General features: G+C 67.3%; 196 protein-coding genes, 2 tRNA genes, 2 pseudogenes and 1 riboswitch (1 of these 201 only partly in view). Of the genes and pseudogenes, 119 read left to right on the top strand and 81 right to left on the bottom strand.

All coding sequences use genetic code 11. The annotated features are described in order from the left end of the window. Positions 1–725, bottom strand: partial view of a GspE/PulE family protein gene (locus ACZK33_RS22995; RefSeq protein ID WP_423174575.1) — the start only. It extends 1111 nt beyond the left edge of the window; 725 of the gene's 1836 nt are visible here — the first part of the coding sequence; the start codon lies at positions 723–725; the stop codon falls past the left edge of the window. An 84-nt stretch (positions 726–809) separates the two neighbouring features. Between ACZK33_RS22995 and glyQ the strand changes: the two genes are divergently transcribed. The 6 genes from glyQ to ACZK33_RS22965 all read left to right on the top strand — a co-directional run bounded on the left by glyQ (position 810) and on the right by ACZK33_RS22965 (position 15715). After that, entirely contained in the window at positions 810–1721 is a 912-nt protein-coding gene (gene glyQ / locus ACZK33_RS22990) for a glycine--tRNA ligase subunit alpha (RefSeq protein WP_006403404.1), read from the top strand. A gap of 70 nt (positions 1722–1791) precedes the next feature. Then, entirely contained in the window at positions 1792–3867 is a 2076-nt protein-coding gene (gene glyS, locus ACZK33_RS22985) for a glycine--tRNA ligase subunit beta (RefSeq protein WP_423174574.1), read from the top strand. Between the two features lie 256 nt (positions 3868–4123). After that, complete coding sequence (locus tag ACZK33_RS22980; protein WP_080291770.1) at positions 4124–5920, top strand: autotransporter assembly complex protein TamA; 1797 nt, start codon at positions 4124–4126, stop codon at positions 5918–5920. Next, positions 5917–9777, top strand: coding sequence for a translocation/assembly module TamB domain-containing protein (locus ACZK33_RS22975; RefSeq protein ID WP_423174573.1), 3861 nt, complete (start codon positions 5917–5919; stop codon positions 9775–9777). The genes ACZK33_RS22980 and ACZK33_RS22975 overlap by 4 nt, the downstream gene beginning before the upstream one ends. Positions 9778–9948: 171 nt before the next feature. Then, a complete protein-coding gene (locus ACZK33_RS22970; protein WP_423174572.1) occupies positions 9949–12096 on the top strand; it encodes a S46 family peptidase in 2148 nt (715 codons plus the stop codon). Positions 12097–12268: 172 nt separating this feature from the next. After that, positions 12269–15715, top strand: coding sequence for a hybrid sensor histidine kinase/response regulator (locus ACZK33_RS22965; RefSeq protein WP_164162414.1), 3447 nt, complete (start codon positions 12269–12271; stop codon positions 15713–15715). Between the two features lie 79 nt (positions 15716–15794). Here the strand turns inward: ACZK33_RS22965 and ACZK33_RS22960 are convergent, their stop codons facing one another. From ACZK33_RS22960 to acs, 3 genes are all read right to left on the bottom strand, one after another. Continuing rightward, positions 15795–16370 (bottom strand): manganese efflux pump MntP, encoded by a 576-nt coding sequence (locus ACZK33_RS22960; RefSeq protein ID WP_423174571.1) that lies wholly within the window; start codon positions 16368–16370, stop codon positions 15795–15797. An 88-nt stretch (positions 16371–16458) separates the two neighbouring features. Next, a riboswitch (yybP-ykoY riboswitch) is annotated at positions 16459–16548 on the bottom strand. Positions 16549–16781: 233 nt separating this feature from the next. Beyond that, entirely contained in the window at positions 16782–17447 is a 666-nt protein-coding gene (locus ACZK33_RS22955) for a response regulator transcription factor (RefSeq protein ID WP_006477308.1), read from the bottom strand. 121 nt (positions 17448–17568) lie between these two features. Beyond that, positions 17569–19512, bottom strand: a complete 1944-nt coding sequence (gene acs, locus ACZK33_RS22950) for an acetate--CoA ligase (protein WP_423174570.1) — start codon at positions 19510–19512, stop codon at positions 17569–17571. Positions 19513–19757: 245 nt separating this feature from the next. On the opposite strand from acs, the gene ACZK33_RS22945 reads away from it, so the two are divergent. The 4 genes from ACZK33_RS22945 (at position 19758) to xth (ending at position 25577) form a co-directional block, all read left to right on the top strand. Continuing rightward, a complete protein-coding gene (locus ACZK33_RS22945; protein WP_123959270.1) occupies positions 19758–21185 on the top strand; it encodes a DcaP family trimeric outer membrane transporter in 1428 nt (475 codons plus the stop codon). Positions 21186–21345: 160 nt separating this feature from the next. Then, on the top strand, positions 21346–23007 hold the full coding sequence (locus ACZK33_RS22940; RefSeq protein ID WP_132811049.1) for an MFS transporter: 1662 nt from the start codon (positions 21346–21348) through the stop codon (positions 23005–23007). A gap of 184 nt (positions 23008–23191) precedes the next feature. After that, positions 23192–24601 (top strand): coniferyl aldehyde dehydrogenase, encoded by a 1410-nt coding sequence (locus ACZK33_RS22935; RefSeq protein WP_423174569.1) that lies wholly within the window; start codon positions 23192–23194, stop codon positions 24599–24601. A 193-nt stretch (positions 24602–24794) separates the two neighbouring features. Next, positions 24795–25577 (top strand): exodeoxyribonuclease III, encoded by a 783-nt coding sequence (xth, locus tag ACZK33_RS22930; protein WP_107433455.1) that lies wholly within the window; start codon positions 24795–24797, stop codon positions 25575–25577. Between the two features lie 103 nt (positions 25578–25680). Here the strand turns inward: xth and ACZK33_RS22925 are convergent, their stop codons facing one another. After that, complete coding sequence (locus tag ACZK33_RS22925; protein ID WP_005411656.1) at positions 25681–25932, bottom strand: GlsB/YeaQ/YmgE family stress response membrane protein; 252 nt, start codon at positions 25930–25932, stop codon at positions 25681–25683. Positions 25933–26016: 84 nt separating this feature from the next. Between ACZK33_RS22925 and ACZK33_RS22920 the strand changes: the two genes are divergently transcribed. From ACZK33_RS22920 to ACZK33_RS22880, 9 genes are all read left to right on the top strand, one after another. Then, positions 26017–26616 (top strand): 4'-phosphopantetheinyl transferase family protein, encoded by a 600-nt coding sequence (locus ACZK33_RS22920; protein WP_423174600.1) that lies wholly within the window; start codon positions 26017–26019, stop codon positions 26614–26616. A gap of 39 nt (positions 26617–26655) precedes the next feature. Continuing rightward, the gene (gene rsmG, locus ACZK33_RS22915; protein WP_012512505.1) at positions 26656–27294 is read left to right on the top strand and encodes a 16S rRNA (guanine(527)-N(7))-methyltransferase RsmG; all 639 of its coding nucleotides are present in this window, start codon (positions 26656–26658) and stop codon (positions 27292–27294) included. A gap of 112 nt (positions 27295–27406) precedes the next feature. Beyond that, positions 27407–28204, top strand: a complete 798-nt coding sequence (locus tag ACZK33_RS22910; RefSeq protein ID WP_071229450.1) for a ParA family protein — start codon at positions 27407–27409, stop codon at positions 28202–28204. Further along, on the top strand, positions 28204–29127 hold the full coding sequence (locus tag ACZK33_RS22905; RefSeq protein ID WP_423174568.1) for a ParB/RepB/Spo0J family partition protein: 924 nt from the start codon (positions 28204–28206) through the stop codon (positions 29125–29127). The genes ACZK33_RS22910 and ACZK33_RS22905 overlap by 1 nt, the downstream gene beginning before the upstream one ends. Before the next feature lie 125 nt (positions 29128–29252). Beyond that, entirely contained in the window at positions 29253–29993 is a 741-nt protein-coding gene (locus tag ACZK33_RS22900) for a suppressor of fused domain protein (RefSeq protein WP_032128474.1), read from the top strand. Positions 29994–30039: 46 nt separating this feature from the next. Continuing rightward, entirely contained in the window at positions 30040–31005 is a 966-nt protein-coding gene (locus tag ACZK33_RS22895) for an NAD-dependent epimerase/dehydratase family protein (protein ID WP_423174567.1), read from the top strand. 89 nt (positions 31006–31094) lie between these two features. After that, complete coding sequence (locus ACZK33_RS22890; RefSeq protein ID WP_005420380.1) at positions 31095–31817, top strand: glycosyltransferase family 2 protein; 723 nt, start codon at positions 31095–31097, stop codon at positions 31815–31817. After that, complete coding sequence (locus tag ACZK33_RS22885) at positions 31817–32164, top strand: lipid-A-disaccharide synthase N-terminal domain-containing protein (RefSeq protein WP_005414908.1); 348 nt, start codon at positions 31817–31819, stop codon at positions 32162–32164. Before ACZK33_RS22890 ends, ACZK33_RS22885 begins: the two co-directional genes overlap by 1 nt. 269 nt (positions 32165–32433) lie before the next feature. Beyond that, complete coding sequence (locus ACZK33_RS22880; RefSeq protein ID WP_423174566.1) at positions 32434–34206, top strand: DUF885 domain-containing protein; 1773 nt, start codon at positions 32434–32436, stop codon at positions 34204–34206. Between the two features lie 133 nt (positions 34207–34339). Here ACZK33_RS22880 and ACZK33_RS22875 read toward each other — a convergent pair whose 3' ends face one another. Genes ACZK33_RS22875 through ACZK33_RS22860 form a run of 4 tightly spaced genes read right to left on the bottom strand, consistent with a single transcriptional unit; the run spans position 34340 to position 40413 of the window. After that, positions 34340–37549: an efflux RND transporter permease subunit gene (locus ACZK33_RS22875; protein WP_423174565.1), complete on the bottom strand. Its 3210-nt coding sequence runs from the start codon at positions 37547–37549 to the stop codon at positions 34340–34342. 10 nt (positions 37550–37559) lie between these two features. Then, on the bottom strand, positions 37560–38765 hold the full coding sequence (locus tag ACZK33_RS22870) for an efflux RND transporter periplasmic adaptor subunit (RefSeq protein WP_329894023.1): 1206 nt from the start codon (positions 38763–38765) through the stop codon (positions 37560–37562). Further along, positions 38762–40015 (bottom strand): TolC family protein, encoded by a 1254-nt coding sequence (locus ACZK33_RS22865; protein WP_329894022.1) that lies wholly within the window; start codon positions 40013–40015, stop codon positions 38762–38764. The genes ACZK33_RS22870 and ACZK33_RS22865 overlap by 4 nt, the downstream gene beginning before the upstream one ends. Positions 40016–40071: 56 nt before the next feature. Continuing rightward, on the bottom strand, positions 40072–40413 hold the full coding sequence (locus ACZK33_RS22860; protein ID WP_049399170.1) for a hypothetical protein: 342 nt from the start codon (positions 40411–40413) through the stop codon (positions 40072–40074). 177 nt (positions 40414–40590) lie between these two features. On the opposite strand from ACZK33_RS22860, the gene ACZK33_RS22855 reads away from it, so the two are divergent. After that, the gene (locus tag ACZK33_RS22855; RefSeq protein ID WP_228756494.1) at positions 40591–41277 is read left to right on the top strand and encodes a hypothetical protein; all 687 of its coding nucleotides are present in this window, start codon (positions 40591–40593) and stop codon (positions 41275–41277) included. 103 nt (positions 41278–41380) lie between these two features. Here ACZK33_RS22855 and ACZK33_RS22850 read toward each other — a convergent pair whose 3' ends face one another. Further along, the gene (locus tag ACZK33_RS22850) at positions 41381–41779 is read right to left on the bottom strand and encodes a RidA family protein (protein WP_049399172.1); all 399 of its coding nucleotides are present in this window, start codon (positions 41777–41779) and stop codon (positions 41381–41383) included. A gap of 108 nt (positions 41780–41887) precedes the next feature. On the opposite strand from ACZK33_RS22850, the gene ACZK33_RS22845 reads away from it, so the two are divergent. Together ACZK33_RS22845 and dnaQ are read left to right on the top strand one after the other, a co-directional pair. Beyond that, entirely contained in the window at positions 41888–42781 is an 894-nt protein-coding gene (locus ACZK33_RS22845) for a LysR family transcriptional regulator (RefSeq protein WP_423174564.1), read from the top strand. 55 nt (positions 42782–42836) lie between these two features. Then, entirely contained in the window at positions 42837–43346 is a 510-nt protein-coding gene (dnaQ, locus tag ACZK33_RS22840) for a DNA polymerase III subunit epsilon (protein ID WP_049462269.1), read from the top strand. 13 nt (positions 43347–43359) lie between these two features. On the opposite strand, the gene ACZK33_RS22835 is transcribed toward dnaQ, so the two are convergent. Beyond that, positions 43360–44574, bottom strand: a complete 1215-nt coding sequence (locus ACZK33_RS22835) for a glycosyltransferase (RefSeq protein ID WP_423174563.1) — start codon at positions 44572–44574, stop codon at positions 43360–43362. Positions 44575–44852: 278 nt separating this feature from the next. Between ACZK33_RS22835 and rpmB the strand changes: the two genes are divergently transcribed. From rpmB to uvrD, 5 genes are all read left to right on the top strand, one after another. After that, positions 44853–45089, top strand: a complete 237-nt coding sequence (gene rpmB, locus ACZK33_RS22830) for a 50S ribosomal protein L28 (RefSeq protein ID WP_005411638.1) — start codon at positions 44853–44855, stop codon at positions 45087–45089. Positions 45090–45099: 10 nt separating this feature from the next. Then, complete coding sequence (gene rpmG, locus ACZK33_RS22825; protein ID WP_170272460.1) at positions 45100–45267, top strand: 50S ribosomal protein L33; 168 nt, start codon at positions 45100–45102, stop codon at positions 45265–45267. Between the two features lie 305 nt (positions 45268–45572). Further along, positions 45573–46991 (top strand): cardiolipin synthase, encoded by a 1419-nt coding sequence (gene cls / locus ACZK33_RS22820; RefSeq protein WP_423174599.1) that lies wholly within the window; start codon positions 45573–45575, stop codon positions 46989–46991. A gap of 45 nt (positions 46992–47036) precedes the next feature. Continuing rightward, the gene (locus tag ACZK33_RS22815) at positions 47037–48458 is read left to right on the top strand and encodes an FAD/NAD(P)-binding protein (protein ID WP_423174562.1); all 1422 of its coding nucleotides are present in this window, start codon (positions 47037–47039) and stop codon (positions 48456–48458) included. A 9-nt stretch (positions 48459–48467) separates the two neighbouring features. Beyond that, complete coding sequence (uvrD, locus tag ACZK33_RS22810; RefSeq protein WP_423174561.1) at positions 48468–50660, top strand: DNA helicase II; 2193 nt, start codon at positions 48468–48470, stop codon at positions 50658–50660. Between the two features lie 101 nt (positions 50661–50761). Here uvrD and ACZK33_RS22805 read toward each other — a convergent pair whose 3' ends face one another. Further along, the gene (locus tag ACZK33_RS22805) at positions 50762–51472 is read right to left on the bottom strand and encodes a hypothetical protein (protein ID WP_423174560.1); all 711 of its coding nucleotides are present in this window, start codon (positions 51470–51472) and stop codon (positions 50762–50764) included. A 135-nt stretch (positions 51473–51607) separates the two neighbouring features. Here ACZK33_RS22805 and ACZK33_RS22800 point away from each other — a divergent pair, with 135 nt between their 5' ends. Beyond that, positions 51608–51934, top strand: a complete 327-nt coding sequence (locus ACZK33_RS22800) for a low molecular weight protein tyrosine phosphatase family protein (protein WP_057500899.1) — start codon at positions 51608–51610, stop codon at positions 51932–51934. A gap of 206 nt (positions 51935–52140) precedes the next feature. Beyond that, positions 52141–52695: a hypothetical protein gene (locus ACZK33_RS22795; protein WP_423174559.1), complete on the top strand. Its 555-nt coding sequence runs from the start codon at positions 52141–52143 to the stop codon at positions 52693–52695. A 48-nt stretch (positions 52696–52743) separates the two neighbouring features. On the opposite strand, the gene ACZK33_RS22790 is transcribed toward ACZK33_RS22795, so the two are convergent. Continuing rightward, positions 52744–52890, bottom strand: coding sequence for a hypothetical protein (locus tag ACZK33_RS22790; protein ID WP_005411630.1), 147 nt, complete (start codon positions 52888–52890; stop codon positions 52744–52746). A gap of 183 nt (positions 52891–53073) precedes the next feature. Here ACZK33_RS22790 and ACZK33_RS22785 point away from each other — a divergent pair, with 183 nt between their 5' ends. Then, positions 53074–53520, top strand: a complete 447-nt coding sequence (locus ACZK33_RS22785; protein WP_005411629.1) for a universal stress protein — start codon at positions 53074–53076, stop codon at positions 53518–53520. Between the two features lie 134 nt (positions 53521–53654). Here the strand turns inward: ACZK33_RS22785 and ACZK33_RS22780 are convergent, their stop codons facing one another. Further along, entirely contained in the window at positions 53655–53939 is a 285-nt protein-coding gene (locus ACZK33_RS22780; protein WP_005411628.1) for a DUF2782 domain-containing protein, read from the bottom strand. A 98-nt stretch (positions 53940–54037) separates the two neighbouring features. Between ACZK33_RS22780 and polA the strand changes: the two genes are divergently transcribed. Both polA and ACZK33_RS22770 read left to right on the top strand, forming a co-directional pair. Then, positions 54038–56812, top strand: coding sequence for a DNA polymerase I (gene polA, locus ACZK33_RS22775; RefSeq protein WP_423174558.1), 2775 nt, complete (start codon positions 54038–54040; stop codon positions 56810–56812). A 330-nt stretch (positions 56813–57142) separates the two neighbouring features. Beyond that, positions 57143–57622, top strand: a complete 480-nt coding sequence (locus tag ACZK33_RS22770; RefSeq protein ID WP_125893335.1) for a DUF421 domain-containing protein — start codon at positions 57143–57145, stop codon at positions 57620–57622. Between the two features lie 60 nt (positions 57623–57682). Here ACZK33_RS22770 and ACZK33_RS22765 read toward each other — a convergent pair whose 3' ends face one another. The 7 genes from ACZK33_RS22765 to ACZK33_RS22735 form a co-directional block, all read right to left on the bottom strand. After that, positions 57683–59203: a hypothetical protein gene (locus tag ACZK33_RS22765; RefSeq protein WP_423174557.1), complete on the bottom strand. Its 1521-nt coding sequence runs from the start codon at positions 59201–59203 to the stop codon at positions 57683–57685. Between the two features lie 96 nt (positions 59204–59299). Next, positions 59300–60196 (bottom strand): oxygen-dependent coproporphyrinogen oxidase, encoded by an 897-nt coding sequence (hemF, locus tag ACZK33_RS22760; RefSeq protein WP_065723724.1) that lies wholly within the window; start codon positions 60194–60196, stop codon positions 59300–59302. A gap of 54 nt (positions 60197–60250) precedes the next feature. Beyond that, positions 60251–61867, bottom strand: a complete 1617-nt coding sequence (locus ACZK33_RS22755; RefSeq protein WP_423174556.1) for a hypothetical protein — start codon at positions 61865–61867, stop codon at positions 60251–60253. Positions 61868–61904: 37 nt separating this feature from the next. Further along, positions 61905–63023, bottom strand: a complete 1119-nt coding sequence (locus ACZK33_RS22750) for a hypothetical protein (protein ID WP_423174555.1) — start codon at positions 63021–63023, stop codon at positions 61905–61907. Between the two features lie 36 nt (positions 63024–63059). Continuing rightward, positions 63060–63620 carry a hypothetical protein gene (locus tag ACZK33_RS22745; RefSeq protein WP_478453922.1) on the bottom strand — a complete coding sequence of 187 codons (561 nt, stop codon included), beginning with the start codon at positions 63618–63620 and terminating at the stop codon, positions 63060–63062. Between the two features lie 30 nt (positions 63621–63650). Beyond that, positions 63651–64070 carry an NUDIX hydrolase gene (locus ACZK33_RS22740; RefSeq protein ID WP_423174554.1) on the bottom strand — a complete coding sequence of 140 codons (420 nt, stop codon included), beginning with the start codon at positions 64068–64070 and terminating at the stop codon, positions 63651–63653. Beyond that, positions 64067–66436 (bottom strand): S9 family peptidase, encoded by a 2370-nt coding sequence (locus ACZK33_RS22735; protein WP_423174553.1) that lies wholly within the window; start codon positions 66434–66436, stop codon positions 64067–64069. The genes ACZK33_RS22740 and ACZK33_RS22735 overlap by 4 nt, the downstream gene beginning before the upstream one ends. A 167-nt stretch (positions 66437–66603) precedes the next feature. Between ACZK33_RS22735 and ACZK33_RS22730 the strand changes: the two genes are divergently transcribed. The 28 genes and pseudogenes from ACZK33_RS22730 to ACZK33_RS22595 all read left to right on the top strand — a co-directional run bounded on the left by ACZK33_RS22730 (position 66604) and on the right by ACZK33_RS22595 (position 94053). Beyond that, positions 66604–66933: a hypothetical protein gene (locus tag ACZK33_RS22730; protein ID WP_005414880.1), complete on the top strand. Its 330-nt coding sequence runs from the start codon at positions 66604–66606 to the stop codon at positions 66931–66933. 37 nt (positions 66934–66970) lie between these two features. Next, entirely contained in the window at positions 66971–67624 is a 654-nt protein-coding gene (locus tag ACZK33_RS22725; protein WP_180837868.1) for an RNA polymerase sigma factor, read from the top strand. After that, the gene (locus ACZK33_RS22720) at positions 67621–67836 is read left to right on the top strand and encodes a hypothetical protein (protein WP_012512479.1); all 216 of its coding nucleotides are present in this window, start codon (positions 67621–67623) and stop codon (positions 67834–67836) included. Before ACZK33_RS22725 ends, ACZK33_RS22720 begins: the two co-directional genes overlap by 4 nt. Before the next feature lie 318 nt (positions 67837–68154). Continuing rightward, the gene (locus ACZK33_RS22715) at positions 68155–69453 is read left to right on the top strand and encodes an ABC transporter permease (protein ID WP_423174552.1); all 1299 of its coding nucleotides are present in this window, start codon (positions 68155–68157) and stop codon (positions 69451–69453) included. 13 nt (positions 69454–69466) lie between these two features. Further along, positions 69467–70654, top strand: coding sequence for an ABC transporter permease (locus ACZK33_RS22710; protein ID WP_459002525.1), 1188 nt, complete (start codon positions 69467–69469; stop codon positions 70652–70654). Positions 70655–70782: 128 nt separating this feature from the next. Continuing rightward, positions 70783–72180 (top strand): cytochrome ubiquinol oxidase subunit I, encoded by a 1398-nt coding sequence (locus ACZK33_RS22705; protein WP_049462287.1) that lies wholly within the window; start codon positions 70783–70785, stop codon positions 72178–72180. Between the two features lies 1 nt (position 72181). Then, positions 72182–73195 carry a cytochrome d ubiquinol oxidase subunit II gene (gene cydB / locus ACZK33_RS22700; RefSeq protein ID WP_005414876.1) on the top strand — a complete coding sequence of 338 codons (1014 nt, stop codon included), beginning with the start codon at positions 72182–72184 and terminating at the stop codon, positions 73193–73195. A 217-nt stretch (positions 73196–73412) separates the two neighbouring features. After that, on the top strand, positions 73413–74156 hold the full coding sequence (locus ACZK33_RS22695; RefSeq protein ID WP_049424210.1) for a beta-ketoacyl synthase chain length factor: 744 nt from the start codon (positions 73413–73415) through the stop codon (positions 74154–74156). Continuing rightward, positions 74149–74946, top strand: coding sequence for a lysophospholipid acyltransferase family protein (locus tag ACZK33_RS22690; protein ID WP_423174551.1), 798 nt, complete (start codon positions 74149–74151; stop codon positions 74944–74946). The genes ACZK33_RS22695 and ACZK33_RS22690 overlap by 8 nt, the downstream gene beginning before the upstream one ends. Beyond that, positions 74933–75190 carry a phosphopantetheine-binding protein gene (locus ACZK33_RS22685; RefSeq protein ID WP_005411610.1) on the top strand — a complete coding sequence of 86 codons (258 nt, stop codon included), beginning with the start codon at positions 74933–74935 and terminating at the stop codon, positions 75188–75190. The genes ACZK33_RS22690 and ACZK33_RS22685 overlap by 14 nt, the downstream gene beginning before the upstream one ends. Positions 75191–75207: 17 nt before the next feature. Then, positions 75208–75465 carry an acyl carrier protein gene (locus tag ACZK33_RS22680; protein WP_006402206.1) on the top strand — a complete coding sequence of 86 codons (258 nt, stop codon included), beginning with the start codon at positions 75208–75210 and terminating at the stop codon, positions 75463–75465. A 22-nt stretch (positions 75466–75487) separates the two neighbouring features. After that, positions 75488–76039 carry a COG4648 family protein gene (locus tag ACZK33_RS22675; RefSeq protein WP_012512473.1) on the top strand — a complete coding sequence of 184 codons (552 nt, stop codon included), beginning with the start codon at positions 75488–75490 and terminating at the stop codon, positions 76037–76039. Continuing rightward, positions 76032–77717: an ApeI family dehydratase gene (locus ACZK33_RS22670; RefSeq protein WP_423174550.1), complete on the top strand. Its 1686-nt coding sequence runs from the start codon at positions 76032–76034 to the stop codon at positions 77715–77717. The genes ACZK33_RS22675 and ACZK33_RS22670 overlap by 8 nt, the downstream gene beginning before the upstream one ends. Further along, positions 77707–78477, top strand: coding sequence for a glycosyltransferase family 2 protein (locus ACZK33_RS22665; protein ID WP_071228592.1), 771 nt, complete (start codon positions 77707–77709; stop codon positions 78475–78477). Before ACZK33_RS22670 ends, ACZK33_RS22665 begins: the two co-directional genes overlap by 11 nt. Position 78478: 1 nt before the next feature. Beyond that, positions 78479–79420, top strand: a complete 942-nt coding sequence (locus ACZK33_RS22660; protein ID WP_197615846.1) for an LpxL/LpxP family acyltransferase — start codon at positions 78479–78481, stop codon at positions 79418–79420. Then, positions 79410–80959 (top strand): annotated as a pseudogene (locus tag ACZK33_RS22655) (HAL/PAL/TAL family ammonia-lyase). Before ACZK33_RS22660 ends, ACZK33_RS22655 begins: the two are co-directional and overlap by 11 nt. Then, positions 80946–81377, top strand: coding sequence for an acyl-CoA thioesterase (locus ACZK33_RS22650; protein ID WP_049462291.1), 432 nt, complete (start codon positions 80946–80948; stop codon positions 81375–81377). Before ACZK33_RS22655 ends, ACZK33_RS22650 begins: the two are co-directional and overlap by 14 nt. A gap of 2 nt (positions 81378–81379) precedes the next feature. Next, positions 81380–82003 (top strand): LolA family protein, encoded by a 624-nt coding sequence (locus ACZK33_RS22645; protein WP_423174598.1) that lies wholly within the window; start codon positions 81380–81382, stop codon positions 82001–82003. Continuing rightward, on the top strand, positions 81975–84350 hold the full coding sequence (locus ACZK33_RS22640; protein ID WP_423174548.1) for an MMPL family transporter: 2376 nt from the start codon (positions 81975–81977) through the stop codon (positions 84348–84350). The genes ACZK33_RS22645 and ACZK33_RS22640 overlap by 29 nt, the downstream gene beginning before the upstream one ends. 53 nt (positions 84351–84403) lie before the next feature. Further along, positions 84404–85654: an NAD(P)/FAD-dependent oxidoreductase gene (locus ACZK33_RS22635; protein ID WP_423174547.1), complete on the top strand. Its 1251-nt coding sequence runs from the start codon at positions 84404–84406 to the stop codon at positions 85652–85654. Continuing rightward, positions 85642–86199: a DUF3261 domain-containing protein gene (locus ACZK33_RS22630; RefSeq protein WP_107433485.1), complete on the top strand. Its 558-nt coding sequence runs from the start codon at positions 85642–85644 to the stop codon at positions 86197–86199. Before ACZK33_RS22635 ends, ACZK33_RS22630 begins: the two co-directional genes overlap by 13 nt. Further along, positions 86196–87380, top strand: a complete 1185-nt coding sequence (locus ACZK33_RS22625) for a beta-ketoacyl-ACP synthase (protein WP_423174546.1) — start codon at positions 86196–86198, stop codon at positions 87378–87380. Before ACZK33_RS22630 ends, ACZK33_RS22625 begins: the two co-directional genes overlap by 4 nt. Beyond that, positions 87377–87832, top strand: a complete 456-nt coding sequence (locus ACZK33_RS22620) for a hotdog family protein (RefSeq protein WP_032129169.1) — start codon at positions 87377–87379, stop codon at positions 87830–87832. The genes ACZK33_RS22625 and ACZK33_RS22620 overlap by 4 nt, the downstream gene beginning before the upstream one ends. Next, positions 87829–88560, top strand: a complete 732-nt coding sequence (locus tag ACZK33_RS22615; protein WP_423174545.1) for a 3-ketoacyl-ACP reductase FabG2 — start codon at positions 87829–87831, stop codon at positions 88558–88560. Before ACZK33_RS22620 ends, ACZK33_RS22615 begins: the two co-directional genes overlap by 4 nt. Next, entirely contained in the window at positions 88560–89798 is a 1239-nt protein-coding gene (locus ACZK33_RS22610) for a beta-ketoacyl-ACP synthase (RefSeq protein ID WP_032129167.1), read from the top strand. The genes ACZK33_RS22615 and ACZK33_RS22610 overlap by 1 nt, the downstream gene beginning before the upstream one ends. Before the next feature lie 62 nt (positions 89799–89860). Beyond that, entirely contained in the window at positions 89861–90301 is a 441-nt protein-coding gene (locus ACZK33_RS22605; RefSeq protein WP_010482305.1) for a hypothetical protein, read from the top strand. A gap of 160 nt (positions 90302–90461) precedes the next feature. Continuing rightward, on the top strand, positions 90462–90722 hold the full coding sequence (locus ACZK33_RS22600; RefSeq protein WP_107431495.1) for a YcgL domain-containing protein: 261 nt from the start codon (positions 90462–90464) through the stop codon (positions 90720–90722). Next, a complete protein-coding gene (locus ACZK33_RS22595) occupies positions 90715–94053 on the top strand; it encodes an ankyrin repeat domain-containing protein (protein ID WP_423174544.1) in 3339 nt (1112 codons plus the stop codon). Before ACZK33_RS22600 ends, ACZK33_RS22595 begins: the two co-directional genes overlap by 8 nt. A gap of 74 nt (positions 94054–94127) precedes the next feature. Here the strand turns inward: ACZK33_RS22595 and ACZK33_RS22590 are convergent, their stop codons facing one another. Continuing rightward, complete coding sequence (locus tag ACZK33_RS22590; protein WP_423174543.1) at positions 94128–95906, bottom strand: monovalent cation:proton antiporter-2 (CPA2) family protein; 1779 nt, start codon at positions 95904–95906, stop codon at positions 94128–94130. 347 nt (positions 95907–96253) lie between these two features. Here ACZK33_RS22590 and mgtE point away from each other — a divergent pair, with 347 nt between their 5' ends. Further along, complete coding sequence (gene mgtE / locus ACZK33_RS22585) at positions 96254–97624, top strand: magnesium transporter (protein WP_423174542.1); 1371 nt, start codon at positions 96254–96256, stop codon at positions 97622–97624. Between the two features lie 143 nt (positions 97625–97767). Beyond that, the gene (locus ACZK33_RS22580; protein ID WP_423174541.1) at positions 97768–100488 is read left to right on the top strand and encodes a bifunctional acetate--CoA ligase family protein/GNAT family N-acetyltransferase; all 2721 of its coding nucleotides are present in this window, start codon (positions 97768–97770) and stop codon (positions 100486–100488) included. A 22-nt stretch (positions 100489–100510) separates the two neighbouring features. On the opposite strand, the gene ACZK33_RS22575 is transcribed toward ACZK33_RS22580, so the two are convergent. Beyond that, the gene (locus ACZK33_RS22575; protein ID WP_478453914.1) at positions 100511–101416 is read right to left on the bottom strand and encodes an IS110 family transposase; all 906 of its coding nucleotides are present in this window, start codon (positions 101414–101416) and stop codon (positions 100511–100513) included. 339 nt (positions 101417–101755) lie between these two features. Continuing rightward, entirely contained in the window at positions 101756–102136 is a 381-nt protein-coding gene (locus ACZK33_RS22570) for a YbjQ family protein (protein WP_071228577.1), read from the bottom strand. Between the two features lie 139 nt (positions 102137–102275). Between ACZK33_RS22570 and ACZK33_RS22565 the strand changes: the two genes are divergently transcribed. Continuing rightward, positions 102276–102983, top strand: coding sequence for an alpha/beta fold hydrolase (locus ACZK33_RS22565; protein ID WP_154264786.1), 708 nt, complete (start codon positions 102276–102278; stop codon positions 102981–102983). Between the two features lie 113 nt (positions 102984–103096). Here the strand turns inward: ACZK33_RS22565 and dkgB are convergent, their stop codons facing one another. Further along, positions 103097–103906, bottom strand: a complete 810-nt coding sequence (dkgB, locus tag ACZK33_RS22560; RefSeq protein WP_071228575.1) for a 2,5-didehydrogluconate reductase DkgB — start codon at positions 103904–103906, stop codon at positions 103097–103099. A gap of 87 nt (positions 103907–103993) precedes the next feature. Beyond that, positions 103994–105208: an MFS transporter gene (locus tag ACZK33_RS22555; protein WP_049424175.1), complete on the bottom strand. Its 1215-nt coding sequence runs from the start codon at positions 105206–105208 to the stop codon at positions 103994–103996. Between the two features lie 107 nt (positions 105209–105315). Here ACZK33_RS22555 and ACZK33_RS22550 point away from each other — a divergent pair, with 107 nt between their 5' ends. Then, positions 105316–106218 (top strand): LysR family transcriptional regulator, encoded by a 903-nt coding sequence (locus tag ACZK33_RS22550; RefSeq protein ID WP_423174960.1) that lies wholly within the window; start codon positions 105316–105318, stop codon positions 106216–106218. Between the two features lie 329 nt (positions 106219–106547). On the opposite strand, the gene ACZK33_RS22545 is transcribed toward ACZK33_RS22550, so the two are convergent. Beyond that, on the bottom strand, positions 106548–108668 hold the full coding sequence (locus tag ACZK33_RS22545) for a methyl-accepting chemotaxis protein (RefSeq protein ID WP_134951297.1): 2121 nt from the start codon (positions 108666–108668) through the stop codon (positions 106548–106550). A 183-nt stretch (positions 108669–108851) separates the two neighbouring features. Here ACZK33_RS22545 and ACZK33_RS22540 point away from each other — a divergent pair, with 183 nt between their 5' ends. Then, positions 108852–109307, top strand: coding sequence for an Rrf2 family transcriptional regulator (locus tag ACZK33_RS22540; RefSeq protein WP_033833804.1), 456 nt, complete (start codon positions 108852–108854; stop codon positions 109305–109307). Then, entirely contained in the window at positions 109297–110202 is a 906-nt protein-coding gene (locus ACZK33_RS22535; protein WP_423174961.1) for an NAD(P)/FAD-dependent oxidoreductase, read from the top strand. Before ACZK33_RS22540 ends, ACZK33_RS22535 begins: the two co-directional genes overlap by 11 nt. A 164-nt stretch (positions 110203–110366) precedes the next feature. Here ACZK33_RS22535 and ACZK33_RS22530 read toward each other — a convergent pair whose 3' ends face one another. The 4 genes from ACZK33_RS22530 to ACZK33_RS22515 form a co-directional block, all read right to left on the bottom strand. Continuing rightward, entirely contained in the window at positions 110367–111587 is a 1221-nt protein-coding gene (locus tag ACZK33_RS22530; RefSeq protein ID WP_423174962.1) for an RtcB family protein, read from the bottom strand. A gap of 55 nt (positions 111588–111642) precedes the next feature. Then, positions 111643–112767 carry a slipin family protein gene (locus ACZK33_RS22525; protein ID WP_049398660.1) on the bottom strand — a complete coding sequence of 375 codons (1125 nt, stop codon included), beginning with the start codon at positions 112765–112767 and terminating at the stop codon, positions 111643–111645. A gap of 357 nt (positions 112768–113124) precedes the next feature. Continuing rightward, positions 113125–113198, bottom strand: a tRNA-Thr gene (locus tag ACZK33_RS22520). Between the two features lie 682 nt (positions 113199–113880). After that, positions 113881–114837 carry an aldo/keto reductase gene (locus ACZK33_RS22515; protein WP_032129150.1) on the bottom strand — a complete coding sequence of 319 codons (957 nt, stop codon included), beginning with the start codon at positions 114835–114837 and terminating at the stop codon, positions 113881–113883. Between the two features lie 169 nt (positions 114838–115006). On the opposite strand from ACZK33_RS22515, the gene ACZK33_RS22510 reads away from it, so the two are divergent. The 3 genes from ACZK33_RS22510 to ACZK33_RS22500 all read left to right on the top strand — a co-directional run bounded on the left by ACZK33_RS22510 (position 115007) and on the right by ACZK33_RS22500 (position 116830). Next, positions 115007–115864, top strand: a complete 858-nt coding sequence (locus tag ACZK33_RS22510) for a class I SAM-dependent methyltransferase (protein ID WP_423174963.1) — start codon at positions 115007–115009, stop codon at positions 115862–115864. Positions 115865–115959: 95 nt separating this feature from the next. Beyond that, positions 115960–116226, top strand: a complete 267-nt coding sequence (locus tag ACZK33_RS22505; RefSeq protein WP_012481577.1) for a hypothetical protein — start codon at positions 115960–115962, stop codon at positions 116224–116226. A 64-nt stretch (positions 116227–116290) separates the two neighbouring features. Continuing rightward, complete coding sequence (locus ACZK33_RS22500; RefSeq protein WP_369353963.1) at positions 116291–116830, top strand: pseudouridine synthase; 540 nt, start codon at positions 116291–116293, stop codon at positions 116828–116830. 94 nt (positions 116831–116924) lie between these two features. On the opposite strand, the gene ACZK33_RS22495 is transcribed toward ACZK33_RS22500, so the two are convergent. Together ACZK33_RS22495 and hrpB are read right to left on the bottom strand one after the other, a co-directional pair. Continuing rightward, positions 116925–117299, bottom strand: a complete 375-nt coding sequence (locus tag ACZK33_RS22495) for a hypothetical protein (protein WP_019336760.1) — start codon at positions 117297–117299, stop codon at positions 116925–116927. Positions 117300–117434: 135 nt separating this feature from the next. Continuing rightward, positions 117435–119939, bottom strand: coding sequence for an ATP-dependent helicase HrpB (hrpB, locus tag ACZK33_RS22490; RefSeq protein ID WP_423174964.1), 2505 nt, complete (start codon positions 119937–119939; stop codon positions 117435–117437). Positions 119940–120006: 67 nt separating this feature from the next. On the opposite strand from hrpB, the gene ACZK33_RS22485 reads away from it, so the two are divergent. Beyond that, positions 120007–120804, top strand: coding sequence for a TatD family hydrolase (locus tag ACZK33_RS22485; protein ID WP_423174965.1), 798 nt, complete (start codon positions 120007–120009; stop codon positions 120802–120804). Positions 120805–120895: 91 nt separating this feature from the next. On the opposite strand, the gene ACZK33_RS22480 is transcribed toward ACZK33_RS22485, so the two are convergent. From ACZK33_RS22480 to ACZK33_RS22460, 5 genes are all read right to left on the bottom strand, one after another. Further along, positions 120896–121732: a Rossmann-fold NAD(P)-binding domain-containing protein gene (locus ACZK33_RS22480; RefSeq protein WP_423174983.1), complete on the bottom strand. Its 837-nt coding sequence runs from the start codon at positions 121730–121732 to the stop codon at positions 120896–120898. A gap of 50 nt (positions 121733–121782) precedes the next feature. Further along, the gene (gene panE / locus ACZK33_RS22475) at positions 121783–122721 is read right to left on the bottom strand and encodes a 2-dehydropantoate 2-reductase (protein WP_423174966.1); all 939 of its coding nucleotides are present in this window, start codon (positions 122719–122721) and stop codon (positions 121783–121785) included. 306 nt (positions 122722–123027) lie between these two features. Continuing rightward, positions 123028–123795, bottom strand: coding sequence for a hypothetical protein (locus tag ACZK33_RS22470; RefSeq protein ID WP_423174967.1), 768 nt, complete (start codon positions 123793–123795; stop codon positions 123028–123030). A gap of 345 nt (positions 123796–124140) precedes the next feature. Continuing rightward, complete coding sequence (locus tag ACZK33_RS22465) at positions 124141–124932, bottom strand: ABC transporter permease (RefSeq protein WP_423174968.1); 792 nt, start codon at positions 124930–124932, stop codon at positions 124141–124143. After that, positions 124929–125897: an ABC transporter ATP-binding protein gene (locus ACZK33_RS22460; protein ID WP_180847836.1), complete on the bottom strand. Its 969-nt coding sequence runs from the start codon at positions 125895–125897 to the stop codon at positions 124929–124931. Before ACZK33_RS22460 ends, ACZK33_RS22465 begins: the two co-directional genes overlap by 4 nt. Before the next feature lie 84 nt (positions 125898–125981). Here ACZK33_RS22460 and ACZK33_RS22455 point away from each other — a divergent pair, with 84 nt between their 5' ends. Beyond that, positions 125982–126731 carry a ferredoxin--NADP reductase gene (locus ACZK33_RS22455; RefSeq protein WP_423174969.1) on the top strand — a complete coding sequence of 250 codons (750 nt, stop codon included), beginning with the start codon at positions 125982–125984 and terminating at the stop codon, positions 126729–126731. 75 nt (positions 126732–126806) lie between these two features. On the opposite strand, the gene ACZK33_RS22450 is transcribed toward ACZK33_RS22455, so the two are convergent. The 3 genes from ACZK33_RS22450 to ACZK33_RS22440 all read right to left on the bottom strand — a co-directional run bounded on the left by ACZK33_RS22450 (position 126807) and on the right by ACZK33_RS22440 (position 130052). Then, on the bottom strand, positions 126807–127982 hold the full coding sequence (locus ACZK33_RS22450) for a lytic polysaccharide monooxygenase (protein WP_049424149.1): 1176 nt from the start codon (positions 127980–127982) through the stop codon (positions 126807–126809). Positions 127983–128160: 178 nt separating this feature from the next. Beyond that, complete coding sequence (locus ACZK33_RS22445) at positions 128161–129333, bottom strand: lytic polysaccharide monooxygenase (protein ID WP_049400887.1); 1173 nt, start codon at positions 129331–129333, stop codon at positions 128161–128163. 233 nt (positions 129334–129566) lie between these two features. Beyond that, a complete protein-coding gene (locus ACZK33_RS22440) occupies positions 129567–130052 on the bottom strand; it encodes a DUF1203 domain-containing protein (RefSeq protein WP_423174970.1) in 486 nt (161 codons plus the stop codon). A gap of 154 nt (positions 130053–130206) precedes the next feature. On the opposite strand from ACZK33_RS22440, the gene ACZK33_RS22435 reads away from it, so the two are divergent. The 4 genes from ACZK33_RS22435 (at position 130207) to ACZK33_RS22420 (ending at position 134928) form a co-directional block, all read left to right on the top strand. After that, positions 130207–131409, top strand: a complete 1203-nt coding sequence (locus ACZK33_RS22435) for a GGDEF domain-containing protein (RefSeq protein WP_423174971.1) — start codon at positions 130207–130209, stop codon at positions 131407–131409. Positions 131410–131477: 68 nt separating this feature from the next. Next, positions 131478–133004: an alpha/beta hydrolase gene (locus ACZK33_RS22430; protein ID WP_423174972.1), complete on the top strand. Its 1527-nt coding sequence runs from the start codon at positions 131478–131480 to the stop codon at positions 133002–133004. Continuing rightward, positions 133001–133747, top strand: a complete 747-nt coding sequence (locus ACZK33_RS22425; RefSeq protein WP_012512433.1) for an ABC transporter ATP-binding protein — start codon at positions 133001–133003, stop codon at positions 133745–133747. Before ACZK33_RS22430 ends, ACZK33_RS22425 begins: the two co-directional genes overlap by 4 nt. After that, positions 133744–134928: an ABC transporter permease gene (locus ACZK33_RS22420; protein ID WP_049400882.1), complete on the top strand. Its 1185-nt coding sequence runs from the start codon at positions 133744–133746 to the stop codon at positions 134926–134928. Before ACZK33_RS22425 ends, ACZK33_RS22420 begins: the two co-directional genes overlap by 4 nt. 71 nt (positions 134929–134999) lie before the next feature. On the opposite strand, the gene ACZK33_RS22415 is transcribed toward ACZK33_RS22420, so the two are convergent. Beyond that, positions 135000–135425, bottom strand: coding sequence for a DUF7832 domain-containing protein (locus tag ACZK33_RS22415; protein ID WP_049424139.1), 426 nt, complete (start codon positions 135423–135425; stop codon positions 135000–135002). A 67-nt stretch (positions 135426–135492) separates the two neighbouring features. Further along, a complete protein-coding gene (locus tag ACZK33_RS22410; protein ID WP_423174973.1) occupies positions 135493–136278 on the bottom strand; it encodes an AraC family transcriptional regulator in 786 nt (261 codons plus the stop codon). Between the two features lie 77 nt (positions 136279–136355). On the opposite strand from ACZK33_RS22410, the gene ACZK33_RS22405 reads away from it, so the two are divergent. Further along, complete coding sequence (locus ACZK33_RS22405; RefSeq protein WP_049462828.1) at positions 136356–136610, top strand: hypothetical protein; 255 nt, start codon at positions 136356–136358, stop codon at positions 136608–136610. Positions 136611–136694: 84 nt separating this feature from the next. Here the strand turns inward: ACZK33_RS22405 and ACZK33_RS22400 are convergent, their stop codons facing one another. After that, positions 136695–137696 carry an energy transducer TonB gene (locus tag ACZK33_RS22400; RefSeq protein WP_049424132.1) on the bottom strand — a complete coding sequence of 334 codons (1002 nt, stop codon included), beginning with the start codon at positions 137694–137696 and terminating at the stop codon, positions 136695–136697. Between the two features lie 201 nt (positions 137697–137897). Then, complete coding sequence (locus ACZK33_RS22395; protein ID WP_071228550.1) at positions 137898–138506, bottom strand: TIGR00645 family protein; 609 nt, start codon at positions 138504–138506, stop codon at positions 137898–137900. Between the two features lie 112 nt (positions 138507–138618). Between ACZK33_RS22395 and ACZK33_RS22390 the strand changes: the two genes are divergently transcribed. The 5 genes from ACZK33_RS22390 (at position 138619) to ACZK33_RS22370 (ending at position 145946) form a co-directional block, all read left to right on the top strand. After that, on the top strand, positions 138619–139308 hold the full coding sequence (locus ACZK33_RS22390) for a glutathione binding-like protein (protein WP_423174974.1): 690 nt from the start codon (positions 138619–138621) through the stop codon (positions 139306–139308). Positions 139309–139452: 144 nt separating this feature from the next. Next, positions 139453–141678, top strand: coding sequence for a S9 family peptidase (locus ACZK33_RS22385; RefSeq protein WP_423174975.1), 2226 nt, complete (start codon positions 139453–139455; stop codon positions 141676–141678). Positions 141679–141703: 25 nt separating this feature from the next. Then, entirely contained in the window at positions 141704–142219 is a 516-nt protein-coding gene (locus ACZK33_RS22380; RefSeq protein ID WP_423174976.1) for a cytochrome c oxidase assembly factor Coa1 family protein, read from the top strand. A gap of 471 nt (positions 142220–142690) precedes the next feature. Then, positions 142691–143965, top strand: a complete 1275-nt coding sequence (locus tag ACZK33_RS22375) for a M12 family metallo-peptidase (RefSeq protein ID WP_158704792.1) — start codon at positions 142691–142693, stop codon at positions 143963–143965. 181 nt (positions 143966–144146) lie between these two features. After that, positions 144147–145946, top strand: a complete 1800-nt coding sequence (locus ACZK33_RS22370; RefSeq protein WP_423174977.1) for a DUF885 domain-containing protein — start codon at positions 144147–144149, stop codon at positions 145944–145946. 812 nt (positions 145947–146758) lie between these two features. Here ACZK33_RS22370 and ACZK33_RS22365 read toward each other — a convergent pair. Then, positions 146759–147223 carry a hypothetical protein gene (locus ACZK33_RS22365; protein WP_014038879.1) on the bottom strand — a complete coding sequence of 155 codons (465 nt, stop codon included), beginning with the start codon at positions 147221–147223 and terminating at the stop codon, positions 146759–146761. Positions 147224–147407: 184 nt separating this feature from the next. On the opposite strand from ACZK33_RS22365, the gene ACZK33_RS22360 reads away from it, so the two are divergent. From ACZK33_RS22360 to ACZK33_RS22345, 4 genes are all read left to right on the top strand, one after another. Further along, complete coding sequence (locus ACZK33_RS22360) at positions 147408–147656, top strand: hypothetical protein (protein ID WP_006475755.1); 249 nt, start codon at positions 147408–147410, stop codon at positions 147654–147656. Positions 147657–147778: 122 nt separating this feature from the next. Further along, a complete protein-coding gene (locus tag ACZK33_RS22355) occupies positions 147779–148696 on the top strand; it encodes a bestrophin family protein (protein ID WP_087923940.1) in 918 nt (305 codons plus the stop codon). A 19-nt stretch (positions 148697–148715) separates the two neighbouring features. Further along, entirely contained in the window at positions 148716–149705 is a 990-nt protein-coding gene (hemB, locus tag ACZK33_RS22350) for a porphobilinogen synthase (RefSeq protein WP_032129123.1), read from the top strand. Positions 149706–149737: 32 nt separating this feature from the next. Continuing rightward, complete coding sequence (locus ACZK33_RS22345) at positions 149738–150007, top strand: SHOCT domain-containing protein (protein WP_049424121.1); 270 nt, start codon at positions 149738–149740, stop codon at positions 150005–150007. Positions 150008–150049: 42 nt separating this feature from the next. Here the strand turns inward: ACZK33_RS22345 and ACZK33_RS22340 are convergent, their stop codons facing one another. Further along, positions 150050–150922 carry a TolB family protein gene (locus ACZK33_RS22340; RefSeq protein ID WP_423174978.1) on the bottom strand — a complete coding sequence of 291 codons (873 nt, stop codon included), beginning with the start codon at positions 150920–150922 and terminating at the stop codon, positions 150050–150052. Positions 150923–150970: 48 nt separating this feature from the next. On the opposite strand from ACZK33_RS22340, the gene aroE reads away from it, so the two are divergent. The 3 genes from aroE (at position 150971) to dinG (ending at position 154443) form a co-directional block, all read left to right on the top strand. Beyond that, a complete protein-coding gene (aroE, locus tag ACZK33_RS22335) occupies positions 150971–151816 on the top strand; it encodes a shikimate dehydrogenase (RefSeq protein ID WP_423174979.1) in 846 nt (281 codons plus the stop codon). A 3-nt stretch (positions 151817–151819) separates the two neighbouring features. Then, positions 151820–152173 (top strand): hypothetical protein, encoded by a 354-nt coding sequence (locus ACZK33_RS22330; RefSeq protein WP_423174980.1) that lies wholly within the window; start codon positions 151820–151822, stop codon positions 152171–152173. Between the two features lie 167 nt (positions 152174–152340). Next, positions 152341–154443, top strand: coding sequence for an ATP-dependent DNA helicase DinG (gene dinG / locus ACZK33_RS22325; protein ID WP_262084258.1), 2103 nt, complete (start codon positions 152341–152343; stop codon positions 154441–154443). Positions 154444–154500: 57 nt separating this feature from the next. On the opposite strand, the gene ACZK33_RS22320 is transcribed toward dinG, so the two are convergent. Beyond that, a complete protein-coding gene (locus ACZK33_RS22320) occupies positions 154501–155112 on the bottom strand; it encodes a hypothetical protein (protein ID WP_423174981.1) in 612 nt (203 codons plus the stop codon). Between the two features lie 138 nt (positions 155113–155250). Continuing rightward, positions 155251–157089 (bottom strand): dihydroxy-acid dehydratase, encoded by a 1839-nt coding sequence (ilvD, locus tag ACZK33_RS22315; protein ID WP_423174982.1) that lies wholly within the window; start codon positions 157087–157089, stop codon positions 155251–155253. Between the two features lie 460 nt (positions 157090–157549). On the opposite strand from ilvD, the gene ACZK33_RS22310 reads away from it, so the two are divergent. Together ACZK33_RS22310 and ACZK33_RS22305 are read left to right on the top strand one after the other, a co-directional pair. After that, positions 157550–158122 (top strand): DUF1190 domain-containing protein, encoded by a 573-nt coding sequence (locus ACZK33_RS22310; RefSeq protein ID WP_071228542.1) that lies wholly within the window; start codon positions 157550–157552, stop codon positions 158120–158122. Between the two features lie 7 nt (positions 158123–158129). After that, positions 158130–159308, top strand: coding sequence for a glutathionylspermidine synthase family protein (locus tag ACZK33_RS22305; RefSeq protein WP_049444208.1), 1179 nt, complete (start codon positions 158130–158132; stop codon positions 159306–159308). A gap of 207 nt (positions 159309–159515) precedes the next feature. On the opposite strand, the gene ACZK33_RS22300 is transcribed toward ACZK33_RS22305, so the two are convergent. The 9 genes from ACZK33_RS22300 to ACZK33_RS22260 all read right to left on the bottom strand — a co-directional run bounded on the left by ACZK33_RS22300 (position 159516) and on the right by ACZK33_RS22260 (position 170094). Continuing rightward, positions 159516–160814, bottom strand: coding sequence for a DUF58 domain-containing protein (locus ACZK33_RS22300; protein ID WP_423174271.1), 1299 nt, complete (start codon positions 160812–160814; stop codon positions 159516–159518). Then, a complete protein-coding gene (locus tag ACZK33_RS22295) occupies positions 160811–161797 on the bottom strand; it encodes an AAA family ATPase (RefSeq protein WP_005411535.1) in 987 nt (328 codons plus the stop codon). Before ACZK33_RS22295 ends, ACZK33_RS22300 begins: the two co-directional genes overlap by 4 nt. Next, positions 161794–162978 carry a DUF4350 domain-containing protein gene (locus tag ACZK33_RS22290; protein WP_423174272.1) on the bottom strand — a complete coding sequence of 395 codons (1185 nt, stop codon included), beginning with the start codon at positions 162976–162978 and terminating at the stop codon, positions 161794–161796. Before ACZK33_RS22290 ends, ACZK33_RS22295 begins: the two co-directional genes overlap by 4 nt. Then, complete coding sequence (locus tag ACZK33_RS22285) at positions 162975–164591, bottom strand: DUF4129 domain-containing protein (RefSeq protein ID WP_423174273.1); 1617 nt, start codon at positions 164589–164591, stop codon at positions 162975–162977. The genes ACZK33_RS22290 and ACZK33_RS22285 overlap by 4 nt, the downstream gene beginning before the upstream one ends. Next, positions 164581–165573, bottom strand: coding sequence for a stage II sporulation protein M (locus ACZK33_RS22280; protein ID WP_423174274.1), 993 nt, complete (start codon positions 165571–165573; stop codon positions 164581–164583). Before ACZK33_RS22280 ends, ACZK33_RS22285 begins: the two co-directional genes overlap by 11 nt. Then, positions 165570–166259, bottom strand: a complete 690-nt coding sequence (locus ACZK33_RS22275) for an RDD family protein (RefSeq protein WP_049400866.1) — start codon at positions 166257–166259, stop codon at positions 165570–165572. Before ACZK33_RS22275 ends, ACZK33_RS22280 begins: the two co-directional genes overlap by 4 nt. A 123-nt stretch (positions 166260–166382) precedes the next feature. Beyond that, positions 166383–166913, bottom strand: coding sequence for a gamma carbonic anhydrase family protein (locus tag ACZK33_RS22270; RefSeq protein ID WP_032129113.1), 531 nt, complete (start codon positions 166911–166913; stop codon positions 166383–166385). Positions 166914–167168: 255 nt separating this feature from the next. Beyond that, entirely contained in the window at positions 167169–169058 is a 1890-nt protein-coding gene (gene mnmG / locus ACZK33_RS22265; protein ID WP_049400865.1) for a tRNA uridine-5-carboxymethylaminomethyl(34) synthesis enzyme MnmG, read from the bottom strand. A gap of 550 nt (positions 169059–169608) precedes the next feature. Further along, on the bottom strand, positions 169609–170094 hold the full coding sequence (locus ACZK33_RS22260; protein ID WP_019337023.1) for a hypothetical protein: 486 nt from the start codon (positions 170092–170094) through the stop codon (positions 169609–169611). Positions 170095–170253: 159 nt separating this feature from the next. On the opposite strand from ACZK33_RS22260, the gene ACZK33_RS22255 reads away from it, so the two are divergent. Next, a complete protein-coding gene (locus ACZK33_RS22255) occupies positions 170254–171216 on the top strand; it encodes a pyridoxal-phosphate dependent enzyme (RefSeq protein WP_149908935.1) in 963 nt (320 codons plus the stop codon). Continuing rightward, the gene (locus ACZK33_RS22250) at positions 171201–171845 is read left to right on the top strand and encodes a YdcF family protein (RefSeq protein ID WP_032127185.1); all 645 of its coding nucleotides are present in this window, start codon (positions 171201–171203) and stop codon (positions 171843–171845) included. Before ACZK33_RS22255 ends, ACZK33_RS22250 begins: the two co-directional genes overlap by 16 nt. A 205-nt stretch (positions 171846–172050) precedes the next feature. On the opposite strand, the gene bioC is transcribed toward ACZK33_RS22250, so the two are convergent. The 6 genes from bioC to ACZK33_RS22220 form a co-directional block, all read right to left on the bottom strand. Beyond that, positions 172051–172935, bottom strand: coding sequence for a malonyl-ACP O-methyltransferase BioC (gene bioC, locus ACZK33_RS22245; RefSeq protein ID WP_049400863.1), 885 nt, complete (start codon positions 172933–172935; stop codon positions 172051–172053). Between the two features lie 12 nt (positions 172936–172947). Continuing rightward, a complete protein-coding gene (locus ACZK33_RS22240) occupies positions 172948–173727 on the bottom strand; it encodes an SDR family oxidoreductase (RefSeq protein ID WP_423174275.1) in 780 nt (259 codons plus the stop codon). Positions 173728–173756: 29 nt separating this feature from the next. Continuing rightward, complete coding sequence (gene bioH / locus ACZK33_RS22235) at positions 173757–174536, bottom strand: pimeloyl-ACP methyl ester esterase BioH (RefSeq protein WP_423174276.1); 780 nt, start codon at positions 174534–174536, stop codon at positions 173757–173759. Positions 174537–174553: 17 nt separating this feature from the next. Beyond that, positions 174554–175777: an 8-amino-7-oxononanoate synthase gene (gene bioF, locus ACZK33_RS22230; protein WP_049461692.1), complete on the bottom strand. Its 1224-nt coding sequence runs from the start codon at positions 175775–175777 to the stop codon at positions 174554–174556. Positions 175778–175844: 67 nt separating this feature from the next. After that, on the bottom strand, positions 175845–176888 hold the full coding sequence (gene bioB / locus ACZK33_RS22225) for a biotin synthase BioB (RefSeq protein ID WP_423174277.1): 1044 nt from the start codon (positions 176886–176888) through the stop codon (positions 175845–175847). A gap of 158 nt (positions 176889–177046) precedes the next feature. Continuing rightward, complete coding sequence (locus ACZK33_RS22220) at positions 177047–178453, bottom strand: hypothetical protein (RefSeq protein WP_423174278.1); 1407 nt, start codon at positions 178451–178453, stop codon at positions 177047–177049. Positions 178454–178794: 341 nt separating this feature from the next. Between ACZK33_RS22220 and ACZK33_RS22215 the strand changes: the two genes are divergently transcribed. The 5 genes from ACZK33_RS22215 to ACZK33_RS22195 all read left to right on the top strand — a co-directional run bounded on the left by ACZK33_RS22215 (position 178795) and on the right by ACZK33_RS22195 (position 182667). Continuing rightward, positions 178795–180138 carry a chloride channel protein gene (locus ACZK33_RS22215; protein ID WP_423174279.1) on the top strand — a complete coding sequence of 448 codons (1344 nt, stop codon included), beginning with the start codon at positions 178795–178797 and terminating at the stop codon, positions 180136–180138. Continuing rightward, a complete protein-coding gene (locus ACZK33_RS22210) occupies positions 180135–180797 on the top strand; it encodes a hypothetical protein (RefSeq protein WP_423174280.1) in 663 nt (220 codons plus the stop codon). The genes ACZK33_RS22215 and ACZK33_RS22210 overlap by 4 nt, the downstream gene beginning before the upstream one ends. A 97-nt stretch (positions 180798–180894) precedes the next feature. After that, positions 180895–181590: a ComF family protein gene (locus ACZK33_RS22205; protein WP_423174281.1), complete on the top strand. Its 696-nt coding sequence runs from the start codon at positions 180895–180897 to the stop codon at positions 181588–181590. Positions 181591–181648: 58 nt separating this feature from the next. Continuing rightward, on the top strand, positions 181649–182200 hold the full coding sequence (locus ACZK33_RS22200; protein ID WP_423174282.1) for an HdeD family acid-resistance protein: 552 nt from the start codon (positions 181649–181651) through the stop codon (positions 182198–182200). Continuing rightward, the gene (locus ACZK33_RS22195; protein ID WP_423174283.1) at positions 182197–182667 is read left to right on the top strand and encodes a SecDF P1 head subdomain-containing protein; all 471 of its coding nucleotides are present in this window, start codon (positions 182197–182199) and stop codon (positions 182665–182667) included. The genes ACZK33_RS22200 and ACZK33_RS22195 overlap by 4 nt, the downstream gene beginning before the upstream one ends. 51 nt (positions 182668–182718) lie before the next feature. Here ACZK33_RS22195 and ACZK33_RS22190 read toward each other — a convergent pair whose 3' ends face one another. The 6 genes from ACZK33_RS22190 to ACZK33_RS22165 all read right to left on the bottom strand — a co-directional run bounded on the left by ACZK33_RS22190 (position 182719) and on the right by ACZK33_RS22165 (position 190020). Next, a complete protein-coding gene (locus ACZK33_RS22190) occupies positions 182719–184497 on the bottom strand; it encodes an MFS transporter (RefSeq protein WP_423174284.1) in 1779 nt (592 codons plus the stop codon). 152 nt (positions 184498–184649) lie between these two features. Beyond that, a complete protein-coding gene (gene nagA, locus ACZK33_RS22185; RefSeq protein WP_423174285.1) occupies positions 184650–185777 on the bottom strand; it encodes an N-acetylglucosamine-6-phosphate deacetylase in 1128 nt (375 codons plus the stop codon). Further along, positions 185774–186550, bottom strand: a complete 777-nt coding sequence (locus ACZK33_RS22180) for a DeoR family transcriptional regulator (protein ID WP_012512390.1) — start codon at positions 186548–186550, stop codon at positions 185774–185776. The genes nagA and ACZK33_RS22180 overlap by 4 nt, the downstream gene beginning before the upstream one ends. A 33-nt stretch (positions 186551–186583) precedes the next feature. Continuing rightward, complete coding sequence (locus ACZK33_RS22175) at positions 186584–187918, bottom strand: D-tagatose-bisphosphate aldolase, class II, non-catalytic subunit (RefSeq protein WP_423174286.1); 1335 nt, start codon at positions 187916–187918, stop codon at positions 186584–186586. A gap of 16 nt (positions 187919–187934) precedes the next feature. Then, positions 187935–188873: an ROK family protein gene (locus tag ACZK33_RS22170; RefSeq protein ID WP_132810971.1), complete on the bottom strand. Its 939-nt coding sequence runs from the start codon at positions 188871–188873 to the stop codon at positions 187935–187937. Further along, positions 188866–190020, bottom strand: a complete 1155-nt coding sequence (locus tag ACZK33_RS22165) for an SIS domain-containing protein (protein WP_329893935.1) — start codon at positions 190018–190020, stop codon at positions 188866–188868. Before ACZK33_RS22165 ends, ACZK33_RS22170 begins: the two co-directional genes overlap by 8 nt. A 322-nt stretch (positions 190021–190342) precedes the next feature. Between ACZK33_RS22165 and ACZK33_RS22160 the strand changes: the two genes are divergently transcribed. The 5 genes from ACZK33_RS22160 to ACZK33_RS22140 all read left to right on the top strand — a co-directional run bounded on the left by ACZK33_RS22160 (position 190343) and on the right by ACZK33_RS22140 (position 199266). Beyond that, positions 190343–193702 (top strand): TIM-barrel domain-containing protein, encoded by a 3360-nt coding sequence (locus tag ACZK33_RS22160; RefSeq protein WP_423174287.1) that lies wholly within the window; start codon positions 190343–190345, stop codon positions 193700–193702. Positions 193703–193835: 133 nt separating this feature from the next. Continuing rightward, the gene (locus tag ACZK33_RS22155; RefSeq protein ID WP_423174288.1) at positions 193836–196811 is read left to right on the top strand and encodes a TonB-dependent receptor domain-containing protein; all 2976 of its coding nucleotides are present in this window, start codon (positions 193836–193838) and stop codon (positions 196809–196811) included. Between the two features lie 65 nt (positions 196812–196876). Continuing rightward, a complete protein-coding gene (locus tag ACZK33_RS22150) occupies positions 196877–198232 on the top strand; it encodes a Gfo/Idh/MocA family protein (protein WP_423174289.1) in 1356 nt (451 codons plus the stop codon). Between the two features lie 156 nt (positions 198233–198388). Continuing rightward, positions 198389–198808, top strand: coding sequence for a hypothetical protein (locus tag ACZK33_RS22145; protein WP_423174290.1), 420 nt, complete (start codon positions 198389–198391; stop codon positions 198806–198808). After that, positions 198805–199266 (top strand): adhesin, encoded by a 462-nt coding sequence (locus ACZK33_RS22140; RefSeq protein WP_423174291.1) that lies wholly within the window; start codon positions 198805–198807, stop codon positions 199264–199266. Before ACZK33_RS22145 ends, ACZK33_RS22140 begins: the two co-directional genes overlap by 4 nt. 51 nt (positions 199267–199317) lie before the next feature. On the opposite strand, the gene ACZK33_RS22135 is transcribed toward ACZK33_RS22140, so the two are convergent. After that, positions 199318–199394, bottom strand: a tRNA-Arg gene (locus tag ACZK33_RS22135). A gap of 149 nt (positions 199395–199543) precedes the next feature. On the opposite strand from ACZK33_RS22135, the gene ubiA reads away from it, so the two are divergent. The 3 genes from ubiA (at position 199544) to ACZK33_RS22120 (ending at position 202665) form a co-directional block, all read left to right on the top strand. Then, positions 199544–200437 (top strand): 4-hydroxybenzoate octaprenyltransferase, encoded by an 894-nt coding sequence (gene ubiA / locus ACZK33_RS22130; protein WP_329914486.1) that lies wholly within the window; start codon positions 199544–199546, stop codon positions 200435–200437. Positions 200438–200809: 372 nt separating this feature from the next. Then, positions 200810–202234 (top strand): short-chain fatty acid transporter, encoded by a 1425-nt coding sequence (locus tag ACZK33_RS22125; RefSeq protein WP_176510700.1) that lies wholly within the window; start codon positions 200810–200812, stop codon positions 202232–202234. Between the two features lie 272 nt (positions 202235–202506). Next, positions 202507–202665 carry a hypothetical protein gene (locus tag ACZK33_RS22120; protein WP_162838410.1) on the top strand — a complete coding sequence of 53 codons (159 nt, stop codon included), beginning with the start codon at positions 202507–202509 and terminating at the stop codon, positions 202663–202665. 54 nt (positions 202666–202719) lie between these two features. Here ACZK33_RS22120 and ACZK33_RS22115 read toward each other — a convergent pair whose 3' ends face one another. Then, complete coding sequence (locus ACZK33_RS22115) at positions 202720–203346, bottom strand: YiiX/YebB-like N1pC/P60 family cysteine hydrolase (protein ID WP_423174292.1); 627 nt, start codon at positions 203344–203346, stop codon at positions 202720–202722. Positions 203347–203428: 82 nt separating this feature from the next. Between ACZK33_RS22115 and ACZK33_RS22110 the strand changes: the two are divergent. The 3 genes and pseudogenes from ACZK33_RS22110 to ACZK33_RS22100 all read left to right on the top strand — a co-directional run bounded on the left by ACZK33_RS22110 (position 203429) and on the right by ACZK33_RS22100 (position 207261). Further along, positions 203429–203940 (top strand): annotated as a pseudogene (locus ACZK33_RS22110) (hypothetical protein). A 73-nt stretch (positions 203941–204013) separates the two neighbouring features. Further along, positions 204014–205852, top strand: a complete 1839-nt coding sequence (locus tag ACZK33_RS22105) for a M3 family metallopeptidase (protein ID WP_423174293.1) — start codon at positions 204014–204016, stop codon at positions 205850–205852. A 14-nt stretch (positions 205853–205866) separates the two neighbouring features. Further along, entirely contained in the window at positions 205867–207261 is a 1395-nt protein-coding gene (locus ACZK33_RS22100; RefSeq protein ID WP_423174294.1) for a TPM domain-containing protein, read from the top strand. A gap of 1 nt (position 207262) precedes the next feature. On the opposite strand, the gene ACZK33_RS22095 is transcribed toward ACZK33_RS22100, so the two are convergent. Together ACZK33_RS22095 and ACZK33_RS22090 are read right to left on the bottom strand one after the other, a co-directional pair. Further along, positions 207263–207934 (bottom strand): VOC family protein, encoded by a 672-nt coding sequence (locus ACZK33_RS22095; RefSeq protein WP_201117572.1) that lies wholly within the window; start codon positions 207932–207934, stop codon positions 207263–207265. Between the two features lie 105 nt (positions 207935–208039). Next, positions 208040–208855, bottom strand: coding sequence for an AraC family transcriptional regulator (locus tag ACZK33_RS22090; protein WP_049400829.1), 816 nt, complete (start codon positions 208853–208855; stop codon positions 208040–208042). 201 nt (positions 208856–209056) lie between these two features. Between ACZK33_RS22090 and ACZK33_RS22085 the strand changes: the two genes are divergently transcribed. After that, positions 209057–211459, top strand: coding sequence for a TonB-dependent receptor plug domain-containing protein (locus ACZK33_RS22085; protein ID WP_423174295.1), 2403 nt, complete (start codon positions 209057–209059; stop codon positions 211457–211459). After that, the gene (locus tag ACZK33_RS22080) at positions 211459–212760 is read left to right on the top strand and encodes an aminotransferase class V-fold PLP-dependent enzyme (RefSeq protein ID WP_423174296.1); all 1302 of its coding nucleotides are present in this window, start codon (positions 211459–211461) and stop codon (positions 212758–212760) included. The genes ACZK33_RS22085 and ACZK33_RS22080 overlap by 1 nt, the downstream gene beginning before the upstream one ends. Before the next feature lie 87 nt (positions 212761–212847). On the opposite strand, the gene ACZK33_RS22075 is transcribed toward ACZK33_RS22080, so the two are convergent. The 4 genes from ACZK33_RS22075 to ACZK33_RS22060 are packed head-to-tail and all read right to left on the bottom strand — an operon-like array spanning position 212848 to position 216720. Further along, entirely contained in the window at positions 212848–214362 is a 1515-nt protein-coding gene (locus tag ACZK33_RS22075; RefSeq protein ID WP_423174297.1) for an aminotransferase-like domain-containing protein, read from the bottom strand. Positions 214363–214371: 9 nt separating this feature from the next. Continuing rightward, the gene (locus ACZK33_RS22070; protein ID WP_032127099.1) at positions 214372–214971 is read right to left on the bottom strand and encodes a DUF6436 domain-containing protein; all 600 of its coding nucleotides are present in this window, start codon (positions 214969–214971) and stop codon (positions 214372–214374) included. Continuing rightward, positions 214971–215249 carry a hypothetical protein gene (locus ACZK33_RS22065; protein WP_005414763.1) on the bottom strand — a complete coding sequence of 93 codons (279 nt, stop codon included), beginning with the start codon at positions 215247–215249 and terminating at the stop codon, positions 214971–214973. Before ACZK33_RS22065 ends, ACZK33_RS22070 begins: the two co-directional genes overlap by 1 nt. 55 nt (positions 215250–215304) lie before the next feature. Then, complete coding sequence (locus ACZK33_RS22060) at positions 215305–216720, bottom strand: aminotransferase-like domain-containing protein (protein WP_423174298.1); 1416 nt, start codon at positions 216718–216720, stop codon at positions 215305–215307. A 183-nt stretch (positions 216721–216903) separates the two neighbouring features. Here ACZK33_RS22060 and cyoA point away from each other — a divergent pair, with 183 nt between their 5' ends. The 5 genes from cyoA (at position 216904) to ACZK33_RS22035 (ending at position 221571) form a co-directional block, all read left to right on the top strand. Further along, positions 216904–217809 (top strand): ubiquinol oxidase subunit II, encoded by a 906-nt coding sequence (cyoA, locus tag ACZK33_RS22055; RefSeq protein WP_071227643.1) that lies wholly within the window; start codon positions 216904–216906, stop codon positions 217807–217809. A 5-nt stretch (positions 217810–217814) separates the two neighbouring features. Next, positions 217815–219791, top strand: a complete 1977-nt coding sequence (gene cyoB / locus ACZK33_RS22050; protein WP_423174299.1) for a cytochrome o ubiquinol oxidase subunit I — start codon at positions 217815–217817, stop codon at positions 219789–219791. Then, positions 219788–220423, top strand: coding sequence for a cytochrome o ubiquinol oxidase subunit III (gene cyoC / locus ACZK33_RS22045; RefSeq protein WP_005414759.1), 636 nt, complete (start codon positions 219788–219790; stop codon positions 220421–220423). The genes cyoB and cyoC overlap by 4 nt, the downstream gene beginning before the upstream one ends. A gap of 1 nt (position 220424) precedes the next feature. Further along, entirely contained in the window at positions 220425–220757 is a 333-nt protein-coding gene (cyoD, locus tag ACZK33_RS22040; RefSeq protein ID WP_006399830.1) for a cytochrome o ubiquinol oxidase subunit IV, read from the top strand. Between the two features lie 142 nt (positions 220758–220899). Continuing rightward, positions 220900–221571 carry an SCO family protein gene (locus ACZK33_RS22035; protein WP_121504202.1) on the top strand — a complete coding sequence of 224 codons (672 nt, stop codon included), beginning with the start codon at positions 220900–220902 and terminating at the stop codon, positions 221569–221571. Positions 221572–221718: 147 nt separating this feature from the next. On the opposite strand, the gene ACZK33_RS22030 is transcribed toward ACZK33_RS22035, so the two are convergent. Further along, the gene (locus ACZK33_RS22030) at positions 221719–222312 is read right to left on the bottom strand and encodes a S8 family serine peptidase (protein WP_423174300.1); all 594 of its coding nucleotides are present in this window, start codon (positions 222310–222312) and stop codon (positions 221719–221721) included. After that, positions 222312–224078, bottom strand: coding sequence for a S8 family serine peptidase (locus ACZK33_RS22025; RefSeq protein WP_134950807.1), 1767 nt, complete (start codon positions 224076–224078; stop codon positions 222312–222314). Before ACZK33_RS22025 ends, ACZK33_RS22030 begins: the two co-directional genes overlap by 1 nt. Positions 224079–224388: 310 nt before the next feature. Between ACZK33_RS22025 and ACZK33_RS22020 the strand changes: the two genes are divergently transcribed. Both ACZK33_RS22020 and ACZK33_RS22015 read left to right on the top strand, forming a co-directional pair. Beyond that, positions 224389–224829, top strand: a complete 441-nt coding sequence (locus tag ACZK33_RS22020) for a DUF2231 domain-containing protein (protein WP_423174301.1) — start codon at positions 224389–224391, stop codon at positions 224827–224829. After that, on the top strand, positions 224822–226132 hold the full coding sequence (locus tag ACZK33_RS22015; RefSeq protein ID WP_423174302.1) for a PQQ-dependent sugar dehydrogenase: 1311 nt from the start codon (positions 224822–224824) through the stop codon (positions 226130–226132). Before ACZK33_RS22020 ends, ACZK33_RS22015 begins: the two co-directional genes overlap by 8 nt. A 139-nt stretch (positions 226133–226271) precedes the next feature. Here ACZK33_RS22015 and ACZK33_RS22010 read toward each other — a convergent pair whose 3' ends face one another. Then, positions 226272–226934: an exopolysaccharide biosynthesis protein gene (locus tag ACZK33_RS22010; RefSeq protein ID WP_423174303.1), complete on the bottom strand. Its 663-nt coding sequence runs from the start codon at positions 226932–226934 to the stop codon at positions 226272–226274. A gap of 149 nt (positions 226935–227083) precedes the next feature. Between ACZK33_RS22010 and yidA the strand changes: the two genes are divergently transcribed. Next, positions 227084–227917, top strand: coding sequence for a sugar-phosphatase (gene yidA, locus ACZK33_RS22005; protein ID WP_075675948.1), 834 nt, complete (start codon positions 227084–227086; stop codon positions 227915–227917). Between the two features lie 362 nt (positions 227918–228279). Beyond that, a complete protein-coding gene (locus ACZK33_RS22000; protein ID WP_423174304.1) occupies positions 228280–230598 on the top strand; it encodes a TonB-dependent receptor in 2319 nt (772 codons plus the stop codon). Positions 230599–230686 lie beyond the last annotated feature (88 nt).

Below are 230686 nucleotides of genomic sequence, written 5' to 3'. Positions count from 1 at the left end.
CGGCGCGGCTCCAGGTGGATGTCCGAGGCGCGCTGCTCGTAGGCGTACTGCAGCAGCCAGTCCACGATATGCACGATGTGCTGGTCGTCGGCATTGACGTCGCCGGTGCGGCCCAGCTCCACCAGCTGTTCGAAGCTGGGCAGGGTGGTGCTGGCCTCGCCGCGCACGTCGCCACGGGCCCCGCGCACCGAACGGGTCACCCCGTAGAACTCCATGGTGTAGCGGTGCAGGTCCAGCGGATTGACCACCGCCAGCTCGATGCGGCGGCGGGTCAGGTGCTGCAGGTCACGGCGCCACTCCTGCACCAGCGGCTCGCTGGTGGCCACCAGCACGCGCTCGGCATCCACCGCCAGCGGCAGGAAGCGGTGGCGGCGGGCGTAGGCGTGGGAGACCAGCGCGGTGACGGCGGCAACGTCGACCCGGGTCGGGTCGATGCGCAGGTAGCGGCTGCCGGTGCGCTGCGCCAGCCACTCGGTGAGGCGCTCCAGGGTCAGTTCGCCACCGCCGCTGGCGGCCAGCTTGAGGTTGGACAGCAGCACCAGCGGGTGCACTTCACTCGCGTTGCGCGCGCCCTGCGCGGAAAAGCGCATGCGCTCGCGGTCCTGCTCGGCCACCAGGCCATCGGCAATCAGGGCTGCGGCAATCTGCTCGAAATGCAGCCGTCCCCAAGGCAGCGCGACGTCGCCCGCTTCGCCGGGCGTGCCGACCGGCAGCCGATGTTCCATCTGCCTGCTCCTCCCGGGTACGGAATGCCCCGCAGGTCGGCCGTTATACTAGCGCACCCCCTTTGCCGGCCAAGAATCGTCCGCATGTCCGCGACCCCGACCGTTCCGATCACCTTCCAGGGCCTGATCCAGACCCTGAACCAGTTTTGGGCCCAGCAGGGCTGCGTGCTCATCCAGCCGCTCGACCTGGAGGTGGGCGCCGGTACCTTCCACCCGGCCACCTTCCTGCGTGCGATCGGTCCGGAAAGCTGGAACGCGGCCTACGTGCAGCCCTCGCGGCGCCCGACCGACGGCCGCTACGGCGAGAACCCGAACCGCCTGCAGCGCTACTACCAGTACCAGGTGGCGATGAAGCCGGCGCCGGACAACATCCAGCAGCTGTACCTGGATTCGCTGAAGGCACTGGGCATCGACCCGCTGGTGCACGACCTGCGTTTCGTCGAGGACAACTGGGAGTCGCCGACGCTGGGCGCCTGGGGCCTGGGCTGGGAAGTCTGGCTCAACGGCATGGAAGTGACCCAGTTCACCTATTTCCAGCAGGCCGGTGGCCTGGAGTGCCGCCCGGTGCTGGGCGAGATCACCTACGGTCTCGAGCGCCTGTGCATGTACCTGCAGAACTGCGACAACGTCTACGACCTGGTCTGGACCTACGGCCCGGACGGCCAGCCGGTGACCTACGGCGACGTCTACCACCAGAACGAGGTGGAGCAGAGCACCTACAACTTCGAATACGCCGACGTGGAAGAGATGTTCCACCGTTTCGACGCCTGCGAACGTGAAGCGCAGAAGCTGGTGGAAGTGAACCTGCCGCTGCCGGCCTACGAGCAGGTGATGAAGGCCAGCCACACCTTCAACCTGCTGGATGCGCGCCGCGCGATCAGCGTGACCGAGCGCCAGCGCTACATCCTGCGCGTGCGCGCGCTGGCCCAGGCGGTGGCCAAGGCGTACTACGAGCAGCGCGAGAAGCTGGGCTTCCCGGGCGCGAAGAAGGCCTGACGGCCGCTCCCCCCTTACTCCGGGGCGCCGGACGCGTCGCGCGCTGCGCCCCCACCACAGGATTGAAACGATGAGCCAACTGTCCCCCCTGCTGATCGAACTGGGCACCGAGGAACTGCCGGTCAAGGCGTTGCCGGGCCTCGCCCAGGCGTTCTTCGATGGCGTTGTCGACGGCCTGCGCAAGCGCGGCGTCGCACTCGAGCTGGGCGATGCGCGTCCACTGTCGACCCCGCGCCGCCTGGCCGTGCTGCTGCCGGGCGTGGGCCTGGAACAGCCGGAACAGCACAGCGAAGTGCTGGGCCCGTACCTGAACATCGCGCTGGATGCCGAAGGCCAGCCGACCAAGGCCCTGCAGGGCTTCGCCGCCAAGGCCGGGATCGACTGGACCGCGCTGGAGAAGACCACCGACAACAAGGGTGAGCGCTTCGTGCACCGCGCGGTGACCCCGGGCGCGAGCACTGCCAGCCTGCTGCCGGAGATCCTGCGCGAGGCGATCGCGGCGATGCCGATTCCCAAGCCGATGCGCTGGGGCGACCACGCCTGGGGCTTCGCGCGCCCGGCGCACTGGCTGGTGCTGCTGCACGGTGCCAACGTGGTTGAAGCCGAGCTGTTCGGCCTGCAGGCCGGTCGCGTCAGCCGTGGCCATCGTTTCCACCACGACCAGGCGGTGTCGCTGGCCCAGCCGCAGGATTATGTTGAAGCCCTGCGTGCCGCGTTCGTGCTGGTCGACCCGAGCGAACGCCGTGCGCGCATCGTTGCCGAGGTCGAGGCCGCTGCGGCCAAGGCTGGCGGCAGCGCCCGCATCACCGACGACAACCTGGAACAGGTGGTGAACCTGGTCGAGTGGCCGTCGGCAGTGCTGTGCAGCTTCGAACGCGCGTTCCTGGCGGTGCCGCAGGAAGCGCTGATCGAGACGATGGAGATCAACCAGAAGTTCTTCCCGGTGCTGGATGCCGCTGGCACCCTGACCGAGAAGTTCATCGGCATCGCCAACATCGAATCGAAGGACGTGGCCGAAGTGGCCAAGGGCTACGAGCGCGTGATCCGCCCGCGCTTCGCCGATGCCAAGTTCTTCTTCGACGAGGACCTGAAGCAGGGCCTGGTGTCGATGGGCGACGGCCTGAAAACCGTGACCTACCAGGCCAAGCTGGGCAGCGTGGCCGACAAGGTGGCGCGCGTGGCCGCTCTGGCCGAAGCGATCGCCCCCCAGGTCGGCGCCGACGCCGCGCAGGCCAAACGTGCGGCCGAGCTGGCCAAGAACGACCTGCAGTCGCGCATGGTCAACGAATTCCCGGAACTGCAGGGCATCGCCGGCCGCCACTACGCCGTGGCCGGTGGTGAATCGCAGGAGGTAGCGCTGGCCATCGACGAGGCCTACCAGCCGCGCTTCGGCGGTGACGACATCGCGCTGTCGCCGCTGGGCAAGGTGCTGGCGATTGCTGAACGTGTCGACACGCTGGCCGGTGGCTTCGCCGCTGGCCTGAAGCCGACCGGCAACAAGGACCCGTTCGCCCTGCGCCGCAACGCGCTGGGCCTGGCCCGCACGATCATCGAAAGCGGCTTCGAGCTGGACCTGCGCGCGCTGCTGGCCAGCGCCAACGCCGGCCTGGCCGCACGCAACGTGCAGGCCGATGTCGGCGAGCTGTACGACTTCATCCTCGACCGCCTGAAGGGCTACTACGCCGACAAGGGCGTGCCGGCCACGCACTTCAACGCCGTCGCCGAGCTGAAGCCGGCCTCGCTGTACGACTTCGACCGCCGCCTGGATGCGATCGGCACCTTTGCTGCGCTGCCGGAAGCCGAGGCGCTGGCCGCGGCCAACAAGCGCATCCGCAACATCCTGCGCAAGGCCGAAGGCGACATCCCGGCCCAGATCGACCCGGCGCTGCTGCAGGAAGACGCCGAGCGCGCGCTGGCTGAAGCGGTCACCGCGGCCATCGACGACACCGGCGCCAGCCTGCAGCACAAGGACTATGTGGCTGTGCTGGCGCGCCTGGCACGCCTGCGCCCGCAGGTCGACGCGTTCTTCGATGGCGTGATGGTCAATGCCGAGGATCCGGCGCTGCGTGGCAACCGCCTGGCGCTGCTGACGATGCTGGGCGAGCGCCTGGGCAAGGTGGCAGCGATCGAGCATCTGTCGAGCTGACGCCCGTATCGGTAGTGCCGGCCGCTGGCCGGCATTGCCACCGCGCATCGGATCGATCTGTGGGTTGCCGGCCAGTGGCCGGCACTACCGGATCACCGCTGGCGGATGTCCATCGGGGTCATTGCCGGCATCGCGCACGATGCCGGCATCCTCGGCTGCGATCACGACGATCGCCACAAAGGCGCGTATTTTGACCGCCACTTAACAACCGATCCCCAATGACGTGATGCATTTCGCATCGTCACCTTCGGTCGGTATGCTGTGCCGCATGCAGCCAAAGAAATACGCCCTGCCGCTGATGGTCCTGTCGCTGGCCGCCACCTCCGTGGCCCACGCGCGCGGCACCATCGACAAGGTGGACATCAAGGGATTGGACAAGGGCGACGACGCCGCAATCATCGAGAACATCCAGGAATCGCTGTCGCTGTACGACACGATCGGCAAGGAACAGGGCGAATCGCGCCTGGAGTACCTGCTGTCACAGGCCGAGCGGCAGACCCGCCAGGCACTGGAACCGTTCGGGTACTACAACCCGGTGATCAAGGTCGAGGCGCCGCGCGAGGACGAGCACGTGCGCGTGCTGATCCATGTCGACAAGGGCACCCCGGTGACCGTCCGCCGCGAGCACATCGACATCACCGGACCGGCGATGTACGACCAGTACCTGCAGGACGATCTGGCCGCGTTCAAGCCGCGCAAGGGCCAGCGTTTCGAACATACGCAGTACGAAGCCAGCAAGATCACCGTCACCCGCCGCCTGGCCGAACGTGGCTATTTCGATGCCGACTACACCCAGCGTCAGGTGCAGATCACCCGTGCCGACAACGCCGCCGACATCGACCTGACCTGGGACAGCGGCCGCCGCTACAACATGGGACCGGTGCGTTTCGAGCAGGACTACTTCGTCGACAAGCTGTTCGATCCGCTGGTGTACTGGGAACAGGGCAGCTACTTCCACGAGGGCAAGCTGGACCGGCTGCGCGAGTCGCTGACCAAGCTGGACTACTTCAGCGTGATCGACATCCAGCCGCGGCCCGACCAGGCCGATGCGAACGGCGAAGTGCCGGTGGATGTGAAGCTGACCCGTGCCAAGCGCACCATCTACACCGCGGGTCTGAGCTACGGCAGCGAAAGTGGCCCGGGTGTGCGCGGTGGCATCGAACGGCGGTGGCTGAACAACCGCGGCCACAAGATGAACACGCAGCTGGACTATGCGCAGAAGCGCAAGAGCCTGGTCACCAGCTACCGCATTCCGGCCTTCAACTGGCTTGATGGCTGGTACACCTTCGCTGCCAGCGCCTACGACGAGCAGACCGACTACATCGACCTGCGCAACTTCAAGCTGATCGCCAGCCGCAGCGGCGAGATCAACGAACACTGGACCGCGATCGCCTCGATCAACGCGCTGCGCGAGCGCTGGCGCTATGCCTCCGGCACCGAATTCACCGACGCGGTCTACAACACGTCGACGCTGGTGTACCCGCAGATGGTCGCCGACTACGTCAACGTCGATGACGAACTGTTCCCGCGCAAGGGCATCAGCGGTACTGCGACGATGCGTGCCGGCGTTGAGGGTGCCGGTTCGGACACCAGCTTCGTGCAGGCCAATGCCGTGCTGCGCTGGTACATCCCGGTGGGCGAAAGCAACCGCCTGATCCTGCGCGGCGAGGGTGGCACCACCTGGACCAGTGATCTGGTGGCCATGCCGCCCAGCCTGCGCTACTTCGCCGGTGGTGACCGCAGCATCCGCGGCTATGCCTATCGCGAGGTGGGCCCGCGGACCCCGGCACCGGACAAGTACGCGCTGGGCGCCAAGAACCTGGTGATCGGCTCGGCCGAGTACGAGCACTATTTCAATGGTGGCCCCTGGGGTGCGGCGGTGTTCGTCGATACCGGCAGCGCCTTCGACAACACCATCGATCTGCATACCGGCGTCGGCTTCGGCGTGCGCTGGAAATCGCCGGTGGGCCCGGTGCGCGTGGATATCGCGCATGGCTTGAACAACCCGGATTCGCAGTTCCAGCTGTACCTCAACATCGGAGCGGACCTGTGAGTACGCCCGCACCCACTCCGAACCCGACCACGCCGCCGCGCGTGCGCTTCTACCGCCGCCGCCGCTTCTGGGCCTGGTCCGGTGTGGGCGTGCTGGGCCTGGTGCTGCTGGCCCTGCTGGCGGTGTACTGGTTGCTGCAGACCGTGGCCGGGCGTGACGTGCTGCTGGCGCAGGTGGTGGCACGGCTGCCGGTGGGCGCCAGCTTCACCTGGGACAAGGTGGACGGCCCGGTGGCCGGTCCGCTGACCCTGTACAACGTCGACTTCCGCTACGACGACATCCATTTCCACGCCGAGCGCGCCCATCTGGAGCCGGACCTGCGCCCGCTGCTGGGCCGCAAGCTGCTGCTGGACAAGCTGGAGCTGACCAACGCAACGTTGAACCTGGCCAAGAGTGACGAGCCGTTCAAGCTGCCGTCGTGGCCCGATTCGCTGCCGCAGATCGAAATGCCGTTGGCGATCCAGGCCGATGCCATCGCCATCGACGGCTTCCGCATCAGCCAGGCCAACGAGCCGGTGATCGACATCAGTCGCGTGCGCGGCGGCATCGAGATCGCCAATGGCGAGTTCCAGGCACACAAACTGGTGGTGGACAGCGACATGGGCAATTTCACCGCCCAGGGTCGTTACATCCCGGCCAAGGACTACGACACCGATGTGACCGTCACCGCGGTGCTGCCGGCGCCGCGTGGCCGCACGGCCGCCACCGTCGGCCTGGTCGCCCGCGGTGACCTGTCGCACATGGAAGTGGCCGTAGCCGGGCGCGCGCCGAAGCCGCTGCACGCGATGCTGGTGTTCGATGGCCGCACCGATCCGAGCTGGAGCGCCAGCATCCGCAGTGACGAGCTGGATCTGGCGCTGCTGTCGCCGGCACTGGCCAGCTCGGCGATCGCGCCGCTGGCACTGGACTTCACCGCCGCCGGCAAGGGCGGCAACGCCAACCTGCGTGGCAAGGTGAAACAGGGCGATCAGGAATTGGAACTGGCACCGTCGGTGGTGTCGCTGCAGGACCAGGTGCTGAAGGTTTCACCGCTGCTGGTGAAGGGCCTCGGTGGCGAAGCCCGCCTGGAGGGCACGGCTGATTTCAGCCAGGAAGACCAGCAGAAGCTCAACTTCTCGGTGGTCGCACATGACCTGACCTACGTGCCAGCGGCGGACCCGAACACCGCCGGCAGCGCCCCGGTGCCGGTCACCTTGAAGGAAGCACGCTTCGGCCTGGCCGGTACCCTGAAGGCCTGGGCGGCGATCGGCCGCGCCGAGGTCGAGCGCGACGCGCAGAAGGCACAGCTGCACTTCGATGTGCGCGGCAACGATCAGGCCGCGTCGATCCACCAGCTGCAGGCGCAGACCCCGGGTGGCCAGCTGCAGGTGGAAGGCCAGGTGGCGTGGGCACCGCAGCTGGACTGGGATGCCAAGGCCACGCTGAAGGACTTCGACCCCGGCTATTTCGTGCCGGGCTGGAATGGCCGCCTGTCCGGCAACCTGGCCTCCAAGGGCCGCCAGCTGCCGCCGCCGGCAAACGCACCGCCGGGTACCGCCGGCACGTTGGAAGCCACGGTCGATCTGCCGTCGTTGAAGGGCGTGCTGCGTCAGCGCAACCTGGACGCGCAGGGCAAGTTCGCGCTGCAGGGCGCGCAGGGCCAGGGTGACCTGAAGCTGTCGCTGGGCAGCAGCCGGGTGACCGCTTCGGGCAAGGTCGGTGACCGCCTCGACATCGATGCGCGTTTCGAACCGCTGCAGCTGAGTGACCTGCTGCCGGGCGCCGATGGCGGCCTGCGTGGCCAGGTACAGGTGAAGGGCCCGCGCGATGCGCCGGACATCACCGCCGACCTGGTCGGCAACAACCTCAACTGGGATGGCTACGGCGCCGAGAGCGTGAGCATCAAGGGCCACCTGCCGTGGCGTGGCGACAGCGGCACGCTGGCGATCCAGGGCCAGCAGGTCAATGCCGGCATGCTGCTGGAACGCTTGAATGTGGATGCGCAGGGCAGTGTCTCCAACCTGCGCCTGGCCGCGCAGACCCGCAACGAGATGGGCGCGATCGAGCTGCAGGGCAGCGTGCGCCAGCAGGGCGCGCAGTGGCGCGGCGAGCTGGCCGCGCTGCGCATCGCACCGGTGAAGGGCGATGCCTGGTCGCTGCGTGCACCGGCGGCGTTCGCGATCAACGGCAGCACCTACACGCTGGGCGAAGCCTGCCTGGCCGCCGCCAGCAACGGCACACTGTGCGCACAGGCCAACTGGCCGCGCGAAGGCCTGGTGGTGCGCAGTGATGCGCTGCCACTGGCGCTGGTGCAGCCGTGGTTGCCGCCACAGTCCGGCCGTCGCATCTACCTGCGTGGCGATGTCAGCCTGGATGCGCAGATCCGCCCGCGCGGCAACGCCTGGGAAGGCCATGTGGAAGTGCGCTCGAAGGAAGGCGGCGTGCGCCTGGGTGAGAACCGCAATGCCGTGGGGGACACCACCCGTGGCGAGCTGGTGCGCTACGACCAGTTCTCGCTCAAGCTCGACATGACCCCGGCCAGCATCAAGGGCTACCTGGGCATGGGCTTCCAGGGCAACGGCTTCGTCGACGCCAGGATGCAGACCGGCTGGGAAGCCAGCGCACCGCTGAACGGCGAGCTCTACCTCAACATGTCGCGGCTGTACTGGCTGGAGCTGTTCTCGCCGGACATCGTGCGACCGACCGGCCTGATCGAAGGCCACGTCAGCCTGCGCGGTACGCGTGGCCAGCCGTCGCTGGGCGGTGACGCGCAGCTGAGCAACTTCAAGGGTGAATTCCCGGCGCTGGGCCTGACCTTCGACCAGGGCAAGGGCAGCTTCGTGGCCCAGCCCGATGGTTCGGCCAAGATCACCGCGCAGGCCAACTCCGGCCAGGGCACGCTGTACGTGGATGGTGGCCTGTCGTGGTTCGGCGATGCACAGCCGCTGCAGTTGAAGATCCACGGCGACAACGTGCTGCTGTCCAACACCAGCGAGCTGCGCATCGTCGCCAATCCCAACCTCGACTTCACCCTGGCCAAGGCCGCGATGGAGCTGCGTGGCACCGTGCACGTGCCCGAGGCCGACATCGATCTGGAGCGCCTGGACCGCGGCACCTCGGTGTCCGAAGACGTGGTGGTGCTCGACCCGGCCGATCCGGAAGAGTCGCGTACCTCGCCGCTGGACATGGAGCTGACGGTCAGCCTCGGTGACAAGGTGAAGATGACCGGCTTCGGCCTGAAGGGCGCGCTGACCGGCAAGATGCAGGTCTGGGCCAAGCCTGGCCGCGAAATGACCGCCAATGGTGGGCTGGAAGTGAGTGGCCGCTACAAGGCGTACGGGCAGGACCTGACCATCACCCGCGGCAACCTCACCTGGAACTACAACGCGGTGTCCGACCCGCGCATCAACATCCGTGCCGAGCGCCGGATCGGTGATGTCACTGCTGGTATCGACGTGACCGGGCGTGCGCAGCAGCCGCGTGCGGACGTGTGGTCCGATCCGGCGATGTCGCAGTCCGAAGCCCTGGCTTATCTGGTGCTGGGACGCAGCCTGACCGGCGCCAGCAGCGACCAGACGCAGCAGGTCAATGCGGCCTCGGCGGCATTGTCGGCCGGCAGCGGCCTGCTGGCCTCGCAGCTGGGTGCCAAGCTGGGCCTGGACGATGCCGGCGTGAGCCAGTCGCGCGCGCTGGGTGGCTCGGTGATCGGCGTTGGCAAGTACATCTCGCCCAAGCTGTACGTCGGCTACGGCGTGTCGCTGGTCGGTGCCGGTTCGGTGATCACGCTGAAGTACCTGCTGCGTCGCGGCTTCGATGTGGAAGTGGAATCGAGCACGGTGGAAAACCGTGGGTCGATCAACTGGCGGCGGGAGAAGTAACGATGCGGTAGTGCCGGCCGCTGGCCGGCAACTGCACCGTATCTCCCGAGTTGCGTGGCTTGCCGGCCAGCGGCCGGCACTACAGTGCACGACGCCCCCAACCATCGGCCGTTGCCCCATCCGCCCCCAGCGGCTATGGTCCCGGGCTGTTCTGTCGTACCGGATTGCCCCATGTCACCACGCAAAGCCCTTCCCACTGCCCTGGCCCTGGGCCTGACCCTCGCCGCCGGCGCCCACGCCGATGAAGGCATGTGGATGCCGACCCAGCTGCCGGAGCTGGCCAAGCCGCTGCAGGCCGCAGGCTTCAAGGGCAATCCGGCCGACCTGGCCAATGTCACCGCACCGCCGCTGAGCGCGGTGGTGCGTGCCGGTGGCGGCACCGGCTCGTTCGTATCGTCGGACGGCCTGCTGCTGACCAACCACCACGTGGCGATGGGCGTGATCCAGTACAACAGCTCGCCCGAGCACGACCTGATCAATGGTGGCTTCATCGCCAGGGACCGCGCCGACGAGCGCCCGGCCAACCCGGACTTCCGCGTGCTGGTCACCGTCGGCTTCGACAAGGTGACCGACCAGGTGCTGGCGCAGGCGCGTGGCAAGACCGGCCGTGCCTACTTCGATGCCGTGGATGCGGCCAGCAAGCAGATCGTGGCCGAGTGCGAGAAGGACGGCAGCGTGCGCTGCTCGGTGGCCAACATGTACTACGGCACCGATTTCTACCGCATTGCCCAGCTGGAGCTGAGCGACGTGCGCCTGGTGTATGCGCCGCCGCGTGCGATCGGCAACTACGGCGATGAGATCGACAACTTCATGTGGCCGCGCCACACCGGCGACTTCACCCTGCTGCGCGCCTATGTCGGCAAGGACGGCAAGCCGGCCGCGTACAGCAAGGACAACGTGCCCTACCAGGCGCCGGCGCACCTGCAGATGTCGGTGGAAGGTCCGAAGGAAGGTGACTACGCGATGCTGGCCGGTTACCCGGGCATCACCTATCGCCACCGTACCGCGGCCGAATTCGCTGGCCAGATCGATACCGTGCTGCCGCGCCGCGTATCGGTGTTCCAGCAGATGATTGACACCATCGAGGCCGCCAGTGCCAAGGACGCGCAGGCGCGCACCCGCTACGCCTCGCAGCTGCAGTCGCTGAAGAACAACCGCAAGCGCGCCGCCGGTGAGCTGGAAGGCCTGCTGCGCAGCGACGCCAAGGCCCAGCGTGCCGCCGACGAGACGGCGATGCTGGCTGCCACCGACCGCAAGTACCAGGGCGATATCAAGGCGCTGCTGACCAACCTGTCGCAGGGCGCGGCGGTGGGCGAGCGTGACCTGCTGCTGGACCAGATGGCCGCACAGAGCCAGCTGCTGCGCTCGGCGCTGCTGCTGGAACGCCTGCGTATCGAATCCGCCAAGCCGGACGCGCAGCGCGAGAGTGGTTTCCAGCAGCGCGACCAGGCGATGATCGAAGGCGTGCTCAAGCAGGTCCAGCGCCGCTACGCGCCGGAGGTCGAGAAGGCGCTGCTGACCACCCTGCTGACCCGTTACCAGCAGCTGCCGGACGCGCAGCGCGTGGCCGAGTTCGATACGGCCTTCGGCCGTACCCCGGAGCAGCTGGCGAAGGCACTGGACACCCTGTACGCCGGCACCCAGCTGGGTGAGGAGGCACAGCGCCTGTCCCGTTTCGCTGCTGCGCGCGAAGGCAAGGCGCTGGCTGCCGATCCGCTGATCGCCGTGGCCGGCCCGCTGGTGGCCGCGCAGCTGCGCATCGAGAACGAAAGCAAGACCCGCGAAGGCGAGCAGCTGCGCCTGCGCCCGGCCTACATGCAGGCGCTATTCGCCTGGCGTGCCAAGCAGGGCCGCGCGGTGTACCCGGATGCCAACCGCACCCTGCGCATCAGCTACGGCAAGGTCGAAGCGCTGCATCCGCGCGACGGCGTGACCTACGCGCCGGTGACCACCGTGGCCGGCATCGTCGAGAAGAACACCAACGCCTATCCGTTCGATGCGCCCAAGCCGCTGCTGGCCGCGATCGCCAAGGGTGACTTCGGCAGCACCGCCGACCCGGCGCTGAAGACCCAGACGGTCAACTTCCTGACCAACCTGGATACTACCGGCGGCAACTCCGGCTCGCCGGTGCTCAACGCCAAGGGCGAACTGATCGGCCTGAATTTCGACAGCAACTGGGAATCGGTCAGCGCCAGCTGGTGGTTCGACCCGCGCTACAAGCGCGCCGTGCACGTGGACATGCGCTACCTGCGCTGGCTGCTGGCCAAGGTCTACCCGGCGCCGGAACTGCTGAAGGAAATGGGCGTGCCGGCGGAATAAGGCCGGTTCCTGGTGGGTGCCCACCTCCTTTGGTGGGTGCCCACCGTTGGTGGGCATGGATGCCTCCGTCACGACCAACGGTCGTGACCCACCGCCATGACCCACCGTCGTGACCTACCCTCACGACCAACGGTCGTGATCTACTGGCCCCTGTCCTGACGGAAACGCGCGCGTGGTCTCCAGCTGGATCCTGCTGCTGGTCTCGGTTGCCTATGCCGCGCTGCTGTTCGGCGTGGCGTGGTGGGGTGACCGTCGGCCGATGTACCCCGACCGGCCGTGGCTGCGGCCGGTGGTCTACAGCCTGGCACTGGCCGTGTACTGCTCGTCGTGGACGTTCTACGGCGCGGTCGGCACCGCCGTGCGCAACGGCGTGGGCTACCTGCCGATCTACATCGGCCCGCTGCTGCTGCTGTTGTTCGGCTGGCGCATCATCGAGCGCCTGGCGCTGATCGCACGCAGCCAGAACGTGGTGTCCATCGCCGACTTCATCTCTTCGCGCTTCGGCCGCTCGCGGCGGCTGGCGGCGCTGGTGGCGATCATCGCGCTGATCGGCATCATTCCGTACCTGGCCCTGCAGTACAAAGCAGTGGCGATGAGCCTGCAGGTACTGACCGGCAACACCGGCCCCACTGGCTTCTTCACCGATCCCGCGCTGTACGTGGCGCTGCTGATGGCGTTGTTCGCCACCCTGTTCGGTACCCGCCAGGTCGATGCCACCGAACACCATCACGGCATGATGCTGGCGATCGCCTTCGAATCGGTGATCAAGCTGTTGGCGATGCTGGCCGTGGGCGTGTTCGCCTACCTGTGGCTGAGCAACCGCACCGACGCGGTGGTTGAATCGGTGCATACGCTGTTCACCGGTCTGCCGCCGGTGGGCTTCATCTCGCAGACCCTGCTCAGCTTCCTCGCCATCATCTGCCTGCCGCGCCAGTTCCACGTGGCCGTGGTCGAGTGCGGTGACGTGCGCGATGTGCGCCGCGCGCGCTGGATGTTCGGCGGCTACCTGGTACTGATCTCGGGCATGGTGCTGCCGATCGCCACCGCCGGCGTGACCCTGTTCGGTACCGGCGGCAGCGTCGCCGACGACTCGATGGTGCTGGCCCTGCCGCTGGCCGAAGGCCGCAATGCGCTGGCGTTGATCGCCTATGTGGGCGGCTTCTCGGCGGCCACCGGCATGGTGATCGTGTCGTCCATCGCGCTGGCCACCATGGTCAGCAACGATCTGGTGATGCCGGTGCTGCTGCGCCGGAGCGGTGACCACCAGGAGGCCGCCGACGTCGCCTCGCGCGTGCTGTGGATCCGCCGCCTGGCGATCCTGCTGCTGGCGCTGATGGCCTACAGCTACTACCGCACCAGCAGCAACGACAGCACGCTGGCCTCGTATGGCCTGATGGCGTTCGCAGCGGTGGCGCAGTTTGCGCCGGGCCTGATCGGCGGCCTGTACTGGCGCGGTGCCAGCCGGCGCGGCGTCGAGGTGGGCATGCTGCTCGGCTTTGCCACCTGGCTGTACACCCTGCTGCTGCCGGCGATGACGATGGCCGGCTGGGTCGATGCTGGCTGGGTGCAGCACGGCCCGTTCGGCATCGAGTGGCTGCGCCCGCAGCAGCTGTTCGGCATGACCGGCTGGGATCCGCTGACCCACGGCACGTTCTGGTCGCTGCTGGTCAACGCGGCGACGATGATGCTGGTGTCCGCGCGCTGGCGGCCCGGTGTCGATGAGCGGCTTCGCGCCGCGCCGTTCCTCGATCCATATGCCGAGCGCCCGTCGGTGGCGGGTGGTTGGCCGGGTCACGTGCATGTGGGCGATCTGCTGGCGCTGGCTTCGCGCGTAGTGGGTGAACGCCATGCGCGACGTTCGTTCTTCGAACAGGCGCAGTCACTGGGCCGTGAGCTGCAATCCTCGGCACCTGCCGACCGTCCGTGGGTGCAGTTCACCGAGCGCCTGCTGGCCGCCTCGATCGGTGCGGCATCGGCGCGCCTGCTGCTGACCAGCCTGCTGCGCGGCTCGGGCATGGACCTGGGTGAAGTGGTGGCGGTGCTGGACGAAGCGGGACAGGAACTGCGCTTCAACCGCGAGATCCTGTCGACCACGCTGGAGAACATCAGCGCCGGGGTCAGCGTGGTCGATCCGGACATGCGGCTGACCGCATGGAATCGCCGCTACCAGGACATGTTCGGCTACCCCGACGGCATGCTCTACGTGGGCCGCCCGGTGGCCGACCTGATCCGCTACAACGCCGAGCGCGGCGAGCTGGGCGAGGGCGATATCGAAGTGCAGATCAACCGCCGCATCGGCTACATGCGCGCCGGCTCACCGCACGTGTTCGAGCGCACCCGCAGCGACGGCAAGGTGATCGAGATGCGCGGCCAGGCACTGCCCGGTGGCGGCTACGTGACCAGCTACAACGACATCACCGACTACAAGCATGCGGAAAAGGCGCTGCTGGAAGCCAATGAGACGCTGGAGCAGCGCGTGGCCGAGCGCTCGCATGAGGCTGAGGTCGCGCAGCAATCGAAGACCCGTTTCCTGGCGGCGATCAGCCACGACGTGCTGCAGCCGTTGAACGCGGCGCGCCTGTTCGCCTCGGCACTGCGCGACAGTGATCACGTGAGTGACGAGCAGAAGCATCTGGCCGAGCGTGTGGACGCTTCGTTGCGTGCGGCCGAAGAGCTGCTCGATGGCCTGCTGGATGTGTCGCGGCTGGATGCCGGCGGCCTGCATCCGGTGATCGGCGAGTTCGACGTGAGCGCATTGATGCGCGAACTGGCCGCGCAGTACACTCCCGTCGCCGCCGGCCGTGGCCTGCGCCTGGACCTGTTCGCGCGCCCGGCATGGGTGCGCAGTGACCGCCGCCTGCTGCGCCGCGTGCTGCAGAACTTCCTGGCCAATGCGCTGCGCTACACCCGCCAGGGCCGCATCGTGCTGGCCGTGCGCCAACGCGGCGATGAAGTGGAACTGCAGGTGTGGGATACCGGCCCCGGCATTCCCGAGCACCATATGCGTCAGATCTTCGACGAGTTCCACCGCTACCAGCAACCATTCGACTGGGGCGAACAGGGGTTGGGCCTGGGCCTGTCGATCTGCCAGCGCATCTCGCGCCTGCTCGACCATCGGTTGAACGCACGCAGCCGGGTCGGCAAGGGCTCGATGTTCTCGATCATCCTGCCGCGGGTGGCGCCGCTGCCGGGCTACACCGAGCTGGCCACACCCGCACAGACCGTCGCCGCGCCAGTACGCAGCGATTCGCTGGCGGGCCTGCGTGTGCTGTGCGTGGACAACGACGAGGAGATCCTCGACGGCATGCGCGCACTGCTGGGCCGTTGGCAGGTGCAGGTGATCACCGCGGCCACCGTCGACCAGGCGCTGGAGAAGATCGCCGAGCGCCCGCAGGTGATGCTGGTGGATTACCACCTGCACGACCGCATGGACGGCCTGGATGCGCTGGTAGCGCTGCGCGAGGCGGCCGGTTACCCGCTGCCGGGCGCACTGCTGACCGCCGATGGCCGCGACGAGCTGAAGCGGATGGCGCGCGAACGCGGCTACCGCGTGCTGACCAAGCCGATCAAGCCGGCCTCGCTGCGCGCCTTCCTGGGCGCGCTGCGCGATGCGCAGTAGATCCACGCCATGCGTGGATGTGACGTCAGGTAGTGCCGGCCGCTGGCCGGCAACCACGCAATCGCTCGCTCTCGGCGTTTTACCCCAGGCCGTGCAGGTGTTCGTACAGGATCGTCGCGCCGATGATCACCAGGATCACGCCGCCGATGATCTCGGCACGCTTGCCGACCATGCTGCCCAGCACGCGGCCGAGCATGATGCCGACAGTGACCATGGTCAGCGTGCACAGGCCGATGACCGCTGCCATCACGCCGATATGCACGTCCATGAAGGCCAGGCCGATACCCACCGCCATCGCATCGATGCTGGTGGCGAAACCGGTCAGCGCCAGCTTCCAGAAGCCGTGATGCTGCGAGGGGTCTTCGTCGTCCTCGGCACGGTCCGGGCGCAGGCCGTTGTAGATCATGTGGATGCCCAGCGCGCCGAGCAGGCCGAAGGCGATCCAGTGGTCGAAGGCTTCGACGTACTGCAGCGCGGCGCGGCCGAGCAGCCAGCCGATGATGGGCGTGATCGCCTCGATGACGCCGAAGATGATGCCGGCACGCAGTGCATCGCGGAACACCGGCTTGCGCATGGCCGCACCCTTGCCGATTGCGGCGGCAAAGGCATCGGTGGACATGGCGAAGCCGATCAGGAGGATCGAAATGGGGGACATGGACAGCGGCTGAGGTCGGGCAAGGACGGACGCACGGCTCGCGCTCGCGCCCAACCTGACGTTGCGCGCGCGGGCCGCTGGTCTCGCCAACCATCATGGTTGTCCACGCCACGGCGCACTGGCCGAGTATGTTGACGTGGACGATTCCTGCGAAGGAATCCGGCTACTCCCCAAGGGGACGCGAAGCTTAGCATCGCGATTCGCGCGTGGTGCATTTCCAGCGAAACGCGCAGGCAGGGCTGGTTTGTATAGCGATGGCTATATCGTGAGCGCAGCGGTGCCGGGTAGTGCCGGCCGCTGGCCGGCAGGTGCAACGTCAAAAGCGTGCCAAGCAAGCTTGGCACCTACCAATGCGGGTTCAGATGATGTCGCGCGTTTCAGGGGATTGCCGGCCAGCGGCCGGCACTACCTTCAGTCTTCTTCCGGCGGCAGCACGATGGCGTCGTCGTCGATCGCCAGCTTGCCGGCCATCAGCACGGCCTGGGTGCGGTTGGTCACGCCCAGCTTGCGCAGGATGGCGGTGACGTGGGCCTTGATCGTCGCTTCAGAGACGTTGAGATCGTAGGCGATCTGCTTGTTCAAGCGGCCGGCGCCCAGCATCTGCAGCACGCGGAACTGCTGCGGGGTCAGCTCGCGCAGGCGCTGGCCGACTTCACGTTCCTCGCTGCCGGTGGGCGGCACGTTGTGCGCTTCCGGCGGCGCCCAGGTCTCACCATCGAGGATGGTGCCCAGTGCGTGGCCGATGGTGTCCGAATCCGCAGACTTCGGAATGAAGCCCAGCGCGCCGTGGTCGAGCGCGCGGCGCATCACCGTGGCTTCTTCGCGCGCGGACACCACGACCACCGGCAGGTGCGGATGCAGCGAGCGCATGTGCACCAGCGCGTTGAAACCCTGCGCACCGGGCATGTTGAGGTCCATCAGGACCAGGTCGGCGTCGTTGTGCTGGTCGGCCAGCGCATACAGCGCTTCCACGCTGTCGGCTTCGAACAGCTGCACGCCGGGGATGACCCGCTGTACCGCCCCACGCAGGGCTTCGCGGAACAGCGGGTGGTCATCGGCAATCAGGAGGGTGGTCATTGGTCGAGCTTATCGATCAGGAAAAAGAGCGACGTGATGGCAGGTGCAGGACGGGTCGGACACGGCCGGGTCCCTCCTCCCGGCCACGTCCCTGGCGCGTCCTGCGCCTGCGGTCACGCCATCAGCGCACCTTGCGCTCGTCCACCAGCGACGCCACCACCGACGGATCGGCCAGGGTCGAGGTGTCGCCGAGCTGGTCCGGCGCGTTTTCGGCAATCTTGCGCAGGATGCGGCGCATGATCTTGCCCGAGCGGGTCTTCGGCAGGCCCGGTGCCCACTGCAGGTGGTCCGGTGTGGCGATCGGCCCGATCTCCTTGCGCACCCAGGCGATCAGCTCCTTGTGCAGCTCATCGCTCGGGGCCTCTTCGGCCACCAGGGTGACGTAGGCGTAGATGCCCTGGCCCTTGACGTCGTGCGGGAAGCCCACGACCGCCGCTTCGGCCACCTTCGGATGCGAGACCAGCGCGCTTTCCACTTCGGCGGTGCCGATGCGATGGCCGGACACATTGATCACGTCGTCGACGCGGCCGGTGATCCAGTAATAGCCGTCTTCGTCGCGGCGGCAACCGTCACCGGTGAAGTAGCTGCCCGGGTAGGTGCGGAAATAGGTATCGATGAAACGCTGGTGGTCGCCGTACACCGTGCGCATCTGGCCCGGCCAGGAATCACGGATGATCAGGTTGCCCTCGGTCGGGCCGTCCTGGATCTCGCCATCGGCGTTGACCAGCGCCGGCTGCACGCCAAAGAAGGGCAGGGTGGCCGACCCCGGCTTGAGGTCCATCGCACCCGCCAGCGGCGAGATCAGGATGCCGCCGGTTTCGGTCTGCCACCAGGTATCGACGATCGGGCAACGGCTGTCGCCAACCACTTCGTAGTACCAGCGCCAGGCTTCCGGGTTGATCGGTTCGCCGACGCTGCCAAGCAGGCGCAGCGACGCGCGCGAGGTCTTCTTCACCGGCTCCTCGCCTTCGCGCATCAGCGCACGGATGGCGGTCGGGGCGGTGTAGAAGATGCTCACCTTGTGCTTGTCGATGACGTTCCAGAAGCGCGAGGTGTCCGGATAGTTCGGCACGCCTTCGAACATCAGCGAGGTCGCGCCGTTGGCCAGTGGCCCGTACACGATGTAGCTGTGGCCGGTGACCCAGCCCACGTCGGCGGTACACCAGTAGATGTCGTCCTCGCGCAGGTCGAACACCGCTTCATGGGTGTAGGCCGCGTACAGCAGGTAGCCGCCGGTGGTGTGCAGCACGCCCTTCGGCTTGCCGGTGGAGCCGGAGGTGTAGAGGATGAACAGCGGGTCTTCCGCGTTCATGCGTTCCGGTTCGCAGGTGGACGGCTGGCTGTCCACCACATCGTGGAACCAGCGGTCGCGCGGGGCCTGCATGTCCACCGCGCCGCCGGTGTGGCGCACCACCAGCACGGTTTCAACCGTGTTCGTGCCCGGCAGCTTCAGCGCGGCATCGACGTTGGCCTTCAGCGGAATCCTGCGGCCACCGCGCAAGCCTTCGTCGGCGGTGATGATCAGCTTGCTCTGGCAGTCGCTGACGCGGTCGGCGATCGAATTCGGCGCGAAGCCACCGAACACCACCGAGTGGATCGCACCGATGCGTGCGCAGGCCAGCATGGCCACGGCGGCGTCGACGATCATCGGCAGGTAGATGGTGACGCGGTCGCCCTTCTTGACCCCGAGGTTGCGCAGCGCATTGCCGAGGCGGCAGGTGCGCTCGTACAGCTCGCGATAGGTCACATGCTGGGCCGGTGCATCCGGGCCGTCCGGCTCGAACAGCAGGGCGGTCTTGTCGCCGCGCGTTTCCAGCTGGCGATCCAGGCAGTTCACGCTGGCATTGAGCTCGCCATCTTCGAACCACTTGATGTGGAAGTCGGACAGGTCGTAGCTGACGTTCTTGATCCTGGTCGGCTTGCGCATCCATTGCAGGCGCTCGGCGGCCTTGCCCCAGAAACCATCCGGGTCGGTCACCGACGCCTGGTACTGCTGTTCGTACGACGTCTTGTCGATGCGTGCCTTGGCGGCGAACTGCGGATCGACGGGGTAGATATCAGCCATGGCACCCTCACTTGCACGTTGACTTTGTATGTGCGGTCGCAGCATCGCAGCGACCGATCCCCTTCAGTTTGCCCCATCCACCCCCGGCCGCGTCACCACTCTGGTTAGACCATGGTCGAAAGTGAGCGCCCAGCAGGGCCGGGTTCGACCAATGGCGAATAGCCGCTATACATAATCGCCCCGCAGTCTCGGCTCGACCGTGCCCCACGCGCGGCATCACCTTGCCACTTGGGAGAGAGGGCAACATGAGCCACCGTACGTTGAAAGCCGTGCGCACACCTTTGGCGGCCTGCCTGTTGGTCGCCCTGGTCGCACCGGGCATGGCGTTCGCTGAGACCGCCAAAGAGAAGGCACTGGAAGCACGCGTTGCCGAACTGGAACGCCAGGTCCAGCTGCTGCTGTCTTCGCAGCAACAACAACAGACCCAGATCAGCCAGACCCAGCAGGCGGTGACCGAAGTGCGCACGGTGCAGGCCGGGCAGAAGCCGGTTGCTTCGGTGCCGGCCGGCAAGCAGCCCATCCAGGTCACCACCATCACCCCGGGCGCCGCGCCGGGTACCACGGTCAAGATCGGCGGCTTCATCAAGGCCGACTTCCTGGCCACCCAGACCAGCGATGGCCAGCTGGCCGACGACGCCACCGGCCGCTCGCTGTACCTGCCGGGCCAGACCCCGGTGGAAGGCGCCGGCGGCAGCGGCAAGCGTTCGGGCACCGACTTCAATGCCCACGCCAAGTTCTCGCGCTTCAACCTGGGCATCGACAACGTGAGCGAGTCGGGCAACAAGGCCGGTGCGTTCTTCGAGATGGACTTCTTCGGCAACTCGCTGGGCAACCAGACCGCCACCAATACCTACGGTGTGACCCTGCGCCACGCCTACATGTACTGGAACAACTGGATGGCCGGCCAGACCTGGTCCAACTTCATGGATGCGGCGTCGCTGCCGGAAGCGGTCGACTTCGTCGGCCCCACCGACGGCGTGATCTTCGTGCGCCAGGCCCAGGTGCGCTACACCCAGGGTGGCTTCAGCGTCGCGCTGGAAAACCCGGAAACCACCACCCTTACCGGTACCCGCAACCCGGTCACCGGCGCCTGGACCAACACCAGCGCCAACTCCGACCGTGGCAGCCTGCCCGACCTGACCCTGCGCTATGGCTGGAAGGGTGACTGGGGCACCTTCGGTGTCGGCGGCATCGTCCGCCAGTTGAAGGTGGACAACCAGGCCACCGGCGCCAAGGCCGACAAGGTGGCTGGCGGCCTGACACTGGGCGGCAAGTGGGTGATGGGTGACAGCGATTCGCTGCACTACCAGCTGACCGGCGGCGAAGGCATCGCCCGCTACATCGGCCTGGGCATCACCGCCGACAGCGCCTACGACGTGGCCCGCGACGAGCTCAACCCCACCGGCGTGCTGGCCGGTTACGTGGGCTGGCGGCATGCGTTCTCGCCGAAGCTGCGCACCAACCTGATCTATGCGCGCAGCGACTACGACAACGACAGCATCCTCGGCCCGCTGGTGACCAAGAGCGTGCAGAGCATCCGCGGCAACATCTTCTATTCGCCGCTGCCCAAGGTCGATATCGGCGCCGAACTGATGTACGGCCGTCGCGAAGTGGAGAACGGCAACAAGGGTGACATCACCCGGTTGCAGTTCACCACGAAGTACAGCTTCTAAGAGCGTGCCGGCCAGCGGCCGGCACCTACCGAGATGGGGTGCCGGCCAAGGTCGGCATCTACCGAGATGGGGTGCCGGCCAAGGTCGGCATCCACCGAATTGAGTGCCGACTAACGTTCGGCACCCACCAACAACGTTTGCTTCGGAGGGGAAGCGTCCCATGTCCAGTACACCCAGCACCGCCCATAAAGCGGGCACCCTGACCAAGGGCCACAAGAAGGTAATCTTCGCCTCGAGCCTCGGTACGGTCTTCGAGTGGTATGACTTCTTCCTGTACGGCTCGCTCGCGGCCATCATCGCCAAGCAGTTCTTCAGTGGCGTCAATGAAACCACAGGCATGATCTTCGCCCTGCTGGCGTTCGCTGCCGGCTTCTTCGTGCGTCCGTTCGGCGCAGCCTTCTTCGGCAGCCTCGGCGACCGCATCGGCCGCAAGTACACCTTCCTGGTCACCATCCTGATCATGGGCATCTCGACCTTCCTGGTCGGCGTGCTGCCCAACTACGCTTCGATCGGTTTCGCCGCTCCGGTGATCCTGATCATCCTGCGCCTGGCCCAGGGCCTGGCGATGGGCGGTGAGTACGGCGGTGCCGCCACCTACGTGGCCGAGCATGCGCCGGACGACAAGCGCGGCCTGTACACCAGCTTCATCCAGTGCACCGCCACGCTCGGCCTGTTCATGTCGCTGCTGATCATCCTGGCGTGCCGCTACTTCCTCGGCAACGAAGCCTTCGAAGCCTGGGGCTGGCGCATTCCGTTCCTGGTCTCGATCGTGCTGCTGGGCGTGTCGGTGTGGATCCGCCTGCAGCTGAGCGAATCGCCGCTGTTCCAGCAGATGAAGGCCGAAGGCAAGGGCTCCAAGACCCCGTTCCGTGACAGCCTGAAGGGCGGCAACCTGAAGCTGATGCTGCTGGTCCTGCTGGGTGCCGCAGCCGGCCAGGCCGTGGTCTGGTACGGCGGCCAGTTCTACGCGCTGTTCTTCCTGAGCAGCATGCTGAAGGTCGATGCCACCACGTCCTACCTGCTGATCGCGGCCGCGCTGGCGCTGGGCGTGCCGTTCTTCATCTTCTTCGGCTGGCTGTCCGACCGTATCGGCCGCAAGAAGATCATCCTCGCCGGCTGCCTGCTGGCCGCCGTCACCTACATCCCGATCTTCAAGGGCCTGACCCACTTCGCCAACCCGGCCATCGAGGAAGCCCGTACCAACTCGCCGGCCCTGGTCATTGCCGATCCGAACACCTGCTCGTTCCAGTTCGATCCGGTCGCCGTGCGCAAGTTCACCAGCTCCTGCGATATCGCCACCGCTGCGCTGACCAAGGCCGGCGTGCCGTACGACGTGCAGCCGGCTGCTGCAGGTTCGCTGGCCATGGTGAGCGTGGGCAGCAGCCAGGTCACCTCGTATGAAGGCGCGGGCCTGACCAAGGAAGAAGGCAAGGCCAAGGCCGATGCCTTCGGTGCCGGGCTGAAGGGGGCACTGACCACCGCGGGCTACCCGGCCAAGGCTGATGGGTCGCGCATCAACTACGCCGGCACGATCTTCATGCTGTGGCTGCTGGTGCTGTACGTGACCATGGTCTACGGCCCGATCGCCGCCTACCTGGTCGAACTGTTCCCGACCCGTATCCGCTACACCTCGATGTCGCTGCCGTACCACATCGGCAACGGCTGGTTCGGTGGCTTCCTGCCGGCGATCTCGTTCGCGCTGGTGGCCGGTACCGGCAACCTGTACTACGGCCTGTGGTACCCGATCGGCATCGCGCTGATGTCGGTGGTGATCGGCGGCCTGTTCCTGCGCGAGACCAAGGACGTGGATATCACCAAGTAACCGGCGTGCCGACCAACGGTCGGCACCCACCGGGTTTCAGGGGCCGCGGTGCAGACCGCGGCCCTCTTTTTGGTAGTGCCGGCCGCTGGCCGGCAAATACACGATGTCTGCCGGAGATCCATGGGGCTGCCGGCCAGCGGCCGGCACTACCATTGCGTTGCACAGCACGCCGTATAGTCGGCCCATGACCACCACCATGCCGACCGAGCTCCCCGCCATCCTGCACACCCTGCGCAGCGCCTGGCAGTCGCAGCGCCCGTCACTGGACCAGCGCGAGCATGACCTGCGCCGCCTGCGCGAGGCATTGAAGCCGCGTCTGGACGAAATGGCCCAGGCCATCGCCGAGGACTTCGGCCACCGCGCTCACACCGAATCGAAGCTGGCCGATGGCATGAGCGTGCTGTCGGCCATCGACCACCTGCGCCGCCACTTGCGGCGCTGGTCGAAGCCGCAGCGGGTGGGCGCTGGCTGGCGACTCTGGCCGGCACGCGCGCAGCTGCGGCCGACGCCGCTGGGCGTGGTCGGGGTGATCTCGCCCTGGAACTACCCGGTCACGCTGGCACTGGTGCCTTTGGCTACCGCCATCGCCGCCGGAAACCACGTGCTGCTCAAGCCTTCGGAACACACGCCGTGCACCAGCGCGTTCCTGGCCGATCTGCTGGCCAGTGTGTTCCCGCCCGATCGCGTGGCGGTGGTGCAGGGTGGGGCGGATGTGGCCGCGGCGGTGTCGTCGCTGCCGCTGGACCATCTGCTGTTCACCGGCTCGACGGCCGTTGGCCGCAAGGTGATGGCCGCCGCCGCCGAGCATCTGGTGCCGGTCACACTGGAACTGGGCGGCAAGTCGCCGGCCATCGTCTGCCGCGATTTCCCGCTGGACAAGGCCGCCGCACGGCTGGCCACCGGCAAGTGGTTCAACGCCGGGCAGACCTGCATCGCGCCGGATTACGTGCTGATCGACACCGCGCGCCAGCGCGAGTTCGTGCAGGCGCTGCAGCAGCAGGTACGCGAGCGCTACGGCGATTTCAGCGATGCAGGCGACTACACGCGCATCATCAACGAAGGCCAGTACCGGCGCCTGCAGGGCTATCTGGCGCAGGCGCGCGAACGTGGCGTGCCGGTGATTCCGTTGGCGCAGGTGGATGAGGCGCGCGCCGACCGCGAGCGGCTGCTGGTGCCCACTGTGGTGCTGGACCCGCCGGACGACCTGGACCTGATGCGCGAGGAGATCTTCGGGCCGATCCTGCCGGTGCGGGCGTACCCGGATCTGGATGCGGCGCTGGCCGACGTGCTGTCGCGCGACCGGCCGCTGGCGCTGTATCCCTTCAGCCATGACACGGCGACGGTGGAGCGCATCCTCGGCCAGGTGGTGGCCGGTGGGGTGACGGTGAATGACACGCTGCTGCACTTCGCCGCCGATGGCCTGCCGTTTGGCGGGGTGGGGGCCAGCGGCATGGGTGCGTACCACGGGCGGGCCGGGTTCGATGCGATGAGCAAGCGGCTGCCGGTGCTGTGGCAGTCGCGCTGGGCTGCCAGTGACCGGCTGCGGCCGCCGTATTCGAAGATTGCGGGGTTGTTGAAGCTGCTGCTTCGGTAGTGCCGGCCGCTGGCCGGCAACTGCAGGGTCTTGCCGACGGTTCATGGGGTTGCCGGCCAGCGGCCGGCACTACCGGTGGGTGCCAACCCGCGCCGCCCCTTCCGGTGGGTGCCAACCTTGGTTGGCACGCGTGAACCCCATGCGCCAACCAAGGTTGGCGTCTACCAAACCTGGGCCGGGTAGAATGGCCCCCATGAAGATCGCCTCGTGGAACGTCAATTCGCTCAATGTCCGCCTGCCGCACCTGGAGCAGTGGCTCAAGGACTTCGGCCCGGACATCGTCGGTATCCAGGAAACCAAGCTGGAGGACCACAAGTTCCCCGATTCGGCGCTGATCGCCGCGGGCTACCGCAGCGTGTTCGCCGGCCAGAAGACCTACAACGGCGTGGCGCTGCTGTCGCGTGAGCCGGCGCAGGACGTGCAGATCGGTATTCCCGGCTTCGAGGACGAGCAGAAGCGCGTCATCGCCGGTACCTTCGGCGACCTGCGGGTGATCAACCTGTACGTGGTCAACGGCCAGGACATCGGCACCGACAAGTACGAGTACAAACTGCGCTGGCTGGAGGCGGTACATGCCTGGATCGCCGAAGAACTGCAGCGGCACCCGAAGCTGATCGTGATGGGTGACTTCAACATCGCCCCGGACGCGCGCGATGTGCACGACCCGGAGGTGTGGAACGAGAACCACATCCTGACCTCCACCGCCGAGCGCGGCGCGCTCAACAAGCTGCTGCAGCTGGGCCTGCACGATGGCTTCCGCCTGCACAACGACGAGGCGGGCACCTTCAGCTGGTGGGATTACCGTGCCGCTGGCTTCCGCCGCAACCTGGGCCTGCGCATCGATCTGACCCTGGTCTCCCATGCGCTGAAGGGTAGCGCGGTCGCCTCGGGCATTGATCGTGAGCCGCGCACCTGGGAGCGCCCGAGTGACCACGCGCCGGCATGGGTGGAAGTAGAGTCGAGCTTGCTCGACTGATCTCCCATGCAGTCGAGCAAGCTCGACTCTACAGAACGGGGCCCGACGATTGCCGGGCCCGTTCTGAAACGTCTGCCGGCCAGCGGCCGGCACTACCCTCAGATCACCGTATGCTCTTGCGGGTGAACAGGTTGACGATCGCCAGCAGGATCACCGCACCGATCAGCGAGAACAGGAAGGTGCGGATGGTGATCGCTTCGTTGATGCCGCCGCCGAACAGCCAGCCGGAAATCAGCGCGCCGACGATGCCGACCACGATGTTGAGGATGATGCCCTGCTGGGCATCGCGCTTCATGATGATGCTGGCCAGCCAGCCTACGATGCCGCCGACGATCAGCCAGATGATGATGCCCATGATCGAACCTCCGGTGGGGAACTGTGACCAGTTGACGCGCACGGCCGTGAACCCGTCGTGGAATTGCGTGATGGGCGCGTGCGGATGAGCCTGCCAGCCACCCTCGACGGCCCGTGGCGCTTCGGTCCGGTGACGGTCTGGCGGCGCCCGCACGTGCCGGGCCACCGCGGCGAACCGCAGGCGCGGCAGGTGCTGGCGCAGGCGCTGGGCGCCGACCCGGACACGCTGCCGCTGGTCCGCGATGACAAGGGCCGGCCGGAGCTGAGCGGCGCGTTGGCCCACTACGGCACCGGCTGGAGCCACAGCGGCGAGGTGCTGCTGGTGGCGCTGGGCGAGGGCGTGCGGTTGGGCGTGGACCTGGAACTGCTGCGCCCGCGGCCGCGTCTTCTGGAAATCGTGCAGCGCTTCTTCCACCCCGAGGAAGTGGCCTGGCTGGAACGCCTGGACGAGGCCGGGCGCGAGCACTGGTTCTTCCGCGTGTGGTGCGTCAAGGAGGCCATCCTGAAGGCGCACGGGCAGGGCATCTCGTTCGGCCTGCACCGCCTGCAGTTGGCACCGGGGGCCGATGGCGCCCTGCACCTGCGCTGGTGCGACCCGGAACTGGGCGAGGCCGCGCGCTGGCACCTGCACGAATGGCAGGCCACCGGCCAGTTCCGTGCGGCATTGGCCTGGTATCCACACTGAAGCGGGGAATCAGCGCGCAAAACCGGCGATAATGGCGGCATGAGCGAACACCCACTTCCCGCCAGCGTGGCTGCCACGCTGGAACAGGGCCTGGCCAGCATGGGCCTGGACGCCGCGCTGGCGCCGCCGCTGCTGCGTTACCTGGCCCTGCTGCACCGCTGGAACGGCACCTACAACCTCACCGCCATCCGCGATCCGCAGGAGATGGTCACCCGCCACCTGCTCGACTCGCTGGCGATGCAGCCGTTCGTGGCTGATGGCAGCCTGGCCGACCTCGGTACTGGTCCCGGCTTGCCCGGCATCCCGCTGGCGATCGCCTGCCCGGGCCTGCAGGTCACCCTGGTGGAGAGCAACGGCAAGAAGGCGCGCTTCATGCGCGAGGCCGTGCGCCAGCTCGGTCTGGGCAATGCCCGCGTGGCCGAATCGCGCGCCGAGGCGCTGGACGAAGCTGGCCACTACGACCAGCTGACCGCGCGTGCGATGGACACCCTGGCCGGCATCGTCCGCGTCGGTGGCCATCTGTTGCGCCCCGGCGGCGTGCTGTTGGCCATGAAGGGCGTCTACCCGCATGAAGAGATCGCGGAGCTGCCGGCTGGCTGGCAGGTGCGCGAGGTGACCCCGTTGAGCGTGCCCGGCCTGGCCGGCGAACGCCACCTGGTCACTGTTACAGGTCCCTGATTCCCGTCGCCAGCCCCTTGTGGAACAAGAGGTTGGCGATCCACGATTTCCGCAAGGGCCCGGTTGTACGCATAATGACCGGTCCCAGCACACGTCGACGAGGCACACCCGCATGGCCCGCATCATCGCCATCGCCAACCAGAAGGGTGGCGTCGGCAAGACCACGACCGCCGTCAACCTGGCCGCTTCCCTGGCCAACGCACCCAAGCGCGTGCTGTTGGTCGACCTGGATTCGCAGGGCAACGCGACCATGGGTAGTGGCGTGGACAAGCGCGAGCTGGTCTCCTCCACCTACGATCTGCTGCTGGGCGAGTCCAGCGCCGCCGATGTGCGCGTGCAGACGGCCGAAGGCTACGACCTGCTGCCGGGCAACATCGACCTGACCGCCGCCGAGATCCAGCTGATGGGCCAGAGCGAGCGCGAGCAGCGCCTGAAGCGCGCACTGGCGCCGATCCGCGACGAGTACGACTACATCCTGATCGATTGCCCGCCGGCGTTGTCGCTGCTGACGCTCAACGCGCTGGCCGCCGCCGATTCGGTGATCGTGCCGATGCAGTGCGAGTACTACGCACTGGAAGGCCTGAGCGCGCTGGTGGAAACCATCGAAGCGCTGCGCACCAGCCTGAACCCGGCGCTGGAGATCGAAGGCGTGCTGCGCACCATGTTCGACGTGCGCAACAACCTGGCCAACGCAGTGTCGGCCGAGCTCACCGAGCACTTCGGCGACCGCGTGTTCCGCACCATCGTGCCGCGCAACGTGCGCCTGGCCGAGGCGCCCAGCCATGGCCAGAGCATCGTCGGCTACGACCGCGCCTCGCGCGGTGGCGTGGCCTACCTGGGCCTGGCCGGCGAGATCATCCGCCGCAACAACGAACGCAACAAGGCCGCCAAGGCCGTGGAGACCGTCTGATGACCAGCAGCAAGCCGGCAGCCAAGAAGCGAGGCCTCGGCCGTGGCCTGGACGCGCTGCTGGGCCCGAAAGGCGCGGTCAGCCAGGTGCAGGCCACCACCGCGGTGATCGAACCGCTGCCGGGTGAAGTGCTGCGCAAGTTGCCGGTCGGCCAGCTGCAGCCGGGCAAGTACCAGCCGCGCCGCGAGATGGACGAGGGCAAGCTCTCCGAGCTGGCTGATTCGATCAAGTCGCAGGGCGTGATCCAGCCGATCCTGGTGCGCCAGCTGCCGGCAGGCAACTACGAAATCGTCGCCGGTGAGCGCCGCTGGCGCGCATCGCAGCTGGCCGGCCTGGACGAAGTGCCGGTGGTGGTGCGCGAGCTGGAAGACCGCACCGTCATCGCGATGGCGCTGATCGAGAACATCCAGCGCGAAGACCTCAACCCGCTGGAAGAAGCCGAAGCGCTGCAGCGCCTGATCAGCGAATTCACCCTGACCCATGCCGAGGCTGCCGAGGCCGTCGGCCGCTCGCGTGCGGCGGTGTCCAACCTGCTGCGCCTGCTGGAGCTGCCGGTGGCAATCCGCCTGCTGCTGGAAACCCGCCGCCTGGAAATGGGCCACGCCCGCGCGCTGCTGACCCTGGCTCCCGAGCTGGCTGGCAAGCTGGCGCAGGAAGCGGCCGATGAAGGCTGGTCGGTGCGCGAGGTCGAGCGCCGTGCGCAGGCCTTCGCCGCCGGCAAGGTGCCGAGCAACCGCCCGGCGGCCGCGCCGAAGGTGCAGCAGGCCGACATCGCCTCGCTGGAAACCGAGCTGTCCGAATCGCTGGGGGCCAAGGTGGCGATCAGCCACGGCCGCGGTGGCAAGGGCAAGCTGATCATCCATTACACCGACCTGGATACCCTGGACGGCGTGCTGGAAAAGCTGCGTACGCGCCAGGGCTGAGCCCGGCGCAAAGACAGGGGGGCGGCCTGTTCCTGCCGCGTCCTGTAATTGACAGGGAACGCACCGCCGCGCGCGCCGGGGGATGCACTGCTCTCCGGCCCGTGGCCTCATCCAGGGAGCAGGACATGAGCAACGAATACGAGTACGAGGACGTCAGCCCGGACGGTACCCAGATACTGAGGCACCGGCGCGAAAAGGACTTTGTGCTCGCCATCGGCGAAGAGCAGCACATCGAAGCGATCAGCGGCCATATCGAGCGCCATCTCGGACCGATCGCGACGGTCCTGCACGAACTCATTTCCGACCTGGTGCACATTGACGTGCACGTGGTGCCGGCCAATGACCACTGCCCGTACCTGCGCCTGGTCACCTCCGGCATGAGCGACCTGCCGATGACCGTGCCCGCCGACGTGGACGCGGATGTGCCGCGCTACATGGAGCTGATGGTGACCCTGCCGGCCGACTGGCCGATGTCCCAGGACGCCTTCGAGGACGAGCGCAATTACTGGCCGGTGCGCCTGCTGAAGGGCATGGCGCGGCTGCCGCACGAGTACGACACGTGGCTGGGCTTCGGCCACACCATTCCCAACGGCCATCCCAGCGAACCTTATGCGCCCGGAGCAGGCTTCGACGGTGCCATCGTGCTGATGCCGGTGACTGCTCCGGAGGACTTCGCCACGCTGGAGCTGGAGGATGGCAGGACCATCAGCTTCATGAGCCTGGTTCCGCTGTATCCGGAAGAGATGGACCTGAAGCTGAAGAAGGGCGCCGACGCCCTGCTCGACCGCTTCGATGCGAAGCAGATCAACGATGTGATCGAGCCGGGCCGGGTCAACGTCGCCAGGAAGCGTTTCGGTTTGTTCTGAGACCGGTAACATCAGGGGCCTGAATTTCTGCTTCCGGGCCCCTGCCATGACCATCCTGCTTACCGGCGCTGCCGGCTTCATCGGTGCCTACACCGCCCGCGCGCTGCTGGAGGCGGGCCAGCCGGTGGTCGGCCTGGACAACTTCAACGACTACTACGACCCGCAGATCAAGCGCGACCGCGTGGCCGCGCTGTGCCCGGCGCTGGACCTGCGCACGCTCGACCTGACCGATCGCGAAGGCCTGGCGGCGCTGTTCGACGAGGTGAAGCCGACCGCGGTGATCCATCTGGCTGCACAGGCCGGCGTGCGCTATTCGCTGGAAAATCCGCAGGCCTACGTCGACAGCAATCTGGTCGGCTTCGTCAACATGCTCGAGCTGTGCCGCCACCGTGGCGTGCAGCATCTGGTGTATGCGTCGAGCAGCTCGGTCTACGGTGATTCGGCCACGCCGCCGTTCTCCGAGGACCAGCGCGTGGACCAGCCGCGCTCGCTGTATGCGGCCACCAAGGCGGCCAACGAGCTGATGGCCTACACCTACGCGCAGCTGTACGGCCTGCATGCCACCGGCCTGCGCTTCTTCACCGTGTATGGCCCGTGGGGCCGGCCGGACATGGCACCGTTGCTGTTCTCGCGCGCGGTGCTGGCCGGGCGGCCGATCGACGTGTTCAACGAAGGCCGCATGCAGCGCGACTTCACACATGTCTCCGACATCGTGTCCGGTATTCTCGGCGCGCTCGCGCATCCGGCCGATGGTCCGGTACCGCACCGGGTGTTCAACCTCGGCAACCATACGCCGGTCGAGCTGGAGCGCTTCATCAGCGTGATCGAGCAGGCCGCCGGTCGCCCCGCGCAGAAGCTCTACAAGCCGATGCAGCCGGGCGACATGGTGCGCACGATGGCCGATACCCGGCGCGCCCATGACGCATTCGGCTTCGACGCGGTGACCCCGATCGAAGCAGGGTTGCCCCCCGTCGTGCAGTGGTGCCGCGAGTATTTTGGCGACCGCGCCTGAGGAGGGATCCTCACACAGCCGGATTCATCTTCGGATAACCTCGGCTTCGGAGAATGCGCGGTCTTTGTCCCCCTTTGGCCGAGTGCCTTATGAGCCAACCCGAGCTTTCCGTTGTCGTCCCGGTGTTCAACGAACGCGACAATGTCGCCCCGCTGGTTGCCGAAATCACCGCCGCACTGCGTGGGCGGCTTCCGTTCGAGATCGTCTACATCGACGACCACTCGCGCGATGACACCCTGGCGGTGCTGCAGGGCCTGAAGGCGACCACCCCGGAACTGCGGGTGCTGCACCATGTGAACCAGAGCGGGCAGAGCACCGCGGTGCGCACCGGCGTCAAGCACGCACGTGCGCCGTGGATCGCGACCCTGGATGGCGACGGGCAGAATGATCCGGCCGACATTCCCAAGCTGCTGGCGGCGCGCGATGCGGCCGAGGCGCAGGTGAAGCTGTTTGCCGGCTGGCGCGTCAACCGTCAGGACAGCGGCAGCAAGCGATGGGCCAGCAAGTGGGCCAACGCCATCCGTGCACGCATGCTGCGCGACGATACGCCCGATACCGGCTGCGGCATCAAGCTGTTCGAGCGCAGCGCGTTCCTCGACCTGCCGTATTTCGACCACATGCACCGCTACCTGCCGGCGCTGATGCAGCGCGCCGGCTGGAAGACCACCAGCGTGCCGGTCAACCACCGCCACCGTACCGCCGGTGTCTCCAAGTACAACAACCTCGGCCGCGCCCTGGTCGGCATCCGTGACCTGCGTGGCGTGGCCTGGCTGATCACCCGCAGCAAGCGCACCGCGGTGGAGGAGCGTTGATGGATCTGGAGCTGCACTGGCTCGACCAGCCGCTGACCTGGTTGTACTGGACCGGCCTGCATGTGACCGGCTGGAAGCTGATCGGCTATACCGGCGCGCTGATGTTCGGGGGCCGCTGGCTGGTCCAGTTCATCGCCTCCAAGCGTGCGGGCAAGCCGGTGATCCCACGCCTGTTCTGGTACATGAGCGTGGTCGGCAGCCTGATGACGCTGAGCTACTTTCTGTTCTCGGCCAAGCAGGACTCGGTGGGCGTGCTGCAGAACCTGTTCCCGGCGTTCACCGCGCTGTACAGCCTGCAGCTGGACATCAAGCACCGGGGCTGGAAGCGGGACAAGGCCAGCCACTAGGTCTTCGGGGCCTCATCCGGTAGCTGCCGACCTTGGTCGGCATATCTGTATCCGGGCCCGGCCCATCCACGCATGGCGTGGATCTACTGCTTGCCTGGCTACCGTGCCTGGTAGCTGCCAACCTTGGTTGGCACACGGGGAAATCCAGCGCCAACCAAGGTTGGCCGCTACCGGGGCCCCGGTCTGCGGTGCAGGCAGGACCTTCGTCCCATGCCACGGGCCGTGGGCGGTGCCATCATCGGGGTCTGCCTTCCCGGGAACCTGTGCTCGTGAAAACCCGTCTTGCCGTTGCCCTGCTGATCGCCCTGTCCACCCCCGCCGTAGCCCTGGCCGCACCGCCCGCCGCCGCCGCACCGGCCAGCGTGGCCACCGAATCGCCCGCCGATGCCGCCTTCCGCGCGCTGTACGAGAAGGAATGGAAGTGGCGCCAGGAGGGCGGCGGCGAGGCCAGTGAGGACGAGGACGCTCCGGCCAATGCCACCCGCATGCCCGACGTCGGCCCGGCCGCGCAGCAGGCGCGCCTGAAGGTGTGGGATGAAACCCTGGCTGCACTGAAGAAGATCGACCCGAAGACCCTGTCGCCCGACAACCAGGTCAACTACGCGATCTACCGTGACCAGGTGTTCAACCTGGCCGAAGAAACGCGTCTGCGCGGCTACGAGATGCCGTTCAACGCCGACTCCTCGTTCTGGTCCAACCTGTCCTTCATGGCCCGGCGCGAGATGAAGACCGTGCAGGACTACCAGAACTACATCGCCCGCCTGAATGATGTGCCGCGCTACTTCGGCCAGCAGACCGAAAACATGCGCGCCGGCCTGAAGCGAGGTTTCAGCGTGCCGCGCGCGGTGCTCGATGGCCGCGAGGTGTCGATCGCCACCGTCGCCGAGCTGAAAGACCCGACCGAGTCGCCGCTGTACGCGCCGTTCAAGAAGCTGCCCAACAGCATCCCGGCCGCCGAGCAGGCCAGGCTGCAGGCGCAGGCGCGGGAAGCGATCAGTGGCAAGGTGGTGCCGGCGTTCCAGCAGCTGCGCACCTTCTTCGTCAGCGAGTACGTGCCGCAGGCGCGTACCACGCTGGCCGCCGAAGCGATGCCGGACGGCAAGGCGTACTACAAGCAGCAGATCCACGAATACACTACGCTGGACCTGTCGCCGGACGAGATCCATCGCATCGGTCTGGATGAAGTCGCACGCATCCAGAAGGAAATGAACGACATCATCAAGCAGGTGAAGTTCAAGGGCAGCTTCGCCGAATTCCTGACCTTCCTGCGCACCGATCCGCAGTTCTATGCCAAGACCCCGGAAGAGCTGCTGTCGCGCGCCGCATGGATCTCCAAGCGGGCCGATGGCCAGCTGGGCAAGTACATGACGCTGCCGCGCGCGCGCTTCACCATCGTGCCGGTGCCGCCGGACATCGCGCCGTTCTGGACCGCCGGCCGCGGTGGCATGGGCACCTACTGGCTCAACACCTACAACCTGCCGTCGCGCCCGCTGTACAACCTGCCGGCGCTGACCCTGCATGAATCCGATCCGGGCCACGCGCTGCAGGGTGCCATTGCCGCCGAGCAGAAGAACCTGCCCGAGTTCCGCCGCAACGCCTATATTTCCGCTTATGGCGAAGGCTGGGCGCTGTACTGCGAGAAGCTGGGCGTGGAAATGGGCATCTACGAAACCCCGTATGAGGATTTCGGCCGCCTGACCTACGAGATGTGGCGCGCCACGCGCCTGGTGATCGACACCGGCGTGCACAGCAAGGGCTGGAGCCGCGAGCAGGCCTTGGCCTACCTGCGTGACCACACCGCGCTGAGCGAGCATGAAGTGACCACCGAAGTGGACCGCTACATTTCCTGGCCGGGCCAGGCGCTGAGCTACAAGCTGGGGGAGATCGCCATCGTGCGCCTGCGTGCGCAGGCAGAGAAGGAGCTGGGCGACAAGTTTGACATCAAGGGCTTCCACGACACCCTGCTCAAGCAGGGCTCGGTGCCGCTGCCGGTGCTGGAACAGCAGATCCAGGCCTACATCGCCGAACGCAAGAAGGCCTGACCGTGCAAGGGTAGTGCCGGCCGCTGGCCGGCAACCCGCATGCACCGCAAACGTTCGACATTGCCGGCCAGCGGCCGGCACTACCAGGGATCGGAAAACGGGGTCGGATCGCAGGATCCGACCCCGTGGTCTTTCAGCCCACCGCCCTTGGCTTGGCCACCCGCGCTGCAAACGTCGGCAGCACCAGCAGGGTCAACACCGTGGCGGTGATCAGGCCACCGATCACCACCGTGGCCAGCGGCTTCTGCACTTCCGCACCGGAACCGCTGGCGATCGCCATCGGAATGAAGCCGACGATCGCCACCAGTGCCGTGGTCAGCACCGCGCGGATGCGGCTCGACGCACCGTTGATCGCCGCCTGCAGCGGCAGGTCACCGGCATCCAGGCGCTCGCGGATCGCCTGCATCAGCACCAGGCCGTTCAAGGTGGCCACGCCGGAGACGGCGATGAAACCGACCGCCGCCGACACCGAGAACGGCATGCCACGCAGCAGCAGCGCGAGGATGCCGCCGACCAGCGCCAACGGCACGCAGCTGAACACCAGAATGGCTTCCTTGCCGCTGCGCAGGGCCATGAACAGCAGGCTGCCGATCAGCAGGAACACCACCGGCACCACCGTCGCCAGCCGCTTCTCCGCACGCTGCAGGTTCTCGAACTGGCCACCCCAGGTCACGTAGGCGCCCGGCGGCAACGCAACATCAGCCACCGCCGCCTGTGCCTCGCCGACGAAGCCGCCCAGATCGCGGCCACGCACGTTGGCCTGCACCACCACGCGGCGGCTGCCGTTGTTGCGGCTGATCTGGTTCGGCCCTTCGCTCACCGTGATGCGGGCCACCGACGACAGCGGAATCACCAGGCCCGCAGGCGTGGCAATCGGCAGCGAAGCCAGCTGGTCCGGATCATTACGCGAGGCATCGTCCAGGCGCACCACCACGTTGAAGCGGCGATCACCTTCGAAGATCTTGCCGGCCGCCGTGCCACCAATGCCGGTGGACAGCGCATCACTCACGTCCGCGGCAGTCAGGCCGTACTGCGCCGCCGCCACGTGGTCGATGGCCACGTTGAGCGTGGGCAGGCCGGAGATCTGTTCCACCCGCACGTCGGCCGCACCGTTCACCGCTCGCAGCTTCAACGCCACCTGGTCGGCCACTTTCTGCAGCTGGCTGAAGTCATCGCCGAAGATCATCACCGCCAGGTCGGTACGCACGCCGGAAATCAGCTCGTTGAAGCGCAGCTCGATCGGCTGGCTGAATTCGAAGCTGTTGCCCAGCTGCTGCCCGGCCAGCTTTTCGAAGCGTGCCACCAGCGCGTCCTTGCCCAGCTTCGGATCCGGCCAGTCCTTGCGTGGCTTGAGCACGATCACGCTGTCGGAGATGTTGGTCGGCATCGGGTCGATCGCTGCCTCGGCGGTACCGGTGCGTGAGAACACGGTTTCCACTTCCGGCTGTTTGGCAATCGCCTTTTCCAGCGCCAGCTGCATCGCCAGCGACTGCTCCAGCGACGTCGACGGCACGCGCAGGGCCTGCATCGCCACGTTGCCTTCGTCCAGCGTCGGCATGAACTCGCGGCCCAGCAGCGAGAACGAGCCGATGCCCACCACCACCATCATCACCGCACCGGCCAGCACCGTGCGCGGATGCGCCACGGCTTTGCGCACCACTGGTTCGATGCGCGCACGCAGCACGCGGATCAGCTTGGTTTCGTGCTCGCCATCGTCAGCATGTGCATCGCCGTCCTTCACCTTCGGCTCGCGCACCAGCAGTGCGGCCATCGCCGGCACGAAGGTGAAGGAGAAGATGAAGGCACCGATCAGGGCCAGCATGAACGTGGCCGCCATCGGGTGGAACGTCTTGCCCTCCACGCCTTCCAGGGTAAGGATCGGCGCGAACACCAGCAGGATGATCAGCTGGCCGAAGGCCGCAGGGCGCGCCATCTTCATCGCCGAATCGGCGGCCACGCGCAGGCGTTCCATCGCGGTCAACGCACGGCCCAGTTCTGCGCGGCGCTGGCCCAGCATCAGCAGTGTCGACTCGACCACGATCACCGCACCGTCCACCAGTATGCCGAAGTCCAGCGCACCCAGGCTCATCAGGTTGCCGCTGATGCCGAAGCGGTTCATGCCGATGACTGCGAACAGGAACGACAGCGGAATGACCAGCGCGGTGATCGTTGCCGCACGCAGGTTGCCCAGCAGCAGGAACAGCACCACCACCACCAGCAGCGCGCCCTCGGTGAGGTTCTTGGCCACGGTCTTGATGGTGGAATTGACCAGCACGCTGCGGTCCAGCACCGGTGCCGCCACGATGTCGGCCGGCAGCGATTTGTTCACCTGTTCCAGGCGCGCCGCAGCTGCCTGCGCCACGGTGCGGCTGTTGCCGCCGGCGATCATCAGCGCGGTGCCGAGCACAGCTTCATGGCCGTTGCGGCTGGCCGCACCCAGGCGCGGTGCGCGGCTCAGGTCGACGTCGGCCACATCGGACACGCGTACCACCACGCCATTGCGGGTGGCTACCGGGGCCTGTGCCAGATCGTCGGTGGTCAGCGCCAGGCCGTCAGCACGTACCACCAGGCCTTCGCCCGCACGCTGCACGAAACCGGCACCGGCCTGCACGTTGGAACGCTGCAGGGCAGTGACCAGGTCGGCCAGGCCGAGGCCGTGCGCGGCCAGCTTGGCGCTGTCCGGATGCACGCCGTATTCCTTGACGTAGCCGCCGACCGTATCGACGCCGGCCAGCCCCGGGCTGGAACGCATCTGCGGCGCGATGATCCAGTCCTGCACGGTGCGCAGGTAGGTGGCACGTTCTTCCGGCGTGCGAAGCAGGTTGCCTTCCGGCGTGCGGTAGGCCTCGCCGGCCTGCCAACCCGCTTCACCGGGCTTGGCCAGCCTGGCCGGATCGAACGCCGTGAAGTCCACCGTCCACATCAGCACCTCGCCGAGGCCGGTGGTGACCGGCGACAGCATCGGCGACGCGCCATCGGGCAGGTCTTCCGATGCCTCGCGCATGCGTTCGGCCACCTGCTGGCGGGCGAAGTAGATGTCGGTCGCATCGGTGAAGATCGCGGTGACCTGCGAGAAGCCATTGCGCGACAGCGAACGCGTGGTTGTCAGGCCGGGAATGCCGGCCAGCGCGGTTTCCAGCGGGTAGGTCACCTGCCGTTCGATCTGCTCCGGGGTCAGTGCAGGTGCCACCGTGTTGATCTGCACCTGGCGGTTGGTGATGTCCGGCACCGCGTCGATCGGCAGCTTGCCCAGCTGGAACAGGCCCACGGCAGCGATCAGCGCCGCCATGAACACCACCAGCCAGCGGTGCCGAACCGCTGTTTCAATGATCAGCTTGAACATGGTCGCCTCCTCAGTGGCCGTGCTCGGCTTCGCCCTTGGCCAGCTCGGCCTTGAGCAGGAAGGCGTTGGCACCGACGATGCGCTCGTTGCCGGTCAGCCCACCGAGGATCTCGATACGGTCACCAGCACGACGGCCAGCCAGCACCGGCTGCGCCTTGAAGCCGCCTTCGACGGCGACGAACACCGCGCTGCTGCCATCGACGTTCTGCACCGCATCGGCGGGCACGCTGAGCGAGCCATCCTGGCCTTCGGTGACGACCACCGCCGATACCGGCGAACCGGCCGGCGGCAGCGCGGCATCCACCGGCGTGGCACGGATCACCGCGACGCCGCCCTGCTGGCGGACATCGGCGGCCGACCCGGTGACGGTGGCGGTGAAGCTGCCACCCGGCACGCTCACTTCCAGCTTCATGCCCGGCGTGACCTGCGCGGCCAGCGCCGGCGGTGCGGTGAACACCAGCTCGTTCATCGTCGGGTCGGCGACGTCGGCCACCGCGCTGCCGGCGGCGACCACGCCACCCGGGGTGACCTGCACGTTGCCGACGATGCCGGCTACCGGGCTGGTGATGCGCACGCGACCGCTGCTGTCCGGCGAACCGTTGGCGGCGGCTTGGGCCTGCGCGGCGGCGGCCTGGGCCTGTGCCGCCAGCGAACGTGCGCGCGAGGTTTCCATTTCCTGGCGGGCGACCACGCCCTGGTCGACCAGCGCCTTGTCGCGGCCATAGGCCAGGCGCGCGGCTTCTGCTTCGGCCGAGGCGGCCAGCGCATTGGCGCGGAACACCGCGGCCTCGCCACTGACCACGATGGCCAGTGCCTGGTTCTGCTTCACCGCCGTGCCCGGCGCGACCAGCACGCGCTCGACGCGGCCGGTCACCGTGGAGGCAACCGAAGCGCGGGCGCCCACGGTGGGCTCGACCCTGCCGGACAGCCGGGTCGAGCCACCGCCACCGCGACCGATCGCGACCACTTCGATACCGGAGGCCTTGATCTGTTCCTGGGTCAGCTGCACCACGCCTTCATCGGCGTCGGCGGGGGCTTTCGCGGTTTCCGCCTTGGCCTCCTTGCTGTCGGCGGCATGGCCGTGGCCATCGTCGGTGCCGGCCTTGGCCGCAGCGGGGTCTTCATTGGCAGGCGTCTGCGCGTTGCCAGCGCAGCCGGCCAGCAGCATGGTCAGCAGCACGCCGCCGATCAGCGGGAAAGTACGGGAGAGAGTCATTTGGCCTCCACAAAAGGTGCGCGCCCCTCAAGGCGGGCAAGATCGATTTCGGCGCCGACGCGCGACAGGCGCGCATCCACGGCGGTGCCGCGGGCGGCGATGAGGGCGCTGCGCGTGCTGCGCAGTTCCAGCTGCGAGATGCGTCCGGCATCAAAGCCGATGCGGGCCAGGCGATACGCCTCTTCGGCGGCGACCACGCTTTCATCGGCTGCGCGGGTCCGGCTTCCGGCGGCTTTCAGTCCGGCTACGGCGGAGAGACGTGCTGCCTCGCTGTCGCGGCGCTGCTGGTCCAGGCGGGCCTCGGCCGCGCGCTGGTCGGCATTGGCGGCGCGGATGCCCCCGCGGTTGCGGTCGAACAGCGGGATGCTGAGGCTGACCCCGAGGTTGTAGGCACGCTCGCCGCCTTCGCGGAAGCGGGTCTGTGCGGCGGTGACACTGAGGTCGGGCAGGGCGCGCTTGCGCTCCACGTCGACCAGCTTGCCGGCCGCATCGGCTTCGGCTTCGGCGATGCGCACCGCCAGTGCCACGTCGGTGGCGCCACGCGGCAGCGGCGGGGCCCGGTCGAGCAGGCTGTTGTCGATCGACTGCACCGGTGCATCCAGCAGCGCGGCGCCAGCCAGGCGGGCCAGCGCGGCGTCGCGGAAGGCCTGTGCCTCATCCAGCGCAGCGCTGGCGTTGGCCACCTCGCTCTGCGCCTGCACCGCACGCAGCTGCGGCTCGCGGCCCTGCTTGACCATCGCGTTGACGGCGTTGGCGTCGTCGCGGGTGAGGGTCAGTGCCTCTTCGGCCAGGCTGTAGCGGCGCAGTGCACTTTCCGCCTGTGCATAGACCACCGCCAGCTGGCTGGCCACGTCGCTGCGGCTTTGGGCACCACGCAGGTAGGCGGCCTGTGCCTCGGCGCGGGCGGCACGGACACGCGCGCCACGCTGGCCCCAGACCTCCAGCGGCTGGGACAGGGTGAGCACGGTATCGGCCTTGCCCATGCCGCCATAGGAGCCGGTGCCCCAGGCGTTTTCGGCGGAGTAGGAGAGGGAAGGATTGGGCAACGCACGGGCCTGGTCGGCACGCGCATCGGCGGCCTCGGCCAGTGCCGTACCCACACGGGTACCGGGCAGCTGGTCCAGGCGTTCAAGCAGGGTGTCGTAGGAAGGGGCGGCTTGCGCCATCACCGATGTCGCCGGGGCCAGGCCCAGCAACACGGCGACGACCAGCCCGGCCGCGCGCGGCGACCGAGGTGTCAGGATCGACATAGGGGGATTCCGGTTGTGAGTGAAACGGGAGCCCGCAATCGCGGGACGCGCTCAACTCACGCCCGGGGGGGACGCGTCAATTCATCCTGGGCGACCGCATAGGTCGCCACGTCGCCGGCATTCATCCAGCGCGCCGGCAGCGGCGTACCGAAAGCGGCGAAATCGTTCGCCGGCAGGCTCAGCGTGGAGTGGTGGCAGTGGTTATGCGTGCAGGCACCCGTGTGCTTGCTGTCGCTGTCGCTGTCACCGCCTGCGTCGTCCGCGAGGGATTCGACATGGGCGCTGCTGGCATGCGGTTCCACCGCACACACCAGTGCGTCGGCCACCGGCACGACCACGAATGCCGCCATCAGCAGCATCATCAGGTACGTACGCAGTTGGCGGGTGATCCGGCGCATGGAAGGGAGGCTAGCAAGCGGTTTTCGCCGGATACAATATCAATGGCCACCTCGGGAATTCGTCGGAACCTCCCGTTCAGGTGGCGTCCTGCACTGCGGATTGCCCTTGCACGGGCGGTCCATTGCACCTTGCAACGCCTTCGGTGACGATCGGGATTCGTCACCAGGGAGGGAACGATGAACGCACGCGTCGCTGCTGTTGGGCTGCTGATGGTGTTGGTCAGCCCCGCTGTCCAGGCTTCGGATGACGTCTACGTCGAGTTACTGTGGTCGCCGACACCCGCGGACGCCATCGCGCGATCAGTGGCCTACCAGTTCGTTGCCGATGGACTGCACGACCACCGCATCTGCGTTGCCGCCGGTGGAGAAGACGCCGATGTGGGCGGATTGGAACTCACCATTCGCGACGCCAATGGCGTTCGCATCTCGCAGGTCCGGCATGACGGTTTCCGTGGCCGCAAGACCTGTTTCCCAGCGGACCTTGGCACTGCGGGGACGGCCGGCACGTGGACGGTGGATGCCGTTCTTGGCGACGGCCGGACCGGCAAAGCCGCCGTTCGTGTCGATCACCGCTTGGAGGAGTCTCCGCTGTATCTAGGGCACGACGGCCCCTACGTTGCTGGCCGCCCGAACTACGACCCGTCCGTCCCGGCGGCCGAATGGGTGGGCAAGCTGGTCTGGGTGCTGGACGTGGATGCCGAAGGCAAGGTAACCCGCGTTGAAGTGGAAGTCGCCGAAGGCGTTGGCGAACGCTTGCGTGCCCGTGCAATGGCCGCTGGCTGGTTGAGCCAGTTCGGCCCTGACCCGGCGCGTGCGACCAAGCCATTGCGTTGGCGTCGGACACTGGAATTTGCTGCGGAATGATGGCCGCGCGGGGGCAGTGCTCTTCGTCTGGGTAGTGCCGGCCGCTGGCCGGCAACCTCACGAGCGCAGGCAATCGCCTGCCATCGCCGGCCAGCGGCCGGCACTACCGGTCTGCAGGCAGCTTCGCGATCACCTTGATCTCGAACTGGAACCCGTACAGCCAGGTCACGCCGATACCGGTCAGGGTCGGGTGCGGCGCCTCGCCCCAGTACTCGGGCACGATCGCCCAGGCCTTCTCGAAGTTCTTCTCGGGGTCGACCAGGAACACGGTCACGTCGACCACGTCATCGAAGCTGCAGCCGGCGGCAGCCAGTACCGCATTGAGATTTTCGAAGGCGCGGCGCACCTGCGCTTCGAAGTCCGGCTCAGGCGAACCATCCTCGCGGCTGCCGACCTGGCCGGAAACGAACAGGAAGCCGTTGGATCGGATCGCGGGCGAGTAGCGGTTGCGCTCGTACAGGGCCTGGCGGCCAGCGGGGAAAACGACATCGCGCTGTGACATGGGAAGGAACCCGTGGGAGAGAACGCCATCCTCCGCGCCAGCGCTGTCTGGATAAACCGCGATTATCGGCTTAGATTGATTGCCATTTCCAAACAATCATGACCCACCATGGACCGTTTCGAGGCGATGCGGGCGTTTGCCCGGGTGGTGGAAACCGGCAGCTTCACCCGCGCCGCGCAGACCCTGCAGATCAGCCGCACCACGGCCACCCAGCTGGTGCAGCAGCTGGAGGCGCACCTGCGGCTGCGGTTGCTCAACCGCACCACGCGCCGGGTCAGCGTCACCGCCGATGGCGCGGCCTATTACCCGCGCATCGCCCGCCTGCTGGCCGAGCTGGAAGAGGTGGAGGGCGGGCTGGGCGACGCGGCCACCCAACCGCGCGGACGCCTGCGCGTGGATGTGCCCGGGCCGTACGCGCGCTTGCGGCTGGTACCGGCGCTGCCGGATTTCCAGGCGCGCTACCCGGAGATCCAGCTGGACATCGGCGTGAGTGACCGCGAGGTGAATGTCATCGCCGACAACGTCGACTGCGTGATCCGTGGTGGCACTCCAGCCGACCCGGCGCTGGTGGCGCGGCCGCTTGCTGCGCTGCCGATCGGCTTCCACGCCAGCCCGGGCTATGTGCAGCGCTTCGGCGTGCCGACCGACCCGCGCGCGCTGGAAGGGCCAGATCACCACATGGTCGGTTTCCTCAGCCCGCGCAGTGGCCGCGCCCGCGTGTTCACTGCACAGCGTGGCGATGAGCGCGTCGAGGTGCAGGGCCGCTATACGGTCGGCTTCGACGACGGCAACGCCTATCTGGCGGCTGCGTTGGCGGGGCTGGGCGTGGTGGCGCTGCCCAGCTACATGGCCGAACCGCACGTGGCGCGTGGTGAGCTGCTGCCGCTGCTGCGGGACTGGCAGCTGCCACCGATGCCGATGCATGTGATGTTCCCGCCGAACCGGCACATGAGCCAGCGGCTGCGGGTGTTCATTGATTGGGTGGTGGAAGCGTTGGGGTGAGTGCATCGGTCGCGTGCGAAAATCCGGCTGCACGTACTGGAGAACGCACACCCTGATGAGCCGCATCGTCGCACTGGATACCGAAACCACCGGCATCTCCCACCGCCTGGGGCACCGGGTGATCGAAATCGGTGCCGTCGAACTGATCGATGGCCAGCTCACCGGCCGCCAGTTCCACACCTACCTGCAGCCGCAGCGCAAGGTGGACTGGGGCGCGCAGCGCGTGCACGGCATCAGCGATGCGATGCTGGTGGGCAAGCCACTGTTCTCCAGCAAGGCCGCCGAGCTGCTGGAGTTCCTGCGTGGCAGCGAGATGGTCGCGCACAACGCCACCTTCGATGTGGGCTTCCTGGACAACGAGCTGCGCCTGGCTGGCATCCCCGGCACGCTGGCCCAGCATTGCCGCATCACCTGCAGCCTGAAGCTGGCGCGCGGGCGCTGGCCAGGCCAGGGCAATAAACTGGACGATGTGTTGCAGCGCCTGCGCATTCCCAGCCAGCGCGGCCTGCACGGCGCGTTGAAGGATGCCCATCTACTGGCCCAGGTGATTCCGCATCTGCGCTGAGGCCTGGTCGCCGTTACATCGGCCGCAACCAGCGCTCGATCATTGCCACGCCACATGCCACCCCGTCCTCACTGCTCATCGCCACTCCCAGGGCCGCCGCGCGTGCGCGTGTTGCTTCGGTTGCAGCGAAGGTGATGGCTGCTGCCAGCGCTGCTGCATCCAGTCGCTTCGGTGACAACGGTGCCGGTGCTACGCCCAACCGATACAGGCGATCGGCCCAGAAGAACTGATCTGCGGCGAACGGCATCACCAGTGAAGGAATGCCGGCGCGGCAGGCCGAATGCGTGGTGCCGCTGCCACCGTGGTGGATGGCGAATGCGCAACGCGGGAACAGCGCTTCGTGTTGGGTCGGGCCCAGGACGAAGACAGAATCGGGCAAGCGCATCGCAGGCAGTCCCACCCAGCCGGGAAACAGCAGGACACGGCGCGGTGCCAACGCCTGCAGCAGGGCCGGCAACACGCGTTCGCGATCAAAGCCGGTCATGCTGCCGAAGCCCAGATAGACCGGCGGCGGTCCGGCGTCGAGGAAGGCCTGCAGATCGGCCGGCGGCGTCCAGGGCGCATCAGGAAACCGCCATTGGCCACAGACGATGTGGTCGGCCGGCCAGTCCGTCGGTGGCGGCAGCAGCTGCGGCGAGATGCCATAGAGCATCGGCAGGCCGGACCACAGCGAGCGGCGCGGCGATTGCCCCAGCTGCTTGCGGGCCTCGTTGATCGGCTGGCGGAACTGGCGCCAGATCAGGCCGTTGACCAGCCCATAGCTGGCCCGGTTCAACCAGCCCGGCGAGCGTCCCGGCGGCAGGAACGGGGAGCGGAAGGCACGCGTCGGGGTCAGTGGAATCATGCCGGTCCCGATCACCGGCAGACCCCGGCGTTCGCCCACACTCATGCCGACAAAGGCCGCCAGCCCACCCGTCAGAATCGCGTCGCAACCCTCGGCCGCCGCGTCCGCCTGCCGCATCCAGCCAGTGACATGCTGCAGCGCCATCCGTGCCAGTCCGCTACTGGCGGCGGCAACACCGTTGCCACGCGAGACCAGCGCGACCACTTCGTCATGGATATCACCTTCCAGTGACGCATGGGGCACATTCAGCGCCTGCGCGCTGCCCAGCGTGCCGCCATCGGCCAGCAGTGTCACCTCGTGGCCTGCGCCAATCAGCCCATGGCAGAGCATGGCCATCGGACGCGTATCGCCTTCGGTTCCGTAGGTCAGGGCCAGCAGCCGCATGGAAAGCTCCGCAGTGAACCGGGCCAGTATGCCGGTTGGCGGGCTCCCGGCCTTGCCGGTTCAGTCCCGGCCTGTGGGTAACTTGCGCAAGTGCTTGAACCCGTGCATAATGCGCGGCTCGCTGTGTCCGGTTTTCTACCGGGCGGCGCCTCCGGGAGCACGTCCCCGGCCGCCCAACGCCAGCGTAACCCTTTGATTCTCTTGACGTGTGGTGGGCAACCATCGAGGCCGCCGTCTCCCGGGCTACGGGCTGACACAACTTACTATCGAGGTGCGCAATGTCCCGCGTATGCCAGGTTTCCGGCAAGCGAGTGCAGACGGGTAACAACGTCTCGCACGCCAACAACAAGACCCGTCGTCGTTTCCTGCCGAATCTGCATGAGCGCCGCTTCTGGGTTGCCAGCGAAAACCGCTGGGTGAAGCTTCGTGTTTCCGCGCATGCACTGCGCACCATCGACAAGAACGGCATCGATTCCGTTCTGGCTGAGCTGCGTGCGCGCGGCGAAAAGGTCTGAGGAGTAGACGATCATGGCAGGCAAGCGCGATAAGGTCCGTATGATTTCGACCGCTGGTACCGGTCACTTCTACACGACCGACAAGAACAAGAAGAACACCCCGGGGAAGATGGAATTCTCCAAGTACGATCCGGTCGTGCGTAAGCACGTCCCGTACAAGGAAGGCAAGATCAAGTAATCCGCAAGGATGGCTGGTCCCCGCGAAGAAACCCGCCCTTGTGGCGGGTTTTTTCATGCCCGACGGTGGGGCCTGTGGGTGCCTGTGGGTGCCGACCGTTGGTCGGCACACTCCCCCGGTAGGTGCCAACCTTGGTTGGCACACCTATCCCGCCCCCGGTAGGTGTCGACCTTGGTCGACACGCTGTCCCCTCACCCGGTAGGTGCCAACCCTGGTTGGCACACTGCTTCAAAGCAGTCGAGCGCGGCTCGACTCTACACACCCCGCTGGGCAGAATGGCCCATCACCTCCCGACGGGCGACGCGATGCTGTTCGAGTGGTTGCTGGGTTCGTACCTGCTGCTGATCGACTGGCTCATCCGGCTGGTCGCGCTGTGCTGGATCCCCACCCGCACCACGCCGGGCGCGGCGCGCAGCTGGCTGCTGCTGGTCGGCTTCGTGCCGCTGCTGGGCCTGCCGCTGTACCTGCTGTTCGGCCACCCGTGGCTGTCGCGAGAACGCATCCGCCGCCAAGCCGAGGCCTCGCAGGTCATCCGCGAGGAACAGGCGCTGCAGCATCGCCTGCGCTGGACCCCGCAGCCGGATACCGCCAGCGCCGAGATCGTGCCGCTGGTGCAGCGCCAGGGCGACTTCATGCCGGTGCACGGCAACGCGGTCGACCTGCTCATCGACTACGACGAATCGCTGCACACGCTGATCGCCGACATCGACCAGGCCGAAGACCGCGTGCACCTGCTGTACTACCTGATGTTTGACGACGCGGTGGGCGAGGCGGTGGTCGAGGCACTGCAGCGTGCCGCAGCACGTGGCGTGCAATGCCGCGTGCTGCTCGACGCGGTGGGTGCCAAGCGCGGTCTGCGCGCCTATCGCAAGCGCCTGCAGGCGCGCGACATCGAAGTGCGCGCGATGCTGCCCGGTGGCCTGCGCTGGCGCCGCAGCGGGCGCATGGACCTGCGCAACCACCGCAAGATCGCGGTGATCGACAACGAAGTGGCCTACGTCGGTTCGCAGAACCTGGCGGGCCCGCAGTTCGTGCCCGGCCACCCGAACCGCGAACTGGTGGCACGCGTGCGTGGCCCGGCGGTGGCGCATCTGGAAGCGGTGTTCGCCAGCGACTGGTACATGGAAACCGGCCAGCGTCTGGACGTGATCGCCGATGTGCCCGAGTGCAGCGATGACATCGCCACCCAGCTGCTGCCCAGCGGCCCGGCCTACCCGTACAGCAACGCGCGTGATGCGGTCGCGGCACTGATCCACCTGGCGCGGCGGCGGCTGGTGATGGTCACGCCGTACTTCGTGCCGGACGAAGCCACGTTGAGCGCGCTGCGCATTGCGGCGTTGTCCGGCGTGCAGGTGCAGCTGATCCTGTCGGCCAGCAACAACCAGCGGCTGACCTCGTGGGCGCAGGAGGCGTACTACGACGAGCTGCTGCGCTGTGGCGTGCGCATCGCCCTGTACGAACCGCAGTTCCTGCACGCCAAGCACATGAGCGTGGACGAGGACATCGCCGTGCTCGGCTCGATCAACATGGATATCCGCTCGTTCGCGCTGAATGCCGAGATCGGCCTGATCTGTTACGACCGCGCGCTGGTGAAGCAGTTGTGCGAGATCGAGGATGGCTACCTGCGTGAATCGCGCCAGCTGGACCTGCAGCAGTGGCGCAGTCGCCCCACGTGGCGGCGCAGCCGCGAAGGCATCGCACGGCTGGCCGATGCGTTGATGTAAGGCAATGCCGGCCGCCCATTTCGGCAATCCGGCCTGTCATCGCCGATGGCCTACAATCGGCACATGACTGATTCACCGCGTAATGGCGAACTGGACCTGGCAATCATCGGTGGTGGTGCGGCCGGGGTGCTGGTGGCGATCCAGGTATTGCGCCAGGCCCACACGCCGCTGGCGCTGGCCATTTTCGAACCCGCCTCGCAGCTGGCGCAGGGCATCGCCTATGCCACGCCGTGGCCGGAGCACCTGCTGAACGTGCCGGCGGCGAAGATGAGTGCGGTTGCCGATCAGCCCGGCGATTTCCTCGACTACCTGATGGCCGCCAATGCCTACCCGGGCGAGGCGCGCGAGGTGCTGGGCGAGCGCTATGTGTGCCGCCACTTCTTTGCCGCCTACCTGCAGCAGCGCCTGCAGGAAGCTGCCGCAGCCAGCCCGGCGCAGCTGCAGGTGATCGCGCAGCCGGTACTGGGCCTGCAGCCGGATGACCACGGCTACCAGCTGACACTCGGCGATGGCCACACGCTGCACGCCGCGCAGGCAGTGCTCGCCACCGGCAACAGCATGCGCCCGCTGCCCGTGGCCGGTGCCGAGGCGCTGCCTGCCGATGATGTGATCGAGGCCTGGGACTACGACGGCGTACGCACCCTGGCCGGCGAACAGGCTGTAGCCATTGTCGGCTCCGGCCTGAGCATGGCCGACACCGTGCTGGCGCTGGTCGCCGCCGGCCACAGCGGCCCGCTGCATGTGATCTCGCGCCATGGCCTGCTGCCGTTGCCGCACGCGCACGGTGGCCTGCCCACGTTCGATCCGGCTTTACTGCTGCCGATGAACCTGCGCCAGCGCCTGCGCGCGTTGCGCGGGTTCGCGCGCCAGGCGCAGGCCGACGGCCTGCCGTGGCAGGGAGTGATGGACCGCATCCGCCCGCACGGGCAGGCGTTGTGGTGCAGCCTCGAAGAGGCCGACCAGCGCCGCTTCCTGCGCCATGTGGTGCGCTACTGGGACGTGCATCGCCACCGCATCGCCGAAGAAGTGGATGCGCAGTTGCAGGCGCTGCAGGACAGCGGCCAGCTGCGTATCCACCGGTCCCGCCTGCAACGCGTCTGGCGCGACGGCAATGCGCTGCAGCTGTCCGGCCGCGATGCCTCGGGCAATGAACAGCAGTGGACGATCAGCGGGGTGATCAACGCCACCGGCGTGGAGACCCGCGCCAGCGCACTGCGCAATCCGTTGCTGCAGCAGCTGCAGGCCGATGGGCTGGCACGCCCCGGCCCGCATGGACTGGGGTTGGACAGCACGGTGCCGGGCGATCGCCTGCGCGCCGCCGGTGGCCAGCCGCAGGCACGGCTGGGCGTGCTCGGCAGCCTGCGCATCGGCAGCCTGTGGGAAAGCCTGGCGGTGCCTGAACTGCGTCAGCAGGCGCAGGCACTGGCAACCCAGGTGGTCGCAGGAGCCGCGACGGCGATGCCGTAAAATGGGGGCATGGATGTCTCCCACCTGCTTGATGGCCTGAACCCGGCCCAGCGCGAAGCCGTCTCCGCTCCCCCCGGCCACCACCTGGTGCTGGCCGGTGCCGGTTCCGGCAAGACCCGCGTACTCACCCACCGCATCGCCTGGCTGCATGAAGTCGATGGCGTGCCGACCCACGGCATTTTCGCGGTGACCTTCACCAACAAGGCGGCCGGCGAAATGCGCCACCGCATCGACGCACAGCTGCCCAACGGCAGCCGCGGCATGTGGATCGGCACCTTCCACGGCCTGGCCAACCGCCTGCTGCGCCTGCACTGGCAGGACGCGAAGCTGCCGGAAGGCTTCCAGGTGATGGATTCGGACGACCAGCTGCGGCTGGTCAAGCGCGTGGTGCAGGCGCTGGAACTGGACGACGGCAAGTACCCGGCCAAGCAGATCGCGTGGTGGATCAACGCGCAGAAGGACGAAGGCCGCCGCCCGCAGCACATCCAGCCCGAGCCGCACGACGCCTGGCTGGAAACCATGCGCCAGGCCTACATCGAGTACCAGGCGCGTTGCGACCGCGCCGGCCTGGTCGACTTCGCCGAGCTGCTGCTGCGCGCGCATGAGCTGCTGCGCGACAACCCGGCGCTGCTGGCGCACTACCGCGCGCGCTTCCGCGAGATCCTGGTAGACGAGTTCCAGGACACCAATGCCATCCAGTACGCCTTCGTGCGCGTGCTGGCCGGCGATTCCGGCCACGTGTTCGTGGTCGGTGACGATGACCAGGCCATCTACGGCTGGCGCGGTGCCAAGGTCGAGAACGTGCAGGGCTTCCTGCGCGACTTCCCGGGTGCGCAGACCATCCGCCTGGAACAGAACTACCGCTCCACGGCCAACATCCTCGGCGCCGCCAACGCGGTCATCGCGCACAACCCGGACCGCATCGGCAAGGAACTGTGGACCGACAGCGGCGACGGCGAGCCGATCGACTTGTACGCGGCGTACAACGAGATGGACGAGGCGCGCTACATCGTCGAGCGCGCGCGCCAGTGGGTGCGAGACGGTGGCAGCTATACCGAAGTGGCCGTGCTCTACCGCAGCAACGCGCAGTCGCGCGCGCTGGAAGAGGCGCTGCTGAGCGAACAGGTGCCGTACCGCGTGTACGGCGGCATGCGCTTCTTCGAACGTGCCGAAATCAAGGATGCGCTGGCCTACCTGCGCCTGCTGTCCAACCGCAACGATGACGCGGCGTTCGAGCGCGCGGTCAACACGCCCACCCGTGGCATCGGCGACCGCACGCTGGACGAAGTGCGCCGCGAGGCGCGCGCGCAGGGTATTTCGCTGTGGGAAGCGACCATGCTGGTCACCCAGGGCAGCGCGCTGGCCGCACGTGCGCGCAATGCACTGGCCGGCTTCCTGGTGCTGGTCAACGAGCTGCAGGCGCAGACCCTGCACATGACCCTGGCCGAGCGCGTGGACCACGTGCTGGCCCGCTCGCAGCTGCGCGAGCACTGGAGCAAGGAAAGCCGCAACGCGCTGGACTCGGAATCGCGCACCGACAACCTCGACGAACTGGTCTCGGTGGCCTCGCGCTTCGTGCGCCGCGCCGATGATATCGAGGAAGTGGGCGAGGACATGGACGAGCTGGTCGCATTCCTGGCCTATGCCGCGCTGGAGGCGGGCGAGGGCCAGGCGCAGGCGGGCGAGGAAGGCGTGCAGCTGATGACCCTGCACTCGGCCAAGGGCCTGGAGTTCCCGCTGGTGTTCCTGGCCGGCCTGGAAGAAGGCCTGTTCCCCAGCGCACGTTCGCTTGAGGAAAACGGGCGGCTGGAAGAAGAGCGCCGCCTGGCCTACGTGGGTATCACCCGCGCACGCCAGAAACTGGTGCTGAGCTACGCCGAATCGCGCCGCATCCATGGTCAGGACAACTACAGCCTGCCGTCGCGCTTCCTGCGCGAGATCCCGCGTGAGCTGCTGCACGAAGTCCGCCCCAAGGTGCAGGTCTCGCGGCCGGCCTCGATGGGCGCCAGCCGGGTGATGGGCCATGCCTCGATCGAGGCACCGCCGCTGAAGCTGGGTGCGCTGGTCACCCATCCCAAGTTCGGCGAAGGCATGGTGACCGACTACGAAGGCAACGGTGCCCACGCCCGCGTGCAGGTCGAGTTTGCCGATGCCGGCAGCAAGTGGCTGGTGATGGCGTATGCCAACCTGACGGTGATCTGATCACCGTCGGGGAGGGGAGAATCTCTCCTGTAGAGTCGAGCTTGCTCGACTGCTTTGCGCGTTCAGTCGAGCAAGCTCGACTGTACGAAAGCGGTGGCGCGTCATTCTGAGGTGAATTTCTCCACCGCGGAAATCACGCTCGCGCGATCCATCGCTTCTTCATCCTGGCGGTTGCGGATCAACACATAGTGGCCTTCCGCCGGCGACAGCACCTCGATCACCTCGCCGCGGTAGTTGGTGATCTCGATGAAGCCGTTGCCCATGCCGTTGAGGTTGTCGATCTCGGCAATTAATGTCTCCAGGCTCACGATGGCGCCGCCCTTGTCCGTTCCGCCGCCAGTGCGGGGATTGTCGAAGTACACGCTTATCTTCGGCTGCCTGGTCCTTTGCCAGTTGTTGACGTCAACGATGTGATGTGTGGACCACTTGAAATCCTCTGCTGATTCGTTGCCGTTGAACTCACACTGGAAGATCGGCAGGCACAGGAACAGACCCGTGCGCTTCTCGATTCGGTTCAGAAGCCCGTGATACGTGCTGGGAACCGCCATCGCATGGGTAAACCCGTAGGCGTTGGGTGGAATCTCGAAGATCGTTGGCCCATCATGTGAAAGATTGTGCGGTGCGTTCAGCACAACGCTGGCAGCGAATTCCGGATCATCGACATTCTTGGACGCGATCGCGAGGTCATGTGCCTTGGCATTCCTTATGCAGCAATAGAGCGTGTAGGTCGCGACTACGTACCTGCTGAAGTAGCAGCCGTGGGCCTCGGCTACCTCTGCGAACGTCGTTAACAGGTCATCCTTGGTGATCATGGGCATCTGGATGGTGGAAAGGCACATAATGGTTTGCTGAAGGTCTTCCGGCCATGCAGCTTGTCTGAAAGCACCCGGTTGGCGTCAGAGCCCTTTTCCGTTGGAAAAGGAGTCCGACCCCGATACGCTGCGGGCATGACCCGCAACGTGCTCTTCCTCTGCAGCCAGAACCGCCTGCGCAGCCCCACCGCCGAGCAGGTATTTGCCGATTGGCCGGGCATCGAGACCGCCTCAGCCGGGTTGCTGGCCGACGCCGAGGAAGTACTCAGCCCCGAGTTGCTGCAGTGGGCCGACCTGGTCTTCGTGATGGAAAGGGCGCACCGCAACCGTCTGTCCAGCCGTTACAAGGCATGGCTGAACGGCAAGCGGGTGATCTGTCTGGATATCCCCGACGACTACGACTACATGGACCCGGTGCTGGTGGAGCTGCTCAAGCGCAAGGTGGCACCGTTCCTGCGTTGACGGGCTGTTGTAGAGCCGAGCCCATGCTCGGCTGCTTCTGGTGGGAAAGGCAGTCGAGCACGGCTCGACTCTACAAAGGCAGTCGAGCAAGCTATGCCGGTCGTCCTGACCGGCACCCTTCGGGCCGTCGCAAGCGACGTTGGCAGCGGCTCCTGCCGCTACCTTCGACTCTACAATGGGGCCTGACATCTTCCAGGAACGCCCCGATGACCGAACCCACGCTGCACGTCACCGTGAAGTTGAACGCCAAGCTGCAGCCCGAGCATCGCCACGAACTGTTCGAGGATCCGCTCGATGCGCTGCTGCAGGCGGCCCAAGTGGGCGAGCTGACCGGCGGCGGCACCGCGATGTCCGACCTCGGCGAGGTCGAATACGGCGATATCGAAGTGGCGCTGGTCGATGCGGCCGGCGTGCCGAAGCTGATCGACCTGCTGGAGCAGCTGGGCGCGCCGAAGGGTTCGCAACTGCAGGGTGCGGGCGAGGCTGATCGAGGCTTCGGCGTGACCGAGGGCCTGGGCATCTACCTGGATGGCCTGACCCTGCCGGACGAGGTCTACGAGCAGTGCGATTCCAACCACGTGTTCGAGCAGCTGTCCGAGCGCATCGATGGCCTGGGTGAGATCTGCAGCTGGTGGCAGGGCCCGACCGAGACCGCGCTGTACATGTACGGCGAATCCTTCGAAGCGATGCGTGATGCGATTGCCGAATTCGTGGCCAGCTATCCGCTGTGCCAGAACGCACGCGTGGTGCAGATCGCCTGAAGATTGGGGCGCTGTAGAGTCGAGCAAGCTCGACTCTACGGCAGCAGGTTATCGGCCGGCTGACTGCCGGGCGTTGTCGCGCAGCGCCATGTCCTTGCCGATCTGGTAGCCGCCGAACAGCACCGCCAAGGCGATGATCGCGGCGACCATGATGGACTTCTGGGAACTCCAGACGGGCGGCTTGTTGTCCTGCATGTCGGTCGTCCTTGGGCGCGGCAGTGCGCCGCCCGCCGAGCATGCGCCGCCTGACCGGTGCGTGCAAGCGGGCGGTGCGCACGCCCCTGCACGGCGCCGGATTGATTCTGCTCAAGGCACGGCCTGCACATCCGGTGTGCAATGGTGTCGTTCCCATCTGGCAGATCGCTACGGAGCCCCACCATGTACAAGCGCATCCTGATTGCCACCGACGGATCCGAGCTGGCCGACAAGGGCCTGGCCAAGGGCCTGGAGCTGGCCAAGGACCTCAACGCCGAGGTCGACATCGTGACTGTCTCCGAGCCGTGGGCCGTCGGCATGTACGACGCCATGGGCTGGAGCGTGGGCTACATGAACAGCCCCGAGTACAAGGCCGACCGCGAGGAAGGCGCGCAGAAGGTGCTGCAGCCGGCGCTGGCCAAGGCGGCCGAGCAGGGCATCACCGCCAATCCGGTGCACGTGCTGGACCGCTATGCGGCTGACGGCATCATCGAGACTGCCGGCGAGCGCAACAGCGACCTGATCGTGATGACCTCGCACGGCCGCCGTGGTGTGACCCGTGTGCTGCTGGGCAGCCAGACCGCTGAAGTGCTGGCACGCAGCACGCTGCCGGTGCTGGTCATCCGCTGATACAAGCGTTCCCGGGGAGGGGACCCGACGCCGGCCGCAGGATGCGCGCCGGCGTCATCTTTTGTAGGGCCGGCAGGGGCCCATCCACGCATGGCGTGGATCTACTGAATCGCAGGGATCCGACCCCGGTCACATCACCAGCTGTACAGCTTCCAGTACACCGGCGACACGCCGTCCTTGTCGTTGTCGAAACGGCCATCGCCGTTCTTGTCGTACATATAGAACGGGGCACCGCGCGACGGGGTCACCTTGACCATGCGCAGCTGGCCGGACACGCGGTATTCCTCGATGACATCGCCGTTGTCCATGGTGCGCTTGGACACATCCGCGCCCTTGACGTCCACCGGGGGAGCGCCCGCGCCACCCATGCTGGCGCAGCCAGCGAGCAGGAGCAGGGAAGCCAGCATCAGGGTCTTCATCGGCGGGGGCCTTTGCCTGGAAAGAGCCTTGATTATGCCCCATCGCCGCGGCTGTGCCGTGTCGTCGCAGTGCAGGCACGGGCGCGTAGAATCGACCCATGAGCAGATTAGTCCTGATCGACGGGTCCAGTTACCTGTACCGCGCGTTCCACGCGCTGCCGCCCCTGTCCAATGCACAGGGTGAACCCACCGGCGCGCTGTTCGGCGTGGTCAACATGCTGCGCTCGACACTGAAGGAGCGCCCGGCCTACGTGGCGTTCGTGGTCGATGCGCCGGGCAAGACCTTCCGCGATGACCTGTACGACCAGTACAAGGCCAACCGCCCGCCGATGCCCGATGAGCTGCGCAGCCAGGTCGAGCCGATGTGCCGCATCGTCGAAGCGCTGGGCATCAGCATCCTGCGCATTCCCGGCGTGGAAGCCGACGATGTGATCGGCACGCTGGCCCTGCAGGGCGTGGCGCAGGACCTGAAGGTGACCATCTCCACCGGCGACAAGGACTTTGCCCAGCTGGTGCGCCCGGGCATCGAGCTGGTCAACACCATGACCGGCAGCCGCATGGATTCCGATGCCGCAGTGATGGAGAAGTTCGGCGTGCGCGCCGATCAGATCATCGACCTGCTGGCGCTGATGGGCGACACCGTCGACAACGTGCCGGGCGTGGAGAAATGTGGGCCGAAGACCGCCGCCAAGTGGCTGGCCGAGTACCAGCACCTGGACGGGGTGATGGCGGCCGCGCCGACCATGAAGGGCAAGATCGGCGAGAACCTGCGCGCCGCGCTGGAGCGTCTGCCGCTGAACCGCGAGCTGGTGACCATCCGCACCGACGTGGAGCTGGACGCCAGCCCGACCACGCTGGCCCTGCGCGAGCAGGACGTGCCGGAGCTGACCGAGCTGTATGCGCGCTACGGCTTCACCCAGGCGCTGAAGGAGCTGGGTGCACCGCTGCCGGCGCCGACGGCCGCCAGCGAAGCAACGCCGAGCCTGCGTGGCACCGCCGCCGGCTTCGCCCGTGGCAGCGCCGAGGCCCCGGCCGCCGGCACGCTGGATCCGGCGCTGGCCGCACCGGGTGAATACGAGACCATGCTGACCGCCGAGCAGCTGCAGGCCTGGGTCGAGCGCCTGCAGCAGGCGGAGCTGATCAGTTTCGATACCGAAACCGATGCGCTGGACGCGATGCGTGCGCGCCTGGTGGGCATCAGCCTGGCGGTCGAGCCGGGCAAGGCCGCCTATATTCCGGTCGGCCACGATTACCCGGGCGCGCCGGCGCAGCTGCCGATGCAGCAGGTGCTGGACGCACTGCGCCCGGTGCTGCAGGACCCGGCGAAGAAGAAGCTGGGCCAGCATGGCAAGTACGACCTGCATGTGCTGCGCCGCCACGGCGTGGAGGTGCAGGGCTACCACGACGACACCATGCTCGAGAGCTTCGTGCTCAATTCCACCGCCACCCGCCACGACATGGATTCACTGGCCCTGCGTTACCTGGGCTACAACACCATCAAGTTCGAGGACGTGGCCGGCAAGGGCGCCAAGCAGATTCCGTTCTCGCAGGTGGGCATCGACGAAGCCAGCCGCTATGCGGCCGAGGACGCCGACGTCACCCTGCGCCTGCACCACGCGCTGCAGCCGCAGCTGCTGGCCGAGCCGGCGCTGGACAGCGTGTACCGCGACATCGAGATGCCGCTGGTGCCGGTGCTGACCCGCATCGAAGCCAATGGCGTGCGGATCGACACCGACGAACTGCGCCGACAGAGCCAGGACCTGTCCTCGCGCATGCTGGCCGCGCAGCAGAAGGCCACCGAGCTGGCCGGCCGCAGCTTCAACCTGGATTCGCCCAAGCAACTGCAGGCGGTGCTGTTCGATGAGCTGAAGCTGCCGGCGGTGGTGAAGACCCCGAAGGGTCAGCCCAGCACCAATGAAGAGGCGCTGGAGGCGATCGCCGACCAGCACGAGCTGCCGCGGGTGATCCTGGACTACCGGGGCCTGGCCAAGCTGCGCAGCACCTACACCGACAAGCTGCCGGAGATGGTCAACCCGGACACCGGCCGGGTGCATACCAGCTACCACCAGTCCGGCGCCGCCACCGGCCGCCTGTCCTCGTCGGACCCGAACCTGCAGAACATCCCGATCCGCACCGAGGATGGCCGCCGCATCCGCCGCGCGTTCATCGCCCCGGAGGGCTTCCAGCTGCTGGCGGCCGACTATTCGCAGATCGAGCTGCGGATCATGGCCCACCTGTCCGAGGACCCGGGCCTGGTGCGTGCCTTCGAGCAGGGCGCCGACGTGCACCGCGCCACCGCCGCCGAGGTGTTCGGGCGCACGCTGGAGGAAGTGACCCCGAACGAGCGCCGCGCGGCCAAGGCGATCAACTTCGGCCTGATGTACGGCATGAGCGCCTTCGGCCTGGCGCGCAACCTGGGCATCGACCGTGGCCAGGCGCAGGACTACGTGGCGCTGTACTTCAGCCGCTACCCGGGCGTGCGTGATTTCATGGAGCGGATGCGCCAGCAGGCCCGCGACCAGGGCTATGTGGAAACCCTGTTCGGCCGCCGCCTGTACCTGAACGACATTCATGCACGTAACCAGGGCCTGCGCGCCGGTGCCGAGCGCGCCGCGATCAACGCGCCGATGCAGGGCACCGCCGCCGACATCATCAAGCGCGCGATGGTGGACGTGGACCAGTGGCTGCGTGACAGCGGCGCACCGGCACGGATGATCCTGCAGGTGCACGATGAACTGGTGTTCGAAACCGAAAGCAGTTTCGTCGAGGAGTTGCGTTTGCAGGTGGTCGAGCGCATGTCGCAAGCGGCCAAACTGCGGGTGCCGCTGGTGGTCGATACCGGCATCGGCAACAACTGGGACGAAGCACACTGAGGGTGTTTCAGGCCGAAAACGACGTGAATTCGTTCATTCGTCAGAGGTTTCTGACTCGATCATGAATGTTGCCCTGATGGAGGTTCATTAAATTGGGCCCCTTCACGAACCGTTAGTGTTCGGAGTGCTTCTATAACTCTCGACAGGCGCAACGCCTGTTGTGGATCTCTCCCATCCCCTGGAGCAGATCTCGGAACGGGGACTCCTCCCCAAGTGCCCGTTCCCCGGCCCCGTTGACCTCCCCCTGGTCAGCGGGGCTTTTTATTTGTGCCGTTGCCAGATGACGTGGCCTGCGCCACGCTGGGCCACCGCTCCGCAGGGGAACCCGCAATGCCCGATCTGTTCTCACTGGCGATGCCGTGGTGGGAGTTCATCCTGCGCGCGGTGGTGGTCTACGTCGTGGTGCTGGGCATGGTCCGGCTCAGTGGCAAACGTCCGCTGGGGCAGATCACCCCCTTCGACGTGCTGCTGGTGGTGCTGCTGGGCAACGCGGTGCAGAACGCGCTGCTGGGTACCGATACCTCGCTGGGCGGCGGCCTGCTGCTGGCGGCCACCCTGATCCTGCTCAACTATGGGGTGGGCTGGGTCAGTACCCGCAGCCGGCGCATCGAGCGCCTGGTGGAAGGAGAACCGGTAGTGATCGCGCGTGATGGGCGCCTGTTCGACGCCGTTCTGCGCCGTGAGCAGGTCACCCGCGCCGATTTCGAGGCCGCGATGCGCCAGCAGGGCTGCCTGGGCGTGGAGGATGTCGAGCTGGCCCTGCTGGAGATCAACGGGCACATCACCATCATCCCCAGGAAGAGCACCTGACCCTGTAGAGCCGAGCCCATGCTCGGCTGCCTTGCGCCCGGCTCTACAGGTGCATGAGCCTCAGAGCGCGGCTTCGGCCTTCAGTGCCGGCCAGTTGCGGGTGGCGTCCACATCACAGGCCACATGCGTGCCCTTGCCATCCTTCGCGCAGAGCGCCGCCATGGCCTGCGGGATCTTCGGGTCGGCGGTATGCGAATACACCGCTGCCAATGCCAGGCACCCTTCGCGGACACCGGCGCCGCACAGCGTCTCGAAGTAGGGCAGCGACGCGGCCCATTTCTCGGCCTCGAACAGGGCTTCGCCGGCAACCTTGCAGCCCAGCAGCTTGCCCTCGGTGCAGCAGGCCTTGGCGCCGTCCTTGCGTGCCAGGGTGGGGCAATCCAGTGGCAGCGGGATCTCCACAAACGCCACCGGCGGCGTGCAGCTGGCATTGCCTGCGGCGGGCTTGCGCTCGTAGTAGGCGAAGCGGTTGCCGCCGTCGACGCTGGCGAGGTTTCCGTTCTTCAGCGGTTGCAGCACGAAGTCGCTGCCGACATCGGGACGGATGAGGATGCGGCCGTCCTGCAGGCGCGCGCGCAGGCGCTGGTCGCGGCCCTCGGCCTCAACCAGGCCGCCATCGAGGAAGCGCAGCTGCGAGAGCACACCGTACTCGGCTTCATAGCTCCCACACGGCAGCGCAGTGGCCGGCACCGGAGCCAGTGAAGCGACCGGCGCAGCGGCCAGGCTGGCAAGCGCCTTGGCGCGGCCGCAGGCCACGCCGTCCGCGCGCTGCGCGCACGACAGCTGCAGCGCTTCGTGGGCCTGCAACAGGCGCCCGCCACTCCACAGCACCTCGGCAACGTCGGCGCAGAAGGTCTCGCCGTGCTGCTGCCGGCACAATGTGGCCAGCTCATCGAGCTGCGCGGACGGCAACACGGGATCAACCGAATGCTGCAGCCCGAGCAGGGACTTGCCGATCATCTCCAGCCCGACCACCTCGGCGATCGCCCTGCAACCCTCGGCGTTGAAGGATGCGGAATCCTCCTTGCAGATCTCCGGCTTCGGCGGCTCGGCCCGTGCAGGCGCCGGGGCAGCGTCCTTGGCCTGCTGCTGGTAGGTCTCCAACAGCTGGGAGCAGGCCGCGCCCACGCCCTCGACGCACCAGGCGTGCAGCTTCACCGGTGCGGCCTCCGGCAGCGCCTCCAGGCACTCGGAGGTGTTCATCACGCAACCATCTTCGATGGGCTCGGGCATCGTCCTGCAGGCGGCGGCGTGCTCACGGGTGAACTCGCGATAGGGCGTGTTGATCGTGCGGTCGTTGTCCGAGAAGAACCAGTTTTCCAGGCGTCCCGTGGACAGGTTGCCGGTGCCGAGCACGTCTTCCTGGCGGGCGATGCGCAGCTCCTCGGTGGCCTGGTAGGGGCCGGACAGGAAGGCGTGGCCTTCGCTCTCGATGGTCAGCGTGATAGTGCCGTCGCTGTCCTTGTAGGTGCCGCAGGCCATCGACTGCGCGGCAGCCGGCAGGCTGGCCGAGGCCAGTGCGAGCAACAGCAGGGAGCGCCAGCCCGCAGCGCGGGGGCGGAGGGAAACAGCAGCAGGCATGGGGTCATCCTTGAAGGAGGCAAAGCAGGACCTGTCCGGTGCAGGGCGCACCACAGGCAGGAGAAGACGCCACGCGTCAGGCGTGGCGCCGGAAGGTCAGAGCCAGTCGCGCGGCACCAGGTAATCGGCCAGGCGTGCCTCGGCGCTACCCGCTTCCGGGGTGAAGCCGTACTCCCAGCGCACCCGCGGCGGCAGGCTCATCAGGATGCTTTCGCTGCGGCCACCACTCTGCAGGCCAAACAGCGTGCCGCGGTCGTAGACCAGGTTGAATTCCACATAGCGGCCGCGTCGGTACAGCTGGAACTCTCGCTCGCGCTCGCCGTAGGCGGTGTCCTTGCGCTGCTGCACGATCGGCAGGTAGGCATCCAGGAAGCCATCGCCGACCGCACGCAGATAGTCGAAATCGCGCTCGAAGTCGCCGTGCAGGTCGTCGAAGAACAGGCCGCCGACGCCGCGCGTTTCATTGCGGTGGCGCAGGAAGAAGTACTCGTCGCACCAGCGCTTGTGCGCGGCATAGCGTTCGTCGCCGAACGGGGCGCACAGGTCGCGCGCGACCCGGTGCCAGTGCTGCACGTCCTCGTCGAACGGATAGAACGGGGTCAGGTCGAAGCCACCGCCGAACCAGCTGGCCACCACTTCGCCGTCGCGCTGCGCCTGGAAGAAGCGCACGTTGGCATGCGTGGTCGGCACGTAGGGGTTGAGCGGGTGGAACACCAGCGACACGCCAGTGGCACGCCAGGAGGCGCCAGCCAGTTCCGGACGGTTGGCCGAGGCCGATGGCGGCAGGCGGCTGCCGGCCACGTCGGAGAAGCCGATGCCGGCCTGCTCGAACACCGCACCGTCGCGCAGCACGCGGGTACGCCCGCCACCGCCCTCGGCACGCTGCCACAGGTCTTCCTGGAAGCGGGCCTGGCCATCGACGGCCTCGATCGCCGCACAGATGCGGTCCTGCAGGTCGGTGAGATAGGCGCGCACGCGCTCGAATTCGTTCATGGCGCGTACTTTACCGCAGGGCCCGCCCGAAGCTGCGGGCAGGCCCTGGCCGGCTCAGCGCTTGCGGTTGGAGTTGCGCGGCGCCGGAGCGTCGTCCACGGCTGCCTCGTCAACCGCCTTCTGCAGAGCACCACCCAGCGTGATCAGCTCCCAGTTCTGGGTGCCGAGCACGTCGCAGGCCACATGCAGGCCACTACGGTCGGCCTTGCACAGCTGCTCCAGGGTTGCCCGTGCGTCCAGTTCCGCGCCGTTGCCCTGTGCGGTCACCAGGTTCTCGCACCCTTCGCGCACGCCGGCGCGGCAGACCGTGGTGTAGTGCCCGGCAGCCTGCAGCCAGTCGCCGGACAGCGCAAGGCGGTTGCCGAGAATGTTGCAGCCCTGCAGTTTGCCCTGCGCGCAGCAGGCTTCGGCACCGCCCTCGTTGGCCAGCGCCAGCGGGCAATCCTGCGGCAGTGGCAGCACCTTGAACTGCTTCGGTGCACTGCACCGGGTCGGGCCCTCGCCGGTGGGGACGAACACCTGGAAGCGGGTCCAGTTATCCAGGCCCAGCAACTGGCCGCCGGGCAGCGGGCGCAGCACGAAGTCACCGTCCCGGTCGTGATGGATGCGGATGTCGCCCGCTTCGACGCGTGCGCGAAGATGGCTGCTCCAGCCCACACCGACCAGGCCGGCGTCACCGAAATCCAGCGTGTCCATCAGGCCGCCGTCGGACCGGTAATTGCCGCAGGGCAATGCAGTTGCGGGCTGCGGTCGCAGCGATGCGCCCACTGCCTGCAACGCCGGCAGGCGCTCGCAGGTGGCGGTGTCATTGCCGGGGGTGCAGGCTGCAGCCAGGGCCTGCACCGCCTGCTGGGGATCTCCCGCGTCCCAGGACAGCTCAGCCACGCGGGTGCAGAAGCCGCCGTGCGCTACCTCGCGGCACAACCGCAACAACTGTTGCCGCCGCTCAGCTGGAATGATCACCGGCACGGTCGGCGCCGTCATCGTCACCATGGCTTCGGTCATGGCGGCCGTCATCGCGGCCTTGACCAGCTGCTCCTGCGCCGCCGGGTCGGCCTCGAGTGCGGCGGCACACGCCGGGGTTCCCTGTTCGAAGCCACCGTTGTCACAGGCGGCGGGGAGTTTGATACCGGACAAGGCGGCGTCGAGCGCTGCCTTTGCCAGGGCGGGATCGGCCTCGACCGTGGGTTTGGCCTCCTCGTGCCAACGATCGGCCAGTTGCAGGCACATGCCGGGCACGCCTTCCCGGCACCCTGCTTCCAGCGCGGCCGGGGTCGCTTCGCGACGGTTGTCCAAGCACACGGCCGCATCGGCCAGGCAGCTGCCATCAGCCGGCGTGGCGGCTGCGGCGCACTGTGCGGGGGCCTGCAGGAGGTAGACCGTGCCATCCACCTCGACCGTGCGGCCACGATCGCGCACCTGCAGCGCACTGGGCAGGCCGTACTCCAGGTTCACCAGCTGCAGCTTTCCGTCGATCTGCTGGAACGCGACCGGAGACGGCGCACTGCCGAAGTGCTTCTGCTCGCCGCGGTTCGGTGAGCTGATGCGCAGCGTGCCGCTGCCTTCGTCGGCCTTGAACAGGCCGCATTGTGGTGACTGTGCGGCGGCCATCGGCGCGGCCAGCAGCAGGGCCCAGGCCAGCCAGCGGCGGCGCGGTGCGGGTGAATGCATGTCGTCTCCTTGACGATCGAACGGGAAGCTCCTGGCGCTACGGCGAACCCTGGCCCTCGCGCGGGGGCGTGCATTGTGCCGCGTCGGGCAGTGGCCGGTAACGCTGGTAGCCGGTCTGGGTATCCATGCCGAGCAGGTCGCCGTTGCCGAGCTGGCGCAGCACAAGGGTTTCGCCGTTCTGCTGCAGCTGGACGGCGCCTTCATGCAGGCGGGCATGCGCGCCATCACCGAAGTCGAGCATGTCGATCACGCCACCGTCGGCCTGGTAACGGCCGCACGGCACCTGCTGCAGCGGAACCAGGCGCAGGTCGGTGCCGAGTTCACGCAGCGGTGCAGTACGTTCGCAGGCACTGACGCGGCCCGCATCGCAGGCCACCTGCAGGGCCTGCACTGCCAACGCAGGTTCCAGCGCGTTCAATTGCTGCGCGGCCACTTCCACGCAGAAGCGGCCACTGCGGTGCTGCAGGCACCTCTGCTGCAGCTGATCGCGTACAGCGGCCGGAAGCGGCGAATCCAGTGTGTCTTCGTCTTCCTGCAGCAGGCGTTGATTCACCCGCTGCATAGCGGCAGCCAATGCATCATTGGTCAGCGCCTCGCAGGCCTGCGGGTCATGCCCGGGCGTGTGTTCGCGGCAGGCAGGCGGGCGATCAAAGCCCGTGGCACCGACGTCGTCGGTGGCCTTCGCTGGGCTGTCATCCCGCAGTTGTCGCAGCAGCGCCGAGCAGCCCGCGCCAACGCCTTCGCTGCACGCGCGCTGGATCTGGCCGGGCGAAGCCGCGGGCAGCTGCGCAATGCAGTGGCTGCCGGCGGCGCGGCAGCTGCCGGCAATCGCGGCGGGTTCGCTGGCGCAGCCCCGGGACTGGCGCAGCGTGTAGACCACCACGTCGTCTTCGATGCGCTGCCCATCGGCGCTGATCCGGACCGGCAGTGCCACGCCATCGTCGAGCATGACCAGTCGGGCCTGCGCCGCACTGCGATCGACCCACAGCGGCTCCGGCTCGCTGCCGTCGTCGCGGCGGTAGCCGCTGCTGGGTGATGTGAATATCAGCGCCATGCCACCGTCGGTGCTGCGGTATTCGCCACAGCGCAGCGCATCGGCGGCGGCAGGCAGCGCGGCGAACAGCAGCAGCGCGGGGAGAAGGGTCAGCAAGCGCATGCGACGGTCCTTGTCGTGCGGAAAAGGGGGTGTGGCTCAGTGGAAGCGCGAGCGGATGTCTGGTCGCAGCAGTCGCCAGGCCAGCCAACCCTGCAGGCCGAGGAGTACGAATGACATGGCCACCATGGTCAGCGTGATCAACCAGCGCTTCAGATGGAGTTCCTGTTGCAGGACGGCGTCGTCGGAGAGAAACGGGATGACGTCGCGCATGAACACGTCCAGCCACCCGGCGATCGCAAAGTTGGTCAATGCACTCATCAGCAGGATGGCCACAAAGCTCCACAGGCCCCAGCTGCGCTCGCGCAGCAGTCCCCAGCTGGCCAGTGTCGAGGCAAGGCACAGCAGTGCGACGATCATCGACGCGGCCACCGGATGCGCCAGAAGCCAGATCAGGCTGTGCAGGTGCTGGAGTTGTACTTCCCTCTCAGCCAGGTGCCAGATCGGAAGGTTGTGCAGCGGCCACAGCAGCAGTCCCTGCATCACGAAGTAGACCGTGAGCAGCAGTGACAGCCAGAACGAGGCGTGTGCGATCGGGCGCACCCAGGCGTGATAGGTCGGTTGGACCAGCGAAGGAATCGGCGGGATCGACATTGACATCCGGTGTCCTTGCAATCGGTGCCCGCGCGCTCAGCGGGCCGTCACCCGGGTGGCGACGGCCGGCAGGATATGGTGTTCGCTCAGCGGTGCCAAGGGCAGGCCGTGCGGTGGCTGCAGCGGCACCCAGGCCAGTTCGGCGATCTCCGCGCGTGCCTGTGGCATGCCGTCCATCTGCACCCACCAGGCCTGGGCCTGCACGCGGTGGCCAGGCTCGTTCACCGCCCAGTCCTGGAACGTGCCCAGCGCGATGGAGGCATCGGTGCACAGCTGCACGCCGAGTTCCTCGTCCAGCTCGCGGGCCAGCGCCTGCAGCGGTGCTTCGCCGGCTTCGGGTTTGCCGCCCGGCTGGATGAAACGGTCAGCGCCGTGCTTGCGCACCACCAGCGCCCGGCCGCGGTCATCCAGGATGACCGCGGCCACGATGTGGATCGTGGCCGCGGCGTTGCTCACTTCAGGTTCTGCTCGAACAGCTTGAGGATGCGCTTGTACTGGTCCAGCCAGGAATCGGCGCGGACGTAGCCGTGGCGCTCCAGCGGGTACGGAGCGATCGACCAGTTGTCCTTGTGCAGTTCGATCAGGCGCTGGGTCAGGTTCACCGAGTCCTGGAAGAACACGTTGTCATCCATCATGCCGTGGGCAATCAGCAGGTTGTCCTGCAGGTTCTGCGCGTACTCGATCGGCGAGGACACGCGGTACGCCTCCGGATCGATGTCCGGGGTATTGAGGATGTTGCTGGTGTAGCCGTGGTTGTACTGGTGCCAGTCGACCACCGGGCGCAGCGCGGCGCCGGCCTTGAAGGTGCCCGGCGAGCGGAACAGCGCCATGAAGGTCATGAAGCCGCCGTAGGAACCGCCGTAGATGCCGGCGTGGTCGCGGTCACCCTGCTGGGTGTCGACCAGCCAGTCCAGGCCATCCTTGTAATCTTCCAGTTCCGGGTGGCCCATGTTGCGGTAGATCGCCGTACGCCAGTCGCGGCCGTAGCCCTCGCTGCCGCGGTAATCCATGTCCAGCACGATGTAGCCCTTCTGCACCAGCAGGTTGTGGAACATCTGCTCGCGGAAGTAGGCCGGGTAGCGCTGGTGCACGTTCTGCAGGTAGCCGGCACCGTGCACGAACATCACGATCGGGTACTTCCTGCCGGCTTCCTTGTTCTCCGGCTCGTAGTACTTGGCCCAGACCACGCCGGCACCGTGCTTGGACGGAACCGCTACCAACTTCGGCTGGATCCACTGGCGTGCCTTGTAGTCGGCAGTGCGGGTGTCGGTCAGCACGCGGGCCTGGCCACCGGTGCTGGGCAGCACGGCCAGCTGCGGCGGCAGGTAGGCGCCGGAGTAGCGCACCAGCAGCTGCTGGCCGTCCGGCGACAGCGAGAAGTCTTCCACGCCGTTGAGGCTGGTCAGCTCGCGCACCTGGCGGCTGCCGGTATCGACCGCGCAGACTTCGTAGTCATGCGGGGCCTGCTGGTTGCACAGGAAGTAGAAGCCCTTGCCATCGGCCGACGGCACCGGCGCCGAGGTTTCCCACTTGCCGCTGGTCAGCGCCTGCGGCTTGGCCGTGCCGGCCTGGGTGTACAGGTGCGAGAAGCCCGATTCCTCCGACAGCAGCCACAGCGTGCGGCCATCGGCCATCCAGCCGAAATCATTGAAGCCCCAGTTGATCCAGCCGTTGTCGGTCAGGCGATGGCGGTTCTGCACGCGGCCATCGGCAGCGTTGACGCTGATGATCCAGCGGTCCTTGTTGTCGTTGGCACGCAGCATCACCGCGGCCTGCTGGCCGTCGGCGCTCCAGCGGATGCCACCGCCCATGAAGTCGCTCATCACCTGCACGCTGCGGTCGCCCTTCAGCGCATCCTTGCCGGCCTTGCGGCGCAGCTCGGCCAGCGGGTCGGTGCTGATGCCGGGCAGGCTGGACAGCGAGACCTTCTCGGCCTTGCCGGTGCGCACGTCCACGTACCACAGGGTGTGCGGTTCGAAGCCGTTGCGGCCGACGCGGGTGCGGGTGTCTTCGGTTTCCTCGTAGCCCGACTCGGTCACGTACAGCGGCATCTTGCCGCCGCGGCCGTCATCGAAGTCCTTCGGCTTGGTCACCACGATCAGGCGGGTCAGGTCCGGCGACAGCACGCTGTCGGCGATCTCCACGTCGGTGCCCAGGTACACCGGGCCCGGCGCGCGGGTCGGGTCGGCCTGGCGCCAACGCTGGTCCTGGTCCTTCAGTGCTTCGCGCTGGTCGCGGTCGCGGCGCAGGGTTTCCAGCGTGCGCAGCTGCTGGTCACGCAGCACGTCGGCCTTCGGCGGCGTGCGCGGATCCTTCTCGGCCTTCAGGCTGGCCACCTGCTGCACGCCGCTGGCGGCGGTCCAGTGGAACCAGTTCTGGCCAACGCGCCAGATCACGCCATTGTCGGCAGCAAAGTTCACGTTGCCCGCGCGCTCGTTGCTGCGGGTCAGCTGGGTCAGCGCGCCGCTGCGCAGGTCGCGCACGAACACGTCGCCATTGCGGGCGAAGGCGCTGCGGCTGCGGCTGCGGTCGTAGACCGGCTCGGCCACGTCCAGGGTGCCGCGCTGGTCATCGGCCACCTGTGCGGCCACGCCACCCGCCACCGGCTGGCGGAAGGTATCGCGCACCGGGCTGCCGCTGCGCTTGAGCTGGTATTCCACCTGCTGGCTGTTCCACGACCACCAGGCCTTCTCGACCGGCGGACCGATCCAGTCCGGGTCGGCCATGGCCTGTTCGATGGTGATCGGCGTCGGCGCGGCATGCGCAGCCGGTGCGGCCAGCACGGCCGACAGCAGGAGGGACAGGGGCAGCACTCGGGACATGGGCGGACGGCACCAGAAGAGGAAACCGGCCAAGCGTAGCAGCCGCAAGGGCCCGGGGCAGGGGCCACAGGTCATGGCAGCGGGATTGGCAAAGTGGTGCAACCGGTAGCCGGCCTCGCGCATCCATTCTCCTGAACCCGCATCATCCACCGAACAGGAGCCCGACCATGCAGGAACTGATCCCGATCACTCTCTTCATCTGCATCGCCTACGCGATCCACGCCATTGCCGATGCCCGCGCCCGCAGCAAGCTGGTGGCCCCGCACGTGCCGGAGGAAGTGATCCGCTCACTGGCCGTGCTGGAAGAAGAACGCCGCCGCCAGGGGGCGCTGCGCTGGGGCATAAGCCTGGTCTGCCTGGCGCTGGCCATGGCCCTGCTGGAAGCCATCGGTGCCCGTGACCTGACCTTCGGTGCCGCCGCCGCGCTGGTCGGCAGTGCTGGCCTGGGCCAGCTGCTGGCCTGGCACTTCACCCGCCCCGCCGCACGCAAGGGCTGAGCCGGCCCATGTCACGGGCACAGGGGGCGCCCCGCAGATGAGCCTGCTCGGCGAAGCATTGTCGGCACTGCGGGGCCGTCGCCGCCACGATGCAGCGGCGACGGCGGCACCCGCCGCACCGCTGGATGCGGACCAGGCCCTGGTGCGGGCCATCATCGATGGCTCGCAGGCGGCGTTTTCGCAGCTGGTCGAGACACATCAGCGCACCTGCGCACATGTGATCGGGCGCATGGTGGGCGACCGCGATCAGGTGGCCGACCTGCTGCAGGAGACCTTCCTGGCCGTGTTCCGCCAGCTGCACCGCTTTCGTTTTGAATCCTCGCTGCGCACCTGGGTTTCCCGGGTGGCCTACACCACCGCGCTGCAGCACCTGCGCCGGCGACGGCTGGAGGCGCAATGGATGGTGGCGGTGGAGGTGCCGGAGGAACTGGGAATCGGCGATGAAGGACCGGGGCCGGCTGAACTGAGCGAGGCGCTGCAGGCGGGGCGCCATCTTGGCGTGGCGCTGGAGCGGTTGAGTGCACCGCAGCGCCTGATCGTCGGCCTGCACTACCTGGAGGACTTCGACCTGGTCGAGATCGAGCAGGTGACCGGGCTGGCACGCGGTACCATCAAGAGCCACCTGCACCGCGCGCGCCAGGTCCTGAAGCAGGAACTGACGCGGCATGCCGCCGCCGGAGAACTGCTGTGAGCCCATCGACCGACCCTCGCGATGCGGAAGAACGCGCGCTGGCGCAGGCGTTGCGTGAGCAGACGCAGCAGGAAGAGACGCCGGATGTGAGCGAGGCGCTGCAGAAGCGCATTGCCGCTGAATCGCGCGATAGTGGCGTGGGCTATGTGGTGGTGCAGGTGGTGTTGTTGGGGGCGTTGGTGGCGGCAGCTGTCTGGTATTTCTGGGTCTAGAAGAACGCTGACGCCTGCACCTGATTCTGGACGCTTTTTCCTCCAACACCTGATCAGATGGCCAGGCATCGGGCGTTGTCTGCAAATCGACAGTTGGTCTTCCGCGTCAGATTCCGTCACCTCGGTCTCGTCATCAGTGTCGGTGGCTCTATCCAGGACCTACGAGCTGCGTGTGTTTCCTGAGGAAAGTTGCAAATCCCATGTCTCCACTTGAGGCGAAGTTTCACAATCAGAGATTCTCAACCATCAGCTTCCAAAGGCATGGAGTGAGAATCACGTGGACAGGTGCGCGAGTAAGCCAATGCCGGATGCAGTTGGATGATGCTCTACTACGTCCAGCTTTCGCTTGCCCGATTCAAGCAGAGAGTCGGCACTCATCTGTCAATCGCTCTCATGCTGGGTGCGGGGGTAGGGATCACCACCGTGATGCTTTCCATTGTTCTCCAGGCATCGTCGGATCCCGCTCCAGGCCGGAGCTCGGCACTGTTCCGCCCTTACCTTGACGCGCGTCCAGATGCACTGCGCAGTGGCTCTCCGGATCCTGGTCAGTCACTGACCTGGCCAGACGCGAAGGTGCTTCTGAACCAAGGCCGGACGTGGAAGCAGGCAGCAATGGCAGGGGGCGCGGTGACGCTCTCCCGGCCGGGAGAGCCCGGCGCAAGATTGCGCGCCAGGTTCGCCACGTCCGAAGTCTTCAGTGTCCTCGGCATTGCCGTTGTTCAAGGGCGCGCATGGACCGCCGAGGAGGGGCATGCTGCGAGTCGAATCGTGGTTCTGTCGCGTGTGCTCGCAGAGCGCGAGTGTGCACAGGGCTGTGTTGGTCATCAGTTGGACCTGGGCAGACGCACCTATACCGTGGTGGGTGTCGCGGAGGATTGGCATCCGGTGCCTATGTTTCAGGGAGACCTCACGCGCAGACCGTTTGTGGAGCCTGACGAGATCTACCTGCCGCTTGAAACCGCAATCGCAGACAAGCTGACCGTTGTGGACGGGACGGCGATCTGGGGTGGTGACCAGGACACGGATCCTGCAGGGGCCAATGTTTCCTGGCTTCAATTGTGGGCGTGGCTGCCCACCGCAGATGATGTCGCCGCTTACCGCGCGAATCTGAATGCCTATGCGCAGGAAAAGGGGCTTCGGATCGAGCCAGGCACCCAGCAGGTGGCACTCTGGCCGTTGATGGATTGGCTGGACAGGCTGGGATTGGTTCCGGAGCAGGCCAGGATGCAGCTTCGGTTGTCGCTGATCCTGCTCGGCGTGTGCATCGTCAACGCGGCGGCGCTGCTGAGCTTCAGTCTGGGGCGCCGTCGGCGGGAGCTCGCGATACGACGTGCACTGGGAGCACGACGCCGAGACGTGTTCATCCAGCTCATGTGGGAATCCATCGCGGCGGGCGTCGCAAGCGGTGCGCTCGCTGTCGTCACCTATACGCTGGGAATCCGGGTGGTTGCTGCGGGAGACGTTCTGCCCAGCGCGATAACAGCGATGCATGCCGGGGCAATGCTGATGGCGGCTGGTCTGGGAGTCGTCACGACGTTGCTCTGTTCATTGGTCCCATCGTTTGAAATCTGCAGGGTCAGCTCACTGTCGAGTGCCTTCGCGAAGGGGGCTGCCTGAAATGTTCGAATCAATGAGGGAGACTCGACGACATCTGGGAAGCGCCGCACTGCTTGCAGTGCAGGCTGCGCTTGCAAGCCTGGCATGTGCGTTCGCACTGCAATCTGTGCTGGACAGCTTCGCCAGATTGAACACCCGCAGCATCCGGGACGCAGTATCGATTGGTGTGGTCAGGGTCTCGGATGTCGAAGAAGGCGCTGATGCTGCAGTGCTGCGGGCAGACCTGTCCGCGATCCGGCTGCCCGGTGTTCAGGACACGGTTGTGAGCGACGCTGTTCCGTTCGGGGGAAGAGCCCATCGATACGGCGTGTGCACCAGCGAGTCGGCCATGGCGTACTCGATGAACGCGGGTACGACAGACGTTGCTGGATGTGATCGCATTCCCGTGGCAACTGCCAGCTCTGGCTTGCTGGCGATGCTGGGCGCGGGAATCGTCCTGGGACGGGATGCCACAGAGGACGACATGGCTGAAGGTGCTCCGGTAGTGCTGATCAGTGAAGCGCTGGCTGCCCGTCTGTTCGGAACGGAGAGTGCTGTTGGCCGCCACCTGTATTTCGGCCCCGGCAGCAGCCGGGTCATCGTGGGCGTATTTGCGTCTGTTGCTGGACCGGCACCAGGAGGCAATGAGCGGGACTCGCAGTGGGCGCTGCTTCCTGGCCTTCCCACGGGCGCCAGTCGCTATTATCTGGCGAAGTGGAAGTCGGAGGTTGATCGTTCATCGCTTGATCGCACTGTCGATGCGCTGCAGCGGCCCTATCGGATCGTGAATTCGACCGGTGTCGAGACGCTGGCGGGATATCGCGACGCCTACGTCAAAGCTGATCGCTTCGCTACGACCGTGCTCGCGGTCATGACGGCCATCGTTCTCGGTGTACTGATGGCCGGGGTTTCCGGAGTCGTAGGCGCCTGGCTTGATCGGCGCCGGCACTCCATTGGGGTTCGACGGACACTCGGTGCTCGCGGCTCAGTGATCTTTGCCGAAATCATGTTCGAAGTTTCACTGTTCACCACACTGGGCGCCCTGCTCGGCGCGTTGTCGTTGCAGTGGATAGGGCCGCCACAGGATGGCATCACAGGTTCACTGTGGTTATCGATATCGAGCGCTGTCGTGCTGGTGATGGCGGCCTGCTTGACTGCACTGGTACCCCGGGCCCTGCGAATCGCCAAGGAGCCGCCCTTGACCCTGCTGAAGCCCCTGTAGCCCGTTCATCCTGTCATCCAGCTTCCCTGCGACAAAGTGAAGCAGCGCGTCACCCGGTCGCATCCCACCTTAACGAAATCCTCCTAAAGTGGTCCGGTATCCCACCGGTCACAGGCAGGAGGCGTCCCTTGGACGCGTTGTTGTTGTCCCGGATCCAGTTCGGATTCGTCATCAGTTTCCACGTGCTGTTCCCCGCCTTCACCATCGGTACGGCCAGCTGGCTGGCCTTCATCGAATGGCGGTGGCTGCGCACGAAGTTGCCCGTGTGGCGCGAGCTGTATTTCTTCTGGCAGAAGATCTTCGCCGTGTCGTTCGGCATGGGCGTGGTCAGTGGCATCGTCATGGCCTTCCAGTTCGGCACCAACTGGCCGCGGCTGAGCGAGGTGGCCGGCACGGTCATCGGTCCGTTGCTGACCTATGAGGTGCTGACCGCGTTCTTCCTGGAAGCCAGCTTCCTCGGCGTGATGATGTTCGGCTGGGGCCGGGTCTCGCCGCGCCTGCATTTCTTCTCCACCTGCATGGTGGCGCTGGGCACGCTGTTCTCCACGTTCTGGATCCTGTCGTCCAACAGCTGGCTGCATACACCGGCCGGCTACGAGATGGTCAACGGCATCGTGCATCCGGTGGACTGGTGGCAGGTGGTGTTCAATCCCTCGTTCCCCTATCGCCTGGCGCACATGGCGCTGGGCTCGTTCATCACCACCTGTTTCGTGATCGGTGGCGTGGGCGCGTGGTACCTGCGCAAGGGCACACATGTCGAGGCCGGACGGCGCATGCTGATCGCGGCGGTGGCGTTCGCGGCGCTGACGGTGCCGGTACAGATCTTCGTCGGCGACATGCATGGCCTGAACACGCTCAAGCATCAGCCGATGAAGATCGCGGCGATGGAAGCGCACTGGCATGAAACCCAGGAGGGCGAGGGCGTGCCGCTGGTGGTGTTCGCGCTGCCGAACGAGAAGGAAGAGCGCAACGACTTCGAAGTGGCCATCCCGAAGCTGGGCAGCGTCATCCTCACCCACAGCCTGGACGGCACCTTCGATCCGCTCACCTCGGTGCCGGCCAGCGAGCGGCCTCCGGTGACGCCGGTGTTCTTCGCCTTCCGCATCATGGTTGGGCTGGGCACGCTGATGCTGCTGCTGGCCTGGGTGTCGGCTTTCCAGCTGTGGCGCAGGAAGCTGCTGGATTCGCCGTGGCTGCTGCGCGGCTGGAACTGGATGCTGCCCAGCGGTTTCATCGCACTGCTGTCGGGTTGGTTCGTCACCGAGATGGGGCGCCAGCCGTGGGTGGTGTATGGCGTGCTGCGCACCGCTGATGCGGTCGGCCCGCAGAGTGCGTGGATGACGGCGTTGTCGCTGGGTGTCTATGTGGTTGGCTATGCCTTCGTGTTCGGCTGGGGCATCTGGTACCTGGTGAAGATCCTGCGCCACGGGCCGCAGCCGTATGCCGAGGGGCCGTCGCTGGACCATGGCAGCCATACCCCGGCACGTCCGTTGTCGGCCGCCGATGAACCGCTGGAGGAGCGCTGACATGGACCTGATGACCTGGCTGCCGGTGGCGTGGTTCGCGGTGATCGGCTTCGGCGTGCTGATGTACGTGGTGCTGGACGGCTTCGTGCTCGGCATCGGCATCCTTGCCCCGTTCGCCGAGGACGAGGAACAACTGGACCTGATGATGAACACCGCCGCGCCGATCTGGGACGGCAACGAGACCTGGCTGGTGCTCGGTGGCGCTGGCCTGCTGGCGGCCTTCCCCAAGGCCTATGCGGTGCTGCTGTCGGCGCTGTACCTGCCGGTGCTGCTGCTGGTGGTGGCGCTGGTGTTCCGCGGCGTGGCCTTCGAGTTCCGCTTCAAGGCGCATCGATCGCGCCGGTTGTGGAGCGTGGCGTTCGGCCTCGGTTCGCTGCTGGCCACGTTTGCCCAGGGCGTGATCCTTGGCACCCTGGTGCAGGGCATCCCGCTGGTGGACGGTGTCTATCAGGGCGGGCCGTTTGCCTGGTTCAGCCCGTTCGCGATGCTGACCGGTGCCGCGCTGGTGGCCGGCTATGCGCTGCTGGGCAGCACCTGGCTGATCCTGAAGACCGAAGGTCGCGTGCAGGCGCTGGCGCGGCAGATGACCCGGCCATTGGTGGTGGCGGTGATCGCGGCGATGGGCCTGGTCAGCAGTTGGCTGCCGTTCCTCGATTCGCGCCTGATGGCGCGCTGGTTCAGCGACGGCAACTTCTGGTGGCTGTCGCCGGTGCCGCTGCTGACCCTGGCGGTGGCCGCCGCGCTGTGGCGCAGTGCCACCCACCCGCGCCGCGACCTGCCGCCGTTCCTGCTCAGCCTGGCCCTGTTCGTGCTCGGCTTCCTCGGCCTGGTGCTGGGCATGTGGCCTTATCTGCTGCCACCGTCGATGACCCTGTGGCAGGCCGCCGCGCCGGCGTCGTCGCTGGGCTTCACGCTGGTCGGGCTGGTCATATTGCTGCCGGTCATCCTCGGCTATACGGCGTGGTCCTACCGGGTATTCCGCGGCAAGGTGCACGCCGACACCGGTTACCACTGATCGATTGAAGACGGGGCCTGCCGGTGCCGGGCCCCGTGTTGGGAAATGTGAAACCTGCACACCCTGCGCGGGACGTGCTAGCGTGCGCTCCTTTCCGGCGGCCAGGGGGGCAGCCGGCGACGTCCTGGACGGACGCACGGCTGCAGGAACGGGGGGCCGCCGCGCGTCGCCGTAATGGCTCGTGCCTATCGTTCTCCCGTTGAAGCACCATCGCTAAATGATCGAATTCTCCATCGTCGACTGGGCCGCCTGGGCGCCCGGCCTGAGTGAGCGTAGCCAGTGGCTGGGCTGGGCCGATGCGCCGTACCTGCCGCACGGCGCAGACACGCCGGCGCTGGCCGAAGTGCCGGCGATGCAGCGCCGCCGCATCGAGCGGCTGGGCCGGATGGCGATCCAGGCCGCGTGCTGGTGCGAGGACGGGCAGGGCGCCGATAGTGACGTGCCGCTGGTGTTCGCCAGCCGCCACGGCGACGTGGCCCGTTCGATGGACCTGCTGGGCGCGCTGGTCGGCGACCAGCCGTTGTCGCCGACCGGATTCGGCCTGTCCGTGCACAACGCGATTGCCGCGCTGTATTCCATCGCCCGCGGCCACCGCGGCAACTACCTGGCGCTGGCGGCGGGCCAGGCCACGGTGGAGACGGCTTGCCTGGAGGCCGTCGGCCTGCTGGCCGACGGTGCCCGCGAGGTGCGGGTGGTGGTCTATGAGTCGCCACTTCCGGAAATTTACGCGACGTTCGCCGACGAACCCGACCCGTTCTTTGCCTGGTGCTGGCGCCTGACCGCCCCGGCAGAGGGCCGACCGACGCTGTCGCTGCAGTGGCAGCCGGCCGACGCCCAGGCCAGCACTGCGCCCGGCCTGCTGCCGCATGCGCTGGACCTGCACCGGTTCCTGTTGTCCGGCGCGCCGGCGCTGGAACACGTGGCCCACGGCCAGCGCTGGCGCTGGAGCCGCCGTGGCTGAGCTGCTGCGCCGCCTCGACCATGCCTGGCGGGTGTTTGGCACCGGCCTGAGCTTTGTCGCATTTGGCCTGGGCGGCCTGCTGCTGGGCGTGCTGGTGATGCCGGTGCTGCTGCTGATGCGCGACCCGGTGGTCCGCCGCCGCCGGGCCCGGCGCGTGGTCCAGGTCGCGTTCGCCAGCCACCTGCGGCTGATGCGCGGGCTGGGGGTGATGACGTACGAGATCGAGGGCGGCGAACGCCTGCAGCGCGACGGCCTGCTGGTACTGGCCAATCACCCGACCCTGATCGACGTGGTCTGCCTGATCTCGCTGCTGCCCAACGCCGACTGCGTGGTCAAGCGGGCCGTGGCCTGCAACCCGTTCATGCGCGGTCCGGTACGGGCCGCTGGCTACATCTCCAATGACGATGGCGCCGGCCTGGTCGATGACTGCGTGGCCGCGGTGCATGCCGGCGGCACCCTGGTGATCTTCCCGGAGGGCACCCGCAGCGTGCCCGGGCAGCCGCCACGGCTGCAGCGCGGGGCCGCCAACATCGCCGTACGGGGCCGCCTGGACGTCACCCCGGTGCGGATCACCTGCAGCCCGCCAACGCTGACCAAGGGGCAGAAGTGGTATCGTGTCCCCTCACGTCGCTTTCACGTTCGGCTGCAGATCGGCGAAGATATCCCGATCGCGCCATTTCTGGCCGAAGACGACTCGCCAAGGGGGGATGCCTTGGCAGCACGCCGCGTCACCGAGCACCTTTCTCGTTATTTCGACCTGTCTGGAGATCCGCCCCGTGCAAGCACTTGAGCACGAGATCAAGGAATTGATCATTTCCTCCCTTTCGCTGGAGGACATCACGCCGGAGGACATCGATCCGACCGCGCCGCTGTTCGTCGAGGGCCTCGGCCTGGATTCGATCGACGCGCTGGAGCTGGGCCTGGCGCTGCAGAAGAAGTACGGTGTGAGCCTCTCGGCCGATTCGGAAGAAACCCGTCGCCATTTCTCCAGCGTGCGCGCGCTCGGCGAGTTCGTCGCCGCCCGCCAGTCGTAACGGTGCCAGGACCTGCCATGACCAAGAATGAACTGTTCGAACGCATCGTCAGCATCCTGACCGACAGCTTCGAGATCGAAACCGCCCGGATCACCCCCGAGGCCCGCCTGTACGACGACCTGGACATCGACAGCATCGACGCGGTCGACCTGATCGTTCAGCTGAAGCCGTTGCTCGGCCGCAACCTGCAGCCGGAAGCGTTCAAGGCTGTGCGTACCGTGCAGGACATCGTCGATGTGGTGCACAGGCTGCTGCCGGACCAGGCAGCCGCCTGACCGCAGCGCCGGCGGCTCCACCATGGCACGCGCACGCACGGTCGTGGTGGCTGCGATCTCGCTGGCCTACCCGGTGCTGGTGTACCTGGCGATGGGCCGCTTCGAGCCACGCTGGTTGTCGCTGCTGCTGTTCACCCTGGCCCTGCTGCGCGCGCTGAGTACGCGCCAGCCGCTGTGGTGGGCTGCGGCCGCCGGCACCGGCCTGCTGGCGGTGCTGGCCACTGTGCTCAACCAGGCCCTGCCGCTGAAGCTGTACCCGGCGCTGGTCAACGCAGTGATGCTGGCGGTATTCGGCACCAGCCTGCGTTTCGGCCCGCCGCTGGTGGAACGCCTGGCACGGCTGCAGGAACCGGACCTGCCCCCGTTCGCGGTGGCCTATACCCGCCGCGTCACCCAGGTGTGGTGCGGCTTCTTCGTTCTCAACGGCAGCCTGGCCCTGCTGACCGCGCTGTACGCGTCGGACCGGGTCTGGATGCTCTACAACGGATTGTTGGCGTACGTGATGATGGGCGTGTTGTTCGCAGGTGAGTGGCTGGTGCGGCGGCGGGTGAAGGCGGCGCACGCGCATGGCTGAGTGGATTGCCCTGGACCGACTGCTGCTGGAGGCGCGGCCGCATCGAAGCGTTGGCGTCTGCGATGGCGAGGTGATCGACCACGCCCGCTTCCGCCAGCGCGTACTGGCCTGGCGCGCCGCGTTTGCGGCGGCCGAAGGCCGTGACTGGGCCCTGTATTTCGATGATGCGGTGGCCTTTGCCGCTGCGTTGTTCGGTGCCTGGCATGCCGGCAAGCGGGTGTTCCTGGCTGCCGACAATCTGCCGGCCACGCTGCAGGCGCTGCAGCCGCAGGTGAGTGGTTTCGCAGGCGACGTGTCCGCCGATTATCGTCCGCTGGCGGCGCTGGACGCCGCACCGGACGAGGGTCTTCAGGCGCTGGACGAGCGCGCCTGCGAGCTGTGCGTGTTCACCTCCGGCAGCACCGGACAGCCCAGTGCGATCAACAAGCGCATGGACCAGCTGACGCGCGAGGTGGACGCATTGCAGGCTGCGTTCGGCACGCAGCTGGAAGGCGTGCAGGTGCATGGCACGGTGTCGCACCAGCACATCTATGGCCTGCTGTTCCGCGTGCTGTGGCCGCTGGCTGCCGGCCGCCTGATCCATCCACGCCGGTTCTTCCACGAAGATCTGGTGGGTGCGCTGGCCGGTACCGATACGGTGCTGGTCGCGACCCCGGCCCACCTCAAGCGCCTGCCCGAGCAGCTCGACTGGGCCAGCCTGCATGGCCGCCTGCGCGCGGTATTCTCCTCCGGTGGCCCGCTGCCGGAAGAAGCCGCACGCCAGGTGCGGCAGTGGCTCGGCGTGGCACCGACCGAGGTCTATGGCAGCAGCGAGACCGGCGGCATCGCCTGGCGCCGCTGGGACACCGACCTGCCGCCGTGGCAGCCGCTGCCCGGCGTGCAGTGGCGCATCGAGGAGGGCTGCCTGGCGGTGGCCTCCGCACATCTGGAAACCCCGGATTGGTGGCGTACCCAGGACCGCGTTGAAGCGTTGGCCGATGGCCGCTTCCGCCTGCTGGGGCGCGCCGACCGCATCGTCAAGATCGAAGAACGCCGCGTATCGCTGGATGCGCTGGAACGCGCGCTGCGCGAAGACGCCGAAGTGGATGACGTGCGCGTGCTGGTGCTGCCCGGGCAGCGCGAGCAGCTGGCCGCCGTGGTGGTACCGGCTGACCCGACGCTGCTGGAGGGCGGTGATGCCGCGCGCCGCGCGCTGGGCCAGCGCCTCGGCGCGCGTCTGGCGCATGCGCATGACGCGGTCACCCGACCGCGCCGCTGGCGGCTGGTGCCGGCGCTGCCGATCAACGCACAGGGCAAAGTCACCCAGGCGGCACTGGCAGCGCTGTTCCAGCCGCTGATGCCGGTGCCGGTCTGGGATCACCGCGATGCGGCCAGCGCCACGCTGCGGATGACTCTGGACCCGGCGCTGCGGCCGTTCCAGGGCCACTTCCCGCAGGCGGCGATCCTGCCCGGCGTGGCGCAGCTGGACTGGGCGGTGCGGTTTGGCCGCCAGGTGTTCGCCATGCCGGCAGTGTTCCTGCGCATGGATGCGGTGAAGTTCCAGCACGTGGCCCGCCCGGGCGATGAGCTGACCCTGCAGCTGGACTGGGATGCCGCACGCAACGTGCTGGCCTTCCGTTACACGTCCAGCCACGGCGTGCATGCCAGCGGCAAAGTGGTCTTCGCCGATGCGGACTGATCCGGCCGTTGCCGGTGCCGCGTTCGCGCCACTGGTGGTGATTCCCGTCTACGACCACGAGCACGCCATCGCGGCGGTGGTCGACGGCGTGCAGGCCGCCGGCCTGCCATGCCTGCTGATCGACGATGGCTCGCATGAGGCGTGCGCGGCAGCATTGCGTTCGCTGGCACAGCGCCAGGGCGTCGACCTGCTGCGCCTGGACGTCAACCAGGGCAAGGGCGGGGCGATGCTGGCCGGTTTCGCCGAAGCCGGCGCGCGAGGCTACAGCCACGTGCTGCAGATCGATGCCGACGGCCAGCACGATACCCGCGATCTGCCACGCTTCATCGAAGCGGCGCGCGCCCATCCCGAGGCGGTGATCTGTGGCATTCCGGCCTACGACGCCAGCGTTCCCAAGGCGCGCCTGTATGGCCGCTACGCGACCCACATCTGGGTCTGGATCAACACGCTGTCGCTGCATCTGCGCGACACCATGTGCGGCTTCCGCGTGTATCCGCTGCCGCCGGTGCTGCGCCTGATCGGTGAAGAAACCATCGGCCGGCGCATGGATTTCGATACCGAAGTGATGGTGCGCCTGTACTGGCGGCACCTGCCGGTCGAGCACCTGGCCACGCGCGTGACCTATCCATCCGATGGCGTCTCGCACTTCGATGTGTGGCGCGACAACGTGCGCATCAGCCGCATGCACACCCGCTTGTTCTTCGGCATGCTCTGGCGCGCACCGCGCCTGCTGTGGCGCCGCCTGCGGGGGCAGCGCTGAAATGGCGGCCGCGCAGGGGGCCCCGCACTGGGCCGACATCGGCGAATCCACCTCGGTGGCCGGCGTGCTGTTCCTGTGCTGGGTGCACCGCTGGTTCGGGCGCTGGCCGTTCCGCCTGTGCGTGTGGCCGGTGGTGGCCTGCCATTGGCTGGGCAACCGCGTCGGCCGCCAGGCCTCGATGCAGTACCTGCAGCGGCTGCAGGCATACAGCGGCGTGCTCGGCCGCACGCCGACCCGGCGTGACAGCCTGCGCCATTTCTTCGCCTTCGCCGATACGATGCTGGACAAGATCCTCGGCCTGGGCGGGCGCTATCCGGCCGAACGCATCCACCTGCATCGCGACCTGGTGCTGGAGAAGATCGCGCGCCGCGAAGGCGGGCTGATCCTCACCGCGCACATCGGCTGCCTGGAGCTGTGCCAGGTACTGGCCGAACAGGTGCCGGGGTTCCGCATCACCGTGCTGGTGCACACCGCGCATGCGCAGCGCTTCAACCGCCTGCTGCAGCGGCTGGACCCGCTGGCGGCGGTGGAGCTGGTGCAGGTAACCGAAATGGGCCCGGCCACGGCGGTGATGCTGGCAGAGCGCGTGGCGGCGGGTGGCTTCGTTGCCATCGTCGGCGACCGCACGCCGGTGCAGGGCGGCCGCAGCGTCACCGCCGATTTCCTTGGCCACCGCGCGCCGTTCCCGATCGGCGCCTATGTGCTCGCCGCCGCGCTGGGTTGCCCGGTCTACACCATGGCCTGCCTGCACCAGGGCGAGGGCTATCGCGTGGCGTTTGAACAGTTCGCCGAACGCATCGCGCTGCCACGTGGCTCGCGCGATGCCGCGCTGGCCGAACAGGCACAGCGCTTCGCGCGCTGGCTGGAACTCCAGGTCATCCAGTCCCCGTTGGACTGGTTCAACTTCTTCCCCTTCTGGGATCAGGCTCCGCATGACGACTGACGCCGTACCCGTGTGCCGCTTTGGCGATGCACCGTTGACCATTGAAGACGTGGTTGCCCTGGCCCAGCGCCAGTGCGAGGCCGCACTGAGCGACGCGCCGGCGTTCCGCGCGCATATCCAGCGCGGTGCCGACTTCCTCGACCGCCTGCTGCGCGAGGACGGCGTGATCTACGGCGTGACCACCGGCTACGGCGACTCGTGCACGGTGAACATCCCGCCGGCGCTGGTGGCTGAGCTGCCGCACCACCTGTACACCTACCACGGCTGTGGCCTGGGCCGTTACCTGGACCCGGTCGAGACCCGTGCGGTACTGGCCGCGCGCCTGGCGTCGCTGGTGCGTGGCATGTCCGGTGTCAGTGTGCCGCTGCTGGAAGGCCTGGCCACACTGCTGCAGCACGACGTGCTGCCGATGATTCCGGCCGAGGGCTCGGTGGGTGCCAGCGGTGACCTGACCCCGCTGTCGTACGTGGCCGCGGTGCTGTGCGGCGAGCGCGAGGTGCTGCACGACGGCCGCGTGCAGCCGGCGGCGGATGTGCTGGCGAAGATCGGCATGACCCCGCTGAAGCTGCGGCCGAAGGAAGGCCTGGCGATCATGAACGGTACCGCCGTGATGACCGGCCTGGCCTGCCTGGCCTGGCAGCGCGCCGATTACTGGCGCGCATGGCCACGCGGCTGACTGCGTTCAACGTGCTGGCCAGCGACGGCAACGCGCATCACTTCGACGAAACCCTGTTCTCCGCCAAGCCGCACCCGGGCCAGGGCCGCATCGCCGCGCGCCTGCGCAGCGACCTGCACAGCGAGCGTCCGCCGCGCAATGAACAGCGCCTGCAGGACCGCTATTCGTTGCGCTGCGCACCGCACGTGATCGGCGTGCTGGAGGACAGCCTGCCGTTCCTGCGCCAGCTGATCGAAACCGAACTGAACAGCGCCAACGACAACCCGCTGATCGATGCCGACGGCGAGCGTATCCTGCACGGCGGTCATTTCTACGGCGGCCACATCGCGCTGGCGATGGACACCCTGAAGAACACCGTGGCCAACCTTGCCGATCTGCTCGACCGGCAGCTGGCACTGGTGGTCGATGCCCGCTACAACCACGGCCTGCCGGCCAACCTGTCGGCGGCCACCGGCCCGCGCGCGGCCATCAACCATGGCCTGAAGGCGCTGCAGATCAGCGTTTCGGCGTGGACCGCCGAAGCGCTGAAGCAGACCATGCCGGCCAGCGTGTTCTCGCGTTCCACCGAATGCCACAACCAGGACAAGGTCAGCATGGGCACCATTGCCGCGCGCGATTGCCTGCGCGTGATCGAGCTGACTGAACAGGTGGTGGCCGCGATGCTGGTCGCCGCCCGCCAGGGCCTGGCGCTGCGCGAACGGGTTGGCCTGAACGCGCAGCTGCATGGCAGTCTGGCCGACATGTACGCCGACCTGGGGCAGCGCATCGCCCTGGTTGAAGAAGACCGCGCGCTGGATCGCGAACTGCGGGAACTGCTGGTGGAGATCCGCGCGCAACGTTGGGAGCTGTATGCCGGTGAATGAAGCAATCGAACGGGCCGGCGAGATTTCGCTGACCCCGGCCTTCCATGACTGCGATCCGATGAACGTGGTCTGGCATGGCAACTACTTCAAGTACTTCGAGATCGCGCGCTGCGCGCTGCTCGGCCGCTACGACTACGACTACCCGCAGATGCTCGAATCGGGCTACCTGTGGCCGGTGGTCGATGCGCGGGTGAAGTACGTGCGTCCGTTGCTGTTCAACCAGGCCCTGCGCGTGATCGCGCGCATCGTGGAATGGGAGAACCGGCTGAAGATCGAGTACGAGATCGTCGATGCGCAGAGCGGCCAGGTGCTGACCCGCGCGATGACCATCCAGGTTGCGGTGGACGCTGCCAGCAAGGAAATGCTGTACCAGTGCCCGCCGGTATTGTGGGAACGCCTGGGAGTGCCTGCGCCGTGAACATGCTTGCCCGTCTTCCGAGCGTGCTGCTGTGCGCGCTGATGTTCGTTGCCGCACCGCAGGTGCAGGCGGCCGACCCCGCCATCGATGCGATCACCCACGCGGTGGCGCGGCCGGACGTGCTGCGCGGCCAGTTCAGCCAGGAAAAGCAGGTCAGCGGCTTCAAGAACCCGTTGCGCTCGCAGGGCCGGTTCGTGGTCGCGCGCCAGCACGGCGTGATCTGGTCCACGCTCAAGCCGTTCCCCTCCGAGGTGGTGGTCACCGCCGACCGCATCCTCAGCCGCCAGCGCGATGGCAGCACCCGCGTCGAACTCGATGCACGGCAGCAACCGGCGATGCGTTCGGTGAACGCGATCATGTTCGCGCTGATGAGTGGCGACGTGCAGGCGCTGTCCAGCCAGTTCAACGTGGCGGCCAGCCGTGAAGGGCAGGGCTGGCGACTGCGCCTGACGCCGAAGTCGGCGATGCTGGCCAAGGCGTTCCAGTCGCTGACCCTGCATGGTGACCGCTACGTGCGCCAGGTCGAGATCGTCGAGGCCAACAAGGACCGCACGCAGATCCAGTTCAGCGCGTTGAGCGAGACGCCGGCCACGCTCAATGCCGACGAGGCCCGCCGCTTTGAGTGAGACCGCGGCATCGAACGCACCGGACCGGTTGCGGCGCTGGTGGCACTGGCTGGGCATCGCCTGGCTGCTGCTGCTGCTGGTAATGGGCGCGCAGCAGTGGCGCCTGTGGAGCCAGCAATCGCGGATCGACACCGACATCCTCGCCCTGCTGCCGCAGGATGCACACGACCGCCTGTTGAGCGATGTCACCCGGCGCATTGCCGATGGCAGTTCGCGGCAGGTGGTGGTGCTGCTGGGCAGCAAGGACGGCGCCGCCGCCAAGCGTGCGCAGGCGGCTTTTGCCGCGGCCATGGCCAAGGACGCCGATCACGCCCTGCTGGTACCCAGCGGCTCGATCGAAGGCTGGTTCGATGAGGCGCGCGCGTTCTACGCGCCGTACCGTGACCGCCTGCTGACACCGGCCCAGCGCGAGCAGCTGCAGGGCAGCGAACCGGCCGCGTTGGCCGAGCAGGCGTTGGCCGCGCTGTACGGCCCGATGGGCGCGCCGCGCCTGACCGACTGGCGGCAAGATCCGCTGTCGCTGTGGCCGCAATGGTGGCAGCAGCAGGCGCAGGGGTCGGGGTTGCGGCTGGGCGATGACGGCCTGCTTGAAGCCGAGGGCAGGCACTGGGCCGTGCTGCAGTTCGACACGCCGGGTTCGGCGTTCCAGCTCGACGGCGAGCGCCATCTCGATGGCCTGCTGGAACGCGCCGGGCAGGCCGCCAAGGCAGCGGCGCCGGAGCTGGAAATCCTGCATGCCGGCGTGCCACTGCACGCCGAAGCGGCCGCGGTGCAGGCCAACCAGGAGATCAACACCATCGGTTGGGGGTCGCTGGCGGCGGTGCTGCTGCTGGTGTGGCTGGCATTCCGCTCGCTGCGGCCGATCCTGCTGGTGGCTGCCTCGCTGCTGATCGGCTGTGGCGTGGCGCTGGCAGTGACCGTGCTGGTGTTTGGCAAGGTGCACGTGCTGACTCTGGTGTTTGGTGCGTCGCTGGTGGGCGTGGCCGAGGACTACGGCATTCACTGGTTCGCCTCGCGCCAGGCCGAGCCGGCCGATCGTCGCTGGAAACTGCTGCGGCATCTGCTGCCTGGCCTGTGGCTGGCCCTGCTGACCAGTGCGCTGGCCTACCTGGCATTGGGCCTGGCCCCGTTCCCGGGCCTGCGCCAGATGGCGCTGTTTTCTGTGGTGGGTCTGGCTGCCGCCTTCCTCACGGTGATCTTCTGGTTCCCGTGGCTGGATGGTGGCGAGATCCGCCAGACCCGCTTCTCGCAGTGGCTGGGCAACACGCTGGAGCGTTTCCCGCGCCTGCATGGCTGCCGCGCGGTGACGATGTTCGTGGTGATCACGCTGGCACTGTCTGCCATCGGCATCGCGCGCCTGCAGAGCAACGACGACCTGCGCAGCCTGCAGTCGTCGCCGCCGGCATTGATGGCGCAGCAGATCCGCCTGAGCCAGTTGCTGGGCATGCCCAGCCCGGCGCAGTTCTACCTGGTGCAGGGTGCCGATGCCGCGCAGCTGCTGCAGCGCGAAGAAGCGCTGACCGAACGCCTGCGTGTATTGGCCAACGACAAGCGCATTGGTGGCTATCGCGCGATCAGCGATTGGCTGCCGTCGCCGTCGCGCCAGCAGGCCGATGCCGCGCTGACCGCGAGGGTGGAACCCGGCGTGCTGTCGGCCGTGTCCGAGGCCGTGGGCGAGCCGCTGCAGCGACCGCAGTTCGCGGCCGCACCACTCAGCGCCGAAGCCTTCCTGGCCTCGCCGGCCTCGCAGCCGTTCCGTCACCTGTGGGTGGGTGAGGTCGGTGGGCAGATGATCAGCGTGGTGATGGTCGATGACCTGTCGCGCGCCGATGCGCTGGCCACCCTGCAGGGTGCGGCCGAAGGCCTGCCGGGCGTGCGCTGGGTGGACCGTACTGCCGACTTCTCCACGCTGCTGGGCCACTACCGCAAGCTGATGGGTGGGCTGCTGCTGGTCGGCATCGCGCTGGTGTTCGGCGCGCTGTGGCTGCGCTACCGCCGCCAGGCCTGGCGCGTGTTCGCGCCGACTCTGATTGCCGGTGCCTTGACCCTGGGCCTGCTGGGTCTGTTCGGCCAACCGCTGCAGCTGTTCAACGTACTGGCACTGATGCTGCTGCTGGGCATGGGCATCGACTACGGCATCTTCCTGATCGAGCACCGTGGCGATGCCAGCGCCTGGCTGGCAGTGTGCGTGGGCGCGGCCAGCACCTGGCTGTCGTTCGGCCTGCTGGGCCTGTCGCAGACCCCGGCGCTGCGCGCGTTCGGCCTGACCCTGCTGTTCGGCATCGGCCTGGTCTGGCTGATCTCGCCGCTGTTCCGGCCGCCGCCACATGACCTGCCGCCAGCTTGAACCTGTCTTCCGACTTCCTTCTTTCCACCTGATCGAGCAACAAGGACGCACCGATGAATACTGCTGTGGATGCTGTCGAACGTACTGAAATCCTGATCATCGGTGCGGGCCCGGCCGGCTCGGTGGCCGCGGCGATGCTGCGCCAGCAGGGCCGCCAGGTGCTGATGCTGGAGCGCCAGCAGTTCCCGCGCTTCTCGATCGGTGAAAGCCTGCTGCCGCAGAGCATGGAGTACATCGAGGCTGCCGGCCTGTTGCAGGACGTGGTCGAAGCGGGCTTCCAGCACAAGAACGGCGCCGCCTTCGTGCATGGCGAGGCGCGCACCGCGTTCGACTTCAGGAAGAAGTTCTCGCCGGGTTGGGGCACGACCTACCAGGTGCAGCGCGCCGACTTCGACAACGTGCTGGCGCGCGGCGCGGAGCGCATGGGCACCACGCTGCGCTTCGGCGATGAAGTGCTTGCGGTCGAGCCGGGCGAGCAGCCGGTGGTGACCGTGCGCCGCCCGGACGGCAGCGAGTACCGCATCGAGGCCGATTTCATCCTTGACGCATCAGGCTTCGCGCGCCTTCTGCCGCGCCTGCTGCAGCTCGAGTCGCCATCCAACTTCCCGGTGCGCGGCGCGATCTTCTGCCACGTGCGCGACAACATTCCGGCCGAAGCGGACTTCGATCGCAACAAGATCCTGATCACCACCCATCCCGAGCACATCGACGTCTGGTACTGGACGATCCCGTTCTCCAACGGCTGCTGCTCGCTGGGTGTGGTCGCCGAGCCGTCGTTCTTCGAACGCTACGAAGGCGACGACCTGCAGAAGCTGCAGGCCATCGTCGGCGAGGACCCCAACCTGACCCGGCTGCTGGCCAACGCCGAATGGGCGGTGCTGCCGGTGCGCCGCATCACCGGTTACTCGGCCAATGTCAGCTCGTTGTGGGGCCCGGGCTACGCCCTGCTGGGCAATGCCGGCGAGTTCCTTGACCCGGTGTTCTCCTCCGGCGTCACCATCGCCTTCAAGTCCGCGCAGCTGGCCAGCGAATGCCTGGCGCGCCGCTATGCCGGCGAAACCGTCGACTGGGAAGCTGAATTCTCGATCCCGCTGCGTGCCGGCGTGAAGACCTTCCGCCGCTTCGTTGAAAGCTGGTACGAGGGCGGCTTCCAGAAGATCATCTACCACCCGCAGCAGCAGCCCGAAGTACGCGACATGATCAGTTCCATCCTGGCCGGCTACGCCTGGGACACCAACAACCCGTATGTGGCCGACGAAAGCGGCCGCCGCATGCGCGTGCTGGAGCAGCTGTGCAGCGCCTGATCGCCCGTACCGCGGCCGTGCTGCTGTGCCTGCTGCTGGCCGCCTGTGCCGGCCGCATGCCCAAGCCATTGGTGGAGCTGCCGCCGCTGCGCCTGTCACCGGCCAGCCTGCCGGCGCCGCTGGCATTGCAGCAGCAGCTGCATTTCCGTTTCGGTACGCATGAGCGCGACCTGGATGCTCTGCTGGAAGCCGATGCGCAGCAGGTGCAGCTGGCGGTGCAGGCGATGGGCCAGACCGGCGTGCGCCTGCAGTGGGACGGCCAGCAGCTGACCCAGCAGCGCGCGCCGTGGCTGCCGCCGCAGGTACGTGCCGAGCGTGTGCTGGATGACCTGCAGTTCGCGCTGTGGCCGACCGCGGCCATTGCCGCCGCGTTGCCGGCCGGTTGGCAGGTGAGCGATGACGGCCGGCAGCGCAGCCTGTCGCGCGACGGCACGGTGTGGCTGCAGCTGCAGCGCCTGGACGATGGCAGCGTGCAGTTGGACAACCGCGCCGAAGGCTACGCCCTGCGCATCGAATCGATCGACATGGCCGGGCAGGACCGATGAGTGCACCGATCTACCTGAACGACCTGGGCGTGGTCTGTGCGCTCGGCGATGGCCGCGCCGCGGTCGCGTCGGCGATGTTCGCCGATGTGCCGGGCGGGCTCAGCGACAACGACAGCCTGCTGCCGGGGCGTACCCTGGCGCTGGGAGAGGTGCGCACGCCGCTGCCGGCGCTGGAGGACCTGCCGGTGGCCCTGCGCGGGCGCAACAACGCCCTGCTGGACGTGGCACTGGCGCAGATCGCACCAGCGGTGGCCGCCGCGATCGCCCGCCATGGTGCCGAGCGTGTGGCGGTGGTGCTGGGCACCAGCACCTCGGGCATTGGTGAATCCGAGCAGGCCCTGCGCAGCCACGCCGAACAGGGCCGGTGGCCGCAGGGCTTCGATTACGCCCAGCAGGAAATGGGCACCGCCGCGCAGTTCGTGCGCCAGCGCAGTGGTGCACACGGGCCGGCATGGACCCTGTCCACCGCCTGCTCGTCCAGCGCCAAGGCGCTGATGTCGGCCGCGCGCATGCTGCGCGCCGGCATCGTCGATGCAGTGATTGCCGGCGGTGCCGATTCGCTGTGCCGCTTCACCGTGGCCGGCTTCAGCGCGTTGGAATCGGTGTCGGCCCTGCGCTGCAATCCGTTCTCGCAGCACCGGGCCGGCATCAACATCGGCGAGGGCGCCGCGCTGTTCCTGCTTACCCGCGAGCCGGGTCCGGTGTGCCTGGCCGGGTGGGGCGAATCGGCCGATGCCCATCACATGTCCGCCCCCGATCCGCAGGGGATGGGGGCCATCGACGCCCTGCAGCAGGCGCTGCTGCGCGCCGGCTGGGGCGCCGACGAAGTGGATTACGTGAACCTGCATGGCACCGCCACCGGGCACAACGATGCGATGGAAAGCCTGGCGGTCTCGCAGGTGCTGGGCAACGGCGTGCCGGCCAGTTCGACCAAGCCGCTGACCGGCCATACGCTGGGTGCCTCGGGCGCGATCGAGGCGGCGCTGTGCTGGATCCTGCTGGCCGAGAACCCACAGCAGCAGCTGCCGCCGCACTGGTGGGACGGCGTGCCCGACCCCGCACTGCCGGTGCTGCCGCTGGTCGCGCCGGGCTCCTGCCTGGCGCAGGCGCCGCGGCGGGTGCTGAGCAATTCGTTCGCCTTCGGCGGCAGCAATGCCGTGCTGGCACTGGAGCGTCGATGAACACGCTGTACGCGATCGAGGACGTGGTGCCGCACCGCCAGGACATGTGCCTGCTGGAGCGCATCACGCAGTGGGACCAGGACACCCTCGAGGCTGAACTGGTGGTGCCCGAATCCGGCCTGTTCGTGGAGAACGGCGAAGTGCCGGCGTGGGTCGGCATCGAATACATGGCGCAGGCCATCGCGGCCTGGGCCGGCTGCCGCGCGCGTGCGGCCGGCAAGCCGCCGCAGCTGGGCTTCCTGCTCGGCAGCCGCCGCTACAGCAGCGCGCGCAGCAGCTTCCCCAGCGGTTCGCGGCTGCGCGTACAGGCGCGCTGCGAGCTGTTGGGTGACAATGGATTGGGGATGTTCGCCTGCCGCATCCTGGCGGGCGAGGACGAATGGGCGACAGCCAACGTGTCGGTGTTCGAACCGGCCGACGCGATGGCCTATCTGGAGAGTGGACAGGCATGACAGGGAATCGAAGCGTGCTGGTGACCGGCGCCAGCCGGGGTATCGGCCGGGCCATCGCGCTGCGCATCGCGCGCGACGGCTTCGACGTGGTGGTGCATTGCCGCAGCCGCGTGGAAGAGGCACAGGCCGTGATGGCCGAGATCCAGGCCTTGGGCCAGCAGGCCCGCGTGCTGGCGTTCGACGTAGCCGACCGCGAGGCCGCACGCGCCGCGCTGGAGGCCGATGTCGAAGCGCACGGCGCGTACTACGGCGTGGTCTGCAATGCCGGTATTGCCCGTGATGGCGCCTTCCCGGCACTGTCGGCGGAGGATTGGGACCAGGTCATCCACACCAACCTGGATGGCTTCTACAACGTGCTGCATCCGCTGATCATGCCGATGGTGCGGCGGCGCAAGCCGGGCCGCATCGTCACCCTGTCGTCGGTGTCCGGGCTGGCCGGCAACCGCGGCCAGGTCAACTACAGTGCCGCCAAGGCCGGCATCATCGGTGCCACCAAGGCGCTGGCACTGGAACTGGCCAGCCGCCGGATCACCGTCAACTGCGTGGCCCCGGGCCTGATCGGGACCGAAATGCTCAACGATGAAGTGATCGAACACGCGCTCAAGCTGATTCCCGCCGGCCGCGTCGGTCATCCCGACGAAGTGGCGGCCACGGTGGCGTTCCTGCTGTCCGAGCCGGCCGGCTACATCACCCGCCAGGTGATCTCGGTGAACGGAGGCATGCTCTGATGGCTGCCGATCGTCGCGTGGTGGTCACCGGTGCGGCCGCCATCAGTCCGCTCGGCCACGACTGGCCCACCATCGAAGCGCACCTGCGCAGCTGCCGCAATGCCGTGCGCACGATGCCCGAATGGGATGTCTACGCTGGCCTGAACACCAAGCTGGCCGCGCCGGCGCAGGACTTCGAGCTGCCGCCGAACTACAACCGCAAGACCACCCGCTCGATGGGCAAGGTCGCAATCATGTCGGTGCGCGCCACCGAGGTGGCACTGCGCGAGGCTGGCCTGCACGAGCACCCGGTGCTGCGCAGTGGCCGCACCGGCGTGGCCTACGGCTCGTCCTCGGGCAGCCACGAGGCCACCGGTGAATTCGGCCGCATGCTCAACGAATTCACCACCGACGGCATCAGTGCCACCACCTACCTGAAGATGATGAGCCACACCGCGCCGGTCAACATCGGTGTGTTCTTTGGTTTGTCCGGGCGCGTCTACACCACCTCCAGTGCCTGCACCTCGGGCAGCCAGGGCGTGGGCGCGGCCTACGAAGCGATCCGCAGCGGCAAGCAGACGGTGATGGTGGCCGGCGGTGCAGAGCAGCTCGATGCCACTGCCGCGGCGGTGTTCGACACCCTGTTCGCCACCAGCGTGCGCAATGATGCGCCGCAGACCACGCCGCGCCCGTTCGATGCCGGCCGTGATGGCCTGGTGCTGGGCGAGGGTGCCTGCACGCTGATCCTGGAAGACCTGGAGCACGCGCAGGCACGTGGCGCCACCATCCTTGCCGAGGTGGTCGGCTACGGCACCAACAGCGATGGCCAGCACGTCACCCAGCCCAGTGCCGACACCATGGCCCAGGCCATGCGCCTGGCGCTGGAGGATGCCGGCCTGGACGCGGCACAGATCGACTACGTCAACGCCCACGGCACCGCCACCGATCACGGCGACATCGCCGAGACCCAGGCCACCGCGCAGGTGTTCGGCAGCCGCATGCCGATCAGCTCGCTGAAGAGCTACGTCGGCCACATGCTGGGTGCCTGCGGTGCGTTCGAGGCCTGGATGAGCATCGAGATGATGCGCGCCGGCTGGTTCGCGCCCACCCTGAACCTGGCCGAGGTCGATCCACGCTGTGGCCAGCTCGACTTCATCACCGGCCAAGGCCGCGAACTGCAGGCCGAGTACGTGATGAGCAACAACTTCGCCTTCGGCGGCATCAACACCTCGCTGGTGTTCCGCCGCTGGCGCGAGTGATCCACCGCCCCACCGCCGCTGTTCCCGCAACCTACCCGCACCCTCGACAAGGAGATGTTCCGATGCGCCGCACCCTGATGATCGCCACGGCCACCGCACTGCTGGCCCTGGCCTCCACCGCTTCTGCCCGCGATACCCGCGTGGAGCAGTCCCTGCAGGAACTGGTCAGTTCGCAGGCTGCCAAGGACGCCGGCATCGACGGCAGCGTCCGCTTCTACCTGGCCGGCCAGCCGGTCAGCGTGCAGCAGCGCCTGGGCGAAGACGTGACCAACAAGAAGACCAACGCCGCCAACAAGAGCGATGCCGAGGCCTGCCGCTGGGTCGCGCTGTCGGCGCTGCGCGCGCTGCAGGACGGTGCCAAGTCGCGCGGCGCCAACGCCGTGGTCGACATCGTCAGCTACTACAAGAAGAACGAGTTCAAGAGCAGCACCAACTACGAATGCTATGCCGGTGCGATCCTCGCCGGTGTCGCGCTGAAGGGCACCTACGCCAAGGTCAAGTAAGCGCCCGTGTGGCGGCGGCGTTGGCTGAACGCCGCCGCCACATTGCTGAATCCCGCCGGGGAAACGCCGCCGATCACGCCGCCATCGTCGGCTGACGGCTTTCCCCGGTGTCGGCTTTCCGACACAATCATGGCTCTTCCCGGGTTATCGTCCCGCGGACATGCACGCCTACGTCTATAAAAGCCAACTCAAGCCGGATACCTACGTCTACGTTCCCCGTCGCGATGATTTCAGCGCGCTGCCTGCGCCGCTGCTCACCTCGCTGGGGACGCTCGCCTTCGTCCTGGACGTGGCGCTGGATGCCCAGCGCCGCCTGGCCCAGGCCGATCCGGACAAGGTCCGCAGCGAAATGAGCGAGCGCGGGTTCTACCTGCAGGTGCCGCCATCGGTGGCCAGCCTGATGCCGCGCCACTATGACTGACACGTCCCGTCCGCGCGCCCTGTCGATCGCCTTCGCCGTGGGTGCCGTACTGGCGCTGGGCGCCGCCGTGGGCGGCGTTCCGGGCGCCATCCTTGCGGCACTGGCGCAGCCGGCGTTCGCGCTGGGTGTGTCGTGGTGGCGTCGCAGCCGAGCGCTGCTGCCGCTGAAGATCGTCGCGCGCCAGGACCTGCCGGCGCTGCTGGCGTTGTGGACGGCAGCGCCGCTGTTGCTGGCGCTGCTGCTGGCCTGGCCGCTGGCGGCGCTGCGCGACAGCGGCAGCCTGGCTGCGGTGCTGGGCCTGAGCGTGCTGGTCAGTGCCGGCCTGCTGGCGGCCTGGCGCACCTGGCCGCTGTGGAACGATGTCGAACGCCTGGATGGCAATCTCGCCCAGCATTGGCAGGCGCTGGCCGGACGCGACCTGACCGCCTGGCGCGGTCTCGGTGTCGCCGCGCTGGTGATCGCGCTGGCCGCGCTGGTGGTGCTGCCGGCCTGGCCGGGCCTGTTGCCGGAAGGCGCGCGCTGGCCCGCCACGCTGGCAGTGCTGGTGCTGTCGCCGCTGCTGCACCTGTTGTTGCAACGGGTGGCACCGGCGCCGTTGGTGTCACTGCGTGCGAGCCCGTTGGCCACCGCCAGCAACGAGCACGAACCGATGTTCGCCGCCGCAGTCGAAACCACGCCGCTGGAGGCGATGGCGCCGCAGGAACTGACTCCGGCGCTGTATGAAGCCGCCCGCCATGGCCGCATCGACCGGGGCCTGCAGTTGCTGCAGGCCGGTGCCGATCCGTATGCGCTGCCGGACCCGAACTGGCGCGACCAGCGCAGCCTGGCGGTGCTGGCGGCGGTGCTGCCGGACCTGCGCCTGCTGCGCGAACTGATCGCCCGCGGCGTCGATGTGAATGCGCCGCACCGGGGCATGACCCCGCTGCTGGCCGCCACCCGCGACAGCTGGCACGGCCGCCCCGAAGCGGTGATGACCCTGCTCGCCAACGGTGCCGATTCGCGTGCCATCGACAGCGATGGCAACACCCCGCTGCACCATGCGGCGCGCAGTTCCGACCCGGGCGTGGCCGCGCTGCTGCGCGATGCCGCCGCCGAAGTCGACGCGCTGAACAACGAGGGCTGGTCGCCGCTGGCCGTGGCCTGCCAGGTCGGCAACTGGCGCCTGGCCCGCTTCCTGCTCGAACGCGGTGCGCGCAGCGAACCGGCCGAAGGCACCCCGGTGTTGCTGGCCGCGGCCGCCACCGAAGACGACGATCCGGCCGGCGTGCAGCTGCTGCTCAAGCACAAGGCGCGGGCTGACGCGCGTGATCGCCAGCGCCGCAGCGCGCTGCATGAGGCCGCACTGGCTGGCCACGTCGAGATCATCGGCGTGCTGCTGGGTGCCGGTGCCAATCTGGAAGCGCGCGATGCGCTGGGCCGTACGCCGTGGCTGGAAGCGGCCCGTGCCGGTCGCGCTGCCGTGGTCGAGCATCTGCTGCCGCACAAGCCGGATCTGGTTGCGGTGGACGGCGAAGGCCGCAATGCGGTGCAGCTGGCGGCGATGGCCGAGGATGTCTCGCCATTGCTGATCAAGCGTCTGGTCGAGCTGGGCATCGCCGCCGACGCCACCGATCCGGTTGGCCGCCGTGCGGTGGACTACGCCGCCGAAGCCGGTCGCTGGGCGATTGTGGCCCTGCTGGACCCGTCCTATCCGTTGCCGGCCGCCGTCAGTGATGGCCTGGCCGAGCGCGGCGAAGCCGCCAGCGCCAGTGGCCTGCTGCCGGACCGTCCGCCGCTGACCCTGCTGCGCGAAGCGCTGGGCTTCGGCAACACCGATGGCATGGCCGCGCTGGCCAAGCTGTGCCAGCCGGAAGAACTGGGTGGCCTGCTGCTCGATCCGGAACTGGCACTGGAGCCGCGTGCGGTCGATTGGCTGCTGGGCCACGGCGCCGATCCCTACGTGCGTGACGCCTGCTCCGACACGCCTATGTTCGCGCTGCTGTCGCGCGGCATCGATGCGGTGCCGGCGCTGCAGGTCATGCTGCAGCGCGGCCTGTCGCCGGCCGGACGCGGTGGCCTGGCGCGCTTCCTTGCCGCCTGCGCACAGCACGATCAGGCCGCCCGCGGCCTGGAGCAGCTGGCGCTGGAACTGCTGGAACGTGGTGCCGATCCGTTCGCGGCCTCGCCGGCGGGTGACCCGCCGTTGTCGCTGGCAGTGCGCCTGGGCTGGCTGCGCCTGCAGCAGGCCCTGCTCAAGGCCGGTGTCGATCGTGAAGCGCGTGACAGCCATGGCATGACCGCATTGCATCTGGCCACCGCATTGGCCCGCGAAGGCGCGCTGAAGCTGCTGGTGCAGCACGGTGCCTCGCCGGAAGCACGTGCCGCCGACGGCCAGACGCCGCTGGGCGTGGCGCTGTCGATCGGTCGCCGTGACCTGGCCGACTGGCTCGACTGGCGGGTGTGGCCGTTGCCGCGCCGCACCCTGCGCGAGGCCGATCTGCCGGCCGCTGCGATGGCCGGTGACGTCGATGCGGTGCGCCGCCTGATCGATCTGGGATTTGCCGTCGACGCAGTCGACGCACAGGGCTGCACCGCGCTGCTGCGTGCGGCCGGTGGTGGCCATCTGGCAGTAACCGACCTGCTGCTGGCACGCGGCGCCGATCCGCAGCACGCCGCTGCCAGTGGTGCGACGCCGCTGTCGGCGGCGGTCAGCATGCGCCAGGTGGACATCGTTTCGGCCCTGCTCGACGCCGGTGCCAAGCTGGAACACCGCCTGCCGGGCGGCGTGACCGTGCTGATGCTGGCCTCGGCGCTGGGCCTGCCGGACATCGTCGCGCGCCTGCTCACCGCCGGTGCCGACGTGCATGCCGGTGACGCGCAGCAGCTGGGCCCGCTGCACTGTGCCGCGCTGTACGGTTTCAGTGCCCGCGACCGCTCGCGCCTGCTGGCCCTGCTCGACACCCTGCTGCTGGCCGGTGCCGAACCGGACCAGGCCGCCGCCGGTTCGGTCACGCCGCTGCTGCTGCTGCTGGGTGCGCGTGCCGAGCCGGGTACCGCCTGCGACGAACAGGTGGTGATGGCCGCGGTGGAGCGCCTGCTGGACGAGGACGTGAGCCTGGACGTGCGTGATCCGCGCGGCTTCGGCCCGCTGCATCTGGCCGCCCTGCATGGCCTGCCGTTGCTGGTGCAGCGCCTGCTGCGCGCCGGTGCCGATCCGGAAGTGCGCGACAGCCTCAACCGCAGCCCGCGCGAGATCGCGGTGATGCGCGGCTTCATCGACGTGGCCGGCGAGTTCGAACCGCGCGTGCCGGGCGTTTCGTCGATGGCGCGGTTCCTGCGCGACAACGGCTGATCCCTGGAAATGGTGCCGGCCAGCGGCCGGCACTACCGCAATCTGTGGTGGGTGCCGACCGTTGGTCGGCACGCCTACTTGTCGTCGCTCTCCGCGTCGGCCTCGAACAGGTGCATCAGGTCGTTGCGTGCATCGCGCGAGGTCTGGATCACCGCGGCCTCGTCGTCGTAGACCAGGTACTGGTCGCGCAGCAGCTGCTCGTCGTGCTCACGGAAGCGCTGCACGTGGCGTTCGGCCACTTCAGGTGCAACACCCAATGCAGTCAGCACGCGCCCGCTCATTTCCAGGCTGGTGCCGAACACTTCGCGGAACGGTTCGGCCGACATGTCCATCAGGCGCCACGCGTGCTGGCGGTTGCGTGCGCGCGCCAGCACCTTCGCGTCCGGATACAGCCGGCGCACCATGCGCACCGCACGCAGGTTGGTCTCCGGGTCGTCCACGGTGATCACGAACACATCGATGTGCTCGCCGCCGGCCGCGCGCAGCATCTCCGGCCGGGTCGGGTCGCCGTAGTACAGCTGGTTGCCGAAGCGGCGCAGGTCGGCCACGGTGTCCGGGTTCGCCTCCAGCGCCACGAACGGCACCTTCTGCGCGGTCAGCAGGCGCGCGATCACCTGGCCGAAGCGGCCCATGCCGGCGATCAGCACCTTGGGCCGGTTGTCCGGCGCCACCTTGTCGGCCTCGGCTGCCTCGCGCGGCGTTGCCTTCTCCTGGCCGAGCAGCTTGAGCAGCGCGATCATCAGCAGTGGCGTGATCGCCATCGACAGGCCGACGATCGCCACCAGGCGGTCATGGTTGGCGTTGCCCAGCAGGTGCGCGCGCTGCGCTTCGTTGAACACCACGAAGGCGAACTCGCCGCCCAGCCACAGCACGCTGCCCAGTAGCAGCGAGTGCCGTGAACTGAGCTTTGCGATGCGCCCGATCACGTACAGCAGGCTGAATTTGACCACCAGCAGGATCGCCACGCCGGCGGCGATCAGCCACGGCTCGGCAACGATGCGGTCGAGGTCGATGCCCATGCCCACCGCAATGAAGAACAGGCCCAGCAGCAGCCCCTTGAACGGCTCGATCTGCGCTTCCAGTTCGTGCCGGAACTCCGAATCGGACAGCAGCACGCCGGCCAGGAACGCGCCCAGGCTGGGGCTGAGGCCGGCCTCCTGCATGAACCAGGCGGTGCCCAGCACCACCAGCAGTGCGGTCGCGGTGAATACTTCCGGGCTGCGGGTACGCGCGATGATGCCGAACACCTTGCGCAGCACCGGTCGCCCGCACAGGATCACCACCGCCAGCGCGCCGAGGGCAACGGCGGCGTCTTCCCAGCGCAGGGTCTCGTTCTTTACCCCGCCCAGCAGCGGGATGGCCGCCAGCAGCGGAATCGCGATCAGGTCCTGGAACAGCAGGATGGCGAACCCGAGCCGGCCATGGTCGCTGTTGATCGCCTTGTGTTCTGACAGCAGCTGCAGGCCGACCGCGGTGGATGACAGCGCCAGCGCCACGCCCACCACCAGTGCGCTCTTCCATTGGAAATGGTCGAGCAGCAGCAGGCCGCCCAGCACCAGCCCGGACAGCGCCACCTGTGCCGCACCGGCACCAAACACCGAGCGCCGCATCACCTTCAGGCGTGCCGGCGACAGCTCCAGCCCGATCACGAACAGCAGCATCACCACACCGATTTCGGCGGCGCCGAGGATGCGGTCGGCATCCTGCACGAAGCCCAGCCCGTCCGGGCCCAGCACTACGCCGGCCGCCAGATAGCCCAGCACCGCACCGAAGCCGAATTTCTTGAACACCGGCACGGCGATGACCGCCGCCAGCAGCAGCACCAGGGCCAGTTCCAGACCACCGCTATGCATGGGAGTACTTGGTCATCGGGGAAGCCCGCGGTGTGTCCGTTCGGGTGGGGGAAGGGGGAGGCGAGTGCCACCGCGTCATTATGCGCGCCGGCCTGTGTATGCACGAGAACAACCTGCCGGGCAGGCGCCCTGCGCAAGGCTGCCGGGTTGACCTGCATGGCCCACGGGTCCAGACTGCCCGCCGCTGGCGGCGCGTCCTCCAGCACACGCATCCCGGAGTCCCCAACCCATGTCCAGCGACAGTAGAAGTCGACCTCGTTCGACGCCAGCGATGGCCACCGCCTGACATCGGGACGGTTTGCCTGCGTTGGCGTTGCGCGAGGTCGCACCCCCACAAGGCAAAACCGATGAACCAGAAGCAATTGCTGCGCTCGGTGGCCGATGCCGCCGCACTGGCCGCACCGCTGGCGAACTACAACACCGCCGACGCGGTGGAATTCCTCAATACGCTGGAACTGACCCGCGCCGCGGAAACGCTGGCGGCGCTGCCGTTGCCGCGTGCAGTGAAGATGCTCGAAGCGCCGGAGCTGCACCGCAGTGGCGAACTGGTGGCCGCGCTGCCGCCGGCGCGGGCTGCGGCGCTGCTGGGCCTGATGGCCGATGACCGCGCCACCGACATCGTCCACGAGCTGGATGAGGAAGAACGCGCGCGGCTGATCCCGCTGCTGGGCACCGACGCCCGCCAGGCCATCCAGAAGCTGCTCAGCTACCCACCGAACACTGCCGGTGCGCTGATGACCACCGAGTACGTGGCGGTGCCTGCCAGCTGGACGGTGGCGCAGACCCTGCAGCACATCCGCCAGGTCGAGCGCACCCGCGAGACGGTGTACGCGATCTACGTGCTGGACCCAGCCAGCCAGCAGCTGCAGCAGGTAGTGACCATGCGCCGGCTGATCACCGGCCTGCCCGAGGAATCGATCCTGGATGTGGCCCAGGTCAATCCGCCGGTGACCGTGGATGCGCTGATGGACCAGGAGGAAGTGGCGCGGCTGATCCGCCGCCACGACCTGCTGGCGATCCCGGTGGTCGACGACCAGCAGCAGATGCTTGGCATCGTCACCGTGGACGACGTGCTCGATGCGCTGATCGAGGAATCCACCGAAGACGCGCACAAGTTCGGCGGCATGGAAGCGCTGGACAAGCCGTACATGCAGATCGGCTTCTTCGAGATGCTGCGCAAACGCGCCGGCTGGCTGAGCGTGCTGTTCCTGGGTGAGATGCTGACCGCGAGCGCGATGCAGCACTACGAGGATGAACTGGCGCGCGCCGTGGTGCTGACCCTGTTCATTCCGCTGATCATGAGTTCGGGCGGCAACTCCGGCTCGCAGGCCACCTCGCTGCTGATCCGCAGCCTGGCACTGCGCGAACTGCGCCTGCGTGACTGGTGGAAGGTGGCCCTGCGCGAAGTGCCCACCGGCATGGTGCTGGGCGCGATCCTTGGCTGCCTGGCCATCGTGCGTATCGTTATCTGGCAGCTGGGCGGCCTGCACGACTACGGCGAGCACTGGATCCTGCTGGCGATCACCATCGGCGCCGCTCTGGTCGGCATCGTCACCTTCGGCTCGCTGTCCGGCTCGATGCTGCCCTTCATCCTGAAACGGCTCGGCTTCGACCCGGCCAGCGCTTCGGCGCCGTTCGTGGCCACCCTGGTGGACGTGACCGGCCTGGTGATCTACTTCAGCATCGCCGCGATGATCCTGCACGGCACGCTGCTGTAGGCCGGAACCACCGTGCTCCGGCAGGTGCCGACCTTGGTCGGCATGCAGAACAAAAAGGGGACGGAGGGGATTAAGTCGTTCAAGGCACATGAGGCACAAACGACTTAATCCCCTCCGTCCCCTTTTTTGGGTACCGTAGGCGCATGAGTACCTACCACCTGCAGTCCGTGTTCCGTCCGCAGTCGGTCGCGGTGATCGGCGGCAGTCCGCGTGAGCGTTCGGCCGGGCGCGCGGTGATGCGCAACCTGCGTGGCACTGGCTTCCCCGGCAAGGTGGCCTGGATCAACCCGCGGCATGCCGAGATCGATGGCATCCGCACGATCAAGCGGTTGAAGGATCTGGACTGGGTACCGGACCTGGTCGTCATCACCGCACCGGCGGCGATCGTGCCGCAGGTAGTGCGTACCGCCGCCGAACGCGGCGTGCAGGCCGCGATCATCCTCACCGCGCACTTGGGCGAAGGCCCGGGCTCGTTGTCGGAACAGGTGGAAACGGTGGCGCGCAAGCACGGCCTGCGCATCCTTGGCCCGCACTGCCTGGGCGTGATCGCACCGCATGCGCGGCTCAATGCCAGCATCGCCGCGCACTTCCCGCAGGCCGGTGACCTCGCGCTGATCTCCGAATCCTCGGCGATTGCGGCGGCGCTGGTGGAATGGGGTGTGGCGCGCTCGGTCGGCTTCTCCGCCGTGGTCTCGCTGGGCGACACGATGGACGTCGACTTCGGCGACCTGCTCGACTACTTCGCCACCGACTACCGTACCCGCGCCATCCTGCTCTACGTCGAGCAGATCAAGGATGCGCGCAAGTTCATGTCGGCCGCGCGTGCCGCCGCGCGTGCCAAGCCGGTGGTGGTGGTGAAGTCCGGCCGTGCCGAGCGCGTGCAGCCGGGCAGCCGCGATACCCATGTGCAGGCCCTGGCCCGCGCCGATGATGTGTACGGTGCTGCCTTCAACCGCGCCGGCCTGCTGCGCGTGGGGGCGCTGGACGAGCTGTTCACCGCCGCCGAATCGCTGGGTCGGTTGGGGACGTTCCCCGGTCGCCGCCTGGCCATCCTCAGCAACGGTGGTGGCGTGGGTCGCCTTGCGGTGGACCAGCTGATCGCATTGCGTGGCACGCTGGCCAACCTGTCCGACAGCACCATCGAGAAACTCGACGCGGTGCTGCCGCAGGGCTGGTCGCGCAGCAATCCGGTGGACATCGTGGTTGACGCTGATGGTGACCGCTATGCCGCAGCCATCGAAGCGCTGCTGGCCGACAACGAGAATGACGCGGTGATGGTGGTGAACGTGCCGACCGCGTTCACCTCATCGGCGGACGCCGCGCAAGCGCTCACCCGCACGCTGGGCCTGCGCCCGCGCCATCACCGCGACAAGCCGGTATTCGCGGTGTGGCTGGGCAACGATGACCAGGCAACCGCCACGCTCAACGCGGCGCGGGTGCCGACCTATCCGACCGAGGCGGAGGCAGTACGTGGCTTCCAGCACCTGGTGCGCTACCGCGAAGCGCAGAACGCGTTGATGGAAACGCCGCCCAGCCTGCCGCAGGATTTCAGTGTCGACACGGCCGCCGCGCGCGCACTGGTCGATGCCGCCCTGGCCAACGGCCAGCAGTGGCTGGACCCGCTGGCCACCCATGAACTGCTCAAGGCCTATGGCATTCCCTCCGCACCTGTGATGCATGCGCGCGATGCGCACGAGGCGATGGACCTGGCGCAGCCGCTGCTGGAGCGCGGTGCCACGGTCGCACTGAAGGTTCTCTCGCCGGATATTCCGCACAAGTCGGAAGTGGATGGCGTGCGCCTCAACCTGTCCACGCTGCCTGCGGTGCAGAGCGCGGCCAACGCGATCCTGTCGCGCGCACGCCAGCTGCGGCCGGATGCACGCATCGATGGCCTGCTGGTACAGCCGACCATCGTCCGCCCGAAGGCGCGCGAACTGATCGTCGGCATCGCCGATGACGCGACGTTCGGCCCGGTGATCGTGGTCGGTCGCGGCGGCACTGCCGTCGAAGTGATCAACGACAAGGCACTGGCGCTGCCGCCGCTGGACCTGCGCCTGGCCCATGAGTTGATCGGCCAGACCCGCGCCTCGCGCATCCTCAAGGCTTACGGTGACGTGCCGGCGGCTGACGAGCGCGCACTGGCGCTGGCGCTGGTGAAGCTGGCACAACTGGCTGCCGATATCCCCGAGGTGCGCACGCTGGACATCAACCCGCTGCTGGTCGACGGCAAGGGCATCCTCGCCCTCGACGCCCGCGTGGCGGTGGCGCCGTCGCGCATCCTGCACAAGGGCCGCGGCCATCCGCGTTTCTCGGTGTTCCCGTACCCGAAGGAGTGGGAGCGCACCATCGAGCTGTCCGATGGCGGCCGTGCCTTCGTGCGCCCGGTGCGGCCGGAGGACGACGCACTGTTCCGTGCGTTCTTCGCCCGCGTCAGTGACGAGGATCTGCGCCTGCGTTTCTTCCAGTCGGTGAAGCACTTCAGCCACGAGTTCATCGCGCGCCTGACCCAGCTCGATTACGCGCGCTCGATCGCGCTGGTGGCGATCGAACCGCGCAGCGGCGAAATGCTGGGCGCGGTACGCCTGCACGCCGATGCCGATTACCACCGTGGCGAGTACGGCATCCTGATCCGTTCGGACCTGAAGGGCCACGGCATCGGCTGGCGGTTGATGGCGATCATGATCGAGTACGCCAAGTGGCTGGGCCTGGACGTGGTCGAAGGCCAGGTGCTGCGCGAGAACAGCACCATGCTGGCGATGTGCCAGAGCCTGGGCTTCAAGACCAAGCTGGACCCGGATGACCCGACGGTGATGATGGTGACCCTGCCGGTGCAGCAGGTCGAGGTGCCGGCACCGGACTTGTAGAGTCGAGATCCTATGTTCGTGGTCAAGCCTGCTGGAAGCAGGCTTGACCCACCTTCAGCATGGCCGGATCGAAGTCCCGGCCGCTTTTGAAGACACCCCAGGCGATCCTGGCCAGCTTTCTGGCCAGGATGTTGAAGACGGCGGTGCTGGGGTGACCGCGTTTTGACAGCTCGTCGTAGAGCGGTTGCCCCCGACGACACCGCTTGAGCCCCATGGCGGCCATGTAGAGCATCTGGCGCAGCACTGGCGCGCCCTGTTTGGACAGCCGACGCCGTCCCGTTCTGCCGCCAGACTCGTTGGGCCGGGGATCCAGGCCCGTGTAGGCGATCCACGCGTTGGCGTTGGCCAACGGCCAGCGCGTCATGTAGTAGATCAGGTGAGCGGCGACAGCGGGGCCGATACCAGGGATGGTCAACAGGCGCTTGTAGAGCGTGCCATGCTCTCCATCGCGACCCAAGCGCTGCAGTTCGCTTTCCAGCTCGGACAGCGTCCCAGCCAGAGCGCAGAACAGATCTGACAGCTCCCCGGGGGCACTTTTGCTTACCCCGAAGGATTGCTCCAGCCGCGCGCGTGTCTTTACCAGCGTCTGCCGCTTGCGCAGCAAATCGTGCATCTGCTGCTGCTCATCGGTACGCGGTACGTATTCACGCAGGCGATCGTTCTCCTTCTTCACGTATCGGGCGATCGCTTCGGCGTCCATGGCGTCCGTCTTGCCACGCGAGCCCGTCGCCCGGCCGTAGTGCTTGATCAGACGTGGATTGATCACATAGACAACGTGGCCTGCCTGGCCAGCCATCCGAGCCAACAACTCGTAGTACCGCCCCGTCGCCTCCATGCCAATCCGGCATCGCTGGGGCAAGGTGTTGAGCCACTGGGCTATGCCGGCCCGGGTGTTGGCGATCCTGTCGCCGGCCTTGCGGTCGGCCACTGCCGGTACGAACTCCTTGGAGTCCACGTCCACGCCAATATCGAGAGAATCAGACATTTGTACGGCTCCCAGCTATCTTTAAGGGGCTGGGGTGGTACCGCACCGACGTTAGCTTGCCTACATCGACGATCCCCTTTGGGGGCCGTACGATCCTTTATCGACGTTCGTGTGCGGGATGGGGATCGCTCGACTCGTCTGTCGGCTAGTATCCGCAGATGCATGCTTGACGGTCCCTCCACCCTGGCTCCTACATACCGCGTAGGAGCCGGGAGGAACATACAAGCTTGCTCGACTGTCGCCATCGGGAAGCAGTCGAGCAAGCTCGACTCTACGGCCAGGTTAGCGGAGGGGCTCCACCACCACCGCCGTGCCATAGCACAGCACCTCGGTCAGCCCGGTCATCACGTCGGTGGCGTCGTAGCGCATGCCGATGATGGCGTTGGCACCGAGCTGGCGCGCGTGCTTGACCATGTCGCGGTAGGTTTCCTCGCGGGCCTGCTCGCACAGTTCGGTGTAGATGGTGATGTTGCCGCCGAAGATCGTCTGGATGCCGCCCAGAAAGTTGCCGACGATCGAGCGCGAGCGCACGGTGATGCCGCGGACCACGCCCAGGTTGCGCACGACGCGATGGCCGGGCAGCTCGAAGGCGGTGGTGACCAGCGCATCGTCGAAGCGCAGCGCGGGCGGGGAAGGGGAGCCGCTGTTGTAGGGGTCTGCCATGGTCGCGTCCGTGTCGTTGCTTTCTGTAGAGTCGAGCCATGCTCGACTGGCTGTGGCGCAGTCGAGCATGGCTCGACTCTACAACGCAACCGCCCGTTGCGGCATGGCTCCGTCACCGTGATGGCGCGACAATACCCCCATGACCGACCGTATCCCCCTGTTGCTGCTACCCGGCCTGCTCAACGATGCCGAGCTGTGGCGCTCACAGTTGGCTGATCTTGCCGACATCGCCGATTGCACGGTGGGCGACCAGACTCGCGGCGAAACCCTGCAGGGCGTAGCCGAGGACGTGCTGGCGCAGGCGCCGGAGCGCTTTGCGCTGGCAGGTTTCTCGCTGGGCGGCTTCGTCGCTCAGCAGATCCTGCGCATCGCGCCCGAGCGCGTGCTGCAGCTGGCGCTGATCGATACCTCGATCCATGCCGATTCGCCGGAACGTGCCGAGCAGCGCCGCAGCCAACGTGCCAGCGTGCGCTTGCCGGGAAAATTCCACGGCTTCGGTGACGCGTTGATGCGCAGCTACATCGATGCCTCGCGGCTGGACGACTACGTGCTGGTGCAGCGTGTGCGCGACATGACCGCGCGGTTGGGCGCCGAAGTGTTCCTGCGCCAGAGCGCGCTGGAGCGCCGCGATGGCCACGATGTGCTGGCCGGCTACCGCGATCCGCTGCTGATCGTCTGCGGCGCAAACGATCGCATCACGCCGCTGGCGGTGAGCGAGGAGATGCATGCCCTGGTGCCGCACTCGCAGCTGGTGGTGGTGCCCGATTGCGGGCACCTGGCACCAATGGAGAAGCCGGACGAAGTGAGTGCGGCGATGCGTGGGTGGTTGCTGCAAGGCGAGGGATAGCTCTGCCTTTGGTAGGTGCCGACCCTGGTCGGCACGATGTGTCATCGACTGACCAGAGGCCAGTGCCGACCAAGGTCGGCACCTACGATTCCGATACGTAACCGCAGTTGGGATCAATCCCAGGCCGGGGCAATCCCTTCCGGATTCGCGAGGCGATGGCCGCGATCCAGCTTGGCGATCTGCGCCATGTCTTCGTCGGTCAGGCGCACGGCCGCTGCTTCCAGATTGGCTGCCAGGTTCTCGCGCTTGGTCGACGACGGAATGACCGAGAAGCCCTGCTGCAGCGCCCACGCCAGCGCAACCTGTGCCGGCGTAGCCTGGTGACGGCCGGCAATGGCCTGGATCACCGGGTCCTTCAGCACTTCGCCATAAGCCAGGCTCATGTAGGCGGTGATGTGGATGCCGTTGTCCTGCAGGAACTTCACCAGCAGGCGGTTCTGCAGGTACGGGTGGATCTCGATCTGGTTGGTGGCGATGGCTTCGGCGCCGAGGATCTCGATCGCCTTGCGGGTCTGCGCGATGGTGAAGTTGGAGATGCCGATCTCGCGGGTCAGCCCCTGCGCCTTGGCCTCGGCCAGTGCCGGCAGGTATTCCTCCATCGGCACGTCGACCTTGTCATTCGGCGACGGCCAGTGGATCAGCGCCAGGTCGACGCGGTCGGTGCGCAGCTTCTCCAGGCTGATGCGCAGGCTGGCCAGCAGCGCATCGCGCTTGAACTCGGTGATCCACACCTTGGTGGTCAGGTACAGATCATCACGCGGCACGCCCGACTCGGCGATGGCCTGGCCGACCTCGGCTTCGTTGCCGTAGATCTGCGCGGTATCGATGGCGCGGTAGCCGACCTCCAGCGCATTGCGCACCGAGTCGATCACGGTCTGGTCTTTGAGGCGGAAGGTGCCGAGACCGAAAGCGGGGACAGTCATGGGAAGCTCCAACGGGGGAAGGGAGTAGCAGAGGGAAGAGGGTAGGACAGGCACCGTATGCATGCCGGCAACGGTGCATTGCATGGATCAATGCGCGGTGGCGGCAATGCCGTCGGCGCGGTGGTCGACGCCATCGCGGCGGTCGAGGCGGCCACTGAGCACGGTCAGCGCGTAGGCCAGTACGACCACCAGCGCGCCCAGCCATGGGGTATGCATCAGGCCGATGTGCTCCACCACCAGGCCACCCAGCGAGGCGCCCATGGCGATGCCGACGTTGAACGCGGCAATGTTCAGGCCCGATGCCACGTCGGTGGCCTGCGGTGCATAGCGCTGCGCCTGCTTGACCACGTAGACCTGCAGGCCGGGCACGTTGCCGAATGCCACCGCACCCAGCGCCAGCACCGTCAGCAGCATCAACCAGGTGTTGTAGGCAGTGAACGTGAGCACGAACAGCACCAATGCCAGCAGTCCGAAGATGCGCTTCAGCGCGGGCACCGGACCCAAGCGGTCGGCCATGCGCCCGCCCCACAGGTTGCCGATCGCCACCGACACGCCGTACACCAGCAGCACCAGGCTCACGGCGTTGGCCGGCAGGCCGGTGACATCCTGCAGGATCGGCGCCAGATAGGTGAAGGCCAGGAAGGTGCCACCGTAGCCCAGCGCGGTCATCGCATAGACCAGCAGCAGGCGTGGCTGGCCGAGCACGGCAAGCTGCTGGCGGAGGCTCGCCGGCGCACTCTGCGGCAGGTTGCGCGGTACGAACAGCAGCGCGCCGATCAGGGCGACCACGCCGAGGCCGGCCACCGCCAGGAAGGTCGCGCGCCAGCCCAGATGCTGGCCGATGAAGGTGCCCAGCGGCACGCCGGTCACCAGCGCCACGGTCAGGCCGGTGAACATGATGGCGATCGCGCTGGCCGCCTTCTCCTTCGGCACCACGGCGGTGGCGATGATCGCGCCGATCGAGAAGAACACGCCGTGCGCCAGGCCGGTGAGGATGCGGGCGATGATCAGCGAGGTATACCCGGGTGCCATCCAGGCGACGACATTGCCGAGCGTGAACAACACCATCAGCGCCACCAGCAGTTGCTTGCGCGGTACGCGTCCGGTCAGCGCAGTCAGCACCGGCGCACCGATGGCCACACCCAGCGCGTACAGCGAGACCAGCAGGCCGGCCGAGGGCAGGCTGACCTGCAGGTCGCCGGCGATGGTCGGGATCAGGCCGACGATGACGAATTCGGTGGTGCCGATGGCAAAGGCACCGAGGGTCAACGCCAGCAGGGCGAGGGGAATGCCACGGATCATGACAGGGTCCAGCAGGAGGAAGAGGCTGTGCAGTCTGCGCCGCCGACCTTTGCTGAAAAACCGGTCTTCACGCCAATCACTATTGCCGTGCAGTCAATAATAGGGGCATGAAGACCACTCTCGATGAAATGCAGGCGTTCCTTTCGGTGATCGACAGCGGTTCGATCAGTGCTGCCGCCGAGCAGCTGGGGCAGACGCCCTCGGGTGTGAGCCGCGCGCTGGGGCGGCTGGAGGACAAGCTGGGGATCACCCTGCTGACCCGCACCACCCGCCGCCTGCACCTGACTGCCGAGGGCGAGGCGTTCCTGCGCCATGCGCGCGCGATCATCGATGCGGTGGAATCGGCCGAGGAACAGATGGCGGCGCGCCGCGAACGCCCGGCGGGGCGCCTGCGCGTGGATGCGGCGATGCCGTTCGTGCTGCACGTGATCGCGCCGCTGGTGGCCGGCTATCGCGCGCGTTACCCGGAAGTGCAGCTGGAACTGAACAGCTCCGACCGCTACATCGACCTGCTCGAACGGCGCACCGATCTGGCGATCCGGATCGGCCCGCTGGCCGACTCCACCCTGCATGCGCGGCTGCTGGGCCGCTGCCAGCTGCGGCTGGTGGCCAGCCCGGACTACCTGGCCAGGCACGGCGAACCGGCCAGCGTCGCCGCGCTGGGCCAGCACACGCTGGTCAGCTTCAACGAGCCGGAATCACTCAACCGTTGGCCGCTGCCCGGAGAGTCGGATGGGCTGCTGCTGGTGCGGCCGGATATCGCCGTGTCCAGTGGCGAGACGTTGCGCCGGCTGGCGGTGGAAGGTGTGGGCATCACCTGCCTGTCCGACTTCGTGACCGATCGCGACCGTGCTGCCGGCACCCTGGTGCCGGTGCTGGCGGCGCAGACGCTGGATGTGTACCAGCCGATCCATGCGGTGTATTACCGCAACACCGCCGTGTCGTCGCGGATCAGCTCGTTCGTGGATTACCTGGCCGACGCGATGGCGCAGAGCGACTACGTGCGCTGAGGTTGCCGGCCAGGGGCCGGCACTACCGCACGCGCCGGTGGGTGCGGCTGCTCTGGTGGGTGCGGACCGTTGGTCCGCACTGATCCTGCCGTCGCCCGACCAACGGTCGGGCGCTACCCATGTGGCGGCGGACGCTGCCGGCCAGCGGCCGGCACTACCGCACGCGCCGGTGGGCGCGGCCGCTCTGGTGGGTGCGGACCGTTGGTCCGCACTGATCCTGCCGTCGCCCGACCAACGGTCGGGCGCTACCCATGTGGCGGCGGACGCTGCCGGCCAGCGGCCGGCACATCGCACGGGTGGTACCGCCCGCTGGCCGGCAACCGGATCAATCAGGCCGCACGCGCCAACGCGTCCTTCGCCGCTGTTGTAGTCGACAGATCGAACACATCCACCGCGTCGATCAAGCGGTTCGCCTGTTGTTCCAGGCTGCGTGCGGCGGCACTGGCTTCCTCCACCAGTGCGGCGTTCTGCTGGGTGGTGCCATCCATCTGGATCACGGTCTGGCTGACCTGCTCGATACCCGCGCTCTGCTCCTGCGAGGCCGCGGAAATCTCGGCCATGATGTCGGTGACGCGCTGCACCGATGCCACGATCTCGGCCATGGTGTCACCGGCCTCGCGCACGCGCTGTGCACCGTGCCCGACCTGCTCAACCGAGGCTTCGATCAACGCCTTGATCTCCTTCGCGGCCGCGGCCGAGCGCTGCGCCAGCGTGCGTACTTCACTGGCGACCACCGCGAAGCCGCGGCCCTGCTCGCCGGCACGCGCGGCTTCCACTGCCGCGTTCAGCGCCAGGATGTTGGTCTGGAACGCGATGCCATCGATCACGCTGATGATCTCGGCGATCTGCCGCGACGAGGTTTCGATCGCGCTCATCGTCGTCACCACCTGGCCGACCACGTTACCGCCCTGCGAGGCGACCGTGTGCGCGCCGATCGCCAGCTGGTTGGCCTGGCGTGCGTGCTCGGCGTTCTGGCGCACGGTGGAGGTCAGTTCTTCCATCGACGCGGCGGTTTCTTCCAGATTGGCCGCCTGCTGCTCGGTACGGCGCGACAGATCATTGTTGCCGGCGGCGATCTCTGCAGCCGCAGTGTGGATGTTGCCGGAGGCGTGCTTGATGTCGGTGACGATGGTCGCCAGCTGCGCGGCGGTGGTGTTGGCATCGCCGGCGATACGCGCGAACACGCCCTGGAAATCGCCATGCATGCGCGCGCCGAGGCGGCCATCGGCAATCGCGCGCAGCATGCTGGAGACCTCGCCGAGGTTCAGTTCGGTGGTCTGCATCAATCGGTTCAAGCCGTCGACCATCGCGCGGAAGTCATGCTCGAAGCGCGCGCTGTCGCCACGCTGGCTGAAGTCACCCCTGGCGGCGGCTTCGGCCAGGCGGCGGATCTCGCCATTGATCGTGCCCAGATTGGCCTTGGCGGTATCCAGTGCGTCGGTGATCACGGCCTTCTCGCCCGGCAGCCGCTCCATGTCCTGGCTGAGGTCGCCGATGGCGTAGCGCCCCATGATCGCGATCGCGCGCATCTTTACCTGGATGTGCGCATCGACCAGCGCGTTGCTGTCGGCCACCATCGTGCCGAACGCGCCGGGGAAGGCACTGGCATCCATGCGGTGGCTGATGGTGCCGGCTTCATGCGCCTGTGCCATCGTGGCCTGTGCATCGAGCACACCGCGCAGCGTGGACTGCACCGCCTGCATGGCCTGCGCGAGGCGACCGATCTCATCGCGGCTGCGCACCTGCACAACATGCTGCAGATCACCGGCGGCCACTGCACGCGCAGCGGCTTCCACCGCCAGCACCGGCTGCACCACCGCACGCCGCAGCCACCAGCCCAGGCCCATCAGCAGCAGCACGGCGGCCAGCACGGTCAGCGCCGCGCACAGCAGCAGCGTCTGCCGCGCCTGCTGCGAACGGGCCGCTACCGCCGCTTCGGCCACCTGCGTGGCGTGCGTACTCAACGCATCCAGCGCGGTTGCCACCGGGCGGTCCTTGCCGCGCACGAGGTTGTCGCCGGCGGCGGGATCGTAGCTGGCCTCGGCGAACGCCTGCAGCGCCGCGTGATAGTCCTGCTGCAGCTGCGCATGCAGGCCGATGAAGGCCTGCGCCAGTTCGCGCGTGCGTGCATCCGGGCTGCTGACCAGGCCCTTGGCCAGCTGCTCGACCAGACGACCCTCGCTGTCGAAGGCGTCCAGGTGGCGTTGGCGCAACGCGTCGTCGTGGCCGCGCAGCAGCACGTTCTTCCATTCCTGCACCTGGCCGCGGAACTCGCGCTGCAGGCGTTCGGCATCGCGGCTGTGCGCGACTTCGGGTGGAACCTCGGTGGACAACTTCAACCAGGCGGAGGCCAGGCCGGCCAGAGCACACAGCAGGACCACCGCCAGACCAACGGAAACCGCGCCGAGCAGCTTGGACTGCAGGCGCGGAGCACGGACAGACGCATTCATGGGGAAGGACTCTCGGGAAGGGGCACTGCGGTATCGACCCGATGCGCACACCCTGAAGTGAGATGCGCATCACATTCGCGTTTCGTTTAGTGATGTGAAGGAGATGTTTCATAGGACAGATGTGTCCATATGGAACGAAAGCAGACCCTCGACAGAGGAATTAAATGTAACTAATGTTGTTACATGAAATCCGCGAACCCACTCTCCGACGCCCTGCACGTGATGGCGCATCTGGTCGGCCATGCCGCCCCGCGCACGTCCGAACAGCTGGCGTCGTGCCTGCCGACCCATCCGGTGGTGATCCGTCGTCTGCTGGCACAGCTGCACAAGGCCGGCCTGGTGCGCAGCACCCGTGGTCACGGCGGCGGCAGCCTGCTGGCACGCGATGCCGCGGCGATCACCCTGCATGACATCTATCTGGCGGTGGGAGCACCGCCGCTGGTCCAGGTCGGCGCTCGCGATTCCGGCGGTGGCTGCCCGATCCAGCAGCTGGTCAACAGCGCCCTGCTCGAAGGCGCGCGCGAGGCGCAGCGGCTGCTTGAGCAGCGCCTGCAGGCGACCACACTGGACCAGCTCGGCGCCGACTTCGCCCGCCATCTTGCCCATCACCGTTCCCTGGAAGGTCACCATGAATCCTGATGTGCTCATCGTCGGCGGCAGCTACGCCGGCATTGCCGCCGGCCTGATCCTGGCCCGTGCCCGTCGCCCGGTCACCGTCATCGATGCCGGTTCACCGCGCAATCGCTTCGCCAGTCATTCGCACGGGGTGCTGGGGCTGGATGGCATCAGTGGCGCCGAGCTGCTGAAGACCGCGCGTCAGCAGCTGCTGGACTACCCCACGGTGCGTTCGGTGCATGCCGAAGTGGAGCACGCCCGCACCACCGCCGAAGGCGTGGAAGTGCGTACCGCCGATGGCCAGGTGCTGGCCGCGCGCAAGCTGCTGCTGGCCAGCGGCATCGCCGACCAGCTGCCGGAACTGCCCGGACTGGCCGAGCGCTGGGGCAGCACCGTGCTGCACTGCCCCTACTGCCACGGCTATGAAGTCGGTGGTGGTGCCATCGGCCTGCTCGGCGGCCATCCGATGTCCGCCAGCAAGGCGCCGCTGTTCGCCGACTGGGGCAATGTCACGTTCTTCAGCATGGGTCTGGAGATCACCGATGAGGAACGCGCCGCCATGCAGCAGCGTGGCGTGCACATCGAGACGTCACCCGTGCTGGGTGTGCAGGGCGACCAGCCGACCTGGCTGGAAGTGGAGCTGGCCGACGGACGCCGTATCGCACAGCGTGCGTTGTTCGTGCCGGCTACCCAGGCGATGGCCACGCCGCTGGTGCAGCAGCTGGGGTGCACATTGGTCGAGAGCCCGCTGGGGGTGCTGATCGAGGTCGACATGATGAAGCAGACCTCGGTGCGGAACGTGTACGCCGCAGGCGATGCGACCACGGTCGGCAACATCACCCTGGCCACCGCCGAGGGCGTGCGTGCGGGGATCGGCGTGCATCATGCGCTGGTGGCCGAGGACAGCGTGCCACGCTGACCCCCGACGCGACGTGCTGCTCTGGTAGATGCCGACCTTGGTCGGCGCCGTTTCATCCACGCATGGCGTGGAAGAGCAGTCGAGCAAGCTCGACTCTACGGATCCCGGGCATCCATTCGCCCGTGCCCGTCGAGCAGGTGCCGGCCTTGGCCGGCACCGTTCCATCATCCCTTCACGCACAGCACCTGCCGCAGCGTGTGCACCACGTCGACCAGGTCGAGCTGCGCGGCCATTACATCGTCGATCGACTTGTACGCGGCCGGCGACTCATCCAGCACGCCGCTGTCCTTGCGGCATTCCACATGCGCGGTGGCCTCGCGGTGCTGGGCCAGCGTGATCTGCTGCCGCGCAGTGCCACGGCTCATCACCCGGCCGGCACCGTGGCTACAGCTGTGGAAGCTGTCCGCGTTGCCCTTGCCACGCACGATGTAGCTGCGCGTGCCCATGCTGCCGGGAATGATGCCCAGCTCGCCCTCGCGCGCGCTGACCGCGCCCTTGCGCGTCACCAGCAGTTCCTGGCCGTGGTGCGTCTCCTTCTGCACGTAGTTGTGATGGCAGTTCACCGCCATCGTTGCCAGCTGGAACTTCGGCAGGCGATGGCGCATCTCGGCCAGCACCCGCGACATCATTGCCTCGCGGTTCTGCCGGGCGTAGTCCTGCGCCCACGACACTGCTTCGACGTAGTCATCGAACAGCGGCTCGCCTTCCATGAAGAACGCCAGGTCCTTGTCCGGCAGGTGGAAGCCGAGCACACGGCGCGCAAGCTCTTCGCGCGCCTTCTCGATGAAGTAGGTGCCGATCAGGTTGCCGGTGCCGCGAGAACCGCTGTGCAGCATCACCCACACCGTGTCCGTCTCGTCCAGGCACAGTTCGATGAAGTGGTTGCCGCCGCCCAGCGTACCCAGCTGGCGGTCGAGCTTGTCGGTGCGGATCCTGCGGTGCTTGTCCTTGATGTTCTCCAGACCGGCGGCCAGCCCGGACTGCACCAGCCGCGTATGGATGCTGTCGGGCATGCGGTGGTGCTCGCCGCCGCGTCCGTTGCCGACCGGGATGCTGCGCTCGATGCTGTTGCGCAGCTGCCGCAGGTCATCGGGCAGGTCGTTGGCACGCAGCGTGGTACGCACCGCCGCCATGCCGCAGCCGATGTCGACGCCGACCGCGGCCGGGATGATCGCACCGCGGGTCGGGATCACCGAGCCCACGGTCGCGCCCTTGCCCAGGTGCACGTCCGGCATCACGGCCACCCACGGCCCGACGAACGGGATCGCGGCGATGTTGCGCAGCTGCTCATGCGCCTGCGCCTCCAGCGGCACACCGTTGACCCAGCCCTTGATCGGCGTGGTGCCCTCGGCGTGCAGCCATTGATAGTTGTGTTGAGTGTCCATGTCTTCGTGTTTGTCCTTGATGGGCCGGCGGCGCGTCCCTGCGCCGCCGCGACCCCTACCTGATCGTCACCAGCTGCTTCAGCACGCCATCCAGGCCGCCGAACACGGTGAGCTTGTCGATCTTCTCGGTGACCTTCTCCAGTGCCTCCAGCTCCTTCAAGCGCATCAGCACCGGGTTGTCCTCGATCAGCTTTGCGGTGTTGAGCTGCGAACGCGTGGCGTTGGCCTCCTCGCGACGGCGGATCACGCTGGCCTGGGCCTGCTTCTCGGCCAGCACCACACCGTTGAGGATCTCCTTCATCTCACCCGGCAGGATCACGTCCTTGATGCCCACGCCGAGCAGCCGCACGCCGTGGCCCTCGATCGCTGCCTGCACATGGGCGGCGATCTCGCCGTCCAGTGCCGCCTTGTCACCCAGCAGCTCGTCCAGGCTGCGCGCGGCAATCGCCTGGCGCAGGCCGAACTGCAGCTGCCGGTAGACGAACTCGTCGGCATTGCTGAGCGTGCGGTGTGCACGCACCGGGTCGACCACCTGCACGGTCGCGGCCAGGTTCACCCGCAGGGTCACCTTGTCGCGGCTGAGCAGTTCCTGGCCGGACACGTCCAGCGAACGCGCACGCAGCTCCACACGCTCCACCGACACGTTGCCGTTGAAGTTCCAGAACGCGTGCAGGCCGGCGTCCAGCGTCTGTCGCAGCGTGCCATCGATGAACAGCAGGCCGACCGACTCGCTCGGCACGGTGCTGATCACTGCCACACGCGGCAGCACGCCCAGCTGGCCCAGGCGCTGCTGCACGTCCGCCGGGATGCGCGGCTCGTCACCCAGCGCCATCACGCGCACCTGGGTGTCGACCGAACCCCGCCAGTACAGACGGCGGCTGCCCGGCGGCAGGACTTCATCGATCCGGCCGTTGCGCAGCAACAGGCCGACCTCGCTGGCGCCGACGTTGGCCAGCACGAAGTGCGTGTCCAGCTCGGTGCCCAGCGCTTCGATCAGGCTGTCCTGGTCGCTGCCGGTATAGGCCGCGCCCTTCGATGCGGTGTGGATGTCCACATGCGGACGGCCGCCGAACGGCGACAGGCGGTGCACGCCCGGCAGCAGGATCTGCTGGAAACGACGGTTGCGATACACCAGGCCGCGCTCGCCGTCGCCGATCACGACCTTGATGGTCCAGAACATGGGAGTCTCTCCTTGTATGGCTCTGGTGGTTCGACCCGTTGCGGATGAATCGCCATGACCCGGGCCGATCAGGTCGTGGCGAGGCCGCCTGCACACCACGTGCAGGCAGCGGAAGAGGGCGGCCATCGGCGGACGGTCCACGCGCGGAGCCTTCGGTGCACCGGCACTGCTGCCATCGTCGTTCCCGGCAGGCAGCACCGGTGCGGAACGTGGCTGGCAGTGGCGGCGGGCCGGGGCCCGGCGTGCGGTCCGTTGCCTTCCACGTTCCTGCCCGAAGGCGTTGTCTGTGGACGGCGGCGGTGGCCGCTGGGGCTTGCGCCCCGGGTGTTGCTTCAAGTCATGACGTGACAGGTCATGTGGTTTGGAGTGGGAATCGAACCCACGACAGACGGATTACGGATCCGTTGCTCTGACCAAGCTGAGCTATCCAGTTGGGGACCGCGCGGAATCGAACCGCGTACCGGCGAACCGATGCCTGCTTCCAGCAGGCGATCCAGGCGATGGCATGTCCGCGACCTCCGGCATACGCCACGGCAACGCCGCGCGCACCAGCCCGTGGTGGAAACGGGACCGTTGGAGAATCGAGGGTGCAGGCCACCGACATTATCGCGAGCGATAATGTTTGGGTGCGATGCAGATAATGTCCAGGCGTCGCAACTCGCGCGAAGTAAATCCTTCGGCGGGGCGGAAAAAACCTGGGTCAGTGAGCGGCGGGTTGCCGCGCGGGGTGCAGTTCTGGCATCGCGGGTCCTTGTGCCGACGCAAACGAAAACGCCCCCGGGACTTGCGTTCCGAGGGCGTCGTCAAGCCTCGGAGATCGGGGTGGCCGATCTCCGCAGAGCGGGTATCAGGCCGTTGTCAGCTGGACTTCCTTGCCGAACGCGCGCGCCAGCACGTCCATGCGCAGGCATGGCAGCAGTTTGGCGATGGCGACGGAATGCGCGTTCAAGGGAAGTTTCCAGTGGTTGTTGAAACGAGGTGCGCACGATAAACCACGATTTATTCGTGCGCAACCATTTTGTTCAATTATTTTCTTCTTTACCGCGCAATGCCGGCCAGCGGCCGGCCCTACCGGACTGTGCAATGCCGGCCAACGGCCGGCACTACCGGGTCTCAAGCTTCAGTGCTGGCGGCATCCAGCTGCGCGACATCCTGCACGCTCAGCGACACGTTGGCTGCGGCCAGCAGATCGTGCAGCTGCTCGACGCTGGTGGCGCTGACGATCGGCGCGGTGATTGACGGCCGTGCGATCTGCCATGCCAGTGCGATCTGCGCGGCACTGGCGCTGTGCTTGCTGGCCACGTCATCCAGTGCCTGCAGGATGCGCAGGCCACGCGGATTCAGATAGCGCTTCACCACGTTCTCGCCACGCGCCGGGCTCTTGGCCGCATCGGCCGGCGTGCGGTATTTCCCGCTGAGGAAGCCACTGGCCAGCGCGTAGTAGCCGATCACGCCGATCTGTTCGCGCTGCACCAGCGGTTCCAGTTCCTTTTCGTAGCCGGCGCGGTCGTACAGGTTGTACTCGGGCTGCAGGGTTTCGTAACGCGGCAGCTTGTAGTCGGTGGATACCTTCAGCGCATCGGCCAGGCGCGTGGCGCTGTAGTTGGACGCACCGATCGCACGCACCTTGCCGGCTTCGATCAGCCGGCCGAATGCGGCCAGGGTCGCTTCCAGCGGCGTTGACTCGTCATCCTCGTGGGCCTGGTACAGATCGATCACGTCGGTCTGCAGGCGGCGCAGCGAATCTTCCACCGCGGCGTTGATGTTGTCCGGGGTCAGGCCGGGGCGCTCGGCCCACTTGGCCACCTTGGTCGCCAGCACCACCTTGTCGCGCTTGCCGCTGCGGGCAAACCACTTGCCGATCAGCGTTTCCGATTCGCCGCCGGCATTGCCCGGCACCCAGGCCGAATACACATCGGCGGTGTCGACCAGGTTGAAGCCGGCATCGACGAAGGCATCGAGCAGGGCGAAGCTGGCCTTCTCATCGGCGCTCCAGCCGAACACGTTGCCACCGAAGGCGAGCGGACGTACATGCAGGCCGGAACGGCCCAGTTCGCGGGTTGCCGTCATGGGCACGGACTCCTTGGGGGAAGTGCTCCAGAATAAAACGCGTTGTGTGACCGTGCTGCGGCGGTGACCACAAAACAGTGTTCCGCGATACGCACGCAGCTAACGTTTTGTGAACACCTGGGACGCCGCGGCTGCTAGTCTCGCCGCATCTTCCGCTGGAGTCGCTCCGATGATGCCTGCTTCGTCCCTGCGTGGTTGCCGCCTGCTGCTTGCTTCGGCCCTGCTTGCCGCTGTTCCCGCGTTCGCCGCACCGGCCACGGTGGCACCGGCGAAGATCCAGGTGTCACCGGCCATCGATGCGGCGGTGAAGGCGTCGACCCGTGATGCCAACAACGTCAAGCGCGATGGCTTCCGTCATCCGGCGCAGACGCTGTCGTTCTTCAAGGTGACGCCGGAAAAGACCGTCATCGAGATCACCCCCGGCAACGGCTGGTACTCGGAAATCCTGGCGCCGCTGCTGCAGGACAAGGGCCACTATGTTGCCGCCGTGGTCGACCCGATGGCGGTGCCCGAGGGCCGCGGCCGTGACTACCAGCAGCGCAGCCGCGACAGCCTGGAAAAGAAGTACGCCGGTGCACCGGCACAGTTCGGCAAGACCGCCGTGGTCGCCTACGATCCGGCCAAGCCGGTGTTCGGCCCAGCCAGTTCAGCCGACGTGGTGCTGACCTTCCGCAACGTGCACAACTGGCGCAAGGCCGGCCAGGCGCAGGGCATGTTCCAGGGCTTCTTCAACGTGCTCAAGCCGGGCGGCGTGCTCGGCGTGGTCGAGCATCGCGCCAAGGCCGACGTGGTCGACGACGATGACACCGGCTATGTCGGCCAGCAGCAGGTGATCGCGATGGCCGAGGCCGCCGGCTTCAAGCTGGACGCGCGCAGCGAGGTCAATGCCAACCCGCGGGACACCAAGGACCACCCGAACGGCGTGTGGACGCTGCCGCCGACCAACCAGCATGACAAGGCCGATGATGCGAAGTATCAGGCGATCGGCGAAAGCGACCGCATGACCCTGCGCTTCATCAAGCCGTAAAGCGGGGCGCCGGGCCGTGCCTGGTGAGCGCGCAGCGCGGTGTTGGGCGGAATGGGTAGCGGCCGGGCAATGCCCGGCGCTGCCACCAATGGAGTGTGCTGTTGAAGAAAGTGCTGTACTTCGCCTTCGCATTGATGGCGCTGCCGCGGTTGTACGACTTCGTGTTCCATGCGGGTCACGTGCATGATCTCGTGGCGGCGGCAGGTTTTGCGGTGCTGCTCGTGGGTTGCCTGTGGGACGAACGTGCGCGCAGGGCCTGCCCACCGGTAGCGCGGCTACGGTATCGCGCCAACGCTGCCGCCACGTGCGGCGCCGTGGTGGTGCTCGTTGCGCTGTTGATGGAAAGGAAGGTCTTCGGCTGAGTGGTGATCGCGGCGGCGATGCGGGAATGGGACAATGCCCCACCCGCCGACTGCCGTGCCCGCAATGCTGATCGCCTTCAACAAGCCCTTCAACGTGCTCTGCCAGTTCACCGACCGCAGCGTGCCACCGCGGCCGACCCTGGCCGGGTTCGGCCTGCCGCCGCGCGTGTATGCCGCCGGTCGCCTGGACCATGACAGCGAAGGCCTGCTGCTGCTGACCGACAACGGCACGCTGGCGCACAAGCTGACCGATCCGAAGCACAAGGCTGACAAGACCTACTGGGTGCAGGTGGAAGGCATGCCCAGCGACGAACAGCTGCAACAGCTGCGCGACGGCGTGGTGCTCAATGACGGGCCGACCCTGCCGGCGAAGATCGAGCGCCTCGATCCGGCGCCGTCGCTGTGGACACGCGATCCGCCGGTGCGCTTCCGCAAGACCGTGCCCGACGCCTGGCTGGCGATCACGATCCGGGAAGGCCGCAACCGGCAGGTGCGGCGGATGACCGCGGCGGTGAACCTGCCGACGCTGCGGCTGGTCCGCGTGTCGATGGGGCCTTACCGGCTGGACGACCTGCAGCCGGGGCAGTGGCTGCAGATCGGTTGATGCAGAAAGGGCCGGATACCTTCCGGTGTCCGGCCCTCATGTAGTGCCTTGGGGTCAGAGTCCTTCCTGTGGAAAGGATCCGACCCCGGCAGGCTCAGGCGTCGCTGCCGATATCGCTGTGCTCGTCCACCACGGTGTCGTTGCGGCGGTCACGTGCGTTGATCCGTTGCGCCTGCCCATTCACCACGTGGCCATTGGCGGCCTTCTTCTTCTGCTGCTTGCGGTACAGCGCGTAGCCGAGCAGGCCTACACCGACCGCAGCGGCGGCCACGGCCACTGCCGGATTGCGGCGCACGAACTTGGTTGCGGCCTTGCCGCCGGTCTTCACTGCGCCGATGGCGGCGCCGGTCTTGATCCAGTCCGCATTGCGCAGGCTGCCACCGGCGCTCTTCAGGCCATCGCCGGCGGTGTGGGCCAGCTCCAGGGCGCGCTCCAGAGCGCGGTCGGTGATTACGGTCAGCTTGCTCATGCGGGGGTCCTTTGCCTCGGGTCGAAGTCCAGTGTCGCGTGTTGCCCGTAAACGGTATGTCAGTCGAGGTCACACGTGGCGTGACTTTACCGCAGCCATTCAGGATCAGGCAGGGTCCGCAGCCGGCCCCACTGGTCAGGTCCCGCGCGGCTTGGCCCGATGGGTGGCCGTCGCCGTCCACGGGTCATCCGGCCATGGATGCCGCGGGTAGCGGCCCTTCATTTCCTTTTTCACTTCCGCGTAGGTGTTTTCCCAGAAGTTGCGCAGGTCCTGGGTGACCTGCAGCGGGCGGCCACCGGGCGAGAGCAGGTGCAGGGTGAGCGGCACGCGGCCGTCGGCGATGCGCGGGGTGTCAGCCAGGCCGAACAGTTCCTGCAGCTTCACCGCCAGCACCGGCGGCAGCGGTTCGCCGCTCTCGCTGTCCAGCGCGTAGGTGATCGGCCGCTCCAGCCCGGAGGGCACGGTGATGCGGGTCGGTGCATGACGCTCGACCAGCTGACGCTGTGACCACTCCAGGGGCGACTTCAGCGCTTCGCCGAAGCTGGACTCGTCCAGCGCATCCAGGCGGCTCTTGCCGGCGAACGCGGGCTGCAGCCATTGCGCACGCGTGGCCAGCAGGGCGTCGTCGCTGCAGTCGGGCAGGCCGAATTCGGGCATCCAGCGCCGCAGCGACTCCACGCGTGCCTGCCATTGGCGCAGGCCTTCGGTCCACGGCAGCGCCTGCAGGCCGAGTTCGGCCACCGCGTCGGTCAGCGCCTGTGCGGCGTGCTGCGGATCGACCCGGCCGGCCGAGCGGCTGTCCAGCACGATGCGGTCGAAACGGGTCTCGCGCAGTGCCACCAGGGCGCGACGCTCGCTGTCCCAGCGCACTACGTCCTCGGTCACGAAGCGCTCCGGCCACGCCTTGCGCAGCTGGCCCTCGTCCACCGGTGCGGCACGCAGCAGCAGCGCGTCGCGTGCCCCGAAGCGCAGTTCACTGGCTACCAGCCACGGCTCGCCACGCAGGTCGCTCAGCTCGTGCAGGCGTGCGCTGCGACCGTTGGCCAGCAGGTAGCGCAGCGGATCGCTGGGATGCTGGACACCGATGCGGTCGGGGAAGGCATGTGCGAGCAGGTCACCCAGCTCGTGCGCTTCGATGCTGGCCGGTGGTGCGGCCTCCCAGCGCAGGCGGCGACGCCACTGCTTGGCGGCGGCATCGATCGCGGCCAGGCCGCTGCGGTTGGCGTCGCCCGGTGCGCGGCCATTGCGGAATGCCGCCAGCGCACGCCAACGCGCGGCCAGCGCATCACCGCCCTGGCGCAGCGGATCGCGCGCTTCCAGCAGCGCGGCCAGATCGGCGGCCAGCGCCTGCGAACGTGCATCGGGCGCGGCCAGCAGCATCGCCGCCATCCGTGGGTGCGTACCCAGCGCCAGTATGCGACGGCCGAGCGCGGTGATCGCACCACTGCTGGACAATGCGCCCAACCGCTGCAGCAGTTCGCGGGCGGCGCCCATCGGGCCGGCAGGTGGCGGATCGAGGAAGCGCAGGTCGCTGCTGCCCCAGGCGGCCAGTTCCAGCGCCAGTCCGGCCAGCTCGACCTGATCGATTTCGGCGCGGCGCTGCGGCTCCAGCCGCTGCGACTGCGGCCACAGCCGCCACGCCACGCCCTCGGCGACACGGCCGGCGCGGCCCGCGCGCTGGTCGGCCGATGCCTGCGCGATGGCCACCACGTCCAGCCGGGTGAAGCCGCTGTTGGGGTCGTAGCGCGGCTCGCGTGCCTGGCCGCTGTCGATCACCACGCGCACGCCGGGTAGCGTCACCGAGGACTCGGCGACGTTGGTGGCCAGCACCACGCGGCGGCGGCCATCACTGGACGCCTGCAATACCCGCGCCTGCTGTTCCACCGGCAGTTCACCGTGCAGGGCCAGCACTTCAACACCCGCATCCAGCGATTCCTGCAGCCCGGCCTGCACCCGCGCGATCTCGCGTTGGCCGGGCAGGAACACCAGCAGGTCACCGGGATATTCAGCCAGGGCCTGCTGCACCGCGCGGCGCACCTGCAGTTCCAGCGCCTCATCGCGGCGCGCCGGGAAATGGCTGATCGCCACCGGGTAGCTGCGGCCTTCGCTGCTCAGCCGCGGTGCATCGAGGAAGCGGGCCAGGCGCTCACCATCCAGCGTCGCCGACATCACCACCAGGCGCAGGTCATCGCGCAGCTGTGCCTGCACGTCCAACGCCAGCGCCAGGCCCAGATCGCCACTGAGGTGGCGCTCGTGGAACTCGTCGAACAGGATCGCGCCGACCGCTTCCAGCATCGGGTCGTCCTGCAGCATGCGGGTCAGGATGCCTTCGGTGACGACTTCAATGCGGGTGCGTGCCGAAACCTTGTTCTCGAAGCGGATGCGGTAGCCGACCGTGCCGCCCACCTCTTCGCCCAGCTGCCGCGCCATGAACAGCGCGGCGCTGCGTGCGGCGACCCGGCGCGGTTCCAGCAGGATGATCTTCCGCCCCTGCAGCCACGGTGCATCGAGCAGCGCCAGCGGGACCTGGGTGGTCTTGCCGGCGCCGGGCGGCGCCTCCAGCACCAGCCGCGGCTGCGCGGCCAGATGCTGCTGGATCTGTGGCAACAGCGGGGAAATCGGGAAGAGCGGGGCGTTCATGTGCAAAGGATAAAGGGCCACGGCAGCCGCAGGTACAATGCGCGGGCACTTTTCCCCCGCGATGACCATGCACCTGATCGATATCGGCGCCAACCTGACCCACGACTCCTTCGACCGTGACCGCGACGCCGTGCTGGACCGCGCACGGCAGGCCGGCGTGGTGCAGATGGTCATCACCGGCGCCAGCCGCGAGCACTCGCCGCTGGCCGTGCAGCTGGCGCAGCAGCATCCTGGTTTCCTGTATGCCACCGCCGGCGTGCACCCGCACCACGCTGTGGAATACACCGAGGAATGCGATGCCGAGATGCGCGCGCTGCATGCGCACCCGGAAGTGGTGGCGGTGGGGGAGTGTGGGCTGGACTACTTCCGTGATTTCTCGCCGCGCCCGGCCCAGCACCGTGCGTTCGAGCGCCAGCTGCAGCTGGCCGCGGACAATGGCAAGCCGCTGTTCCTGCACCAGCGCGACGCGCATGCCGACTTCATGGCACAGATGAAGAACTTCGAGGGTCGCATCGGCCCGGCAGTGGTGCACTGCTTCACCGGTGAGCGTGACGAGCTGTTCGACTACCTGGACCAGGACTGGTACATCGGCATTACCGGCTGGTTGTGCGATGAACGCCGTGGCGCGCACCTGCGCGAACTGGTGAAGAACATTCCGGTCAACAGGTTGATGATCGAGACCGACGCACCGTACCTGCTGCCGCGCACGCTGAAGCCGATGCCGAAGGACCGCCGCAACGAACCGATGTTCCTCTCGCACATCGTGGAAGAACTGGCGCGTGACCGTGGTGAAGACGTGGCGGTGACCGCCGCGAATGCAACTGCCGCGACGCGTGCGTTCTTCCGTCTGCCGGACGCGGATTGATTCCCTTCGTCGCGGCGGCCCTGCGTCGTAGAGTCGAGCTTGCTCGACTGCCGTGCAGAAGCAGTCGAGCAAGCTCGACTCTACAAGCGGGTCAGAGTGCTTCCAGCAGCCCGCGCAGCCCTTCCCGATACGTCGGGAAGCTCGGCTCCCAGCCCAGCGCCTCGCGCGTACCGGTGCTGTCGATGCGCTTGCTGCTCTCGTAGAAGCGCCGCAGTGTCGGGCTCAGCGCCGGATCGTCCCAGGGCATGGCAGGTGGCATCGCAAACCCGCCCAGCTGCGCGGCGAAGGCCAGTACCTGCTGCGGCGGTGCCGGCTCGTCGTCGGCCGGCAGATACAGCCCATCCACACGCGGCCGCTGCATCGATGCGGTAACGACCGTTGCCAGGTCATCCACGTGCAGTCGGTTGAACACCAGCCCAGGACGCACTACGTGGCGCGCACGTCCCTGTGCCAGCTGCAGCAGGGCATTGCGTCCGGGACCGTACAGGCCGGGCAGGCGGAATACCGCCGAGGCGATACCGCGCTGCTCCGCCAGCGCACGCCACTGGTCCTCGGCGCGTCTGCGTTGCATGCCGGACGTTTCAGTGGCATCGGCCACGCTGGTCTCGTTGACCCAGCCGCCGGCCCGATCGGCATAGACCGACGTGGATGACAGATAGCCCACCCAGCGAAGTGCCGGACTTTCCTGCAGTGCCGGTAGCAGCAGACGCAGTGTCGGGTCACCCTCGGCATCGGGCGGCACGCTGCACAGCACGGCCTCGGCCTGCGCGATCTCATCGAGCAGGGCGGGCGACGGTGGTATGTCAGCTCGCAGCTGATGGCGCAGCAGGCCATCGTGCGGTGCCGACGCCGGGTCGCGCACCGTGCCGGCCACGTGTACGCCCAACGCCCGCAGATGCGTGGCCAGCACGCACCCGCTCCAGCCCATGCCGAGGATCAACACCCGCGCGGGCAGGGCGTTGGCCTGCGTCGTATCGCTCACGCGCCGCGCAGTGCCTGGTAGGCCTGCAGGCTGCTGTAGGCGACCTGCAGCAGCAGAGCTTCCTGGTCGGCCTTGCGCGCGCGCGCCAGCATGTCGCCGACGATCTGTTCTGCCTCCACCTGCTGGCCGGCTTCCAGATCGCGCAGCATCGAAGCCTTCAGTGCCGAGCCGGCCTGGGTGAGGGTGCCGCGTGCGGTGTCCTGCGCAGCATCGGGAATCGGCTCACCGGCAGCTTCGGCCACGGCCAGGCATTCGTCGTACAGGCCACGCACGATCGCCTCGCCATCATCGGTGGCGACGATGCTGCCGATATCCGCGCGCAGCAGGCAGGTCGCGGCGGCCAGCGCGGTCAGGAACGTGTACTTGATCCACTGTTCCTGGCCAATGTGCTCGCTGGCCAGGTGATCGAGGTTGGCCCGCGCGCAGGCGGCGGCGAAGGCACGCACGCGTTCGGAGATGGCACCGCCGTCGCGCTCGCCGAAGGTGAGCTTGGCCGGCTTACCCAGGTGCAGCACGGCGCCGTCGGGGGCCTTGGTGGCGCTGATGAAGCATAGGCCACCGAGCACAGCGTCGCGGCCGAAGCGCAGGTCCAGCGCGTTGTAGTGATGCAGGCCGTTGAGGATCGGCAGCACGGTGGTGTTCGCGCCCACGGCCGGAGCGATGGCATCGATCGAGCTGTCCAGGTCGTAGGCCTTGCAGCTGAGGATGATCAGGTCGAACGGCTTCTGTGCGGCAAGCGCGGGCAGGGCGTCGGCGGTGACGTGCTGCACCGGGAAGCTGGCATCGCCGAGCGGACTGCGGATGACCAGTCCATCGCGGTCCAGCTGGGCGGCGCGTGCGGGGCGCACGAGGAAGGTCACATCTACGCCGGCCTGGGCCAGGCGACCACCGAAGTAACCGCCGGTACCGCCGGCGCCGAGGATCAGGATGCGCATTGCACGTTCACCGTTTTCTGGGGAATCAGGAGTGCGATTGTGCCGGAGATTGCGGCCAACGGCGGAGCCCCTCGTGGTGGTTCGCGGAAAGCACAGTTCATTGGGGTTGGCCGGGCGGGTAGGCCGCGCAGGGGACGCTGCAAGTACGTCCCTGTAAGCTCGGTCGCCGCATCCATGCGGCTCACGCCCCTGCGCAACCTACCCGCCCGGCCACGGACATGTTCCGGGCGCGGCCACCACGGAAAGCAGATCAGAAGCGAAGGCGGAAGCGGGTCGCTCGCTGCGCGAGCTCGTGTAGAGCGGTGCTCAGGGTAGTTGTTCGCTGAAGTCTTCGGTGTAGCCCAATAGCAGTGTGGTGCGGGTGGCCAGCGTTGCAGCCAGTTGTGCCCACGTGTCGTGCGTTCCGGCCGCGTAGATGCGCTGCAGGTCCGCGACCAACGCGCTCGCCTCTGCAGGCGACGGTGCGCGGTCGCGCTGGAAACCGAGCCACGATGCGCCGAGTCCGAACAGACGGTAGTCGTAGCGCTCCTGCAGATGCCGGATCAGGGCGTGGTTCTGGAAGATGTCCCAGTCCGCGCTGAAGTAGCCGTTGGGCAGGGCGGCAATCAGCAGGTCGTCACTGGCTACGGGTACCTGCTGCACGCAGACCACGTCATCGATGATGAGATCCGGCTTCGCATTGGCAGCGACCAGCGCCTCGATGTCCTCGTCGCTGCACATCAACGTACCCGCCAGCGCTGTCCACTGCAGCCGATGCGTGGAATGCTCAAGCTGCGCGACGACGTGCGCCAGCAACCGCTCGCGTGCCGCCAACGCATCTTCCAGCGTCGCCGGGTCTTCGTCCTCGTACAGCGCGATGCGCTCGTCGTCGGACGCGTGCATGCTGGTGTAGCGGCACTGGCCGACATCGTCGAGCGTGCACAGATAACGATGAAGGGGATCAGCCACGTGCAGCGAGGCCAGGCAATCCAGCACCTCATCCAGCATGGGCGAATCGCTCAGCAGGACATGGCTGAAGGCATCGATCGGGCCATCCGACACGGCCTTGTCCAACGCAATGGAAGTGATCTTCATCGCCACAGCCTAGCCGTAATCCGAAACGAAAATAGCCAAGCATCGGCTTGGCTCTACAGGAACGCTTCATCCACGCATGGCGTGGATCTACCGTGTCGACCAAGGTCGACACCTACCAACAGCGACTGGAAACTGTCAGGGGTGGGGCGGTGTGGGGGTGCAGGACCGTTGGCGCCATGGATGGCGCCATCGAGCCCCCACGGACGGGTTTACGGCGTGTCCTGCACCCTCACACCGCCCCGCCCAACTCGTGATGCTTCCGCCTTGGCTGTTGCTGTTGCCGGCCAGCGGCCGGCACTACCACTGCAGGTGCAGGTGCAGGGCCGCAGGCCCTGCAGGCACCCCTCAGCTGCGCATGCCCACGCCACGGCGCAGCAGCCACAGCGCCAGCGCCGTCAGCACCACCACGAATCCGATCATCAGCCCGTAGGCCACCGGCAGCGGCACATCGCTGCTGCCCAGCAGGCCATAGCGGAATGCATTGACCATGTAGAAGATCGGATTCGCGTGCGTGGCGGCCTCGGCCCAGCCCGGCAGCAGCGTCACCGAATAGAACACGCCACCCAGGTAGGTCAGCGGGGTCAGGATGAAGGTCGGCACGATCGCCACGTCATCGAACTTCTTCGCATACACCGCGTTGATGAAACCGGCCAGCGAGAAGATCGTCGCACCCAGGATCACCGTGGTCAGCATCACCAGCGGGTGCGGAATGCGCACCGGGGTGAAGAACATCGCGATGATCAGCACGATCACGCCCACCATCAGCCCGCGCAGCACCGCACCGGCCACGTAGCCCCACAGGATCACCCAGTTCGGCATCGGGCTGACCAGCAGCTCTTCCACGTGGCGGCCGAACTTGGCGCCGAAGAACGAGGAGCTGATGTTGCCGTAGCTGTTCTGGATCACGCTCATCATCACCAGGCCCGGCACGATGAACTGCATGTAGGTGTAGCCGCCCATGTCGCCCACGCGCGACCCGATCAGGTTGCCGAAGATCAGGAAGTACAGGGTCATGGTGATCGCTGGCGGCACCAGGGTCTGGCCCCAGATGCGCATGATGCGGGCGACTTCGCGGCGCACGATGGTCATCAGTGCGACGCGGTTGCGCTGGCCGTCGGTCAGCTCGGTGGTGCTCATGCAGGCTTCTCCAGGTTGCCGGTGAGGCGCACGAACAGCTCCTCCAGGCGGTTGCTCTTGGTACGCATCGAACGCACGCGGATACCGGACTCGTTGAGCGTGGCAAACACGCGGTTGAGGTCCATTGCGCGCGGCATGTCGATGTCCAGCGTGTGCGGGTCCGGCGCGGTCAGCGTCGCGCCCTCGATCACCGGCAGCTGCGCCGGCAGGTCACCGTCGATGTCCAGCAGGAAGCCTTCCACGTCCAGCTTGGCCAGCAGGGTGCGCATCGGCCCCTGCTCGACGATCTGGCCATGGTTGATGATCGCCAGGTGGCGGCACAGGTACTCGGCTTCTTCCAGGTAGTGCGTGGTGAGGATGATCGTGGTGCCGGCGGCGTTGATCTCCTTCAGCACGCGCCACATGTCGCGGCGGATCTCGATGTCCACGCCGGCGGTCGGCTCGTCCAGGATCAGCAGGCGCGGGCGGGTCATCATCGCGCGGGCGATCATCAGCCGCCGCTTCATGCCACCGGACAGCGTACGGCTCATCACCTGTGCCTTTTCCCACAGGTGGGCGCGCTTGAGTTCCTCTTCGGCACGCTGCTCGGCTTCCTCGCGCGGCACGCCATAGAAACCGGCGTAGTTCACCAGGATGTCGAAGGGCTTTTCGAACAGGTTGAAGTTGATTTCCTGCGGCACCAGCCCGATCAGGCGCATGGTGGCGCTGCGGTTGCGCACCAGGTCGCTGCCGAACACTTCCACCTGGCCCTCGCTGAGGTTGACCAGGGAGCTGATGATGCCGATCAGGGTGGACTTGCCGGCACCGTTGGGGCCGAGCAGGGCGAAGAAGTCGCCCGGGGCCACTTCCAGGGAAACCCCCTTCAGGGCCTGGGTGCCGTTGTCATAGGTCTTGCGCAGGTCGCGCACGCGCAGGGCGGGCGCCATATCGTTCTGGGATGCCAAGCTCGAAGCCTTCGCGCCCATGGGCTGGCGCTGGAGAGGGGCGGGGAGGGGCTATTATAGAAGACCCCGAGGGCTTGCCCCGGCTACACACTGTCCCGAAAAGTCGTGCCTGTTCAATTCCCCCTCAAGCTGGTCGGCTGCCGCATGCTGGCCCCGACCGTTGGCCACTACCAGTTCGTGCGTGACGATGGACAGCCGCTGGATTTCCAGCCCGGCCAGTTCATCCAGGTCCATTTCAGCTACGCCGACGGCACCGAAACCAAGCGCAGCTACTCGCTGGCGACCATCCACGACCACGCGCTGGGCCCGGGCGAGGCGGTGGATATCGCGGTCAGTTTCGTACCCGGCGGCGCCGCCACGGCCCTGTTCGAGGCGCTGGAGCAGGGCGGCCAGATCAGTGCGTCCGGCCCCTATGGCCGGTTCTGCCTGAATCCCGGTGATCACAACGCCCGCTACCTGCTGATCGCCACCGGTACTGGCGTTACCCCGTACCGCTCGATGCTGCCGCTGCTGGAAACGGCCATGGCCGAGCGCGGCGTGCAGATCGTGCTGCTGCAGGGCGCGCGCAGCCCGGGTGAGCTGCTGTACAGCGAAGATTTCTACAGCTTCGCCGAAAAGCACCCGAACTTCCGCTATGTTCCATGCCTGTCGCGCGAACTGCCGGCTGATCCGCACCCGGACGTGCAGCACGGCTACGTGCAGCAGGCGCTGGCCGGCTTCACCCCGGACCCGGCCACCGACATCGCCTACCTGTGCGGCAACCCGGACATGGTCGATGCCTGTGCCGAACGGCTGAAGGCCGCGGGCCTGGGCAACCCGCAGATCCGCCGCGAGAAGTACGTCAGCAGCAAGTAAGTCAGGGTAGTGCCGGCCGCTGGCCGGCAACCCCATGAAACGGAGGCGGCATCACGCCGCCCCCGGTGTCCTGCCTCAGTACGCGATCCAGGCGTCGCGCCACGCATAGCCGGTGCCCGGACGATAGGCATCGGCATTGATGTTGCACCAGGCGCCTTCCGGGAACGGGCGGCAGGCATACAGCTTGCCGTCGGTGCCCTTCACCACAGTCTCGCCCGGCTTGTAGCTGCCGAGGCCGGCCGGATACACGAAGTCGAAGTCGCCGCCCGGCGGATCGACCGGATCGATCGGGCCCGGCCCCGGCACCTGGGTTTCCAGCTGGAAGCGGTTGCCCGGCTTCAGGTACACGCGGTTGTCGGTGGCCGAGGCGACCGGCGTGATCACGCCGTTCTTCATCACGCCCACGCGCGCGTGCTGTGCGCTGGCGTTGACCTTGCGGGCCAGGGCCAGCGGCCACTGCGTCGGGCTGGTCTGGCCAGCGGCCAGTTTGGTTTCCACGCGCTCCAGGTCGTTGCCGTTGGCATTGAACACACGCAGGGTCACGGTGCTGTCCACGTCCAGTGCGCCATTGGCGGTCACCGCGCCGGCATCCTGCCACTGCGGCGGCGGAACCACGCCACCGCCACCTTCGAAGCGCACGTCCATGCAGGTGTAGAAGGCTTCCTGCGAATCCGAGCGCTGCCAGGTGTTGTAGATGATGTGCTGGCCACTGCGCTTGGGCAGCGGGCAGTCCAGCTTGTAGACACCGCCTTCGGACAGCGGCACGTTGCCCAGGGTGCAGAATTCCTGCAGGTCGGCCCAGCGCAGCGGGCTGCCCGGCTGCCAACCGTCACGGGTGACGTAGAACTTCCACTCGCGGGTGGCGTGCGGCGCCGGCGCCAGGAATTCGAAGGTGTAGCGGCCACGCGAATCGGCGCGCACCGGCGTGGTCGGCCAGTCGCTGCGATTCAGATCGAGGCCGCGGTACTTGGGGATGCTGGCGCTGCACAGCTCGCCATCGCGCACCAGGTCGCGGTGGTTGCCATTGGCGTTGCCGTGGGCGATCGCGCTCCAGTCATAAAACGGCTGCGCGCCGCCGATGGCCTTGGCCGCGGCACAGGCCGGGTTGGTCGGGTTTTCCGGATTGCCTTCGTGGCACTGCTTCACGCGGCTGAGCGGCTTGGACATGGTGCCGTGGGCGAGGGCGCTGCCGGACAGGGCCAGGCCGGCAACGACGGACAGAGCGAGGACTGCCCGGTGGGACAGGTGCATGCAGGAACTCCTTTGCGAAGTGTGGGAAACCTCGCGCAGTCTTCACATGCAGGGCCGTCGGCAACATCGGACAAGTTTGAAATCGATGGCGGCTGTGTTCGATCTGCAACACGGTGCTCACTGTGCCGCCATCCGGGCGAAAGGCGGTGCACTGTGCACCGCCTCCCGCATCACTGCCTCAGTACGCGATCCACGCATCGCGCCATGCTGCACCCACGCCCGGCCGGTAGGCTTCGGCGTTGACGTTGCACCATGCACCTTCCGGGAACGGGCGGCAGGCATAAAGCTTGCCGTCGCCGCCCTTCACCACGGTCTGGCCCGGCACGTAGCTGCCGATACCGGCGGGATACACGTGGTCAAAATCACCGCCCGGTGATGGCGTGCCGGGGTCGGGCACCTGGGTATCGAGCTGGAAGCGGTTGCCATCCTTCAGGTACACGCGGTTGGCGGTGGCCGAGGCCGTCGGTGTGATCACGCCATTGCTGAGCACGCCCACGCGTGCGTGCTGGGCGCTGGTATTGACCTTGCGGGCCAGCGCCAACGGCCACTGCGCGGCCGCAGTCTGGCCACTGGCCAGGGTCGCTTCCACGCGTTCGACGTCATTGCCGTTGGCGTTGAACACGCGCAACGCCAGGGTGGTGCCGACCGGCAGCTCGCCGCGCGCGGTGACCGGGCCGGCATCCTGCCACTGCGCTGCGGGCGGGGTGCTGCCACCGCCTCCTTCAAAGCGCACGTCCATGCAGGTGTAGAACGCTTCGGTCGAATCCGAGCGCTGCCAGGTGTTGTAGATCACATGCTGGCCGCTGCGCTGTGGCAGCGTGCACTGCAGCTTGTAGGTGCCATCGGCCGACAGCGGCGTGTTGCCCAGCGTGCAGAACTCCTGCAGATCGGCCCAACGCAGCGGGCTGCCCGGTTGCCAGCCGTCGCGGGTGACGAAGAAGCGCCAGTCACGCGTGGCGTGCGGCGCGGTTGCCTTGAACACGAAGGTGAACTTGCCGTTGGCGTCTGGCTGGATCGGTGTGGTCTGCCAGTCGCTGCGGTTTACATCCAGCCCACGGAAGGTCGGGTTGTTGCCGCTGCACAGCTTGCCGTCGGGCACCACGGCCTGGTGGTTGCCGTTGGCATTGGCCTGGTTGATGCCATTCCAGTCGTAGAACGCCTGCGAACCGCCTACCGCTTTCGCGGCGGCGCAGGCCGGGTTGGTCGGGTTCTCCGGATTGCCCTGGAAACAGGCATAAACGCGGCTGACCGGCGTGGTCATGGTGCCGTGGGCGAATGCGTTGCCGGCCAGGCACAGGCCCGCAGCGGCGAACGAGGTGGCCAGCAACAGCGGTGTGGATCGGAATGACATGGCGCTTCCTTGTGGTCGTCGAAAGAGAACGGTGACCGCAGGAGCTGCGCTGCACGGCGGAATTTCGGCGGCACCACAGCGAGTATCGAGTCGCGATGCAAGGGGCGGAACCACCGAAGCGCCGATCCGTGACTGGGGGTGTGAAGCCCTTCCCGCAGGCTTCACGCGGGACTGAACGGATGCGTTGACCATCACGTCTTCGGCGTGGCATCGATCACGTCGTGGAGATCCTGCTACGTCGACGCCATACCCACTCGATCCGCCTGGCATGAGAAGCAACCGTGGGCCGCGTTGTGCAGTTGCACGAAGGCCACGGCAGGGTCGGCAAACAGCGCGTCCAGCCGGGCGGCAACATCAGTGCCCGCGCTGATCTCTGCGGCCAGCATCAATGCAGCCTGGTCATAGGCGCGCAACGAGATCGTACGGCGCTGTACATAGGCGGGCACCTCACCCGGCGGCAGCACGCAGCGCGTTACACCACGCTGCACGAAGATCGGGCCCGAGGCGTGATAGGGCGAGTGCAGCGGCAGGTGCACATGGGACAACAGCAGCAGCTCGCTGCCGCTGGGCGGATCGCTCAGGCTGATCCGGCAGGGATGGCCTCCTGTTTCGCCGGCCCAGCGACGCTGGATGCCCAGCGCAGCCAGCGCGGTGTCACTCTTCTCGAACAGGTGCTGGAAGGGGCGGTGGTCGAGGCCACCGAGGTACCACGCATGCATGGGCGTCTCCTTGGTTTTCCCCGGATTCTGCGCACGCACCGGCCGTCATGCTCGCCGTTTTCAGACCCGGCATCGCCATCGGGCCAGGCAGTGCCACGGGGATCGCACCACAAGGCGCTAAGATGCGCGCGCCGCCCCGGCCGACGAGCGCCGCATGTCCCTGGATTTCCCCACCATCACCGTGCTTGGCTTCCTGCTCTGCATCGGCATCGCCGTGGGGTTCTCGCTGCTGCTGGTCGTGCTGCGCGGGCAACCGGTGCTGCGCCAGTGGACCGCCAGCCTGTGGCTGCTGACCCTGGGCGTGACCCTGCTGGCGCTGCGCCCCTACCTGCCGTTGGCGCCGGCCATACTGGCCGGGAATGCGGCGATGGCCGGTTGCGCGGTGCTGATGCTGCGCGGCGTGGCGCTGCATCTGGAACAGCCGCTGCCGCTGTGGCGGCCGTTGTTGATGGCAGCCGCGTTCATGGCCTGCATCTTCGCCTTCCTGGTGCTCTGGCCGGACCTGGGCGTGCGCCTGCAGGTGTTCAGTGTGTTCACGCTGCTGGTCGATGGCTGGATCGCATGGCTGCTGCTGCGGCATGCCCCCGTGCAGCAGCGCACCAGCTGCCGTCTGGCGGCGGCGGTGTTCCTGGCCGAGGCGGCACTGTACACGGTGCGCCTGTTCCTGCCGGTGGCGCCCGATGCCGGCGAGGACATCATGCGCACCGGCACGCCGATGTTCGTCACCTACATTGCCGGGGTGATGCTGGAGCTGGCGCGATGTTTCGCGATGGTACTGCTGCTGGTCGAGCGCATGCTGGTCGATCTGCGGCGTGCGGCACGCACCGATGGCCTGACCGGGCTGCTCAACCGCAGCGCGGTGCTGGCCGATGGCCAGGCGCAGTTGCAGCGGCTGCGTCGGCAGGGCCGGCCGCTGGCCCTGCTGCTGGTCGACGTCGATCACTTCAAGCAGATCAACGACCGCTGGGGCCACCTGGCCGGTGACCAGGTACTGCGTCACTTCGCTGCGCTGCTGCAGCATGGTTTGCAGGGCCACGACACGCTGCTGGGCCGCTACGGTGGCGAGGAGTTCGTGCTGGTGCTGGCCGGCAGCACACAGGGTGAAGCGATGGCGTGGGCCGCGGCGATCCGTACCGCTCTGCAGCAGAAGCCGGCGCGGCTGGGTACCGGGCCGGTGACGGTCACCGCCAGCATTGGCCTGGCCATGGACGACGGCCACGGCGACCTGTCCACGCTGCTGGCAGCGGCGGATGCGGCGCTGTACCGGGCCAAGGCCGCAGGCCGCGACCGCCTGGCCTGCGCCACGCCGGCGGAGATTTCGCGTCTGCCCATCGCCGACGACGCCGTGCCCGTGTAAGTTGAGTCACATCTTCCGCGGCAGCCCGTCGTGGTTGCCAGGAACGTCCTCCAGGGGAAACGAGCACGATGCAAAGACACCACCTCGCGTTGGCCGCAGCGTTGGCCAGCCTGATGCTTGCCGGTTGCAGCCAGTCACCGTCACCCGGCGCTGAAAGCGCCAGCGATGCACCCAGCCGCCGTTTCGGCACGATCGACTTCCAGCCCTGCACGTTGTCCACCGAAGGCGCCAGCGCCAACGTGGAAGCGCAGTGCGCCACCCTGCAGGTGCCGGAGGACCGGGCCCAGCCCGATGGCCGACGCATTGGCCTGCGCATCGCCTGGCTGGAATCGGGCAGCAGCGGCTCCAGCCAGCCCGATCCGGTGTTCTTCCTGGCCGGTGGCCCCGGCCAGGCGGCCAGCGAAGTGGCGGTCATCGTCGATACCGCGCTGCGCCAGGTGCGCAAGCAGCGCGACATCTTCCTTGTCGACCAGCGGGGTACCGGCGGCTCCAACCCGCTCAGCTGCCTCGGCGCGGACGGCAAGGACCTGCAGATGGACGAGGACGCCGCTCCCACCGAGGCGTCGCTGCGCGACTACGCGCAGCGCTGCGCGGCCTCGCTGCAGGGGCGTGCCGATGCCCGCTTCTACACCACCACCGAAGCCATCGCCGACCTGGATGCGGTACGCCAGGCCTTGGGCGTGGACCGGATCAACCTGGTCGGCGGCTCCTACGGTACCCGCGTGGCCCAGCGCTATGCCGGTGCCTATCCGCAGCACACCCGCAGCATCGTCATCGATGGCGTAGTGCCCAATGAACTGGTGGTGGGCGGCGACTTCGCCACGACGTTCGAGGATGCAATCGCCCTGCAGTCGGCGCAGTGCCGCAAGGATGCCGCCTGCAGCAAACGCTTCCCGACCGACACCCGCGCGCAGCTGCGCAGCGTGGTCGAGACCCTGCGCCGTGCGCCGGTCTCGGTGGAGTATCGCGACCCCGGAACCAACCAGACCCGGCAGGATGTGCTGAGTCCGGACAGCGTGATCGGCCTGGCGTTCGCCTTCTCCTATGTGCCGCAGTATTCCTCGCTGCTGCCGCTGGTGCTCGATGAAGCCGCGCATGGCCGCTATGCACCGCTGGCGTCGCTGGCACGCGGTGCGAACCGCAGCATGGATTTCCAGATCAACCGAGGCATGCAGTGGTCGGTGATCTGCAGCGAGGATGCGCCGCGCTACAAGGCGTCGGCCGAGGACCCGGAGCGACTGTTCGGCAACGACGTGGCCAGTGCCTTCTTCGCGGCCTGCCCGGTATGGCCGCACCAGCCGGCGCCAGCGGCCAATGCCGTGCCGCTGCGCAGCGATGTACCGGCGCTGCTGCTGTCCGGTGAACTCGACCCGGTGACGCCACCACGCTATGCCGAACAGGTCCTCAAGGGCCTGCCGAATGGCCGCGCGCTGGTCGCCCGCGGCCAGGGCCACGGCACGCTGAGTGCCGGCTGCATGCCGCGCCTGCTCGGCCAGTTCATCGACAAGACCGATGCCAAGGCGCTGGATGCCGGCTGCCTGGACACGCTGAGCTACGTGCCGGCGTTCACCTCGTTCAACGGATGGGAACCATGATCGTCGCCGACAACCTGCACAAGGCTTTCGACACCCGCACCGGCCGCATCCAGGCGGTCTCCAACGTCGGCTTCCGCGCCGAGGACGGCCGCATCACTGGCCTGCTGGGCCCCAATGGTGCCGGCAAGACCACCACCATGCGCATGCTGTACACGCTGATGACCCCGGACCAGGGCAGCATCAGCGTCGATGGTGTCGATGCCGCACGCAATCCGGTGGAAGTACGCCGCCACCTTGGCGTGCTGCCCGATGCGCGTGGCGTCTACAAGCGCCTGACCGCGCGCGAGAACATCGCCTACTTCGGCGAGCTGCATGGCCTGTCGGCCGAGCGCATCCGCGAACGCATCGAAGTGCTGTCGCATGCCCTGGACATGGGTGACATCCTCGACCGCCAGACCGATGGCTTCTCGCAGGGCCAGCGGACCAAGACCGCGATCGCCCGCGCGCTGGTGCACGACCCGCGCAACGTCATTCTGGATGAGCCGACCAACGGTCTGGACGTGATGACCACGCGCGCACTGCGCCGCTTCCTGCTGGGCCTGCGCGAAGAGGGCCGCTGCGTGATCCTGTCCAGCCACATCATGCAGGAGGTGGCCGCGCTGTGCGATCACATCGTGATCATCGCCAAGGGCACGGTGATGGCTGCCGGCAGCGCCGATGAACTGCGTGCGCAAGCCGGCGAATCCAACCTGGAAGACGCGTTCGTGAAACTGATCGGCAGCGAAGAGGGCCTGCACGCATGAGCATGATGTCGACCCTGATGACGGTGATGCGCAAGGAACTGCGCGACCTTTCCCGTGATCGCCGCACGCTGCTGCTGACCCTGCTGTTCGGGCCGCTGCTGTACCCGGTGCTGCTGCTGGGCATGGGCAAGCTGGCCGAGAGCCGGGTACGCACCCAGATCGAGCAGCCGCTGCAGATTCCGACCATCGGTGCGGAGAACGCCCCCAACCTGGTGCGTTTCCTCGCCGCGCAGGGGCTGAACACCGCACCTGCACCGAAGGACCTGGCCGAGGCCATCCGCAGCCAGGAGATCGACGTGGCGCTGCGCATCAGCGATGACTTCGGCAAGGACTGGGCCGATGGCAAGCCGGCGCTGGTGGAGGTGATCAAGGACAGTACCCGTCGTGCCGCCGAAGTGCCCAGCGCACGTCTGGAGGCGGCACTGGCCACCTACAACGGCCAGGTGGGGGCACTGCGATTGATGGCGCGCGGCATCGACGCACAGGTGGCGCGGCCGCTGGATGTGGCGCGCCAGGACCTGGCCAGTGCCGAGGCCAAGCGCGGCATGATCCTGTCGATGCTGCTGCCGGTGCTGCTCACGCTGACCTCGTTCATCGGCGGCGCCTATCTGGTGATGGATGCCACCGCCGGCGAGCGCGAGCGGCAGTCACTGGAACCGCTGCTGGCCACGCCCGGCTCGCGCAGCGCCATTGTCAGCGGCAAGATCGCCGCCGCCTGCGTGGTCGGGTTCGTATCGCTGCTGCTGACCCTGGTGGCGTTCAAGGTGAGCGCACAGATCGCGCCCGGCAACATCGGCCGCCAGTTCAACATGAACGTCGCCTCGATGCTGCAGATGCTGCTGGTGATGTTGCCGATGCTGATGATCGGCACCTCGCTGCTGACCTTCCTGTCGGCCGCGGCCAAGAGCATGAAGGAAGCGCAGAGCCACATGACCTGGCTGATGCTGTTGCCGATGATGCCCGGCTACGCGCTGGTGGCCTATCCGCTGAAGAGCGAGCTGTGGCAGTACGCCGTGCCGTTCCTGTCGCAGAACCAGATGCTGTTGAAGGTGATCCGCCACGAGACCATCACGCCGTCGGTCTGGGCCATCTATCTCGGTGCCAGCCTCGGCCTGGCCGCACTGCTGTGGTTCGCCGCCGTGCGCCGTTACCACAACGAGCGCCTGGCGATCTCGGGCTGACTGCCACTGGTAGTGCCGGGCCGTGCCCGGCGGATATGAAACGAGGCCCGGTCATTCCGGGCCTCTCTTTTTCAGGCCTGTGCTGCCTGCCAAGCAGCGAAGCGTTGAGCGATCACCGGTGCCAGTCGGTCGAAGTTCTCCCAGGTATCGGCGACGTGGTACAGCGACGGGAGATCATCCGCGAGCAGCTCGATGTAATCGTCGGGGTACAGGCAATCATCGGCCTGGTAGTACCCCAGCGTGAATGCGTTCGCCTCGTCGTTGATCATCTCGTCAACGAACTTGCCATCGCACACCAGAAGGAACTGACCCGGTGTCATCGTGCGCCGGGTCAAGGCTTCCAGCTCGTCCTGCATGTCATCAGCCAGTTCCTCGTCCGCCATGCCCTGCAACAACAGCCAGGCCAGGTACATGCCAATGTGGGTGGCACCGGCTTCAGCCGGAAGATCCGCGGGGAAGTCACCGTCGGAATGCCAGCTGGCGTCGTCATACTTCATGCGTCTTCCTTTTGAGATCAATCCGCAGTTTAGGTCGCGAGGAAAGACAGCGGGAGCGTTGAATACGTCAACCGCCGGCATACCGCGCAGGCGTCACCCCCATCTCGCGCTTGAACACGGCGATGAAGGCACTGGGTGTGTCGTAGCCCATCGACAGCGCGACGCTGATCACCGGCTCTCCCGCCAGCAGGCGTGGTAGTGCCAGCAGCACCCGCAGGCGTTGCCGCCATTGGCTCAGCGTCATGTGGGTCTCGGCCAGCCAATGGCGCGCCAGGCTGCGGCTGGACAGTCCAATCGCGGCCGCCCAGTCCTCGACGCTGCGAAGATCGTCTGGTGAACGTGCAAGTGCGGCAGCGATCCGTCGCAGGCGACGGTCGCGCGGTTGTGGCAGGGCAAGCGGCAGAGGCTTGCTGGCGGCAATCTCATCGGCGATCACACCGGCCAGTCGTGCCTGTGTGGCATCCAGTGGAACATGCGGCCACTGCAGCGCCCGAATCACCGCGGCCTGCAGCAGCGGCCCCGGCTGGAAGATGCGAGGGGCTGCAGGCAGGTCGGTGCAGGCCTGCGCGCTGAAGTACAGGCTCCAGCCGTCGAACGCACTGGTACTGGCCAGTGCGTGGGGCAGCGAAGGCGGTATCCAGGCGACATGACCCGCCGGCAGCAGCCAGTGCAGGTCGCCGACCTCGATCCGAAGCAGGCCCTGATGTGCACCCAGCAGCTGCCCGCGGGCGTGCTGGTGGCGTGCCGTGCGGCGCGGACCCGGCAGGCGCAGCTGCGCCCCCAGCAACGCAGGCCCGTCGGCGGCATTGGTCAGTGCCGGGTCAATCAATGCGGTGGTTGTCTGATCTGCCATATCGATTGGCAGTTATACGGCAGAAACGTCGCGTCCGGGCCCCGACACTGGAGCCCACTTCAATGGAGCGCTTCCCCATGCAGCCACAGGACATTCTTCCGGACCATCAGAACGAGGTGCAGGTAAATGGCCTCACCGTGCGCAAGGGCAGCGTCGGTGCCTTCCTGGCCAGCGTCCGTGCCTGGCAGGATCCCACCAGCGATGATGCCACCCGCGCCACTGCCGAAGCCGACCTGCGTGCGTTGCTGCCCGGTCTGCATGCGCTGGGCCTGTTCCAGGTGCTGGCCGCGCGCGATCCGGCCCTGCAGCGCCTGATTGATGGCGCGGCCTGAAACGGACAAGGCCCGGACGGACCGGGCCTTGGCGTCATGGAGGTGGCAGAAACGACTTAATCCCCTCCGTCCCCTTTTTGCCGGTCAGCCGCCCGGTGCGAACACCAGGGTGCGGCGGGTGGTGACCGGCGCGTTGACCGGCTCGAAGCGCCAGCGCTTGACCGCGTTCAGGGCTTCGCGGTCGAAGGTCCGTCCCGACGTCGCGCGCAGCACGCGGGCGCTGACCACTGAGCCGTCGGTACCGACGGTGATCTCCACCAGCACTTCGCCCGACGTTCCCGAACGCAGTGCCTCGGCCGGATAGCGCGGCGCCGGCGTGCTGACCGGGCGGAGGGTGGGAGCTGCCGCGGCGGCTGCCTGGCGTGCGGCGCTGGCCTGTTGGGCGGCGGCCTGCTGCTGTTTCTGTTCGGCATCGCGACGGGCCGCGGCCTGGCGCTCCGCCTCCTGGCGCTCGTTGTCGCGGCGTGCGGCATCCTGCTGCGCGGCAATCTGCTTGGCCGCATCGGCTTCCTTGGCGCGCTGCTCGGTCAGGCGCTGCTGTTCGGCCTGCTGCTTGGTCCGGTCTTCGGCGTCCTTCCTGGCCTTCTCGGCTTCGGTCTCGCTGCGCTTGGCCGCATTTTCCACGCCCTTGGCCAGGCCTTCCTTCAGGCGCGGCAGGGCGGGAGCGGAGGCGTCCACCTTCTCGATCAGTGCCACCAGGCGCTGCGCCTCGGTGTAGTCCTCGCGGCCCAGGTGCTGCTCGGCGGCGATCAGGGTGTAGGGCAGCAGGTCGGTCAGCGCGCTCTTCACCGACGCGTCGTCCGGTGTCTTGTCGCGCAGGGCGAGGTAGTACTCGATGGCGTTGTCGCCGGCCGGCGCGTACATGCGGTTCTCGCGCAGTGCCTGGCTGGCCGATTCACGCAGCTGTTCGGTGCCCATGGACTGCACCTTGGCGGCGACCACCGGTGCGGCCGGTGCAGCGGTGGCGGGTGCGGCGGCCGGGGCCGGTGCTGCAGATTCTTCCTTTCCCGAGCAGGCGGCCAGCGCCAGTGCCAAAGCAACCGGCAGCCACCGGCGCGCGGCGGTGATCGTTGAGACGTGCGACATCCTGCTCCCCTCTAGAAGACGACGTGACGTAAATCGTTGATACGCATGGCCAGGACCTGTGGTCCGGGCGCGGAACGATGACGTTTCCCGACGCCACCGCCGGCAACGGCGAGGGTGCAATCTAGCATCCCGGCCACCGCCGCGTACAAGGGGGAGGGGCCGGGATGGGGCAGCGGCGAAGGACCGCTGCCGGTTGCCGCATCAGTGGTCGTGCGACTTGCTGTGGCTGTTGGACATCAGCTTGTCGGTCCAGGCAATACCGATCGCCGACAGGATGAACACGCAGTGGATGATGGTCTGCCACAGCACGCCGTCCTGGGTCAGCATCGAGCAGCGGGCGACACCGATGTTGGCGGCGGCCACGCTCATCTGCTCCGGCGTGCACAGTGGGATGCCACCCAGCGCGCCACTGGCGATGAAGGTCTTCAGCAGGTGGATCGAGGAGATGCCGATGATCGCCATTGCCAACTTCACTTTCAGCACGCTGGCATTGACGTGGCTCAGCCATTCCGGCTGGTCCGGATGGCCTTCCAGGCGCAGGCGCGAGACGAAGGTCTCGTAGCCACCGACGATCACCATCACCAGCAGGTTGGAGATCATCACCACGTCGATCAGGCCCAGCACGATCAGCATGATCTGCTGTTCGCCCATCGAGGCCGAATGCGAGATCAGGTGCCACAGTTCCTTGCCGAACAGGAACACATAGACGCACTGCGCCACGATCAGGCCCAGGTACAGCGGCAGCTGCAGCCAGCGCGAGGCGAAGATCAGCGTGGACAGCGGGGAGAGCGGCGGGCGGTTTGCACTCATGCGGAGGATGCTGCGTTGCGGGGGAGAGGCGAGGTTACCGGCCCGTCGTGACGGTGCCAACCCAACTCTCGCACTAGACTTCAGGTTCCTTTCCGCACCCCGAGCCGCCGCCATGATCGACCTGTATTACTGGCCCACCCCGAACGGCCACAAAGTGACCCTGCTGCTGGAAGAAGCCGGCCTGGAGTACCGCATCCATCCGGTCAACATCGGCTCGGGCGACCAGTTCAAGCCGGAATTCCTTGCGATCTCGCCCAACAACAAGATGCCTGCGATTGTCGACCACGCCCCGGCCGATGGCGGCGCCCCGCAGAGCGTGTTCGAGTCCGGCGCGATCCTGCTGTATCTGGCCGAGAAAGCCGGCCAGTTCCTGCCCAGCGACCCGCGCGGCCGCGTCACCACCCTGGAGTGGCTGTTCTGGCAGATGGCCGGCCTGGGTCCGATGAGCGGCCAGATGGGCCACTTCAATGTGTATGCGCCGGAGAAGATCCCGTATGCGATCGAGCGCTATGACAACGAAGTGCGCCGCCTGCACGGGGTGATGGACAAGCGCCTGGCCCATCACGCCTTCCTGGCCGGGGACGAGTACACCATTGCCGACATGGCCAGCTACCCGTGGATCGGTGCCTACGACAAGCTGCCGGTGGATTTCGCCGCGTTCCCGAACCTCAAGCGCTGGCACGAAGTGATTGCTGCACGCCCGGCCACCCAGCGCGCCTATGCCCTGCGCCAGCAGGTGAACCCCAACGCCGGCAAGCCGCTCAGCGACGAAGAGCGCAAGCACCTGTTCGGCCAGCGTTGACCCGGAACGGTGGGTGCCGACCGTTGGTCGGCATGCCTCATGGGCAGAAGGTCATGCTGCCTTCCCGCACCGGCTTGGTTAGGATGGAGGCTGACCGCCCCGCGTCCATCGCGGTGGCGGACCTGCCGTTTGCCGGGATCCTCCATGCGCCACCTGTTCGCTTCGCTCGCCCTCATGCTCGCCACCAGTACCGCCGCCCACGCTGAAAAGCTGACCCTGGAAGCCATCACCGGCCCGCTGCCGCTTTCCGGCCCGACCCTGATGAAGCCGAAGGTCGCCCCCGATGGTTCGCAGGTCAGCTTCCTGCGCGGCAAGGACAGCGACCGCAACCAGCTGGACCTGTGGACCTATGACATCGGCAGCGGCCAGACCCGCCTGCTGGTGGATTCGAAGGTGGTGCTGCCCGGCACCGAGACCCTCAGCGATGAGGAAAAGGCCCGCCGCGAGCGCCAGCGCATCGCCGCGATGACCGGTATCGTCGATTACCAGTGGTCGCCGGACGCGCAGCGCCTGCTGTTCCCGTTGGGCGGCGAACTCTACCTGTACGACCTCAAGCAGCAGGGGGCGGCGGCCGTGCGCCAGCTGACCCACGGTGAAGGCTTCGCCACCGACGCCAAGCTGTCGCCCAAGGGCGGTTTCGTCAGCTTCATCCGCGGCCGCAACCTGTGGGTGATCGACCTGGCCAGCGGCAAGCAGCTGCAGCTCACCCGCGACGGCAGCACCACCATCGGCAACGGCGTGGCCGAGTTCGTCGCCGACGAGGAAATGGACCGCCACACCGGCTACTGGTGGGCGCCGGATGATTCGGCCATCGCCTTCGCCCGCATCGATGAAGCACCGGTGCCGGTGCAGAAGCGCTACGAGGTCTACGCCGACCGCACCGACGTGATCGAGCAGCGTTACCCGGCCGCGGGCGACGCCAACGTGCGCGTGCAGCTGGGCGTGATCGCACCGGCCGCCGATGCGCAGCCGCGCTGGGTCGACCTCGGCAAGGAACAGGACATCTATCTGGCCCGCGTCGATTGGCGCGATGCGCAGCACCTGAGCTTCCAGCGCCAGTCGCGCGACCAGAAGCAGCTGGACCTGGTGGAAGTGGCGCTCGATTCCAATCGCCAGCGCGTGCTCGCCCACGAGACCAGCCCGACCTGGGTGCCGCTGCACAACAGCCTGCGTTTCCTCGATGACGGCAGCGTGCTGTGGTCGTCCGAGCGCACCGGTTTCCAGCATCTGTACCGCATCGACAGCAAGGGCAAGGCCACCGCGCTGACCCACGGCAACTGGCCGGTGGACGAACTGCTGGCGGTCGATGAGAAGGCTGGCAAGGCCTACTTCCGCGCCGGCATCGAGACCTCGCGCGAAAGCCAGATCTACGCGGTGTCGCTGCAGGGCGGTGAGCCGCAGCGCCTGTCCAAGGCACCGGGCATGCACAGCGCCAGCTTCGCCCGCAATGCCAGCGTCTATGTCGACAGCTGGTCCAACAGCACGACGCCGCCGCAGATCGAACTGTTCCGCGCCAATGGCGAGAAGATCGCCACCCTGCTCGAGAACGATCTGGCGGACCCGAAGCATCCGTATGCGCGTTACCGCGATGCACAGCGCCCGATCGAGTTCGGCACGCTGACCGCGGCCGACGGCAAGACCCCGCTCAACTACAGCCTGATCAAGCCGGCCGGCTTCGATCCGTCCAAGCGCTATCCGGTGGCGGTGTACGTGTATGGCGGCCCGGCCAGCCAGACCGTCACCGACAGCTGGCCCGGCCGCGGTGATCACCTGTTCAACCAGTACCTGGCCCAGCAGGGCTATGTGGTGTTCTCGCTGGACAACCGCGGTACCCCGCGCCGTGGCCGTGACTTCGGTGGCGCGCTGTATGGCAAGCAGGGCACGGTGGAAGTGACCGACCAGCTACGTGGCGTGACCTGGCTCAAGCAGCAGCCGTGGGTGGACCCGGCGCGCATCGGCGTGCAGGGCTGGTCCAACGGCGGCTACATGACCCTGATGCTGCTGGCCAAGGCCTCGAACCAGTACGCCTGTGGCGTGGCCGGTGCGCCGGTGACCGATTGGGGCCTGTACGACAGCCACTACACCGAACGCTACATGGATCTGCCGGCGCGCAACGAAGCGGGTTACCGCGAAGCGCGCGTGCTGACCCATATCGACGGCCTGCGCTCGCCGCTGCTGCTGATCCACGGCATGGCCGATGACAACGTGCTGTTCACCAACTCGACCAGCTTGATGAGTGCGCTGCAGAAGCGTGCACAGCCGTTCGAACTGATGACCTATCCGGGTGCCAAGCACGGCCTGTCCGGCGCCGATGCCCTGCATCGCTACCGCGTGGCCGAAGCCTTCCTGGGGCGCTGCCTGAAGCCCTGATGCACGAACGGGAAGGAGCCCGCCGATGACCCTGCCACCGCCGATTCCCACCCATGGCCCCAAGCCCGCCGGCTGGTGGTGCCGCCACTGGCGCTGGGCGATGCCGCTGACCGTGCTGCTGGTGCTGGCCGGCGCCGGTGGCACAGTGGCCTGGAGCGTGCTGCGCTGGAGCGAGGCGGCACGCGAGAGCCCGCCGATGCGCGAAGCAATGCGTCGCGCGGGATGCAGCATCGAACTGGTGGAAGCCTTCGGCGAGCCGCTGCGTGCCGAATCGATGCCGCTGGGCAGCATGCAGACCGCGATGAACGGCCAGCGCGACGTCGGCCTGACCGTGGCCCTGGAAGGACCGCATGCGCACGGCCGGCTGTTCGTGCAGGGCAGCCGTCGCGATGAAGTCTGGGATTACCCGGTGATGTATGTACTGGCCGAAGACAAGCAGACCTTCGACCTGACTGCACTGGATGACGACGAGGCTGCGGGGGAGTGCGAGCTGCAGGCCTGCCGTGAGCGTGGCGAATGCCCGCTGACCGCCGCGCTGTGACCGCAGGTCGCGCGGCCGGGTAAGGGCGGCTGTTCAGAGCCTCCTGTTTGTCGACTGCTCCCTACAAGGCGCCTGAAGGCCCCGAGTTGCGCGAGCGAGTCGAGTGGCAGATTTCCCCTGCGCCCGGTCGAATATCAATTCCGCCACGACTTCCTGCCGATCGTCGCCACCGCCGTGAGGGGTAGTGAAGAATCGGCGACTGTGAAGCCCGTTCTGATGCCGCACAAGGAATGCAGGTGCGTGCGAACCTGATAGGTGTCGGGATTGCCATCTGGCTGGAGATCGCTGAGGTATCCAGGCGGAAACTCAGGGCCGGAAAGCGCACCATCTCTGGAGAATTGTGGCGAAAATCTGTCGTGTACAGCCCAGATCCCACGCCGCCCACTGTCCATGTGATGGCGGTCTCCCGCTGATGTGGAGTCAACACGTAGCTTTCATCGTGCCATGTGGCGGCGACATTGCGGGTGGATCATGGAACGTGCTCTTTTCTGCCTGGTGCTGGTTCTGCTCAGCATCTTTCCGTCAGTTGCGAAGACGGGTAGCCGGTTCGTGCAGATACCTGCTGGGGGATGGGACCCCGGACCAGAGCTGCGCAGGCAGTACGAGGGCAGCATCGTAGACTGGGTTCGTCGCGTTGACGTTCATCCAGAGGCACTTTCCGGCGATTCGATCGAAGTCGACCTTTTCGACATGACAGTACGGCTGGAACGCGTTGCAGGCTACCCGGCAGGTGACGCGCCGGATCCGGTCCACGCTCTGGCTGTCCAGAATGGCGGAACATCATCCGGAACCATGCCCAGCCGGCTCCGTTGGGCTGGCGTAACCGCATCGTCCTCCTCGCCATGTACAGATGTGGAAGGGATGGTGCGTGTTTCCGAGGCTTCTGACGGGCGACTGCAGGCCATTTTCGACATCGGCAGCCTCCGGTACGAACTCCAAGGCAGCGTGCTGATCCGCAAGGATCTGCGCAGGCTTCCACGAGAGGCACCGGTACGGGATGTCAGCCCTGCGGTGCCTGGTGCAGCCGCTTCAGCCGAATACTTACCCGCCGGAAAATCAACGGTTCGTGTCCTCTTTGGCTATGGAACCGCCGCGATTGGGACTGATCGGGAAGAGGTCTTTGCGGAAATGCGGAAGGCCGTGTGCTTGGCCAACAAGGGCTTTTCTGACAGCGGAATCCAGATCGAACTCGAGCGTGCGGGGAACGCACTCCCCGGCTACCGGGAAACCGGTGTAACCCAGACGCTGGATGATCTCATGGCCGGAAGAAGGGGGGCGCTGGGCTTCATGCATCAGGTCCGCGATGTTGCCAAGGCAGACATCGTGCTGATGATTATCGATACAGGTTCGTCACTGTCGTTCTGCGGACAGGCGCAACGGCTGCTTGCCACGAAGGAAACGGCATTCGCGGTTGTAGAGCGGAACTGCCTGGGGGCCAGTACCAGCAGTCTCGCCCACGAAATTGGACACCTGTTCGGCGCCGATCATGAGCCCGCAAATGCATCGATCAGTCCGCCACGATTTTCTTACGGGCATGGCTATCAGGCGCCGGATAATGTGCCTGATCGCTGGAGAACTGTGATGTCCTACGAGTGCTCTGGCGTGCCATGTCACCGAGTGAACCTGTGGTCTTCACCTGACCTCAGTCACAACGGATTGCCTGCCGGCACGGAAAAGACCCACCACAATGTCAGGGTCTTGAACGAAACCCGCCAGATGATTGCCGACTTCTATCCTTGGCCATAAAGCGGGAGATCGGGGTGTCAGGCAGGCTGTTACCCCGTTGGAGAGACTGTGAATCCTGCAGATGTTCAGATCACGGACGGAGCACATGCATCCTGCGCTCGCCAACCCCCGTGACCTCCAGCCGATTGTCGCCATCGCCGTGAGCGCGTAAGTTGCGGGCAACCCTTTGCTGGAGTGTCCCATGAAGCCGATTGCGCTCGCTGTTGCCCTGGCCCTGACTGCCGCTCCGTTGCTGTCCGCACCGCCGGCGCTGGCTGCACCCGCCGCCAAGGCCGCCACTCCTGCCAGCCCGGCCTGGGTGGCCCGCAGCAATGCACTGGCGCAGATCCTGCTTGATGCGCAGGGTCCGTTCCAGCCGGAGGAAACCGGCTTCTTCGGCGTTCCCGGATACGACGACAAGGTGGCCGACCTCGGCCCGGACAACGGCAAGCGCTACCGCGCCGCGATGGCCAAGGCCCGCGACGAACTGAAGGCGAAGCTGGCCACCGAGCAGGATCCCAATGTCCGCCAGGACCTCGAGATCATGATCCACGCCGCCAGCCAGAACATCGAAGGCAGCGAGCTCAACGAGAAGTACCTGTTGCCGTGGAGCGATGCGCCGCAGACGGTGTTCAGCGGCCTCAACCTGCTGCTGTCCGACCAGGTGCCGGCCGAGCGCCGGGCCAAGGCGATCGACCGCCTCAAGGCCTATGCCGGCCTGCAGCCCGGCGGCACCGCGTTCACCGCGCTGGCACGCCAGCGCTATGAAGAGCGATTGAAGGACAGCAGCCTGCTGCAGCCGACGAAGATCGAAGTGCAGCAGTCGCTGGACAACGTTGAGACCTACATCACCGGCATCGAGTCGCTGCTGAAGAAGTACCAGATCGCCGGTGCCGATGAAGCAATGAAGGCGCTGGCCGGGCAGATGAAGGACTACGCCAGCTGGACGCGCACCACCGTGCTGCCGAAGGCTCGCACCGACGCACGCCTGCCGGCACCGTTGTACGCGTACCAGCTCAAGCAGGTCGGCATCGACATCGATCCGAAGCTGTTGATGCAGCGCGCGCAGCTGGAGTTCATGGAAACCCGCTCGGCGATGCAGCAGCTGGCGCCGCTGGTGGCGAAGGACAAGGGCCTGAAGGTGGCCGACCCGAGCGACCCGGTGGCGGTGATCCGCGCGCTGAAGGCCGACAAGATCGCCGACGATCATCTGGAAGGCCACTACCGCAAGGTGATCGACGCGATCGATCCGCTGATCCGCGAGCACGCCATCGTCGACGTGCCCAAGCGTGCCATGCAGATGCGACTGGGTTCGGCCGCCGAGAGCGCCGCCAGCCCGGCGCCGCATTTCCTGCCGGCGCCGCTGGTCAACAACACCGGGCAGCAGGGCACCTTCGTGCTGCCGCTGGGCAATCCGGCCGCCGGTCCGGGTGCGCAGTACGACGACTTCAACTTCGGCGCGGCGGCGTGGACGCTGAGCGCGCATGAAGGCCGCCCCGGCCACGAGCTGCAGTTCACCGCCATGGTCGAGCGCGGCGTCTCGCTGGCACGCACGATGTTCGCGTTCAATTCGGTGAACGTGGAAGGCTGGGCGCTGTATGCCGAAGCCGAGATGGTGCCGTACGAGCCGCTGGACGGGCAGATGATCGCCCTGCAGTTCCGCCTGCTGCGCGCCGCACGCGCGATGCTCGACCCGATGCTCAACCTCGGCCTGACCGACCGCGCCAACGGCGAGCGAGTGCTGATGGAGCAGGTCGGCCTGTCCAAGGCGATGGCCACCCAGGAACTGGATCGCTACATGGTGCGCATGCCGGGCCAGGCCGGCAGCTATTTCTACGGCTACACCCGCATCCTCGAACTGCGCATGCAGACCGAGCTGGCACTGGGCGCGAAGTTCGACCGCCTGGCGTTCAACAACTTCCTGCTCGACCAGGGCCTGCTGCCGCCGGACCAGCTGGCCGATGCGGTGAACAAGGTTTTCGTGCCGAAGTACAAGCGCTGAGCATCACCGGTAGTGCCGGCCGCTGGCCGGCAATCGCCGTTGGTAGATGCCGACCTTGGTCGGCGCTGTGGGTTTGGTGCCAACCAAGGTTGGCACCTACCAGAGCGGTGCGTCGGTTATTGCAGGGGTAGTGCCGGCCGCTGGCCGGCAATTGCCGTTGGTAGATGCCGACCTTGGTCGGCGCTGTGGGTTTCGTGCCAACCAAGGTTGGCACCTACCAGAGCGATGCGTCGGTTATTGCAGGGGTAGTGCCGGCCACTGGCCGGCAATTGCCGTTGGTAGATGCCGACCTTGGTCGGCGCTGTGGGTTTCGTGCCAACCAAGGTTGGCACCTATCAGAGCGATACGTCGGTTGTTGCAGGGGTAGCGCCGGCCGCTGGCCGGCAATCGCCGTTGGTAGATGCCGACCTTGGTCGGCGCCGCGGGTTTCGTGCCAACCAAGGTTGGCACCTACCAGAGCGAAGCGTCGGTTGTTGCAGGGGTAGTGCCGGCCGCTGGCCGGCAATCGCCGTTGGTAGATGCCGACCTTGGTCGGCGCTGTGGGTTTGGTGCCAACCAAGGTTGGCACCTACCAGAGCGGTGCGTCGGTTATTGCAGGGGTAGTGCCGGCCGCTGGCCGGCAATCGCCGTTGGTAGATGCCGACCTTGGTCGGCGCTGTGGGTTTCGTGCCAACCAAGGTTGGCACCTACCAGAGCGATGCGTCGGTTATTGCAGGGGTAGTGCCGGCCGCTGGCCGGCATTTCCCTTGGGCAGAGAGGATTCCTGAGGTTGCCGGCCAGCGGCCGGCACTACCGGCGGTGACCCTCTCGGGTCACCGCTGCGGTTGCGGCGTAATCACTTGTGTCGGCAACCGCGCGGGCGGTGCCGGATTCGGCACCCAGATCGCGACGCCGGCGGCGCGCTTCTGCGTGGTCGGAATACCGATGCCGACGCCGCCACCGACGTGCGAGCCGAACGTGCCGGCGCCGACCGACATGCCCACCGGCGAGCCACTGCTGCCCACGCCCATCAACACCACGCCATTGGCGCCGAGCGCGGCGGCCTCACGCTTCAGGCGTGCCACGGCGGCATCGGTCTGGCCCTGGGTGCCGAAGCCGACGGCGGACGCCGATTCCAGCTGGGCGATTTCCTGGGAACCGGCCGGTGGCGTCGAATAGATCTGCACCAGCGCCGGATCGATCGGTGCGCGGGCGCGGCCCAGCATCACCTTGGAGGTACTGGCACAGCCAGCGGCGACCAGCAGGATGGCCGCCAACGCGGCCCAACGGATGTTCATGGCACGACCCCTGTAGGACTGGTTGCGATCATCGGCGGGCCACTCTGAATCGGCGCCAACACCCGGGCCAGGGCACGCACGGCAGCACGCTAGCACGGCGGGGGTGACAGCCCCGCCAATGGCAGTAGGCGGCGGCAGCGGGAACGTCTATGGTTGGGGCAGGAACCAACTGCGGGAGAGCGGCATGGGTGTGATCAGTCTGTTGTGGGGCGTACTGGCGCTGTTGTGGATGATCCTGGCGCTGATTCCACTGCTGGGCTGGGGCAACTGGTTCCTGATCCCGTTCGCTGCGGTGGGCGCGGTCATCGCCGCGCTCGGCATCCTGTTCACCCACCCGAGCAAGCGTGGCCGGGCCTGGGCCGGGCTGGTGCTGAACGGCATCGTGGTGGTGGTGGGCATCCTCCGGCTCGGCCTGGGTGGCGGCGTGATCTGAGCCCGCACCCGGGTGCGACAGGGCGTCGCAGGCGCACGGCCCATGGCCGGGCAGGGGCGTACAATGAATGGCTGCGCGAGCCCCCCGCGTGCCTGTGAATCCGCGCCCGGCGCGGCTGCCCCATGATCATCCGACCCCGCCCCCACGGCTGGCAACTGCTTTACATCCTGCGCGGTTCGATCGTCAAAGCGATCGCGCCCAAGGTGCTGGCCATCCTGATCCTGTCCATTGCCGTGGCTGCGGTGGTGGAACTGGCGCCACCGACCGGCATCGAGCGTGTCTCGGTCACGCCGTTCACCCTGCTTGGCCTGGTGCTGTCGATCTTCCTCAGCTTCCGCAACAGCGCCTGCTATGACCGGTGGTGGGAAGGCCGCAAGCTGTGGGGTCAGCTGGTCTACGAATCGCGCTCGCTGGCCCGCCAGGTGAACCTGCTGCTGGCCGATGACGCGGGCCGCCGCCGCCGCATCGCCTACCTCACCACCGCCTTCGCCCATGCACTGGCCGGTCGCCTGCGCGGGCGCATCGTGGCGCTGATGGCCCTGCCGTGGCTGGACAAGCGCCAGCGCGAACAACTCGGGCAGCGCGAGAACGTGCCCGACGCGCTGCTCTCGATGATCGCTGCGGAACTGGCGCAGGCCCTGCGCGCTGGTGACCTCGACCCGATCCTCTACACCCAGCTGGAAGAGCGCCTGCACGCGATGTCGTCGATCCAGGCCGGCTGTGAGCGCATCCTCACCACACCGCTGCCGTTCGCCTACACCCTGCTGCTGCACCGCTGCGCGTGGATGTTCTGCGTGCTGCTGCCGTTCGGCCTGGCCAGTTCGCTGGGCTGGGGCACGCCGGTGCTGTCGGCGGTGCTGGCCTATGCCTTCTTCGGCCTGGACCAGCTGGGCGAAGAAATGGAAGACCCGTTCGGCCTGGAGCCGAACGACCTGCCGCTGGACGCGCTGGTGCGCACGATCGAGATCGACCAGCTCGACGCGCTCGGCGAACGCCCATTGCCCGAACCCCTGCTGCCGCAGGGCTACCTGTTGCAATAGCCACTCCTCGGAGCCTGCCATGTCCCACCCGCTTTACCGCCCGCGCCGCATGCGCCATGACGAGTTCTCACGCCGTCTGATGCGCGAGAACACGCTGACCACCGACGACCTGATCTACCCGGTGTTCGTGCACGAACTGGCCGGCCGCACCGCAGTACCGTCGATGCCGGGCGTGGAGCGGCTGTCGATCGAAGAACTGCTGAAGGTGGCCGAAGAAGCGTTGGAGCTGGGTATTCCGGTGATCGACCTGTTCCCGGTGATCGACCCGTCGCTGAAGTCGCTGGACGCGTCGGCGGCGTGGGCCGAGGACGGCCTGGCGCAGCGTGCGATCCGCGCGCTGAAGTCGCGCTTCCCGGAACTGGGGGTGATGACCGACGTGGCGCTGGACCCGTACACCACCCACGGCCAGGACGGCATCATCGACGACAAGGGCTATGTGCTGAACGACATCACCGTCGAGGCGCTGGTCAAGCAGTCGGTATCGCACGCCGAGGCCGGTGTGGACATCGTCTCGCCATCGGACATGATGGACGGCCGCATCGGCGCGATCCGTCGTGCGCTGGATGCCGACAACCACATCAACGTGCGCATCATGGCTTACTCGGCCAAGTACGCCTCGGCGTTCTACGGCCCGTTCCGTGATGCGGTGGGCAGCGCCGCCAGCCTCGGCAAGGCCGACAAGAAGACCTACCAGATGGACCCTGCCAACGGCGACGAGGCCCTGCGCGAGATCGCGCTGGACCTGGAAGAGGGCGCCGACATGGTGATGGTCAAGCCGGGCATGCCGTACCTGGACCTGGTGCGCCGGGTGAAGGAAAAATTCGGCGTGCCGACCTTCGCCTACCAGGTGAGTGGCGAGTACGCGATGATGAAGGCCGCCTTCGCCAACGGCTGGCTGGACGAGCGCGCCTGCGTGCTGGAGTCGCTGCTGGGCTTCAAGCGGGCCGGCGCCGATGGCGTGCTGACCTATTTCGCGCCGCAGGTGGCGCGATGGCTGCGCGAGCGCTGACAATAGCGCCACGATAGACGGAGGATTACGCGATGGGACCCGAACTGGGATGGATGCAATGGCTGATCTGGGGCATCGGTACGCTGGTGTTCGGCGCCATCATCGTCGGTGTCTTCATCGCGGCCTGGCGGGCCGGCAAGCGCCCGCCGGAGCAGCTCTCCGCCGCCCGCCATGTCGCCCGTGAGCAGGCCCTGCCGGACAGCGTGCAGGCCGAACTGGCCGCGTTGAACCAGCGCAAGGACAACGGCCAGCTGAGCGAGGTGGAGTACGAGCAGTTGCGCGCCAAGGTGTTGTCGCGCTGACTCTCAGTTCTGGTAGCCGCCAACCTTGGTTGGCGTTTGCCGTCACCGTGCGCCCGGTAGGCACCCGGCCACCGCCACCACCTTCGGCACCGCCAACCGGTACACGTCCACGCCACCGGCACGCGGTGCCTTCGCCGCACTGCTGGCGACCATCATCTCGCCGGGCTTGGCGTTGTCGATCACCGGCGCGCCGGTCCAGCCGCTGGCCTGGTTGAACGACAGTCCCAATGGCTGCAGCGCCGCACCGGTCCACGCACAGCCGCTGCTCCACACCTGCGTGGTCGTGCCGTTGCCGCGGCTGAACACCACGGCGCCGTCATGCCCCAGCCAGTCGCCGTCGGTCTCGTCGTCGGCGCTGTTCAACGCGCTCAGTGCGCTGGCCGGGCCACGCAGTCCCTGCGCATCCAGCGTCGCCACGAACAGGTCCCAGCCGGCGCCACGGCCCTGCTGGCGGGCAAACAACAGCTGCCTGCCATCCGCGCTCAGGGCCGGCCCGCGCTCTTCCCGGCGGCCCGCGTCGCCCGCCAGCGGCTGCGCGGTACCCAGCTGGCCATCGGGGGCCAGCGCGGCCCGATACAGCGCCAGCTTGCCCTCGCGGCCGGCCGCGAACAGCAGCCAGCGGCCGTCGCGGCTGAAGTAGGGATCACGGACCTCACCGGCCACGCCTACCGGCAAGGCCTGCGCCTGCTGCCAGCGGCCGTCCACCACGCGCGCCTCCCACAGGCCCCAACCGGCCTCGCCACGGCGGGCGAAAACGATGCGCTGGCCATCGGCGCTGATCGTGGCGCGGCCCTCGTCGGCACGGGTCGAGACCACGCCCATGCCTTCGATGCCGTACTCGTTCAACGCCATCGCCACGGGGGCAGAGAGTAGACTGGCGGCAAGCACCAGCAGGGGCGGGGTGATGCGCATCATCCGGGTCCGTGCACGAAAGAGCATCAGTCTAGCCAGCTTGAGGATTCCATGACCGACCGTTACGCCGTCTTCGGACACCCCGTTGCCCACTCGAAGTCGCCGCAGATCCATGCGACGTTCGGTCGCCAGGAAGGCATCGCGGTGGATTACCGCGCGATCGACCTGGCCCCGGATGCGTTCCTGGCCGGCCTGGAAGCCTTCGCCGCCGACGGCGGTGTCGGTGCCAACGTCACCTCGCCGCACAAGGAAGCCGCGTTCTCGGTGTGCACCACGCTGACTGCGCGTGCGCGCCGCGCCGGCTCGGTCAACACGCTGCTGCGCAAGGGCGACCGCTGGCATGGCGACACCACCGACGGCATCGGCCTGGTGCGTGACCTGACCGACCGCCATGGCCTGGACCTGCGTGGCCGCCGCATGCTGCTGATCGGTGCCGGCGGCTCCGCGCGCAGCGTCGCTCCGGCCTTCCTCGATGCTGGAATCACCGAGCTGGTGGTGGTCAACCGCACGCCGGAACGCGCCGATGAACTGATCGACGCGATGGGCGAACCGGGCCGCGCGATCAGCCGCTACTGGGAAGACCTGCGCGAGCTGGGCGACTTCGAACTGATCGTCAACGCCACCTCGGCCGGCCGCGACCGCGACGTCGAGTTCAAGCTGCCGCTGTCGCTGGTCAACTCGATGACCACCGCCGTCGACCTGAACTACGGCGAGGCCGCCATCGCCTTCCTGGCCTGGGCGCGCGCAGCGAACTGCCGCAATACCGTGGATGGCCTGGGCATGCTGGTCGAGCAGGCGGCCGAGAGCTTCCTGCAGTGGCACGGCGTGCGCCCGCAGACCGACGGGATCTACCAGTCGCTGCGGCAGGGCTCGGCCGTGCTGGCCGGCGAGGACTGATCGATGGACAGCACAACGTTGATGGTGACCGTGCTGAGCATGGTCGGCGTGCGCCTGCCGGTGCTGATCGCGCTGTGCATTGGCCTGGTCTGGGTGGTCGGCGCACCGCGCGATGCCACCCGCACCGGCGCGCTGGTCGGCCTGCTGTTGCTGCTGCTGTCCAGCCTGGGGGGCCTGGCGGCGGGCATGCTGCCGATGTGGCTGGTCAGCAGTGGCAACTTCAGCGCCATCTCGGGCATGAGCGCCATCTTCGGCGTGGTGCACTTCGCGCTGGCGATGGTCGAGGCCATCGGCGTGGTGCTGCTGGTGTGGGCGCTGGTGCGCCTGCTGCGTACCCGCACGATCCCGGCATCCTGACCGGTAGCGCCGGGCCATGCCCGGCGTATCTGGCCCTTGAGCGGTCCGCCCATCGGACCGTGACCGCCGCCTGGCGTCGTCGCTGGCCCGTTCAGGGTGCCAGCGACGGTGAACGCGGCCGGCCATGCGACAATGACCGGCCTGATCCAGCCACGGTAGTTCCCGGCGTGACCGAAACCGTCGCCGCTCCGCGCACGCTCGATGACGCCTTGAAGGACGCGATCCGCAAGGCGTACACGACGCTGCAGGCCAATACTCCCGGCTTCTCCACCCGCCGCTCGCAGAGCCAGATGATCGGTGTGGTGTCGCGTGCGCTGTCGAAAAGTGGCGGCGTCGGCGTGGTCGAGGCGCCCACCGGCGTCGGCAAGAGCCTGGGCTACCTCACCGCAGGTGTACCGATCGCGCTGGCCAGCAAGAAGAAGCTGGTGATCAGCACCGGCACCGTAGCGCTGCAGTCGCAGCTGGTCGAGCGCGATATCCCGAATTTCCTCAAGGCCACCGGCCTGGAAGCGACCGTGGCGCTGGCCAAGGGCCGTACCCGCTACCTGTGCACGCGCAATGCTGCCGAGGCGCAGGGCGAGGGTTCGCAGGGCGGCATGTTCGAGGATGACGCACCCCTGTTCGACCGGCCGCTGGCGCCGATCGAGATGGACATCGCCAAGCGCCTGACCGACGCCTTCACCGGCGGCACCTGGGATGGCGACATCGACAACGCGCCGGAGACCATCAGCCCCGGCCTGCGCAGCCGCATCACCACGCCGGCTTCGGGTTGTGCCGGGCGCCGCTGCGCCTATTCGGCGCAGTGCGCGGTGCTGCGTTCGCGCAACACGGTGCGCGATGCGCAGATCGTGGTCACCAACCACGCGCTACTGCTGTCGGCGCTGTCGATCGGTGACAGCGACAACGGCCAGCCGTTGATCGCGCCGCCGTCGGACATGCTGTTGGTGCTGGACGAAGGCCATCACATCGGCAGCGTGGCGATCGACCAGGGTGCAGCCAGCCTGGCGCTGGACGAGATGGCCAAACGCACCGGCCGCCTGCAGATCCTGATCGCCGGTGCCTATCGCGCGGTCGACAAGGACCGTCTCGGCAACCTGCTGCCGAACGAAGCGATCGAGGTCGCCAGCAACGTCGCCAAGCAGCTGCGCGCGTTCCGCGATCACATCGAGCGGGTGTGGATGCCGGCACCGGCGGACGAAGAGCCGATGTGGCGCGCGGCCAACGGGCGCCTGCCCGAGGCCTGGCGCGAGCCGATCGAGGCCCTGGCCGACGATACCCGCAGCCTCTACAACTGGGCGCATGCCGCCACCGCGCAGGTGGCCAAGGGCAAGCCGGACGATGCCGCGCGCGAGCGCCTGCAGCGCAACCTGGGCATGGCGCTGGAAATGATCGAGCAGCAGTACAACCTGTGGCAGGCGTGGCGCCGCGAGGACAAGGATGGCGCGCCGCCGATGGCGCGCTGGGTCACCGCCACCCGCGACGGCGACCTGGTGCTGCACGGCTCGCCGGTGTCGGCCGCGCACGTGCTGCGCAAGCTGCTGTGGGATGAAGTGGACTCGGTGGTGATGACCTCGGCGACGTTGACCGGCGGTGGCGACTTCCAGTCGCTGGCGATCGACAACGGCATTCCGGAAGAGGCAGAGATGGTCTCGCTGTCGTCGCCGTTCGACCTGCCCAACCAGGCCGAGCTGGTCGTGCCGAAGTTCCCGGTCACGCCGGACGACCGCGAAGGCCACCCGCGCGAAGTGGCGCGCTACCTCGACACCGAGCTGGACTGGGCCAAGGGCTCGATGGTGCTGTTCACCTCGCGCTGGAAGATGGAGAAGGTGGCCGGGCTGATGTCGGCCGCGCGCCGCAAGCAGGTGCTGGTGCAGGGCGAGATGTCCAAGACCCGCCTGATCGACGAGCATCTGCGGCGCGTGGCGGCAGGCGAGGGCTCGGTGCTGTTCGGGCTGAACTCGTTCGGCGAAGGGCTCGACCTGCCGGGCGAAGCCTGCACTACGGTGGTGATCACCCAGGTGCCGTTCGCGGTGCCGACCGACCCGCAGACCGCCACGCTCAGCGAGTGGTTCGAGGGGCGCGGGCTGAATGCCTTCAACCTGATCGCGATTCCGCATGCGCTGCGCACGCTGACCCAGTTCGCCGGCCGCCTGATCCGCACCTCCACCGACACCGGCCGCGTGGTCATTCTTGATTCGCGGCTGCTGACCCGCCGCTACGGCAAGCGCATCATCGACGCGCTGCCGCCGTTCAAGCGCGTGATCGGCTGACACGGGGTCGGGTCCCTTCCGAAGGAAAGGCTCTGACCCCACCACGCACTCTGTCGCTCAACCGCCTTCCGGATTCCGGCAGGCCTGGTTGCCCATCGCAGTGTGGTAATCGCGATCAAAGCAGCGCAGGAAGCCATCGAGCACGTCCAGGTTGGGCGGCCATGGCACATCCACCTTCTGCCCGCCGGCGGTGGTGAAGTGATAGCGCCCATCCTTCAGCGCCCCGGCGATCTGCTCCGGCGTGGGAATCGCAATCAGTGCTGCACGCGCCCTTTCCAGCGCTGCACGGTCGCGCTGCAGGAAGGCGATGGTGCCGTCCACGTAGGCGTTCCAGTAACCGGGGTCGGTGCCGGTGGGCTTGTAGGTGCGCCGCATCAGCGCCACCGCCTGCGGGTACTGGCCCGCCTCGGCACGCATCTGGCCTTCATGCCACAGGATCATGGTGTTGCCCGCAGCCTTGGGCATCGCAGCATAGGCGGCGAGCAGATCAGCGGCTTCACGGTGGCAGCCGCGGTCGGCCAGCGTGCGCCAGCCACCTTCCAGGTCCTGATCGAACGCATCCGGTTCCATCGCCAGCATCGCTGCACGGTCGTAGCGGCAGTCCGGTGCTTTTGGCGGCTCTGCTGACATGCCCATGGCAGCGGCCAGCGCAAAGGAAAGCAACATCATCGCAACCTCCGTGTTGGTGACTTCCTGGGCCACCATAACGGATCAGGATGGGGAGTGCCGGCCGCTGGCCGGCAGCCTCATCGATGTGGGCTGTCACGGTACGTATGCCGGCCAGCGGCCGGCACGACCGTATGGCGGTCAATCGCCCAGCAGGGCGGTGTTGCGCACGGCGCCCTTGTCGGCGCTGGTGGCCAGCAGCGCGTAGGCCTTCAGCGCGCTGGTGACCTTGCGCGGGCGCGGTGCACGCGGTTTCCAGCCCCGGGCATCGGCGTCGGCGCGGCGCTGGGCCAGCGTGGCCTCATCCAGCAGCAGGTCGATGCGGCGGGCCGGGATGTCGATGCGGATGCGGTCGCCGTCCTCGACTAGGCCGATCGTTCCGCCGCTGGCCGCCTCGGGTGATACATGGCCGATCGACAGGCCCGAGGTGCCGCCGGAGAAGCGGCCATCGGTGAGCAGCGCACATTGCTTGCCCAGCCCCTTCGATTTCAGGTAGCTGGTCGGGTACAGCATTTCCTGCATGCCGGGGCCGCCCTTCGGGCCTTCGTAGCGGATCACCACCACCTCGCCCGGCTGCACTTCGTCGGCGAGGATGCCGGCAACGGCGGCGTCCTGGCTCTCGTAGACGCGCGCGGGGCCTTGGAACACATGGATCGATTCGTCCACGCCGGCGGTTTTCACCACGCAGCCATCGATGGCCAGATTGCCGCGCAGCACGGCCAGCCCGCCTTCCAGCGAATACGCGTGCTGCAGCGAACGGATGCAGCCCTCGGCGCGGTCCACGTCCAGCGTCGGCCAGCGCGTGGCCTGGCTGAAGGCTTCCTGGGTGGGGATGCCGGCCGGGCCTGCCTTGAAGAAGGTATGCAGGGTGTCGTTGTCACTGCGCACCACGTCCCAGCGTTCCAGCGCGTCGGCCAGGCTGGCGCTGTGCACGGTCGGCACCGTGGTTTCGAGCAGGCCGGCGCGGTCCAGCTCACCGAGGATGCCGAACACGCCGCCGGCGCGATGCACGTCCTCGATGTGGTACTTCGGCGTGTTCGGTGCCACCTTGCACAGCTGCGGGACGCGCCGCGACAGCGCGTCGATGTGGGTCAGGTCGAAGTCGACCTCCGCTTCCTGCGCGGCAGCCAGCAGATGCAGGATGGTGTTGGTGGAACCGCCCATGGCGATGTCCAGGGTCATCGCGTTGGCGAACGCGGCCTGGGTGGCGATGCCGCGCGGCAGCGCGCTCGGGTCTTCGCCGCCATACCAGCGGTGGCAGAGTTCGACGATCAGGCGGCCGGCGCGGCGGAACAGCGCCTCGCGGTCGGCATGGGTGGCCAGCGTGGTGCCATTGCCCGGCAGCGACAGGCCCAGTGCTTCGGTCAGGCAGTTCATCGAGTTCGCGGTGAACATGCCGGAGCAGGAACCGCAGGTGGGGCAGGCGCTGCGCTCGAACGCGGCGACCTTCTCGTCGGAGGCGCTGTCATCGGCGGCCACCACCATCGCATCGACCAGGTCCAGCTTGTGCTCGGACAGCTTGGTCTTGCCCGCTTCCATCGGCCCGCCGGAGACGAACACCACCGGGATGTTGAGGCGCAGCGCGGCCATCAGCATGCCGGGGGTGATCTTGTCGCAGTTGCTGATGCACACCAGCGCGTCGGCGCAGTGCGCGTTGACCATGTACTCCACGGCGTCGGCGATGATCTCGCGGCTGGGCAGCGAATACAGCATGCCGTCGTGGCCCATCGCGATGCCGTCGTCCACGGCGATGGTGTTGAATTCCTTGGCGACGCCGCCGACCTGTTCGATCTCGCGCGCGACCAGCTGGCCGAGGTCCTTCAGGTGCACGTGGCCGGGCACGAACTGGGTGAAGGAGTTGGCGATGGCGATGATCGGCTTGTGGAAGTCGCCGTCCTTCATGCCGGTGGCACGCCACAGGGCGCGGGCGCCGGCCATGTTGCGGCCGGCGGTGGAGGTGCGGGAGCGGTATTCAGGCATGGCTGGCGGAACGGGCGGGCCGTACAACGTGGGGGTCGCCCGATCATGGCCAATTTTTTCGGTTGCTGCTGCAACCACCGGGTAGGATTCGGCAGGGCTGCGCCCTGCACCTGCCGAAGCAAGTGCTAATGCAACGGCCGAAGCAACGGCAACAGCTGGCCTAGCCGTGGGATGGCGGGGTGGGTCCGGTTGCGGGGGACGGCGCAAGTACGTCCATGTAGCCTCGGTCGCGCCATCCATGGCGCTCACGCCCCCGCAACCGGACCCACCCCGCCTTCGACACTTTCCCAATGCTGTTGGTGGGTGTCGACCTTGGTCGACACGATGTATCCACGCCATGCGTGGATGATGGGGAACGACGAAAATGAAAGTCCGTTCATCTTTCGGACTTTGCCGATTCCGGTTGCTGGTCCGGATTTGGCATCATTGGGGCATTGATCCGTCGACAGGGCATGAGGCCATGAAACGTTCCCGCACCACCGCGCTGCTGCTGATGAGCGCTGCGCCGCTGCTGTTCACCGCCTGCCAGAAGGAGCCGGAGGTGAAGGTGCAGGAAGGCCTGTACACCTCGGTGGAGGCCTGCACCGAGGCCACCGGCGATCCGTCGTCGTGCCGCAATGCCTTCGCCGAAGCGCAGAAGCAGGCCGCCGATGCTGCGCCGAAGTACGCCAGCAAGGAAGCCTGCGAGAAGGACTACAAGCCGGAACAGTGCGTGCAGCAGCACACCTCGGCCGGTACCTCGTTCATCGGCCCGATGATGATGGGCTTCTTCATGTCGCAGATGCTGAGCAACCGCGGCGGCCTCGCCCCGCAGGCGCCGGCGGCGTCGCCGGCCTACCAGGACAAGAGCGCCGGTTGGGCGCGTCCGGCACCGGGCGGTACCGGTGGCCTGAACACCGCCAGCGGCATCGGCGCCGGCAAGGCGGGCCTGGCGCCGGTCACCAGCGAACCGAACCGTGCGGTCACCGCCAGCCGTGGTGGCTTCGGCAACACCAGCGCACGCCGCAGCACCAGCGGCAGCTACGGCGGCTGATCGACCCATGCAGCGTATCCGGATTGCCGAGCGTGCCCAGTGGCGGGCACGCGCGGAAGAGGCGGGTTTCCGCTTCCACACCATCGACGGCCAGCCGTACTGGGATGAAAGCGCGTATTACGCTTTCACCCTGCGCCAGATCGAGCAGGACATCGAAGACCCCAGCGCCGAGCTGCACCAGATGGCGCTGGACCTGGTCGGCGATGTCATCGGCAGCGAACGCCTGATGGACCAACTGGCGATTCCGTCGCATTACCGCGACTGGATCGCCGACAGCTGGCGCCAGCGCCAGCCGCATCTGTACGGTCGCCTGGACCTGGCCTACGACGGTACCGGCCCGGCCAAGCTGTACGAGTTGAACTACGACACGCCGACCTCGCTGTTCGAGGCCAGCTTCTTCCAGTGGCAATGGCTGGAAGACCAGCGCAATGCCGGTCGCCTGCCGCAGCATGCCGACCAGTTCAACGCGATCCACGAAGCGCTGGTCGAACGCTTCGGCGAACTGGCCACGCAGCTGCCGCCGCCGCTGTATTTCAGCGCCGTGGGCAGTTCGGAAGAAGACCGCGGCACCGTCGACTACCTGCGCGACTGTGCGTCGCAGGCCGGCCTGCATGGCCAGGCCATCGCCATCGAGGATATCGGCCTGTCCGAGGACGGACGCTTCACCGCGCTGGACGATTCGGTGATCGGCACGCTGTTCAAGCTGTACCCACTGGAAGACCTGATGGCCGAGGAGTTCGGCCGCGCGCTGCCCGGCTCGGGCGTGCAGCTGCTGGAGCCGGCGTGGAAGGCGGTGCTGAGCAACAAGGGCATCCTGCCGCTGCTGTGGCAGCGCAACGTGGGCCATCCGAACCTGCTGGAAGCGCATTTCGATGACGGCAGCACGCTGGCCTCGGGCTGGGTGCGCAAGCCGCTGTTCTCGCGCGAAGGCGCGAACATCGAGATGCACCTGGCCGATGGCAGCACCCAGCGCAGCGACGGGCCTTACGACGGCCCGGCGATCATCCAGCGTGCGCATCCGCTGACCCGCTTCGAAGGCGGCTACCCGCTGATCGGCAGCTGGGTGGTGGGTGACCACGCCTGCGGCATCGGCATCCGCGAGGACGACAGCGCGATCACCCGCGACAGTGCGCGCTTCGTGCCACACGCGATCGTTGATGAGGCACCGACGCGGATCTACGTCTGATGACGGTGCGGCGCCCACGGGCCGGCGTGGGCAACCATCGCCCGTCGTAGAACAACCGCTGTGGGTAGAGGCCGACCTTGGTCGGCGCCGTTGATTCCGTGCCAACCAAGGTTGGCACCTACCAGAGCGGTGAGTCGGTTGTTGCAGGGGTAGTGCCGGCCGCTGGCCGGCAACCGTTGTTGGCCCCCACCAGAGCGATCGCTGGTATCAGAGCAGCCCTTCGCGCTTCACCGCCAGGTAGCGTTCCACCAGTGCGCCGGGCAGGGCATCGGCGGTGACGTCCAGCACCATCACCTTCTCGCTGCGCAGCGCCTCATGCGCCTTCGCGCGCTGCTGCAGGTACAGCGCCGCTGCACCGGCCTGGGTGGCGTCTTCCAGTGTCTGCACTTCGCTGTCCAGCACGCCGTCCAGCTCACGCTCGCGCAGGCTGGCCACGCATACCAGGTGGCGCTGCTGCAGCAGGCGCACCGCCGCCAGCAGGTCTTCGATGTCCTCGTCGCGCACGTTGCTGACCAGCATCACCAGCGCCCGCCGGCGCTGGCGTAGCGACACCTCGGTGGCGGCGGCCAGGTAGTCGGTGGCGACCGCGCGCGGCTGCAGGTCGTAGCTGGCGCGCAGCAGGTGCTCGACCGTGCCCATGCCACGCTGCGGCGCCACCCAACGGCGCTCGCCACCGGTGGCGAACAGGCCGGCGGCGTCGCCCTGGCGCAACGCCAGGTAAGCCACCACCAGCGAGGCGTTCAAGGCATGGTCGAAGTGCGAGAGCCCGCCTTCGCTGGCCAGCATGCGCCGACCGCTGTCGAGCATCAGCAGCAGCTGCTGGTTCTTCTCGTCCTGGTATTCGCGCGAGATCAGCTTGCGCGCGCGTGCGGTGGCCTTCCAGTCGAGCTGGCGCAGGCTGTCGCCGATGCGGTACTCGCGCATCTGGTGGAAGTCGGTGCCTTCACCCCGGCGGCGCTTCACGTGCGCACCGACCAGCCGCGAGGCCTGGTCGGCACTGAACAGGGCGAAGCGGGTGAGCGGGACGAAGTTCGGATAGACCCGCACGTCCAGCGCCGGTGGCAGCGTGCGTTGCTGCCACCACAGGCGCCACGGCGAGCGCATGCGCAGGTGCACGCCTTCAAAGCGGAAGTGCCCACGCTGCAGCGGCTGCAGGTGGTAGTGCAACGTGGAGGCGCTGCCGGCCTGCAGGCGCACGCGCTGCGGCAGCGCTTCCAGCGGCCAGCCGCCGGGCACCAGGTCGAACACCTGCACCGTCATCGGTGCGTCCGCCTGCAGCCGCAGTGCAGCCTCGCGGCGCACGCCCAGTGCCAGCGCTTCGGGCAGTTCGCGCTGCACCTGCGGCGACGGACGCCGCCACTGGCGCCACAGATCCATCAGCGCCGGCACGGCAATCGCCAGCGCCGCCAGCGCCCAGCTCCAGCGCGGCAGCAGACCGCCCAGCACCAGGCCGCCTTGGGCAGCCCAGGCCAGCAGCAGTGCCAGCAGCAGCGGGGCCGGCCTCATCGGCGCGGCGCTTCCACCTTGGCCAGCAGCGCGCCCAGCACGTCGTCGGCGTCCTGGCCTTCGATCTGCAGTTCCGGGGCCAGCGCGATGCGGTGGCGCAGCGCCGGGCGTGCGATGTCGCGCACGTCATCCGGAGTGACGAAATCACGACCGGCCAGCACCGCCTGCGCGCGCGAGGCACGCACCAGCGCGATGCTGCCACGCGGGCCAGCGCCGACCGCGATACCCGGCCACTGCCTTGTGGCTGCCACAATCCGCACCGCGTAGTCGATCACTTCGTCGTCGACGGTGATCGCCGCAGTGGCGCGCTGCAGTTCCAGCAGCTCACCAGCACCGAGCACGCGTGGCACCTGGCTCAGGTCGAAATCGCTGGCGGCGCGGCCGCTGGTGATCGCGGTCACCATGCGCTTCTCGTCCTCCAGCTGCGGGTAGTCGATCAGCACCTTCAGCAGGAAGCGGTCCAGCTGTGCTTCCGGCAGCGGGTAGGTGCCTTCCTGCTCCAGCGGGTTCTGCGTGGCCAGCGCCATGAACGGCGGCGCCAGGGTGAAGGCCTTGCCTTCGATGGTCACCTGGCCTTCCTGCATCACTTCCAGCAGCGCCGACTGGGTCTTGGCGGGTGCACGGTTGATCTCGTCGGCCAGCAGCAGGTTGGTGAACACCGGGCCGCGGCGGATCTTGAAGCTCTCGCTCTTCGGGTCGTACACCGCGTGGCCGCTGACGTCGCTGGGCATCAGGTCGGGGGTGAACTGTACACGCCCGTAATCCAGCTCCAGGGCCTGTGCCAGTGCGCGCACCAGCAGGGTCTTGCCCAGCCCGGGCACGCCCTCGATCAGCACGTGACCACCGGCAAGCAGCGCCACCAGGATCTGGTCCAGCACATCGGCCTGGCCGATGAAGGCGTGGCCGACGGCATCGCGGATGGCATCGACGCGTTCGATCAGGCGGGCGTTGGCAGCCGCCGGCAGCTCGGGGACTTCGGTCATAGCAGGGATCTCATCTGGAGCAGCAAGCGGATGCGCTCGCGCAGGGCGGAGGAATCGTGCGGCGGTGGGGGCGTGAGCGCGCTGGCGACGCGGCCCTGCGGCCACTTCAGCAGCTCGGCGATGGCCTGATCGCGCGGCGCACCATCCAGTGCGGCGGCAATCGGTGCGCGCAGGCGCAGGCGGTGCAGGAACAGGGCGAGCACGGCCTCGTACAGGCGTATGCCGTGACCGAAGCGCAGCAGCAGTTCGCCACTGGCACGCACGTGCTCCAGCAGTGAACGACGTTCCAGCACCGGCGACGGCAGCAGGCTGCCGAAGCGCTGCGAGCGGCCCCACAGCCAGCCCAGCAGGGCCAGCAGCAACGGTGCCCACAACGGCCAGCCCTGATAGAACATGCGCGACCACAGCGACGGCGGGCGGCTGGCATAGACCAGCCAGACCGCACCCTTGCCATAGTTCGGATCGAGCAGGTAGCGGGTCAGGTCGCGATGCGACGCGTCGTGCAGGCCGTCGCTGGCCCCGCCACCTGCCGACGCCAGGCGCGCTGCCGGTGAGTCCACTTCGCTGCGCATGAACTCCATGTCGGCCAGCACGCTCACTCTGCCCTGGCCGTGGCGCAGGCGCGCGAACACCAGGTCGCGATCAGTGCCCCAGCGGCGTTCGGCCTGCGCACTGGCGGCAAAGCCCAGGGTGAAGCGGCGGCCACCACAGAATTCGACGTGGCCAGGATCGTCGTCGACATGGAAGGCCTGGCAGTCGCTGCGCTGGAACAGGCTGTCCACGCCCAGCCGGTCCAGCAGGGGGCCCTGTGTGCTGCCGGCATCGTCCTCGGCCGGCGGCGGTGTACGTACCAGCAGGTGACCGCCATCGTCGACCCAGTCCAGCAGTGCGCTGGCGACGGGCGGCGGCAGTTCGCTGCTGTCCTGCAGCAGCACCACCGTGTCGTGGCGCCCCAGCGTCATCTGCTGCAACTCCAGCCGCGGTCGCGAATGCACGTCGATGCCATCGGCGCGCAGGGCCTGGCCGAGCACGTACAGCGGGTTGTAGGCGGCCTCGCCCTGTGGCGGCAGTCGGATCGTCTCGGTCACCCGCTCGTGCGTGCGCAGGTAGAGGATGGTCAGCGGTACGCCGAACAGCACCAATGCACCGAGCAGCAGCGACCAGAACAGGCGCGGACTCATGCCTGCCACCCGTACTGCTGGCGCAGGGTATCGGCCAACGCATCGAAATCGGCGCGGCTGGGCAGGCGGCCACCGTAGGCAGCGTACTGCCACATGCGCACGATGCGCGCGAACAGGTCACGGTCGCTGGCCTGGGGCATGCGTCGCGATGCGCGCAGGCATTGCGCTTCGGTGGCACCGGGTGGAAGCGCGATACCGCTGCGCTCGCCCACCGTGCGCACGCTGGCGCGGTACAGCAGGGCCAGCGCCTGCCGCGGCCGCCCCTGGTCCCACAGCAGGCCGGCCTGGGTGGCCACGTCCGGCGGCAGCACCACCGGCAACTCCACCTGCTCCTCCAGCACCTTCGGTGCAACGTCGGCCTTGCGCCGGCCACTGCCACGCAGCCATGGCAGCCACAGCCGCGCGGTCAGCAGCAGCACCAGCAGCAGGATGCCGAGCAGGCCCCACAGGCCCCATTCGGCCAGCCGTGCCAGCCAGGCGATGCCGTCCTTGCGCGCCTTGCGTTCACCTTTGCTGTTGGTGTCACGCTGCAGCTGCTTGTCTTCCTTCTTTTTTTCCTCGGCCTGCTCGATCGGCTTCCAGCGGGTGACCTGGCGGGTCGGGCGCTGCAGCGGGTCTTCATAGGCGCGGTTCACTGCCTGACGGAAACCGGCGGTGTCCACCGGCGCTGTACCGAAGATCATTGCCGGCGTATTGGCGGGGTCGTTGGCCGCGGTGGCCGGTTCTTCCGCACTGTCTTCGTCCTCTTCGGCATCGCCTGCCTGCTCCGCGACCGTCTGCGCGTCCTGCGCATGCACCGGTGCGGACACCAGCGGCAGTGCCAGCCACAGCAGCAGCGCCAGCGTCGATGCTGCCGGCAGCAGCCGCTCGCGCAGGCGGCGCAGGGCGATTTCGACGTCCCAGGCTTCCATCTGCGTTCGACGGTTCAGGTACAGGCCAAAGCCCGCACCGACGAAGAACGGGCCGATCAGCACCGAGGCCAGCCAGCACGCCAGGTTGAAGCCCAGCCGTGCCCATGCCGGCGTGTCCTTGCCAATCATGTCCCACGCCGCACGCCACGATTCGGACATCAGCTCCAGTGGCATGAACATGAACACCGCACCGATCGCGCCGGATACCAACGCGGCTTCGAACGCCAGGCAGGTCACCGTCAGTACCAGTGCCGCGCCCGCTGCGCCGGCTGCCACCGCACGACGGCGTGGGCCGCGCTGGCCCGGTGTGTTGCCTTCCAGCAGGTTCACCGGCAGGCACAGGCTGCGCAGCACGCTGAAGCGACGCCAGCCCAGGTAGCCCCAGAAACCGGTGTTGCCCCAGTGGCGCTGCGCGCGCAGGGCGGCCAGCGTGCCGACCGGCTCGCCGAAAATGCCGCGCGACAGCACGTACAGCGGCGCGCGTTCGAACAGCGGCTTGCACCACCACATCGCCAGCCAGGCCCAGCCGAAGGCATCCAGCCACCAGCCCAGCGCGTTGAAGATCACGAACAGCGGTGCACTGGCCAGCAGCCAGCTGCCCCACAGCGCACGCGCGTGACGGCGGGACAGGGCGGTGCCCAGCTCCATCGCTTCCCAGCCACTGCGGGCGCGCAGCGCCACGTCCAGGCGGTCAATGCGCATGGCCGCCTCCACGTCCGCCGCGCCACAGCCACAGCAGCACGCCGGCCCACAACACACCGGCCACGCTGAACTTGCCCCACGCCGGTACTTCGGCAAGCGAGGACCAGAAGGCTTCGATGAAGGCGGCCACCAGCAGCATGAAGGCGACGCCGAGGCACAGCCGTGCGCCGATGCGGCCGCCTTCGACCAGTGCATCCAGGCGGCTGCGCCGGCCGGGTGCCAGCAGCTTCATGCCCAGCTGCAGACCGGCACCGCCGGCGATCACGATCGCGGTCAGCTCGAAGGCACCGTGGCCGACCACGAAGCGCCAGAACGGGTCGCCATGGCCGATGTGCTGCAGGTGACCGGCCACCGAACCGATGATCACGCCGTTGAACAACAGCACCAGCAGCGTGCCCAGCCCAGCCAGCAGCCCGCTGGCGAAGGTGCGCAGGGCGATGCTGATGTTGTTCATGATGTAGTGGCCGAACATCATCCAGTCGGTGCCGCTGTCACGCCCCAGGCGCTCGGCGGCGGGATCGTACATGCGCTCCATCTCGGCGATCTGGCGGTTGTCCATCAGTATGTGGATCAGGTCCGGATAGACCTGCACCAGCACGAAGCAGGCCACCGCCGGCAGCGCGAACATCGCCAGCGCCACCCACATGCTGCGCGCCTGGCTGCGCACCAGCAGCGGGAAATCGGCCACCAGGAACTCCAGGGCACCCCGCCAGCGCGTCGGCGGCGTGCGGTACAGCACGCTGTGGCCCTGCTGCATGAGCTGCTGCAGGCGCTGCACCAGCTGCGGGCTGTAGCCGCGTTCGCGGGCCAGCGCCAGTTGCTGGCACAGCCGCCGGTAGCGCTGCGGGAAGGTGGTGTCGTCCAGTGCCAGGCCGCTGGCCTTGCGGCGCGTGCGGCGTGAGGCACCAGCACGCAGCAGCAGCCACTGCTCCAGGTCCTGCCATTCCTGCTGGTAGCGGGCGACGAACTGTTCCTGCTTCATCGCCGCCCCAGCAGCCAGTTGGCCATCGCATACAGGCGCAGCACCCCGACCTGGCCATGGGTGCCGGTCAGTGGCTCGGCAATACCGGCCAGCTCCTGCTGGCGCGCCGCCGACAACCGTGGCGCGCGCTCGGCGAAGGCCATCAACGCAGCCTGTTCCTCTGGTCGCAGCGGCTGCGGCGGGGCCAGCACGCTGTCGATGGTCGGCGGCGGTGGCAGGTACAGCGCGGGTGCGTGCACCACCACGGTGCCCGCCACCAGGTCGCCAAGGCGGCGGCCATGCGGATCGAACAGGCTGCTGATCAGGCCCAGCGCATAGCCGAACGGCAGCATGTCCACCGTGCGCAGCAGGTTGCGGGTGATCGCCGCCATCCAGCCTACCGGCGCGCCATCGCGGGACAGCACGCGCAGCCCCAGCGCACGCTTGCCCAGCGTGCGCCCCCACAACGCTTCGCAGACGATCGGGTAGGCCCAGTAGACCAGGAACATCAGCACCAGGTAGAGGCCGGAGCCGAACTTGTCCAGCAGCGCCAGCGGAATGGACACCAGCACCAGTGCCGCGATGCGCACGCCAAGATCGACCAGCCAGGCCATCGCCCGCGGTACCGGGCCGGCGGCAGGCAACTGCAGCGGCACACCCTCCGGCGTCACCACCTCGCGGTAGGTATCGAGCATCGGTGCGGCCATCAGCACGATGGCCTTCGTTGTGGGCGCCGGAGTCCTCTCCGGCGGGCAGCCACAGGCATGGGGGTCTCGACAGGTCCTGGTCGGGCCAAGACTTTAGCAGAGCCGCATGGCAGCGACGGGGGCTCAGCCCCGGTATTCGTCCTTCAGCCGAACGTAGTGGTCGGCCGAGTAATGCAGCGCCTCGATCTCCTTGTCACTGAGCGTGCGTGCCGGTCGTGCAGGGTTGCCGACCCACAGCTCGCCTTCGCCCACCACCTTGCCGGGGCCGATCACCGCACCGGCGCCGACGAAGCCATGGCGCTCCACGCGGGCGCCATCGAGGATGCAGGCGCCCATGCCGATCAGGCTGTAATCGCCGATCGTGCAGGCATGGATGATGCAGCCGTGGCCGACGGTCACGCCTTCGCCGATCAGGGTCGGGTAGCCGGCCTTGTTGTACGGGCTGTGGTGGCTGACGTGGATGATGGTGCCGTCCTGCACGTTGGTGCGTGCACCGATACGCACATGGTTGACGTCGCCGCGGATGACCGTGCCCGGCCATACCGACACGTCATCGGCCAGCTCCACGTCGCCGATGATGGTGCAGGCCGGATCGATGTACACGCGTTCGCCGAGGACGGGCATCTTGTCGCGGAAGGGGCGCAGCGGGTTCATCGAAGTCTCCGGAAATCAGGGCGTTCACGACGATGATACCTGCGTGGTCTGCACGCCGCGCGCGCACCGCAGGGTAGTGCCGGCCGCTGGCCGGCAACCTCAAGGTCATGTCTGGAGTTCTGCGGTTGCCGGCCAGCGGCCGGCACTACCCGCTACGGTTCGTAGCTGTAGCCGATGCTGTATGCGGAACAGCGGATCGCGCGCAGCATTGCAGTAGATCCACGCCATGCGTGGATGGCATCTATCGCGCTCGTGTTATGCCACGCGTCCCCGGCGTGCGCGCTCCAGGTGCACCAGCAGCAGCGAGATCGCTGCCGGGGTCATGCCCGGAATGCGCTGTGCCTGGCCGATGGTCTGCGGGCGTACGCGCTCCAGCTTCTGCAGCGCTTCGGCCGACAGCCCGCGCACGGTCGCGTAATCGAAGGCTTCAGCGATCGGCGTGGCTTCGTGCCGCTGCTGACGCTCGATCTCCTCGCGCTGGCGGTCCAGGTAGCCGGCGTACTTCACGCCGATCTCCACCTGCTCGGCAACCTTGCCATCGGCCACCGCCGGGCCCAGCGAGGGCACCTGCATCAGCTTGGCGTAATCCAGCTCGGGGCGCTTGATCAGGTCCAGCACGTTGGTCTCGCGACTGACCGCCACGCCCAGCGTCTCGTTCACTTCGCGGCCCAGTGCATTGGCCGGGGTTGCCCACAGCGCACCCAGGCGTGCGCGCTCGGCAGCGACGGCGGCCTGCTTGGTCTCGAACGCGCTCCAGCGGCGATCATCCACCAGGCCCATTTCGCGGCCGGTCGGGGTCAGGCGCTGGTCGGCATTGTCCTCGCGCAGCTGCAGGCGGTACTCGGCGCGGCTGGTGAACATGCGGTAGGGCTCGTTGGTGCCGTGGGTGATCAGGTCATCCACCAGCACGCCCAGGTAGGCTTCGTCGCGACGCGGGCACCAGCCGTCCAGCCCGCGCACCTGGCGTGCGGCGTTCAGGCCAGCCAGCAGGCCCTGCGCGGCGGCCTCTTCGTAGCCGGTGGTGCCGTTGATCTGGCCGGCGAAGAACAGGCCGTTGACCAGCTTGGTCTCCAGCGAGGCCTTCAGCCCGCGCGGGTCGAAGAAGTCGTACTCGATCGCGTAGCCGGGGCGGGTGATGTGTGCGTTCTCGAAGCCACGGATGCTGCGCACCATCTCCAGCTGCACGTCGAACGGCAGCGAGGTGGAGATGCCGTTGGGGTAGATCTCGACGATGCCCAGGCCTTCGGGTTCGACGAAGATCTGGTGGCTGGCCTTCTCGGCGAAGCGCACCACCTTGTCCTCGATGGACGGGCAGTAGCGCGGGCCGATGCCTTCGATCTGGCCGCTGTACAGCGGCGAACGGTGCAGCGCGTCGCGGATGATCTGATGGGTCTGTTCGGTGGTGTGGGTGATCCAGCAGCTGACCTGCTGCGGATGCTCGTCCACCGAGCCGAGGAAGGACATCACCGGCCGCGGCGAATCGCCGGGCTGCTCGTCCATCACGCTGTAGTCCAGCGAGCGGCCATCGATGCGCGGCGGCGTGCCGGTCTTCAGGCGGTCCACCTGGAACGGGCGCTCGCGCAGCCGCGCGGCCAGCGTGGTGGCCGGCGGGTCGCCCATGCGGCCGGCGGCGTACTGGGTCGGGCCGACATGGATCTTGCCGGCCAGGAAGGTGCCGGCGGTCAGCACCACGGCCTCGGCATCGAAGCGCAGCCCGGTCTGGGTGATGACCCCGCGCACGGCGTCGCCTTCGATGACCAGGTCGTCCACGGCGGCCTGGAACACGGTCAGGTTGGCCTGGCCTTCGACGATGGCGCGGATCGCCATGCGGTACAGGTTGCGGTCGGCCTGGCAGCGGGTGGCGCGCACGGCCGGGCCCTTGGAGGCATTGAGCGTGCGCCACTGGATGCCGGCGCGGTCGGCGGCATGCGCCATCGCACCGCCCAGCGCGTCGATCTCCTTGACCAGGTGGCCCTTGCCGATGCCGCCGATGGCCGGGTTGCAGCTCATCGCACCCACCGTTTCGATGTTGTGGGTCAGCAGCAGGGTGCGCACGCCGGTGCGGGCCGCGGCCAGCGCGGCTTCGGTGCCGGCGTGGCCACCGCCGATGACGATGACGTCGTAACGATGGAAGGACGGGTTCATGGGGGGCTGTTCAGCTGGGGGCGGGCGCGGACCGGGGGCGGCGCCGGGGTGGCGATTTTAGCGCCATTCGGGGCCGGGACGTCGGTGCCGGCCGGCCGGCGTCGAAATCAGCCCTAAAGTTGGCAGGATTTTTGCAGATAACCCAATAGCACCCACCGTGGCTGGCGCCGTAGGCGCCCGTGACCGGAATTGGAACAGGGGCCGGTACAGGCGCACGGTGGGGGAGCAGAGGGCCGGCAGTCGGGGGACTGTCCGGCCCTGTTTTTTTGCGGTTGTCGGGAAGGCGCCATCCACGCATGGCGTGGAGCTACTGATGCTGGGGCCCTCGCCGGTTGGCGACCCAACAAAACAAACGGCCCCGCATTGCGGGGCCGTCTGTTTTCAGAGGTGCCGACATCCGACAGGGCCGGAACAGGGGGGATCCAGATGTTCCTGTCGGATATCGACGTAGAGCTTTTTGCGGCGGCCCGTGTCGTTTTTGTCACTTTGTGACGCGGGCCGTCACTGTCCGCGTAGATTGCGGCTTAGACCGTGTGAAATGCAAGACGGTTCAGCGCTCAACTGTGCGCTGCGTCGCACGATCCATGTTGCGCCAGGGGGAACCGTTCATCCTCGGCGCACTCGGTGCCGGTGCCGGACGGGCCTGCGGCGGGGGCGCTGACGGCTGGGCGTTCGATTGCGGCGGGCGGCGCATGGAGTCCATGTTCCGCCACGGCGAACCCCCGTTGTACGACGGACGCGACGGCGGCGGCGGACGGTGCTCGCCGCCATTGCCCGGACGCGGCGGCGGGCGGTGGTTGTGCGGCGGGCGGTAGATCGGGCGCGAGTAATACGGGTTGCCGTAGCCGCCGTAGTAGCCGCCATAGCCACCGTAGTAGGGGCCGTAGTTGTAGGGATAGCCGGCCGGGTAGCGGTATTCCACCGACGGCGCACCGTGGTAGTAGCTGCCGCTGCGGCCGCCGCCGACATAGTCGTAGGTGGTGCAGCCGGTCAGGGCCAGCAACAGGCCACCGGCAAGCATCAGGCGCATTTTCATGGTGGGTCCCCCCAGAGGACGGGTGTGCAGTCAGCTTCGGGCGCCAGCGTTGAATCGGCCCTTAATTCCGCCGGCCAGGATGAATGGAGGCGTAGGGCTGCATGCTGGCATGACCTGTGTCCCGGTCGCCAGCGCGGGGGCATACGTTAATCTTGCGTCATGAGCGATTCACTGTTGCCCCGCGCCGACGACGTCCTGCTTGCTGCCGCGAGGATCGCCCCGCATGCCAGCGTGACCCCGGTGCTGCGCTCGCACACGCTCGATGCGCTGGCCGGGGCACAGCTGGCCTTCAAGGCCGAGCACCTGCAGCGTGGTGGTGCGTTCAAGTTCCGCGGTGCCTGCAACGCGGTGTGGTCGCTGGAGTCTGATTCCGCCAGTGCCGGCGTGGTCACCCACTCCTCCGGCAATCACGGCGCCGCCCTGGCGCTGGCCGCACGTACCCGGGGCATTCCCTGTCACGTGGTGGTGCCCGAAGGTGCGGTGGCGGCCAAGCTGGCCAATATTGCGCGCCATGGCGCCACGCTCTGGCACTGCCCGCCGACCATTGCCGACCGTGAGGCCACCTGCGCCAAGGTGCAGGCCGACACCGGCGCGACCCTGGTGCATCCCTATACGAATCCGGCGGTGATGGCCGGGCAGGGCACCGCCGCCCTGGAACTGCTGCACAGCGACGGCCCGTTCGACGTGCTGGTGGTGCCGGTGGGCGGCGGCGGCCTCGCCAGCGGCACTGCGCTGGCGCTGCAGCACGCCAGCCCGCAGACCCGTCTGGTGCTGGCCGAGCCGGCCGGTGCCGACGATACCGCGCGCTCGCTGGCCGCTGGCGAGCGCCAGGACGCGTTCACCCCGGACACGATCTGCGATGGCCTGCGTACCCTGATCGGCGCGCCCAATTTCGAATTGCTGCGCGCGGCCGGTGCCGAGGTGATCGTGGTCGATGACGCGGCGACGATGGCCGCGATGCGCCTGCTGTGGGAGGTGCTCAAGCAGGTGGTCGAGCCGTCCTCGGCCACCGTGCTGGCTGCTGTGCTGGCGCAGCCGCAACGTTTCGCCGGACTGCGCGTGGGCCTGGTGCTGTCCGGCGGCAACGTCGACCTGCCAGCGCTGCGCTGGGGCGCGCCGTGAGCCGCGACCGGCAGCGGCCTCGCACCGGCCTGCTGGGCTGGCTGTGGCGGCTGTTTGTCCTGTTGGTGATCTGGCTGCTGGGCGTGACTGCCTGGATCGTCTGGGTCGGCGAGCGTGACCAGGCCGCCAAGGCCGACGCCATCATCGTGCTGGGTGCGGCCGCCTATGACGCCAAACCGTCACCGGTGTTCGAAGAGCGTATCCGGCATGGGCTGGACCTGTACGAGGCCCAGTACGCACCGCTGCTGATCTTCACCGGCGGCTACGGTGGCACCGGTGCGCGTTTTTCCGAATCGCAGGTGGCGCGGCGTTATGCGCTGAAACATGGCGTGCCGGACGATGCGATCCTGATCGAAACCGCCTCGCGCAATACCGTGCAGAACCTGGTTGAAGCCAAGCGGCTGATGGACCAGCGCGACCTGCACCGGGTGATCATCGTCAGCGATCCGCTGCACATGGCGCGCGCGCTGCGCCTGAGCAAGGCGCTGGGCATCGATGCGCTGGCCTCGTCCACGCCCAGCACGCGCTTCCGCAGCTTCCACACCAGCTGGCGCTTCCTGGTGCAGGAAATCTATTTCTTCCACCGCGACCTGGTGCGCCCGCCGCTGAGTTCGCCGGCCAATACCTGAGGCGGAAGCCTGCATTTGGGTGGGTGCCGACCTTGGTCGGCACACTGCTGGCGGCACCGCGATCTGATGGGGTGTGCCAACCAAGGTTGGCACCTACCGGAGCGATTCGCGTGCGGTGTGGATTGCGGTAGTGCCGGCCGCTGGCCGGCAGATGCCCACCATGGAATCGTGAGGCTGCCGGCCAGCGGCCGGCACCACCGGATGATCAGGTCTGCTTGCGCCGGATCGGAATCGCCGACACCGGCACCGAGGCCACGTCATGCCCGCCTTCGCGGATCGGTGCGCCCGGGTCCGGTGCCCAGGCGTGCGCATAGATCACTTCCCAGCTGCTGGGCAGCTTGCCGTCGGCACGACGCATCGGTTCATACGCCGCTGCCGCAGCGGCGAAACGGCCACGCCCGGTCAGCGTGTGGCGTCGGTCCACCCGTGCATTGGTCGCGCCCATCGCACGCAGTTCGCGCATCAGTGACGGCAGGTCGTCGTAGGTCAGGGTGAACAGGTCGCGGTCCAGCACCGGGTCGCGGAAGCCGGCCATCATCAGCGCATCGCCGAACTGGGCGATCTGCGCGAAGCGGCTCACGTGCGGGCGGTCATCGGCGGCGGCGAATGCCTCGTTGAGTTCGATCAGGGTTTCCGGGCCGAAGGTGGAACACACCAGCAGGCCACCTGGCTTGAGCACGCGGCGGAACCCGGCGAACACCGCCGGCAGGTCGTCCACCCACTGCAGGCACAGGTTGCTGAAGATCACGTCCACGCTGTTGTCGGCCAGCGGCAGCGCGGCGGCGTCACCGCACAGGCGCTGGAACGGCTTCCACCAGCCGGCCTGGCGCTTGGCCTGGTCCAGCATCGGCAGCGCCACGTCCAGCGCGATCACCTGCGCCTTCGGCCAGCGCTTCTTCATCAGCGCGCTGGCGTGTCCGGTACCGGCACCGATGTCCAGCACCACCTCGGGCTTGCGTGCCTCCAGGTAGTCCAGCGATTCGATCAGCCGCGACTGCACTTCGCGCTGCAGGGCGGCGGCGGCGTCGTAGCTGTTGGCGGCACGGGCGAACGCGCGGCGGACGTGGCGGGCATCGAAGTGGGACGGCATTGCGAAAGTCTCTTAGAACGTACCGGGGTAGGCGCCGCCGTCGATCAGCAGGTTCTGCCCGGTGAGGTAACCGGCCTGTGCACTGCACAGGAAGGCGCAGGCGGCGCCGAATTCGTCGGGTGTGCCGAAGCGGCCGGCGGGGATCTGCTGGCGGCGGCGTTCGGCCACTTCGTCGGCGTCGCCGTCCTTGCCCGCACTGTGGGCGAAGTTGGCGCGCAGGCGGTCGGTGTCGAACTGTCCGGGCAGCAGGTTGTTGATGGTGACGTTGTGGGCCACGGTGCGGCGCGACAGGCCGGCGACGAAACCGGTCAGGCCACTGCGCGCGCCGTTGGACAGCGCCAGGATATCGATCGGGGCTTTCACCGCCGACGAGGTGATGTTGACGATACGGCCGAAGCCGCGCTCGATCATCGCGTCGACGGTGGCGCGGATCAGCGCGATCGGCGCCAGCATGTTGGCGTCCAGCGCGGCAATCCAGTCGTCACGCTCGAAATTGCGGAAATCACCGGGCGGCGGGCCACCGGCGTTGTTGACCAGGATGTCCACCTGCGGGCATGCGGCCAGCGCCGCGACGCGGCCGGCTTCGGTGGTGACGTCGGCGGCGACCGCGCGCACCTCGGCGGCACCGGCCAGCGCGCGCAGCTCTTCAGCGGCGGCCTGCAGGGCGGCTTCACCGCGGGCCACGATCACCACGTTGACGCCTTCACGCACCAGCGCACGCGCGCAGCCCAGGCCCAGCCCCTTGCTTGCGCCGCAGACCAGTGCCCAGCGGCCATTGATACCCAGATCCATGCGTCAATCCTGCGGAATTCGGAAGGCGCTCATTGTCCGCCATCGGCCGGTGACAGGCCGGCAACGAAGTGTTGCAGGGCGGCGGCGACCTCGTCGGCATGGCCGAGGAAGGGCGCGTGGCCACCATGGGCGATGGTCAGGACCTGCGCGCCCGGGGCCAGTGCCGCGGCGGCCTGCATTGCCGCCGGTGAGACCAGCCGGTCGCGTTGGCCGGCGATCCATAGACTGGGTTTGCCCAGCGTCGGCAGTGCGCCGCGCAGATCGGTGCTTTCCAGCAGGCGCAGGCCCTCCAGCAGCGCGCGTTCGGTGGGTGCACCGCGCTCGACCAGGCGCTGGCGCAGCGTGCGCAGCTCCTCGCGGGCGTGCGCCGAGCCCATCACGTCCAGGGCGAGGAAGCGTTCCAGGGTGCCGGCGAAATCGGTGGCCAGCTCACGCCCGAACTGCTCGAACACGGCCGGTTCCACCGCGTGCGGCCAATCTTCGCCACGTACGAAGCGCGGTGTGGCGGCGATCATCGCCAGCCCACGCACCTTCGGCAGCGTCGCTGCCGCGTGCAGCGCGAACAATCCGCCCAGCGACCAGCCGCACCACACCGCCGGTGGCGTCGCCGCCGCAATCGCGTTGACCACGAACGGCAGGCGCAGCGGCGTGGTGTCGTCGCGGCTGTGGCCATGCCCGGGAAGGTCGACCAGGTGCAGGGTGAACTGGTCTGCCAAGCGCTGCACCAGCGGTGCGAACACGCCGCCCTGCAGGGCCCAGCCGTGGATCAGAACCAGGTCCGGCCCGCGGCCGGTGACTTCAATATGCATGGGGAACTACACGGAACTCAGGCAAAAGCGGGCAGCGGCGGTGGCGCGGCTTCACGCACGGCCAGGGTCACGCGGTCGCGCGCGCTGGCGATGGCCTCGACCAGGCCACGCACCTGTTCCGGCGTATGCAGCGCGGACAGGGTGACGCGCAGGCGTGCCTTGCCTTCCGGCACCGTCGGTGGGCGGATCGCGCCGACCAGCCAGCCGGCCTGTTCCAGCGTCGTGGACATCGCAACGGCGGTATGGTCATCGCCGCACAGCAGCGGCTGGATCGGCGTTTCCGAAGCCATCAGGTCCAGCCCATGGCGACGGGCTTCGCTGCGGAACAGCGCGATCAGGTCGGTCAGCTTGGTGCGGCGCCAGTGGTCGCGACGCGCCAGGCGCACTGCTTCCAGTGCAGCAGCGGCCATCGCTGGCGGCACCGCAGTGGTGTAGATGTACGGGCGTGCGGTCTCGGCCAGGTGCTCGATCAGGTCGTCGCGGCCCAGCACCAGTGCACCGGAACCGCCCAGTGCCTTGCCCAGCGTGACCAGTTGCAGCGGTACGTCGTCCACGCCCAGCCCGGCGGCGGCCACGGCACCACGGCCATCACCGACCACGCCCACGCCGTGCGCGTCATCGACGTAGAACAGCGCCTGCTGCAGGCGTGCCACAAGCGACAATGCACGCAGCGGTGCGATGTCGCCATCCATGCTGAAGACACCATCGGTGGCCAGCATCGCCGCGCCATCGGGCGCGTGCTTGAGCTGACGCATCGCGCCTTCCGCATCCAGATGTGGATAGCGGCGCAGGCGTGCACCGGCCAACCGCGTCGCATCGAGCAGGCTGGCGTGGTTGAGCTTGTCCTGCACGCAGACGTCGTTCTCTTCGCTCAGCAGTGCCTGCTGAACCGCTAGGTTGGCGGCGAAGCCACTGCCGAACAGCAGCGCACGCGGATAGCCCAGCCACTCGGCCACTTCGCGTTCAAGTGCCTCGTGCAGGGCGTGGTGGCCGCAGACCAGGTGCGAGGCACCGGCGCCAGCGCCTTCGCGTGCGGCGGCGTCCTGCAACGCGTTGACCACGCTGAACTGCTGGGCCAGGCCCAGGTAGTCGTTGCTGCAGAAGCCGGTCAGCCACTGGCCGTCCACTTCCAGGCGTACGCCATCACGACGGGTGACCGTGCGCCGCGTGCGGCGACGGCCTTGGGCATCGCGCAGGGCGCGTTGGGCGTGGAGGCGGGCGGTCAGGTCGGGGCGGGCCATGGTGGCTGAATGCGACGACGGGGCGGCTAGGGTAGCGCGTTGCCGCGACGCCTGCTTGCGGCCCGTCTCAGGCCGTGTGAGCGCAGCCACAGCCGGGTGCATCGGCGCTGATATCGGCGTGCACGGTGCCACCGTGGTCGTGGCCCTCGGCATCCACCTGCACCGCCATCGGTTGCAGGCCCAAGCGTGCGAACAAGGCCAGGTCGCGTTCGCTTTCCGGGTTGCCCGTGGTCAGCAGCGTGTCGCCATAGAAGATCGAATTGGCACCGGCCAGGAAGCACAGCGCCTGCAGTTCGTCGCTCATCGCCTCGCGCCCGGCGGACAACCGCACCATCGAGCGCGGCATGACGATACGTGCCACCGCGATCATGCGCACGAACTCGAACGGGTCCAGCTCGGCGCTGCCGTGCAGCGGCGTACCCGCCACCTGCACCAGCTTGTTGATCGGCACCGAATCGGGATGTGCCGGCAGCGTGGCCAGCGCCAGCAGCAGGCCGACGCGCTGCGCGCGCGTCTCGCCCATGCCGACGATGCCACCGCAGCAGGTCTTCAGGCCGGCATCGCGCACGTGCTCCAACGTGTCCAGGCGGTCCTGGTACTGGCGCGTGTGGATGATCGAATCGTAGTAGTCCGGCGCGGTGTCGAGGTTGTGGTTGTAGTAGTCCAGGCCGGCGTCCTTCAGCGCACGTGCCTGTTCGCCACTGAGCATGCCCAGCGTGGCACAGGTCTCCAGGCCCAGTGCCTTCACCCCGGCGATCATCGCCGCCACCTTCGGAATGTCGCGGTCCTTCGGCGAACGCCACGCGGCACCCATGCAGAAGCGCGACGCACCGGCGGCCTTGGCCTGGCGTGCCTTGGCCAGCACCGCATCGGTCTCCATCAGCTTCTGCGCGTTCACCCCGGTGCTGTAGCGCTGCGCCTGCGGGCAGTACGCGCAGTCTTCCGGGCAGCCGCCGGTCTTCACCGACAGCAACGTGGAGACCTGCACCTGCGAGGGGTCGAAATGCTCGCGATGGACCGCTGCGGCGCGGAACAGCAGCTCGGGGAACGGCAGATCGAACAGCGCCTGCAGTTCGTCGTGTTGCCAGTCGTGGCGGATGGCAGCAGCCATGGCGGGACCTTGGGTACGAGTGGAGCGAGGGCGGCAGTGTGGGTGGGCGCGCGCAGGCTGTCAACAATATTCATGTTTGCATGGTTTACAGTGTTTGCGCTCCGGGCGATCCCGCCCGGAGCGTTGCTTCTGTCGTCGAGCGCGAAAAGCGATCGGCATCAAGGCGTGTGCGGTGTTTCGCTGATCAGCGCGGTCACCTTGCCGAGGATGAAGGGACCGTCATCGAAGTAGCCGTGGCCCCAACCTTCGCGCTGGTCGGCATTGAGGTCATCAAGGGTCCACCAGCTCACCGCGCTTTCTCCCTTCCGGGCGAAGAACGCCTGGCAGGCCGAGATGTCTGCCCACGCCGCAGAGTTGCGATAGACGTTCTCCCGGGTGAAGAAGCGTTCCATGCCGAGCAGAGGCTCATCGGCAGCATCTTCGAAGATGTTGGACACGATGTAGAGCAGCGAACCGGGAAAGAACAGTGAGCGCTCGTTGGCTTCGTCGGCATCCCTCATCGCCAATTGCCGGAACCTCCCGATTCGGTCCTCGTGCTTCGAGATGGCGCGCGCGAACCGACGACACGTCACCGCAGGCGCTTCGAGAATAAGGTCGAACTTCAGATCCGGAAGGATCTGCGCCGCCTGGTCCAACAGCTCGCACAGGAAGATGCTGCCGGCGCTGTGGCCGACGAGCGTGATGCGGGGAACAGAGGCTTCGGACTGCAACTGACTGTGCAGCTCGCGCAGGAATCTGACGCCACCCGATGCGGGGCCGTCGAATGAATCCTGTGCGTCCTTCTTCATGGGATTCCACCAGCCGATGCGCCCCACGTCATCGAGATAGAACTCACGCAGCACTTCTTCCACGATCACGGCAGAGACGGCGCCTGGGCGCCCTCGACCACTCTGCTGGCGCTGCCATACGCGTATCACCAGTCTGGCCACCTTGATGGCCAGCGCGATCCAATTCAATGCCATGGCCTTGTTGGGTGACGGAGTGCCAAACAGTTCCCTGGCCGTGCGCTCGTTGACGATGGCCGCGCGTTCGGCTGGCGGTTCGTGTGCCAGCATCTTGTTGGCGGGCGCCAGCGTCGCCTCCCTGTAATCGTCACGGGCCTCGGCAATGGCTTGGTTCACCTCGGGATCATCAGCGAATTCCTGCGCGAGATCTGACGAAAGGCTCTCCTCGTCGGGTGGCGCGGCGTTGAGGATCTTCATGCCGGGCGTGAATGCCTGTTCACCGCCGAGCTTTTCTAGGATCTTGTCCTGGACTTTCCTGAAGAGCAGTTTGGCGAGTACTGCACCCAGGATCTCGCCCAGGTTGTTCAACGGAGCTTCGATGTCACCCGTTTCCCAGACGAAGAACAAGGGGTAGGCCTGTGCCCGCACATAGGGGTCATGCAGGGTTTCTGCGATGCGCCGTCCACGCTTCTGCGAAACGCGGCCGCCATGTACATGGATGACGATTCCGGAAGGTGACCTGGCCTGCAGCGCGCGACCGACAATCCGGCGAAGGTCTGATTCCTGCAGCGTGCCATCACGAAGATGGATGATGTGATCCAGCGGGTCGTAGGCATTCATCTCACACTCCATTGTCATTGAGGATGTCGAGAACGAAGCAATTCACGCAGATGTCGGCACGCAGGTGCTGGCAAGCGCTACCGCGATGACGAGCGGTGGCGGCCTTTCGTTGCCGGCGGAGCTGCACCTCTCCCCAGAGGGCAGCGGCTGCAATGCTACCTCCACGAGGCGCGGTGGACGCACCCGGCAGGAATCGGCCGGCCTTCACGCATGTGGGACGGCGTGCCATTGCTGCCAAAGCATGCGGTTCCCGGCGCGTGAGCGTATTCACCACATCCTGCAAGGCCTTCGGCCACAGTACCCGCTGCCCAACCAAAGCGCTGGCGCGCAGACTCTGCCCCATGACCGATCTCCATCGCCTCCGCGGCCGCATCACCGCGCTGGTTCTCAGCGAGGCCTGGCGTCGCCGTGCCGCGCTCTGGGGCGGCGCCGTGGCCGTGGCGCTGGTGGCCATCCTGTTCGCCAAGGCCAGTGACGCGGCCTTCCATCTGTTCCAGCGCATCACCTCGCACTCGCCGTGGTGGGCCCTGCTGCTCACGCCGGGCATCTTCGCGCTGCTGGCCTGGTTGACCGCGGGCGTGCTGAAGCCCACGCGGGGCAGCGGCATTCCGCAGGTCATCGCTGCGTTGGACAAGCCCGATGAGCCGTTCCGGAAGATCAATCTTTCGCCTGCGGTCTCGGCGGGCAAGCTGCTGCTGACCTCGTTGTCGCTGCTCGGTGGCGCGTCGGTCGGGCGCGAGGGCCCGACGGTGCATGTGGGTGCCAGCCTGATGTACCTGTTCGGCCGCTGGTTCGGCTTCAAGGATCCACGCGAGCTCTCGCACTTCCTGCTGGCGGGCGGCGCGGCGGGCATCGCTGCGGCGTTCAACACGCCGCTGGCCGGTATCGTCTTTGCCATCGAGGAGCTCAGCGGCCGTTTCGAGCATCGGTTCTCCGGCACCCTGCTGACCGCGGTGATCGTCGGCGGCGTGGTGTCGCTGGGCCTACTGGGCAACTACACCTATTTCGGCCATGTAAGCGCGCGGCTTCCGCTAGGCCAGGGTTGGTTGGCGATCCTGTTGTGCGGTGTGGTGGCGGGTCTGCTGGGAGGCTTGTTCGCGCGCGCCGTGCTGGCCAGTGCGGCGGGCCGCCCGCGTTGGCTCGGGCAACTGCGCCAGCGGCATCCGGTTCTGTTGGCCGCAGGCTGCGGCCTGGTGGTGGTACTGCTCGCCCTGGTCTTCGGTGAAGGCGCGTTCGGCACCGGCTACGAGCAGGCGCGCAGCCTGGTGCAGGGGCAGGCGATGGTGGGCCACGAGTTCGGGTTGATGAAGCTGCTGGCGAATCTGGCGTCCTACGTGGCGGGCATCCCCGGTGGCCTGTTCTCGCCGGCGCTGGCGGTCGGTGCCGGCCTTGGGCACAACCTCGCGGTGCTGATGCCGGGTGTGGATCCGCGTGCGTTCGTGCTGTTGGGCATGTGCGCCTATCTGACCGGCGTCACCCAGGCGCCGCTGACTTCGGCGGTGATCTCGCTGGAGCTGACTGACAGCGGCGATCTGCTGCTGCCGATCCTGGCCACGGTGCTGATCGCACGTGGCGTGTCCGGGCTGGTGTGCCGGGTGCCCATCTATCGCGGGCTGGCGGAGTTGTTGATGATGCCCGTCGTCGCGCCACACTCGCCTTCCAGCGGAAAGGATTTCACGAAGTGAGTTACACCATCGCCCCTGAACAGGTCATCGATTACCCGCCCGAGCGCCTGCGCGAGTTCCATGGCAGCGTCGTCGAGTACATCGACAACCGGGTGTTCATGCTGGATCCGGGGCAATTGGTCGGCGAACCTGCCGCGCAGGCCTACCGGGAGATCGCAGCCGGGATGTTCACCGCGCTGGGCTGGCAGGGAGATGGCCGCATCGAGCTGTTGTGGCTGCCCGCCTTCGTTTTCCCGCTGTCCGAGCACATGGCGGATGTCGGTGTTGGCGTCTGGCATGTCAAGCAGGACGAAGACGGCATCTCCTACCTGTTGTCGCCGGTGCCGATGCCGTTCGAGGCACTGCACAACACGCCACACTGGAAGGAGGTCCGCCAGGCGGCAGACCGCAGGCGCGGTGCACTGGGCCGAGCGGTGGATGAAGTCCTGCACTATGTATGGGATCCAATAGGCATCCAGGCCAATCCGGACTGCCGTGGCGAGTACGCCGCCTACGCAGATCGCATCGAGTCCCAGCTGCTGCGCGGTGCAGGCGAACAGGAACTGTGGGTGGCCCTTGCCGGCATGGCGCGCAATGAGATGGGCGTCAATCCGGATGAGCACAGGACCCAGCGCGCCGCCGCCGCTCTGGTGGCCTGGCGGGCATCCCTGCGTGACTGACCCGATGAGACGGCCGACGGCACTGCGTCCGCTTTCCTGACCGTCCGGTGTGGTTGCCGGTGATGGTTCCGGCATCGCTGCGCGGGCAGGTTGGGGTATGCCTCTTGCCTACCTCCCTCTACCGGCGGATTGGCCCGCAGTGCTGCTTCGCGTGCTCCTGCCACTGCGGTGTCTGGTCTGCGGCGACCCGGGCCACGATGGACTCGATCTCTGCGATGCCTGCTTGGCCGGACTGCCCTGGGCTGGCCGTGCCTGCCTGCGCTGCGCGCTCCCGTTACCTGGGAACGCCCTGATCGTCTGCGGCAGCTGCCGCGAGGAAGCGCCACCGCAGGCCGCCACCCATGCCAGCCTGTTGTACCTGCCGCCGGTCGACCAGCTGCTGGTGCGCTACAAGTTCCATCAGGATCTCGCCGCCGGTCGCCTGCTGGCGCAGTTGATGCAGCGCGCACCGCCGCCGTGGTCATGCCTACCGCTGGTGCCGGTACCGCTGCACCGGCGCCGCCTGCGCCAGCGCGGCTACAACCAGGCCGCAGAACTGTGCCGCCTGCTGCCGATGCCGGTCTGGCAGGGGCTGTACCGGCGGCGGCATACCGCGCCGCAGTCCGAGCGTACGGCCGAACAGCGCAGGGAAAACCTGTTCGATGCGTTCGATGTACGTGGTCCGGTGCCACCGCGACTGACAGTGGTGGACGATGTGATGACCACCGGCAGGACGGTGATGGAGGTTGCGGAGACGCTGCGGTGGGTGGGAGCGGACGAGGTGCGGGTATGGGTCTGCGCGCGGGCGCCGTGATCGCCCTCTTCATCACCAGGGGCTAGGATGAGCCCGGTTCCGGATCGAAGGAGTGGCCATGAATTCCCCCTTGTCTCCCTTGTTGTCGGCGGTTGGGCGCAGCTGGTGGATCCTCCTGCTGTATGGGCTGGTTGCGCTGGGCTTTGGCATCGTCGCCATCGGCTGGCCGCTGTCTGCAGCCATGGCATTGGCATGGACGCTGGGTGTGATGGCCATCGTTGAAGGTGTCATCAGCCTGTTCGCACTGGTCAGCGGCGGCAGCGGTGCTTCGCGTGGCTGGCTGGCGCTGTATGCCATCGCCTCGCTGGGTTTCGGCATCCTGGCGGTGATCAATCCGCTGGCCACCGCCAGCGTGCTGGTGCTGTTCCTGGCGGCATGGCTGCTGGTGGCCGGCGTCTATCGCATCGTGTTCGCGATCCGCGTACGCAAGCAGATCCAGGGCGAGTGGCTGCTGATCCTCAGTGGCGTGCTGGCGGTGGTGCTGGGCCTGCTGTTCGCGGCCAACCCGTATGCGGGCGTTGCGGTGACCACGCTGTGGATCGGCATCGGCAGCCTGCTGTACGGGCTGTTGCAGGTGCTGGTGGCGTTCAAGCTGCGGAAGCTGAAGTGAGGGCTGCGCTTCCCCTGTTGCTGGGCATGGCGTTGACCCTGACCGGATGCATGCCGGGCGCTACGCCCGGTGCGTTGGCAGGTAAGGATCATGCGCCACGCCCCGGTGTGGATGTGCGCCTGAGTGCGGTCGATGCGGCGGGCAAGGGTACGCCGGCGCAGTGGCAGGGCGAAACCCTGGCCCTGCGCGAGCCGCCGATTGCGAGCAGCGCGGACATTGCCGATGTGCGCTACGTGCTGGATGAAGGCAAGCAGCCGGGCCTGCAGATCCGCTATCGGCCGGAGGCGCATCAGCGCATCCACGATGGCACCGCGGCACTGGTGGGCCAGCGTGCGGCGATCAGCGTGGATGGCCGCGTGCTGATGGTGGCGACGGTGCAGGGGCCGTTCGGCGAATCGATGATGCTGAGCGGGTTGTCCAGCGTTGCCGAAGCGCGGGAGCTGGCGAAGTACATCACTGGCGAATGACGGGCGCGCCATGAACCCGCGCTGCGCGGGGAGGTCGACCCAGGTCGACCGCTACCGGGCGAACCGCGCTTCGATCTCTTCCAGCGACTTGCCCTTGGTTTCCGGCAGCCAGAACGCGGCCACCAGGAAGAACACGAAGGTGCACGCCGCCCAGAACACGAACATGCTGGCGTAGCCGTAGTGGCCCACTGTGGGTAGGAAGATCGCGGCGATGGTGGTCGACACGAACTGGTTGATCAGCAGCGCGATGCTCATGCCATTGGAGCGGATGCGGTTCGGCATCAGCTCCGACAGCGCCAGCCACACGCATACGCCGGGGCCGACCGCGAAGAATGCGACGAACACCAGGATGCAGGCGGCCACTGCCCAGCCGTGTGCCGGTGGCGGCACCGGGCCGATGCGGGCCTGCTCGATACGCAGCGGTGCCTGCGCGGCCTTGGCCGGGTCGGCGAACGGGTTCAGATGAAGTTTGCGGAAGAACGCGCCGATCACGCTGTCCGGCTGCACGGTGCCGGCACGCTCGATGCGCAGCTCGCGGTCGGTCAGGTTGTCGCTGCGCAGGGCGCGCACATTGGTGAAGTCGCCGTAGGCGTAGGAGACGGTCAGCTGCATCGGTCGGCCCTGGCTGTCGATGCCATTGCTCAGGCGCTGCCACTGCGCATCATCCAGCACCAGCTGCAGGCCGTCGCCGCTGACCGCCGCCTGCAGCTGCGGCTGCACGTCGGTGCGGCCGCGTTCGGCCTGGAAGAAGAGGGTGGCGGCGGCCAGCAGGGCCACGCAGATGCCGCCACTGCCGAGCATCAGCAGGAACTTGCGGCCCTTGCGGTCGACCAGCAGCAGCGCGACCACGGTCATCACCGCATTGAGCAGCTTGATCGCCACATCGGCACCATTGGCCACCGAGCCGGACAGGCCGGCCTGGTTGAGAATGTTCACCGCGTAGGCCAGCACCGAGTTGATGCCGGTGGCCTGGGTGCAGGCCAGCACTACGCAGGCGAGCAGGAACGGCACCACGTAGCGGCGACTGAGCAGCGGGTCGCGCTTGCCGCTGCTGCTGCTCGATTCCGGCGCCTGGATCTGTGCGAGCGTCGGCTCCACTTCCGAAGCGGGCAGTACGCGCTGCAGGCTGCGGCGCGCATCATCGATGCGACCGCGGCGCACCAGCCAGCGCGGCGATTCTGACAGCCAGAAGATGCCGGCGCAGAACAGCAGGCCCGGCGCCAGGCAGGTCCAGAAGATGGTGCGCCAGGCGTGGTCCTTCACCGCAAACAGCTCCTGCGCCTGCTGCGCGACCGGCAGTGAGCGCACGGCTTCGGCGGCGGCATCCACGGCGTGGGCGTGGTACAGGCCGATCAGTGCCGCCAGCACCAGGCCGATGGTCAGCAGCAGCTGGAACATCGCCGCGCCGCGGCCGCGCCGTTCGGGGCTGAGCACTTCGGCCAGGTACAGCGGAATCACCACGCCGATCAGGCCGCCGCTGATGCCCTGCAGCAGCCGGCCGAGCAGCAGGGGCGTGTAGCCGGAGGCCAGTGCCATGATCGGGATCGAGGCGGTGAACAGCAGGCCGGCCAGCAGCATCGCACCGCGGCGGCCGATCAGGTCGGCAATCATGCCGGCAAACAGCGAGGACAACACACTGCCCAGCAGCACTGCCGCCACGACGAAGCCGAGCTGCTGGCTGCTGAGCTGCCAGGCGTGGCTGGCCGTTGCCTCCAGGTAGGGCAGGGCGCCGGCGATGATGCCGATGTCGATGCCGTACAGCAGGCCACCGAGGCCGCCGATGAAGAGCAGGTAGCGTACGGGCCAGCGCGGAGCGGTGCTTGCAGTCATCGGCATATTCCAGGAGGCGTTTCGGTGCGGATTGCCTTCGTAGAGTCGAGCTTGCTCGACTGACCGTGCGGGGCGCGGCAGAGCAGTCGAGCAAGCTCGACTCTACAAAGGCGGTGCGTCAGGCATTTCCGGCGTTAAGGAGCGGCGGCACGTCAGGCGTTTGCGGCGTTCAAATCAACTACGCGCCCGCCCACCACCACCTGCTGCAGGCGCAGTTCGGCGTCCAGCACCACCAGGTCTGCGCGGGCGTCGGGCGCGATGCGGCCGCGATCGTCCAGGCCCAGGTAGTCCGCCGGGAAGGTGGAAACACGTTGCGAGGCATCGGCCAGCTCCAGGCCGACGCGCACCAGGTTGCGCAGCGCCTGGTCCATGGTCAGAGCACTACCTGCCAGCGAACCGGTCGCCAGGCGCACGCAGCCGCCACACTTGTGCACGCGCTGCTCGCCCAACGCGTACTCGCCGTCGGGCATGCCGGTGGCGGCAGTGGCGTCGGTCACCGCGTACAGGCGCGGAATCGCGCGCGCGGCCAGCCGGATCACGCCGGGGTGGATGTGCTGCAGGTCGGGAATGATCTCGGCGTACTGCGCATGTGCCAACGCCGCCGCTGCAATGCCCGGGCGATAGTGATCGACGCCGGTCATGCCGTTGAACAGGTGGGTGAAGCCGGAGGCACCAGCCTGCAGGGCAGCAACACCTTCTTCGTAGGTGCCGGCGCTGTGGCCGAGCTGCACGCGGATTCCCATTGCCGAGAGCGCAGGAATCAGCACGGTGTGCTCGCCGATTTCCGGAGCCAGCGTCATCACCCGGATCGGCGCCAATGCATGCAACTGCTGCACCAGTGCCAGCGTCGCCTCGATCGTGCGGTTGGGCTGCGCACCCAGACGCTGCGGGCTGATGAACGGTCCTTCCAGATGCACACCGACGATGCTGGCGGCGTCTGCATCGGGTGCCGCCATGGTGGCGGCCACGCCCTGCAGCGCGTGCTCGATCTCGTCCAGCCCGGCGGTCATGGTGGTCGCCAGCAGCGTGGTGGTACCGAAGCGCAGATGGGTGCGGGCGATGGTGCGTGCCACATCGCCGCCCTGCATCAGGTCCACGCCGGCCGCGCCATGCACATGCAGGTCGATGAAGCCGGGCAGGATCACCGGCAGCAGCAGGTCGTCAGCACCGCTGTGGTCATCCACCTGCAGCTGGCGCACCTGCGAATCGAAGTGGACGTGGCCGCGCCGCCAACCCAGCGGGGTGAGGATGCGGCCATGCAGAGTGCGGGTGTCGGTCATGCGGCGGGCTCGGCGATGATCACTTCGATGCCCAGCCGTTGCAGTCCCTCGCGGGTCGCATCGTCGATGCCTGCATCGGTGATGATGGCGTGAATCTGATCCAGCAGGGCGATGCGGTGCAGGCTGACGCGGCCGAATTTGGAGGCGTCGGTCAGCACCACGATACGGCGCGCGCGCTCGACCATGCGGTGGTTGAGGCGGGCTTCGGCTTCATCGTGGGTGGTCAGGCCGAACTGCAGGTCCAGGCCGTCCACACCCAGGAACAGGGTGTCGAAGCTGTACGAATTGAGGCTGGCCTCGGCCTGGCTGCCCTGCAGCGACAGCGACTGCTGGCGCAGCAGGCCACCGGTCAGCAGCACGGTGATGCCCGCGGCATTGGCCAGTTCCCAGGCGATATTCAGGCCGTTGGTCATCACCGTCACGTCGCGATGCGCGCGCAGGTGGCGGGCCAGGGTCATCGTGGTCGAGCCGGAGTCGATGATGATGTTGTCGCCGGGCTGCACCAGGCGCGCAGCGCGCGCACCGATCGATTCCTTCAGCGGCAGGTTCAGCGCGTCCTTCTCGTGGATGTCCTGTTCCTGCGGCGGCGTACGAACGAGCGTGGCGCCGCCATGGGTACGGTTGGCCAGGCCCTGCGACTCGAAGTGGGTCAGGTCGGCACGGATGGTCACCGCCGACACGCCGAAGCGCTCGACCAGATCGGCCACCTGCACCGAGCCATGCTCGATCAGCAGCTGCAGGATCTGTTGCCGGCGGGAGCGGGTGTTGCGCATGGCCATTCTCGATTTCGCGGGAAAAGGTAGAGATTAGCCGTTCGCAGGAACGCCGGCAGCCGAGCCCGCATTCTGCGTGCGGGGGCCGGCCTGGTTGGCGCTGCAGGCGCGGGCGTATTCGCCCAGGCACAGGCCGATACGGTGCTGCACCAGGGCGGTGGGGGTGTTGGCCAGGCTGCCCTCGCGCACGGCGCGGTACTGCTCCGGCAGGTACTGGCTGAGCAGTACCAGCGGCGGCGCGTGCTGTTCCAGGTTGGCGAACAGGGTCTGCACCGCCTGCACCAGCGCCGGCTCGCCCCAGTAGTAGCGGCAGCGGTCGCTGAAGGAGTAACTGCGCAGCAGGCGCAGCGCCGCCTCATCGCCCTGGTAATAGGACTGCCAGTACTTCGGCTGCGCCACCATCACCTCGTCCAGCACCTGCGGCAGGTGCGAGCACTGTGCGGCCGGCAGCAGCTCGGCCTCGATCGCGGCCAGCGCGAACAGCGCTTCGCGGTAGGCGAAGGTGGCCGCCGGGCCGACCTTGAGGATGGCGAAGTGATCGCGCACCAGTGCATGCAGGCCGCTTTCGCGCTGGTAGTCAGTGGAATGCGCTTCGAACACGATGCGTGGCTGCTGTTCGAGGAAGCCGGCCAGCGTGTTGGCGGCGGTCGCGTCGTATTCGTGCACGCTGCTGTGGTCGAAGTCCACGCCCGGTTGCACCACCATCGCGATCACGCGCTGCCACGCATCGCGCAGCTGCGGCGTGTCGAACGCCTGCTGGTGGATGGCCAGGGTCTGCGCGGCGGCGGCCGGCGTGGTCACCTGCAGGCCTTCGGCCAGCGAGGCTTCGCCACCGGGAATCGGCACTTCGGTACCGATCACGTAGACCGGCGGCGGCAGGCCGTGTTCGGCGGCGGTGCGTTCGGCGATCTCGGCCAGCTCGGCCGAACGCGCGGCGACGATGGCATCGGGTAGCGGCACCGGGTCATCGGCACAGGACATGCTGCAGTCCAGGTGGATCTTGTGGAAGCCGGCGGCGACGTAGGCCTCGATCAGCACGCGCGCGTGGGTCATCGCTTCGGCAGCCGGGCGCTTCTGCCAGGCATTCGGGCCGAGGTGGTCACCGCCGAGGATCAGCCGTTCGCGCGGGAAGCCTTCCTCATCGGCCAGCGTGCCCACGTAATCGCGGTACTGCGGCGGGGTCATGCCGGTGTAGCCGCCGAACTGGTCGACCTGGTTGGAGGTGGCCTCGATCAGCAGCACGGTGCCGTGTGCCAGCGCCACGTGCATGGCCGCGCGCAGCACCTGCTCGTTGCTGCAGCAGACGCTGTACAGGCCGACGTTGGCACCGGCGCGGTGGGAGGCAAGCAGGGTCTGCAACGGGGACATGGTCAGGCTCCGGACATCAGGAAAACGAGGGTTGGCAGGCGAGCAGGGCAGCACCACGTGCGCCACCGGCATCGCCGAAGCGTGGGGGCACGATCGGTGGCACCTGCACACCCTTGAACAGATGGGCGGCGATGGCGGCGGGCAGGTGCGCGTACAGCGGCGCGTACTGCGAAAGACCGCCGCCGAGCACGATCACGTGCGGGTCCAGCGCCAGCACCAGCGCCGCCAGGCTGTGGCCGAGCAGGTCGCGATGGATGTCCAGCGCCTTGCGTGCGCGGGCATCGCCGGCTTCGGCCAATGCAATCACCGCGCTGGCATCTGCGGCGCTGCCACCGAGGTGGCGTTCGATCATCGCCACGCCGCTGCCGGACACATAGCGCTCCACGCAGCCCTGCAGGCCACAGGCGCAGTCGATCAGCGGCAGGCCGTGGCGCTGCAGCAGATGACCGGGCACGCTCCAGTGGCCCCATTCGCCGGCCAGCCCGTTGAAGCCGGACAGCAGGCGGCCGTGCAGGCAGAAACCACCACCCGCGCCGGTGCCGAGGATGGCGCCGAACATGCTGGGATAGCCGTCGGCCGCACCGCCGTGTGCTTCCGACAGGGCAAAACACTGCAGGTCGTTGCCGAAATGCAGCGGACGTTGCAGGCGTGCCTGCAGGTCGGCGGCCACGCTGTGGCCGGTCAACGCCGGCACGTTCGCGCTGAGCTGGCGGCCGCTGCGGCGGTCGCGCACGCCGGGCAGGGCGATGCCGATCGCCGCATCACTGCGGCCCAGCGCGGCGTCGGCCTCGGCGACCAGGGTCACCACCGCCTGCAGGAAACCGTCGTAGTCGCCCTGCGGCGTGGCCACGCGGCGGCGCCAGGTGACCTGCATCGCCGCATCGCACGCCACCAGCTCGATCTTGGTGCCGCCGATGTCGATGCCGTAGCAGGCGTGGGCGATCAGCTCAGCCATGGTGGATGGTGACGCCCTTGACCACGCGGTTGACGGTGCCATCCGGGAACGGATTGTCCGGGGTCAGGCCGAGTGCGGCCGAGCGCTGCAGCGCGAACAGCTGCGCAAAGCCCAGCCACACCGGTGCCAGCCACGGATCATCCAGTGCCGGTACGGTGAGGGTGTACTCGTCGTCCGCACCGATGTCCGAATGCGGGCCGATCGCCAGTACCTGGCCGGCCACGCCGTCGCGGCGCAGTTCTTCCAGCAGGTCCTGTTCGTAGCGGCGCGCCAGTGGCTGCACGCTGCGCAGCACCACCACCAGGGTGTTGCCGTCCAGCGTCGACTTCGGGCCGTGGCGGAAGCCCAGCGGCGTGTTGGCCAGCGCCAGCACGCGGCCGGCGGTCAGTTCCAGCACCTTCAGCGCACACTCGCGTGCCAGCGCTTCCAGCGGGCCGCTGCCGAGGTAGATGATGCGGTTGAACGGGCGCTGTGCCAGCGCGGCCACCGGTGCATCCCACTGCGCCTGGCCTTCGCGGGCCAGCGCGGCGATCTGCTTCAGGCGCGCCACGCGCGCATCCCACGGCGAACGATCGAACACGGTTAGCGCGGCCAGCAGCATGCAGGTCAGGCTGCTGGTCATGGCGAAGGCACGGTCGCAGCTGGCCGAGGGCATCAGCAGGGTGCAGGTATCGGCACGGCCGGCGCCACGTCGGGCCAGTTCGCCATCGGCATTGCAGGTGATGTCGAGGAAGCGCGCGTCGTCCACGTCGCTGCGCACGCGGTCGACTGCCGCCACGCTCTCCGGGCTGGAGCCGCTGCGGCCGAACGAGACCAGCAGGGTCGGGCGGTCGCGCTGCAGGTACAGCGCCGGGTGGGTCAGCAGGCTGGTGGTGTGCACCACGCGCACATCGGCCTGCCATTGCGCGTTGATGGCATCGGCCACCATTTCGGCGATGAAGCCGGAGCTGCCGGCGCCGGTGAACAGCACGCGCTGGTTGGGATCGTTGAGGCTGTCGCCGAGGAAGGCCTGCAGGCGGTCGCGGGCACGCGACAGGTCCTGTGCGAGGGCTTCCCACAGCGCAGGCTGCTGGGCGATTTCGGTAGCGGTATCGGCTCCGCCAAGGCGCTGCCAGGCGGACACATCGGAAAGCAGGGTGACGTCCATTCGGAGGTTCCAGTTGGGCCAGCGCACCATCTGTGTTTTCTTTCGAAATGTCAAATAGCGAAAGTAAAAAGAAAGAAAATGGCGAAGTGACTTTTCTCGCCACGAGGCGCCCAGAAAAACGAAAGGAAGGGCCAGATGCCGTATCGCACAATGCTTAACAGGAGCCTGCAAGCGCTTACACAAAGTATTGCGGCGCAACAACTTTCGTTTCAATGGAATATATCTTCCTTTTTCCTTTCAATTTGTTGACATCTTTCGAATCGCTGCCCTAGAGTCGGCCCAATCGCTTTCGAAACGCCCGGTGAACGGGTTGGGAGTCCGCGTGGAAATCTGCGTTCGTCGCTCGCCGCTGATGCTGGGCCTGTTGCCGGCATTGATGCTGGCGTCCATGCCGGCCCGGGCCGAGCCGGTCGGCAACCTGCGTTCGGTCAGCGCCAGCGCCAGCCGCGACGGCGTGCAGGGCTGGGATCTGCAGACCGACAAGGGCGCGCGCATCCGCATCGAACTGCCGGCCACCGACATCATCCGCGTGCAGGCCGGCCGCAACGGCACGCTGACCGGCGCCGGCGACAAGGCCGCGCCGATCGTGCTGCCGCAGCCCAAGGCGAACGTGCAGGCGCAGCTGGAAGAAGACGCGCAGGAAATCCGCGTACGCACCGATGCGCTGGTGCTGCATGTGCAGCGGCAACCGCTGCGCCTGCGCCTGGAGCGCTTGGACAACGGTCAGCCCACCGCGCTGTGGCAGGAACTGCAGCCGCTGGACCTGGATGCCACGCAGAGCGTGCAGGTGTTGTCCTCGCAGGCCAATGAAGGCTATTACGGTGGCGGCCAGCAGAACGGCCGTTACCAGTTCAAGGGCCGCGAGCTGGAAGTGTCCTACTCCGGCGGCTGGGAAGAGGGCGACCGCCCCAGCCCGGCGCCGATGCTGCTGAGCAGCCGTGGCTGGGGCATGCTGCGCAATACCTGGAGCGATGGCAGCTACGATCTGCGCGAGGCCGACCAGGCCACGCTGCTGCACCGCGAAGACCGCTTCGATGCGTACTACTTCGTCGGCGCCGACCTGCCGAAACTGATCGAGCGCTACACCCAGCTGACCGGCCGCCCCAACATGGTCGCGCGCTGGGCGCTGTCCTACGGCGATGCCGATTGCTACAACGACGGCGACAACAGCAAGAAGCCCGGCACCGTGCCCGAAGGCTGGAGCGACGGCCCGACCGGCACCACCCCGGATGTGATCGACAGCGTGGCCAAGCAGTACCGCGCCCACGACATGCCCGGTGGCTGGATCCTGCCCAATGATGGTTACGGCTGCGGTTACAAGCAGTTGCCGGAAACGGTGAAGGGCTTGGCCAAGTATGGTTTCCGCACCGGCCTGTGGACCGAGAACGGCGTCGACAAGATCGCCTGGGAAGTGGGCAAGGCCGGCAGCCGCGTGCAGAAGCTGGACGTGGCCTGGACCGGCAAGGGCTACCAGTTCGCGATGGACGCCAACCGCCAGGCATTCAACGGCATCCTCGACAATTCCGATTCGCGCCCGTTCCTGTGGACGGTGATGGGCTGGGCCGGCATCCAGCGCTATGCCGTGGCATGGACCGGCGACCAGAGCAGCAGCTGGGATTACATCCGCTGGCACGTACCGACCCTGGTCGGTTCGGGGCTGTCCGGCATGGCCTACGCCAGCGGCGACGTCGATGCGATCTTCGGCGGCAGCGCCGAGACCTTCACCCGCGACCTGCAGTGGAAGGCCTTCACCCCGGTGCTGATGGGCATGAGCGGCTGGTCGTCGAACGCGCGCAAGCACCCGTGGTGGTACGACGAGCCCTACCGCAGCATCAACCGCGATTACCTGAAGTTGAAGATGCGCCTGACCCCCTACATGTACGGGCTGGTGCACGAGGCTGCGCAGACCGGTGCACCGCCGGTGCGTGGCCTGATGTGGGACAACCCGCGCGACCCGCATGCGCAGGATGAAACCTACAAGTACCAGTTCCTGCTCGGCCGCGACCTGCTGGTGGCGCCGGTGTACCGCAGCCAGGCCGCCAGCCGTGGCTGGCGCCGCGACATCCATCTGCCGGCCGGCGGCTGGATCGACTACTGGGACGGCCGCCGCGTGCAGGCCGCCGCCGATGGCCGCCAGCTCGACCGCCAGGTGGACCTGGCCACGCTGCCGGTGTTCGTGCGTGCCGGTGCGATCCTGCCGATGTACCCGTCGATGCTGTTCGATGGCGAGAAGCCTCTCGATGAAGTGACGTTCGACCTGTACCCGCAGGGCGAGTCGCAGTACACGCTGTACGAAGACGATGGCAACACGCGCCGCTACCAGCAGGGTGAGTCGAGCACGCAGGTAATCCGCGTGCAGGCGCCGGCGCAGGGCAGTGGCCCGGTGCAGGTGCAGATCGATCCGGTGCAGGGCCAGTACAACGGCCAGCTGGCGCAGCGTCGTTATGGCCTGCGCGTGCTCAGCCGCCAGGCACCGCGTGCGGTGCAGGCCGGTGGCCGCGCGTTGCCGGCGCTGGCCGATGCGGCGGCGTTCAACGGTGCGGCTGAAGGCTGGTACTTCGATGCCAAGGAGCGCCGTGGCACGCTGCACGTGCGTACCGCCACCCAGGACATCCGCCAGCCGCTGCAACTGCAGCTGGACTTCGCGGTGGCCGCTGCGGCCGCCGACGATGCCTATCCGGCTGCGCCGGTGCTGGGCCGCGAACTGCCGGCCGACAGCCTGCTGGTGGTCAACCGCCCGGCCGAAGAGCCTGGCCATGCGCTGGAAAATGCCTTCGACGACGATCCGGCCACATGGTTCCGCAGTGTGCGCAACCAGGCCGTGCGCACCGGTGCGCATGAGTGGGTGATCGGCTTCGGCGAGCGCAGGATGATCGACGGCATCGACATCGCGCCGCGCAACGACAAGAACTGGAAGCACGGCCAGGTGCGCGACTACGAGGTGTACCTGGGCGACAGCAATGGCGAGTGGGGCGAGCCGATCGCACGTGGCCGCCTGCAGTTGAAGGAGGGCGTGCAGCGCATCGCGTTCCCGGCCCATGCCGGGCGCCTGCTGCGCTTCCGCGTGCTGAGCGTGCAGAACCCCGAAGGCGACGGCGCCAGCAGCACCGACCCGATGGTCACCGCCGCACAGGGCAGCGCCCGCGCATTCGATGCACTGCAGCCACGCGACGTCGGCCCGATCGCCTTGTCCACCTTCCACATCCTCGAACACCAGGAACCGGAGCGACCGGCCCGGCAGCGCTATCTCTCCGAGCTGCCGGTGCCGGCCGCGCTGGCCAGCCAGGTGCGCACCGACCAGTCCTTCCGTGGCGACGCCGGCATGCGCATGAACGGCCTGCAGTTCCGCCGTGGCCTGGGCGTCGGCGCCAACAGCCGCATCGACCTGCACCTGCAGGGCGGCTGGCACCTGCTGCGTGCCGACCTCGGCATCGACGACGCCTGCCGCACCGCCGGTGGCCTGCAGTTCCAGGTCTGGGGTGACAACCGCCTGTTGTATGACAGCGGCCTGGTGAAGGCACCCGGCGTGGTCAAGCCGGAGCTGGACATCCGAGGCCTTTCCACCCTGAGCCTGCGCACGCTGGGTGCGCAGGGCAGTCAACCCGCCCAGGTCTGCGCCAACTGGGCCAATGCCGTACTGATCGGCCAGGAGGGCGACTCCGCCAGCATCGTCGCCCCATGACCCCCTCGTAACACCGCTCCTCCCCCCGCCCATTCCGACTACGGCCCTCGTGGCCGTGGCCCGGGAGCGTTTTGCCCGCCGAACGCCCACGCGCTCACTTATTGCGCTGCACCCCTGCCAGGAGAGAACCCCGATGTTGCCCGCCCGCCACCACCGCCCCCCCTGTCGTTCGATCGCTCCGCTGTCGCTGGCCATCGCCGGCGTGCTGCTGTCGGTCGCCGTTCCTGCCTTCGCCCAGGAGAGCAAGGACAAGGCCACCGACCTGGCCCGCATCGAGGTCACCGGTTCCAACATCCGCCGCACCGACGTGGAAACCGCCTCGCCGGTGCAGGTGATCAGCAAGCAGGACATCCAGAACATGGGTGCGCGCACGCTGCTGCAGGTGCTCGACAACCTGCCGGCCGCCCGCCCGGCGCAGCAGGACGCGCGTTCGCTGTTCACCGGTTCCGATGGTGCCTCGCAGGCCAATCTGCGTGGCCTCGGTGCCCAGGGCACGCTGGTGCTGCTGAACGGTCGCCGCCTGTCGTACTACGGTGCACCGGCCGGCTTCCAGACCCAGTTCGTCAACATCGATGCGATTCCGGCCGCGGCCATCGAGCGCATGGAAGTGCTGACCGACGGCGCCTCGGCGGTGTACGGCACCGACGCGGTGGCCGGCGTGATCAACGTGATCACCAGGCGCAACTTCCAGGGGGCCGAGGTCAGCTTCACCAACGACACCTCTTCGCGCATCGACTCCTACGGCGAACGCCAGGCCAGCATCACCGCCGGCTTCGGTGACCTGGCCGAGAACCGCTTCAACATCTACGGCGCGGTGAACATGTACCGCCGCGACGCGATCCCGCTCAGCGATTTCTACGACAAGCGGCCCGACCAGTACTACGTCAACAATCCGAACTACCTCAACAACCTGCGCCTGGGCGTGGGCAGCAGGCCGGGCGAGTTCAACCCGGGCAGCTACTTCGCCTTCGATCCGGTCACCGGCCGTCGTGTGCAGGAAGCTGCGCCGGGCTGCAAGAACGTGCTGACCAGTGAAGCGGCCGGTCCGCGTTGTGTCTGGGAAACCTGGATGAACAACGAGATCGATGCCGGCGCCAAGTCCGAGCGCAACACCGCCTACCTCAACGGCACGTTCCTGGTCGGTGACAGCACCGAGATCTTCGCCGAGGCGACCTACACCGACATCGACCTGCGCGCCAACGGCGGTACGCCGCGCACCTACGGCACCACCACCGGCAACCCGACCAGCTGGTTCTCGCGCAACACTGGCAACACCGTCAACCAGTTCCTGTACCCGTTCCTGGGCCCGAACAACGAGTACAACCACGCCAGCCCGGAAATGAAGGCGATGATGGGCGGCGTGGTCGGCCTGAATTACCTGCTGCAGGATGCCGGCGCCAACTACTTCGGCCAGCGCAACACCGACAAGAGCTACCGCGTGCTGGCCGGTGCGCGTGGCAGCAGGGGTGACTGGAACTGGGAGACCGCGTTCGCCAGCGCGGGTACCCACTCCACCACGTACCAGACGATCAACGTCAACACCAAGGGCTTCGAGAAGGCGTTCGGCCCGTACTCGGTCGATCCGACCACCGGCCGCGTGATCATCTCCGACCACCCGGCGTACAAGTTCGGCGAGATCAGCGAAGCCAACGCTGCGTTGATCCGTGAAGCGTTCCCGACCTTCGACATCCAGTCGTGGACCCGCTTGCACACCCTCGACGGCAAGATCGAAGGCCCGCTGTTCCAGCTGCCGGCCGGTGAGATGCGCGCCGCGTTCGGCTTCAATGCCAGCCGTGAGACCTTCTACACCCCGGGCAACGCCGATGCGGCCAACGGCCTGATCACCCAGCAGGGCGGCTCCTGGTTCGACGGCAAGCGCAACACCTACGCGTTGTTCGCCGAAACCGTGGCACCGATCACCGACAAGCTGGAACTGGACGCGGCGGTGCGCGTGGACAAGTACCCGAACTTCAGCGCCAACGTCGCGCCGAAGATCGGCTTCAAGTACCAGGCGTTCGACCAGCTGATGCTGCGCGGTACCTACTCGACCGGTTTCCGTGCACCGAGCCTGGCCGAATCCGGCAATGGCGGCGTGTTCGCGCAGCTGGGCGGCTACCGCGACGAGCTGCGCTGCAACGAGACCAATGCCATCGCCAACCTGCTGCTGAAGTCGCAGCGGCCGGGTGATGTCGATCTGGGCAAGAACCTGTTGAACGTGGATTGCAGCCGCACCGTGGCCCGCATGACCCAGCCGAACAAGGACCTGAAGCCAGAGAAGGCGAAGATCGCCACCCTCGGCTTCGTCTACGAGCCGGCAACCTGGCTGTCGGTGTCGGCCGACTACTGGTTCATCTATCGCGACAATGAAATCGTCGCGCCGGACTACCGCCGCATGGAAGACATCATCTCCTCGTCGCGTTCGCCGATCACCGACAGCGACCGTGCCAACCTGGCGCAGCTGGCGGCGATGTGTGCCGACCCGGCCAGCGGCGTGAACTGCCCGTCGGCACTGCCAGGCTATTCCGCCGGCAACGTGGCCAGCGTGGTGGGCCAGTACAAGAACCGTGGCAAGACGCTGATCGACGGCTTCGATATCGATGCGCGCAGCCGCTTCTCGCTGGGGGACTGGGGCAACCTGAACATCGGCCTGGCCGCCACCATCGCCAACCGCAACCGTTTCTACATGGATGAAGCCAACGGCTGGTACTACGGCGATGTGGTGGGCTATTACAACAACCCGCGCCTGCGTGCCACGCTCAATGCCGACTGGACCTACAAGCAGGTCACCACCAGCATGTTCGTCAACTACGTGGGTGGCACCAAGTGGGCCACCGACCAGGTTGATGAGGTGAGCAACAACAAGGAAACCTGCACCGGCGGCTACCTGGCCCTGCAGAAGAGCAAGTGTGATGGTGCACCGTCGTGGTGGACCGCCAACATGAGCGTCACCTGGCGCCCGGATGATGCGTGGAATCTGAGCTTCACGGTCAAGAACCTGTTCAACCGCCTGCCGTTCTACGACCCGAACAGCTTCCTGGGTGACTCCAGTGACTACGCAACGATCTTCGGTCGTGGTTACAGTGTGACCATCGGCTACCGGTTCAAGTAATTCCGTTTGCGTGACCTGGCGTGCCGGCTTCGGTCGGCACGCTGCCAAGAGGAGAGATGTTTGCCATGAAGCGTAGGGAATTCATCGCGGCCAGTGCCGCTGTTGCCGCCAGCAGCCTGCTGCCGCAGACCCCGGCCTGGGCACGCGGGCGCAAGGTGCGCCTGGCCATGATCGGTACCGGCATGCGTGGCCTGGTGCTGCTGAAGGAACTGGTGCGCCGCGACGACGTCGAGGTGGTCGCCGTCTGCGATATCGAGCCGATCATGCTCGGCCGCGCCGTGGAGATGATCAGCAAGGCCGGCAAACCGGCCCCGAAGACCTACGGCCAGGACCGCGACACCCATGCCTGGAAGCGCCTGCTGGAACAGAAGGGCATTGATGGCGTGATCATCGCCACACCGTGGGAGTACCACGCGCCGATGGCGATTGCCGCGATGCAGGCCGGCGTGGCCGTGGGCTGCGAAGTGGTGGCCGGCATCACCCTGCAGGACCACTGGGACGTGTTGAAGACCCAGCTGAGCACCGGCACCCCGTACATGCTGCTGGAGAACGTCTGCTATCGCCGCGACGTGATGGCCGCATTGCAGATGGTGCGCCAGGGCCTGTTCGGCGAACTGGTGCACCTGCAGGCCGGCTACCAGCACGACCTGCGCGGCGTGAAGTTCAATTCCGGCGACCCGAACCAGCCGTATGACAGCGGCGTGGAATTCGGCCCCAAGGGCTGGAGCGAAGCGCGCTGGCGCACCGAACACTCGGTGGAGCGCAATGGTGAGCTCTACCCCAGCCACGGCATCGGCCCGTGCGCGATGTACACCGGCATCAACCGTGGCAACCGTTTCACCCACATCAACGCCTTCGCGACCAAGGCGCGCGGCCTGCACGAATACACCGTGGCCAAGAGTGGCGGCACCACGCATCCCAGCACCAAGGTGAAGTTCAAGCTCGGCGACATCGTGACCACCACGCTGGCCTGCGAGAACGGCGAAACCATCCTGCTGCAGCACGACACCTCGCTGCCGCGCCCGTACTCGATGGGCTTCCGCGTGCAGGGCACCAAGGGCCTGTGGATGGATGTGAACCATTCGATCCACATCGAAGGCCGCAGCCCGCCGCACCAGTGGGAAGAGTTCAAGAAGTACCAGGACGAGTATGAGCACCCGCTGTGGAAGCAGAATGCCGAGACCGCTGCCAGCGCTGGTCATGGTGGCATGGACTGGTTCGTCATCCATGCGTTTGTCGAGGCGCTGAAGGCCAAGGCACCGATGCCGATCGATATCTATGACGCCGTGACCTGGAGTGCAATCACGCCGCTCAGCGAGCAGTCGATCGCCAACAGCTTCCAGACGCTGGAGTTCCCGGACTTCACCGCTGGTGCGTGGAAGCAGCGTAAGCCGATCTTCGCGTTTGACGGCAAGTACTGATCTGCTCTGTGTAGAGTCGAGCCATGCTCGACTGGTTTTGAACACAACGCCGGGCATCGCCCGGTGTTGCTGTTTGTGGCGCCCCCCTGCCACGCCCATGCTAGGCTCGGCTTCGTGCCGGACAGTTGATGTCAATCGACAGAGAGGAGCTGCCTGATGCGCCTGCTGACCTTCACCTGTCCACTGTGCGGCGCTGCCGGGCAGCGGTTTCCGCTGCTTTCCGCATCGAGACGGCAGGCGAAGACGGCATGCAGGGAATGTGGCGTGGTGCTGCGCTCGGATCCCCGCTTGGGCCTGCACACGTTCCACCTGCTGTATACGCAGATCATCGTGCTGCTGGCTGCATTGCCCATGATCTGGGCCTGTGCCTTGGGCCGATGGTTCTGGTTGGCTGTGATCTGGGCCGTGGTGCTGGCGTTGTGCTGGTTCCCCGGCGTAATCAGGCACGCACGAAGTCCGATCATGCGCGCCTGCCCCGATCCGGATTACAGCTACGCGCGCAGGCCGGGTGCTTCCACTACGCGCGCTGCTGCAAACGCTGGGCAGGGTAGCGACGTGCCAGGTGCCAGCCCATGATCCGGCCGATCATTGCCCTCCTGACCGCAAGCCTGGCCGCGTGTGCATCGCACCCAGCCGATGCCGTGCAGTGCCCCGAGGCCACGATCACCTACATCGGCAGTGAAACTGTGGATGCCGTGGTCCTTGGCAGGTTCCAGATCAGTACGGAGGGATCGCAGGCACTACGACTGCCACTGGCCAGCGTGGATCGGCAGGCGCATGCACACGCGGTATCGACCGATATCCGCGACGAACACGGTCTTGCCTGGCGTCCCTTCAGTGTTGTTCTGGAAGAGCTCAAGCCGCCGGCTGCGGACCTGGTGATTGCACGTGGTGAGATTGAAACCTTCCTGTACGACGGCAAGGGCGCCTTCCTGCCCGGTGCGGTGCAGAAAGGGCAGGAGCTTTCCATCGTCGTGCGCGATCTTCAAGGTTGCGCACATCGCTCGATGCCGTTCGCTCCTGAGCCGCGTTGACGTAGAAGCGCAAGCGAGAGGCCCGGAGTGACGGGTACGAGCAGGGGAAGATGGCGCGCCCGGAGGGATTCGAACCCCCGACCAATGGCTTCGGAAGCCACTACTCTATCCGGCTGAGCTACGGGCGCGTTGTAGAACCGCCGCGCCACCGACCAGTGCCGGAGCGGGCAACGCAGCGCCATGAAGCGGTGCGGGACCGGCATTCTATCCAGTTTCGCCGAACAAATCTCCCCCCATGGGCAAAGCCCTGCCAGAGGGGCAGGAGTATCCTATCGTCATGGCTGATACCCCCCTCATTTCGCCGCAGTCGCCGGCGACGCCGCGCTGGCGGCATTACTGGAGTCTGATGCGCGCTGATCGCCCGATCGGCACGCTGCTGCTGCTGTGGCCCACCTGGTGGGCGTTGTGGCTGGCTGCGGGCGGCCTGCCGCCGCTATGGACGCTGTTCGTGTTCACTGCCGGCGTGTGGCTGACCCGTTCGGCCGGTTGCGTCATCAACGACTACGCCGACCGCTGGCTCGACCCGCATGTGGAGCGCACCAAGGCCCGTCCGCTGGCCACGGGCGCAATCAGCGGCCGTGCCGCGCTGGCACTGTTCGCGGTGCTGATGCTGGTGGCCTTCGGCCTGGTGCTGACCCTGAACGGGCTGACCATCGGCCTGAGCTTCATCGGCGTGTTCCTGGCCGCCAGCTACCCGTACCTGAAGCGCTATACCCATCTGCCGCAGGTCTACCTGGGCATGTCGTTCGGCTGGGGCATCCCGATGGCGTTCGCCGCCGTGCAGGGCGAGGTGCCGCTGCTGGGCTGGCTGCTGTATGCCGGCAACATCCTGTGGTCCACCGCCTACGACACCTGGTACGCCATGGTCGACCGCGAGGACGACCTGAAGATGGGCTCGCACTCCACTGCGATCCTGTTCGGTGACCTCGACCTGGTCATCCAGGGCGTGCTGTACGCGCTGTTCCTGGCCACCATGGCGCTGGTAGGCGTACGCGGCGGGCTGGGTGGGTACTACCTGGCCGGCGTGGCGGTGGCCACCGTTCTGGTGGTGTACGAGTTCTGGATCTGCCGAAACCGCGAGCGCGGCCCGTGCTTCAAGGCGTTCCTGCACAACAACTGGGTGGGTGCCGCGCTGTTCGCCGGCATTGCCGTGGACCTGGCGCTGCGTTGAGCCCAAGGTGAGGTAGAGTCGGCCGCTGGCCGGCTGCACCCGTGCGCGATCCCGAGGTTGCCGGCCAGCGGCCGGCACTACCGCCTTCCACCACCTGCGATGATGCTTGGATCTGGTAGAGCCGGCCGCTGGCCGGCTGCACCCGTGCGCGATCCCGAGGTTGCCGGCCAGCGGCCGGCACTACCGCCTTCCACCACCTGCGATGACGCTTGGATCTGGTAGAGCCGGCCGCTGGCCGGCTGCACCCGTGCGCGATCCCGAAGTTGCCGGCCAGCGGCCGGCACTACCATTCCGCCACCTACGACCAATAGGTGGCAGACAGCCCGCACCCCACCGCCCAGAATCGATCCATCGAACCTGGGAGGGTAGGCGATGGCCTCGACGGCAGCAGTACAGGACGGCTGGATGGCGCGCGCTGCGCTGCGCTCGGCCGCCTGGGCGGAAAAGTGGTTCCCCGATGCGTACGTGTTTGCGGTGCTGGGCGTGGTCATCGTCGCGCTGGCGGCGATGGGCTTCGGCTCGACCCCACAGGCCACCGCCAGCGCCTTCGGTGATGGCTTCTGGAGCCTGATTCCCTTCACCATGCAGATGGCCTTCGTGGTCATCGGTGGCTATGCCGTGGCCACTGCACCGGTGGTCGCACGCTTCATCGATTTCCTCGCCCGGGTACCACGCACCGGCCGTGGTGCGGTGGTGTACGTGGGCCTGGTCAGCATGCTGGCCTCGCTGCTCAGCTGGGGCTTCTCGCTGGTGTTCGGCGGCCTGCTGGTGCGCGCGTTGGCGCGCCGTACCGAACTGCGCATGGACTACCGCGCGGCAGGTGCCTCGGCGTATCTCGGTCTGGGTGCGGTGTGGGCGATGGGGCTGAGTTCCTCGGCCGCGCAGCTGCAGGCCAACCCGGCCAGCATGCCGCCGGGGCTGGTCGAGATCACCGGCGTTCTGCCGTTCACCGAAACCATCTTCCTGTGGCAGTCGATCGCGCTGACCTCGGTGCTGATCCTGGTTTCGCTGCTGATCGCCTGGCTGACCGCACCGGCTGCCGGCAGTGCGCGTACCGCTGAGGATTTCCCGGGCGCCGCGCAGGCCGAGCCGGAGCCGCTGCAGCGACGCACGCGCCCGGGCGAATGGCTGGAGTACAGCCCGCTGCTGACTGTGCTGCTCTCGTTGCTGGCGTTCGGTTGGCTGTTCAACGAGTTCGCCAACAAGCCGGTGGTCACCGCCATCGCCAACCTCAATACCTACAACTTCATGTTCATTTCGCTGGGCCTGCTGCTGCACTGGCGCCCGCGCAGCTTCCTCAATGCGGTGGCCAAGGCGGTACCGAGCACCACCGGCGTGTTGATCCAGTTCCCGCTGTACGGTGGCATCGCGATGATCCTCACCCATGCTGCTGGCGGCGACGGGCAGACACTGGCGCACCGGCTGTCGAGCCTGTTCGTGCACGTGGCCAGCACCGATACCTTCGCGCTGGTGATGGGCGTCTATTCGGCGGTGCTGGGCTTCTTCGTGCCCTCCGGCGGTGGCAAGTGGATCATCGAAGCGCCGTACGTGATGCAGGCCGCCAACGAACTGAAGGCACACCTGGGCTGGGCGGTGCAGGTCTACAACGCAGCCGAAGCGCTGCCGAACCTGATCAACCCGTTCTGGATGCTGCCGCTGCTGGGCGTGCTGGGCCTGAAGGCACGCGACATCGTGGGCTTCACCTTCATCCAGCTGCTGGTGCACATCCCGCTGGTGCTGGGCCTGCTGTGGCTGCTGGGCATGACCCTGGCGTATGTGCCGCCGGTGATGCCCTGAATGCAGGGTTGGCTTCCCTGCGTGAGCCGGGAAGCCAACCTGGTTCAGCGCGTGTTTCCGGCCGCGAACGCCATGAATGCGTGCGGGCTGAAGATGGCATGAGCACATGCCGATCCCGCATGAATCCTTCAGCCGCTTGTGCCACAAGGGCTTCCGCGCGTTCATTCACACGCGTACACACAGATGTAGCCGCCCCCCCACGCGTGATTAACCATTCGCTGCAGACGATGGCCACGTCCACCGCATTCCGCGAGTGGCTTTGGAGATCGGACATGGCACAGCAGAACCAGAACCCGAACCAGAAGCAGCAGGGCCAGCAGAACCAGCAGGATCAGCAGCAGGGTCGTGGCCGTGACCAGCAGCAACAGCAGCAGGAACAGCAGAAGCGCAACCAGAACCAGCAGCAGGGCGGCCACGACGAAGAAGAATGACCGCGCCGCGCATGCGGAGTGGCCGGTGAAGCCCCGCCTTGCGCGGGGCTTCGCTTATTCCAGCACCCCGATGCGCTGCAGCACCGGCGCCGCCGACATGTCGTTCGGATTGGTGCCGGGCTGATCCTGCGGCACCTCCATGCCCATGCCGCGGTACAGATCCACCCAGTGCTGGGCGATCTCCCCGGTCTGCGGGTTGCGGAAGTTCATCGGCTGCAATGCGAATACGTGGTGCGCACGGAAGGCGCGTTCGATGAAGTCCGAGCAGTAGTAGCTGTCCTCGTTCAACACATACGACGTGTTGTACGGCTTGCCCAGCATCGTGCGCGCGGTCGCGACCGCATCCTTGATCGCTGCCTGCTGCGGCGCGCGCAGGCGATAGACCACGATCTGCCGCTGCTTGGCGCGCGCTTCCTGGCGGAATTCGACCAGCGATTGCCGGCGCGATCCTTTCTCGTCTGCATGCAATACCTCCCAGCCCTTAGGCGCGGAAGCGACCAGCGCGACGTGATCGAAGCTGGGCGCGCCCTGTTTGCCGGTGGCATCGTCGATGGCCGCACTGAGACCGCTGCGGCCGGCAGTGACGAACAGCAGGTCGCCTTCGTGGACATCGACGGCCCTCGCCACCGCCGGCCACAGGGCGGGCAGCAGCAGGCCGATCAGGAGCAGGAGGCGATGCATGAGGACTCTCGGACAGGCGGAATGCCTGAATTGTAGGGTGCGCGGTAGCATGGAGCGACCGGACCGGATTCAGGATGAGCCCATGTGTCGATACCGTTCTGCCGCAGTGCTGATGCTCGCCTGCGCCGTGGTGCTGGTTGCCTGCACGCCAGCGCCGCAGGCACCGCATACCGCGACCGAAGCCTCACCTGCCGCAGCGGCGCCGGCGACCACCCCGCCGAGCCCACAGCTGTGGCTGCACGCGGTGAATGCCTCTACCCGGAATTCGATACGTTCCTGAAGCATTTCGGCAACGAGATCGCGTTGCAGGAAAAAGCCACCGCCGATCCGCTGCTGGACAGCTACATCGATGCCGAGGCCGAGCCGGAACCGCGCAAGGTGGAAAGCCGGCTGGCGCGGGCCGATGTCGAGTGGCCGGTGATGCCTGATCCCGCCGCATTGGCCGGGCAGGGCCGCGAAATGCAGGTCAGCCCCCTGGCCGATGGACAGCGGCAGGTGCAGATCCGTACGCCGGACAGCAGCGACCAGCAGACCTACACCTTCGCGCAGGCGCCGTGCTGGACGCTGGTCAAGCGTGAGGATGAGTCGATCTGATGGCTGATCCGGCACAGGCGCGGCGGGCCGGCGGCTGCTAGGCTCGATCCCTGGTCCAGGCAGGGAGACGCCGATGCAGGCTTTCAGGAAGCGCACCACCACCGCCGCCATTGCCGCCGTATTGGCGATAGCCCCCTTCAGCGGCGCGCAGGCACAGTCGGTGCATGCCGATGACCGCACCTACTTCGCCAGCGCCGCGTCCGAACAGACCGCGCGCGACGCGCTGGGCAAGCGCGTCGAGGCCCTGCAACAGGCGTCCACCCTCGCACCGGCGGAACGCTTCCAGCAGGCCGAGGCGCTGGAGGCGCAGTGCCTGCGTCATCTCGGCTACCTGCATCTGCAGTCCGCCCGCAACGCGCGCGATCTTCGCCCGGCACAGGCGATGGAGCAGGCAGCGGGGCTGTGCAGCCGCATCGCTCGCAGTGGTCGCGCCGCACTGCGCGAGGCGCCCGCAGATGCGGCGTGGGCAGCACCGTATGGCTTCCTGCGCACTCGGGCGCTGAAGGAGGCTGCCACCCCGGCCAACGCCGCGCTGGATGAGGCCGTGGAGGCACTGGCCGATCCGGCGCTGGACAGCTTCGCGCGCCTGCGCGGGCAGATCCTGCGCAGCGCCGAGTATCCGCAGATCGAGCACGGCGGTCGTCACTGGGACACCGGACGCGACAAGCAGCTGCTGGCCCAGCAGCCCGACCGCGCCCTGCGCGAGGCCGGCTGGAAGGGCTACTGGCAGGGGCTGCACTCGCGCCGTGAGCCGATGGCCTCGGTGCTGCTGGGGCTGGTGCAGGTGAATGACGCCGCCGCACGCCTGCAGGGTGACGGCTCGGCGCCGGCATATGGCTACCAGCGCATGGGCCTGGATACTGCCGCAGTGGATGCAACGCTGGTGGCGATCGAACGGCACGCTGGGGACCGCCGTGCCTACCAGGACATGCTGCTGCGCCACGCTGCGCGATCCGGCATCGACGCGCCGCAGATCTGGGATACCACCGTGCCCGATGCCGGCTATACGCCACCAGTGCTGACGTTGGCGCAGCTGCGTGACAACGCCGCCGATGCCATGCAGCACCTGGGGCCGGCGTACGTCGCCGAACTGCGCGCGCTGCTCGATCCGGCCAACCAGCGCATGGATCTGGCCACCGAACGTGGTGACCGCAGCCAGGACGCGTTCCCGGTGAGCGCTCCTGGTGTGCCGGCAATGCTGTTCGTTGGCCTGCGCCGTGGTGATCTGGAAAGCGACGTCGAGATCGCCCATGAAGCCGGTCATGCCGTGCACGGCGAGTGGATGCAGCGCGGTCATGCGTCGCCGCTGCAGCGCAATGGCAGCCAGTGGCTGACCGAGGCGTTCGCGATCTACAACGAGCTGCGCTTCCGCGACCAGCTGTACCAGCAGGCAGAGGATCCGCGCGCCAAAGCCTATTACCTGAAATCGCTGCTGGACGACATGGTGCTGCAGCTGTTCACCTCTTCCGAGGAAGCGCAGCTGGAGCAGTCGATCTATCGGGGCGTGGCCGCGGGCACCTTGGGCACCGCCGATGATCTGGATGCGCTGACCGGCCAGGTGCTGGCGCGCTTCGGCCAGCAGCCGGAGCGCTATCCGCAGCTGCGCAACAGCTGGATCGCCAAGCGCCTGATGTATGAAGACCCGAACTATCTGGTGAACTACCTGTATGCGGGGCTGTTGGCCGTGCAGCTGTACGTGCAGGACCAGCGCGACCCCGAAGGGTTCCGTGAGCGCTATCTTGCCGTGCTTGGCGAGGGCTTCGACCGCGCGCCGAGCGAGCAGGTGGCGCAACTGCTGGGGCACGCGCCTGACTGGGCGGCCCTGGTGGATGCCGATCTGCAGGTGTTCAACCAGACGGCGGCACAGCTGCAGGCACTGCATGCGCGGATCGAGGCAGGGCAGGGTACGTGAACCCGGCGCGCCCCATGCAGCAGGCGATCGCCACCGTGTGGCTGCTGTTGCTGCTGTGCCTGCTGCCGATGGCAGCGACGGCGGTCACCCCGATACCTGCGCTGGACGATCCGGTGGTGGATGCCGCCAACGCGCTGTCCGCCGACACCCGCGCCACGTTGCGCACGCAGGCGCTGCAGCTGCAGGCGCGGAAAGGAGCACAGCTGCAGGTGCTGATGGTGCCCAGTGTTGGCAGCGAGGGCATCGAGGCCTACGCACAGCGGGTGTTCGATCAGTGGCAGCTGGGTCGCGCCGGTGTCGACGATGGTGTGCTGCTGTTGGTGGCGGTGCAGGACCGCCGCGTGCGCATCCAGACCGGCTATGGCCTGGAAGGAGCGCTACCGGACGCGTACGCCGCTCGCATCATCGACAACGCGATCGTGCCGCGCTTCCGTGAGGGCGATGTCGACCAGGGCGTGCTCGATGGCACGACGATCATGGTGGCGCTGATCGATGGCGAGGACCTGCCGGCATGGGAAGAACCGTCGGCCAGCAATGTGCTGCCTGCGGACTGGCGACCCGCAGACTCGGTGGTGGCGTTGATCCTGCTGGCCGGTTTCCTGGCCGGGCTGTGGCGCTCGCCGCCGCCCCTCCCGCCGGCGAAGACCGAGGACGATTTCAGCGGCAACCGTCGGGAGCGGCGGCGCAAAGCACTGGCCGCCAATGCATCGGCACCAAAACCAACCTGGCCGACCTTGCCGGCCTGGGGACGCCCGATGCTGGTGACCGCTGTTGTGGGTGCGGGCGTGCTCTCCGTGGCGCTGCTGCTGCCACGCCATGTGCTGCCGGGCCTGTGCTTCGTGCTGGCGCTGGGTGTGCCGGTGGCGGCCCTGCTGGGCTGGTGCTGGCGCCGCAGCCGAGGTGTGCGCATCGTGCTGTGCGGGATGCTGATGCTCAGCGTGCTCTTCCTTGTGCAGGCGCTGCTGCGTGGCCAGCTGCCACCGAGCCTGGCCCGGCACCTGCTGCTGCAGGTCGCTGCGGGCGTTGTTGCCCTGATGGTGTTCCTGCTGGTGCAGGCCTGCCGCACACGCTGGAAGAAGAACCGCAGCAGCTTCATCGTGCGCATGACGGTGCTGGTGCTGCTCACCCTGGGCTACGGTGTGGGCGCGTTGCTGGCCATCCATCGAGCCGAAGGTGACGATCCACGATTGCTGGCGATGATCGTGTCCGGGGTGTGCGGCGTACTGCTGTACTTCGTATGGTTGTTCACCATGCTGCCGGGCGAGCGCGCACGCGGCCGGGCTTCATCATCCCGCGAACGCACGTCGTCCCGTTCGCCGTCCTCGTCGAGTTCGTCGTCGAGCAGTTCCAGCAGCTGGTCTGGAGGCGGCGGCCGCAGCGGCGGAGGCGGCGCGTCCGGCAGCTGGTAGTTCAGGTCGCCTGCACCCGCCAGCCGAGCGAGGCGTCCTCCACAACACCCGGGCCGGCCACGTCGCCGACCTGCAGCTGCAAGCCGCGCGCGTTCGGCAGGTCCTTCTGCTCGGGGAACCAGCGTCGATCCGCAGCGACCACGATCAGCAGGCCCTCGTCGTCGCCCATCGGCGCGAACTGCGGCGAAGGCGGGCTGATCGGTTGCAGGCCGAACCGCAGGCTGGACTGTTCGCGCACAGCGTCGACATCGTGGCTGGGCAGGCCGACTTCGCTCAGGCAGGTCAGTTCGCTGCCGTGGAACGCACCTTCGCGCGCGCTGGCCGGCAAACGGCGGCGGCCGATCAGTTCCAGGATCAGGCCGTCAGGGCCAGTGAAGTACACCGACTGCGACTGCCAGCCGCTCTCCAGCGCGAAGTAGTCCAGTCCCGCCGGATTGCGTTGCAGCGGCGTGCGCTCACGCAACCAGGTCATCGCCTCGCTGAAGCGGTTGTCCGGTACGTTGAAGGCCAGGTGCACGCCACCGACCGGATGATCACCCGCCGGCTTCAGCTCGATCGTGCTCCAGCCGATGTGCACGTGATTGCCGACCACGCGCTGCTGCAGCACATCGTGGAAATATGCAGCGACGGTGGTGACGTCGGACACCGGCAGGGTGAGGTGAAGCAGGCGCATGATCGATCCTCCGTGGAGCGCATGCACCGAGTGTAGACCTGGCGGGATTGCGTGGGTGTCACCGCGGGCGCAACGATTCGTTACGGTGGGTGCCGCGCTCGAAGATCACTCCACCGGCAGCCAGATTTCCACGCCGCCGTTGCCGCTGTGCTCATCGAAACGCATGTCGTAGCGTTCCAGATCGGGGGCGTCGGCCAGGCTGAGCCCGGAGCCGGGCAGGTAGTGATCCAGCAGCCAGAACCAGGTCGAGCGGATGGTCGAGATGTGCCCGCCGTGCCAGGCCACCAGGTAGCGACGCGGCGGAATGTCCACGCGTTGCCAGTGCGCAGGTACGCTCGGCACCGCGCTGGCCGGCAGTGCGGCGATGTAGTCGAAGCCGCCATCGTCATCACTGTTGCAGCACACGCCGAAGCTGATCGGTGCCGGCGTCGGCCATTCCCGGTTGAGCTGCGCCCACTGTCCGGGTATCGCACCGCCGCTGTCGCGGGTATGCCGCATGCCGATACCCGCGACCTGGAAGGCAGGGGTATCGAGCAGGCGCGGCGCTTCACCGCAGGCAGTCGGCGCATCGTCCACGCGGATCGCCTGCACCAGCGCCAGCCCATCGGTGCCTTGTTCGCGTACCCGCTCCGGGGTCTGCCCGAACTGCTCGCTGAAGGCGCGGGTGAACGCGGCATGGGTGGTGTAGCCCGCGCCCAGTGCCACCTGCAGGATGTCGCCCGCCCCGTTGGCCAGCCGCTGCGCGGCAGCGGTCAGGCGCCGTCCCCGCAGATAACGCACCACCGAGGTGCCGGTACGGGCCTGGAACAGGCGTGACAGATGGAACGGCGACAGCCCCGCTGCGGCGGCAATATCGGCCAGTGCCAACGGCTGGTCCGCATGGGTTTCGATGTACCACAACGCCTTGCCTGCCGCGCTCATCCAGCCGTTCCCCGATTCCGATGCCGGGCACAGTAGCGGATCGGCAGGCAGCGCGTTTAGCAGTTCTTGCGCTCAAGCGGCATCAAGCTGTCGCACTGACGTCATGGCTCCTTCACAGATCGCGCCGAGACTGCGCGCCTTGTCCAGGCCTGCGATATCCCTGCAGGTGCTGGCCCTGTCGTGTCCTCCCGGAGCCCTGCCGTGCATCGTTCGAAGCTTTCGCGTTCCATCCTCCTTGCCCTTTCCATGGCCAGCGCAGGAGGCGCGATTGCAGCGGAGGCCGATGCGGTCGATGCCGCAGGCAGCAGCCGTACGGCGCCCACCCAGCTCGATGCGATGCTGGTCACCGGCACCCGCGCCTCCAACCGCACCCAGTTCGAAACGCTGGCGCCGGTGGACGTGTTCACCAAGGAAGACATCAAGTCCGTTGAATCCACCGACCTGAAGGACGTGCTGGCGCAGCTGGTGCCATCGTTCGTGGTGCAGCGCCTGCCGATGGCGGACGGCCAGGTGTTCGTGCGCCCGGCCACGCTGCGTGGCCTGTCGCCGGATCAGACGTTGGTGCTGGTCAACGGTCGTCGCTTCCATCGCAGCGCGCTGCTCGGCAACCGTGGTGCGCAGGCGGCCGACCTCGCACAGATTCCGACCAGTGCGATCAAGCGCATCGAAGTGCTGCGCGATGGTGCGTCGGCGCAGTACGGCTCGGACGCCATCGCCGGCGTCATCAACATCATTCTCGAAGATGGCCCCGGTACCGAGATTACTGCCGGCTACTCGCAGTACGCACAGGGCGATGGCGCCTCGCGCGACTTCAGTGCACGCACCGGCTGGTCGCTGGGTGACTACGGCAGCCTGGTGCTGTTCGCCGAATCCTCGAACTCGGATGCCACCTCGCGCACCCGCCAGCGCCCCGATGCCATCGCCTTCCAGGCTGCGCATCCGGAGCTGGACGTACCCAACCCGGTGCAGCGCTGGGGCCAACCGGAACTGGAAAGCCGCCGCGTCGGCTTCAACGTGAAGGCCAATGCCAACGACACGCTGGAGCTGTACGCGTTCGGCCTGTACAGCCACAGCGATGGCGTCAGCGATTTCAACTGGCGCAATCCGGATACCACCACCGGTGCCTACCGCACCACGGCGATCTTCCCCGGCTGGAACCTGCGTTCGATCTATCCGGTGGGCTTCAGCCCGCAGTACGGCAACGTCCAGAACGACCTGCAGCTGGTCGGTGGCCTGCGTGGCGAGATCACGCCGAAGCTGCGCTGGGATGTCAGCGCCTCGTATGGCCGCAACGCCATCGACTACAGCCTGAAGAACTCCATCAACGCCTCGCTCGGCCCGGCCAGCCCGACCGCGTTCGATCTCGGCCGCCTGACCCAGACCGAGAAGAACGCCAACGCCGACTTCAACTACGAGTGGGATGTGGCTGCGCTGTCCAAGCCGATCAACGTCGCCTTTGGTGGCGAGTTCCGCCAGGAGACCTACCAGGTGCGTGCCGGTGATCCGGCTTCGTACGCAGTGGGCCCGGGCGCTGCCGCTGGCCTGGAAGCCAATTCCAACGGCGCGCCGGGCTTCTCGGCCAGCCAGGCCGGGCAGTGGAGCCAGCGCAGCAAGGCGGCCTACGTGGATATGGAAGTGCCGTTGGGCGAGCGCTGGAGCATCGGCGCGGCCAGCCGCTACGAGGACTTCTCCAGCTTCGGCAGCACGCTGGACGGCAAACTGTCGGCACGCTTCGCGATCACCCCGGACGTGGCCCTGCGCGGCACGGTGTCCACCGGCTTCCGCGCACCGACACCGGCGCAGCTCAATACCACCAGCACCACCCAGGGCCTGGATACGCGCACCCTGCAGATCTTCACCAGTGGCCGCTTGTCGCCGAACGATCCGCTGGCCCAGCTGCTCGGTGCCAGGCCGCTGAAGCCGGAGGAATCGCGTACCGCGTCGCTGGGCCTGACCTGGCGCACCGACCTGGGCCTGTCCGGTTCGGTCGACGTCTACCAGATCAAGCTCACCGACCGCTTCAGCCAGTCGGCCAGTTTCGCCATTCCGGCCGGTACGCCCAATCCGCTGGGCTATACCTCGGTGAACTACTTCACCAACGACTTCGATACCACCACCACCGGCGTGGACGTGGTCGGCAACTACCTGCGCGACCTCGGCGCGGGTCGCATGACGCTGACCCTGGCCTACAACTACAACCGCACCCGCGTGGACAACGGCAGCACCTCGGTGGCCACCAACGAAACCCAGCGCGTGCTGTTCGAAGACCGCCTGCCCGAGCACAAGGGCAGCCTCACTGGCAGCTGGGACATCGGTGCCTGGTCGCTGATGGCACGCATGCGCTACTACGGTGCCTGGACCGACGCCAGCGGCAATGCGGTGGGCGACATCTACCAGCGCTTCGGCACGATGAGCTTCCTCGACCTCGCCGTGGGGTATCGCATCAACGAGCACCACAGCCTGCGCGTGGGTGCAGACAATGTGCTCGACCGCTATCCGGATGAGGCGGTGTTCCAGGCCAGCCGCGGCCTGGTCTACTCGCGCAACGCGCCGTACGACACCGATGGTGCCAACCTGTACGCGCAGTACCGGTTGAGCTTCTGATGGACCGCACGCGCCGCTCCCTGCTGCGTGCCGGCACCCTGCTGCCGGCCGCAGCCGCACTGTCTTCACTGCCCGCCATGGCTGCCACGCGCTACGCTGCGCCCATGCAGATTCCCGCAACGACCGAGGCGCCGGACGTGCTGGCCCGCGATGAAGGCTATTGGGCCTCCGTGGCCAGCCACTTCGACATCACCGACGATGTGAACCACCTGGAGAACGGCTATTGGGGCGCGATGGGCCGCGAGACGCTGGTCAGCTACCAGCGTCACACCGCCGAGGTGAACCGGGGCAACGCGTGGTATGGCCGCCGTGAGTTTCCGGTGCAGTACATGGCGGTGCAGCGGCAGGTAGCCGAGCTGCTGGGCGTGGGCGTTGATGAAATCGCACTGACCCGTGGTGCCACCGAGGCGATGCTGGCCCTGATTGGCGGCTACAACCGCCTGCAGCCCGGCGACCAGGTGCTGTACGCCGACATCGACTACGACAGCATGATCGGCGCGATGCGCTGGTTGCAGCAGCGTCGCGGCGTGCAGGTCGAGCGTATCGCGCTGCCGGCGGTGCCGGACCACGCGCAGATCCTGCAGGCGTATGAGGACGCATTCGCGCTGTTGCCGCGTCTGAAGCTGGTGCTGCTGACCCAGGTCAGCCATCGTCATGGGCTGGTGCTGCCGGTGGCCGAGATCGCCGAACGTGCGCGTGCACGTGGTATCGACGTGATCGTCGATGCGGCGCATGGGTTCGGCCAGATCGACTACGCGGTGCCGCAGCTCAAGGCTGATTTCGTCGGCATCAATCTGCACAAGTGGATCGGTGCGCCGGTGGGCGTCGGCGCGATGCACGTGCGCAAGGGCCGTGTGGCCGATCTTGACCCGTACATGGGGGAGACCGACGACGGCCGCGTGGGCAGCCGCGTGCATACCGGTACGGTCAACTTCGCCGCCTACCTGGCGCTGCCGGAAGCGATTTCCCTGCACCAGCGTATCGGCGTAGCCAACAAGCAGGCGCGCCTGCGTTACCTGCGCGAGCGCTGGACGGTACCGGCGCGGCAGATGGCACATATCGAAGTGCTGTCCTCACCGGATCCGGCGTTGGCGAGTGCATTGGCCAGCTTCCGCCTGCGCGGGCGTACCAGCGTGGCCGACAACATCGCGCTGCAGAAGCGCCTGCTGGATGAGCATCGCGTGTTCACTACTCATCGCGACGGGTTGGAGTCCGGCGCGTGCGTGCGGGTGACACCGTCGGTGTTCACCCGGCCGGAGCAGATGGACGCGCTGGTGCAGGCGCTCTCCGCCCTGGCCTGACTCTGCTTTGGTGGGTGCCAACCTTGGTTGGCACATTCCGTCCGTGCCGGGAAATCTTCCGCCGGCCAGCGGCCGGCACTACCAGGCCTACCGCTCGATCGCCGGCAACGCATCCGACAACAACAACCGGTCGATCCTCCGCAGCGCACTTTCCAGCTGCCGTCGATCCGCCGCCAGTCCCAGCGACAGCCGCACGCCACTCTGATGCAATACCCCCGGCGGGCAGAATGCCGATGACGGCGCGATCGCCAGCCCCTGCAGCTGTGCGGTACGCACCAGGGTGGCATCGGTCCACGGTGCCGGTATCCGACACCACGCATGCAGGCCTTCGGCGCGCTGCAGCATCGACGGCGCCAGCAGGTAGCGCGCCATGCGCATGCGCTCGCGCGCCTCGGTGCGCACCTGCGCCAGCAGTGACTGCGCCGAACCATCCAGCAACAGCTGGCTGGCCAGCGCCGAGACCAGCGGATGGCCCATCAACCGCGTTGCCCGCAGTGCAGCCGTCATCGCCTCGGCATGCGCCGCGCTCGGGCAACGCACGAAGGCGGTGCGCAGGCCGGGGCTGATCACCTTCGACAGCGTCGCCACGTATAACACATGGCGCGGTGCCAGTGCCGCCAGCGGTGTCGGCGCCTCTTCGGCGAGATGCCAATAAGGATCGTCTTCGATCGCCAGCAGGCCTTCGCTTTCCAGCACACGCGCCAGCGCTTCGCGCCGATGCAGCGGCAGGGTCAGTGCGGTCGGGTTCTGGCAGGTGGGATTGAGATAGACCAGCCGCGCACCGCTTTCGCGTGCCAGCCGGGCCAGTGCATCGGGGCACATGCCGTGTTCGTCGCTGTCCACCGGCAGCAGGCGCCGGCCCAGTGCGGCGGCCGCCTGCAGCAGGCCCGGATAGACCAGCGCATCGCACAGGATCGCGTCGTCGTCGCGTCCCTGGCTGACCAGGATCGACGCCAGCGCCACCTGTGCACCCTCGGTCAGCAGCAGGCAGGCATCGTCCACCTTTCCCAGCATCGGCTGCAGCCAGCGCGCCGCTGCGTGGCGGTCGGTGGGGTTGCCGCCGCCCAGGTGATAGGTCATCAGGTTCGGTGCGTTGCTGCGTGCGAGTACGGCGGCCGCGCCACGCCGCAGCGTCTCGGCCAGCGCATCGGCGTCGGGCACCGGCGGCACGTTCATGCTCAGGTCTACCACCTGGTCGAAGCCGGCCTTGGGCGGTGCGATGAAACTGCCCTGTGGTCCACGCGCTTCGATCAGGCCACGCTTGCGTGCTTCATCGAAGGCGCGGGTGACCGTGGTCAGGTCGATACCGAGCTGCTGCGCCAACACGCGCTGCGAAGGCAGGCGCTGTCCCGGTGCGAGACCACCGCGGCGCACCGTGCGTTCCAGCGAGTTGACGATGCGCAGGTAGATCGGCCCGCTGTGCGCGAGTACGTCCTGCACCCATTCGGGGGCTGCGACATCCGGTCGCGGCATGTACGGAGCATGTCGGGGCGTATCGTTGCTTCCAACGGCGGGAGCCTGTCCATAACCATCGGTCGGTTCGGACAGGTGACCGCCGTTGTTGTTTGCGGCGGCCACGCCGGCCAGCGTCAGTGATGTCATTGCGCGTCCTCAGCGCTTGGCCTGCCAGGGGCAGTAGCAGCCCACGGCAAGCAGTCCTTTCGGGCGCACGGTCTCGCCGCGCACCAGTCTGTCCAGCAGCGGTTCGACGAAGCTGTTGGCCGAGTTGCAGACCATGCCGATGCTGTACGGTCCTGCGTAGGCGAGGTGGCCCTGGCGATCCCAGATGGCTACGGCGGGGCTGGCCGGAATGTGTTCGATGCCGTCGATGGTCGGCAGGTTGATCACCTTGTTGCGCAGTGGCTCGGGCAGCTCGCCCTGCGTACCCGGGCGGCGGATGGCATAGAAGTCGATGCCGGCGCGGCGGTACATGCTGATCAGGTAGCTCAGGTGCGCACCGGTCTCGCGGTTGCAGACCGCGCACGCCGGGTCCCAGAAATGCACCACGCGGATGCGGCCGGTATCACCGGCCAGGTCGGCCGGCAGGCGCAGCTGCGAATCGTCGAAGACGATGGCCTGTTCGGTGAAGGTGGACTGCGCGCTGTAGCCGAAGTACTGCCACAACGCAGCTGCCACGCCGGCCATGAACAGGCAGGCGAGGGCGATCATCGTCGGCAGCAGCCAGCGGCGACGCGGCGCGGCTGCGCCCATCAGGAATCTTCCCGGCCGAACTTGTGCACGTACTGCTTGCGCATCTCGCGGCAGGAATCGGCCTGCGCGCGGCGCTGGATCTCGCTACGCGACGGATCCTCGCTGCGCTGCACGCACTGCTCGATGGCGTGGCGTTCGGCGGCCTGCACATCCACGGTCTGCGGCTGCAGGCAGACCCAGGCCAGCGCGGCCAGCATCAGCACCACAAAGCCGCCGCACCCGGCCATCACCAGGTGGAACTTCAGTTTCTCGGCGCGCATCGATGCACGTCCCTTCATCCATACATTGCATACAAAATATCATCTTGTATGGATAAAGCGCCATGCGCCCCGTTCAGACGATGGCGTTGTGGCGTGCCTCGGGGGCCTCGGACAGGATCTCGTTCAGCTTGGCCAGCGCCCCGGCCAGCGCGCCCTGGTCGACCGCGCCGCCCAACGACAGGCGGATCGCATTGCCCGGTGGCGGTTCTTCCACGCTGAAGGCATCGGAGCTGGCAATGCCCAGCCCCTGCTCCTGTGCGGCCTGGATCAACCGGTACTGGTCGAGCCGCGGCGGCAGCGGCAGCCACACATGCAGGCCGGCCGGATGCGCCTGGGCGCGGGCCGGCAGGTAACGGGCGGCAATGGCCTGGCGCTCGCGCAGTTCCTGCTGGAAGCGCTGCACCATGTCCTGGGCCTGGCCGCTGCGGATCCACTGCGAGGCCACCGCCACCATCGACTGGGTCGGCATCAGCGCGATTGCGCGCAGCGCATCCAGCACCGGTTCCATCGGCTCGCCGGCCGGCACCACCAGGTAGGCGGTGCGCAGGCCCGGGGCCAGGCACTTGGACAGGGTGGAGATGTAATAGACCGGGCAGCCGGCATCGCGGTGTGCGGCCAGCGGTGGCGCGGCGTCTCCGGCCAGCAACCAGTAGGGATCGTCTTCGATCACGGTCAGATCGTGGCGCTTCGCGACCGCCAGCAGCGCCTGCCGGCGCTGTGCCGACATCGTTGCCGTGGTCGGGTTCTGGATGGTCGGCACCAGGTACAGCAGGCGTGGGCGACGCAGCTGGCAGGCCTCCTCCAGCGCCTCCGGCAGCATGCCCTCGGCGTCCATCGCCACCGGCACCACGCCCCGCTGCAGCACCCGCGCGGCAGCCAGCAGACCCGGGTAGGTCAGCTGCTCGGCGGCAATCAGCTCGCCCGGCTGGGTGCGGGCCAGGATCAGCGCGCACAGCGCGGTCTGCGCGCCGGGGCAGATCACCACCTGGTCGGCACCGACCGTGCCCAGCATCGGCGCCAGCCACTGCACCGCAGCGGCGCGGTCCTCGGGGGTGCCGGCGCCGACGTGATAGCTCATCAGTTCGCCCTGGCCCAGCTGCTGGCCCACGTGCTGGAAGCCGGCCTCCATGCCCTGTGCGAACGGCGCGCTGCCCAGCAGCGGCGGGATGTTCATGCTCAGGTCCACCGAGGTGCTGCGGTTGCCGGCCGACAGCGCGATGAAGGTGCCACCGGCGCCCTGCGCATCGAGCAGGCCGGCCTGGCGCAGCTCGGCGAAGGCACGGGTGACCGTGGTCAGGTCCACGCCCACCTGCTGGGCCAGGTCGCGCTGCGGCGGCAGGCGGTCGCCCGGGCGCAGCACGCCGTCATCCACCGCCTCGCGCACCTGCTGGGCAATCTGCAGGTACAGCGGGCCGGCGCCCTCGCGGAAGGGGCGAACCCAGGTGCGATTGGGGTGTTTCAGGCGGCGGCCGGCGGCAGGTGGCGTCATCGGTCAGTTTTTTCCATACGTGCAGATGCACAGGTCCATACAATGATGTATCTTGTATGGGCTTGATTGGAGTGGTTCGCCTGCTTGTAGGCGACCTCGTACCCACAGTGTAGCCGCTCCACGCCCGGGCGCTGCGCGCAGGCGAGCCGGTCAAGCGCGCTTCTTCAACAGGGTTGACCTCCAATGAATATCTGCTGGAACCGCATCCGCCTGGCGCTGGTCGCCCTGGCCTGCGTCGGCCTGTCGGGCTGTGACTGGGTGCTGCTGGATTCGAAGGGCATGGTCGGGCTCGCCCAGCGCGACCTGATCCTGATCTGCATCGGCCTGATGCTGATCGTGGTGATACCGGCCATCGTGCTGACCTTCGTATTCGCCTGGCGCTACCGCGCTGGTAACACCAAAGCGAAATACATGCCTGACTGGTCGCACTCCACCAAGGTGGAGATCGTGGTCTGGGGCGTGCCGCTGATCATCATCGCGGTGCTGGCGGTGATCGTGTGGAAGTCGACCCACGAGCTGGACCCGTACAAGCCGCTGGACGTGGCCGGTGAGCCGCTGCACGTGGACGTGATCGCCACCGACTGGAAATGGGTGTTCGTGTATCCGGACCTCGGCATCGCCACGGTCAACCAGCTCAACTTCCCGGTCGACCGCCCGCTCGCGTTCAACATCACCTCCAACTCGACGATGAACACCTTCTTCATCCCGCAGCTGGGTGGGCAGATCTACGCGATGGCCGGCATGCGCACGCAGCTGCACCTGATCGCCAACGAGCCCGGCCAGTTCCGTGGCATGTCCGGCAACTACAGCGGGCATGGCTTCTCGAACATGAAGTTCATCGCCACCGCCAGCAGCAACGAAGACTTCGAGCGCTGGGTGGCCGAGGTGCGCAGCGCGCCGGACGCGCTCAGCTTCACGCAGTTCAAGGCGCTGGCCGCACCGTCGAAGAACGCACCGGTGCAGCACTTCTCCAGTGTTGAACCACTGCTGTTCAAGAAGGTCATCGACCAGTTCATCGGCGTTGGTGAGAACACCGCTGCTGCGACCCCGGCGGGCGCTGCCGGCGGTGCCCAGGTTTCCCAGGAGTAACGAACATGTTGGGTAAATTGACGTGGGAGGCCGTGCCGCTGCACGAGCCGATCGTCGTGGTCACATTGGCGGCCATGGTGCTGGGTGGCCTCGCGCTGCTCGGCGCGGTGACGTACTTCAAGCTGTGGGGCCCGCTGTGGCGTGACTGGTTCACCACCGTGGACCACAAGAAGATCGGCATCATGTACGTGGTGGTAGCGCTGGTCATGCTGGTGCGCGGCTTTGCCGATGCGCTGATGATGCGCGCGCAGCTGGCCGCGGCTGGCCCGGGCAGTGACGGCTTCCTGCCACCTGAGCACTACGACCAGATCTTCACCGCGCACGGCGTGATCATGATCTTCTTCGTGGCCACCCCGTTCGTGGTCGGCCTGATGAACATCATCGTGCCGCTGCAGATCGGCGCGCGCGACATGGCGTTCCCGTTCCTCAACGCCTTCAGCTTCTGGATCTTCGTGGTCGGCGCCGCGTTGATGATGATCTCGCTGGGCGTTGGAGAATTCGCCATGACCGGCTGGGTCGCCTATCCGCCGCTGTCGGGCATCGAGTTCAGTCCAGGCGTGGGCGTGGACTACTACATCTGGGCGTTGCAGGCTTCAGGCATCGGCACCTTGCTGACCGGCGTCAACCTGTTCATCACCATCCTGCGCATGCGTGCGCCGGGCATGACCCTGATGAAGATGCCGGTGTTCACCTGGACCGTGCTGGTCACCAGCGTGATCATCATCGCCGCCTTCCCGATCCTGACCGTGGCACTGGGTGCGCTCACCCTGGACCGTTACCTGGACTTCAACTTCTACACCAACACGTTGGGTGGCAACCCGATGATGTACGTGAACCTGGTGTGGGCCTGGGGCCACCCGGAGGTGTACATCCTGGTGCTGCCGGCGTTCGGCATCTTCTCTGAAGTGACCGCCACATTCGCGCGCAAGAAGCTGTTCGGCTACAAGTCGATGGTCGGCGCCACGCTGGCGATCGGCATCCTGTCGTTCATCGTCTGGCTGCACCACTTCTTCACCATGGGCTCCGGTGCCAGCGTCAATGCCTTCTTCGGCATCATGACGATGATCATCGCCATCCCCACCGGCGTGAAGATCTTCACCTGGCTGTTCACCATGTACGGTGGCCGCGTCGAGTTCAGCGTGCCGATGCTGTGGACCATCGCCTTCCTGGTCACCTTCACCATCGGTGGCATGACCGGCGTGCTGCTGGCCATCCCGGGCGCGGACTTCCTGCTGCACAACAGCCTGTTCCTGGTCGCCCACTTCCACAACACCATCATTGGCGGCGCGCTGTTCGGCTACCTGGCCGGCTTCGCCTACTGGTTCCCGAAGGTGTTCGGCTTCACCCTCAACGAGCGCCTGGGCAAGTGGTCGTTCGCCTGCTGGGTGATCGGCTTCTACCTGGCCTTCATGCCGCTGTACATGCTCGGCTTCATGGGCATGACCCGCCGCATGAACCAATACGACAACCCGGCGTGGACGCCGTACCTGATCGCCGCCTTCATCGGTGCACTGTTCGTGTTCGTGGGCATCATCCTGATGCTGGTGCAGATCTACGTGAGCGTGCGTGACCGCAAGCGCAACCTGGACCTGACCGGCGACCCGTGGAACGCACGCACGCTGGAATGGGCCACGCCGTCGCCCCCACCTTTCTACAACTTCGCCGTGGTGCCCAAGGCCGATGAGCTGGATGCCTTCCACGAAGCGAAGAAGCGTGGTCTGCCGCCGCCGCCGAAGAAGTACGCGCCAATCCACATGCCGAAGAATACCGGCGTGCCGCTGATCCTCAACATCTGGATCCTGGTGCTGTGCTTCGCTCTGGTCTGGCACATCTGGTGGATGGCCGCGGCCAGCTTCATCGCGATGATCGTCACCCTGATCGTGCGGTCCTACGACGAGGACGTGGACTACTACGTCAGTTCCGAAGAGGTGGCGCGCACCGAAGCGGCCAACCTTGCCAAGCTGAAGGAGGTACGCGCATGAACCTGTTGACCCGCCCCGAGCTGGCCAGCGACACGCAGGCGCACGAGGACCACCACGAGCACGACCATGGCCACGAACAGGGCGGCATGAAGGTGTTCGGCATGTGGGTCTACCTCATGTCCGACCTGGTGCTGTTCGGTTCGCTGTTTGCCTCGTACGCGGTGCTCAGCACCGCCTACGCCGGCGGCCCCACCGGCAAGGAGCTGTTCTCGCTGCCGTTCGTGATGGCCGAGACCTTCCTGCTGCTGGTCTCCAGCATCACCTACGGCCAGGCCGTGCTGGCGATGCATCGCCACGACACCTCGGCGGTGCTGCGCTGGCTGGGCGTGACCTTCGTGCTCGGTGCCTCGTTCATCGGCATGGAGATCTACGAGTTCTCGCACCTGATCCACGAAGGCGCGGGCCCGAGCACCAGTGCCTACCTGTCGGCGTTCTTCGCGCTGGTCGCCACTCACGGCCTGCACGTGGCCAGCGGCCTGATCTGGATGGCGGTGGTCATGCACCAGGTCTACCGCCGCGGCCTGACCCCGACCAACATCACCCGCGTGTCGTGCCTGAGCCTGTTCTGGCACTTCCTGGACCTGGTGTGGATCTGCGTCTTCACCTTCGTCTACCTGATCGGAGCCTTCTGACATGGCCCACGTCGAAACCTCGCGCGCCGGCAATGCGCACGGCTCCACCAAGTCCTACCTGATCGGCTTCGTGCTGTGCGCGCTGCTGACCGTGGTGCCGTTCGCGCTGGTGATGAACCCGGTGCTGTCGCGGCCGCTCACGCTGTTCCTGCTGGTCGGCTTCGCGGTGGCGCAGATCCTGGTGCAGCTGGTCTATTTCCTGCACATGGACCGCAAGTCCGAAGGCGGCTGGAACCTGGCCAGCTTCGTGTTCACCCTGGTGATCCTGTTCATCGTCGTCGCACTGTCGGTCTGGATCATCTGGAGCATGCACTACCACATGATGATCAACTGACCGTGGCCGGGGTGATCGGCATGGACCGCGCGATCACCCCGGCACCTCCGTCCTCTTTCCCCCACGGGCAGGCCTGACCGAGACCCCGCCCGCGTCTGCGTTGGTGGTACCCGTGAAGCGCTCTGCTGCTGTTGCCCGTTCGTTGTTCTCTCCCCGTTTCCGCCTGCCGCTGCTGGCAGGCCTGGCCATCGGCCTGCTGGCCGGCTGCAGTGCGCAGTCGCGCATGGACTTCTATTCCAAGGACATCGCCTGCGAAGAACTCGGCCAGCAGTGGTCGATGCCCGACAGCCACGGCACCGTGCGTGGGCCGAAGGACCTGCAGGGGCAGGTGACCTACCTGTTCTTCGGCTTCACCAGCTGCCCGGACGTGTGCCCGACCACCATGGTCGAGCTCAGCCAGGTCAAGCACCTGATGGGCAAGGATGCCGACCAGTTGCAGGTAGTGTTCGTCAGTGTCGACCCAGCGCGTGATACGCCGGAGGTTGCGCGCACCTACGTGGAAGCCTTCGACCCCAAGGCGATCGCACTGGTCGGCAACGAAGCGCAACTGGCCGCGATGGCCAGCGACTTCAAGGCGTTCTACGAAAAGGAACCCGGCCCGGTGCCGGAGACCTACACCATGAGCCATATCGCCGGCGGCTACGTGTTTGATCGCCAAGGCCGTCTGCGCCTGTTCGCGCCCTACGGCATGCCGGTGGACAAGCTGTTCTCGGACGTGCAGCGCCTGCTGCTCGAGCCTGGCCATCCGGCCGCCGGCAACGGCCCGCTGGCCAGCTGCCACCTCAAGCAAAGCGACACGCTCGCCGCCCGGTAATTCCGGTTCAAGCCCGGTAGGTGTCGACCTTGGTCGACACGTGATGCATGAATCCGGTGGGTGCCGACCGTTGGTCGGCACACCCCCCATACACCAATCCCCCGACCGGCCAGGAGAGCCAACCGGCCGGGGGCACCACTCAACGCCTTACTTGCTTTCTTCCCACTGCACCACGTCCGGCTCGGCAGCCTTGATGCCGGCGGTCGACAGCAGCTTGGTGGTCGCATCCAGTGCCGCGTTCACCGACGGATACTCCACAATCGCGCGGCCCGAGGCCTTGGATACCTTCACCACGGTGCCGCCGGTGGCGGTGGCCGCACGCTGCGCCGAAGCCGCATCGGTGAAGAACACCTTGACCCGCGAGGTCGCCACGACCGGCGCGCCATCGTTGGAGACAGCGGCCGCAAACTTGCTGGCACCGGCATCCGCACGTGCGGCCACACCGGTAGACGCATCCGTGGACCGCTTGCTGCGGGTGCCGACGGCCGCCGCGCTGGCATCAGCCCCGGTGGTGATCCGGAACTGGCCGCCGCTGGCCGGCTGCACGGTTGCCGACGGTGCCAGCTGGAAGCGCGAGCCGCCCACATTGAACGAACGGCCGGTGGCCTCCGCCTTCAACTGCTGCGTGTCTACGGTCGACAAGGTCTTCGCCGGAGGTGTCTGGCCCGAGCTCTGTGCCCAGGCGGTGGTGGTCATCGCCGCGAGGGCGAGGGTGCTCAACAGAATGGTCGTCTTCATCATCAGTGCCCCAGAACGCGGATCTTGAAGAATTCGAGGTTGCCACGCGATGCAGCGTTCGCGGCCTGCCCCAGGTCGGTGACTTCCAGCGTCCAGGTGCCCGTGGCGTTCTCATCCAGGAAGGCATTGCTGGACAGCAGGTCCCAGTTGGTGAAGTTGCGCTGCACACCGTTGAGGCCAGAGCCGATCGCGGTGAATGCCGGTTGCACCACGCTGCGGGTGCCACTGGGCGAGATCAGCACGAACTGCAGCTGGCGGGTGTTGCTGTGGTTGACGCGGAAGCCGAGCTGCACGCTCTCGATGTTGCGTGCACCGTTGGCGAGCTGGAAGGTCAGGCGCGCCGCGGCCGCCGAGGTATTGCCGATGGCCACGGTACGCGTCGTGTTGCGCCAGCCACTATCCACCAGTGCACCCAGCGGCTGGAAGTCTTCTGCGACCTGTACCGCGCGTGCTGCATTGACCACACCGAAACCGTACCAGTTGCTGTAGGCACGGCCGGCGGCATTCACCGTCCAGCCCGGCACCAGCACGCGGCCGTCGGAGTGGGTCACCGCTGCCCGGTTCGGATCGGTGCGGGTGGCGGTGGTGGCCAGGATGTACTTCACATCGCGGTAGGACAGGTTCGGGTTGGTCTCCAGCAGCAGTGCCGCCACGCCCGACACCATCGGCGTGGCCGCCGAGGTGCCGTTCATCTTGCCTGTGTAGTTGCAGGTGCTGTCGATGGCAGACTGGTCGCCGTCCAAAGTGTTGCGCAGGCTCGTGTTCTTGTTGCTGCCCTGCGCGCAGCCGGTGACATCGGTGGTGAGGATGGCCGGATCGTAGCGGATCGCCAGCTGCCCCGGCACGACCTGCCGCTGCCAACCATTCTCACCGCCGAAGCCGGACACCCACAGCGCCGAGCCGGTGGACGAGTAGGACGAGCGCACGCCATCGGCGCGCACGGCGGCAACGGTGATCACGTTGAACAGGTTGTTACGCGGGTCGCGACCGGCCGGAATGCAACCCGTGTTGCGGTTCTTGGTGTCTGCCGAGCAGATGTCGGTGCCATCCGAGCGTGCACCGTTGTTGTGATTGTTGCCGGCGGCCTTCACGTAGATGCCACCGCGCCCGCCACGGGTGCCGGACATGGCCTGCTCATAGGCGGCGATGTCGTTCTGGCTATAGGCGAGCGGCAGGTTGGGGTTGCCCGGGCTGGAGCCCCAGCTGTTGTTGAAGACCCCCACGTCGGCCACTTCGGCGCCATCCCACCACGAGTACTCGATGTTGGAGTTCGAATTGCCCTGGGCATTGGAGGCCAGGAAATTGAAGCCCTTCAGGGTGGCCGCCGAGGCGACGCCGCGCACGCCCAGGTTGTTGGCACCTACTGCACCGGCGATGCCGCCGACCATGGTGCCGTGATTGTCGCGGTCCGGATTGGACGGTGAAGGGTTGTTGCTCTGGTTGGCGAAGTTCTTGCCGGCGACCGCCGCAACGTTGGCGGCCAGGTCCGGGTGTGCGATCTGCAGGCCGTCATCGACGATGGCGATGGTGACGCCCTGGCCACGGATGCCATTGCGGAACAGGCCATCCACGTTGAGATCGTTGCCAGCCACCGGCAGGGTATCGCCCAGTACGGTCTGTCCGGTGTTGAGCAGATGCCACTGACGCCCGGCCAGCGGATCGGCCTGCTGGGCCTGGGCGGTGACGGCCAGGCTGCCCAGCACCAGGGCAGTGGCAAGGGCCAGGCGCGCGGAGCGCGGTGGCGCGGAGCGTTGCGTGTGTCGCTTCATACACGAATCCTTCTGTTGTGAATCGGCATGGCAGGACGGCGGGGCGGGACTGCCCCATCGCAACGAGCCAAACGCGACACAACGAACAACCCCCTACCTCTTCACACTCCCAATCTGCAGATGTGCCTATTGCGTCACAAACGCTTATGCCGTGGGGTAATGACGACTGCAGCGGCCCGCATCTGGTAGGTGCCCACCTTGGTTGGCACGCGTATCGACGCATGGCGTGGATCTACCCGGCATCATCGCGCGCCCTCACATCCGGCTGTGCTACTACAGCCCGTGCACCCTTCCGCATCGGAGCACGATGATGGTCAACCCTCTGGCCCAGGCCCATCGCGGCCTCGGCACCACGCTGTTCAGCCTGTTGAACCCGATACCCTTCGGCTTCTTCGTCGGCGCGCTGATCTTCGACGCGATCTACCTCAACAGCGCCGAGGTGATGTGGGGCAAGGCCGCCGCCTGGCTGATCACCTTCGGTCTGCTGATCGCCATCATTCCGCGCCTGATCAACCTGTTCGCGGTCTGGCGCCGCAACGGCACCGCCACCCGCATCGACCGCATCGACTTCTTCCTCAACCTGGTCGCGGTCGTGCTGGCCATCTGGAACGCCTTCGTGCACAGCCGCGATGCCTATGCCGTCGCGGTGCCGGGCACGATCCTGTCGGCGCTGACCGTGGCCCTGATCGCACTGGGCCTGATCTTGCTGTCACTGCAGCCGCCGGTGCTGCAGCGAGGTCGTCATGGCTAAGCACATCCTGCCTACCGTGGGCGCCCTGGCGCTGGCCGTGATGCTGTCGGCCTGCGCGGGCAAGGCCGAGTACCACCCCACCGACCAATCCGGTGCGCAGCCGCCGCTGCCGGCACCGAAGAACTTCCTGATGCCGCCGATGCAGGTGCCGCGCGGCGTGGGCTGGGCCGAGGGCCAGTCACCCACGGTGGCCGAGGGCCTGAAGATCGAACGCATCGCCGCCAACCTGCTGCATCCGCGGCGATTGTTGACCCTGCCCAACGGCGATGTGCTGGTGGTGGAGGGCAATGGCCCCGGCGAAGAACCGGTCACCACGCCCAAGCAGTGGATCGCCGGCAAGGTCAAGGCGCGCTCGGGCAAGGCCGGCAAGGGCGGCAACCGGGTCACCCTGCTGCGCCGCACGCCGGGAACGAACACCTGGACCCAACACGTCTACATCGAAGGCCTGCATTCGCCGTTCGGCATCCAGTTGATCGGCGACACGCTGTACGTGGCCAACACCGGCAACATCATGCAGTACCACTACGTGGCTGGTGAAACCCGCATGTCCGACAAGGGCCGTGAGTTCACCGACCTGCCCAGCACCATCAACCACCACTGGACCAAGGAACTGCTGGCCAGCCGCGATGGCCGCAAGCTGTATGTGGGCGTGGGTTCCAACAGCAACATCACCGAGAACGGCCTGGCCGTCGAGTACCGCCGTGCGGTGGTGCTGGAAGTGGACGTGGCCACCCGTGGCAGCCGCATCTTTGCGTCGGGCATCCGCAACCCAACCGGGCTGGACTGGGAGCCGAGCACAGGCCAGCTGTGGGCAGTCGCGAACGAGCGCGATGAAATCGGTGCCGACCTGGTCCCGGATTACCTCACCTCGGTGAAGGAGGATGGCTTCTACGGCTGGCCCTACAGCTACTACGGTCAGCACGTGGACGAGCGCGTGCAGCCGCAGCGGCCGGACCTGGTGGCGAAAGCCATCACGCCGGACTACGCCATCGGCTCGCACGTGGCACCGCTGGGCCTGCTGTTCTACACCGGCCAGGCACTGCCGGCGCAGTACCACGGCGGCGCCTTCATCGGCGAACACGGCAGCTGGGACCGCTCGCCGTTGAGCGGCTACGAAGTGGTCTACGTGCCGTTCAAGGACGGCAAGCCGACCGGGCGGCCGCAGACGGTTGTCAGTGGTTTCGCCTCCAAGGACGAGAAGACCTTGATGGGCGCACCGGTAGGCATGGCGATGGATGCCGAGGGCGCACTGCTGGTGGCCGACGACGTGGGCGACGTGGTGTGGCGGGTGTCTGCCAAGTAGCCTTGTAGAGTCGAGCTTGCTCGACTGCGTTGGATCTGGCCCTTGTAGAGTCGAGCCATGCTCGACTGCTTTTGCCAGCAGCAGTCGAGCATGGCTCGACTCTACAAAAAGCCATAAGCCGCCGAGCCTGGGCCCGGCGCTACACTTCCGAAGGCGCCGCGCGCAGCCCGCTGAACACGGACTCGGCAGCAAACCCAACGCCGCCCAGCAGCACGCCGAAATACACCACCGTGGCCACCACGAAGCCGTAACCGGCCGCCACCGCCGCACCATCGCGCTGGATGAAGCCGATCGCAAAGGACATCAGGGCCAGTGCCGGCAATGTATTGCTGAAGGGAATCGGCCCGGCCGGCGCCATCAGCAGCAGGGTCGCGAACACCAGCATCAGGTTGTTCAGGCGCATCATCTTCTTCGAGCGCACTATCACCGCCAGCCGCATCGGCCGCGACAGCCGCTCCATGCGGTGCACCCATTTCAGCGCACGGCCCAGGTTGGCCTTCAGCTTGTCGGTGGCGATCTCGCGGCGCGCCAGCTTCTGCGGCACCCACAGCGGGCGGTTGCGCACCCGGCTCAGGCCGATCAGCAGGATCGAGGCACCAAACACCGTACTCAGCCCGGGAATCGACACCGGGATGATGAAGATGGCCGAGAGCAGGATCACGATCAGCAGCAGGCCCTCATCGCCCAGCGCGCTGAGCAGGGTGCCGACGCTCACCTGGTCGCCGGGCAGCTCGTCGATCATCTGCTCGATCTGCTGGGCCAGGGGCGCGCTGTCGTTGGTTTCGGGGGCACGGTAGGTCATGCGTCGCAAGGTTCTCCAGGGAAGGGCGGTCAGCGGGCCGTCCTGCGGTGGGGGACGCACAGGCTCCCGCAGTATCCCGGCCAACGTGGGCAAAGAGGTGAACCGGGCATGAGGGGGTAAACTGGCGTGCCCCGCACGAGTTGAACGCAATGGACATGGGCCGCAGGCAATCGACCATCGAACTGGTCGCCATCGACATGGATGGCACCCTGCTGGACCCCACCCACACGCTCACCGCGCGGGCCAAGCAGGCGATCGCGCAGGCGCGCGCACTGGGCGTGCACATCGTGCTGACCAGTGGCCGCCCGGTTCCCGGCCTGGCACCGTTCCTGCACGAGCTGGGCATCACCGGAGACGACGACTACTGCATCGCCTGCAATGGTGGCCTGGTGCAGCGCATCGGCACGCGCGAAACCGTGGTCGAGTATCCGCTCAGCTTCGACGACTTCCTGTTCTGCGAGCAGGTGGCCCGCGACCTGGGCGTGCACTTCCAGGCGCTGGACAGCCAGCGCATGTACACGCCCAACCAGGACATCAGCTACTACACCGTGGCCGACTCGCATCTCTCGCGGATGCCGCTGTCGTATCGCCGCGTGGCCGACATGGACCCGTCCATGTCCTTCATCAAGCTGATGATGATCGACGCGCCCGACGTGCTGGATGCCGCCATCGCGCGCCTGCCCGCCGAACTGACCGAGCGCTTCGCAGTGCTGAAGAGCGCACCGTTCTTCCTGGAAGTGTTCGATCATCGCGCCGGCAAGGGGCCAAGCCTGCAGAAGCTGGCCGAGCACCTCGGCATCGACCGCACCAACGTGATGGCCATCGGTGACCAGGAGAACGACCTGACCATGCTGCAGTACGCCGGTACCAGTGTGGCGATGGGCAATGCCATCGACGCGGTGAAGGCGGTGGCGCGGTTTGAAACCACCAGCAACGCCGACGAAGGCGTGGCGCGCGCGATCGAGCGCTTCGTCCTGCAGTAGCCACGCGTCCCTATGCCCTGGTAGGTGCCAACCTCGGTTGGCACACGCAAACGGCAAGCGCCGACCAAGGTCAGCCTCCACCACGCCGGGGCTATACCCACGTATAGCCCGCCCATCCCCATCGCCATCGGCGCTGTACCACGGCGCAATGGCGAATGCGGCAGTGCGATGCAAGAATTTCGCACGTCGAAATCACCCCACCGAATCCCACGGCAGATGATCGCCTTCGTCTGCTGACCGGCGCGCACCGCGCCGTCACTCCCGCAACGCAACCGCATCTCCAGCCAGGGCGCCGACACCGGTGCTGCAACGCGCTGGGCGTGCGCCTGCGCCGCTCTCTCCCTGCACACGGATTTACTGCCATGAACACCCCACCCACGACGCGCCTCGCCCTGGCCATCATCGCGGCCATCACCGCACCTGCGTACGCCGCAGAAACGCACGATGCCGCGCATGACACCCCCACCACCTTGAACGCGCTGCAGGTCATCGCCACGCCGCGCGGCGCCGCCGTTGCGCCCACCCAGGTGATCGGTCCGAACCGCTACATCATCAAGGCCGAAGACCTCGACGCGATGGTCACCGGCAACAACGGCCTGGCCATGCTGAAGCAGGTGCCGGGCGCCAGCTACACCGCTACCGACGGGCTTGGCCTGGATATCTCGGCCACCAGCCTGTTCGTGCGCGGCTTCCGCATGAACGAAATGGGCATCACCTTCGAAGGCGTGCCACTGAACGACAACGGCTTCCTCTCGCTCACCGGCACCAGCGTGGTGAACGTGGGCGTGCCCGATGGCATCGGCGCGATCACGGTCAGTCCCGGTGGCGCACCGGTCAGTGTGTTCTCCAGCAGCGTCAACGGCGGCAGCCTGGAATACCGCCTGCGCGAGCTGCAGGACACGCCCAGCCTGCGCGTGAAGCAGGGCGTGGGCAGCAACAACACGCTGGTCACCACCGTGTCCGGGCAGAGCGGCCAGCTCGGCGAGCATGGCCCGAAAGTGCTGGTCGACCTGCAGCGCGTGTCCGCCGACAAGTACCAGGGCGAGGGCACCCAGAACTTCCTGCGCGGCGACCTGAAGCTGCAGCAGGACGTCGCCTGGGGCGACTTCACCGTGTTCCTGTCTGACAGCAAGGCCAAGGTCTGGGGCTACAACAACATTTCCTTCGACATGATCCGCAAGCTGGGCTGGAAGGCCGACATCTTCTATCCGGATTACGCGTGGGCCTGGTACGTGGCCTCGCCGGAGAATGCGGACAAATCCTGCGGCGCCTACACCTGCGGTGAGCTGTCCGAACTTATCCCGTACGACACTGGCCAGATCACCCGCGACCGCGTGTCCTCGATCAACCATCGCTTCCAGATCACCCCGGCGCTGAGCGGCAACGTGCAGCTGTACAACGCCAACAGCCACACCCAGGCCACGCTGACCGACCCGACCGTGCCGTCGCCCAACGACGCACCGTTCTCCGAACAGGTGCAGACGCCGCGTGTGAATCGGCTGGGTGGCATGCTCAACCTGCAGTTTGAGACCGGCGCGCACACCTTCACTGCCGGTTTCTGGCAGGAGAAGAGCAAGGCCGCGGCCAAGACCGAGTGGTACCAGCAGCCGCTGCTTGGCGAGGGCCCGCCGCTGAAGGCCACCGGTCCGTTCGATGTGTATGGCCCCGCGTTCAAGACCGACAACGCATCGAGCTGGGTGACCCGCTCGCGCCAGTTCTACCTGCAGGACGACATCGTGTTGAACGACACGCTGAAGCTGGGTGTCGGCTTCAAGGCCGTGGACTTCCGCACCAGCGGTGGCGGCCTGGGTGATGCCAAGGATCGCCCGGTGAACGGCACGCTGCGCGCGAAGAGCAACTTCCTGCCGCACGTCTCGCTGTTCTGGAGCCCGACCGAATCCACCGACGCCTTCATCGACTTGGCCAATACCATGAACGGCTATCGCGTGGCGCAGCGCGGCAACATCGGCTACACCGCCTCGGCGTGGACCATCACCGACCAGGAAGAGTTCGACCGCGTGGCCGGCACGCTGCGCCCGGAGAAGAACTGGAATCTGACCGTCGGCGCGTCGCATCGCTTCGACCGGCTGACGATCACCGGTGACGTGTTCTACAACGACATCCGCAACCGCCTGCTGTCGGCGGCCATTGGTACCCAGTTCGCGCAGATCAACACGGTGCGGCTGATGCCGAAGATGCACGTGATCGGCGCCGACCTCGGCATCACCGCCGACCTGACCGACCACCTGCAGTTCTACCAGGGCGTGGCCGTGGCCCGTTCGTACTACGACAGCGATTTCGTGGTGGGCGACACGGTGTACCCGATCAAGGGCAACGCCCAGCCGGGCTACCCGCAGATCTCGCTGGTCAGCGACCTGTCCGCCCACTTCGGTGACTGGCGCTTCGGTGCCACCAGCACCTCCTACCTGCGCCAGCCCTTCACTTACGAGAACGACATCCGCGTGCCGACCTTCTGGCAGGTCAACACCTATGCCGCCTACCGCTTCGGTGCGGACAGCGCCGTGCCGGGCCTGGAGCTGCGGCTGGACGTGAGTAATCTGTTCAACCGCCACAACATCGGCACCGCCACCATCGCCGGCTCGTCGTTCTCGGGGGATTACCAGACCCTGCAGCGCAGCGCGCCCCGGCAGCTGATGTTCAGCACCTCGATGACCTTCTAAGTAGATCCACGCCATGCGTGGATGCACCTGGCGGTCCCCCCAAACCCACCTGGCCCCCCTTGGGCAATCAACAGCGATTTTCTGGCGG

The sequence above is a fragment of the Stenotrophomonas sp. 86156_Sma genome (genome assembly GCF_056481625.1).
Note: the sequence above shows the minus strand (reverse complement) of the source record. Positions and strands in the feature narration are given on the sequence as shown.

Bases quoted from the DNA above. Each gene is read 5' to 3' on its own strand.
- glyQ (WP_006403404.1), top strand. From the start codon at position 810: ATGTCCGCGACCCCGACCGTTCCGATCACCTTCCAGGGCCTGATCCAG.
- glyS (WP_423174574.1), top strand. From the start codon at position 1,792: ATGAGCCAACTGTCCCCCCTGCTGATCGAACTGGGCACCGAGGAACTG.
- ACZK33_RS22980 (WP_080291770.1), top strand. From the start codon at position 4,124: ATGCTGTGCCGCATGCAGCCAAAGAAATACGCCCTGCCGCTGATGGTC.
- ACZK33_RS22970 (WP_423174572.1), top strand. From the start codon at position 9,949: ATGTCACCACGCAAAGCCCTTCCCACTGCCCTGGCCCTGGGCCTGACC.
- ACZK33_RS22960 (WP_423174571.1), bottom strand. From the start codon at position 16,370: ATGTCCCCCATTTCGATCCTCCTGATCGGCTTCGCCATGTCCACCGAT.
- ACZK33_RS22955 (WP_006477308.1), bottom strand. From the start codon at position 17,447: ATGACCACCCTCCTGATTGCCGATGACCACCCGCTGTTCCGCGAAGCC.
- acs (WP_423174570.1), bottom strand. From the start codon at position 19,512: ATGGCTGATATCTACCCCGTCGATCCGCAGTTCGCCGCCAAGGCACGC.
- ACZK33_RS22945 (WP_123959270.1), top strand. From the start codon at position 19,758: ATGAGCCACCGTACGTTGAAAGCCGTGCGCACACCTTTGGCGGCCTGC.
- ACZK33_RS22940 (WP_132811049.1), top strand. From the start codon at position 21,346: ATGTCCAGTACACCCAGCACCGCCCATAAAGCGGGCACCCTGACCAAG.
- ACZK33_RS22935 (WP_423174569.1), top strand. From the start codon at position 23,192: ATGACCACCACCATGCCGACCGAGCTCCCCGCCATCCTGCACACCCTG.
- xth (WP_107433455.1), top strand. From the start codon at position 24,795: ATGAAGATCGCCTCGTGGAACGTCAATTCGCTCAATGTCCGCCTGCCG.
- ACZK33_RS22925 (WP_005411656.1), bottom strand. From the start codon at position 25,932: ATGGGCATCATCATCTGGCTGATCGTCGGCGGCATCGTAGGCTGGCTG.
- ACZK33_RS22920 (WP_423174600.1), top strand. From the start codon at position 26,017: ATGAGCCTGCCAGCCACCCTCGACGGCCCGTGGCGCTTCGGTCCGGTG.
- rsmG (WP_012512505.1), top strand. From the start codon at position 26,656: ATGAGCGAACACCCACTTCCCGCCAGCGTGGCTGCCACGCTGGAACAG.
- ACZK33_RS22910 (WP_071229450.1), top strand. From the start codon at position 27,407: ATGGCCCGCATCATCGCCATCGCCAACCAGAAGGGTGGCGTCGGCAAG.
- ACZK33_RS22905 (WP_423174568.1), top strand. From the start codon at position 28,204: ATGACCAGCAGCAAGCCGGCAGCCAAGAAGCGAGGCCTCGGCCGTGGC.
- ACZK33_RS22900 (WP_032128474.1), top strand. From the start codon at position 29,253: ATGAGCAACGAATACGAGTACGAGGACGTCAGCCCGGACGGTACCCAG.
- ACZK33_RS22895 (WP_423174567.1), top strand. From the start codon at position 30,040: ATGACCATCCTGCTTACCGGCGCTGCCGGCTTCATCGGTGCCTACACC.
- ACZK33_RS22890 (WP_005420380.1), top strand. From the start codon at position 31,095: ATGAGCCAACCCGAGCTTTCCGTTGTCGTCCCGGTGTTCAACGAACGC.
- ACZK33_RS22885 (WP_005414908.1), top strand. From the start codon at position 31,817: ATGGATCTGGAGCTGCACTGGCTCGACCAGCCGCTGACCTGGTTGTAC.
- ACZK33_RS22875 (WP_423174565.1), bottom strand. From the start codon at position 37,549: ATGTTCAAGCTGATCATTGAAACAGCGGTTCGGCACCGCTGGCTGGTG.
- ACZK33_RS22870 (WP_329894023.1), bottom strand. From the start codon at position 38,765: ATGACTCTCTCCCGTACTTTCCCGCTGATCGGCGGCGTGCTGCTGACC.
- ACZK33_RS22865 (WP_329894022.1), bottom strand. From the start codon at position 40,015: ATGTCGATCCTGACACCTCGGTCGCCGCGCGCGGCCGGGCTGGTCGTC.
- ACZK33_RS22860 (WP_049399170.1), bottom strand. From the start codon at position 40,413: ATGCGCCGGATCACCCGCCAACTGCGTACGTACCTGATGATGCTGCTG.
- ACZK33_RS22855 (WP_228756494.1), top strand. From the start codon at position 40,591: ATGAACGCACGCGTCGCTGCTGTTGGGCTGCTGATGGTGTTGGTCAGC.
- ACZK33_RS22850 (WP_049399172.1), bottom strand. From the start codon at position 41,779: ATGTCACAGCGCGATGTCGTTTTCCCCGCTGGCCGCCAGGCCCTGTAC.
- ACZK33_RS22845 (WP_423174564.1), top strand. From the start codon at position 41,888: ATGGACCGTTTCGAGGCGATGCGGGCGTTTGCCCGGGTGGTGGAAACC.
- dnaQ (WP_049462269.1), top strand. From the start codon at position 42,837: ATGAGCCGCATCGTCGCACTGGATACCGAAACCACCGGCATCTCCCAC.
- ACZK33_RS22835 (WP_423174563.1), bottom strand. From the start codon at position 44,574: ATGCGGCTGCTGGCCCTGACCTACGGAACCGAAGGCGATACGCGTCCG.
- rpmB (WP_005411638.1), top strand. From the start codon at position 44,853: ATGTCCCGCGTATGCCAGGTTTCCGGCAAGCGAGTGCAGACGGGTAAC.
- cls (WP_423174599.1), top strand. From the start codon at position 45,573: ATGCTGTTCGAGTGGTTGCTGGGTTCGTACCTGCTGCTGATCGACTGG.
- ACZK33_RS22815 (WP_423174562.1), top strand. From the start codon at position 47,037: ATGGCCTACAATCGGCACATGACTGATTCACCGCGTAATGGCGAACTG.
- uvrD (WP_423174561.1), top strand. From the start codon at position 48,468: ATGGATGTCTCCCACCTGCTTGATGGCCTGAACCCGGCCCAGCGCGAA.
- ACZK33_RS22805 (WP_423174560.1), bottom strand. From the start codon at position 51,472: ATGATCACCAAGGATGACCTGTTAACGACGTTCGCAGAGGTAGCCGAG.
- ACZK33_RS22800 (WP_057500899.1), top strand. From the start codon at position 51,608: ATGACCCGCAACGTGCTCTTCCTCTGCAGCCAGAACCGCCTGCGCAGC.
- ACZK33_RS22795 (WP_423174559.1), top strand. From the start codon at position 52,141: ATGACCGAACCCACGCTGCACGTCACCGTGAAGTTGAACGCCAAGCTG.
- ACZK33_RS22790 (WP_005411630.1), bottom strand. From the start codon at position 52,890: ATGCAGGACAACAAGCCGCCCGTCTGGAGTTCCCAGAAGTCCATCATG.
- ACZK33_RS22785 (WP_005411629.1), top strand. From the start codon at position 53,074: ATGTACAAGCGCATCCTGATTGCCACCGACGGATCCGAGCTGGCCGAC.
- ACZK33_RS22780 (WP_005411628.1), bottom strand. From the start codon at position 53,939: ATGAAGACCCTGATGCTGGCTTCCCTGCTCCTGCTCGCTGGCTGCGCC.
- polA (WP_423174558.1), top strand. From the start codon at position 54,038: ATGAGCAGATTAGTCCTGATCGACGGGTCCAGTTACCTGTACCGCGCG.
- ACZK33_RS22770 (WP_125893335.1), top strand. From the start codon at position 57,143: ATGCCCGATCTGTTCTCACTGGCGATGCCGTGGTGGGAGTTCATCCTG.
- ACZK33_RS22765 (WP_423174557.1), bottom strand. From the start codon at position 59,203: ATGCCTGCTGCTGTTTCCCTCCGCCCCCGCGCTGCGGGCTGGCGCTCC.
- hemF (WP_065723724.1), bottom strand. From the start codon at position 60,196: ATGAACGAATTCGAGCGCGTGCGCGCCTATCTCACCGACCTGCAGGAC.
- ACZK33_RS22755 (WP_423174556.1), bottom strand. From the start codon at position 61,867: ATGCATTCACCCGCACCGCGCCGCCGCTGGCTGGCCTGGGCCCTGCTG.
- ACZK33_RS22750 (WP_423174555.1), bottom strand. From the start codon at position 63,023: ATGCGCTTGCTGACCCTTCTCCCCGCGCTGCTGCTGTTCGCCGCGCTG.
- ACZK33_RS22745 (WP_478453922.1), bottom strand. From the start codon at position 63,620: ATGTCAATGTCGATCCCGCCGATTCCTTCGCTGGTCCAACCGACCTAT.
- ACZK33_RS22735 (WP_423174553.1), bottom strand. From the start codon at position 66,436: ATGTCCCGAGTGCTGCCCCTGTCCCTCCTGCTGTCGGCCGTGCTGGCC.
- ACZK33_RS22730 (WP_005414880.1), top strand. From the start codon at position 66,604: ATGCAGGAACTGATCCCGATCACTCTCTTCATCTGCATCGCCTACGCG.
- ACZK33_RS22725 (WP_180837868.1), top strand. From the start codon at position 66,971: ATGAGCCTGCTCGGCGAAGCATTGTCGGCACTGCGGGGCCGTCGCCGC.
- ACZK33_RS22715 (WP_423174552.1), top strand. From the start codon at position 68,155: ATGATGCTCTACTACGTCCAGCTTTCGCTTGCCCGATTCAAGCAGAGA.
- ACZK33_RS22710 (WP_459002525.1), top strand. From the start codon at position 69,467: ATGAGGGAGACTCGACGACATCTGGGAAGCGCCGCACTGCTTGCAGTG.
- cydB (WP_005414876.1), top strand. From the start codon at position 72,182: ATGGACCTGATGACCTGGCTGCCGGTGGCGTGGTTCGCGGTGATCGGC.
- ACZK33_RS22695 (WP_049424210.1), top strand. From the start codon at position 73,413: ATGATCGAATTCTCCATCGTCGACTGGGCCGCCTGGGCGCCCGGCCTG.
- ACZK33_RS22680 (WP_006402206.1), top strand. From the start codon at position 75,208: ATGACCAAGAATGAACTGTTCGAACGCATCGTCAGCATCCTGACCGAC.
- ACZK33_RS22675 (WP_012512473.1), top strand. From the start codon at position 75,488: ATGGCACGCGCACGCACGGTCGTGGTGGCTGCGATCTCGCTGGCCTAC.
- ACZK33_RS22670 (WP_423174550.1), top strand. From the start codon at position 76,032: ATGGCTGAGTGGATTGCCCTGGACCGACTGCTGCTGGAGGCGCGGCCG.
- ACZK33_RS22665 (WP_071228592.1), top strand. From the start codon at position 77,707: ATGCGGACTGATCCGGCCGTTGCCGGTGCCGCGTTCGCGCCACTGGTG.
- ACZK33_RS22660 (WP_197615846.1), top strand. From the start codon at position 78,479: ATGGCGGCCGCGCAGGGGGCCCCGCACTGGGCCGACATCGGCGAATCC.
- ACZK33_RS22650 (WP_049462291.1), top strand. From the start codon at position 80,946: ATGCCGGTGAATGAAGCAATCGAACGGGCCGGCGAGATTTCGCTGACC.
- ACZK33_RS22645 (WP_423174598.1), top strand. From the start codon at position 81,380: ATGCTTGCCCGTCTTCCGAGCGTGCTGCTGTGCGCGCTGATGTTCGTT.
- ACZK33_RS22640 (WP_423174548.1), top strand. From the start codon at position 81,975: ATGCCGACGAGGCCCGCCGCTTTGAGTGAGACCGCGGCATCGAACGCA.
- ACZK33_RS22635 (WP_423174547.1), top strand. From the start codon at position 84,404: ATGAATACTGCTGTGGATGCTGTCGAACGTACTGAAATCCTGATCATC.
- ACZK33_RS22625 (WP_423174546.1), top strand. From the start codon at position 86,196: ATGAGTGCACCGATCTACCTGAACGACCTGGGCGTGGTCTGTGCGCTC.
- ACZK33_RS22620 (WP_032129169.1), top strand. From the start codon at position 87,377: ATGAACACGCTGTACGCGATCGAGGACGTGGTGCCGCACCGCCAGGAC.
- ACZK33_RS22615 (WP_423174545.1), top strand. From the start codon at position 87,829: ATGACAGGGAATCGAAGCGTGCTGGTGACCGGCGCCAGCCGGGGTATC.
- ACZK33_RS22610 (WP_032129167.1), top strand. From the start codon at position 88,560: ATGGCTGCCGATCGTCGCGTGGTGGTCACCGGTGCGGCCGCCATCAGT.
- ACZK33_RS22605 (WP_010482305.1), top strand. From the start codon at position 89,861: ATGCGCCGCACCCTGATGATCGCCACGGCCACCGCACTGCTGGCCCTG.
- ACZK33_RS22600 (WP_107431495.1), top strand. From the start codon at position 90,462: ATGCACGCCTACGTCTATAAAAGCCAACTCAAGCCGGATACCTACGTC.
- ACZK33_RS22595 (WP_423174544.1), top strand. From the start codon at position 90,715: ATGACTGACACGTCCCGTCCGCGCGCCCTGTCGATCGCCTTCGCCGTG.
- ACZK33_RS22590 (WP_423174543.1), bottom strand. From the start codon at position 95,906: ATGCATAGCGGTGGTCTGGAACTGGCCCTGGTGCTGCTGCTGGCGGCG.
- mgtE (WP_423174542.1), top strand. From the start codon at position 96,254: ATGAACCAGAAGCAATTGCTGCGCTCGGTGGCCGATGCCGCCGCACTG.
- ACZK33_RS22580 (WP_423174541.1), top strand. From the start codon at position 97,768: ATGAGTACCTACCACCTGCAGTCCGTGTTCCGTCCGCAGTCGGTCGCG.
- ACZK33_RS22570 (WP_071228577.1), bottom strand. From the start codon at position 102,136: ATGGCAGACCCCTACAACAGCGGCTCCCCTTCCCCGCCCGCGCTGCGC.
- ACZK33_RS22565 (WP_154264786.1), top strand. From the start codon at position 102,276: ATGACCGACCGTATCCCCCTGTTGCTGCTACCCGGCCTGCTCAACGAT.
- dkgB (WP_071228575.1), bottom strand. From the start codon at position 103,906: ATGACTGTCCCCGCTTTCGGTCTCGGCACCTTCCGCCTCAAAGACCAG.
- ACZK33_RS22555 (WP_049424175.1), bottom strand. From the start codon at position 105,208: ATGATCCGTGGCATTCCCCTCGCCCTGCTGGCGTTGACCCTCGGTGCC.
- ACZK33_RS22550 (WP_423174960.1), top strand. From the start codon at position 105,316: ATGAAGACCACTCTCGATGAAATGCAGGCGTTCCTTTCGGTGATCGAC.
- ACZK33_RS22545 (WP_134951297.1), bottom strand. From the start codon at position 108,668: ATGAATGCGTCTGTCCGTGCTCCGCGCCTGCAGTCCAAGCTGCTCGGC.
- ACZK33_RS22540 (WP_033833804.1), top strand. From the start codon at position 108,852: ATGAAATCCGCGAACCCACTCTCCGACGCCCTGCACGTGATGGCGCAT.
- ACZK33_RS22535 (WP_423174961.1), top strand. From the start codon at position 109,297: ATGAATCCTGATGTGCTCATCGTCGGCGGCAGCTACGCCGGCATTGCC.
- ACZK33_RS22530 (WP_423174962.1), bottom strand. From the start codon at position 111,587: ATGGACACTCAACACAACTATCAATGGCTGCACGCCGAGGGCACCACG.
- ACZK33_RS22525 (WP_049398660.1), bottom strand. From the start codon at position 112,767: ATGTTCTGGACCATCAAGGTCGTGATCGGCGACGGCGAGCGCGGCCTG.
- ACZK33_RS22515 (WP_032129150.1), bottom strand. From the start codon at position 114,837: ATGACGGCAACCCGCGAACTGGGCCGTTCCGGCCTGCATGTACGTCCG.
- ACZK33_RS22510 (WP_423174963.1), top strand. From the start codon at position 115,007: ATGATGCCTGCTTCGTCCCTGCGTGGTTGCCGCCTGCTGCTTGCTTCG.
- ACZK33_RS22500 (WP_369353963.1), top strand. From the start codon at position 116,291: ATGCTGATCGCCTTCAACAAGCCCTTCAACGTGCTCTGCCAGTTCACC.
- ACZK33_RS22495 (WP_019336760.1), bottom strand. From the start codon at position 117,299: ATGAGCAAGCTGACCGTAATCACCGACCGCGCTCTGGAGCGCGCCCTG.
- hrpB (WP_423174964.1), bottom strand. From the start codon at position 119,939: ATGAACGCCCCGCTCTTCCCGATTTCCCCGCTGTTGCCACAGATCCAG.
- ACZK33_RS22485 (WP_423174965.1), top strand. From the start codon at position 120,007: ATGCACCTGATCGATATCGGCGCCAACCTGACCCACGACTCCTTCGAC.
- ACZK33_RS22480 (WP_423174983.1), bottom strand. From the start codon at position 121,732: ATGGGCTGGAGCGGGTGCGTGCTGGCCACGCATCTGCGGGCGTTGGGC.
- panE (WP_423174966.1), bottom strand. From the start codon at position 122,721: ATGCGCATCCTGATCCTCGGCGCCGGCGGTACCGGCGGTTACTTCGGT.
- ACZK33_RS22470 (WP_423174967.1), bottom strand. From the start codon at position 123,795: ATGAAGATCACTTCCATTGCGTTGGACAAGGCCGTGTCGGATGGCCCG.
- ACZK33_RS22465 (WP_423174968.1), bottom strand. From the start codon at position 124,932: ATGAGCACCACCGAGCTGACCGACGGCCAGCGCAACCGCGTCGCACTG.
- ACZK33_RS22460 (WP_180847836.1), bottom strand. From the start codon at position 125,897: ATGGGCGCGAAGGCTTCGAGCTTGGCATCCCAGAACGATATGGCGCCC.
- ACZK33_RS22450 (WP_049424149.1), bottom strand. From the start codon at position 127,982: ATGCACCTGTCCCACCGGGCAGTCCTCGCTCTGTCCGTCGTTGCCGGC.
- ACZK33_RS22445 (WP_049400887.1), bottom strand. From the start codon at position 129,333: ATGTCATTCCGATCCACACCGCTGTTGCTGGCCACCTCGTTCGCCGCT.
- ACZK33_RS22440 (WP_423174970.1), bottom strand. From the start codon at position 130,052: ATGCATGCGTGGTACCTCGGTGGCCTCGACCACCGCCCCTTCCAGCAC.
- ACZK33_RS22435 (WP_423174971.1), top strand. From the start codon at position 130,207: ATGTCCCTGGATTTCCCCACCATCACCGTGCTTGGCTTCCTGCTCTGC.
- ACZK33_RS22430 (WP_423174972.1), top strand. From the start codon at position 131,478: ATGCAAAGACACCACCTCGCGTTGGCCGCAGCGTTGGCCAGCCTGATG.
- ACZK33_RS22425 (WP_012512433.1), top strand. From the start codon at position 133,001: ATGATCGTCGCCGACAACCTGCACAAGGCTTTCGACACCCGCACCGGC.
- ACZK33_RS22420 (WP_049400882.1), top strand. From the start codon at position 133,744: ATGAGCATGATGTCGACCCTGATGACGGTGATGCGCAAGGAACTGCGC.
- ACZK33_RS22415 (WP_049424139.1), bottom strand. From the start codon at position 135,425: ATGAAGTATGACGACGCCAGCTGGCATTCCGACGGTGACTTCCCCGCG.
- ACZK33_RS22410 (WP_423174973.1), bottom strand. From the start codon at position 136,278: ATGGCAGATCAGACAACCACCGCATTGATTGACCCGGCACTGACCAAT.
- ACZK33_RS22405 (WP_049462828.1), top strand. From the start codon at position 136,356: ATGCAGCCACAGGACATTCTTCCGGACCATCAGAACGAGGTGCAGGTA.
- ACZK33_RS22400 (WP_049424132.1), bottom strand. From the start codon at position 137,696: ATGTCGCACGTCTCAACGATCACCGCCGCGCGCCGGTGGCTGCCGGTT.
- ACZK33_RS22395 (WP_071228550.1), bottom strand. From the start codon at position 138,506: ATGAGTGCAAACCGCCCGCCGCTCTCCCCGCTGTCCACGCTGATCTTC.
- ACZK33_RS22390 (WP_423174974.1), top strand. From the start codon at position 138,619: ATGATCGACCTGTATTACTGGCCCACCCCGAACGGCCACAAAGTGACC.
- ACZK33_RS22385 (WP_423174975.1), top strand. From the start codon at position 139,453: ATGCGCCACCTGTTCGCTTCGCTCGCCCTCATGCTCGCCACCAGTACC.
- ACZK33_RS22380 (WP_423174976.1), top strand. From the start codon at position 141,704: ATGACCCTGCCACCGCCGATTCCCACCCATGGCCCCAAGCCCGCCGGC.
- ACZK33_RS22375 (WP_158704792.1), top strand. From the start codon at position 142,691: ATGGAACGTGCTCTTTTCTGCCTGGTGCTGGTTCTGCTCAGCATCTTT.
- ACZK33_RS22370 (WP_423174977.1), top strand. From the start codon at position 144,147: ATGAAGCCGATTGCGCTCGCTGTTGCCCTGGCCCTGACTGCCGCTCCG.
- ACZK33_RS22365 (WP_014038879.1), bottom strand. From the start codon at position 147,223: ATGAACATCCGTTGGGCCGCGTTGGCGGCCATCCTGCTGGTCGCCGCT.
- ACZK33_RS22360 (WP_006475755.1), top strand. From the start codon at position 147,408: ATGGGTGTGATCAGTCTGTTGTGGGGCGTACTGGCGCTGTTGTGGATG.
- ACZK33_RS22355 (WP_087923940.1), top strand. From the start codon at position 147,779: ATGATCATCCGACCCCGCCCCCACGGCTGGCAACTGCTTTACATCCTG.
- hemB (WP_032129123.1), top strand. From the start codon at position 148,716: ATGTCCCACCCGCTTTACCGCCCGCGCCGCATGCGCCATGACGAGTTC.
- ACZK33_RS22345 (WP_049424121.1), top strand. From the start codon at position 149,738: ATGGGACCCGAACTGGGATGGATGCAATGGCTGATCTGGGGCATCGGT.
- ACZK33_RS22340 (WP_423174978.1), bottom strand. From the start codon at position 150,922: ATGATGCGCATCACCCCGCCCCTGCTGGTGCTTGCCGCCAGTCTACTC.
- aroE (WP_423174979.1), top strand. From the start codon at position 150,971: ATGACCGACCGTTACGCCGTCTTCGGACACCCCGTTGCCCACTCGAAG.
- ACZK33_RS22330 (WP_423174980.1), top strand. From the start codon at position 151,820: ATGGACAGCACAACGTTGATGGTGACCGTGCTGAGCATGGTCGGCGTG.
- ACZK33_RS22320 (WP_423174981.1), bottom strand. From the start codon at position 155,112: ATGATGTTGCTTTCCTTTGCGCTGGCCGCTGCCATGGGCATGTCAGCA.
- ilvD (WP_423174982.1), bottom strand. From the start codon at position 157,089: ATGCCTGAATACCGCTCCCGCACCTCCACCGCCGGCCGCAACATGGCC.
- ACZK33_RS22310 (WP_071228542.1), top strand. From the start codon at position 157,550: ATGAAACGTTCCCGCACCACCGCGCTGCTGCTGATGAGCGCTGCGCCG.
- ACZK33_RS22305 (WP_049444208.1), top strand. From the start codon at position 158,130: ATGCAGCGTATCCGGATTGCCGAGCGTGCCCAGTGGCGGGCACGCGCG.
- ACZK33_RS22300 (WP_423174271.1), bottom strand. From the start codon at position 160,814: ATGAGGCCGGCCCCGCTGCTGCTGGCACTGCTGCTGGCCTGGGCTGCC.
- ACZK33_RS22295 (WP_005411535.1), bottom strand. From the start codon at position 161,797: ATGACCGAAGTCCCCGAGCTGCCGGCGGCTGCCAACGCCCGCCTGATC.
- ACZK33_RS22290 (WP_423174272.1), bottom strand. From the start codon at position 162,978: ATGAGTCCGCGCCTGTTCTGGTCGCTGCTGCTCGGTGCATTGGTGCTG.
- ACZK33_RS22285 (WP_423174273.1), bottom strand. From the start codon at position 164,591: ATGCGCATTGACCGCCTGGACGTGGCGCTGCGCGCCCGCAGTGGCTGG.
- ACZK33_RS22280 (WP_423174274.1), bottom strand. From the start codon at position 165,573: ATGAAGCAGGAACAGTTCGTCGCCCGCTACCAGCAGGAATGGCAGGAC.
- ACZK33_RS22275 (WP_049400866.1), bottom strand. From the start codon at position 166,259: ATGGCCGCACCGATGCTCGATACCTACCGCGAGGTGGTGACGCCGGAG.
- ACZK33_RS22270 (WP_032129113.1), bottom strand. From the start codon at position 166,913: ATGAACCCGCTGCGCCCCTTCCGCGACAAGATGCCCGTCCTCGGCGAA.
- mnmG (WP_049400865.1), bottom strand. From the start codon at position 169,058: ATGAACCCGTCCTTCCATCGTTACGACGTCATCGTCATCGGCGGTGGC.
- ACZK33_RS22260 (WP_019337023.1), bottom strand. From the start codon at position 170,094: ATGAAAATGCGCCTGATGCTTGCCGGTGGCCTGTTGCTGGCCCTGACC.
- ACZK33_RS22255 (WP_149908935.1), top strand. From the start codon at position 170,254: ATGAGCGATTCACTGTTGCCCCGCGCCGACGACGTCCTGCTTGCTGCC.
- bioC (WP_049400863.1), bottom strand. From the start codon at position 172,935: ATGCCGTCCCACTTCGATGCCCGCCACGTCCGCCGCGCGTTCGCCCGT.
- ACZK33_RS22240 (WP_423174275.1), bottom strand. From the start codon at position 173,727: ATGGATCTGGGTATCAATGGCCGCTGGGCACTGGTCTGCGGCGCAAGC.
- bioH (WP_423174276.1), bottom strand. From the start codon at position 174,536: ATGCATATTGAAGTCACCGGCCGCGGGCCGGACCTGGTTCTGATCCAC.
- bioF (WP_049461692.1), bottom strand. From the start codon at position 175,777: ATGGCCCGCCCCGACCTGACCGCCCGCCTCCACGCCCAACGCGCCCTG.
- bioB (WP_423174277.1), bottom strand. From the start codon at position 176,888: ATGGCTGCTGCCATCCGCCACGACTGGCAACACGACGAACTGCAGGCG.
- ACZK33_RS22220 (WP_423174278.1), bottom strand. From the start codon at position 178,453: ATGAATGCCTACGACCCGCTGGATCACATCATCCATCTTCGTGATGGC.
- ACZK33_RS22215 (WP_423174279.1), top strand. From the start codon at position 178,795: ATGACCGATCTCCATCGCCTCCGCGGCCGCATCACCGCGCTGGTTCTC.
- ACZK33_RS22205 (WP_423174281.1), top strand. From the start codon at position 180,895: ATGCCTCTTGCCTACCTCCCTCTACCGGCGGATTGGCCCGCAGTGCTG.
- ACZK33_RS22200 (WP_423174282.1), top strand. From the start codon at position 181,649: ATGAATTCCCCCTTGTCTCCCTTGTTGTCGGCGGTTGGGCGCAGCTGG.
- ACZK33_RS22190 (WP_423174284.1), bottom strand. From the start codon at position 184,497: ATGACTGCAAGCACCGCTCCGCGCTGGCCCGTACGCTACCTGCTCTTC.
- nagA (WP_423174285.1), bottom strand. From the start codon at position 185,777: ATGACCGACACCCGCACTCTGCATGGCCGCATCCTCACCCCGCTGGGT.
- ACZK33_RS22180 (WP_012512390.1), bottom strand. From the start codon at position 186,550: ATGCGCAACACCCGCTCCCGCCGGCAACAGATCCTGCAGCTGCTGATC.
- ACZK33_RS22175 (WP_423174286.1), bottom strand. From the start codon at position 187,918: ATGTCCCCGTTGCAGACCCTGCTTGCCTCCCACCGCGCCGGTGCCAAC.
- ACZK33_RS22170 (WP_132810971.1), bottom strand. From the start codon at position 188,873: ATGGCTGAGCTGATCGCCCACGCCTGCTACGGCATCGACATCGGCGGC.
- ACZK33_RS22165 (WP_329893935.1), bottom strand. From the start codon at position 190,020: ATGGACGTCACCCTGCTTTCCGATGTGTCCGCCTGGCAGCGCCTTGGC.
- ACZK33_RS22155 (WP_423174288.1), top strand. From the start codon at position 193,836: ATGTTGCCCGCCCGCCACCACCGCCCCCCCTGTCGTTCGATCGCTCCG.
- ACZK33_RS22150 (WP_423174289.1), top strand. From the start codon at position 196,877: ATGAAGCGTAGGGAATTCATCGCGGCCAGTGCCGCTGTTGCCGCCAGC.
- ACZK33_RS22145 (WP_423174290.1), top strand. From the start codon at position 198,389: ATGCGCCTGCTGACCTTCACCTGTCCACTGTGCGGCGCTGCCGGGCAG.
- ACZK33_RS22140 (WP_423174291.1), top strand. From the start codon at position 198,805: ATGATCCGGCCGATCATTGCCCTCCTGACCGCAAGCCTGGCCGCGTGT.
- ubiA (WP_329914486.1), top strand. From the start codon at position 199,544: ATGGCTGATACCCCCCTCATTTCGCCGCAGTCGCCGGCGACGCCGCGC.
- ACZK33_RS22125 (WP_176510700.1), top strand. From the start codon at position 200,810: ATGGCCTCGACGGCAGCAGTACAGGACGGCTGGATGGCGCGCGCTGCG.
- ACZK33_RS22120 (WP_162838410.1), top strand. From the start codon at position 202,507: ATGGCACAGCAGAACCAGAACCCGAACCAGAAGCAGCAGGGCCAGCAG.
- ACZK33_RS22115 (WP_423174292.1), bottom strand. From the start codon at position 203,346: ATGCATCGCCTCCTGCTCCTGATCGGCCTGCTGCTGCCCGCCCTGTGG.
- ACZK33_RS22105 (WP_423174293.1), top strand. From the start codon at position 204,014: ATGCAGGCTTTCAGGAAGCGCACCACCACCGCCGCCATTGCCGCCGTA.
- ACZK33_RS22100 (WP_423174294.1), top strand. From the start codon at position 205,867: ATGCAGCAGGCGATCGCCACCGTGTGGCTGCTGTTGCTGCTGTGCCTG.
- ACZK33_RS22095 (WP_201117572.1), bottom strand. From the start codon at position 207,934: ATGCGCCTGCTTCACCTCACCCTGCCGGTGTCCGACGTCACCACCGTC.
- ACZK33_RS22090 (WP_049400829.1), bottom strand. From the start codon at position 208,855: ATGAGCGCGGCAGGCAAGGCGTTGTGGTACATCGAAACCCATGCGGAC.
- ACZK33_RS22080 (WP_423174296.1), top strand. From the start codon at position 211,459: ATGGACCGCACGCGCCGCTCCCTGCTGCGTGCCGGCACCCTGCTGCCG.
- ACZK33_RS22075 (WP_423174297.1), bottom strand. From the start codon at position 214,362: ATGACATCACTGACGCTGGCCGGCGTGGCCGCCGCAAACAACAACGGC.
- ACZK33_RS22070 (WP_032127099.1), bottom strand. From the start codon at position 214,971: ATGGGCGCAGCCGCGCCGCGTCGCCGCTGGCTGCTGCCGACGATGATC.
- ACZK33_RS22065 (WP_005414763.1), bottom strand. From the start codon at position 215,249: ATGAAGGGACGTGCATCGATGCGCGCCGAGAAACTGAAGTTCCACCTG.
- ACZK33_RS22060 (WP_423174298.1), bottom strand. From the start codon at position 216,720: ATGACGCCACCTGCCGCCGGCCGCCGCCTGAAACACCCCAATCGCACC.
- cyoA (WP_071227643.1), top strand. From the start codon at position 216,904: ATGAATATCTGCTGGAACCGCATCCGCCTGGCGCTGGTCGCCCTGGCC.
- cyoB (WP_423174299.1), top strand. From the start codon at position 217,815: ATGTTGGGTAAATTGACGTGGGAGGCCGTGCCGCTGCACGAGCCGATC.
- cyoC (WP_005414759.1), top strand. From the start codon at position 219,788: ATGAACCTGTTGACCCGCCCCGAGCTGGCCAGCGACACGCAGGCGCAC.
- cyoD (WP_006399830.1), top strand. From the start codon at position 220,425: ATGGCCCACGTCGAAACCTCGCGCGCCGGCAATGCGCACGGCTCCACC.
- ACZK33_RS22030 (WP_423174300.1), bottom strand. From the start codon at position 222,312: ATGATGAAGACGACCATTCTGTTGAGCACCCTCGCCCTCGCGGCGATG.
- ACZK33_RS22025 (WP_134950807.1), bottom strand. From the start codon at position 224,078: ATGAAGCGACACACGCAACGCTCCGCGCCACCGCGCTCCGCGCGCCTG.
- ACZK33_RS22020 (WP_423174301.1), top strand. From the start codon at position 224,389: ATGGTCAACCCTCTGGCCCAGGCCCATCGCGGCCTCGGCACCACGCTG.
- ACZK33_RS22015 (WP_423174302.1), top strand. From the start codon at position 224,822: ATGGCTAAGCACATCCTGCCTACCGTGGGCGCCCTGGCGCTGGCCGTG.
- ACZK33_RS22010 (WP_423174303.1), bottom strand. From the start codon at position 226,934: ATGACCTACCGTGCCCCCGAAACCAACGACAGCGCGCCCCTGGCCCAG.
- yidA (WP_075675948.1), top strand. From the start codon at position 227,084: ATGGACATGGGCCGCAGGCAATCGACCATCGAACTGGTCGCCATCGAC.
- ACZK33_RS22000 (WP_423174304.1), top strand. From the start codon at position 228,280: ATGAACACCCCACCCACGACGCGCCTCGCCCTGGCCATCATCGCGGCC.